The 230,686-nt window shown below is 44.0% G+C and carries 185 protein-coding genes and 1 riboswitch (2 of these 186 only partly in view); of the genes, 72 read left to right on the forward strand and 113 right to left on the reverse strand.

Annotation, left to right across the window (positions count from 1 at the left end; translation table 11 throughout):
• On the reverse strand, window positions 1–1,211 hold the 5' portion of the coding sequence (locus FLM53_RS21355) for a PAS domain-containing methyl-accepting chemotaxis protein (protein ID WP_176679502.1). Its footprint begins 352 nt before the window's first position; 1,211 of the gene's 1,563 nt are visible here — the first part of the coding sequence; the start codon lies at window positions 1,209–1,211; its stop codon lies off the left edge, out of view.
• A gap of 164 nt (window positions 1,212–1,375) precedes the next feature.
• A complete protein-coding gene (locus FLM53_RS21360; RefSeq protein ID WP_017631704.1) occupies window positions 1,376–1,843 on the reverse strand; it encodes an Lrp/AsnC family transcriptional regulator in 468 nt (155 codons plus the stop codon).
• A 153-nt stretch (window positions 1,844–1,996) separates the two neighbouring features.
• Between FLM53_RS21360 and FLM53_RS21365 the strand changes: the two genes are divergently transcribed.
• From FLM53_RS21365 to FLM53_RS21375, 3 genes are all read left to right on the forward strand, one after another.
• Window positions 1,997–2,962 (forward strand): hypothetical protein, encoded by a 966-nt coding sequence (locus tag FLM53_RS21365; protein WP_176679501.1) that lies wholly within the window; start codon window positions 1,997–1,999, stop codon window positions 2,960–2,962.
• Window positions 2,963–3,465: 503 nt separating this feature from the next.
• Entirely contained in the window at window positions 3,466–3,828 is a 363-nt protein-coding gene (locus FLM53_RS21370) for a hypothetical protein (protein WP_176679500.1), read from the forward strand.
• Window positions 3,829–3,875: 47 nt separating this feature from the next.
• Entirely contained in the window at window positions 3,876–6,632 is a 2,757-nt protein-coding gene (locus FLM53_RS21375; protein ID WP_176679499.1) for an immune inhibitor A domain-containing protein, read from the forward strand.
• A 238-nt stretch (window positions 6,633–6,870) separates the two neighbouring features.
• Here FLM53_RS21375 and FLM53_RS21380 read toward each other — a convergent pair whose 3' ends face one another.
• On the reverse strand, window positions 6,871–8,046 hold the full coding sequence (locus FLM53_RS21380) for an MFS transporter (RefSeq protein WP_176679498.1): 1,176 nt from the start codon (window positions 8,044–8,046) through the stop codon (window positions 6,871–6,873).
• Between the two features lie 293 nt (window positions 8,047–8,339).
• Here FLM53_RS21380 and FLM53_RS21385 point away from each other — a divergent pair, with 293 nt between their 5' ends.
• Entirely contained in the window at window positions 8,340–9,230 is an 891-nt protein-coding gene (locus tag FLM53_RS21385) for a LysR family transcriptional regulator (protein ID WP_176679497.1), read from the forward strand.
• 90 nt (window positions 9,231–9,320) lie between these two features.
• On the opposite strand, the gene FLM53_RS21390 is transcribed toward FLM53_RS21385, so the two are convergent.
• From FLM53_RS21390 to FLM53_RS21415, 6 genes are all read right to left on the reverse strand, one after another.
• Window positions 9,321–14,222, reverse strand: a complete 4,902-nt coding sequence (locus tag FLM53_RS21390; protein ID WP_176679496.1) for a response regulator — start codon at window positions 14,220–14,222, stop codon at window positions 9,321–9,323.
• A gap of 61 nt (window positions 14,223–14,283) precedes the next feature.
• Complete coding sequence (locus tag FLM53_RS21395; RefSeq protein WP_176679495.1) at window positions 14,284–15,309, reverse strand: two-component system response regulator; 1,026 nt, start codon at window positions 15,307–15,309, stop codon at window positions 14,284–14,286.
• Between the two features lie 337 nt (window positions 15,310–15,646).
• Window positions 15,647–16,411 carry an ABC transporter ATP-binding protein gene (locus FLM53_RS21400; protein WP_016794500.1) on the reverse strand — a complete coding sequence of 255 codons (765 nt, stop codon included), beginning with the start codon at window positions 16,409–16,411 and terminating at the stop codon, window positions 15,647–15,649.
• Between the two features lie 12 nt (window positions 16,412–16,423).
• Complete coding sequence (locus FLM53_RS21405) at window positions 16,424–17,374, reverse strand: iron chelate uptake ABC transporter family permease subunit (RefSeq protein WP_176679494.1); 951 nt, start codon at window positions 17,372–17,374, stop codon at window positions 16,424–16,426.
• Window positions 17,367–18,320: an ABC transporter permease gene (locus FLM53_RS21410; protein ID WP_176679493.1), complete on the reverse strand. Its 954-nt coding sequence runs from the start codon at window positions 18,318–18,320 to the stop codon at window positions 17,367–17,369. Before FLM53_RS21410 ends, FLM53_RS21405 begins: the two co-directional genes overlap by 8 nt.
• Window positions 18,321–18,416: 96 nt before the next feature.
• A complete protein-coding gene (locus FLM53_RS21415; protein ID WP_176679492.1) occupies window positions 18,417–19,352 on the reverse strand; it encodes a siderophore ABC transporter substrate-binding protein in 936 nt (311 codons plus the stop codon).
• A 956-nt stretch (window positions 19,353–20,308) separates the two neighbouring features.
• On the opposite strand from FLM53_RS21415, the gene FLM53_RS21420 reads away from it, so the two are divergent.
• Window positions 20,309–20,518, forward strand: coding sequence for a hypothetical protein (locus FLM53_RS21420; RefSeq protein ID WP_017631719.1), 210 nt, complete (start codon window positions 20,309–20,311; stop codon window positions 20,516–20,518).
• A gap of 231 nt (window positions 20,519–20,749) precedes the next feature.
• Here FLM53_RS21420 and FLM53_RS21425 read toward each other — a convergent pair whose 3' ends face one another.
• On the reverse strand, window positions 20,750–21,343 hold the full coding sequence (locus tag FLM53_RS21425; protein WP_176679491.1) for a hypothetical protein: 594 nt from the start codon (window positions 21,341–21,343) through the stop codon (window positions 20,750–20,752).
• Window positions 21,344–21,609: 266 nt separating this feature from the next.
• On the opposite strand from FLM53_RS21425, the gene FLM53_RS21430 reads away from it, so the two are divergent.
• Both FLM53_RS21430 and FLM53_RS21435 read left to right on the forward strand, forming a co-directional pair.
• Window positions 21,610–21,771, forward strand: a complete 162-nt coding sequence (locus tag FLM53_RS21430; RefSeq protein ID WP_176679490.1) for a hypothetical protein — start codon at window positions 21,610–21,612, stop codon at window positions 21,769–21,771.
• Window positions 21,772–22,005: 234 nt separating this feature from the next.
• The gene (locus FLM53_RS21435; protein WP_176679489.1) at window positions 22,006–22,545 is read left to right on the forward strand and encodes a DUF3332 domain-containing protein; all 540 of its coding nucleotides are present in this window, start codon (window positions 22,006–22,008) and stop codon (window positions 22,543–22,545) included.
• A gap of 130 nt (window positions 22,546–22,675) precedes the next feature.
• On the opposite strand, the gene FLM53_RS21440 is transcribed toward FLM53_RS21435, so the two are convergent.
• From FLM53_RS21440 to FLM53_RS21455, 4 genes are read right to left on the reverse strand one after another with little or no spacing between them, the layout of a single operon-like run.
• The gene (locus FLM53_RS21440; protein ID WP_176679488.1) at window positions 22,676–23,332 is read right to left on the reverse strand and encodes a potassium channel family protein; all 657 of its coding nucleotides are present in this window, start codon (window positions 23,330–23,332) and stop codon (window positions 22,676–22,678) included.
• Complete coding sequence (locus FLM53_RS21445; protein ID WP_176679487.1) at window positions 23,333–24,439, reverse strand: AI-2E family transporter; 1,107 nt, start codon at window positions 24,437–24,439, stop codon at window positions 23,333–23,335. It lies immediately after the preceding gene.
• 24 nt (window positions 24,440–24,463) lie between these two features.
• Window positions 24,464–25,483, reverse strand: coding sequence for a DUF2955 domain-containing protein (locus tag FLM53_RS21450; RefSeq protein ID WP_176679486.1), 1,020 nt, complete (start codon window positions 25,481–25,483; stop codon window positions 24,464–24,466).
• Entirely contained in the window at window positions 25,473–26,594 is a 1,122-nt protein-coding gene (locus FLM53_RS21455; protein ID WP_176679485.1) for an HlyD family secretion protein, read from the reverse strand. Before FLM53_RS21455 ends, FLM53_RS21450 begins: the two co-directional genes overlap by 11 nt.
• Window positions 26,595–26,752: 158 nt before the next feature.
• Between FLM53_RS21455 and FLM53_RS21460 the strand changes: the two genes are divergently transcribed.
• Window positions 26,753–27,748 (forward strand): AraC family transcriptional regulator, encoded by a 996-nt coding sequence (locus tag FLM53_RS21460; protein ID WP_176679484.1) that lies wholly within the window; start codon window positions 26,753–26,755, stop codon window positions 27,746–27,748.
• Between the two features lie 28 nt (window positions 27,749–27,776).
• Here the strand turns inward: FLM53_RS21460 and FLM53_RS21465 are convergent, their stop codons facing one another.
• On the reverse strand, window positions 27,777–28,838 hold the full coding sequence (locus FLM53_RS21465) for a sensor domain-containing diguanylate cyclase (protein WP_176679483.1): 1,062 nt from the start codon (window positions 28,836–28,838) through the stop codon (window positions 27,777–27,779).
• 118 nt (window positions 28,839–28,956) lie between these two features.
• Window positions 28,957–29,961 carry a Solitary outer membrane autotransporter beta-barrel domain gene (locus FLM53_RS21470; RefSeq protein ID WP_176679482.1) on the reverse strand — a complete coding sequence of 335 codons (1,005 nt, stop codon included), beginning with the start codon at window positions 29,959–29,961 and terminating at the stop codon, window positions 28,957–28,959.
• Window positions 29,962–30,329: 368 nt separating this feature from the next.
• Between FLM53_RS21470 and FLM53_RS21475 the strand changes: the two genes are divergently transcribed.
• A complete protein-coding gene (locus FLM53_RS21475) occupies window positions 30,330–30,797 on the forward strand; it encodes a hypothetical protein (RefSeq protein WP_176679481.1) in 468 nt (155 codons plus the stop codon).
• 109 nt (window positions 30,798–30,906) lie between these two features.
• Here the strand turns inward: FLM53_RS21475 and FLM53_RS21480 are convergent, their stop codons facing one another.
• The 5 genes from FLM53_RS21480 to FLM53_RS21500 form a co-directional block, all read right to left on the reverse strand.
• Window positions 30,907–32,154: a carbohydrate porin gene (locus tag FLM53_RS21480; protein WP_370779548.1), complete on the reverse strand. Its 1,248-nt coding sequence runs from the start codon at window positions 32,152–32,154 to the stop codon at window positions 30,907–30,909.
• Window positions 32,155–32,230: 76 nt separating this feature from the next.
• Window positions 32,231–32,890, reverse strand: coding sequence for a DUF3299 domain-containing protein (locus FLM53_RS21485; protein WP_176679480.1), 660 nt, complete (start codon window positions 32,888–32,890; stop codon window positions 32,231–32,233).
• 80 nt (window positions 32,891–32,970) lie between these two features.
• A complete protein-coding gene (locus FLM53_RS21490) occupies window positions 32,971–34,350 on the reverse strand; it encodes an amidohydrolase family protein (protein WP_176679479.1) in 1,380 nt (459 codons plus the stop codon).
• A 279-nt stretch (window positions 34,351–34,629) separates the two neighbouring features.
• Complete coding sequence (locus tag FLM53_RS21495; protein WP_176680064.1) at window positions 34,630–35,610, reverse strand: AraC family transcriptional regulator; 981 nt, start codon at window positions 35,608–35,610, stop codon at window positions 34,630–34,632.
• Between the two features lie 179 nt (window positions 35,611–35,789).
• Window positions 35,790–36,218: a PACE efflux transporter gene (locus tag FLM53_RS21500; RefSeq protein ID WP_176679478.1), complete on the reverse strand. Its 429-nt coding sequence runs from the start codon at window positions 36,216–36,218 to the stop codon at window positions 35,790–35,792.
• Between the two features lie 139 nt (window positions 36,219–36,357).
• Between FLM53_RS21500 and FLM53_RS21505 the strand changes: the two genes are divergently transcribed.
• Together FLM53_RS21505 and FLM53_RS21510 are read left to right on the forward strand one after the other, a co-directional pair.
• The gene (locus FLM53_RS21505; protein WP_176679477.1) at window positions 36,358–37,260 is read left to right on the forward strand and encodes a LysR family transcriptional regulator; all 903 of its coding nucleotides are present in this window, start codon (window positions 36,358–36,360) and stop codon (window positions 37,258–37,260) included.
• Between the two features lie 382 nt (window positions 37,261–37,642).
• A complete protein-coding gene (locus FLM53_RS21510; protein WP_176680063.1) occupies window positions 37,643–37,987 on the forward strand; it encodes a thiamine-phosphate diphosphorylase in 345 nt (114 codons plus the stop codon).
• A gap of 101 nt (window positions 37,988–38,088) precedes the next feature.
• Here the strand turns inward: FLM53_RS21510 and thiE are convergent, their stop codons facing one another.
• Window positions 38,089–38,706 carry a thiamine phosphate synthase gene (thiE, locus tag FLM53_RS21515; protein ID WP_176679476.1) on the reverse strand — a complete coding sequence of 206 codons (618 nt, stop codon included), beginning with the start codon at window positions 38,704–38,706 and terminating at the stop codon, window positions 38,089–38,091.
• Window positions 38,707–38,967: 261 nt separating this feature from the next.
• On the opposite strand from thiE, the gene FLM53_RS21520 reads away from it, so the two are divergent.
• Entirely contained in the window at window positions 38,968–40,911 is a 1,944-nt protein-coding gene (locus tag FLM53_RS21520) for a methyl-accepting chemotaxis protein (protein ID WP_176679475.1), read from the forward strand.
• 136 nt (window positions 40,912–41,047) lie between these two features.
• On the opposite strand, the gene thiM is transcribed toward FLM53_RS21520, so the two are convergent.
• From thiM to FLM53_RS21575, 11 genes are all read right to left on the reverse strand, one after another.
• Entirely contained in the window at window positions 41,048–41,833 is a 786-nt protein-coding gene (gene thiM / locus FLM53_RS21525) for a hydroxyethylthiazole kinase (RefSeq protein WP_176679474.1), read from the reverse strand.
• A gap of 29 nt (window positions 41,834–41,862) precedes the next feature.
• Window positions 41,863–42,543 (reverse strand): thiaminase II, encoded by a 681-nt coding sequence (gene tenA / locus FLM53_RS21530; protein ID WP_176679473.1) that lies wholly within the window; start codon window positions 42,541–42,543, stop codon window positions 41,863–41,865.
• 8 nt (window positions 42,544–42,551) lie between these two features.
• On the reverse strand, window positions 42,552–43,508 hold the full coding sequence (locus tag FLM53_RS21535) for an ABC transporter substrate-binding protein (RefSeq protein ID WP_171731433.1): 957 nt from the start codon (window positions 43,506–43,508) through the stop codon (window positions 42,552–42,554).
• Between the two features lie 120 nt (window positions 43,509–43,628).
• Complete coding sequence (locus FLM53_RS21540; protein WP_176679472.1) at window positions 43,629–44,444, reverse strand: ABC transporter permease; 816 nt, start codon at window positions 44,442–44,444, stop codon at window positions 43,629–43,631.
• Window positions 44,437–45,216, reverse strand: a complete 780-nt coding sequence (locus tag FLM53_RS21545; RefSeq protein WP_176679471.1) for an ABC transporter ATP-binding protein — start codon at window positions 45,214–45,216, stop codon at window positions 44,437–44,439. The genes FLM53_RS21540 and FLM53_RS21545 overlap by 8 nt, the downstream gene beginning before the upstream one ends.
• A complete protein-coding gene (gene thiD / locus FLM53_RS21550; RefSeq protein WP_176679470.1) occupies window positions 45,206–46,090 on the reverse strand; it encodes a bifunctional hydroxymethylpyrimidine kinase/phosphomethylpyrimidine kinase in 885 nt (294 codons plus the stop codon). Before thiD ends, FLM53_RS21545 begins: the two co-directional genes overlap by 11 nt.
• Before the next feature lie 98 nt (window positions 46,091–46,188).
• A riboswitch (TPP riboswitch) is annotated at window positions 46,189–46,300 on the reverse strand.
• A gap of 98 nt (window positions 46,301–46,398) precedes the next feature.
• Entirely contained in the window at window positions 46,399–47,316 is a 918-nt protein-coding gene (locus FLM53_RS21555) for a DMT family transporter (protein ID WP_176679469.1), read from the reverse strand.
• A 77-nt stretch (window positions 47,317–47,393) separates the two neighbouring features.
• On the reverse strand, window positions 47,394–48,134 hold the full coding sequence (locus tag FLM53_RS21560) for an AraC family transcriptional regulator (protein WP_176679468.1): 741 nt from the start codon (window positions 48,132–48,134) through the stop codon (window positions 47,394–47,396).
• 173 nt (window positions 48,135–48,307) lie between these two features.
• Entirely contained in the window at window positions 48,308–49,336 is a 1,029-nt protein-coding gene (locus FLM53_RS21565; protein WP_176679467.1) for a DUF4382 domain-containing protein, read from the reverse strand.
• A gap of 421 nt (window positions 49,337–49,757) precedes the next feature.
• On the reverse strand, window positions 49,758–50,009 hold the full coding sequence (locus FLM53_RS21570; protein WP_004731647.1) for a DUF2999 family protein: 252 nt from the start codon (window positions 50,007–50,009) through the stop codon (window positions 49,758–49,760).
• A gap of 107 nt (window positions 50,010–50,116) precedes the next feature.
• A complete protein-coding gene (locus tag FLM53_RS21575; RefSeq protein ID WP_176679466.1) occupies window positions 50,117–51,214 on the reverse strand; it encodes a YdcF family protein in 1,098 nt (365 codons plus the stop codon).
• A gap of 497 nt (window positions 51,215–51,711) precedes the next feature.
• Between FLM53_RS21575 and FLM53_RS21580 the strand changes: the two genes are divergently transcribed.
• Both FLM53_RS21580 and FLM53_RS24085 read left to right on the forward strand, forming a co-directional pair.
• Entirely contained in the window at window positions 51,712–52,386 is a 675-nt protein-coding gene (locus FLM53_RS21580; RefSeq protein WP_176679465.1) for a glutathione S-transferase family protein, read from the forward strand.
• 334 nt (window positions 52,387–52,720) lie between these two features.
• Window positions 52,721–54,265: a ParB-like protein gene (locus tag FLM53_RS24085; RefSeq protein ID WP_256099317.1), complete on the forward strand. Its 1,545-nt coding sequence runs from the start codon at window positions 52,721–52,723 to the stop codon at window positions 54,263–54,265.
• Window positions 54,266–54,466: 201 nt separating this feature from the next.
• Here the strand turns inward: FLM53_RS24085 and FLM53_RS21595 are convergent, their stop codons facing one another.
• The 5 genes from FLM53_RS21595 to xylB all read right to left on the reverse strand — a co-directional run bounded on the left by FLM53_RS21595 (window position 54,467) and on the right by xylB (window position 58,957).
• On the reverse strand, window positions 54,467–55,105 hold the full coding sequence (locus FLM53_RS21595) for a hypothetical protein (RefSeq protein WP_176679464.1): 639 nt from the start codon (window positions 55,103–55,105) through the stop codon (window positions 54,467–54,469).
• A gap of 42 nt (window positions 55,106–55,147) precedes the next feature.
• Window positions 55,148–55,720, reverse strand: a complete 573-nt coding sequence (locus tag FLM53_RS21600) for a hypothetical protein (protein WP_176679463.1) — start codon at window positions 55,718–55,720, stop codon at window positions 55,148–55,150.
• Window positions 55,721–55,833: 113 nt separating this feature from the next.
• Complete coding sequence (locus FLM53_RS21605; RefSeq protein WP_176679462.1) at window positions 55,834–56,181, reverse strand: hypothetical protein; 348 nt, start codon at window positions 56,179–56,181, stop codon at window positions 55,834–55,836.
• Window positions 56,178–56,558: a DUF2335 domain-containing protein gene (locus FLM53_RS21610; RefSeq protein WP_176679461.1), complete on the reverse strand. Its 381-nt coding sequence runs from the start codon at window positions 56,556–56,558 to the stop codon at window positions 56,178–56,180. The genes FLM53_RS21605 and FLM53_RS21610 overlap by 4 nt, the downstream gene beginning before the upstream one ends.
• A gap of 947 nt (window positions 56,559–57,505) precedes the next feature.
• Complete coding sequence (gene xylB, locus FLM53_RS21615) at window positions 57,506–58,957, reverse strand: xylulokinase (RefSeq protein ID WP_176679460.1); 1,452 nt, start codon at window positions 58,955–58,957, stop codon at window positions 57,506–57,508.
• 233 nt (window positions 58,958–59,190) lie between these two features.
• Here xylB and FLM53_RS21620 point away from each other — a divergent pair, with 233 nt between their 5' ends.
• Window positions 59,191–60,402, forward strand: coding sequence for a DNA-binding transcriptional regulator (locus FLM53_RS21620; protein WP_218113446.1), 1,212 nt, complete (start codon window positions 59,191–59,193; stop codon window positions 60,400–60,402).
• A 136-nt stretch (window positions 60,403–60,538) separates the two neighbouring features.
• On the opposite strand, the gene FLM53_RS21625 is transcribed toward FLM53_RS21620, so the two are convergent.
• The 3 genes from FLM53_RS21625 to FLM53_RS21635 form a co-directional block, all read right to left on the reverse strand.
• Complete coding sequence (locus FLM53_RS21625) at window positions 60,539–62,950, reverse strand: glycoside hydrolase family 3 N-terminal domain-containing protein (RefSeq protein WP_176679459.1); 2,412 nt, start codon at window positions 62,948–62,950, stop codon at window positions 60,539–60,541.
• Window positions 62,951–63,098: 148 nt separating this feature from the next.
• The gene (locus tag FLM53_RS21630; RefSeq protein ID WP_176679458.1) at window positions 63,099–64,211 is read right to left on the reverse strand and encodes a substrate-binding domain-containing protein; all 1,113 of its coding nucleotides are present in this window, start codon (window positions 64,209–64,211) and stop codon (window positions 63,099–63,101) included.
• 124 nt (window positions 64,212–64,335) lie between these two features.
• On the reverse strand, window positions 64,336–65,724 hold the full coding sequence (locus FLM53_RS21635; protein ID WP_176679457.1) for a glycoside-pentoside-hexuronide (GPH):cation symporter: 1,389 nt from the start codon (window positions 65,722–65,724) through the stop codon (window positions 64,336–64,338).
• Window positions 65,725–66,057: 333 nt separating this feature from the next.
• On the opposite strand from FLM53_RS21635, the gene xylA reads away from it, so the two are divergent.
• The 4 genes from xylA to FLM53_RS21655 all read left to right on the forward strand — a co-directional run bounded on the left by xylA (window position 66,058) and on the right by FLM53_RS21655 (window position 70,968).
• Window positions 66,058–67,377: a xylose isomerase gene (gene xylA, locus FLM53_RS21640; protein WP_176679456.1), complete on the forward strand. Its 1,320-nt coding sequence runs from the start codon at window positions 66,058–66,060 to the stop codon at window positions 67,375–67,377.
• An 80-nt stretch (window positions 67,378–67,457) separates the two neighbouring features.
• On the forward strand, window positions 67,458–69,068 hold the full coding sequence (locus FLM53_RS21645) for a glycoside hydrolase family 43 protein (RefSeq protein ID WP_176679455.1): 1,611 nt from the start codon (window positions 67,458–67,460) through the stop codon (window positions 69,066–69,068).
• A 299-nt stretch (window positions 69,069–69,367) separates the two neighbouring features.
• Window positions 69,368–69,961, forward strand: coding sequence for a sugar O-acetyltransferase (locus FLM53_RS21650; RefSeq protein ID WP_218113445.1), 594 nt, complete (start codon window positions 69,368–69,370; stop codon window positions 69,959–69,961).
• Window positions 69,962–69,993: 32 nt separating this feature from the next.
• Window positions 69,994–70,968 carry an aldo/keto reductase gene (locus tag FLM53_RS21655; protein WP_176679454.1) on the forward strand — a complete coding sequence of 325 codons (975 nt, stop codon included), beginning with the start codon at window positions 69,994–69,996 and terminating at the stop codon, window positions 70,966–70,968.
• Between the two features lie 66 nt (window positions 70,969–71,034).
• Here FLM53_RS21655 and FLM53_RS21660 read toward each other — a convergent pair whose 3' ends face one another.
• On the reverse strand, window positions 71,035–72,429 hold the full coding sequence (locus FLM53_RS21660; RefSeq protein ID WP_176679453.1) for a family 31 carbohydrate-binding protein: 1,395 nt from the start codon (window positions 72,427–72,429) through the stop codon (window positions 71,035–71,037).
• Between the two features lie 188 nt (window positions 72,430–72,617).
• The gene (locus FLM53_RS21665; protein WP_176679452.1) at window positions 72,618–74,900 is read right to left on the reverse strand and encodes a di-heme oxidoredictase family protein; all 2,283 of its coding nucleotides are present in this window, start codon (window positions 74,898–74,900) and stop codon (window positions 72,618–72,620) included.
• A gap of 372 nt (window positions 74,901–75,272) precedes the next feature.
• Between FLM53_RS21665 and FLM53_RS21670 the strand changes: the two genes are divergently transcribed.
• Entirely contained in the window at window positions 75,273–77,282 is a 2,010-nt protein-coding gene (locus tag FLM53_RS21670; protein ID WP_176679451.1) for a methyl-accepting chemotaxis protein, read from the forward strand.
• A 675-nt stretch (window positions 77,283–77,957) separates the two neighbouring features.
• Here FLM53_RS21670 and FLM53_RS21675 read toward each other — a convergent pair.
• The 7 genes from FLM53_RS21675 to FLM53_RS21705 all read right to left on the reverse strand — a co-directional run bounded on the left by FLM53_RS21675 (window position 77,958) and on the right by FLM53_RS21705 (window position 86,400).
• On the reverse strand, window positions 77,958–79,403 hold the full coding sequence (locus FLM53_RS21675; RefSeq protein ID WP_176679450.1) for a glycosyl hydrolase: 1,446 nt from the start codon (window positions 79,401–79,403) through the stop codon (window positions 77,958–77,960).
• Between the two features lie 70 nt (window positions 79,404–79,473).
• Complete coding sequence (locus FLM53_RS21680; RefSeq protein WP_176679449.1) at window positions 79,474–80,571, reverse strand: ABC transporter ATP-binding protein; 1,098 nt, start codon at window positions 80,569–80,571, stop codon at window positions 79,474–79,476.
• 24 nt (window positions 80,572–80,595) lie between these two features.
• Complete coding sequence (locus tag FLM53_RS21685) at window positions 80,596–81,423, reverse strand: carbohydrate ABC transporter permease (RefSeq protein WP_176679448.1); 828 nt, start codon at window positions 81,421–81,423, stop codon at window positions 80,596–80,598.
• A 6-nt stretch (window positions 81,424–81,429) separates the two neighbouring features.
• Window positions 81,430–82,377 carry a carbohydrate ABC transporter permease gene (locus FLM53_RS21690; RefSeq protein ID WP_176679447.1) on the reverse strand — a complete coding sequence of 316 codons (948 nt, stop codon included), beginning with the start codon at window positions 82,375–82,377 and terminating at the stop codon, window positions 81,430–81,432.
• A gap of 100 nt (window positions 82,378–82,477) precedes the next feature.
• Window positions 82,478–83,737 (reverse strand): ABC transporter substrate-binding protein, encoded by a 1,260-nt coding sequence (locus FLM53_RS21695; protein WP_176679446.1) that lies wholly within the window; start codon window positions 83,735–83,737, stop codon window positions 82,478–82,480.
• A 596-nt stretch (window positions 83,738–84,333) separates the two neighbouring features.
• Window positions 84,334–85,380, reverse strand: a complete 1,047-nt coding sequence (locus tag FLM53_RS21700; protein WP_176679445.1) for an aldose epimerase family protein — start codon at window positions 85,378–85,380, stop codon at window positions 84,334–84,336.
• A gap of 126 nt (window positions 85,381–85,506) precedes the next feature.
• Window positions 85,507–86,400, reverse strand: a complete 894-nt coding sequence (locus tag FLM53_RS21705; protein ID WP_176679444.1) for a MalM family protein — start codon at window positions 86,398–86,400, stop codon at window positions 85,507–85,509.
• A 342-nt stretch (window positions 86,401–86,742) separates the two neighbouring features.
• On the opposite strand from FLM53_RS21705, the gene FLM53_RS21710 reads away from it, so the two are divergent.
• From FLM53_RS21710 to FLM53_RS21735, 6 genes are all read left to right on the forward strand, one after another.
• A complete protein-coding gene (locus tag FLM53_RS21710; protein WP_176679443.1) occupies window positions 86,743–88,032 on the forward strand; it encodes a carbohydrate porin in 1,290 nt (429 codons plus the stop codon).
• Between the two features lie 301 nt (window positions 88,033–88,333).
• On the forward strand, window positions 88,334–89,518 hold the full coding sequence (locus FLM53_RS21715; RefSeq protein WP_176679442.1) for a TniQ family protein: 1,185 nt from the start codon (window positions 88,334–88,336) through the stop codon (window positions 89,516–89,518).
• Window positions 89,519–91,441: a type I-F CRISPR-associated protein Csy2 gene (locus FLM53_RS21720; RefSeq protein WP_176679441.1), complete on the forward strand. Its 1,923-nt coding sequence runs from the start codon at window positions 89,519–89,521 to the stop codon at window positions 91,439–91,441. It abuts the gene before it with no gap.
• Window positions 91,425–92,486 carry a type I-F CRISPR-associated protein Csy3 gene (gene csy3, locus FLM53_RS21725; protein WP_176679440.1) on the forward strand — a complete coding sequence of 354 codons (1,062 nt, stop codon included), beginning with the start codon at window positions 91,425–91,427 and terminating at the stop codon, window positions 92,484–92,486. Before FLM53_RS21720 ends, csy3 begins: the two co-directional genes overlap by 17 nt.
• Before the next feature lie 2 nt (window positions 92,487–92,488).
• Entirely contained in the window at window positions 92,489–93,088 is a 600-nt protein-coding gene (cas6f, locus tag FLM53_RS21730; protein WP_176679439.1) for a type I-F CRISPR-associated endoribonuclease Cas6/Csy4, read from the forward strand.
• 1,058 nt (window positions 93,089–94,146) lie between these two features.
• On the forward strand, window positions 94,147–94,389 hold the full coding sequence (locus FLM53_RS21735; protein ID WP_176679438.1) for a hypothetical protein: 243 nt from the start codon (window positions 94,147–94,149) through the stop codon (window positions 94,387–94,389).
• A gap of 658 nt (window positions 94,390–95,047) precedes the next feature.
• On the opposite strand, the gene FLM53_RS21740 is transcribed toward FLM53_RS21735, so the two are convergent.
• From FLM53_RS21740 to FLM53_RS21770, 7 genes are all read right to left on the reverse strand, one after another.
• Entirely contained in the window at window positions 95,048–96,037 is a 990-nt protein-coding gene (locus FLM53_RS21740; protein WP_176679437.1) for a TniB family NTP-binding protein, read from the reverse strand.
• An 11-nt stretch (window positions 96,038–96,048) separates the two neighbouring features.
• Window positions 96,049–97,860, reverse strand: coding sequence for a Mu transposase C-terminal domain-containing protein (locus tag FLM53_RS21745; RefSeq protein ID WP_176679436.1), 1,812 nt, complete (start codon window positions 97,858–97,860; stop codon window positions 96,049–96,051).
• The gene (locus FLM53_RS21750; protein WP_176679435.1) at window positions 97,853–98,542 is read right to left on the reverse strand and encodes a TnsA endonuclease N-terminal domain-containing protein; all 690 of its coding nucleotides are present in this window, start codon (window positions 98,540–98,542) and stop codon (window positions 97,853–97,855) included. Before FLM53_RS21750 ends, FLM53_RS21745 begins: the two co-directional genes overlap by 8 nt.
• 146 nt (window positions 98,543–98,688) lie before the next feature.
• Window positions 98,689–99,732, reverse strand: coding sequence for a GMP reductase (locus FLM53_RS21755; protein ID WP_048659894.1), 1,044 nt, complete (start codon window positions 99,730–99,732; stop codon window positions 98,689–98,691).
• Between the two features lie 879 nt (window positions 99,733–100,611).
• Entirely contained in the window at window positions 100,612–101,049 is a 438-nt protein-coding gene (locus tag FLM53_RS21760; RefSeq protein WP_017058076.1) for a PAS domain-containing protein, read from the reverse strand.
• Between the two features lies 1 nt (window position 101,050).
• Window positions 101,051–102,055, reverse strand: a complete 1,005-nt coding sequence (locus tag FLM53_RS21765) for a response regulator (protein WP_010430576.1) — start codon at window positions 102,053–102,055, stop codon at window positions 101,051–101,053.
• Between the two features lie 335 nt (window positions 102,056–102,390).
• A complete protein-coding gene (locus FLM53_RS21770; protein WP_017630837.1) occupies window positions 102,391–102,636 on the reverse strand; it encodes a hypothetical protein in 246 nt (81 codons plus the stop codon).
• A 253-nt stretch (window positions 102,637–102,889) separates the two neighbouring features.
• On the opposite strand from FLM53_RS21770, the gene FLM53_RS21775 reads away from it, so the two are divergent.
• The 4 genes from FLM53_RS21775 to FLM53_RS24090 all read left to right on the forward strand — a co-directional run bounded on the left by FLM53_RS21775 (window position 102,890) and on the right by FLM53_RS24090 (window position 104,756).
• On the forward strand, window positions 102,890–103,318 hold the full coding sequence (locus tag FLM53_RS21775) for a Spy/CpxP family protein refolding chaperone (protein ID WP_176679434.1): 429 nt from the start codon (window positions 102,890–102,892) through the stop codon (window positions 103,316–103,318).
• Window positions 103,319–103,408: 90 nt separating this feature from the next.
• Window positions 103,409–103,918, forward strand: coding sequence for a helix-turn-helix domain-containing protein (locus tag FLM53_RS21780; RefSeq protein WP_176679433.1), 510 nt, complete (start codon window positions 103,409–103,411; stop codon window positions 103,916–103,918).
• A complete protein-coding gene (locus FLM53_RS24195; protein ID WP_370779740.1) occupies window positions 103,915–104,418 on the forward strand; it encodes an IS3 family transposase in 504 nt (167 codons plus the stop codon). The genes FLM53_RS21780 and FLM53_RS24195 overlap by 4 nt, the downstream gene beginning before the upstream one ends.
• A complete protein-coding gene (locus FLM53_RS24090; protein WP_256099316.1) occupies window positions 104,412–104,756 on the forward strand; it encodes an IS3 family transposase in 345 nt (114 codons plus the stop codon). The genes FLM53_RS24195 and FLM53_RS24090 overlap by 7 nt, the downstream gene beginning before the upstream one ends.
• Before the next feature lie 69 nt (window positions 104,757–104,825).
• Here FLM53_RS24090 and FLM53_RS21795 read toward each other — a convergent pair whose 3' ends face one another.
• On the reverse strand, window positions 104,826–106,178 hold the full coding sequence (locus FLM53_RS21795; RefSeq protein WP_176679432.1) for an MATE family efflux transporter: 1,353 nt from the start codon (window positions 106,176–106,178) through the stop codon (window positions 104,826–104,828).
• A 100-nt stretch (window positions 106,179–106,278) separates the two neighbouring features.
• On the opposite strand from FLM53_RS21795, the gene FLM53_RS21800 reads away from it, so the two are divergent.
• Together FLM53_RS21800 and FLM53_RS21805 are read left to right on the forward strand one after the other, a co-directional pair.
• Entirely contained in the window at window positions 106,279–107,250 is a 972-nt protein-coding gene (locus FLM53_RS21800; protein ID WP_176679431.1) for a LysR family transcriptional regulator, read from the forward strand.
• Window positions 107,251–107,382: 132 nt separating this feature from the next.
• Window positions 107,383–108,504, forward strand: coding sequence for an NAD(P)/FAD-dependent oxidoreductase (locus FLM53_RS21805; protein WP_176679430.1), 1,122 nt, complete (start codon window positions 107,383–107,385; stop codon window positions 108,502–108,504).
• Between the two features lie 116 nt (window positions 108,505–108,620).
• Here FLM53_RS21805 and FLM53_RS21810 read toward each other — a convergent pair whose 3' ends face one another.
• Window positions 108,621–110,021, reverse strand: coding sequence for an alpha-amylase family protein (locus tag FLM53_RS21810; RefSeq protein WP_176679429.1), 1,401 nt, complete (start codon window positions 110,019–110,021; stop codon window positions 108,621–108,623).
• A gap of 300 nt (window positions 110,022–110,321) precedes the next feature.
• On the opposite strand from FLM53_RS21810, the gene FLM53_RS21815 reads away from it, so the two are divergent.
• A complete protein-coding gene (locus tag FLM53_RS21815) occupies window positions 110,322–111,221 on the forward strand; it encodes a DMT family transporter (protein ID WP_081090052.1) in 900 nt (299 codons plus the stop codon).
• Window positions 111,222–111,314: 93 nt separating this feature from the next.
• Here FLM53_RS21815 and FLM53_RS21820 read toward each other — a convergent pair whose 3' ends face one another.
• Together FLM53_RS21820 and FLM53_RS21825 are read right to left on the reverse strand one after the other, a co-directional pair.
• Entirely contained in the window at window positions 111,315–111,734 is a 420-nt protein-coding gene (locus FLM53_RS21820) for a VOC family protein (RefSeq protein WP_017065925.1), read from the reverse strand.
• A 205-nt stretch (window positions 111,735–111,939) separates the two neighbouring features.
• The gene (locus FLM53_RS21825) at window positions 111,940–112,833 is read right to left on the reverse strand and encodes a DMT family transporter (RefSeq protein ID WP_176679428.1); all 894 of its coding nucleotides are present in this window, start codon (window positions 112,831–112,833) and stop codon (window positions 111,940–111,942) included.
• Between the two features lie 299 nt (window positions 112,834–113,132).
• Between FLM53_RS21825 and FLM53_RS21830 the strand changes: the two genes are divergently transcribed.
• Window positions 113,133–113,753 carry a heme-binding beta-barrel domain-containing protein gene (locus FLM53_RS21830; protein WP_176679427.1) on the forward strand — a complete coding sequence of 207 codons (621 nt, stop codon included), beginning with the start codon at window positions 113,133–113,135 and terminating at the stop codon, window positions 113,751–113,753.
• Window positions 113,754–113,824: 71 nt separating this feature from the next.
• Here FLM53_RS21830 and FLM53_RS21835 read toward each other — a convergent pair whose 3' ends face one another.
• On the reverse strand, window positions 113,825–114,805 hold the full coding sequence (locus FLM53_RS21835) for a bile acid:sodium symporter family protein (protein WP_176679426.1): 981 nt from the start codon (window positions 114,803–114,805) through the stop codon (window positions 113,825–113,827).
• A 346-nt stretch (window positions 114,806–115,151) separates the two neighbouring features.
• Here FLM53_RS21835 and FLM53_RS21840 point away from each other — a divergent pair, with 346 nt between their 5' ends.
• Both FLM53_RS21840 and FLM53_RS21845 read left to right on the forward strand, forming a co-directional pair.
• Entirely contained in the window at window positions 115,152–115,418 is a 267-nt protein-coding gene (locus FLM53_RS21840) for a DUF3081 domain-containing protein (protein WP_176679425.1), read from the forward strand.
• 51 nt (window positions 115,419–115,469) lie between these two features.
• On the forward strand, window positions 115,470–116,078 hold the full coding sequence (locus FLM53_RS21845) for a CIA30 family protein (protein WP_176679424.1): 609 nt from the start codon (window positions 115,470–115,472) through the stop codon (window positions 116,076–116,078).
• A gap of 276 nt (window positions 116,079–116,354) precedes the next feature.
• On the opposite strand, the gene FLM53_RS21850 is transcribed toward FLM53_RS21845, so the two are convergent.
• The 3 genes from FLM53_RS21850 to FLM53_RS21860 all read right to left on the reverse strand — a co-directional run bounded on the left by FLM53_RS21850 (window position 116,355) and on the right by FLM53_RS21860 (window position 119,508).
• Window positions 116,355–117,368, reverse strand: a complete 1,014-nt coding sequence (locus FLM53_RS21850; RefSeq protein ID WP_176679423.1) for an IS110 family transposase — start codon at window positions 117,366–117,368, stop codon at window positions 116,355–116,357.
• Window positions 117,369–117,541: 173 nt separating this feature from the next.
• The gene (locus FLM53_RS21855; protein WP_176679422.1) at window positions 117,542–118,567 is read right to left on the reverse strand and encodes a zinc-binding alcohol dehydrogenase family protein; all 1,026 of its coding nucleotides are present in this window, start codon (window positions 118,565–118,567) and stop codon (window positions 117,542–117,544) included.
• A gap of 155 nt (window positions 118,568–118,722) precedes the next feature.
• Window positions 118,723–119,508, reverse strand: a complete 786-nt coding sequence (locus tag FLM53_RS21860) for a glycine betaine ABC transporter substrate-binding protein (protein ID WP_176679421.1) — start codon at window positions 119,506–119,508, stop codon at window positions 118,723–118,725.
• A 210-nt stretch (window positions 119,509–119,718) separates the two neighbouring features.
• Between FLM53_RS21860 and FLM53_RS21865 the strand changes: the two genes are divergently transcribed.
• Window positions 119,719–120,651, forward strand: coding sequence for a LysR family transcriptional regulator (locus FLM53_RS21865; RefSeq protein WP_176679420.1), 933 nt, complete (start codon window positions 119,719–119,721; stop codon window positions 120,649–120,651).
• A 102-nt stretch (window positions 120,652–120,753) separates the two neighbouring features.
• On the opposite strand, the gene FLM53_RS21870 is transcribed toward FLM53_RS21865, so the two are convergent.
• From FLM53_RS21870 to FLM53_RS21900, 7 genes are all read right to left on the reverse strand, one after another.
• Window positions 120,754–121,140 (reverse strand): hypothetical protein, encoded by a 387-nt coding sequence (locus FLM53_RS21870; protein ID WP_176679419.1) that lies wholly within the window; start codon window positions 121,138–121,140, stop codon window positions 120,754–120,756.
• Between the two features lie 191 nt (window positions 121,141–121,331).
• Window positions 121,332–122,096 (reverse strand): Fe(3+) dicitrate ABC transporter ATP-binding protein FecE, encoded by a 765-nt coding sequence (fecE, locus tag FLM53_RS21875; RefSeq protein WP_176679418.1) that lies wholly within the window; start codon window positions 122,094–122,096, stop codon window positions 121,332–121,334.
• Between the two features lie 2 nt (window positions 122,097–122,098).
• Window positions 122,099–123,070, reverse strand: coding sequence for an iron ABC transporter permease (locus FLM53_RS21880; RefSeq protein ID WP_176679417.1), 972 nt, complete (start codon window positions 123,068–123,070; stop codon window positions 122,099–122,101).
• Window positions 123,070–124,104: an iron ABC transporter permease gene (locus tag FLM53_RS21885; protein ID WP_176679416.1), complete on the reverse strand. Its 1,035-nt coding sequence runs from the start codon at window positions 124,102–124,104 to the stop codon at window positions 123,070–123,072. The genes FLM53_RS21880 and FLM53_RS21885 overlap by 1 nt, the downstream gene beginning before the upstream one ends.
• Window positions 124,101–125,078, reverse strand: coding sequence for a Fe(3+) dicitrate ABC transporter substrate-binding protein FecB (locus tag FLM53_RS21890; RefSeq protein ID WP_176679415.1), 978 nt, complete (start codon window positions 125,076–125,078; stop codon window positions 124,101–124,103). Before FLM53_RS21890 ends, FLM53_RS21885 begins: the two co-directional genes overlap by 4 nt.
• Window positions 125,079–125,165: 87 nt before the next feature.
• The gene (locus FLM53_RS21895) at window positions 125,166–127,325 is read right to left on the reverse strand and encodes a TonB-dependent siderophore receptor (RefSeq protein WP_176679414.1); all 2,160 of its coding nucleotides are present in this window, start codon (window positions 127,323–127,325) and stop codon (window positions 125,166–125,168) included.
• Between the two features lie 206 nt (window positions 127,326–127,531).
• A complete protein-coding gene (locus FLM53_RS21900; RefSeq protein WP_176679413.1) occupies window positions 127,532–129,568 on the reverse strand; it encodes a TonB-dependent siderophore receptor in 2,037 nt (678 codons plus the stop codon).
• Between the two features lie 239 nt (window positions 129,569–129,807).
• Here FLM53_RS21900 and FLM53_RS21905 point away from each other — a divergent pair, with 239 nt between their 5' ends.
• The 6 genes from FLM53_RS21905 to FLM53_RS21930 all read left to right on the forward strand — a co-directional run bounded on the left by FLM53_RS21905 (window position 129,808) and on the right by FLM53_RS21930 (window position 138,348).
• Complete coding sequence (locus tag FLM53_RS21905) at window positions 129,808–131,019, forward strand: acetyl-CoA carboxylase biotin carboxylase subunit family protein (protein WP_176679412.1); 1,212 nt, start codon at window positions 129,808–129,810, stop codon at window positions 131,017–131,019.
• Window positions 131,016–132,827 (forward strand): IucA/IucC family siderophore biosynthesis protein, encoded by a 1,812-nt coding sequence (locus FLM53_RS21910; protein ID WP_176679411.1) that lies wholly within the window; start codon window positions 131,016–131,018, stop codon window positions 132,825–132,827. Before FLM53_RS21905 ends, FLM53_RS21910 begins: the two co-directional genes overlap by 4 nt.
• Window positions 132,828–132,833: 6 nt before the next feature.
• The gene (locus FLM53_RS21915; protein ID WP_176679410.1) at window positions 132,834–134,039 is read left to right on the forward strand and encodes an MFS transporter; all 1,206 of its coding nucleotides are present in this window, start codon (window positions 132,834–132,836) and stop codon (window positions 134,037–134,039) included.
• Window positions 134,011–135,876, forward strand: a complete 1,866-nt coding sequence (locus tag FLM53_RS21920) for an IucA/IucC family siderophore biosynthesis protein (RefSeq protein WP_176679409.1) — start codon at window positions 134,011–134,013, stop codon at window positions 135,874–135,876. Before FLM53_RS21915 ends, FLM53_RS21920 begins: the two co-directional genes overlap by 29 nt.
• Window positions 135,869–137,071, forward strand: a complete 1,203-nt coding sequence (locus tag FLM53_RS21925; RefSeq protein ID WP_176679408.1) for a type III PLP-dependent enzyme — start codon at window positions 135,869–135,871, stop codon at window positions 137,069–137,071. Before FLM53_RS21920 ends, FLM53_RS21925 begins: the two co-directional genes overlap by 8 nt.
• A gap of 293 nt (window positions 137,072–137,364) precedes the next feature.
• Entirely contained in the window at window positions 137,365–138,348 is a 984-nt protein-coding gene (locus FLM53_RS21930; protein WP_176679407.1) for a hypothetical protein, read from the forward strand.
• Between the two features lie 87 nt (window positions 138,349–138,435).
• On the opposite strand, the gene FLM53_RS21935 is transcribed toward FLM53_RS21930, so the two are convergent.
• On the reverse strand, window positions 138,436–139,629 hold the full coding sequence (locus tag FLM53_RS21935; protein WP_176679406.1) for an acetate/propionate family kinase: 1,194 nt from the start codon (window positions 139,627–139,629) through the stop codon (window positions 138,436–138,438).
• A gap of 660 nt (window positions 139,630–140,289) precedes the next feature.
• A complete protein-coding gene (locus FLM53_RS21940) occupies window positions 140,290–142,344 on the reverse strand; it encodes a DEAD/DEAH box helicase (RefSeq protein ID WP_128644454.1) in 2,055 nt (684 codons plus the stop codon).
• 308 nt (window positions 142,345–142,652) lie between these two features.
• On the opposite strand from FLM53_RS21940, the gene rnb reads away from it, so the two are divergent.
• Window positions 142,653–144,659 carry an exoribonuclease II gene (rnb, locus tag FLM53_RS21945; RefSeq protein WP_176679405.1) on the forward strand — a complete coding sequence of 669 codons (2,007 nt, stop codon included), beginning with the start codon at window positions 142,653–142,655 and terminating at the stop codon, window positions 144,657–144,659.
• A 181-nt stretch (window positions 144,660–144,840) separates the two neighbouring features.
• Window positions 144,841–145,671, forward strand: coding sequence for an AraC family transcriptional regulator (locus tag FLM53_RS21950; RefSeq protein ID WP_017633338.1), 831 nt, complete (start codon window positions 144,841–144,843; stop codon window positions 145,669–145,671).
• 99 nt (window positions 145,672–145,770) lie between these two features.
• On the opposite strand, the gene FLM53_RS21955 is transcribed toward FLM53_RS21950, so the two are convergent.
• Complete coding sequence (locus tag FLM53_RS21955; protein WP_055319352.1) at window positions 145,771–146,133, reverse strand: DUF3024 domain-containing protein; 363 nt, start codon at window positions 146,131–146,133, stop codon at window positions 145,771–145,773.
• Window positions 146,134–146,386: 253 nt separating this feature from the next.
• Here FLM53_RS21955 and FLM53_RS21960 point away from each other — a divergent pair, with 253 nt between their 5' ends.
• Window positions 146,387–147,202, forward strand: a complete 816-nt coding sequence (locus FLM53_RS21960) for a phosphate ABC transporter substrate-binding protein (protein WP_176679404.1) — start codon at window positions 146,387–146,389, stop codon at window positions 147,200–147,202.
• Between the two features lie 92 nt (window positions 147,203–147,294).
• Here FLM53_RS21960 and FLM53_RS21965 read toward each other — a convergent pair whose 3' ends face one another.
• From FLM53_RS21965 to FLM53_RS21975, 3 genes are all read right to left on the reverse strand, one after another.
• Entirely contained in the window at window positions 147,295–147,981 is a 687-nt protein-coding gene (locus tag FLM53_RS21965) for a MaoC family dehydratase (protein ID WP_123300660.1), read from the reverse strand.
• Between the two features lie 348 nt (window positions 147,982–148,329).
• Window positions 148,330–151,482, reverse strand: coding sequence for an efflux RND transporter permease subunit (locus FLM53_RS21970; RefSeq protein WP_176679403.1), 3,153 nt, complete (start codon window positions 151,480–151,482; stop codon window positions 148,330–148,332).
• 11 nt (window positions 151,483–151,493) lie between these two features.
• Window positions 151,494–152,630 carry an efflux RND transporter periplasmic adaptor subunit gene (locus FLM53_RS21975; RefSeq protein WP_176679402.1) on the reverse strand — a complete coding sequence of 379 codons (1,137 nt, stop codon included), beginning with the start codon at window positions 152,628–152,630 and terminating at the stop codon, window positions 151,494–151,496.
• Window positions 152,631–153,183: 553 nt separating this feature from the next.
• On the opposite strand from FLM53_RS21975, the gene FLM53_RS21980 reads away from it, so the two are divergent.
• The gene (locus tag FLM53_RS21980; RefSeq protein WP_017058015.1) at window positions 153,184–153,627 is read left to right on the forward strand and encodes a dCMP deaminase family protein; all 444 of its coding nucleotides are present in this window, start codon (window positions 153,184–153,186) and stop codon (window positions 153,625–153,627) included.
• A 119-nt stretch (window positions 153,628–153,746) separates the two neighbouring features.
• Here the strand turns inward: FLM53_RS21980 and FLM53_RS21985 are convergent, their stop codons facing one another.
• The 3 genes from FLM53_RS21985 to pepT all read right to left on the reverse strand — a co-directional run bounded on the left by FLM53_RS21985 (window position 153,747) and on the right by pepT (window position 156,502).
• Window positions 153,747–154,589 (reverse strand): mechanosensitive ion channel family protein, encoded by an 843-nt coding sequence (locus tag FLM53_RS21985; protein WP_176679401.1) that lies wholly within the window; start codon window positions 154,587–154,589, stop codon window positions 153,747–153,749.
• A 136-nt stretch (window positions 154,590–154,725) separates the two neighbouring features.
• Window positions 154,726–155,193, reverse strand: a complete 468-nt coding sequence (locus tag FLM53_RS21990; protein ID WP_176679400.1) for a DM13 domain-containing protein — start codon at window positions 155,191–155,193, stop codon at window positions 154,726–154,728.
• A 76-nt stretch (window positions 155,194–155,269) separates the two neighbouring features.
• Window positions 155,270–156,502 carry a peptidase T gene (gene pepT, locus FLM53_RS21995; RefSeq protein WP_176679399.1) on the reverse strand — a complete coding sequence of 411 codons (1,233 nt, stop codon included), beginning with the start codon at window positions 156,500–156,502 and terminating at the stop codon, window positions 155,270–155,272.
• A gap of 350 nt (window positions 156,503–156,852) precedes the next feature.
• Here pepT and FLM53_RS22000 point away from each other — a divergent pair, with 350 nt between their 5' ends.
• The 3 genes from FLM53_RS22000 (at window position 156,853) to FLM53_RS22010 (ending at window position 159,313) form a co-directional block, all read left to right on the forward strand.
• Window positions 156,853–156,999 (forward strand): hypothetical protein, encoded by a 147-nt coding sequence (locus tag FLM53_RS22000; protein ID WP_008215590.1) that lies wholly within the window; start codon window positions 156,853–156,855, stop codon window positions 156,997–156,999.
• Between the two features lie 357 nt (window positions 157,000–157,356).
• Entirely contained in the window at window positions 157,357–158,409 is a 1,053-nt protein-coding gene (locus FLM53_RS22005) for an aldo/keto reductase (protein WP_176679398.1), read from the forward strand.
• A 169-nt stretch (window positions 158,410–158,578) separates the two neighbouring features.
• Entirely contained in the window at window positions 158,579–159,313 is a 735-nt protein-coding gene (locus tag FLM53_RS22010; protein ID WP_176679397.1) for an RNA methyltransferase, read from the forward strand.
• A gap of 194 nt (window positions 159,314–159,507) precedes the next feature.
• On the opposite strand, the gene fdxA is transcribed toward FLM53_RS22010, so the two are convergent.
• Window positions 159,508–159,831, reverse strand: coding sequence for a ferredoxin FdxA (gene fdxA, locus FLM53_RS22015; protein WP_017631334.1), 324 nt, complete (start codon window positions 159,829–159,831; stop codon window positions 159,508–159,510).
• 253 nt (window positions 159,832–160,084) lie between these two features.
• On the opposite strand from fdxA, the gene FLM53_RS22020 reads away from it, so the two are divergent.
• Entirely contained in the window at window positions 160,085–161,716 is a 1,632-nt protein-coding gene (locus FLM53_RS22020) for an NAD(P)/FAD-dependent oxidoreductase (protein ID WP_176679396.1), read from the forward strand.
• Window positions 161,717–161,833: 117 nt separating this feature from the next.
• On the opposite strand, the gene FLM53_RS22025 is transcribed toward FLM53_RS22020, so the two are convergent.
• From FLM53_RS22025 to bluB, 3 genes are all read right to left on the reverse strand, one after another.
• On the reverse strand, window positions 161,834–163,297 hold the full coding sequence (locus FLM53_RS22025) for a hypothetical protein (RefSeq protein WP_176679395.1): 1,464 nt from the start codon (window positions 163,295–163,297) through the stop codon (window positions 161,834–161,836).
• A 191-nt stretch (window positions 163,298–163,488) separates the two neighbouring features.
• Complete coding sequence (locus tag FLM53_RS22030) at window positions 163,489–165,144, reverse strand: ABC transporter substrate-binding protein (RefSeq protein ID WP_176679394.1); 1,656 nt, start codon at window positions 165,142–165,144, stop codon at window positions 163,489–163,491.
• 136 nt (window positions 165,145–165,280) lie between these two features.
• Complete coding sequence (gene bluB, locus FLM53_RS22035) at window positions 165,281–165,937, reverse strand: 5,6-dimethylbenzimidazole synthase (RefSeq protein ID WP_176679393.1); 657 nt, start codon at window positions 165,935–165,937, stop codon at window positions 165,281–165,283.
• Between the two features lie 460 nt (window positions 165,938–166,397).
• Here bluB and FLM53_RS22040 point away from each other — a divergent pair, with 460 nt between their 5' ends.
• From FLM53_RS22040 to FLM53_RS22050, 3 genes are all read left to right on the forward strand, one after another.
• Window positions 166,398–167,603 (forward strand): DEAD/DEAH box helicase, encoded by a 1,206-nt coding sequence (locus FLM53_RS22040; protein WP_017630130.1) that lies wholly within the window; start codon window positions 166,398–166,400, stop codon window positions 167,601–167,603.
• A gap of 112 nt (window positions 167,604–167,715) precedes the next feature.
• Window positions 167,716–168,117, forward strand: a complete 402-nt coding sequence (locus FLM53_RS22045) for a PPC domain-containing DNA-binding protein (RefSeq protein WP_176679392.1) — start codon at window positions 167,716–167,718, stop codon at window positions 168,115–168,117.
• A 70-nt stretch (window positions 168,118–168,187) separates the two neighbouring features.
• Window positions 168,188–168,811, forward strand: coding sequence for a PolC-type DNA polymerase III (locus FLM53_RS22050; protein ID WP_145576048.1), 624 nt, complete (start codon window positions 168,188–168,190; stop codon window positions 168,809–168,811).
• Between the two features lie 84 nt (window positions 168,812–168,895).
• On the opposite strand, the gene FLM53_RS22055 is transcribed toward FLM53_RS22050, so the two are convergent.
• Window positions 168,896–169,732, reverse strand: a complete 837-nt coding sequence (locus FLM53_RS22055) for a DUF6279 family lipoprotein (protein ID WP_176679391.1) — start codon at window positions 169,730–169,732, stop codon at window positions 168,896–168,898.
• 283 nt (window positions 169,733–170,015) lie between these two features.
• On the opposite strand from FLM53_RS22055, the gene FLM53_RS22060 reads away from it, so the two are divergent.
• Window positions 170,016–170,189: a hypothetical protein gene (locus tag FLM53_RS22060; protein ID WP_017630126.1), complete on the forward strand. Its 174-nt coding sequence runs from the start codon at window positions 170,016–170,018 to the stop codon at window positions 170,187–170,189.
• 125 nt (window positions 170,190–170,314) lie between these two features.
• Here FLM53_RS22060 and dbpA read toward each other — a convergent pair whose 3' ends face one another.
• From dbpA to FLM53_RS22105, 9 genes are all read right to left on the reverse strand, one after another.
• Complete coding sequence (dbpA, locus tag FLM53_RS22065) at window positions 170,315–171,694, reverse strand: ATP-dependent RNA helicase DbpA (RefSeq protein WP_017064348.1); 1,380 nt, start codon at window positions 171,692–171,694, stop codon at window positions 170,315–170,317.
• 148 nt (window positions 171,695–171,842) lie between these two features.
• Window positions 171,843–172,751 (reverse strand): aldo/keto reductase family oxidoreductase, encoded by a 909-nt coding sequence (locus tag FLM53_RS22070; RefSeq protein ID WP_176679390.1) that lies wholly within the window; start codon window positions 172,749–172,751, stop codon window positions 171,843–171,845.
• 217 nt (window positions 172,752–172,968) lie between these two features.
• On the reverse strand, window positions 172,969–173,556 hold the full coding sequence (locus tag FLM53_RS22075) for a hypothetical protein (protein WP_176679389.1): 588 nt from the start codon (window positions 173,554–173,556) through the stop codon (window positions 172,969–172,971).
• 211 nt (window positions 173,557–173,767) lie between these two features.
• A complete protein-coding gene (locus FLM53_RS22080; protein ID WP_176679388.1) occupies window positions 173,768–174,712 on the reverse strand; it encodes a PstS family phosphate ABC transporter substrate-binding protein in 945 nt (314 codons plus the stop codon).
• The gene (locus FLM53_RS22085) at window positions 174,712–175,350 is read right to left on the reverse strand and encodes an OmpA family protein (protein ID WP_176679387.1); all 639 of its coding nucleotides are present in this window, start codon (window positions 175,348–175,350) and stop codon (window positions 174,712–174,714) included. The genes FLM53_RS22080 and FLM53_RS22085 overlap by 1 nt, the downstream gene beginning before the upstream one ends.
• Complete coding sequence (locus FLM53_RS22090; protein WP_048661132.1) at window positions 175,350–176,663, reverse strand: TolC family outer membrane protein; 1,314 nt, start codon at window positions 176,661–176,663, stop codon at window positions 175,350–175,352. The genes FLM53_RS22085 and FLM53_RS22090 overlap by 1 nt, the downstream gene beginning before the upstream one ends.
• Before the next feature lie 34 nt (window positions 176,664–176,697).
• Window positions 176,698–178,023 carry an HlyD family type I secretion periplasmic adaptor subunit gene (locus tag FLM53_RS22095; protein ID WP_107898391.1) on the reverse strand — a complete coding sequence of 442 codons (1,326 nt, stop codon included), beginning with the start codon at window positions 178,021–178,023 and terminating at the stop codon, window positions 176,698–176,700.
• Window positions 178,016–180,175: a type I secretion system permease/ATPase gene (locus tag FLM53_RS22100; RefSeq protein ID WP_176679386.1), complete on the reverse strand. Its 2,160-nt coding sequence runs from the start codon at window positions 180,173–180,175 to the stop codon at window positions 178,016–178,018. The genes FLM53_RS22095 and FLM53_RS22100 overlap by 8 nt, the downstream gene beginning before the upstream one ends.
• Window positions 180,176–180,208: 33 nt before the next feature.
• Window positions 180,209–193,027 carry an Ig-like domain-containing protein gene (locus FLM53_RS22105; protein ID WP_178992130.1) on the reverse strand — a complete coding sequence of 4,273 codons (12,819 nt, stop codon included), beginning with the start codon at window positions 193,025–193,027 and terminating at the stop codon, window positions 180,209–180,211.
• 253 nt (window positions 193,028–193,280) lie between these two features.
• Between FLM53_RS22105 and FLM53_RS22110 the strand changes: the two genes are divergently transcribed.
• Complete coding sequence (locus FLM53_RS22110) at window positions 193,281–195,128, forward strand: M3 family metallopeptidase (RefSeq protein ID WP_176679384.1); 1,848 nt, start codon at window positions 193,281–193,283, stop codon at window positions 195,126–195,128.
• A gap of 107 nt (window positions 195,129–195,235) precedes the next feature.
• Here FLM53_RS22110 and FLM53_RS22115 read toward each other — a convergent pair whose 3' ends face one another.
• The 3 genes from FLM53_RS22115 to FLM53_RS22125 form a co-directional block, all read right to left on the reverse strand.
• On the reverse strand, window positions 195,236–195,547 hold the full coding sequence (locus FLM53_RS22115; protein ID WP_176679383.1) for a hypothetical protein: 312 nt from the start codon (window positions 195,545–195,547) through the stop codon (window positions 195,236–195,238).
• A gap of 232 nt (window positions 195,548–195,779) precedes the next feature.
• Window positions 195,780–196,820 carry a porin gene (locus tag FLM53_RS22120; protein WP_176679382.1) on the reverse strand — a complete coding sequence of 347 codons (1,041 nt, stop codon included), beginning with the start codon at window positions 196,818–196,820 and terminating at the stop codon, window positions 195,780–195,782.
• Between the two features lie 155 nt (window positions 196,821–196,975).
• Complete coding sequence (locus FLM53_RS22125; protein WP_256867725.1) at window positions 196,976–197,896, reverse strand: DUF3187 family protein; 921 nt, start codon at window positions 197,894–197,896, stop codon at window positions 196,976–196,978.
• Window positions 197,897–198,155: 259 nt separating this feature from the next.
• Here FLM53_RS22125 and FLM53_RS22130 point away from each other — a divergent pair, with 259 nt between their 5' ends.
• Entirely contained in the window at window positions 198,156–198,950 is a 795-nt protein-coding gene (locus FLM53_RS22130; protein WP_176679380.1) for a response regulator transcription factor, read from the forward strand.
• A gap of 22 nt (window positions 198,951–198,972) precedes the next feature.
• Here FLM53_RS22130 and FLM53_RS22135 read toward each other — a convergent pair whose 3' ends face one another.
• Window positions 198,973–199,806, reverse strand: a complete 834-nt coding sequence (locus FLM53_RS22135) for a RecX family transcriptional regulator (RefSeq protein WP_176679379.1) — start codon at window positions 199,804–199,806, stop codon at window positions 198,973–198,975.
• A 164-nt stretch (window positions 199,807–199,970) separates the two neighbouring features.
• Window positions 199,971–201,575, reverse strand: a complete 1,605-nt coding sequence (locus tag FLM53_RS22140; protein ID WP_176679378.1) for a mechanosensitive ion channel family protein — start codon at window positions 201,573–201,575, stop codon at window positions 199,971–199,973.
• A gap of 252 nt (window positions 201,576–201,827) precedes the next feature.
• On the opposite strand from FLM53_RS22140, the gene FLM53_RS22145 reads away from it, so the two are divergent.
• The 5 genes from FLM53_RS22145 (at window position 201,828) to FLM53_RS22165 (ending at window position 206,492) form a co-directional block, all read left to right on the forward strand.
• Window positions 201,828–202,076 carry a hypothetical protein gene (locus FLM53_RS22145; protein WP_017630108.1) on the forward strand — a complete coding sequence of 83 codons (249 nt, stop codon included), beginning with the start codon at window positions 201,828–201,830 and terminating at the stop codon, window positions 202,074–202,076.
• Window positions 202,077–202,443: 367 nt separating this feature from the next.
• Entirely contained in the window at window positions 202,444–202,920 is a 477-nt protein-coding gene (locus FLM53_RS22150) for a hypothetical protein (RefSeq protein WP_176679377.1), read from the forward strand.
• A gap of 95 nt (window positions 202,921–203,015) precedes the next feature.
• Window positions 203,016–205,079, forward strand: coding sequence for a protein-disulfide reductase DsbD (locus FLM53_RS22155; protein WP_176680059.1), 2,064 nt, complete (start codon window positions 203,016–203,018; stop codon window positions 205,077–205,079).
• A gap of 3 nt (window positions 205,080–205,082) precedes the next feature.
• Window positions 205,083–205,652, forward strand: coding sequence for a protein disulfide oxidoreductase (locus FLM53_RS22160; RefSeq protein WP_176679376.1), 570 nt, complete (start codon window positions 205,083–205,085; stop codon window positions 205,650–205,652).
• 120 nt (window positions 205,653–205,772) lie between these two features.
• On the forward strand, window positions 205,773–206,492 hold the full coding sequence (locus tag FLM53_RS22165; protein WP_176679375.1) for a DsbA family protein: 720 nt from the start codon (window positions 205,773–205,775) through the stop codon (window positions 206,490–206,492).
• A 339-nt stretch (window positions 206,493–206,831) separates the two neighbouring features.
• Here the strand turns inward: FLM53_RS22165 and FLM53_RS22170 are convergent, their stop codons facing one another.
• Window positions 206,832–207,851, reverse strand: a complete 1,020-nt coding sequence (locus FLM53_RS22170) for a succinylglutamate desuccinylase/aspartoacylase family protein (RefSeq protein WP_176679374.1) — start codon at window positions 207,849–207,851, stop codon at window positions 206,832–206,834.
• A gap of 377 nt (window positions 207,852–208,228) precedes the next feature.
• Between FLM53_RS22170 and FLM53_RS22175 the strand changes: the two genes are divergently transcribed.
• The 3 genes from FLM53_RS22175 to FLM53_RS22185 all read left to right on the forward strand — a co-directional run bounded on the left by FLM53_RS22175 (window position 208,229) and on the right by FLM53_RS22185 (window position 210,954).
• Complete coding sequence (locus FLM53_RS22175; RefSeq protein ID WP_176679373.1) at window positions 208,229–209,221, forward strand: porin; 993 nt, start codon at window positions 208,229–208,231, stop codon at window positions 209,219–209,221.
• Between the two features lie 155 nt (window positions 209,222–209,376).
• A complete protein-coding gene (locus tag FLM53_RS22180) occupies window positions 209,377–210,267 on the forward strand; it encodes a DMT family transporter (protein WP_176679372.1) in 891 nt (296 codons plus the stop codon).
• Window positions 210,268–210,336: 69 nt separating this feature from the next.
• Window positions 210,337–210,954: a glutaredoxin domain-containing protein gene (locus tag FLM53_RS22185; RefSeq protein WP_017630100.1), complete on the forward strand. Its 618-nt coding sequence runs from the start codon at window positions 210,337–210,339 to the stop codon at window positions 210,952–210,954.
• Between the two features lie 162 nt (window positions 210,955–211,116).
• Here FLM53_RS22185 and FLM53_RS24095 read toward each other — a convergent pair whose 3' ends face one another.
• From FLM53_RS24095 to FLM53_RS22205, 5 genes are all read right to left on the reverse strand, one after another.
• On the reverse strand, window positions 211,117–211,251 hold the full coding sequence (locus tag FLM53_RS24095) for a hypothetical protein (RefSeq protein WP_256099315.1): 135 nt from the start codon (window positions 211,249–211,251) through the stop codon (window positions 211,117–211,119).
• A gap of 323 nt (window positions 211,252–211,574) precedes the next feature.
• The gene (locus FLM53_RS22190) at window positions 211,575–211,925 is read right to left on the reverse strand and encodes a hypothetical protein (RefSeq protein WP_017057980.1); all 351 of its coding nucleotides are present in this window, start codon (window positions 211,923–211,925) and stop codon (window positions 211,575–211,577) included.
• A 143-nt stretch (window positions 211,926–212,068) separates the two neighbouring features.
• Window positions 212,069–213,268, reverse strand: a complete 1,200-nt coding sequence (locus tag FLM53_RS22195) for an MFS transporter (RefSeq protein WP_176679371.1) — start codon at window positions 213,266–213,268, stop codon at window positions 212,069–212,071.
• Between the two features lie 115 nt (window positions 213,269–213,383).
• The gene (locus tag FLM53_RS22200) at window positions 213,384–214,310 is read right to left on the reverse strand and encodes a LysR family transcriptional regulator (protein ID WP_176679370.1); all 927 of its coding nucleotides are present in this window, start codon (window positions 214,308–214,310) and stop codon (window positions 213,384–213,386) included.
• Window positions 214,311–214,391: 81 nt separating this feature from the next.
• On the reverse strand, window positions 214,392–215,597 hold the full coding sequence (locus tag FLM53_RS22205) for a multidrug effflux MFS transporter (RefSeq protein ID WP_176679369.1): 1,206 nt from the start codon (window positions 215,595–215,597) through the stop codon (window positions 214,392–214,394).
• Window positions 215,598–215,705: 108 nt separating this feature from the next.
• On the opposite strand from FLM53_RS22205, the gene FLM53_RS22210 reads away from it, so the two are divergent.
• Complete coding sequence (locus tag FLM53_RS22210) at window positions 215,706–216,602, forward strand: LysR family transcriptional regulator (RefSeq protein ID WP_176679368.1); 897 nt, start codon at window positions 215,706–215,708, stop codon at window positions 216,600–216,602.
• A gap of 139 nt (window positions 216,603–216,741) precedes the next feature.
• Entirely contained in the window at window positions 216,742–218,586 is a 1,845-nt protein-coding gene (locus FLM53_RS22215; protein WP_176679367.1) for a bifunctional diguanylate cyclase/phosphodiesterase, read from the forward strand.
• Between the two features lie 106 nt (window positions 218,587–218,692).
• Here the strand turns inward: FLM53_RS22215 and FLM53_RS22220 are convergent, their stop codons facing one another.
• From FLM53_RS22220 to FLM53_RS22230, 3 genes are all read right to left on the reverse strand, one after another.
• Window positions 218,693–220,003 carry a peptidoglycan DD-metalloendopeptidase family protein gene (locus tag FLM53_RS22220; protein ID WP_123309493.1) on the reverse strand — a complete coding sequence of 437 codons (1,311 nt, stop codon included), beginning with the start codon at window positions 220,001–220,003 and terminating at the stop codon, window positions 218,693–218,695.
• Window positions 220,004–220,370: 367 nt separating this feature from the next.
• Window positions 220,371–220,670 (reverse strand): isoamylase early set domain-containing protein, encoded by a 300-nt coding sequence (locus FLM53_RS22225; RefSeq protein WP_017630092.1) that lies wholly within the window; start codon window positions 220,668–220,670, stop codon window positions 220,371–220,373.
• A 126-nt stretch (window positions 220,671–220,796) separates the two neighbouring features.
• Window positions 220,797–221,450 carry a hypothetical protein gene (locus FLM53_RS22230; protein WP_176679366.1) on the reverse strand — a complete coding sequence of 218 codons (654 nt, stop codon included), beginning with the start codon at window positions 221,448–221,450 and terminating at the stop codon, window positions 220,797–220,799.
• 32 nt (window positions 221,451–221,482) lie between these two features.
• Here FLM53_RS22230 and FLM53_RS22235 point away from each other — a divergent pair, with 32 nt between their 5' ends.
• The 4 genes from FLM53_RS22235 (at window position 221,483) to FLM53_RS22250 (ending at window position 226,697) form a co-directional block, all read left to right on the forward strand.
• The gene (locus tag FLM53_RS22235) at window positions 221,483–221,965 is read left to right on the forward strand and encodes a GFA family protein (protein WP_176679365.1); all 483 of its coding nucleotides are present in this window, start codon (window positions 221,483–221,485) and stop codon (window positions 221,963–221,965) included.
• Window positions 221,966–222,115: 150 nt separating this feature from the next.
• Window positions 222,116–222,790 carry a YoaK family protein gene (locus FLM53_RS22240; RefSeq protein ID WP_017630089.1) on the forward strand — a complete coding sequence of 225 codons (675 nt, stop codon included), beginning with the start codon at window positions 222,116–222,118 and terminating at the stop codon, window positions 222,788–222,790.
• Between the two features lie 228 nt (window positions 222,791–223,018).
• Window positions 223,019–224,389 carry a YjiH family protein gene (locus FLM53_RS22245; protein WP_086775662.1) on the forward strand — a complete coding sequence of 457 codons (1,371 nt, stop codon included), beginning with the start codon at window positions 223,019–223,021 and terminating at the stop codon, window positions 224,387–224,389.
• A gap of 436 nt (window positions 224,390–224,825) precedes the next feature.
• Window positions 224,826–226,697, forward strand: coding sequence for a methyl-accepting chemotaxis protein (locus tag FLM53_RS22250; protein WP_176679364.1), 1,872 nt, complete (start codon window positions 224,826–224,828; stop codon window positions 226,695–226,697).
• A gap of 80 nt (window positions 226,698–226,777) precedes the next feature.
• Here the strand turns inward: FLM53_RS22250 and FLM53_RS22255 are convergent, their stop codons facing one another.
• A complete protein-coding gene (locus FLM53_RS22255; RefSeq protein WP_176679363.1) occupies window positions 226,778–228,184 on the reverse strand; it encodes an alpha-amylase family glycosyl hydrolase in 1,407 nt (468 codons plus the stop codon).
• Between the two features lie 282 nt (window positions 228,185–228,466).
• On the reverse strand, window positions 228,467–228,787 hold the full coding sequence (gene ppiC / locus FLM53_RS22260) for a peptidylprolyl isomerase PpiC (RefSeq protein WP_017630085.1): 321 nt from the start codon (window positions 228,785–228,787) through the stop codon (window positions 228,467–228,469).
• Window positions 228,788–228,956: 169 nt separating this feature from the next.
• On the opposite strand from ppiC, the gene FLM53_RS22265 reads away from it, so the two are divergent.
• Complete coding sequence (locus FLM53_RS22265; RefSeq protein WP_176679362.1) at window positions 228,957–229,871, forward strand: chemotaxis protein; 915 nt, start codon at window positions 228,957–228,959, stop codon at window positions 229,869–229,871.
• A 92-nt stretch (window positions 229,872–229,963) separates the two neighbouring features.
• On the opposite strand, the gene FLM53_RS22270 is transcribed toward FLM53_RS22265, so the two are convergent.
• Together FLM53_RS22270 and hutZ are read right to left on the reverse strand one after the other, a co-directional pair.
• Window positions 229,964–230,509, reverse strand: coding sequence for an ATP:cob(I)alamin adenosyltransferase (locus tag FLM53_RS22270; RefSeq protein ID WP_176679361.1), 546 nt, complete (start codon window positions 230,507–230,509; stop codon window positions 229,964–229,966).
• A gap of 162 nt (window positions 230,510–230,671) precedes the next feature.
• A protein-coding gene (hutZ, locus tag FLM53_RS22275) for a heme utilization protein HutZ (protein WP_004731858.1) crosses the window boundary here: on the reverse strand, window positions 230,672–230,686 show its 3' portion. It continues 516 nt past the right edge of the window; the window shows 15 of its 531 coding nt (coding positions 517–531); the start codon falls outside the window, past its right edge; the stop codon is at window positions 230,672–230,674.

Below are 230,686 nucleotides of genomic sequence, written 5' to 3' on the forward strand. Positions count from 1 at the left end.
TGAACTGTAGCCTTAGATGTTCGACCGGATAACGCCCGGACTTCATCGGCAACAACCGCGAAGCCTCGACCTTGTTCACCCGCTCTCGCCGCTTCTATCGCAGCGTTCAATGCCAACAGGTTGGTTTGTTCGGCAATGCCACCGATCTCTTCCATGATCTTGCTGACGCTCTGTGCTTGGTCGCTCAACTGGTACGTCGTGTGTGTCGCTTTCTCGGCCTGTGAAGCTAGGTTTTCAAGGTTGCGGTGAGTTTGGTTAATACTCTCTTTAGCACCTGCACAGGTTTGTAGAGTCACATCAACAATCTGATGCGCTTCTTCAGTACGAGAAGAGACCTCATTCGCCGTGACTTCAACCTCTTCCGTTGCTTCACGTACTTGTAGAATGTCTTTTGTTTGTTGATCTAACGCTTCTGATACTTCAAATGATGTGGCATTCAGATTATCGGCTAAGTCTTGTAGTGGTTTCGCAGAATCGGTCATGCGGCCTAATACCGTGCGAATTCGAGCAGACAACAACTTCAAGTGAAAATCGGCTACTGAGAATTTGCTGTTACCTGAATAAACTAGGCGGCTCACACTATCAAATTTCGACTGCAGTTTTTTCAGCTGTAAGGGAGTATCAATCAGCTCTTGTCGGAAAAGCAGAGCTAATGCAGAAACAGGCAGTAAGCTAAGAAGCCATTGGGATACTTGCCCTACTTCGACAAGATTTGAAACCAGAGGCGCAGCCAGAGAGCCCAATAACACAGCATAGCGAATACTATCACTGATCTGTAATGACCATTGGCGGCCAGATTTCTCAGCCTTCAATATGCCTTGGTAGGCCTTATCTGCAATCTGTACCCACTCATTCTTCGGTTTAACACGAACAGACTGATAACCACTCACCTTGCCGCTCTCGTAGATCGGGGTAACGTAAGCATCAACCCAGTAATATCCACCAGATTTAGTCTTATTTTTTACGATCCCGCGCCACGCCTTACCTTGCTTAAGGTTTACCCACATGTCGGCAAACGCCGCCTTAGGCATATCACCATGCCTAACAATATTGTGGTGTTGCCCTAGCAATTCTTGCTGGCTGTATTCTGCGATGCGACAAAAAGCATCATTACTGTAAGTAATCACGCCTTTAAGGTCGGTAGTCGAGACAAGTTGTTCGTTTTCGCTGAGAAGCGTTTCACGAGATTGAGAAGATGAGCTGACAGTCATTATATTAACTTTTGTTAATTATTATTTTAGGCGAGGAATATATACAATTATTAAAGTTATGACAAAATGTGAACATCACATTTTGTGTAAATGCCTGCTATTTAAACAAAAATAAGCCAGTGACCTCACAAACCTCAATGCATCACATACCTTCAAGCTAACGTTTATGACTCATCTAAGTTTACTGCGGTACTAAACTTCACCGTTCTCATTGATACAGAGGTGTGGAATTTTCGAATGTTTAAGTCTTTACGCAGCACCCGCTCCACAAAATCTTCATAGGCTTGAATGTCTTTGACCGTAACAATTAACATAAAGTCAAAGCTGCCGGAAATCTGGTAACACTGAGTAACTTCCGCAGCCTTTGAAATCGAGTGGCGAAATATCTGATAGATGTCCCCTCGATCTCGCTCCATTTCCACAGACACAACCAAAGTCATCTTACTGCCAGTAAGCTCCGGATTGATGATAGACACATCACCCACAATCACACCCTCTTCTCTCAAGCGCTTCACTCGCTTCAAGCAAGCTGGCGGTGATAAGCCAACAATCTCAGCCAGCGCTTGATTAGGAATTCGGTTATTCTTTTGAAGCTCTACCAGTATGCTTCGATCTATACGGTCTATTTCCATAATTTCTTAGAACCATAGTTTTGTAACTTATAATTTCTAATACTACGATAATTAAAAAATCTAACGCAACTTTACAAAGCCATTTCAAAATTATGATCACAACAATCGCGATAAGATCTTCTCATACAACACAATCGAATAATGGCCGTAACAATGAAATTCACTTATCAATTTTTTAAAGAACTCCTTAAAGAGATTTTCGATGTCACCTCGACGCTTTTTCGAATCATGATTCCAATCATCATCGTGATAAAAGTGATTGAAGAGCTCGGCGGTATCGTGATACTTAGCGAATGGTTAAGCCCTATAATGGAAAGCGTTGGCTTACCAAAAGAAATGGGCTTGGTATGGGCAACCACCATACTCACTAACATCTATGCTGGGTTGATTATTCTCATCAGTTCCGATGTTCCCCTTACTGTCGCCCAAGCTTCAGTGTTAGGCAGCATGATGCTTCTCGCCCATTCGCTGCCAATTGAAGGTGCGATAGCCAGAAAAGCAGGCGTGAGTTGGTTGGCAACGTTATCAGTCAGAGTCGGCGGCAGCTTGGTATTAGCATGGCTGCTGAACCTCAGTTATCAATATGGTGACTTACTCAACTACCCCGCGACTGTGCTTTGGCAACCGGAAGTATCAACGGATACAAGTTACCTCGCCTGGGCCTTGGATCAGATTAAGAGTTTTGCGGTTATCTTCATGGTGATCTCAGCTCTATTGCTGCTACTCAAGATCTTAAAGCTTGTTGGAATTGAAAAACTGATGGCAGTCATGTTGAGACCATTCCTGAGGTTGTTGGGAATCAGCAAAGACGCGACCAACCTAACCATCATAGGGATTACTCTTGGCCTTTCGTTTGGGGGCGGACTATTAATCAATGAAGCGAAAAACGGACACATCTCTGCAAGAGACGTATTCACAGCAATCATGTTGCTCAACCTACTCCACAGCCTGATAGAAGATACTTTGTTGATTCTATTGATCGGGGCAGATTTCTACACCATATTCTGGGGAAGGCTCGTATTCTCAGTGCTCGTTATCGCTCTGATATCTAACGTCATCAAGCGTATCAACCCAAGTGTTTGTGAGCGATACTTTTATCGCGATGTATCCCAATCTTAGAAGCACTAAACACTCGCTTACCTGTTACAAAAGAGCCTAACCTTGGGCTCTTTTCTCTCTTCCATCACCCCGTATCGCTGTTCAAACGTCAAATACCCCTTCGTGAAGCACTTTGAATCATGTTTGAACAACTAATTAATACTATTTCTCGTGAAAATAATTTGAGAGTGATTATTTACTAAACACTCAATTATTACGTGCATTTATTAAACATAAAAAATATAACATCGCGTTAGTTAATTAATCTCCGATACCTTATATAAAGCACTCTCCAGCATAGTAACCATAAACCTAACATTGTTATTAATTATTAAGACTATCAACTATTAATGCTTCCAAATTCACTAAATAACTGACAATAAAATAAATAGCCGATCTTATTTGATATTAACTCTTAATGTTGAAAGCGGAACGGATAATGATTTGTGATAATTATCAGTTTGATTGGTTAATTTTATAAATATATTTTGTTACATAATCAAAACTGATGGCTTGATATAAAAATGTCGCACAAAACAATGGCTTTAATGGTTCTACTTTTTTCCTCACTGTCACAGGCTTCCACCATTGAGAATGATGAACTGTTGCTCAAGTCATTGATTGAACGAGGCGTTATTTGTCCCGGCTTAACCTACGAGGACAACCGCGAAGCTTTACGTATCTATCTCAACGCAAAGCATGTGAAAGGCAGTCAGTTTGATTTGAAAAATAAGCAAGAAATAGAAAGTACCAATGATGTAGGTAATGAAAATGAGCCTGGTAATACAAACGAGATAGAAAGCAAAAACAAGTTAACTAATAAACGTCAGATACCTAAAACACCAAAAGAGTGTATTAAGCCAAACTCGGACAACCATTCTGAATAAGGCGAGTTGATTCTGATATCGACATGGAAATACAAAAAGGAAATGTAATGAAGATAATGAGAAAAACATTGCTAGCTTCAGCAGTGCTTACTCTATTTAGCGTCAGTAGTTATGCTAAAACGCCGATTGATTTAGGTGTTGTTAATGAAGACAAACTAATTGAAATGCTAGTAAGACAAGGCTTAGTCGAACAAGACGCAAGCGATATTGCAAAACACGATGCTTTTGACCGTTATTTAAAGAACAAGATCAACTCTGGCTTTAAAGGCGATGCCCAGTTCGGTAAAAAAGCGTTAGAGCAACGAGCGAAAATTCTCAAAGCCATCGAAAAAGGGTCTGGCGTTAAAAAAGCGAGCGTCTTTGCTCTGGAAGTCGGCACCAAGCGTACCGATAAAGTGCTCGCGCTATTGGTTGATTTCCCAGATTTGAACTGGGATGACAACAGACTAACCGAAGAGCACACGCAAATGCTCTACGAGAGCTACAACCCTGAACATTATCAAGAATTGTTGTTTTCAAACTCGGGTTACACAGGGCCAAATGGCGAAAACCTAATCTCGATGCGTCAATATTACCAAAGCGAATCGGGAGACAGTTATAGCGTTGCGGGCCAAGCTGCCGGTTGGTATCGCGCCTCGAAGTCTGCGTCTTTCTATGGTGGCAACTCCCCGACCACCGACAATGACTTGAACGCACAAGAACTGGTTCGCGAAGCGCTCAATCAATTGGCTCAAGATCCGAGCATCAACCTAGCCGATTACGACATCGAAGATCGTTACGATTATGACGGCGACGGAAATTTCCGTGAACCCGATGGCGTGATTGATCACCTAATGGTATTCCACGCATCTGTGGGCGAAGAAGCCGGTGGTGGTGTGCTAGGCCCTGATGCCATCTGGTCTCACCGATTCAACCTTGGTCGCACACATGTGCTAGAAGGCACCTCTAGTTCACTTCCAGATCGCTTTAATGGCCAATACGCAGCGTTCGATTACACGATTCAGCCGATTGATGCGGCAGCCGGTGTTTGTGCTCACGAATATGGTCATGACTTAGGTCTGCCAGACGAGTACGACACTCAATACACAGGCAAAGGTGAACCCGTTTCTTACTGGTCTATCATGTCTTCTGGCAGTTGGGCAGGTCAAATTGGCGGTACTCAACCAACAGCCTTTAGCTCTTGGGCAAAACACTTCCTTCAAAAGTCGATTGGTGGTCGTTGGATTAACAATGATCAAATCTCGATTGATGACCTAGAAGACAGCCCACAGGTTTATACGCTGTTCCAAACGACAGATAACAGCCGTCCGAACATGATTAAAGTGGATCTTCCAGAGAAACAGATCGAGGGTTTGAAACCGTTTGCTGGTGAGTACTCTTTCCACTCTCAAAAAGGCGATGACCTAAAAAACAGCATGACTCGTAAGTTGGTGATTCCAGCGGGTGATTCAGCGCTGCTTTCATTCAAAACTTGGTACGAAATCGAGAAAGATTACGACTTTGCACGTGTACTCGTGAATGGACAAGCTATCGCAGGCAACATCACCTCAATGGATGACCCATACAACACAGGTCTAATCCCTGCGATTGGTGGTGAGTCTGGTGGTTGGATTGATGCTGAGTTTGACGTTTCACAATGGACAGGCCAAGAAGTAGAGCTTTCGTTTGAGTACATCACAGACGGTGGCTTGGCGATGGAAGGTTTCTATCTAGATAACCTTGCTGTGGTTGTCGATGGTGAAGTGACTGAGATAGACGATGGTGAAAGCAACTCCACCTTCGCCCTTAATGGCTACAAGCTGAGTAATGGATTCCATCAAGCTCAGCACTACTACCTACTGCAATGGCGCAGTCACATGGACGTTGATGAAGGCCTAGCTAACATCAAACGCATGGGTCAATTGATGTCGTTCGATCCGGGTCTGATCATTTGGTATGTAGACGAATCTCTTACCGATAACTGGGTTGGCAAACACCCAGGTGAAGGCTGGTTAGGTGTTGTAGACGCAGACCAAAATGCCATGGTATGGGAAAACTCAGGCGAAGTTGCTCAAACTCGCTACCAAGTTCGTGATGCTGCGTTCTCACTCAAAGATCACACGCCAATGCGACTTGTAAACAGTGACAATGACGTACTTGAAGACACTAGTTTGGTGGGCAATGCGAGCTTCTCTGACGACCAAGATTACACATCACCTCAAGCACCAGACTCAGGGCGTATCCTGACTGAATTTGGTTTAGCGGTTGATATTGTGAATCAGAGCGACAACAACGAATACGGTGTAGTGCGCTTATCTAAAGTGAGCCAACACAACATCACTCCGACTGCGAACTTCGAGCTTAACGTTAATGGTCTGAATGTTTCTGCAAGCAACTTCAGTTCTGACCAAGACGGCGAGATTACTCGCTACCTATGGGACTTTGGTAACGGTGCAACAAGCAACGAAATGACACCAACTTGGTCTTATGAGCAAGCCGGTGATTACACGGTGAGCTTGACTGTTGTCGACGACAAAGGCGCCACTGATTCGTTCAGCTCTGTAGTGAGTGTTGAATCTCCAAACGCCCTGCCAGAAGCAAGTGCGAAGTACATCCACTTGGGACGCTGGGTAACCATGTGGTCAACAAGCTCAGACAATGATGGTCGTATCGTTGATACCGAGTGGACGCTTCCAAATGGAAAAGTAAAACGAGGTCGCACATACACTTCTATCTTCCCTTCATACGGGAAACATGAGGTGACCTTGAAGATAATCGATGACCAAGGCGGGATTACGACTAAGACCATTATGGTCGACCTATAATTCGCTCCAACCTCAAGTCATTGAAATAAGTACGTAACCAATAACGAGAGTACTGATAAACCAAGCTTAAGTACTGTTGTCATAGGATATAAGCCAAGACAGCAGTTTTAAGAAAACGTTATTATTTAAGCCGTAAGCAAAAGCCCTACCGATATGGTAGGGCTTTTTATTTGTCTGTATTCCAAGGAATCGTAATTTACTCGCAGCAATAGATTTACTGATTCACACTCGATACTCGTTATACAGGCTGCTTTTGAATACGTGATTTACGTGCGCTGAACGCGAACAGTAAGATAACCGCTAACACGAATGGTAATACGTAGATATTTAGGTTCTGCCACCCTGCGGTCGATTCTAGCCAACCAGAAAGCAATGCCGTAACGGTCACACAACCAAACACAACGAATTCATTAAATGCTTGCGCCTTAGCTTTGTTTTGAGACTGATAAGACTGGCTAAACAAACCTGTTGCAGCGATGAACATAAAGTTCCAACCGACACCAAGTACCACCAACGCCGCTCTGAAGTGCCAGATAGATTCGCCATGAATATTGATAGCAATACAAACAACAAATAATACCCCACCCGCCAAAATCATCATTCGCGAACCGAACTTCTCGATAAGTGAGCCAGTAAAGAATGCCGGAACAAACATACCCAACACGTGCCATTCAATCACACCGGCGGCCTTAGTGAAGTCGAACCCGCAACCGATCATTGCCAATGGTGTTGCCGTCATTAGGATATTCATCACGGCATAAGCGACCATGGCTGCGAACACAGCACCGATAAAGTTAGGCGCTTTCACAATCACACTAAGAGGATCGGCTTTAGGCGTCTGACTATTAAAAGAGACCTTTGGAAATTGAATAGTTTGTAGGATGAGTAATGCAAGAATATTCAATCCAATCAAAGAAGCAAAGGCACCAATATACAGGCCATCTTGCGACCACTGCTGTGACATGATCGCTAAGTTCGGCCCCAGTACTGCAGCAAGAACGCCACCAGCCATCGAGATAGAAATTGCGCGATGTCGTGCATTTTCATCACATACTTCGATAGCAGCGAAGCGATAAAGCGTACCAAAACCAATACCTATCCCGAGCAAAAATGTGGCGAAGCAAAACAAGTAGAAATGTTGCTGAGATAGCGCGTAAGTAGCAAGGCTTGCCCCTGTAATGCCAACGACATTACCAATGCTAAACCCTCTCTTTCGTCCTAATTTTCCCGAAATCAAAGACGCTGGAATCGTGGCTGCCATTAAGCCTAAAAACTGCAGCGCAACGGGCAAAGTAATCATGCTAACACTGGGTGCAATCTGCTTGCCTATCAAGCCAATCACCGAGATCAGCAAGATGTTACCCGTCATCAATAAGGCCTGACACAGTGAGAGCAGCCAAACATTTCTATTCATCTTCGTTCCTAAATATGAGCACAGTTGGTCAATAGACCAAAAATCCAACAAAGTCGCAACACTTTGTTACTTGCAATGAACTCACGAAGGCACTCAATCAACCAGCTACATGCCTCGACTTCGAAGAGTATTCCACCAAAGATGCTATGTTCTTCTCAGCTTGACGTTCTGAACGTTGAAATTATCATAACTTAAGATAATAATAATTTTTTGTTATTCATAAGCTTTGTTGTTCATGAGCTTTGTTACTTGGAAGCTCTTGGATTTGTGAGCTACGGAATTTAAAGGTGAGTATGATTAATCCACTTTGGCTCAATACGTTTAAGACTCTGGTTGAAGTTGGTCATTTCACCCAAACCGCCGAAAAGCTGTATATGACGCAGCCTGGAGTCAGCCAACATATCAAAAAGCTTGAGCAAGCTTGCAACTGTGACCTGCTATCGCGAGAAAATAAGAGCTTCGAACTGACCGAACAAGGTCGGATTATGTATCGTTATGCGCTTAAGCTAGAGAAAGACCAAGAAGATCTGTTTGAATCGTTAAGTTTCGATAACCCATATTCAGGGCAATGTAACGTCTCATGTTCAGGTTCACTCTCTTTGCGCCTTTATCCAGAGTTTCTTGAACTTCAGCAGCAACACCGAGAGTTAAACATTCACCTCGAAGCAGCACCGAACCAGAAGATATTGAATGATTTGCTCCAAGGCACAACGGATATTGGCATTGTAAGACACTCGCCTAACGACAGTTATTACCAAAGCCAAGTGATAGGCAAAGAAGCCTTGTGTCTTATTGTGCATCACAGCCTTGCTGATCTAGAAATTACCCCACAAGTTCTGCACGAGATTGGCCTAATCGCTCACCCCGATTCGGCTCACTATCTGTCTTTGTACTTCGATCTCTGCGGGGATAAAGATCTAGCGAACATTAACATCAACGAAATACCGACATCTGGTTATATCAATCAGCTTCACCAGATTCTATTACCCGTATCTAGGGGGCTGGGGTTCACTGTATTACCGGCCGGAGCCGTTGAGCACTTTGCTGAAAAGGATAAGCTGCACGTCGTGCCGCCGAAGGTGGAAGTTGAAGAAACCTTATATTTGGTTCAAAAGCGAAACCGAAAACTGCCACACCGATACAACACGGTGATTGATCTCATCAAGCAAAACGTCAGCCATTAGTTCAGCACATAGATAAGATTAAAGCCTTTAGTTATTTCGCTGTAAAAGCTAAAGGCTCTAATATTAAATTGATGTGATGCAGGTAATCGGCTATTCAGAAGCGTTAAGCACCTCATTAGCCCGCTCGAAATCGTAATTCTCTAACGCACTTCGGACCGCTTTCAAGACATCCGAATGTGGATACTCGATGAGCAACTCCGACACATATTGCGTCGCATCATTATCATAAGCATCCAGCAATGATAACAACTTGCTACGTTGCTCTGAGGTAATGCTAGATGAGTCAGAACTATCACCAAGGTTAATCTCGGCTCCCTCTGTGCATGGCGCCTCAAACTCGCTCTCAACCACTTGAATTAATTCGGCTAACCCAGAGTTTCCTTGTTTAAGATCTTGCTCGTCACACGCCTTGTTGTGAGCTTTGCTTTCTAAATCACTGAGTAACTCTGCTAATCGTAACCCACCAATCGAAGCCGCCATGCTTTTCAGCGTATGCAGATTTCGTTCTAAGGTCACCCATTCGAGTTGCGTTAAGTTATCGAACGTTTCTGCCATAATCTCAGGGGCACCTTGGCAGAACCTATTCAACACCTTGGCTTGTAGGTCACCGTCATGATTGGTGAGCTGTTCAAATCGAAACTTAGAAAAAATAGGCAAACTCGCGCTACCTGAGCCTAATTCAACCTCATGACTTAGATTCATATTGTCTGTCTGCTGTGATTTCACAGATGCATTGGCTGACGGTTTTCCTTCGACCAATAACTCAGGAACAATGTATTTAGAAATCAAAGAGGTCGCTTTATCAAAAGCGACCGGCTTATCCAAGAAGTCAGTGACGCCCGCTTCTCTTGCTCTTTGTTTAGCATCGGCAAACACGTTGGCCGACATCGCAATAATAGGCACTTCTTTATTAAACTCGCGAATCAAACTTGTCGCTTCAAAGCCATCCATAATCGGCATTTGCAGATCCATAAAGATCATGTCGTAATCATTACTTTGAGCTAACTCTACCGCCTCTTTACCATTCTCAGCTAAGTCAGCATGCAGTTTAGAGCGAGTGAAGAATGCCAAAGCTAAGTCTTGATTCAAGTCATTATCTTCAACCAACAGAACCTTCTGCCCTTTGAACTCTATCTGATAATCCAGTTGCAACTCTTGGGCTTTAAACTGCGCTAACTCTTCATGAGTCGCTCTCGGTAAAGTCAGATCAAAAGAGAATTCACTGCCTTGTCCTAGCACGCTCTCAACCGTGATTTTGCTTCCCATCGCGTGAACCAATTTCTGGCTGATGTTAAGCCCTAACCCAGTTCCGCCGAATCGACGTGTTGTAGTGGTGTCCGCTTGGCTAAACGCTTCAAATAGCTTGTGTAGATTCTCATCCGAGATACCAATACCGGTGTCTGTCACACTCACCTTCATAGTCAAACTGCCTTCGCTTGATCTAACATGAGCCACCGTTAACGCCACACTGCCTTTCGCCGTAAACTTAATCGCATTGCCAATAAGGTTGAGCACCACTTGGAACAGCCTGAGTGGATCGCCTCGAAGTGGAGTATCTAACTCAGGGTCTATCGACATCGACAAGCTGAGCTGTTTCTCAGCCGCTTTCGAGTCCATCAACTCAATCACATCGTGGAACGTTGTCAGAGAATTGAAGGGGATATTGTCGATAAAGAGCTGGCCTGCTTCAATCTTGGAAAAATCGAGAATGTCATTAATGATGCTTAACAGTGAGTGGCCTGAACGGTGAACCTTTTCAACATAGGTTCGTGCTACTGGGTTGACGATCTCTCCCATCGCGAGATAAGACAGGCCAATAATCGCGTTCATTGGCGTTCTAATTTCATGGCTCATGTTAGCCAAGAATTCCGATTTCGCTTGGCTTGCAAGATCCGCTCTCTCTTTTTCCTCAGCCAACTGCTCATTGAGGTACTTCATTTCTGAGATATCGAACGCCCAAAACAGTGTGGCGATCTCACCATCGAGTTCAAACAGGTAGTAGCTCACGAGCGCCACAAAGCGAGTGCCATCTGACTTACGCAGCACTAACTCTCTGTTTTCCACCTTACCGTTGAGTTTAAGCTCCTTGTGTACCTCTTCACGTACCGTTAACGAGTCATGAATCGCTGACACGTCAATATCATCGAGCTCTTCGCCTTCTACGACGAACAAGCGTTTTGCGGTATCGTTGGCATAACGAACCTGCTCCTCGAATACCACCGCAGCAGCAATCGGAGAGCTATTGAGCATATTGTAGAGTTGATTCTGCGCCTTTTTGAGCGCTTCAGTCGCTTCATTAGCAATACTGATTTGCTTCGCTAATTTACGATTCCAGAAAATAATAAGCAGAAGGATAACCAGCGAGAAAACCGAAATGGTGTAAACCAACTGGTAGTCGACCCTTTCTATCGCTTTAGGTGCCGCCCACTTTGCAGAGATCTTCTGATGTTCTTCTGCGGAAATGTTAGCAATTGCCTTATCCAAAATAGAATAAAGCAAAGGTTCTGACTTGGTCACATGTAAGGTCGGAGAAAGGAAAAAGTCCAGTCGCCCGATAATCCCCACCTCTCGGTGACCGTATGAATCAATCAGATAATTGAGGACATCAACAGTATCGATCATGCCGTCCAAGCTCTCATCATCCAGCATGGTAAGGCCTGTTGCGGTGGCGTCGACCAATACCCAGTCAACATTCGGGTATTTATCGACAATCGCGTCGGTGTTGGCTGCATTCCTAAGAATACCGATTTTCCACCCCGTCGCTTCCTCAAGCACCAAACTACTCACATCTCGTCTTGATGCGAGCGCTAAACGGCTTGAAAAGAAGCTCTTAACGGGTTTTACATTGTCTCCCAACGAGCGATTCTCTTGAGCTGCAGAGACGACATCGACTTCATCATGATCGACTAAACTTCGGGTCTCTGACCAATTCGCCACATCGACATGTTGAATTCTCAGCCCTGTTTTCTGCTCGACCAAGGTCAAGTAGTCATCAATCATCCCGATGTATTCGCCTGTACTGGATACCGCTTCATAGGGCAGCGAATCCGGATCGATACCAATTCTCACATCCGGATTGTTCTTCACCCACTCTCTTTCAGCTTGGCTTAGGTTTAGGATTTCACCCGTCAGATTATTTGCTTGATAAATGTCCGCAATGTAACGCTTGGCGGCGTCACCAAACGAACTGAACTGCTCAACAGCGGGGAAATAAACATGTTTTTTCTCAAGTGACTTAGTATCAAAATAGAAAGTCATTGAGCCAGAATTAGTCGTGCCACCCTTTGTACGATAGCTCGCCACCTTGGTGACAGATGAAAAGTGAGAGGTATTCTTTTTCTCCCCTATATCATCAACAAGGTTACCGATGTACCAAGCTTTAATGGGGCGATTATTATTATCAGCTTGCGCGGTGATCACCTGGAAAGAGCTGTCCGTATCGAAGATTTCGAACACCTCGGTCAACTCTTCAAAGCGGTCGTTAACGATGAAATACGCTGATATCTGCGCAATCACGTTCGCTTTCTTAAGCACTTGACTTAGATCACCCTCTACATGGGTATCAATGATGGTGCTTAACCCATCTTCAGCGAGCTTTAGGTCCTCTATTGCCGCATTAAAACCGTCTCTCAGCTCTTCAGTCTTAAAGTCGACATAGATGGGATAAGTGACTTTATAGCTGTCATGCAGTTGCAGCTCTGCCATCTCAATGAAACGAGTATTAGTAACAAACCACTCCAAAACACGTCTCTCGACCATCAGCACATCAACGTTTTGAGCCCGTAATTGTGAAAACGCTGATTCTAGGCTCTCATAATCTTCAACACGATCAATGTCTAGTTTGTCCCTGAGCGTCTCAACGGATTTTTTTATTGGTGAAGTGTCATCAAATAAAAGTGCGCCTACTGAAAGATCTTTCTGAGATTGAAGCTTGAGATCACGTCGCACGAGAGACACAGGAACGAACTCTACATCAAGGACGCTATCACTTAGGAAGTGCGCTTCAGGATCATCAAACTGAACACCAGAAACGAATGAAATTGAGTTGTTATTATCGATAGCTTTTCTGGCTGCACTAGGGGGGAGCGTGACAACGTCACCCAACTTATAACCCATGTCGTTCAGTGCACGTTGGATAATGTCGTGTTCGAGGCCTACAGCTGTACTGTCTGGGTACATATACGGAGGGTTACCAAAGCCAAATACGCCCTTTAGCGGCACTCGATAAGGGGAGCTGTCTAACCACTTTGATAAAATCTTATTCTTTTTGTCTATATCAAAGGTCGCTACCTGCTTGTTGAGGAGCGTCAGTAGCTCTTCCTCATCCGTTCGAACGACCATTGATGCTTCGAGTCTTTTCCAGTGCTCAAGCACGTAATTGATCGTTAAATCATGAACACCAATATTTTTCGCAAGATCCATGGTAGTGATGGGTTCACCCACGATACCGTCGACGTCTCCTTCACCTAGGGCGCGCACCGCATCAATAACGTTATCAAAATCGACTCGTTCAATAGAGTTCAATTGAACACCAGCTTTCTGTAAGTCGATGTTTTCATTAACCATCGCAATTCGACGCTTGTGAGTTTGATCTAAATTAGTATCGATGACGTTATCGATAGGCACAATCACAGCCACTTGATACGGAACATAAGGGTCACTTGCTAAAAAGCGGCCACCCTCACTTGGATCAAACTGCTGAAAAGGGAACACATCGCCTCGCCCATCAAGTAGGGCGGCTTTTGCTTCTACACGTGAGTTAACGCTGATGAAACGAGCATGGACACCGAATCGGTCTTCAAGATCTATTGCCCAGTCTTTGATGATGCCAGACACTCTTCCATCATCATCGATGAATGAGTAAGGGTAATGGTTAGCCAGTGCGATGAAAGTAATCGTGGGTTTGATATCGAGCCAGCGGTTTAGCTGAGCGTCTGTCACTTCGGCGGCGCTGACACTCCCGTAGAAGCATAGCCCCGTCAATAACCACATCGTGAATAGGACGACTCTGTTTTTTAACTCCAACACGAATGCACGACATCTAGTAAAGAGATTAATCATCTTTGAATTTTTCTTTAATGGCTAAAATCTGAGGTAAGTTTTCAAACAACAGCTCTACGATTCTCGGATCAAAGTGTTTGCCTTTCTGATCTTCAAACAAACTCAACGCTTCATCGACACTCCACGCTTTTTTGTAGGGCCTTTCTGCGGTCAGAGCATCAAATACATCAGCAACCGCAGCGATACGACCGACTAAAGGAATATCTTCACCTGCTATCTGATTTGGGTAACCACTGCCGTCCCACTTTTCATGATGATATTGCGCGACTTGAATGGCCATTTGCATTAATTTGGAATCACTCTGCCTGCCAAGTATTTCGACACCGAATTCAACGTGCTTCTGCATAATCGTCCACTCGTCAGCATCCAACTTACCCGGCTTAAGTAACACGCTATCTGGAATACCAATCTTACCAATGTCGTGCATCGGTGCAGCATCACGCAAGGTTTCCGCATCTTCGTCTGTCATCCCCAAAGCTCTGGCTAATATTTCGCAATAATGGCTCATGCGCATAACGTGCATGCCCGTTTCGTTATCTTTGAATTCTGCCGCCCTACCCAAGATATTCAGAGTCTCTAACTTGCCAAGATTGATCTCTTGGGTTTTCTCTTTAACTTGGCTGAACAAAGCGCGTTGTTGGTCATACAACGTAATATGGGTCTTCACACGTTGGAGAGCAATTTCAGGGGTAATAGGTTTCGTTAAATAATCAACAGCGCCTAAAGACAACCCTTTCACTTCAGCTTCAGGATCCATTTTGGCAGTAACAAATATAATCGGTATATGCGCGGTATTCGGTTGCGCTTTTAGCTGACTACACACCTCGTAGCCATCGATGTCGGGCATCATGATATCAAGAAGGATTAGATCAGGCTGTGGCACCATCTTCGCTATCTTGATGCCAATGGTACCATTAATGGCTACCTTTACTTGGTAGGTATCTTTGAGTATTGCAGTTAACACATCCAAGTTACTTGGCGTGTCATCTACGACTAACACTATTGGTTTACGACTCATTGATGCCTCGTATAAAAATCAAACAGTTATAATCATAGTGTAGATGGCTTTTCGCACCACTCAACATGAAAATGACAAATGATTGTTAAAAATGAAGAGTAGATCTTCGAGTGACATCAAACTAACGCTGAGCTCATATGCATGTCAGAATTTCGGCGGGCAATGTTTAAACAATTCACTGGTAAATTCAGTTGTTCTCCTTTTATGCAACTCACTTTATTTTGGTTAATCAAGCTTTCGACCATTAAAACACGTTGGCAAAAGAACCGATAACGAGAAACAAAAAGAGCTCCTCATACGGGAGCTCTTTCCTTTCTGTAGCTAAATACTAATAAGTCTAACGACCCGAATAGTACATACAGATTCGAACGCCATCGAACTCACGAATCTCAAACGGGATCTCGTAGATCGATTCCATCACTGATTTTTCAACCACTTCCGAAACCTTACCCGACTTAACCACTTGGCCCTTTTTCATCGCGACAATGTTATCTGAGTAACAAGAAGCAAAGTTGATGTCGTGAATTACGATCACTACCGCTTTATTAAACTCATGCGCTAAACGACGTAGCGTCTGCATGATCTCTACAGAGTGCTTAATATCTAGGTTGTTCAGAGGCTCATCTAGGAACACATAGTCCGTATCTTGCGCCACAACCATGGCAATGAACGCCATTTGACGCTGTCCGCCACTTAGTTCATCAAGGTATTTGTTTTGAATATCAGTAATACCAAGGTGCTCTAGCGCAGTATCAACGATCTTATGATCTTCGTCTTTTAAGCGACCTTGTGAATGGGGGAAACGACCAAAACACACCAATTCGCGAATCGTAAATCGCATATTGATGTTGTTCGACTGTCTTAATACCGCAAGGTGCTTAGCCAGCTCTTTGGTATCCCATTCAGCCAGTAGCTTGTCGCCAATAATGACTTCACCAGCATCACTGTCTGTTAAGCGACTCGCCATTGAAAGCAGTGTACTTTTACCCGCACCATTTGGGCCAATAATAGAAGTCACTTCCCCTTTCGGGAACATAGCGCTGGCATCATCCACCACGAGTGATTTGCCATACTTCTTACTTAAACCTGTTAATTTAATCACTACTTACTACCTTTACTGAATTCTGGTGCGTAACAACAAGAACATAAAATACAAACCGCCGACCAAGTTAATGATCACACTCACTGTGGTTTCAAACGACATCACTTTTTCGATGAACCATTGGCCAGAAACGAGTAACACTACTGCTAATAAGCTGCTAGCAATGATAAGAGTGCGGTGCTGATAAGAGCTGAATATCTGACGAGCCAAACTCACAGTGATTAAACCGAAGAAAAGCACCGGGCCAACCAAAGCCGTAGATACTGCCACCATTACCGACACAATCACCAAGGTTATCTGAGTCAGTCGCTTGGTGTTCACACCCAAACTTGTCGCGTTATCGACACCAAGCCAAAGCACATCGAGTTTAGGTGCCAACACCCATAATCCCAACAAGCTCAAACCTAATGGAGCAAGGCTGAGATAAACCAGTTCACCTTTCACGTTATTGAAGCTTGCGAACATCACATTCTGCAGCACCGCAAACTCGTTTGGATCAATCAACATCGCCAAGAAGTTAGACAAGCTTGAGAAGACGCTGCCACACACGATACCAATCAACAGCAGTGTGAATACGTTGTTTCGCTTGCTCTTAAAGTAGAAGTGGAACAGAGCAAAAGAGAACAAGATCATCACAGACACAGACATCGAAAAGTTTGCGATGGAATCAATCACCCAGAAGCTCGTACTGCCAAACACAAACAGAAGCACCGTTTGAACCAACATGTATAAGCTATCAAAGCCCAAGATAGACGGGGTTAGAATTCGATTATTGGTGATGGTTTGAAAAACTAGTGACGACGCAGAGATCGCCACCGCAGCCAACACAATCGACAACAGTTTTGGTAATCGCAAGGACAGAAAGAACTCGTAGTTATCCCACGTAAGCCCCTGCCCAACAAAAACCGCGGTCATACCCAAAGACGCGATAGCCAGAATCGCAATTTTTACTGAATCACGCATTCGACTTGTCTCTCATGATTAGGTAGATAAAAATCAAGCCACCAAAGATGCTGATTACCATTGAGATTGGAATCTCATAAGGGAAAATGACGATTCGCGCTAACAAGTCACAAGCCAACACCAAGATCACACCCCAGTAGGCTGTCCAAGGCAGGATCTTCTTCATGTTATCGCCCATCATCAGCGACACAACATTCGGCACGATAAGGCCAAGAAATGGAATAACGCCAACAATCATCACCACAGAAGAAGCACAGATAGCGACAAGAGCTACGCCAATGAAAACGATCTTCTGGTAATTCAAACCGATGTTTTTCGCAAAGCTCTCACCGATGCTCGCTGCGCTGAACTGGCTCGCGAAGTAATAAGCCAGCACACAAGCAGGCACCGCGAGATAAAGGATTTCATAGCTACCTTGCAAGACACTCGCAAAGTTCGCCATCGTCCATGCCGACATGGTTTGTACCAAGTCGTATTTGTAGGCGATAAATGTCGTTAACGCGGAAACCACATTGCCATACATGATGCCAATCAAAGGCACCAATACCGCATTCTTAAACTTGAGGTGTTGTAGGAAACGAACCAATAACATGGTGCCGAACACTGCAAACGCGAAGATGAAACCTAAATAGCTCCATTGCGCAGCATTACCTAGCACTAGAATACCAACGATGTAACCCAACATGGCACAGTCGATCGTTCCCATCGTTGAAGGCGCAGCAAACTTGTTTTGAACGATTTGCTGCATGATCAAACCAGAGACACTCAAACCGGCGCCGGCCAGTACAATGGCGAGCAAACGAGGAATTCGACTAACAATATAAATAGAGTTGGCGTGTTGGTTGCCATTGAAGAAGTCACTAAAACTGATTTCAGCGACCCCAATCATCAATGACGCAACGCATAACACAACAAGAAATACAGCAGCTGCAATGGGTTTCAACATAGAAATAATACTAAAGGTAGGTCTCGGATAGCCCGTATGAAAAGTGAAAAAGGGCTTATAAGAACGTTCTTATAAGCCCGAAAATCTGATTATTGGTTACTGTTGAATGGTACGTTCAATGTCACCCAACATTCTGTGAATCGCTGTCACACCGCCACCAGCTAGGTACCAAGCACTTGAATCAAGGTAAACGATGTTGCCTTGCTGTGCTGCAGGTGTTGCTGCTACCAATGGGTTATCAAACAGTTGTGGTGCACGACCTTCTGACTTACCAATCGCTTTCTCGCGGTCTAGGATGTAAAGCACTTCAGGTTTTGCATCTGCAATGTATTCGAAAGAGATAAGGTTACCGTGCGTACCTTTGATTGGCGCTACTGTTGCACTCTTTGATTCGACGTAACCGAAGTCATCAAAGATGATTGAGAAGCGGCTGCCTTTGTTGAACATCGCAATGTTGTTGCCGTTGTTCATCAGCATCATTGCTGTGGTTTCGCCAGACGTTACTTTGTCGTTTACCGCTGCAATAGAGTCTTGAGTTTCTGTGATGATCGCTTCAACTTCAGCCTGCTTATTAAATAGCTGACCTAGTGCACGCCAGTTTTCTTGAGCGTCAGCCCAGTACTTGTCACCTTCAATAGAGAACATGATCGTCGGAGCAATTTGTGCCAATTTGTCGTAAACCTTAAGCATGCGGTTTTCAGCAATGATCACATCAGGCTTCAACATATAGATAGCTTCAAAATCAGGTTCGCTCAACGAGCCAGTGTTTGCTGTCGTTTCTTTGTAAGACTCTAGGTAATCAGGCATTAGACTATGAGGCGCGCCTACTGGCTTCACACCAATTTTGTCTAGCACATCCAAGCTACCAAAACCTAGAACGACGACACGTTGTGGCACTTCATCAAACTGCGCTGTGCCCTTTACGTGTTCAATAGTCACGGTTTCTGCTTGAGCAGTAATCATGAATGATGATGCAAGAACGATAGCAAGCCCGCTCAATAACCGGCGAACTGAATTGATTGTTTTCTTCATGTTTCTTCCTTTGCCATTGAGACAAACCACCACTCATGACAATGAAAGTCTGATTACTCATAGGTGAGTATGGGGCCTACACAACTGCTAAATAACGATAATTTAAAGTCTGTCATTGATTTGACAACAAACTTGTAACGCAAGTGAGAATTATTATCAATTATATTTGCAGTAATTAAGGTACACAACAACTTTATTATTCAGAAACGTAAAAGTGATTATTCACATTTTGCCAAACCACTATCCAAAACGAACATAGCTGAACAGCATTGAAGAACAGAAAGGATAAATAGTAATCAAATGAAGGAAGAAATGAAGGATGAGTAGGCAAGGCTGAAAATTTCAAAGAGTGATATCACCATAAAGTCACAACATACGCGCCTTGAGCCATGAAAGAGCGAGAAATTTACAATGTAAAACTACTATATAACAGCGAGTTAATTACAAATGACAAGATAAGAAGACCGATAGTTCTTGAGGAGAGCTTATGTTCGAACAGCATAGCCAGTGGCACTACTTAAGAAAGAGTAAGTTCGCCACCCATTTCTCTCTTTAGCGCTAAAATTGTGGTGATATTTAAATCAAAATTATTTTAAATTAATTTTAAAATAGGGTTGTAATTCTAAAAACTAGGCGTATAGTTCGCCACCTGGCTCTAATCTATAGAGCTGTTAATGCTAAAGTAAGTCCAAGTTCCACAAAGACAGTTCTCGATTCCTCGTTACACCATCTCTGCGTCAGCTTTCACCCAGATAGTCATTCAATAGCTTCTCAATTAGATCCCACTACCGTTCTATTCGTCCTTTGCTTTCTTTTTAGCGAATTCAAAATAGATCGATCACTTAAATATAAATGTAATAAATACAAGGCACAGTTATGTCACGCAGAACAACAAGACAAACCCATTGGTACCAACTATCACGCGAAAAAACAGTCAATAAACTAAAAGGTAATAAATGCTCAAGATCAAAATAGATTTACACAAAGAAGAACTTTCATGGGTCACCGAGATTCGACAGCTCAATAGCGATATACTCCACCGCCACATATTGCCCAAGCTACAACACAACAGTTATCTCATCGACTTTGAATTTAATGAAAGAGACAGCATCGGAACTATCGTTTCGCGCAACGGAAACACCCTAGGACATTTCACACTCCTATAGCATTTCCCAAAGGCGACAAAAAGAAACATCGCCTAGTTCCAAAGATATAAAAGATGTCACCCTCAATTCGCTCTAGCAGAACAAAATAGAGTAGAAGTAAAACAGATCTGAAACCTAGCCCTTTTTGCATTTCACACGCGGCTAACGCTAGCTAGGTTATCGTGCTTCTATTGAAACCAACTTATATCGAACTCTGAATCACCACTGCGTCATTATCAGTGTATTCACGGACTAATAAGTTAACGGCATCGACCTTAACTTCTGATCCAGAGTATATAAGTGTTCTGCAGCTTGCATGTGTTGAGGGTAATCACTGAACTTCTCACGATTCTCCTCATTCATCTTACATGTCTCATCCACCAGCATTAACTTCCAATACAGCTTTGTTGTATGCAGCATTGCCAGTAAAGGTTTGAACACTTCTTTCTCATAAGCTTGAATCAACTCTTCGATCAATTCATCACGCTCGTCTTCACTTGCGATTGAACCATTGGTTGCAGCCAACACTTTTTGATATTTCAGGTTGAGTTGCAGTTTATCCATGACCGTTTGGTTATCTTCCGCCAGTTCGACCAGCTTCGATTTAATGATACTCAGCCAATTTTCTTGGCTAAGAACCGCTTCATCGACACTCGAAAAGTCTTCGCGGATTTGACGTTCAACGTCTTTTTGAGCCTTCTTTAAAACGGCACGCACCTTTTGAAAAGGCAACTGAAATTCCTTACTTAGCTCGATAATCAGTTTATGAAAACCACCATTGGGTAGGTGTAAGTTTTCTTTAAACGTCGCCATTGCGGCTTCTTGCTGTTCTGTAAGGTTGCTCATTCTCTTTCCTATTCTTTATAACTCGCGGTGCCGAACCCGAGATCATACCATTATTAGCCACGATTTTTCGGTTACTTCAGGCGCGAACCCTAGACAGGTGCTTAAATTCGCTCAACACATTCTCATTCGGCTAGTTTTTAGACCACATGGCATTAAATGGTAAGTCCCGTTCGGTGAATATTCGTACATTACGCACTCAGGGTATACAACCAGACAGGAGTCTTTACTTATATATGCAAAATAACAGCGAGAAGTGAGAGAGCATCATGACCTATTCAGAATACAAAGAATCCGATTTACATAAGTGCGTGAGCATTGCTGGTGAAGCAACGGTTTCTATTGCCAAGTTTGTCTTTAAAGCCACCACCCTTTTATTCCGATTTTTCCGTTGGCTTGCGGTGAAGACTTATAACTATGTCATGAAGTAACCTCTGTTATTATCACGACTCTTCCTTTCAAAAAATTAAGCGCGCCCTTTTAGGTCGCGCTTTTTTTATGTATGTATTTTCCGTAGTTAAGTTTCCCATAATCAAATTTTGATACTTGAAGTACGTGACCACTTTATATCGCCAATGGCGTTAAATGGTAAAACTGACCATCGAATAAAAACCATACTACACCTGTTCCAACGAAACAGACTTCTAACTTATACAGGTACTAAAATGAAAAAGATTGCACTTAAAATTGTAGGACTAACGGTTTTGGCTTCTGCGCTAACTGGTTGTATCGGCAGTAACGCCGTAACAGGGAAAGTGATGAAATTTAACGTTGAAGTTGTCGATAACCGCTATGCTCGTGCAGGTGTAAACTTCTTATTAGCGCCTGTGTACGGTATTACTACCGCTGCCGACTACGTGGTATTCAACTCACTTGAATTCTGGACGGGTAAAAACCCAATCAGCGGTGCACCACACGTGTTCGATACAAAAACAGACACACACTTCAAAGTTAATGATGAACTTGACCCAAGCCTAAAAGAGGCTCCTGTCGGCCCAATCTCAAACAACCGCACTATCGAGACTGGTGAGATGATCAAGATTGATGAAAATACTATTCAAATGGATATCGTCTACACCAGTGGTGAAACAGCAACGCTGACTGGTATCAAAGAAGGTCAGAACGTGACTTACTACATGGACGGTCAGTTAGTGTCTCAAACGACTATTGCTGAGCTAGAGAAGATCCAAGGTTCTGAGGCTTAAGATTCTTAGTTCGCACTGAGACCTAAGATTCGTAGCTCATAGCGAGCTCAATCTCAAAGCTACGTTTGACTTTGAACAGCCTAAAACAGAAGAAGCCCGGCGATTGCCGGGCTTCTTTGTATGTGCTCGATTAGGACTGAGATTGAGCGAGTCGAATACTCACCAAACTCGCCACCATAATCGCTAAGTAAAAACTACCGATGATCGACTCCATAAACACAAAAAACTGAGCAATAGGCAAAGCAGGTGAAATGTCACCATAGCCTACCGTTGTTAGAGTGATGAAGCTGAAATACATCGCATTGAACAAGTTCGTAAGCCAAACTTGCTCTTCTAAACCGTTAAATGCATTCGGAAAGATTTCTAAAATCAACAAGTAGATGGTCGACCAAGCAAACCCCAACAACAGATAAATACAGATGGATCCGATGATGTGATTGGGTGTGACGGTTTTCGCTTGTATCACCTGCCTTAACGCCGAGTAAATATGTGAAAACAGAAAGATGGCCAACGCAGTTAAAGTAACAATCGATAGGTTGTAGCCTTCTAAGAAAGAAAACACACCCGACACCGACGCGGTAATCAACAACAATCCATACCAGGAACGATACAAAGAACGCTCTTTATGAATGCCTACAATCGAAACCGCTAAGGTAATAATGATCAAAAATAGAATTGTTTTTTGGCCTTGCGGATAAAACTGCTGCATCACCGCGCAACCAAAAAACAACACCAACAGTGCATAGAATAAGAAGTAGAAGTTGTCGTCTTTCGAGACTGCCTTCATCTATTTCACCTCAGTCTCTGCTTTGTCTGTCTCTGCTTCTGCTTCTGCTTGGTTTTTCTCTTCAAGCCCAAGCCACGCCATCATCAGTTCGTAGGTCAAACTCAGAATCACAGCACCAACAAACAAACCGACAATGCCTGACATCGCCATTCCACCCAACGCACCCAATAAAATAACCAACATTGGAATATGAGAACCACGGCTTAGTAGTACAGGCTTCAAGATAGCGTCACTACCACTCACCAAAATACACCACACTAAGAACAAGCTTGCCGCTAGCGTCGATTCAACACTGAACATGTAAATGATGGCTGGTAAGAGAGCAAGAATCGGTGGAAGTTGGATGATTGCAATTAACAGTACTGCGAGCGCCCAAAATGCCGCAGCAGGCACGCCCGCAATCACTAAACCAATTGCCGACATCATGGATTGAATCACAGCAACACCAATCACACCTTGCACAACACTACGAACGGTCGATTTTGAAAGCTGTACTAGCTCTTCACCTTTGCCGTCAGTTAAGCGTGCCACCAAGTGAGTTACACCTGTTTGGCATTTATCGGCGTTGCTCATAAATGCACCAGCAATGATGGTCGAGATGATAAATTGAATGAAGCCACCGCCCAATGAACCCAGTACCGACGCTGCTTTGGTCGCGAATATCTTCAGCTCTTCCGCATACTTGATGAACACACTTTCTATATTGGACGAAGCGTGAACTAAAGCCGCATAGACTTTTTCACCAATCAATGGAATGTCTTGCAAAGATTCTTTCGGTTTAGGCAGAGACAAAGTGCCATCTTGTAGCCCAGTCATTAGATCTGATGCACTGGTATAGATACCAGATGAAAGCGCCACCAACGGAACCAGTAGCAACAACACACCAATAAAGCTCAGTAATGCACTCGCTTTGCCTTTCGACATCCCGGTTTTATTTGAAATAGCCACTGCCACTGGGTATAGCGCAGTCGCAATGATTGCGCCCCACACGACCAACAGAATGAATGGGCGCAGAATTGAAAAACACCAATAGACGAGCATGGCAATGGCTGCAATTTTTATTGCGGCATCAATCGCCTGTTTTGAAAAATCATCGGTTAACTTCATGAGACGTCCTTGTTAGGGCAAAAATTAGGGCTGATTTTGTAGAAACTTCCAATTCCTGGTTTCAAGGAAGAGTGAAGCCAAAATCATATAAACTCCAATTAACACTAATTGGAATATACGTATGAATGTGTTGCTGTCGATATCGCCTGAGCTCATCAATGTGCTTCCTACAAGTACCAATAAAGTACTGAATGCAGTGGCGAAAATCGGTGCTTTTTCTGGAACGGTATAGATCTTAGTAGCCATAAGGATGGCGATAAGTCCTATAAATAAAGAATAGAAGACAATATTGGGAACAATAGAAAGGATTGAAAAAGCAGCAATCGCCAACAAGCCTCCAATACCGTTACTGATGACAAGAAACGCGCTCAGTTTTACAGACTTTTCCGACGTGATCATTAATGACAACAACGCGATAAACATCATGGTTAGCAGTGCTTCAGATATCTGAAAGATAAAGAAAAAGCACACCACAGGATACGAGATAATCATCGCTCTAAAGGCTGCATACCAACGTTGTTTCTTTTCGAGTGGCGCAGCCGCGAAACCTGAAAACTCCGATTTGGGTTCAGGAAAGAACACATGCACTAAGGCAAAGATCATCACCGAAACTACGCCCGATGTTGCCAAACCAGATGCCAACAACACCGAAACACCCGGATTATCAATGGCCATGAATGGCAGCATCAACACAGCAATCAGCAGTATGGTAGCGAACAGATTCCACTTTGGATCGACAAACAGGTAATAACCCCACAGCATCATCAGCCCCACTAAAACCAGCAACGGGATGGGATAATGGGTAATACCACGAGACAGCAACAAACCTAACGCCATGGTGGCAACCACCGCCAACAACAATTCGTAGACGGTTTCTTTGTGCAGATTAGGTTTATCGATTAAGAACTTAGCGGTGAACACTGGCGCAACAAACGCAAGTGGCCAGTTAATCCACGCCGCCAAAAATACAGCCAACGTGACCCCGACGGTATACCGCAGGATCCGTTGCTGTGTTTGTTGGTCGAGTGCGGGCTTATCGGACATAAGACAATACGCTAATAAATCGAATCCAAAGCTTGCCTATCGCATTGAAAACAAAGTTATCGCCGCTATAAACAATCACATCTGCCTGACCACCGACACGTAACATGCCTTGCATGGTGTCACGCTCAAATTCGATGGTGATTGGAAGCATTTGAGTTTGGCGCAACCAGCCCGTTTGTTGGCTAGCCTGAGCAAGCTTACCCGCTTGATCGTTCTGTCCCCAGTCAACACCCCAATCGATACTGCTGACACGGCCTTTGACAATTTGACCCGGAGCAAAATCAAGCGCGACTTCCACTTCATCACCCACCGCAACATTACCTAAGCTGTTCTCACGATAATAAGCCTCGATCCAGATGTCTTCTGTGGATACAAACGTCATAATCGCTTGTCCTGCAGAAGCATAGAAACCTTCAGAAAGGCTAAAGTTAGACACACCACCTTGGGTTGGCGCTTTGATAACGGTGCGTTCAAGGTTTAGCTGAGCCTGTTCCAACGCCAGTAATGCCGCTTTCACTTGGCTGTTCTCTTCACCCTCTTTACCCATCTGCTGCTTGGCACGTTCCAAATCCGCTTCAGCGTTAGTCACGCCTGCACGAGAAGTTGCTAACGCAGCTCTCGCCTCATCAGCGTCCGATTTTGACATCACGCCCTTTTCAGCCATTTCCAGCACACGTTTCGCTTGAAGCTGAGTGTTTTGTTTCTCGACCAAAGCAGAAGTTAATTTAGCTTGTGCAGAAGCGATGTTGGCGGTTTGAGCACCGACATTTTGCCCAGCAATCTCAAGATTTTGCTCGGCTTGTTGCACCGCAATTCGGTAATCAGATTCATCAAGAATCGCGAGTGTGTCACCTTGATTAACCAATTGATTCGGCTTAACTAAGATATCAAGCACTTTGCCTGACACTTCAGGCTTAATAGGAACGATGTAACCCTTCACGCGGGCATTATCGGTGATGGGTATAATTCGATCAGCAACAATGCTGAACAGCAGCGTGAATACCACAAACCCAAGCAGGTAGTTGGTTACCTTTCTTACCTTATCCTTGCCATTCTCTGGTTGGCTACTTTCTTCATTGTCGTCTTGCTTGTTCCCTTTAACTTCAGACATGGAACTCCCTTCTCAATAACTAACATCAACAAAATTAATATCTTAAAAATAAACCTGACCATGGAAAACTCAAGTAAATAGGGTTAGATTTACTAAACAAAGTGTCGTAAATGATATGCACGTCCAATTATGTATCAATGCACAAGGATTGATTGATCATGGCCAACAGCTCTTATCAAGTACCCGTTATACAAACCAGTTACGCCAAGATCTTAGTCCAAATATTTACTGACTATGGATTAGACCTACACAAACTGCTCGAAGACTCGGGCCTACCACCTGATCTTATTGAGTCAGAGAGTGACTTTGTGCCGTCGGAATCCATCAAACGATTGATTTATCTGACCTCATCACAATTGGGCGTTTCCCGATTTACGGATGTACTTGGCCTTGCATTTAGACGAAGAATCATCCCATACGTCTTGCATCAATTTACCGAGTTCGAAACCATTGGCGACTCGTTAAAACACATCAACACGATCTTCTCTTATGACTCGCCCGGCAGTAGTGTCGATTTCGTTGTTGAGCATGGCCAAAGCTGGTTTTGTCGAACATCGCCTGATGAACCCTCATCGATGTTCCAGTGGGGCGAAGTATTTGCCATCACCTACATCATTGAGCTAATCACGATTCTGTCTCACTCACCTTGGCAACCTACCAAGATACGTTTGCAAGGACATGACACCGACATCGTCAAAACGCTGGTTCCAAGCAATTGCCAATTGTTCATCGACCACAGTTCAACAGCTGTGATGATCCCTGATGAGATCCTACAGCTTCCCATTCGCCTCACTGCCAAAGACTTAAGCAATAAGCCCGCGATCATTGAGTGGCACACCAGCTTTACCGACAGTGTTTACGAGTTACTTAAGCCTTACATGAAAGAGCAAGACCTCTCACTTGAAGAGGCCGCGGAGCTGCTTAATTTCTCGGTAAGAACCTTTCAACGTAAGCTTAAAAACGAAAACACCACCTACCGAAAGATCAAAGAGAACCTGATGTTTTCTGTCGCCTGTGAGCTGATGGAAGAAGGTCACACGCTGACTTACATCTCTAGCCAACTGGGTTACACCAACATCTCGCATTTCTCTAGAGCCTTTAAGCGTGTGTCTGGTCTTACGCCGAAGATCTACCAACGCTCGATTTCGGCTTAGACACCGTGAAGTTCGTTAGTTAAATAGATTAACCCAGCACGATCGGAGCTGGGATGCCTGAACTCGAGCTACACACCCTATTTCGACCATTCCCTTTGGCACGATAAAGCGCCCTGTCTGCACTGCGATAGGTCGCTTCTGCTTGCGCCTGTATTTCAGACACACCGCTGCTCACGGTTAGGTTCAAGGTCGTGCCTTTGGTAATCACTTCTTTCAATCGATACATGGCTTCAAACGCATCCGCCAAGTTAGTTTCTGGCATTAAGATGGCAAATTCTTCACCACCAACACGAGCCACGATGTCAGTATCTCGGCTGTTGTTTCTCAATAGTTCTGCAACCTCTTTGAGTGCCGTATCACCTTGGTCATGGCCGTGGTTATCGTTAATGGATTTAAAATGGTCCAAGTCGATCAGAGCGAGACAAGATTGCGTGTAGCCATAACGTTCCGCGAGGTTTGAATAGTGGTTTAGATCTTTATCGAAACGACGTCGGTTCCAACATCCTGTGAGGGAGTCTGTTTCCACCAACATTCTTAATCGACGCTCTAAGATCTTACGTCGGCTGATATCAGTAAAAGTGACCACGTATTTTTCATTGTGTGGCAGTAACTCGGTAAGCTTTTCAACAACTACATTTACTGTGAAGTGTTCACCAAGGCGGCTGACACCACTCAACTCACCTTTCCATCTGTGATTTTGCTTGAGCGAGGTGGATATGGTCGAGATCAAGCTGCTGTTGTTCATAAAGCAGAGGTCAGAAATAGGACGCGCTTCGACTTGGTCGAACACATAACCAGAGACTCTAGAGAACTGTTGATTGACCTGAATTATTCTTAATTGACTGTCGAGGATAATAAAACCGGCAACACCGTCAATGATCGCCTCAGACAAGCTGTTCTGGCTCTGAGTCATTTCGTGTCGATACAGGCGTGCGGTGATCAGTGTGCTAAGAAGGAACAACGCGCACACAGAAAAAACCATAGCTGCGGTAGAAGCAATGCTCAGCAACCACAAGCTAACCAACGTATTTAGGACAAGTGCAGACACCACGTATAACGGGGCTCTGCGGTCAAAATTCAACTTGTTCATAATGTGCTCGGGTGATGGACAGAGCGCTATGATGACTAAGTTTTATAAACAATATTTACCATTTTACGACACATACAAATTCAAATTATATGAGCACTTTGAAGATCAACAACTTATGCTAGTTATTGAGTAAGAAGAGCAAACTGCCACCACTGAGCGAACTGCCGTAGTTGAAGTTAATCCCGACACCGAAATTATCAAAGAAGTAAGAATCGTAAGGCACATCGAACACTAAGCCTGCACCAAACTCATAGTAATAGTGGGTATCGAGTGGATCTGTGAGATCCCCTGCTACGTCGATTCTTCGCAGGTTATAGTGAATTTGAGGGTTCTTTAACGACCAAGCATCCAATGCCACATTTTGTCTGAATTCAATCTCATTGATAAAGCGCAAACCTTCAGGGTTACCGATATCGCCATCATTGGCTTCCCCCCAGCCCGTTCCATAGAAATAACGCGCTCTTGATGAGACATTCCAACTTCCCCACTCTTGTTTCTGCAGGTATTTGAGTTTCACCGACGGCTCACCAATCAATGCCCACGCCGAAGTGTTCAGCGCGTATCCGTCGAGCTGAGATTGAAAGGCTTGAGAGTAGCTGTTTTTATATTCGTATTTATTGCGGTAGTAGAGCAAGTGAGTGCCTAAGCCATAAACGATAGACCAATGTTGGTTTAAATGGCTTTGAGCGCCGAAAAAGCCATACAGGCCCAATACTGAGTCTTTATTGGGGTTTACTCGACGGTCTGATGTGACATCGGATGAAATCTCAATATCCTGCTCAGAGAGCGCATAAGACCCGCGCACCGACCAAACCAAATCTAGGTCAGGATCGTCGGTTTTAATCAGGGAAGAATAAGGAATAGAGCCGACACTGACTTGGCTTCGAGTGTCGATGGTTTTATCGGAGCCAAAACCACTGTCGTTTAGATTGATGAACGAGTTAGGATCGAAATCCACAAAACCAATAGAGACGGCATCGCTGTCTGTAAGCGCAATAGAAACGGCGAATATCTTTTCCAAGCGATGTTGAATCGCCTCATTGGACGCATAGGCCGAGGAAGAAATAAGGCCCGTTAAGAGTACAGCGATAGAAGGGGGATATAGCGATTGGGGTGAAAGCATTAAGTTGACTCCATTCAAACTTATGCTTCAAGTGTAATTGGTAATTTAACTATTTCAATCAGATAGATAATAGTGTGGTTGATACCCCTCTCAGTTCCGATTGTAAGAGTGTCGCCAAATCTATTGAGCCCCAAAGCTCTTCTACATCTTGGATTCTAAAGTGAATAATCATATCTACCTCTGTTTAAATCTTAGGCTCATGCCGAGAACTCGTCCGAGAACTCATATTGAATCAATCTTGATCGGGATACTTACCATAATGCGCCACGCGCACTTTAAGAACTGTTTCGCATCCTGAGCAATAAGCGTTTGAATATCCAATATTTATCTCCTAAGTTTTTTATAACCCTTTACTCAGGAAGAAGTAGATGAGCAATATTGAAAAAGTATATGGATTTAATACGCCCCAGCGGCTCTTTGTCGGCTACACACTCGCAGTACTCGTTGATTTAACCGTTCTCAATTTTTTTGATGAATACTGGGACTTCGTTAATATCGAGTCATTCACCATCTCATTTGCTGCCGCTATTTTGCTGCAGCTGTTGCTCAAACTCTCTATCGGCTTAGAACATAAGCTCGCCGATTACTTCAAGTCGAAACCCGGTACTGCGCCTAAGATTTACAGAGGCTTGTCTAGCTACGTAATTCTGGTAGGTTCAAAGTTCGTGATGCTAGAAGCGATCAACATCCTATTTGGCGACAAAGTCGATTTTAGTGGCCCTTGGAACGGTGTGGTCGCCTTCTTTGCCGTGGTGTTTACGATTCTGATTGCCGAAGTGATTGTTTCTAAAATCTACTTTGCACTGGATGACACGCAGAAAGTCGAAAAAGCCTAAACGCTCGATTAGATTAGGTTTAATCGAACTAGAAACAAAAAAGTGAGCCGCTATGGGCTCACTTTTTACGTTTAGCTTTTAAGTCTAAACAAGATAATGGTTAACAAAATTAGATAAACACTCTCGCTCTAATACCGAATACCCAAGCGCTACTCTCATTAGAAAACGCAGGATCTTTGATGTACTGGATATCAGGTGTCAATTGGAGGTGATCGCCAAACTGCATGTTGTAGTAGATCTCAGCTGTCCATTGTTCTGCGCTGCCACTTATCGCTTTCGCATCAGCTTCAAAAGAATCACCGTTCACTTCAGCCCAGTTCAGCGCAACACCTAGGTTATTGGTTGGCTTTCCTAACCCGAAATAACCCATACCAACAGAAATTGATTTATCGTAAAGGGCAACATCCCCTTCTGAGAAACCACCACGAACAAACGGCATCACTTGCGGAGTCATAAACTGACTCCATGAGAAATTAACGCCAGAGCCACCTTCCGTAGCAAGGCTATTACTATGGCGAGTATCGTCACCAAAGTCCCAGAAAGTCACGTGGAAATTATCGGTATAGATTTGCTCTTGCGAAGCCGTCCAACCTAACTCCAATGTCGTAAAGTAAGACGCATCGCTACCAAAAGCAGTATCAAAGCCATCAAAAATATCATCTGACTTACCGTTTGCATCGGCAATACCACCGACCACATAGAAGTTCTCGCCCAGCATATGACCCGCAGAAAGAGCAAGTACGCCATCATCTGGCAATCCCATGGCGCCGGAACCTGTCGAGAACGCCAAATTCGTAAAACCAGACCAAGGACTTGCTAGAGCGTAAACATCGGCGTAGTTCGTCACATCCTGCCAACCGACAACGATAGTGCCTTTGCCATCATTGATTTTTTGCTTCCAATTTAAGTCCGTAACTCGAAAACCTTGATCACTAAAAGCTGGTGCTATCAAGCCTACATATCCAATTTGGTCTGAACCTATAAAGCCAAACTCTTTTGGTGAAGTATTGCCATACGCATGCCTATGTTCCACCTTCCATACCAAGCTACCTGAGTTCTCTGTGCCATTTCCCAGTAGATGCCATGAGCCGTATAGTCGTGCGACGCCTGATGATGCATTAACGCTATCGCCACCAGCACCATCCCCAGAAGTGAGGCCTAAAGCAAAGTAATCCGCGCCAAATGTAAAACCATCTGCAGCAAGCTTTTTACGCCAATCCAGTTGCTGATCTTTTTGTTTTGAAATTGTATTTTCAACCGAATCTGGACCTTCGAAGTTTGTGCTATATACCGCAGGGCTCATTGAGGTTGCTAGCACCATCACAGCCATACTTACTTTAGATAATCTTGAATTCATCTTGTCACCAATGCTTTTTGAGTGAGTTCTATTTTATTCATTGCTCACATTGAAAATTGTCATTTGATGACAACCATTAATTTTCTTTCTCGTAATAGTCTTCAATCATCGAAGCTTTCATTTCATACCCCATGGTGAGGTTGCTTTTACCATCGACTAGGAAGACTTCTTCAGTCACTTTGTTCGAGCTAAAGTCACCTTCTACCCACACTGGGTATTGAACATTCTGTACCTGAAAGCCTTCAGGGAAAGATACACGCACAATCTGATTTGCTGGCGGAGGTGGCATGTGAATACACGCGCCCGCCACTGGCACTAACAGAAACTCGATTGCGGTCATGCCTTCGGAGAACTCTAAAGGCACGATGAAACCCGGAACTCGCACTTTCTTGCCGTCAAATTCTGTCGTGATAGCTTCAGCGTTCGCCTTCATGGTTTTCATGTATTCGTCACGCAGCGCGATCATTTCGTCTGCATCAACGCCCTGCTCTTTTAGCGTTTTTTTAAGTAATAAAGCCTGTTGTTGAGCTCGCTCTTCCTCTGATGCACTCATTGCTATCACACCTTGTAATAGACGCATTTGCTGATCGGTGAGATCTGGCATTTCTAACTTCATTTCGTGAGAGCCTGAATTCAGATCTTGCCACTCAAGATTCATCGCTGTTTCAGCAAAGGTAGGTAAAGCGATGATGGTCAGTGACATCATCGATAGGATAAGAGAAAGCGTTTTTTGCATAAGGACACCTTGAAGAGAGGTGACCTACCGAAGTAGGCCGCCTATTGAAGCTTAATTTTTAACTGAATAGTCGCGCTGTGTTACAGCGTGTTTTTGTAGACCTTGCCATCTTTCATGATGACTTTGATGGTATCGATTTCAGGGCTACGCGGCTCTGCGTCAAACCATTTTTCGTTTGCGCCAATCACTGTTAAGTCTTCAAGTGGGTTGCCTTCTACAATGATGATATCGGCGTATGCACCCGCTTCAATCACGCCCAACTTACCCTCTGGATATGGGTCCATCACACCAGACAACTTAACGATTTCGCCGTTTACTGATGTCATGCCTTTCAGAGTGAAGAAGTTACCAAGCTCTTTACCCGCAAGGTAAATCGTATGATCGGTTTGCTTAATACAAGAAACCACATCACCAACACAGTCTGTGTGGAAGCCCCATTTAGGTTGGTATTTGTTTACGTTCGAGATGTAGTCTTTGAACGCTTTAGTTGCAGATTCCGCTTTACGCTTAGATGCAGGGTTCGAGTTAATCGCCTCAATCTGTGTTAAGTAAGGCGAGAATGCCGTCATGTTGGTTGTGATGTAAGCACCTTTGTCTTCCATCTTGTCGGCAATATCACCATCGAACATGAAGCCATGCTCAATCGTTTTAACGCCCGCATCTAGGTTACGCATGATCGCTTTTTTGCTGTAGGCATGAGACATCACGTAAGAACCGTACGCATCGGCAATTTCCACTGCAGCTTCAATCTCTTCCGCAGACATCGCATTCAGTTGCCAAGGGTCAAATGATGAAGCTACGCCACCCGATGACATGATCTTAATTTGAGTATTGCCTTGTTTGAAGTTTTGGCGTGCAGCGGCTTTGATTTCAGTAATACCGTCTGCGTTAAAGCTCACGCTATTACGAGCCATGCTGGTCGTTGAACCGAAGAAGTGTTGGTTAGCTGTGGTTAGGTTACTGAAATCGGCGTGTGAACCCGTTGGGCCAATAAATGCGCCTGATGTGTAGAGTCTTGGCCCCGGCAACATGCCAGAATCGATCGTTTTACGTAAGCCTGTGTTTAAGCCACCAGCATCACGCCATGTAGTAAAGCCTGATTGAAATGCAGCATTAGCGTTGACTGTCGCACGAGCGGCCAGTTCTTCAATCGTACGGTTGTTTTCGTGATCGCTAAGGTTACCGCCATTCAACAGCAAGTGACCATGGCCTTCGATTAAGCCGGGCATCAACGTTTTGCCTGTGCCATCAATCACTTCAGCTTCACCAGCCTCGATCGGGCTTGCAGAGATTTGTTTGATAAGATTGTCTTCAACCAATACATGATGGTCTTCGTACAATTTGTTTTCCGTACCGTTGAACACATCTACGTTAGTAAATAGCGTTGATGCTGCATTTGCAGAGAGAGCAAATGAACACGAGAGCGCAACAACAGAAAGCTTTAAGCCTGAATTATTCATTTTTACACCTTGATTCCGTTTGTTAGTGGCGTCCACTTCCCATAACGATTCCGTAACTACCAATGAGTGTTATGAGGTTTCAAAGGTGTTTTTATTGGCCGTAACACTCACGAAAGACTAAATAAAAACAACTCATCCACATTCAATAACTTAGTAGTGATACTGCCAGCCTTCAAGGTTGATAAATGGCCATTTGGTGACAATGATTAATTCTGCGTACGGTCTCCGGTTATCTGTTAGATGATTTCATTGATATCTACGAGCTTTGACTTATCGACTTTAACTATGTTCTTTACGGTACTGTCTTGGAGTCATGTTCATCTGTCGTTTAAATGCACGAGTGAAATGAGAAGAGTCGGAATAACCCATCTTTGCACCCACTTGAGTAATCGATAAATCCGGTTGTTTGAGCAAATCCAAAACCTGTTCCAACACCATCTCTTCTATCAAAGCTTTGTACACCACTCCTTCGTTTTCCAAGCGGCGTTGAATGGTTCTGACATGAATATTCAGAATTTCAGATGCCAAGCTAATCGGCAGTTTCCCCATGGTGAGATAAGGCTTAATCACTAACTTAAAAGCACTCAGAAATGAGCTAGGTAAAGGGCTGGCGAGTTCGAGTTCTTGGGGCACTTTGGTTAACACAATCGGCTCAAGCATGATCTCCTCAGGTATTTCAAACGCAGTCACAGGCCTGTGCGTGTAAAACTGAGCACCGCCCATTTGCGGAAGAGATTGAAAGCAATCGAGATCGCCACTTTGAATACCGATTTCCGATGGTTTCCAACGGCCTTGCGTTAATACGGAAAGCAGCTCATTGATAAAGATAACCGAGAACAGCTCTGCAAACTTAAACCAAGGCGCATTCGTAAAAGGTTTTTCGCGAACAAACCACCATTTGCCACCAGACTGCTTGGTGTAGAGGTGCGCGCCATTCGAGACTTGCTTTAATTGCTCGGAAAATTGGTCGAGCGCACTTTTTAGCGAATCCTGATTGCTCAGTTTAGCGACGAACCTAGGGACATAGGTTTGTTTGCAGAAGCTCCACATAAACAGTGCAAATTCTTCTCGTGACTCCGACTCACCCATAATATTGACCACATTTTTAATGGTGGTCTCAGGGAGGTACTCGTAATGATCACTGCTGGTGAGAATGTCATTGGGAATTTTGGCACTGCGTAGCAAGGTATAGATCTCGCCGTCGATATTTTTGAAAAGCTCAGCAAAAAGCTCGACTTCTTTCTTATCTACAACCGTCATTTGAGGGGTATTAGGCATCCTTTCCTCTTAATCTGTTCTTTCACGAACTCAAGTTATCACCTTGTTTAAGATAGCAGAATAAATGACGATTGACCTAGGCTTACTAACCGAAAACCTCCGCCAAAATTACGTATAAACAATCGGTTAGTAGTCAAACTAGCGTTTACTGATTTGGTAGATTACTGAACTGCCAGCTCGGCTCTGCGTACCCAGAATGCTCGAACATGGTCGTAAATCAGATTGAATACAAACGCGTAAATGGTAATAAAAATGGTCACGCCGATATCCATTAAGAACGCCTGCCATATACCCACGTTAAGTAGGTAAGCCATCACTGGGATAGTCGCTATCAACAGACCAGCTTCGAACAACACCACGTGAAAAATACGCAATTTCAGCGAACGCTTAGATTTTTCACCCGTGAAGTAGCGATCAAAAATGCGATTGAAACAGTAGTTCCACATCATCGCGATGGTCGCGACAACTATCATGGTTCCTGATAAGGCATTCACATCGTGATCGGTAAATATCGCCAAGCCTATAATTGAAAGTGTTACGGCCAAGACTTCGAATAATACTGAGTGGAACACTCTTTCTAACGTACTCATACATTCCTCTAAATAATCTAGTATGTGTTGGATTAGCTAGGATTATGTCATCGGAAATAATAAGAGAAAGTTAACAGCCATCACGAATAGTGATAGCCTAAACGTTATCACCCCAATTTGGTTTTGAGCGAGAGGTAGTATGTACAGCTTTGAGCAACTAAAAGTCTTCGTCACTGTGTGTGAAAGTGGCTCTTTTTCGGCGGCGGCACGCAAACTGAAACGCGCTCAATCCGGCGTCAGCCAATCGATCGCCAATCTAGAAATTGCCATCGACCAAGAACTGTTTAACCGAGAGAAAAACATCCCCGTTTTGACCAACACAGGTAAAGCGCTATTGCCTGTCGCCAAGTCGATTCTCGACCAACAAAAGTACTTCGATCAAAAAGTAGAATCACTGACACAAGAAGATGAGCACGAACTGATCATTGCTGTGGATGAGAGCATCATAGATAAGAATTTCATCAAGATAATCAGTTCATTAGCGGATCAATTTCCAATTACGCACTTCGATATTATTACAACCTCTACCTTCGATGTGGAAGACTTAGTAAGACGCGGGAAAGCGCAGATAGGTATCATCTATGCGGATGGTGAGCTTAAGGTAGATATGGACTTTTTCTTACTTGGCCAAGCACGCTTTCTAACCGTCAGTTCCGCCACACACGAACTCAGCCAAATGCCCGTTGTGCAAGATTCCGACTTAAAACGTTACCGCCAATGCGTGCATCGTAGCTCAAAGCAACGTGAGCTGTGGTTCACCTACGGGATTAGCTCAATGCTCTGGTATGCGAATAATCATAAAACCATCATCGAATTGGTCGAACAAAATGTTGGCTGGGCAAATGTGCCAGAAATGATGGTAATGGAAGGCATTCAGAAAGGTGACTTGGTTGCTCTGCCAGTGGCACACGAGCATGGCGGCTGGATAACCCCTGTCGGTTGTTTAGTATCACGAAGCCACATTAATGGACCTGTGCTAACCAGTTTGATTGAGAAATTAGAAGGGTATTCACTGCAATACAATCAATGGCAGGCAAACTAGCTCAACACTACATTGCAATATCGGTAGTGCGTTTCTCCGTACTACCGCATTTCTACACGTTTCACCGATAAATATCTTTGTCGTCTGGATAAAACACCCTAGTTGATGTACCAAAGTGACCTAACTACACTGCGATCCCAACGGGTTTGTCTTTTCAAACGAATGCAGACAGACCCAAATCGCTCTTTAAAACCACTGACCTAACTTCAAATCTCCCACATTAGTGTTCTGCATCGCAGCCACTTATGACAGCCTCAACTAGATCACTTTTTGAATTTAATTCACCCCAGTTTATGAGCGCTCTTTGAGTGCTTTTCTATATCTAAATGAACCTTTTGGAAAATTTGTCGTGAACGTTTTAAGAAATATTTGCCCTGAGAAAATGGGTAAAGAGCGTAACAAACGAGAGTATGATTTACGCGTACTTAATTGTGTCAGTGAAAGCGAATATGAATCGCGTATGGCTGTTTGGAATAGCCTAGCGTTAACTGCTACTCCGTCTGCTTCGGAAACAAAAGGCTTCATCGATGAGTCTTTCAACAAGCTTCAGCAAGACCTGAAAGACGCTAGCCGTGAGTTATCGATTAACTACACCGACTTCATCGCAATGGCGCACGAAGAGATCAATTACATTAAGATTTTCGTTGCTGATAAAACAGCGCAATACGGCTGGTACGCTGCGATCGTTCTTATGATCATCGGCACCGTTGCTTTGTGTATTCAGTAAGTTAAAACACACCTTTACTGGCTACTGCATCGAGCGCTTTAATGCGCTCTAACTAGAAAACAAATGACAAGTCTCATTTGTTTTCTAGCCTATTCCCCCCTTCACTCTCCCATTAGGGACAGCAAATCCTGCGTCGCTTGTTTCGGATCTTCTGCGTGACATATCGCTGATACCAATGCCAATCCATGAATGCCCGTTTCAGTCAGCTGAGGAATGTTCGATTCGTTGATGCCGCCAATCCCGACAATCGGAAGCTTGGTTGTCTCCAACGCCATTTGAATGCCTTCATAACCCCAGTGTTTCTTTAGATTTGTTTTGGTCGGTGTCGCAAACAGCGCACTAAGGCCAATGTAATCAATCGGCAAGCTATCGGCTTCTTGTAGCTGCTGCTCTGTCTCAATCGATAAGCCAAGAATCTTATCCACGCCAATCAGCTTGCGTGCTAACTCAGCAGGCATATCCGATTGCCCCAAGTGCAAACCATCGGCATCAACGGCCAATGCCACATCGACTCGGTCATTAATGATCAATGGCACACCGGTTCCAGCTAAAATCGATTTAACGGCTTTTGCGCGCTCAATGAACGCTCTTACGTCCCCATGTTTTTCTCTTACTTGAACCATAGTGACGCCACCAGCAACTGCTTGTTCAACCACGAACTTAAGCGTTTCTAAATCTTGTTGGTCGTCAGTCACCAGATAAAGTTTATAAGGGTTCATCGCGTACCTTTGAAGTCGATTTCTAAAATTGGTTTTCTGCCATTTTACCGACAAATCACATCCTATGCATGGAAGTTAGCACTTAATTCCTTAAGTTAGGCGGGGGAATTCAAATACGCAACTCGTTGAAAGCATATCGAAAAACCTGAATTTTTTAACAAAAGCGTTACTTATTACACAAACTATTCGCTTTAGCATGCCCAGAATGCTGTTTTATGAAATACTCCCCTATGAAGGAATCAGGTAAATATAGGGATAGTTATGCGCCACCTTTCTATAGCGCTCAAGATCAAGCTGGGTTATGCCATCTGCTTGCTCTTTTTCGTCATTTCAGGCCTTGTGAGTTACAAAGGTATTCAAACCTTGTCGAACGGCTTTAGCCAATACAGTGAACTCAGCCACAAGGCGACATTGTCAGGCAACATTCAAGTGCACTTTCTTCAGATGCGTTTAGCCTCTGAACGTTACTTAGAGTCATTGGATGATCAATATGAAGCGAATTATCAATCGAGCAAACTTGCGATTGATGAACTGCTGAACAACTTAATCCAAACCACCACCAATACTGATAGCTTGTCGAGCCTGCAATTAGTGCAAGACAGCGTTGCGGCGTTTGATGCGGCTTATGGTTCAATGAAACAGAGCCAACTGCTCATTGACCAGTTAGTTAACGTGGAAATGGTCACACGAGAAACCAACGCACTAAAAGCGGCTCAGAGCTTGTTGTATGAGTCTTACAACAACAACGATCCAAACGCGAGCTTGTACGCTGGCATGTTGATGGAAAACTTCCTCGCCGCCAAGATCACTGTGCTGAGTTACTCAAACAACAACGACCTCAAAACCTATGAAGCCGGTAAAGACATTTTTGAATATGCTCTGCCAGGTATCGAAGGCGATATTGAATCTCTAAAATCATCTCCTTATCAAAGTGAACTGATTGAAGATTTCTCTAACCAACGTGAAGCGTACGCGAAAGGCTTTGAGCAAGTTCACCAGCAGATGATTGAGAATACCCAAAGGACCGCTACCCTCGCCTCTATTGGTGATAGCTTGGCTATTTCGGTAGCTGATGCTCAGAGCATTCTCGAACAACAGAAACAAGCGCTAACACCAGAGTTGCAAGCCAGTGAAAAGCGCTCGATTCAGATCATCATTTTGCTTACTGGTGTTGCTTTGGTTATCGGTATGACAAGCGCCGTGTTGGTGACTCGTTCTATCACCAAAGGTATCGCACAGGTTAAACAGATCACTAATGAGCTTTCTCAAGGTAACCTAAATGTTGAAGTAAACATTGAGAGCAAGAACGAGATTGGCGAACTGCTGACTAACATGGAGATCACCATTGAATCTCTGCGCGATATCGTAGGCCAAGTGAACCGCTCTAGTGGACGTATTGGTGAGATGTCTGAATCACTTAACCAAGTGACCAATAACAGCTCGACCAATGCAACTCAGTTGAACAGCGAAATGATAAACATCTCATCCGCGGTTGACCAACTGGCTTCAAGCACATCAGAAATTGCTTCAAGTGCTAACCACGCCTCTCAAGTTGCGAACCAAGCGACCGAGAATGTTGCGATGGGTCTGAAAGAAGTCGATAAAACACTGCATGAGATTGGCAGCGCCGATGAAAGCATGCAGGTCAGCAGCCAGAAAGTGACCGACCTACACAAAGAGTCGATGAACATTGGCGCTATTCTTGAAGTAATCAAAGGCGTTTCTGAGCAGACCAACCTGTTGGCATTGAATGCCGCGATTGAAGCTGCACGTGCGGGTGAACAAGGTCGCGGATTTGCCGTAGTAGCCGATGAAGTAAGAACGCTCGCTAAACGTACTCAAGACTCTGCTAGCCAGATTGATGAGCTCATCACCTCGCTGCAGCGTGGCGCTAAAGATGCGTTAGAGTCGATCAAAGAGAGCCACAGCACGGTTTCTGATGCTTCAACTCAGGCACAGCAAGCTTCTCAGAACTTACATGTGATTAATCAACACATCCAAGATCTGAATCAGGCCAACAGCCAGATCGCAGTGTCGGTTGATGAGCAGGATCGTCTTACCAAATCACTGGGTGAAAATGCGCAAGGTGCCAATACCATCGCGCAAAGTAACCAAGAGTCAGTCAGCAGCATTTCAGGTGCAGCAAGCGACTTAACTGAAGTTGCGCATCACCTAGAGAGCCAAGTGAATCGTTTTAGAACCTAGCCAGCCAGTCTATACACAGCTGACACAGTTCCAAACCAATAATAAAAAGCCCCCAGCACATAAGTGTCGGGGGCTTTTCTTTATCTTAAGAGTTTTAAGTTAGGCCTCTAACTTGTGGCTTAGAGTTAGATTAAGCCTACTGAATCTTCAATCGTTGAATCAGCGTCTCTTCATCTAATTGATACAACTCATCAAGCAAGTTCATTTGCAGGCTACCCGGGCCGCGTGAGTTTTCAGTTGCGATTTCACCAACCACACCTAATACCGCTGCTGCCGCCAAACCACTTTCATCACCCACAGCTGCAAATGCGCCCGTCAATGCCGTTAAGGTACAACCCATGCCAGTGACATAGGGCATCATTGGGTGTCCATTGTTTAACGTCACCACGCTGTCTTTGGTGACAACGTAATCTGTCTCACCAGAAATCACCACATTTGCACCGTATTCAGCCACTAAGCACTGTGCAGCGCCTAATGCAGCATCACTGCTATCAAGCGCATCCACACCTTTGCTCTGCGCTTGTTCGCCCGCTAATGCGATAATCTCAGACGCATTACCACGAATGATCAACTTATCCGCTAAACGTGCGATTTCACGAGAAGTCTCAGTACGCAGCGTACTTGCGCCACAACCCACAGGGTCAAGCACCACCACCTTGTTGTTCGCGTTAGCTTGTTCAACAGCAAAACACATTCTTGGTGCCCAAACACTATCGAGCGTGCCGATGTTAATCACCAAAGCGCCAGAGAAAGACATCATCTCTGCCAGCTCTTGTTGCGAGTGCGCCATGATAGGCGAAGCGCCAATCGCCAATAACGCATTGGCCGTGTTGTTCATTACTACATAGTTGGTGATGTTCACAACCAACGGTTTTTGCTCTCGAACTGCGCGCAGTGATTGGATGATTTGTTCAGTTAGCATGGATTAATCCTTATTCGTGAAAGTCGCTTTTAAGCCGCTGTTGAGTCATCAAGAGCATTCAGACCTTGCTGCCAGAAAGCCACTTCCATACGTGTTGCGGTTTTGAAGATATGAACGATGTTCTGACCACGCTCGCTGTTGATATCAATTTCAGCCAGTAGCTGATTGAAATACTCAGCACCCGTTGCCACGCCAGATTGGAACTCTTGTCCGCCGTAAAGCTGTAACCAACTCGCGTATGGGTTGCCTTCTAAAACAGTATCACTGCTTTCTAACAGCGCTTTACCAATCACGGCATAACCAATTGAACATGGAGCCAGTGCTGCATATAAGTCGACAAGATCACCCGTCATACCCGCATCTAGAACGTAGCGCGTGTAAGCCACTGTGCCGAAATCTTCAGGTTCGTTTTCTAAATCCGATTCCGTTAAACCCCACTGACCACAGTAAGTCACGTGGTGTGAAATTTCAGAATCTAACAGCGCATGAACACTTGGCAATGCACGACGCATATCTGCCAAAGTTTTAGCTTTGTAAATCGCCAATGCATAAGCGCGAGCATACTGCTTCAAAAACAGAAAATCTTGCTTCAAGTAATGCAGAAAACACGGCTGAGCCAGAGTGCCGTTTGCCAGAGTTTTAACAAAATCATGCTCGGTGTAGTCTTGCCAATCTTGCTGACAGGCTTGGATTAAGTCTTGGTATTTCATGAGATTCCTTAGTCAAAAGTCGGTACGTAATCTGCGGCTTTTGGTAGTGATTTGATGATGCCTTTGTCGAACATGAACTGCGCATAATCATCATAACGCTTCATGTCTACAGCAGAAGGGCGAAGTGCAAAACGGGTCAGTGTGTCGTTCCACGCGCGTTGGTTAAGTTCGTTGTTCAACGTATCTGGTGAATACGCCACAAACTCACTCCATGAATCTTGTGGGTGGTTCACAATGTAAGTCGTTGCTTGCTCAAGTGCTTTGTTGAACGCTTTGATTGCTTCGTCGTCGTGTTTCTTTGCGTTTGCCACAAAAATCAGCTCATCGTAAGCGGGCACACCGTGCTCTTCAGGGAAGAAAGCTTTGGCTTTAAAGCCTTCAAGCGCAAGTTGGTTAGTTTCGAAGTTACGTAAGCCACCCCAGATTGCGTCTACCTTGCCCGATGCCAGTGAAGACGACAGTGCCCAACCTACATTGATGGTTTGCACGTCGGTAAACTCAACGTTTTCTTGAGCCAGCATGGTGCCGATCGTCGCTTCTTCGTTACCCGCAATCGCGATACCGATCTTCTTACCTTTCAAATCCGCTAACGAATCGTTCTTGCCGTTGTCCAAAACCATTAGTGTGTTCAGTGGTGTCGCGATAAGGGTTGATGCACGAACCAGAGGCAAGCCTGCAGCGACATCCATGGTTAAACTTGGTTGGTAAGTGACTGCGAGGTCGACCTTACCTGCTGCAACCAATTTTGCAGGCGTGCTTGGGTCGGCTGGCTCTTGGATTTCAACCTCTAGACCTTGGTCAGCAAAGTAACCACGCTCCTGAGCAATCACAATTGGACCGTGGTTCGGATTCACAAACCAATCCAGCATCAGTGTCAGTTTCTTTTGTTCAGAATCCGCCAATGCATGACCTGACACTAGCGAAGCAAGCAGTGCCACTGCACCTACCAATTTGGTGTTTTTCATAGTTAACCTTTCCTTTTGAATATTATTATTGTGTTTGTCGATCTAATTTCTAACGAGGTGTTGTTTAGATAAATAGCCTTGAGAGAAGCTTTATTAAACAAAGAGTTATTGAGCGAACCATCACTGGTTCTCCCAAGGGATAGCTTTTTTGAGTAACTTATCTGTGATGAAGTAAAGCGAGATAGATAGCACCGCCAAGATAAACAAGGCCGCAAACATCTCATCAATGATCATGCGCGCGTTGGCTTGCAACATTAAATAACCTAGTCCTTCACTCGAACCCACCCACTCGCCAACAACCGCGCCAATTGGAGCAATAACCACAGCGACCCGAATGCCGGACGCTAATGTTGGCAGTGCAGCAGGCAGTTGGATATGACGAAGCAGCTGCCATTTCGAGGCGCCCATCGTCTTCGCGAGATCAAGATAACCCGTCGGTGTATTACGCAGGCCGTCGTAGCAACAAGTCGTTACAGGGAAGAAGATAATGATTGCCGCCATCACCACTTTGGAGGCGATGCCATAGCCAAGCCACAGCATCAGTACTGGCGCAATCGCAAATACAGGAATCGCTTGGCTGGCAATCAAGATAGGCAACAACCAACGTTTCAATGGATCAAACATCAACATCTGTAGGGCGAAAAACAGCCCCATAGACAAGCCCAGCAATAGCCCAAGTAAGATCTCTTGCGCGGTCACCCAAGTGTGTTTGAGTAACACATCGTAGCGTTCAATCAGTTTAAGGAAGACTTCTGCGGGAGCTGGCAGAATGAAGCTTGGCATCTCGAAAAGAACCACCACCATTTGCCATAAACCAAGAATCACAGCACTGCTGATGACCAAACGCATCACGGGGTTCATCTGGCGAGGATGTGCTGTACTCGCCTGTGCGTTTGTTGAGCGAGCCACAGCTTCACTTCGCGTTAGATCATTCATAATCACGCTCCAACTGATCTAAGATGGCTTGTTGCAGCTCGGCGCACTCACCATCTAGCACTCGTGGCGTTGACGTGTGAGGTACTGACAAGGAGTGAGCACTCGCAGGCGTGCCTTGCAACACATACAAGTTATCCGCCAAACGCACCGCTTCTTGTGGATCATGGGTAATCAACACAACGGTTTTATTTCTTAACAATTCACACGCTAAGGTCTGTAACTTGTGTCTTGTTACCGCATCCAGCGCAGAGAAAGGTTCGTCCATCAACACGACAGGCTTGTCTTGCATTAAAGTGCGAGCCAAAGCAACACGCTGGCGCATACCGCCAGACAATTGATCCGGCATCGTATCCGCGTAATCAGCCAAACCAACCGATGCCAGCAACTCTAATGCTTGGTTGGTTTGAGCTTGTTTAATGGATGCTTGGCTTTGATGCTTATCTGCGGAATTTTGAAAGCGATGACTCAAACACACATTGTCGATAACTGACAACCACGGCAGTAACAGATCTTGCTGCGCCATGTAAGCGATGCGATCGGTGAGAGGCAGTTCATCAGACGTTGCCAATGTGCCCTGCCATTCAACTTTGTCATCGAGTAAACCCGCGAGGTATCGCAATACCGTGGTTTTCCCGCAACCACTGCGACCAAGTAACACGGTCCATTTACCTGCGTTTAGGCTAAGTGACAGCCCCGACAAGGTCGCGTGTTCGCTGTCTCGGTAACGCAGAGTAGCATTACTGAGTTGAACACCAATCGTATTAACGGACATTACCGTGCCCAACGAAGAAGTGATTTACCGGGCCATGACCTTGACCAACTTGAAGTTCATCAGCATGAGCAATCGCGCGTGAAATGTATTGTTTACCTAGGTCGACAGCCTCTGGAAGCGTGTTGCCTTGAGCCAAGAAAGAAGCGATCGCAGAAGAGAGCGTACAACCCGTACCATGGGTGTTTTTGGTAGGAAAACGCTTCGCGCTAATCAGAGCAGATGTGGTTGGCAGAATCAGTAAGTCGTTACTGTTTTCATCTTTCTCCAAGTGACCGCCTTTTAGCAGGACGGCTTTAGCACCTAAAGCGCGCAGGTCTTCAATCATATCCTGCATTTCCGCTTCGCTTTCAGGCACAGCTTTACCTGTAAGTGCTGCACCTTCTGGCAAGTTAGGGGTAATGATGTCTGCGAGCGGAATCAGCTCCTGTTTTAGCGTGGTGATAGCCGAGTTTTCTAAAAGAAGGTCGCCACTTGTCGCAACCATTACAGGGTCAATCACTAGGTGTTTAGGCTGGTATTGTTTGATTTTGTCCGCGACAACTTTGATGATTTGCGAATCCGCCAACATGCCAACTTTTACCGCTACGATATTCAAATCGGTAAACACTGCATCTAGCTGGCTAGCGACATGCTCAAGCGGGATAGGGAAAATGGCTGACACGCCTTGGGTGTTCTGAGATGTAATAGCGGTAATTACCGAACAAGCGAAACTACCCGTTGCAGACATGGCTTTAATATCAGCCTGAATGCCCGCGCCGCCGCCACTGTCAGAACCCGCAATGGTCAAGACAATCGGAGTATTGATCGAAGAAGATTGGTTTTCTGGTGTTTGAATGATGCTAGGTGATACTTGAGAATTGGAAAGCTGTGTCATGGTCGCTCCTACTGTCTAAAAGACGTAAGAGAACCGAACTTTGGCCGCAAAGAGAGTGTGGAGGTGAAACCAATGAGAGATCATTGTTGAACCACGTAGGCAAAGTAATCATAGTTCCCTACGCCAGTGTTAACTGAATCAGGTTCAACGGGTCTCGAATAACGATCTCAGCAAACACCAACTAAGGTATATGCCCCCCGACTATTGATAACGATAGTAACAGCACTCTCGCAACTGAGATACTCATTTTATTCAATTATAAGAATCACGCATGAATTTAATTCAATTAATCTCGCTTTAACAAATGCTTATAACGGCTTTTTAGCAGGCTGAGATTGGATGAATAAACACATCACTATCAAGAACATACCCAACCATCCTGCCAATGGAATCAACTCTCCCACAATACACACGGCGAGAACCGCGGCAACAACTGGCTCAAGTAAGGTAATCAAGTTAGCGCTACTCGCGGTGACATGTCGTAGCCCAAAACTGAAAGCGATATAGCCCAAACATTGAGGAAGTAACACCAAGTAACTCACCACCAATATGTTGGCATTCGATGCGAACAGGTTATCCCCTGTAAACCACAGCGTTGGTAGCAACAACATCGCTCCCAACCCAAATATGCTGCCCATTGCCGCTTGTGATTTAATGCCTTCGTCTATCAGAGCTTTTGTCGCCCACGAATAAATGGCGTAACACAACCCAGCAACCAACCCCAACCCAATACCCAAAAGCTTCAGGTCATCACCAGATTCACTCACCGATGATGATTCTGAAAACACCAGCAACCCAATACCAACCACGCCAATGGCAAAGCTCGTGAGCCAACGTTTGTTAATATTATTCTTTTTGCTAATAAGACACTCTAAAAGTGCAGAAAAGAACGGAGCAGTAGCTATCGACACCACCGTACCCATCGCGACACCCGATAATTTCATCGAAGAGTAGAAAGCCAAAGGATAAATAGCCAGAGCCAACGCACTCACCGCTAACAGCTTTTGGTTGAGCAAAAGCTTATCAAGTGAAGATAAGATCTTTCGATACGCTAAGCCCGCTTGCATTAAGCCGCCGACGCCCATTGAAAATGCACCAATCGCTAATGGACTGAGATCAGGCGCAAAGCTTGCGGCCGTACCTGTCGTGCCCCATAAAACAGAAGCAAACACGATGGCTAAAGTGCCCGTTTGGAATTCGTTAACGCGATTGATGGCAAGATTCATTGCTATTACCTAGTCTATTTTCATTTCTGAAATAGATAATAGTGAACATACGCTAGATTGAGTTTGCCAAAAGGACGCTATTCTTGTTTTGGAAGACTCTCTTTCATCGAGCCCAAAAACGCCCTTGGAGACATGCCAAAGTGATGAGAGAAGCGTCGACTGAATGCAGACAAGTCGCTATAACCCACATTTTCTGCGACCAATTGAACGGGTAAATCGGTATGGCTTAGCAAGGCTTGCGCTTTCTCCATACGATAGCGAGTGATGTATTTAAGCGCACTGATTCCAATACACTCTTTAAAGCGTTTCTTAAACTGAGTTGGGCTCAAACATGCCGTTTCTGCAAGCTGAGAAATAGAGAGAGGTTGGGCGTAATTATCCGCAATGAGTCTTTGCACCGCTCGAATACGAGGGTCGATACTTTTACTCACTTCTTGTTGCTCTAACAGCAGTGAAAACACATCCAAAATGGATGACTCAATGCCACTGTCGACTTGATATTCCAACTGCTTTTCAACGAACAGCAAGAAGCTCATTAAAGGTGGAGTAATAGTAAACACCGAGAGCTCATGCTCTAACAAGTGCTGCGGTAACTCCATCATATCTGCAACAATAAACCGTGCTGCTTCATCCGCCTTAAACGCATGCGCTGTGGTGACTGGAATCACCACACATTCACCGACAGAAACCTTGCCAACATACCCCACCATTTCAATGCTAATACTCCCCTGAATGGGCAACACCAGTTGATGGTAACCATCATGGGCATGAGTATTAAATTGCTTGGTGTAAGATCGAATGCTTAAGCTAGATTTCATGAGCAACGCCGGAGTACATTTCGCTAGATTAAAGTAATAGAGACAACGTTACATTATCACTTCCCTAGAGTCACACTCAATGCTCACCAAATTCATGTTAGCTAGGTAACAAGATCAAAAACGGCCTCTAAATGAGAGGCCGTTTTTATGAAAAATCGTTATTCACATCAAAGTTAGAATGACACTTGGCTGTCTTGACCAACAGTGACTTGCACGCTGTTTTGAGCATCATAGATTTCGAACCCTGCGGCTAATGGTGCTGCATTGTCTTCATCACTGTCATGCTGCGCAGTACAGGTATAGCCTAATGAGTAACTGCCAGGATCGATGAAGCCCAGAGAGAACTCATAGTTTGTCTGTGCTTGATTCATTGTCACTGATGCTGAAGTAATCGGTTTCACTTCATCACTGCCGCCGATTGGTGCCATGTCAGCTTTGTCGACATCGCCTTCATACAGATAAACCGACTGAACGAACGTGTTATCGTCTGTAGGATTACAAGCTTCGAAAGTTGTGGTCGCTACAGTACCTTCAATGTTTCCTGTCTCAACCGTATTGATAAGGCTCACAGACGTTCTTTGAATGGTGTAATCAGGGAAAGTCGAACTGTTCTTTAAGCCTCGTCGAAGATCGAACTCGACAACAAAATCGTTACTCTGCTGGTTCACATCGAATGAGTTGTTGAAGTACAGCACGCCAGCGTTGTCTTCTTTACCCACACCTTGCGGGCACGCACCTTCACCTTTCACCGTTAACTCACGATTCGTATCATCATTTTCTATCACGTAAGATGGATCTGTTGGATGATCACCATCATTGGCGAACACACACAACTTATAGCTACCTACTGGAACTACCTCATTTTCAATCAAAGGGAGCGCATCGCTGCCTTGGTAATCCAACAAATTCACACTTAACGGAATAGGAGCTGCGCCATCAGGTAATGGATCGCCGTTCTCATCAACGTAATCGCCATTTTCGTCCGTTTTATATACATCATAAATCAGTGGCGAACCTCCTCCTTGGGGAAGTAAAGCGACCTTACTGAATGTCACCGTCACATCTTTAACATCATCGACCGGCGCATCACTCACGCTCAAGGTAATTGGCGTCGTGCTGCTTGATGATCCTGAATCACCGCCACAACCGACAAGCCCAGCCAGCACAAGGCTCGCTAAAGCGGTTTCCTTTAAATACTTCATAACTCATTTCCTATAAATCACTGCTCAATAAAGGACTTAGTTTGTTGCCCTCTTATTCTTTTCCTTAATGTGGCTCATAGAAGAACAGCGCTTGTACCAAAATCGGTTACCCCTATTATTTAGGGGTATCTCCATCCAAAAACTCTGTTCATCAAGGTGCACATATCAGGTCGCACATAGGTTAATTAAGTCTAGTAAGTAAATTGTCAATAGTCGCACGTGTTTGGCAAGATTGCTGTCAATTGTGTTGAAATAGTCGGTGTGTATGGAGTCAGATAAGATAATTGAAAGCAACTCAACCAAAGCCCCAAACTACCACCAAGATCAAAAAAGGCCGTCAAGACAGCCTATTGCTGAACTTAAACGACCTTTTCATTGAATTTTGATTAAGCCAAGACGATATCAGCTCATTCAAATTCTCTTATTTTTGAAGTTGCTCTTTAGCGGCTTCAACCTTAGAAAAATCTAGGCCAAGCTCTTCAACTGCTTCTTTGATTAGCGCAGGGTTTTGCATTACCTGACCCATCAGCATTTGAAGCTTATCTTGTGGTAAACCAAGTTGGCTGATCGTCGCCATTGCTGCAAGAGGGTTCTCGGTCAACGTTTTGAATAGCTCGCTGATCTGCTCGTCGCTAATATTGTTCTCTTTCAACATTGCTAAAATCGGGTTCATTTTTTTGCCTTTGAAACACTAAATTAAGTAGGAGCACAGCATACCATCTAGCTGTGCTCGATTGTACTAGCAACTTATACTTTGCCTACTGTGAAATAACGCTAAGCCTAGCGAGACTCTAATGGGTAAGAGCGGTAGCTCCACATCCCATACGTTCTAAGAGCATCACGGTAGATACCTAGTAGCTCACCATCACTCGCCTTCTTAAGATCTGCGAGTGGCTTGTCTGGGTAAGAAACCGTATCGAAGGTAATACCCTGAGGGCCGGTTTGCCAGCTAGCGATTTCAAACAGAGTTTGACCACGACGAACATGGCTTGCCGAGCTGATAATAGTCGCGTGCTTAATATCATGACGAGCAAGTGCATAGCTACTGAACAAGGCATTCCCAACCGTACTGGTCGCGTAGTTCTCTTGGATGATGCGATCTTTGCTTACCCCTTTCTCGATAAGCCAATCCGCCATTAACTTACCTTCAGTCTTGTGGTTCTTCGGCACGCCACCTGTTAACACGATCATCGCATCTGGGTTCGCTTTAGCCATCGCCAATGTTGTCTCAAGACGCTCAATCAAGATCTGATGCATAGAGCCATCTGGATTAAGTGCGTAACCCAAAGTAACGATAGCGCCATGATCATCGAGTAAGCCTTTATCTGCAGATTCTTTCAACGGTGTTTCTAATACGCGGTCGACCGTAGCAAAAATACGTTTGATATCTTCTGCTTTGCCTTTGTTCAGGCTTTCCAGTTTCTCCATGTGCTTGTTGGATTCACTTTCATTGCCTTCAAATCGCTGCCAAACCGCAAGATAAGCATGAAGGTCAACATCATCTGGTGCAACCGTCAGCGCTTGCTCAAACAACTCAATAGCACGCTCAGCATTCTTGTTGTAGATCTGAGCGTTCGCAGCCGAGATAAGCAAATCAGTACGGTAAGGTTCTAGCTGGTACGCTTCTAACAATCGGTTAGTCACAATTTCCATGTTGCTTGGCATTTTAGCCGTGAAGCCCGCGTGAGAAATTCTTGCCGGAGACTTAAACGCCTGCAACGCATCAAGAAGTAATTGGTCGACAACTTGTCGCTTAGTCACCAACTGCGCGTAATCCGCAGAAGCCTGTACTGCGCCATCGTTAGCTGCAAAAGAAAATGGAGTTGCGCCAAAAGCGAGCATGCCACCAAGAGCGAGGGCGATAATGTTCTTTTTCATGGAAAGATCCTGTGTCGTTAAGTGTTCACATCAGATTTGCTCACCAATGTAAGTCTCTAAGATTAAAAAACCGTGAAGCACACCTGAATCTCTAACGTTTATATTCATTTGTTGCATAAGGTGTGGCAGCAGATCACGATTTTGAACTTACCAATAAGTCTGTATATCCAGACAATTCTGGTTTGAAGCAGTACTCTACAGTTATGTTGGAATATCTGACTGCAGATTCCATACACCCACTCCCGCCACAAACCACCCATGACAAATCCGAACTCCGCATAAAACAACGTATCAAAGAAGCAGCTTTAAGCTCATTTTTTCAACGACTTAAAATCCAACACACTGAATCGCGCGGTTTTACCCCTCGTTCAAATAACGAGGTCTTCAACACATAGATTTGGAATGCGAGTCTGCAGATTTTCAAATAATTTAAAATCAATTATTGAACGGTCGTTCAAGTGGTGCTTTAATGAATTATCAATACAAGGAGTTACCCCATGCTTAAGTTCTATTTTCACCAAACACCAAACCCAATGAAGATCGCTCTGTTTCTAGAAGAGACAGGCCTAGATTTTGAACTCGTTCCCGTTGATACCTTAAAAGGCGAACAACACACGCCGGAATATCGCTTAATAAACCCAAACGGAAAAACACCAGCTATCGAAGACGAAGGACAACGTGTGTTCGATTCGAACGCTATCCTTCTGTACCTATCAGAGAAGACTGGCAAGCTAGGTGGGCAACCTGAAGACAGAGCCGAACTGCTCTCTTGGATGATGTTTATTGCGAGTGGGCTTGGTCCATACTCTGGCCAATCGGTACACTTCCGTCATGCTGCACCAGCAGGCCTAGACTATGCTGTGAACCGTTACCTACGAGAAGCGCAACGTCACTATGAAGTGCTAGAAAAGCATATGGAAGGTCGTGAGTTTATCGTCGGAAATGAGTACACAATTGTCGATGTCGCTGCATGGGGCTGGATTGATAAAGCACCTGTCGTGCTTGGTGAAGAAGGCTTAGAACCATACCCGAATTTGAAGCGCTGGTTTAACGCAATTAACACTCGCCCAGCCGCACTACGTGCCCGCGAAACCGGCAAAGGTGTTGAATTTAAAACCGAACGTGATGAAGAAGCGAAACGAGCACTGTTTCCTTCGAATTACGCGAAGTAGAAAAATTGAAAGTTAACGCTCTGCTGAGTGATAGCTAAAACTCAAACATAAAGAGCCGCTAAAAAGCGGCTCTTTATGTTCAAATCATATTGAAACGTCATGATTTTATAATCTACTTATCCAAAACACATTTCTGGACAAAACTGTTTTATAGGTCTTACTAAATTAGCACTTAACGGATTACCTAAGGTATAGCAAAGCCTTTAGTCGGTAGGCCGAAATCAGTCACCCACGATAGAACGGCTGCAACATCTTCTTTATCAAAGTGAAATATTGATGTCATGATTGCATATTAATTTAGCGCATAATTTTTATTCTATATATAGAAGGACTTATGAAAAAGACTGGGATTTTTGCCACGATTGGCGCTCTGGCTATCTTCGCTTTACCCACTCACGCAAGCAATGTATCTGAAGGCGATGTTATTAAGCTTGGTCTCCATGAGTTAAAACCAACTCAACCATCTGTGGGTTATGATCAAATTATGTACAAGCTGGGTCGTTACCAATTTGACGAAGAAAAGATGTTCGATGAAATCTGTGAAGCCAATGGCCAAAAAGGCATAGCGAGCATCAAAGACCAAGCACACCCGAATATTCCTTCGACTTTCACCTGTGAAATGGAAATAGGTGCACGTAAACACGACATGAAGACAGTGGTTATCGCACCCAACGATGAATACTACCTGACTGACGGTCACCATACGTTCAATGTGTTCTACCGTATGTCACAAGGTGGCGCATCATTCAATGTGAATGTGGTGGTTGATAAAGATTATCGCAACCTCAAAAACATGGATGCGTTCTGGAACCAAATGGTAAAAGACGGTAATACATGGCTGTTTGATAACAAAGGCGAAGCGATTAGCTATCAACAACTTCCAACCTCTCTTGGGCTAACCAACTTTGCTAACGATCAATATCGCTCACTGATGTACTTTTCTCGTGATGTGTGCTGGAACAAGCCAAATCAGCCAGTCCCGTTCTTAGAGTTCTACTGGTCTAAAGAGGTACGTAAAGCGATTGATGCTGCAGAGTTCGATCTAAATTCTACCGAAGGTTACGCAAAGGCAGTCAATGCGGTCAGCAACCATATCCTATCTATGGATACCAACAACGTTGGTGGCTCAAACCTTTCCGTTGAGCAGATGGGGCAATTTAGCGCATATAACCAAAAAGGCTTCGATAAACTGTTCAAAGAGCGCGGTAAAGTTGACTATATGCTGCGTTACAAAACAACATCTACCGCCAATGGTTTAAGCTATGACTTAGCAGCGGCATCAGCCCCTGCACTAAAGCAATTAGACCAATTTACCCTTGAAGCAAACTCAAGCTTTAATGATTACCCAGCAGCTTCTGCTGATGGCATTGTCAATGCAATTGTAGAGATCCCAACAGGTACTTCCGCTAAATGGGAACTAAGCAAAGACAATGACAAGCAAGTTATCTGGGAACACAAAAAAGGCGAACCACGCGTGGTTAACTACCTTGGATACCCAGGTAACTACGGCTCTATCCCACGTACTGCACTACCAAAAGAGTTGGGGGGTGATGGCGATCCGTTAGATGTGATTGTTCTTGGTCAGTCTGTACCACGAGGGGAAGTTGTTCCTGTACGTCTGATCGGTGTGATGAAAATGCTAGATGATGGTGAGCAAGACGACAAACTCGTGGCTGTTCTCACTAACGATTCACCATTTAAAGATATTGCTTCGCTAAACGAGCTAAACGCTACCTACCCAGGTGTTCAAGACATCGTTGGTCTATGGTTTGAAAACTACAAAGGCCCAAGCGGTGGTATGGAACTGCAAGGCTGGGGCGACGACGAGGAAGCCAACAAGATCCTTAATGCAGCAAGAAAACACTACGCTGTGAATTAAACTTCGATTTGATTATTGGAATTTGATTTAAGCCCTCATTGCGTTCCAATGAGGGCTTTTTTTGAAGCTGTGGGAATGTAGCTACATATACTGGATTTATGAAGCTTTTGGACAAAAGCACGTTAGAGTATGGGTTCTAACGTGGGAGATTTGGATTAGAAAAAGTATCTTGAAACCTTAAACGTTTGTTATGTTGATTTTTCACTTATGTCCCAACCTAAAAAGCATAGGTTTCCACACTGTTTCATCATAAGGAATACCGCTAGAAGAACAACATGCTTTAGCCAAATCCTCACTAGTTGTACTTTTTGAAAAGGTGAAACGCTCTTTTTCGGTGCTTAATTTTTTAAGATGGAAGATTGCCTGAGTTACATCAACTAGGAGAAGCCCTGTGTAATAACTTATCTTTTTCGAAGAGTTTCGCTCTTCAGAATTATCCATGGTGTGACTATTCAACATCCACGAATCTACATATTCGTCGCGTTTTTCGTTGTTTTTAACAAGGCTTCTAATTACTGGACGTAGGCGAACTATGAGCTTCCTTTGTGTAGGAGTTACGAGTTTGTCGGTGCTCGCCAGTTCGATTACAAGTGCATCAATTAACGAAAGATCCAAAAATGGCAAGCCAGAATATTGCTCCCTCAATGGCTCTTGGTATTCTCCTACTAAGGTTGGAAACCAATTCTCTAGCGTGCCTGATAGATACTCAAACTCGTTGTAAAACGCTGATTCTAATCTTTGTGTTCTTTGTTTATTGTTTTTATCGGTAAATAGATAGCTAGCAAGAGCGCCTACTACAGCGCCAATTAGTGCACTAACTACAGCAATAAACCACTCCATTTATCAGGTCCTCACAAGTTTATAAAGCAACATAACGCCTTGTTATATATTTTTTACGCCAGAAATTCTTGCCATAAAGTCATTTAAATTATTTTGTAATTCTTTATATGCTTTTATTGATGCATCATATGCTTCTTGATGATCTATCGCATCGTGTTCTACTGCTTCAGAAATCCAGTCATTTTTTTCTTTAGAAGACTTAAGGCTACTAATCAATTCTTTATTCATTAATGTGCGATAAACATTTAACACTTTCTCTTGATCATTTTTAAAGGCCTCATACACCCCCTCTTTTGGCTTAGGGCCTCGTGGGGATTCATTAATACCGAAACTGCGATTATATTCGACTTCCGAGTAATACTCAGAAGCATAAATAACCAAAGACAAGGAATGAGCTAAATTTAAAAGCATATCCTTATTTATTTCCCAAATTCGGTCATTTCTTTGCTTAGCTATTGAATCAAAGTGAATTGCAGTAGCGACAACGGTAGCTATTGCAATCACAATATTTGTTATCAAAGCCATATCGATATTAACATCAGAAACAAGAATGGCTACTAGAGAAATAAAAGAGAAAAAAGAACCTACAATCACCCCCAATATAAATTTAAACACGCATACTCCGAAATATATAACGCCAAGCTAACGTGACCAAAACCTTGGCTACACTTTTGCGAAGCGAAAATGCCAAGCGTTTTGGGTCACAGTTAAGCGCCTTGTTAGAAGAATTATTTAGCCTTATTGGGCCTATATCCCCATACAAAAACACCGGCAATACCTGCGATTGGGGTTAAAACAGCAGCCAGAGGAACGAGATCTGCTTTTTCATGTATTGCAAACGCACATAATGCCAAGGATGACAATGCTAAGAATGTACCTGACATGACTGTAAGAATTCGATAGTTTCTTAGATGCCGTTGATCTATTAATTTTTCACTTTCCTGATTGCTAACAGCAGTAAGATAGTTCTTATATTCTTGTCGCCAAAGTTCTAAGTGTTTAGCAGCCTCTTCCGGGACTAATTTGTTAAGCTCGTTTAAAACATCGGTTGATAATGGCTCAGGACGACTGTTCATTCATTCTTCTCCGAGCTTGAATTACGGCTTAATACATACGCTGCGACTATACCTGCAATGATTGAACTACCTAAAATACCAGCTGCAATTTGAGCTCCTTTAAAGGCTAAAAGCACAGTACAGGCTATTGATACCAAAGAAATTATAATTGCAAAGAATTGCCCCCTTTGAACTTCTCTCCTATGCTCTTCGATTGCTTTAAGATGCATTGCTTCTTTATGAAGCAACTCTGATTCAGCCATTCTTAGTATGCGTTCAGCCATACCTGGAGATATTTTTTCGTATTCGTTTAATAATTCTGGAGGCGGAAGAGGCCCCTGATATAAATCAGAGTATTCATCTACACTGTTTCCGTTTTTCGGTTTAGATTCTTCCACTAAAACTTTCCTATTCTTCTAACATTTTAATAACGTGCCAGCACGAATTTATGTATTCAGCATATCTCAAGAACCCTATCTAACCAACTGAAAATTATGCATATAATTAAGATTGAATCTAATTTCTAGTTGAAAACCGTGCAAGCACATATCGCTTCCAATTCAAGGCATGTTATCAATCAAAAACTTCCCTTTAGTTCTCTATTATTCAATAGCTTAGACATAGTTGAACAACATATTCGTGCGTAAGTGTGATTGAAGGTTAGTCTGTTATGGATTAGAACATTTAGCTACATTGTCGGAACTCTAGGCATGAGGAAAAGTAAGGCAAGTTGCAGGGTTTGAAACTGAGTTCAATCCCTCTCTGGCTCACTTTGGGGCAATAATGTGTTGGGTGAACGTCTAACATTGAAACAGCTCATACACCTTGTTTTACCCACCTTTAGTAAGGAATTTGATCGGTGATATAGGTGTAGGCTGCCCATCAAAAATCTCTTTATAAGTCCCAAACAAAAAGAGCCGCTAAAAAGCGGCTCTTGATTTTCAAACTATTTGTTGAAACAACCATAACGTGATAACAATTAATTCATTAAAATCATAAACTTAATCTAAAAACAACCATATCTTGATATCGCATAAAACAACCATAAGTTGATATTTTTGTGAATTATACATTTCAGTCAAACTACAGCAGTAAGAAAGTTACTTTCATTAAACCAATCTAGGCAGGCTTAAATTTTATGATTAACCAATAAGTCTTCAAACACACTTCTGGACAAATTGAGTTATATAGGTGACTAAATTAGCGTTTGACAGATTGCTTGAGGTATAGCACAACCTCTAATGTAGTGACCAATTCCACTTATCCACTACACTGTTGGTGAAGCAAAGAGTATCATCGTATGAAGATACTCTTAGTTCACTTGAAAAGCTTTGCTTAACTTAAGTTAGAACAACGACTTTAGTTTAGGATATAGAGCTTGATAAACATCGCGTTTCGCTTTGTAGTAAATTCGCTTATCTTCGTTAGGTTCGTGACGTTGTACCAACTCTGGTACCGGACATACTTCATTTAGGTCCGCTTCAGGTTCTACCCCAAGAACAGCCAAACGTGCCGCGCCAAGTGCAGGGCCTACATCACCACCTTTGCGATATACCAATGGCATTCCTACGATATCAGCCAGCATCTGACGCCAATACGCGCTGCGTGCGCCACCGCCAATCAATGACACCTCTTCTGGAATCATTTTAGTCACATGCAGAGCATCAAAACCATCTGCAAATGCAAAACCAACACCTTCTAACACAGCTTGAGCAAGCTCTAACCTTGTCGTTGAATGCGTCATGCCAAAGAACACACCTTTTGCATTCGGATCGTTGATTGGTGTTCTTTCTCCCGATAAGTAAGGAAGGAACACAACATTTGAATTAATGTCTGCACCTACTTCAACCTCTTCTAACATGCTACCTACATCGTCAAAGCCCGTGAGTTCAGATACCCACTTCAAGCACGACGCTGCACTGAGAATCACCGACATTGTATGCCAAGTATTTGGTAGCGCATGACAGAAGCTATGCAATGCAGATGCTGGGTTTGATACAAAACCATCACTGACAGCGAAGTAAACTCCTGATGTTCCTAGAGATAGCATTGCCTGACCCGGCTGAGTGATACCAACACCAACCGCACCTGCTGCGTTATCTCCTCCACCAGCGATAACAGGAACACACTCCATTCCCCATTCATCGGCAATCGTTTGAGTTAAGTGGCCGGTAATCTGGTTACCTTCCACCAGTCGAGGCATATGAGTACGACCTAACCCTGTAGCTGCGAGCATTTCATCACTCCAGTTACGGGCATTCACGTCTAACCAGCATGTACCTGCAGAATCTGACATGTCTGACGCAAAATCATTCGTCATTTTAAAACGTAGATAGTCTTTAGGCAGAAGCACTTTATCGATCTTAGCGAACACCTCAGGCTCATGGTTAGCCACCCATTTCAACTTTGGTGCGGTAAAGCCAGGCATAATGATGTTACCCGTGATCTGACGACTCTCCGGAACCAAGGCTTCAAGCTCTTGACACTCTGCTTCGCATCGACCGTCGTTCCACAAGATAGCTGGGCGCAGTACTTCACCGTTCGCGTCTAATAATGTTGCACCGTGCATTTGACCTGAGAGGCCTATCGCTTTTACTTTTTTAAGATCAACTTGCTCACTTAAGCTCTTGATCGTTTGTGCTGTTGCTTCCCACCAATCATTTGGATTTTGCTCAGACCAAAGTGGCTGGGTGCGCGAAACAGATAGCTCAACCGTTTTAGACGCTAGAATTTCACCCTCTTTAGACATCGCGATCGATTTTACACCCGATGTACCTAAATCGATTCCAATATACATATGCATAACCTCTTTTCGTAATTCGAGCTCAAAATGTGACATGTAATGACTCAAATATGCTTCAGTTCAATTTCTTGATTCCAAGTATCAACATTGACAATACTCAGCTCAATTACGTTATTTCATAGTCAAATTAACGGATTTCACGACTGAGTGAGAGATCACACCATGCGTAATTTCCCACTGATAGAATTAACAAAAACTAATAACACGAATAATAAAATTGGGTAATCATGGACAAACGCTATCAAATTACTTTGCTCTTCAATGCCAATAAGACCTATGACCGTCAGGTTATAGAAGGTATCGGAGAGTATTTACAAGCCTCACAGTGTGCTTGGGATATATTTTTGGAAGAAGATTTCGTCACTCATTTAGACAACTTCGATGCATGGCGAGGAGATGGTGTTATCGCAGATTTTGATAACCCAGACATTCAAAAGCTGCTTGCTGACTCAGACATCCCTGTCGTCGGTGTCGGGGGATCATACAGCAACGAAGATGACTATCCTGATGTCCCTTACATCGCTACAGATAATGAAGCGTTGGTCGAGCTTGCATTCCAACACTTGAAAGAAAAGGGAATTCAAAACTTCGCTTTCTATGGTTCCCCTCACAGCAATGACCGGAACCGTTGGGCGTATGAGCGTGAACTCGCCTTCAAGAAGATTGTTGAACGTGAAGGCTATTCAGGCTCTGTTTATAGAGGTAATGAAACCAACTCACATACTTGGCAATATGACATGAACCGGTTAGCCGATTGGTTACAGCGATTACCAACACCTACCGGTATTATCGCTGTTACTGACTCTCGCGCCAGACATATCCTTCAAGTCACCGAGCAAGTTAACCTTCTCGTGCCTGATAAAGTTGCCGTGATTGGTATCGATAATGAAGAACTCGCTCGATGCCTGACTCGCGTGTCATTAAGCTCCGTTGGGCAAGGCTGTCGCGAGATGGGTTATCGCTCAGCAAAAATGTTGCATAAACTTCTGGAAAATCGAGAAAAAGAGAACGAATCTGACGACCAGACTAAGGTTCGAGTACTGAAACACTCACGAATTTTAGTCCCTCCGACAAAAATCTTTGAGCGACAAAGTACAGACTTCCAAGCGCTAAAAGACCCTTACGTGATACAAGCCATGCACTTTATTCGTCACAATGCGTGTAAAGGCATCAAGGTCGATCAAGTCTTGTCTTATGTCGGTATTTCGCGCTCAAATATGGAAGTTCGATTTAAAGAGGAGCGCGGGCACTCAATCCATCAGGAAATCCACAATTCAAAGCTAAAGCGCGCTTGTAACTTACTCAAAAACTCGTCGCTGCCGATTGTCGAAGTCGCTGAACTTTGTGGGTATCCCTCTTTGCAGTATATGTACACTGTGTTCAAGAAAAACCTTGAGCAGACACCAAAAGAGTTCAGGGATCGGTCACAGCCAGAATAAACTGTTATACGTTCAAGCTAACGTTACACTGTAGCAATTAGCGTTACCTTTTAGAACGACACATCATCTGATAATTCAATAAACCCCTTAGGCAAAAGCGAAAGGGGTTTTGTGTCTTAACTAATGATTAAGTTTACTAACTCATTTCAAGTTCCGCCTGACCTTGCGTTTGGTCTAGGATCTCGCAGCAGTCGGACTCAACACAACAAGCGGTCATTCGCCAATACTTAGGCAACACATGTGTCCCTTGCTCTACATTAACTATCGTTTGATGTTCGATTTGGTTCGAGGAACGGCCAATCATGATGTCAAAGTCTCCGCCTTCTACCACTCTCTGCCCAAAACCGTTAGTGAAGTTAAGCATATCGACAGGAATGGTAAATGTGAGTTTCTTGCTCTGTCCGGCTTGTAGGCTCACTTTGTGAAACCCTTTCAGCTCTTTAACGGGCTTAACCACGGAGCACAGTTTATCTCGAACATAAACTTGCACCACTTCACAGCCATCACTCTCCCCCGTATTGGTCACCGTGACGGAAACAGTCACATCATCACTCATTAAGAGCGTGTCGCGTTGCAACTTGAATTGGCTGTAATCAAAGGTCGTATAACTCAAACCAAATCCAAAGTTATAAGCTGAACCAAAATGATACGCGATGGGAGTACCTGCACTTTTCAGTTTGTGGTTATAAAAGTATGGAACAGCGCCTACATTTTTCGGAATTGAGACCGTAAGTCGACCGCTTGGATTCACTTTACCTGTAATGATATCGACTAATGCCCTCGCCCCTTCCTGACCGGGCGCCCAACCATACAAGATTGCCGACGCTTCATCTTCAGCGCGTCCCAATTGATACGGACGGCCGCCTGTCACAAGAACGATCACAGGAACACCGGAATCAAGCAGTGTATCCAATAATTCTTGTTGCACACCTGGAAGTGCTAACGTATCCGTATCGGAACCTTCACCTATGGTTCCTGTTTGAAATAGACCCGCTAAATCACCCACACACACCACCACCGCATCACTTGCTTTGGCGACGGAAAGCGCGCCTGATATATGCGAGCTATCCTGGCTGATCGGAGAGGTCATAGCCTGCGCAACCGCGAGGTCAACATCTCCAGGGAAGACCGGAGCATTAGCTCGTCGGTCATTTAATATGTCACACCCTTTATGATAATGAACATCATCAAACTGGTGCTGGAAAGCAGTCAATAACGAGTCCAGCTCTGCCCCTTTGCTTTGCTGGTCGTTTAGGATTAAGTGAACGGGAAAGCTATAACCTCCGAGAAGCGCTAAAGGGTCATCGGCTGTTGCCCCAATGACTGCAATTTTACATTTGCTAGACAGAGGCAAAATACCATTGTTTTTCAATAATACCGCGGACTCGCTTGCCACTTGGTAGGCAAGCTTTTCACTGGTTGAGTTGCTCAAAGGTTCTGTTGGCACTTGAGTGTAAGGCTGTTCGAACAAACCCAATTCAAACTTGGTGGTGAGGATACGAGACACGATTTCATCGAGCTTATCAGTGCTTATTAACCCTTGCTCGATCGCCTCTAATACTCGCTCTGAACACTTATCATCAGGTAGTTCAATATCTAGACCTGCGTTAAATGCCAACGCTGCGGCGGATGTTGGGCTGTCTGCAATAGCATGATGGTTAGCAAGCAGTTCTATGCCGCCATAATCCGCCACCACCAAACCATCAAACCCCCATTGTTCTCGCAGTACGTCGGTAAGAAGATGTTTTGATGCATGGCAAGGTTCGCCATCAATATCATGATACGCAGGCATAACTGAGCCAGCTTTACCTAGTTTAACCGCCATTTCAAATGGCAACATGAAGGTATCATTCAGCTCTCTGAAGCCAAGATTAACCGGAGCATGGTTACGCGCGCCTTCACTGGCAGAGTGTGCGACGTAATGTTTTAGTGTGGCGTAGATATCGCGCTTAGGCCCTTGCAAACCTTTTACATAGCTGGTCGCAATGATCCCCGTATGATAAGGGTCTTCACCTAATGTCTCTTCGGTTCTTCCCCATCGAACATCTCGTGACACGTCCAATACAGGCGCTAAACCTTGTTTTGCACCGACCATTCGAACTTGTCTTCCAATGTCATCGGCAACTTGTTCGATCAACTCAGGATTCCAAGTATGGCCGTAATTTAATGATGACGGGTAAAGCGTGGCACCTTGAGACATCAGCCCAACCAAGCACTCTTCATGTGGAATAGCCGGAATGCCGAGGCGAGTTTCCTCGACCAAAAATGTCTGAAGCTGATTAAGTGCTTTTACGCCTTCATCAGCGTTCACTGTGGTTGTGCCCAAAGGGCGTGTAATTTGGCCTAATCCATATTGTAGTTTTTGCGCTAACGTACGGGATTGGCTTTTCTGCCCCATCTCTAACTCACGCTCTTGGTGGTTACCATCCTGAGAGAGTATCAACCACTGAGCGCCTAACTGAGCGACTTTTTCTTCAGTGGTCATGCGTTGAAGTAAATCAGCGACTCTAATCGAAACGGGTTGCGATGCTTGTTTGTAAATAGTCATATCTTCACCTTAATTGCGTTGATATGGCGACTATCTCCTGTTTTTTCCTCGAATTCGCACGGGCAAACCCCAGTTACCAAATCCCATATATCAGTTATTAAATACCTAACTCAACGTACGTCATTTTCGGTATCGCTTATGCGTCGCCTTATTCCGCAATCATGCCAATGCTGTTCGCATTCAGTCTGTATTTATTGGGCGAAACACCTAACTGCTTAATAAACACTTGTGAGAGGTAAGATTGCCCAGGGTAACCACACTGTTTGGCAATCGCATCCAATTTCTCGGTAGTAGAAGCGAGAAGATCTTTCGCTCTGTTTAGACGCAATTGTGTGACAAATTGGTGAGCTGTTACACCATGTGCAATAACGAAACGCGTATCTAGAGTCTTGCGAGAAATACGACAGTAGTCAGTAACTTGTTTTATCTTCATATTCTGATGAAAGTTGTTCCTCATATACCCTTCCGCTTTGATCACCATTTGATCCAACTCTGTAATGTCTGGTGTCGTTCTGCCGTGAATAAGCTTATAAGAGCTAAAACTTGCCCTTTGCACGCGATTAAAGCGAAGCACCTTTTGCAACACTTCGATGCACAATTTGCCTAAGTCTACGGAGTTCAGTTCCACCGAACTTAATGGCATCGGAGACAACATCCTTTCTGTATCATCATAATCATTGCCGATAATAGAAACGTGCTTTGGAACCTCAATTCCCAAATTCCTACATAGATTAGCCAATCGCCTTGCAGAGCGATCGGATGAGCAATACACACCGAGTGGAAAGTCTTGATCAGTAATGGCACACTCAACCGAATCTACGAATTCTAACCCGAAAGATGACGCGCTATGCTTAAAGCCAATATGGCGCTCTTTACTCCAAGGAGACACACTATCTTGCTGATTAGAGTAATACGCCACTCGACTAAATCCGGCTTTTTTCAGACCTTGCAAAGCCGTTTGAGCCAAACCTCGGTTGTCGAGCACTATCGACGACACGTGTGACGGAAATGAAGTGAGTTGATGATTACTAAAGACCACGATTTTAGCCGATAAGCTATCTACAATATGGTTGATGTTAGGCTTGTCATAATCAGCTATAACGTAATCCCACGACCTTGAAAGAATGTAATCTAGGTTTGAAGAGCACTCTAAATGAAGCTCCACATTGAGGTTCGTTTCATCCAGTTTGGCCTTAATACCCTTCAATATTTGGCGGTCGTAATAAATCATACTATCAAGTAGTAACAATAGAGTTTTCAAGTTGATGCCTCTAATTTGCAAGTATTCATTCAAAAATGCCCCACTATCGAGTGAGGCATTAGATACTCATCATTGCTTGGTTAACAATGAATTAGGATCAAGCTAGACATGTGTTAGCTAGCATTTAGCCTAATTCAGCATTATGTGCCACAGGCTTACGTTCAGCGTTCTCTTTCGAATCCAAAGCAAGAAGTGCTTTGATTTGATCAAGCTTCTGGTTATCTAAGTGGTAGAAAGCCATGAAGACCGCTAGAGAAGCAAAAATCACACCTGGAATAACCGTATATAGTAGGTTGATAGCAGTCACCGCTTCAGCCGTCTGAACCTCTGCACCGCCCACGTAACCGGATGCTGCCAAAATCCAACCTACTGACGCACCACCAATCGCGATGCCCAATTTGATTGCGAATAAGTTGGTTGAGAACACCATGCCACTCAGTGAACGATTACTGCGTGTTTTCTCGTAATCCACCACATCTGACATCATGCTCCAAAGAATTGGAGTCGTACTCATTTGAATAACACCAAGTAAAATGACTAACGCAAACACCATGTAGATATTCGTTGGATCAACCAGGTAAAGAAGTGCAGATAAGAAGCCAGAAACGACAATCAACACGCGGTATACCTTAGGTTTATCGTAGTTACCTAGAAGTGGAGCAGAACCTATTGCACCCACAATGTTTGCCAACATACCCGACACCATAAAGATCGTTGCTAAGTCGGCACGCCCCATTACTGTGTTCACGTAGTACATTGTCGACGCGCCTTTTAGTACGATACCTGTTAGCAAAATCACGTTAACAATGAACAGCACACGCCATTGGTTGTTTTGCATGAGAAGCTTTAAGTCTTTCCATACCGACTGCTTAATCTCTTCTTCAGGTACGCAACGCTCTTTAGTATTTGCGAAGCTAACAAAGAACAAGACAATGGCACCCACGCCCATGATAGCCATCGCGCCAACGTAACCTTTTTGGACGTCACCTTGACCAATAACATCAACCAACGGCAAAGCAACCATAGCTACCACTAAACCACCAGCCGTGCTGAGTGCAAAACGGTACGATTGTAATGATGTGCGCTCTTTAGAGCAGTTAGTCATGGCATTAGCCATTGCACAGTAAGGAACGTTAATCGCCGTGTACATAAGCGTTAAGAAGATATATGACGCATATGCGTAAGCGATTTTCCCTATTGGCCCTAGGTCAGGTGTATAGAAAGCAAACATACACGCAGCGCCAAACGGAATAGCGATCCAAAGCAGATATGGGCGGTAACGACCGTGTTTAGATTTGGTTCTATCAACGATAGAGCCCATTATTGGGTCAGTAACCGCATCAATAAATCGAACAAGTAAGAACATTGTGCCCATATGGGCAGGCGATAAACCATAAATATCAGTATAGAAATAAGCTAAAAAGAGCATGACGGTTTGCCACACAAAGTTACAGCCGGTATCGCCTAATCCGTAGGCGACTTTTTCCCTAATTGATAACTTAATGTCATTCATTATATTTTTTCTCCGGGTACAGTTTTGTATCCCTTTATTTTTCAGCACTGCGAATTTTAATCAATTTGTTCAAATTAATAATCAAGTTACGATATTTATTATATGTGATAGCGCTCAGAAAACAAAACACTAAAAAAAATAAAATCAATTTAAAATCAACAATTTAAAAAACTAAAACTTCAGAAAAACGAATAATCTAGGTGTATTTTGAGATGTAGTGCACGTTTGATAAATAGAAGAATTTTGGTATCAAAAAACGTAATTGATGGCGAACGTGAAAACATAAAATATAGATAGCGAACGAGGTCCACTACATTAATCGGAATTTTGGATATGACTGAATTTTTCAAAAACATCAATAAAATCAACTTTGAAGGCGCTGAGTCTACAAACCCACTTGCTTTCCGTCACTACGACGCAGACAAAATGATTCTGGGTAAGAGCATGGCAGAGCACCTACGCTTTGCTGCATGTTATTGGCACAACTTCCGCTGGGGCGGTGCCGATATCTTTGGTGATGGTACATTCGAACACGCTTGGTTAAATGCTGCGGATCCAATGGAGCAAGCACTCATGAAGGCTGACGCGGCATTTGAGTTCTTTACTAAGCTCGGCGTACCTTACTACTGCTTCCACGATACTGACGTTGCGCCTGAAGGCAATTCAATCAAAGAGTACATCAACAACTTCCAAACAATGGTTGATGTTCTAGAGCAGAAACAAGAAGAAACTGGCATGAAGCTACTTTGGGGTACTGCAAATGCATTCTCAAACGCTCGTTACATGGCAGGTGCTGGCACAAACCCAGATCCAAAAGTATTTGCTTATGCAGCAACTCAAATCTTCAATGCTATGGGTGCAACGCAACGTTTAGGCGGCGAAAACTACGTATTATGGGGTGGTCGTGAAGGTTACGAAACATTACTCAATACCGACCTTCGTCAAGAGCGTGAGCAATTGGGTCGCTTGATGCAAATGGTTGTTGAACATAAGCATAAGATTGGCTTTAAAGGTTCGATTCTTATTGAACCAAAACCTCAAGAGCCGACTAAGCACCAATACGATTACGACACCGCGACCGTTTACGGCTTCTTGAAGCAGTTTGGTCTAGAGAACGAGATCAAAGTAAACATTGAAGCAAACCACGCAACGCTTGCGGGTCACAGCTTCCACCATGAAGTTGCAACCGCTACATCACTTGGCTTATTTGGTTCAATCGATGCTAACCGTGGTGACCCACAACTAGGTTGGGATACTGACCAATTCCCGAACAGCGTTGAAGAAAACACGTTAGTTATGTACGAAATCCTAAAAGCTGGCGGCTTTACAACAGGTGGCTTCAACTTTGATGCTCGTGTTCGTCGTCCTTCTACAGAATTAGAAGACTTGTTCCACGGTCACATCGGCGGCATGGATACTATGGCACTATCGCTAGAGCGTGCAGCTAACATGATCGAAAATGATGTGCTGTCTAAAAACATCGCTGAGCGTTACGCAGGTTGGAATGATGACCTAGGTCAGAAGATCCTAAAAGGTGACCTTTCTCTTGCTGGTCTAGCGGCGTTTACTGAAGAGACGAACATCAACCCAGTTAAAGAATCTGGTCGTCAAGAATACTTAGAGAACGTTGTAAATGGCTTCATCTACAAGTAAGTGATGATGTCTTGAACAAAGCCCAAGTATACTAATTCATATACTTGGGCTTTTTTATTACCCTACCGTCTGGAAAAATTATGACAACTACGATTCAGAACCCTATTTTAAAAGGCTTTAATCCAGATCCTTCGATTGTTCGTGTCGGCGACGATTACTACATTGCAACCTCAACCTTCGAGTGGTTTCCGGGGATTCAACTTCATCATTCACGCGATCTGATTAACTGGCGCCTTGTTGGTCACGCCTTAACTAGAACCTCACAACTGAACATGATGGGCATGGATAATTCCGAAGGCGTTTACGCCCCTGCCCTAACTTATTCTGACGGCACATTCTGGCTGTGCTTCTCGAATGTCCACTCATGTCGCGGTGGTAACTGGATGGCGACGCCTAGTTATGTTGTGACAGCTGACAGCATTGAAGGTCCATGGAGTGAGCCTGTTCCGATTGGTAATTACGGCTTTGATCCTTCTCTGTTCCATGATGACGATGGCAAGAAATACATGCTCAACATGATTTGGGATGGCCGTGCAAAGACTAACTTCTTTGGCGGTATCATCATGCAAGAGTTTGATGCCGATGAAGGTAAGCTTGTTGGCGCACCCAAGACCGTCTTCGAAGGGACCGAGCTCGGTTGTACTGAAGGCCCACAACTGCTTAAAAAGGATGACTATTATTACCTGATAACAGCGGAAGGTGGTACAGAGCGCAATCACGCGGTAACGGTTTGTCGTTCCAAGCACATCTGGGGACCTTATGAAGTTCACCCAGAAAATCCTATCCTGACCAGTCGTTTCCAAGAACACGCAGAGCTTTCACGTGCAGGTCACGGCTTTCTAGTTGAGACTCAAACCGGTGAATGGTATATGAGCCACCTGTGTGGCCGCCGTATTCCAAACCCGGAAGGCTATCAATTTATGCCTAAATACGACAATGGCTTCTCAATCTTAGGCCGAGAAAGTGCGCTACAAAAAGCACACTGGCAAGACGATTGGCCATACATCACAACAGGTAAAACACCTGTTGTTGAAGTGGAAGCACCAAACCTTCCTTTACACCCTTGGCCTGAATCTCCGGCTCGAGACGAATTTATCGACCCAACGTTGAGCCTTGATTATCAAACCTTACGAGAGCCAGTATCTGAAAAATGGCTGTCGTTAAGCGAGCGACCAGGATTCTTACGTCTGAAAGGACGCCACTATTTATATTCCCGTTACGAACAAAGCATGGTTGCTCGCCGATTCCAAGCGCACAATGCAACAGTAGAAACCAAGCTTGAGTTCAAGCCGAACACACCTTATGAAATGGCAGGGTTATGTGCTTATTACGCACGTAATGGGCATTACTTTCTAAAAATGACTGCCAATGATCTAGGCGAACGTGTTTTACAAGTTGTCGGTAACATCAATGATGTTTACGGTGAATACTCTAACGATGTCGTTATCGGTGATGCAGATACGGTCTACATGAGATTAGAGCTCAAAACTCAATGGTATCAATATAGTTACTCACTGGATGGCGTCGACTGGTATGAGATTGGCCCAGCCTTAAACAGCACACCGCTGTCAGATGAAGGCGGTCCTGATATTTTCCGTTTCACAGGAAGCTTCGCAGCACTATTTGTTGCTGATATCACAGGGCAGAAACGCCATGCTGATTTTGACTACTTTGAGTACCTAGAGCATTAAGCTCTTGTTAATACTCTACCTTATCGGTTCGCTCTCGCGATAAATTAATCCCCTCATACTGCACATTCAATTTGCTGCGGTATGAGGTTTTCTTCAATTTATTATTCAAATAACAAAGAGCCAAACCATACTTTGGTCACCATCATATCGGGTCAAATACCTCCCCCCTTAATATCAAACCCTCCATCAAAATTTACGATTTTTCTTGACCCATTAACCTAATTTAGCTTTTAAATGAGTTGTCACGTTCACGCTACGTCACCTCGATATACTGGTTAAAAATTTATAGAGGGACAGACATGGCGGAACAGTTTCAGAAGATGATAAAGGGTGAACGTTTTAACGTCTGGGACGAGGATTTAAAATCACGTCGCTTGATAACACGACAAATCACACATCAATTCAACCAAACCCTCCCTACAGAACAAGGCTTACGAAGCACATTATTAGACCAACTATTTCTAAACGTTGGCAAAAACTTAGAGGTATCACCGCCACTCACGGTCGATTACGGGGAAAACGTCACCATTGGCGACGATGTGTTCATTAACTCTAACTTTACCTTGGTGAACAGTGGGCCTATCCGTATTGGCTCTCGTGTAATGATTGCGCCCAACGTGAGTCTGTTCTCTATCAATCATGGCTTGTGCCCTGAAACTCGAAAAACACACAGTGGCGTTCGGCTTGATTACCCAGCCCCTATCACGATTGAAGACGACGTTTGGATTGGCGGTCACACCGTTGTCTTGGCGGGAGTCACTATCGGAGCGGGTAGCGTCATCGGCGCTGGCTCTGTCGTGACCAAAGATATTCCCAAAAACTGTATTGCAGTAGGCAACCCAGCTACCGTCATCCGAGAAATTGAACCCGGTGAATTACCTAAAGGTTTTTAAACGACTAATGGACACACGAACAAGGAGAACTCATGTCTAACATTACCGATATCGCACTTCAATCTGGAGCAACCATTCCTCAAGTAGGGCTTGGAACTTGGAAAGCGGATGAACCCGGACAAACTTACGAAGCGGTTCGTAGCGCCATCAAGCTTGGCTACAGACATTTTGACTGTGCCCCTGGCTACGGCAATGAAAAAGAGATTGGCGATGCTCTAGTCGATGCTATGCACGATGAGGAAGTAACACGTGAAGAACTGTTTATAACTTCGAAACTCTGGAATGCCCACCATTTTCCAGAAGATGTAATGCCTAGCCTCAAGCAGACATTGGCTGATCTTAAATTGGACTATCTCGACCTCTATTTAATGCACTGGCCTGTCGCGCTTAAAAAAGGTGTTGGATTTCCAGAGAAAGGGGATGATTTTGTGTCGTTAGACGACCTTCCTTTGGAAAAGACATGGGAAGCAATGGAAGAAGCACACATCAAAGGGTTGGTAAAAGATCTTGGTGTCTCCAATTTCAGTGCTAAAAAGCTGCACCATTTAAAAGGCAACTGTTTAATCCAACCGATAATGAACCAAGTTGAGATGCACCCCTACCTACAGCAGCAAGAGCTTATCGACTACTGCCACTCACAAGGAATTGCGGTAACCGCTTATGCGCCGTTAGGATCTGGAGACCGACCTGAACTGCTCACAAGTGAGAATGAGCCAACCCTCCTAGATCACCCTCTTATCCAATCCATTGCCAATGAGCATTCAGTGACTCCGGCACAAGTGTTGATTGCATGGGGTTTACAGCGAAACATTGTCATGATCCCTAAGTCTGCAAACCCAGAGCGACAGCAGCTTAACCTCAACGCTCAGGAAGTGAACCTGACAACGGAAAACATGGCTGATATACAGAAGCTAGACCTTAACTACCGCTACCTAGCTGGCGAATTCTGGGCATTAGAAGGCAGCCCTTATACGCTAGAAAACCTATGGGATGAACCTGTCGCTTAATCATTAATCCAAGAAAAACCCGGCAACTATAGCCGGGTTTTTATTTGTCGTAACGAAACCCGGAGACTAGTTACATACTTGATTTGTGAACGTCACTGTTTTGTCTATGATCTGCTGACCTTGTCCCGTGATGTCTTCTACCTTAAATGTCATCTTGTAGGTTTGCCCTAACTGGGCAGAAAAAGAGCGGCTGAACGCACCGTTTGACTTAGTTCCAGATAAACAATAATCATCTAAACACAGATAATTCCAACCAGCACTCCAGCCTTTATCCACATGGTAGACCTCTATTTCATTATCTGAGACATAATTGAAGTTAAAGTCATCAGTACAATTTTCAGGTGTCTCGCCTCCGTTATCACCGCCGTTATCACCGCCGTTATCACCGCCGTTGTCACCACCATTACCTCCGTCTGAATTGCCATACCCGAGCTGAGCAAACAATTCATCTGAATGTCGAATAAACTTAGGATCTGACAATGTTTCTTGCCACTTCTGTTTGATGTATGGAATAACTTGCACTCGACTGTCACCCCAATAGCCTTCGTTATATGGTGCAGCCCATCGCCACTGACTATCCCAGTCAGCATTAATGTAAGTAAAGCCCTTCAAGATATCTTGATTGTCTACCATGAACTGGAAAAAGGGTTCAAACCACTCAGACCAAATTTGTTGATCTGTTTTCGCTTGGCGATTAGTACCTTTCGCAGGGTCAGTAGAGTAAGTCAGGTCTGCAAGCTGGTATCGCTGAGGGCTCGACTCATTAATGAACAGAGGTTTGTTATGAGAACGCGCCCATTGAGCCGCTTCATTTACACGGTCCCAGTTACAATCTTGCGGGGCAAAATAAGACAAACCTACCCAATCCACCACATCATCACCAGGCCACCAAGTACCCAGTTGGCCTGGGGCAGTAGGACAATATGACGCAACCTGCCAAACCATTGAGATATTATCTGCATAGCCAAGTTCGCGAATGCGTTGATACACATTTCTAAAGCTTTGTTTTAAATCCTCGGTGTTGTGCCCATTCCATGGACCATCGACTTCATAGGCCCAACGTAAATAAACAGGCCTATCGAATTCACCAAGCGTTCGAATCAAGGTGTCGATATTAGCGTTGTACTGGCCATTAGCGACATTCTGCACTTCGCCATTCATGGACACACCAACGATCAATGCGCTTGTTGGGTACTGATTCGCTAACTCAACGATGTTGTTTCTACCGGCTCCGGCATCGGCATCCGTTGATAAACCATCAAGATTTACAATACCTACGTAGTTTGTCACTCCAGCGGGTGTTGTGCCCATTGCACTGCTGTAGTCATTCACACTGTCTACGTCTTGACCGACAGAAACCAGGATTCCTTGGTCTGGTACAAGTTTTCCATCAAGGGCATGAGCCTGAAATGCACAGGCACCTAACGTTGCAACAGAGATCATTTTTGCTAGTTTTTTCATCGAATTTCTTCCTTATGAGTATCGACGATTAAAAATCGAGCTTTTTAGAACAACGACGTGTGCACCATGCGTACCTTGACGACAAAGCTTCCACACTGATACTAACGACAAAAACTCTTTGAGAATCGGACAGATAAATCACGCGACTAAACGCTTCATGATCAATAACATGAAGCGTTTTTGGCGTGCTATAGAGCCATTAGGTAAGCAATCAACTGCTCACGTTGTTGTGGTGTGGCACTGAAGTATGCAGACGATTGGTCAGCCGCATCCCCATTGTGTCGCTGCATCACGGCCTCAACGCTCGCTGCTTGACCGTCATGCATGAGTGTTAACGCATTGGTATTGCCACTTTGTACGTACCCAGTTAAACCTATCCCCCATAACGGCGCAGTTCGGAATTGCCCCTCGCCCAAATCATGGAGCAGCAAGTCGGTGTACGGGTGAATGGTTTGGTTACTCAGCTCTGGAAAATCAGGATCAGTTCCCGTCACCACAGTAAGTTTATGGCAACTGTCACAGCCGAACTCTTGGAATCGGTCATGTCCAGGTAGCGTGGTCAGGTTACTACGAGGTGTTGGTACCGCAATCAGCTTTGTGTACGTTTCCATATCATCAAGGTGTTGATCTGCTAATGTTGCAGGTTCAAACCCTTCAAAGTTGGTGCCAATACCCATATCGTCGTGTAGAGCTTTAGCTACTTGGTGCCTAACGGAGGTTGCTTCCGCTCTCCAACCAAATCGGCCGACACGCTCTTGTCCTTCGACCGTGACGTAATTAACCGTACCCCCATTCTCTTGCGCCCATTGCTCAATCGTATTTTGAGGAATGTTCTCAAGCAGACCCATACCAATCATTTTCGGTGGCACAACATCTTGACGATCTTGCATCACACCCACACCATTCAAGGTATGACACTGGGTACAGCTCGGTTGAATTGGATTAGAAGCGATACCAGCCAGCTCAGGGAACGGGAGATTTCCGTTTATCGCTTGTGGGCCTGGTAAAAACTCTTCCACGTGGTTACCCGTATTAAAATCTGTATGAATTAGGCGGCGGCCATCTAACCAAGGCTGAACGTTATTTCGGTCGAGGTTATAGGCATGCTGCATGAAGCTTAGACGTTGCTGTTGCCCGCCCGTTGCTGAGAGCTGAGGCACCGTTGTATACCCGCCTAATTGCGCAAAGCTATCATTGATGCCCGTAGGCCCAGAGGCCGAATCACGATTATTGACCGTTAAACCTTGCCCCAGAACATACTTAAAAGTCTGTCCGTAGTAGTTGACATTATCGCCTGTCGTTTGCGCTCGATTAAAGCTTATCGTGGTCTCGAATTCAATCTGCTCGCCAGCGACGAAAGGGCGATTGATATGTTGCCAGCGCTGCATCACTGCGCGCCAAGTGGTTGCCGAAGCGCGCTGAGAACGACTCGCTTCACAAGCGGGGACGATTCGACCATCAGGCAAAACTACATCCATGACATAGCCATATTCGAAATTCGTCTCGTCACCATAATATTTATGATACCGCCAGTTAGGCGACTGTTGATTACACGACTTTTCGCTGCCCGCGGAATCTGTCATAGCCATTGGAATGGCACTTGATAACGTGACGACAACACAAGGTTCGGTTGTCCCACACGCTTGCTGTCTTAAGCTTGCTGCTTCCTGTAACGTATAGTCTTGCAATACGAAAGAGCCAAAACGACCTTCCCAGTATTCAATATTGAAATTATTAAAGTCATTAGTAGAAAGTTCGTGACGCACACGATAACGCTCTGCAATTTCATGCGTGACAACACTATTACCAGCAACCACGTCCTGCCTTACATTAACGGTTGCGACTCTTTGCGTGCTCTCACCTTGAGTATCGGTTGCCGTTGCAAGCACTTGGTACCCGCCTTGATCTTCCGCTACAAACGACTGCTGTGCGCTCGCATTCGGGTAGTCGGTAGTCGAAATAACTTGCCCAGATGGTGCTGTTATCTGAAGAATTAGTTGGTTAATTGCGTTCGATTCACTGCCTGCTTGAACCGAGACTTGTACCGTTTCACCCACTCTTGGTGAGCTTGGTGTGATGGAGATATCGACGGTCGGCGCTTGGCCATCAACGGGTGGTTCAGTACCACCACCGCCAGATGAGCCCTCGTCGGCTGTTAAGAGGTACTCTGGAGAAATGTATTGTGACAGTGTGTTATCTTGCACTTTCAATTGGACTTTGTACGTTTGACCTGAAATGACATTTTTTTCAGTCACTTGCCTTTGCCAAAAACCGTTGACTAGCTGCGCCGACGCACAGTGGTCATCAACACAGAGGTAACTCCAATTTCCGGTCCAGCCACCATCTTCTGCCGTAACTGTCCCGGGACTTCCACTTTCAATTGCAGTGGTGATCTCGGCACTCGCCATGGCGGAAAATAACGAAAAAGACAATAGAGCTATTTCATGCAGTCTAAAATCGTTTTTATTCATAAACCTTTATCCTTTGATTATTGCGGTGCATATATCTTTCCTTTGCATTTACAACAACTAGGATAAAAAGAAGGTGTTAAATATCAATTATAAAATCACACAATGATATTATGTAATATTATTTTTCAGAAGGAGAACACTTGACATGTCATAAACAGGCGACTTGGCTCTCACAAAGAATAAGAAAATTGAACAATACACAGCCCTAAAATCAAATACACACAATATTAAAAATAAAATCACCTCAAGATACCACAAATTAATATTTGAGATCCTCGTCAATGAAATATAAATGAAAAACGCTTCAAATCACATTATGTAGAGTCATTTAAAAATAGACTATTAGGCACGTTGATTTTGGATATATCACTTATGTATCAATCAGTTATAAAACAAATAATCTTGGTGTTTATTATTATCTCGACTTTAGTCTGTATTTTATCATTCACCTCATTTAGCCATTCAACTAAAATAATCAAACAGTTAGATTATGTTGAAGATCAAGTACTAAAACCTTTAAATTACTTTTCCACTCTTCAGTCCTCTTTATTAGACGCAACCAATATATCTTTATTATATAGCCCCATCGAGGCCTTAAGAGACGATTCCTTACAAGCTAGTGAAGCAATACTAGTAAAAGAGATCGATGTCGTAGAAGCATTAGAAAAAATAGCTGATGATTTAGAAAGTAGCCAGTTTAATATTATTCTCTCAAAGCTAGAATCAGAAACTAAAGCGCAATTACTGGAAGCTTTAGATTCTTTTAAACCGACAGTGATTCAGCAAATTCAAAGCACTAAAGAAGCCGCAATCACAGAACGAAATGCTCAAGTCAGCGCTATTCTTTACGATCAAAACTCAGCGCAGCTGGGGGCTTCGATCAACAAGCTTTCCGCTAACGAAAACCTAAGAGAGCGTGACATTCAATTCTTGAAATTCCAGACGGATGCCGCTGACAAACTCGTACGTCGAATTCTTATTCAAACTACACTGGATGAGGTTTGGATCATCAAATCTAACCTTGAAAGGCACGTTCGGTTACTCGAAAAGAAGATCGCATACTTAGGCAAAAAATCACCAGAGGTCGCTGACTCTGTTTCAACAATGCTTGCTCCTCTTAATGCCGCTATCTCTGACGACGACGGGGTACTTTCCCAGCATTTTAAAAAGCTAGAACTTCAATCTCTCGCCTTTGAGAAAAAAGCCACACTTAAAGATGTCAACGCGCTTCTCAAATCAACGCTGCTCGATGTACAACATGTCTTGATGGCCCAAACACAGGTCACGATTAACTCGACAAAAGAATCCGCCTCTACAGCCGCGAAGTTAATCTTTGGTTTGCTGTCCATTACACTCGTAATCTCAATCATTTCAAGCACCGCTGTAACATTGAAAATACGTCGTGCTATCGCATCGTTGTCAGCCTCGCTGACCGAGATATCACAAGGCAAACTTGATGGTCAGAAGTTATTAGAAAACAAAGGCGAGTTTGGCCAACTCGGTGAGGCAACAAATAAAGTTCGTGAACAACTCGCACACATCGTAAGTTTACTAAACAGCAGCTCAAAATCGCTGATCGATACAACAGCTTCAGTTACCAAACAAAGCAATGTTTCCGTTGATATTACACATCAACAAGCAACTAATATCGCGACTATGAGCTCTTCTTTAGAGCAGATGACTATGGCTATTGATGATGTCTCACAGCTTGCAAGCAACACCCAGAGTACTGTCGAGCGAACCCGTCAGAATGGAGAAAACTGCCAACAAGTCACGCACGCCAGTCTGTCATCGATCCAAACACTTGAAAAAAAATTGGTCGACTGCAATTCTAGAATTGAGGTCTTATTAGTCGAAAGCAAAAATGTACAAACAGTACTTTCCGTAATTCAAAATATCTCAGAACAAACCAATTTGTTAGCACTAAATGCGGCCATAGAGTCTGCAAGAGCTGGCGAGCATGGACGCGGGTTTTCAGTTGTCGCTAATGAGATTCGTCAACTCGCTGAAAAAACCCAATCATCAACAGTTAATATCCAAACGATTATCACCAACCTCAACAATGAGATTGAAACCATTGTGGACCAAATAAGAGACTGTGTTATTGAGTCCAAACAAAGTGCCACCTATGCCCGTGAGGTGGGCGAACTCTACTCGATCGTTACAGGTGATTTGAATCTAGTTAGTGATATGAGCATCCAAGTAAGCTCCGCTGCAGAGCAACAAAGCATCGCAACTAAAGACCTTCTTAACAACATTTTTCTACTCAATGAAGGTGCAAAGGAAATCGAAACGTTATGCAAAAAAAACCAGAACAACTGCGATAGGTTGCAATCTGTTGCTGATAGCAACCAGGAGACGGTAAACCAGTTTACGATCTAGAAGTTAGGTTTCTGATAGTGCCACAGCCTCGCTGTGGCTTTTCATTTAGAGACTTCCGGTTGACTGCCCTATTCGAAATGAATATCAACCTGCTAATTCACAATGGTGATAAAAATGCGCTTCACTGTATGTATCATTGCAAATAGAGACTCGAATTTATGGGCCAAAAACCGATCACCATCGGTGTTATTACCCCTTACTTAAGTGGTTTTTACCTTGGCTCGTTGATCCAGCACTGATTAGAACCCGCAATGAACTTGGCTCAGTGGACAGAACAGAATCGCCTCTACATCGATACCTATCGAAAGATACTTGAACAACAGGAATACAGTAAAAAGAGCCCCGTTAGACAGTGTTCATTGCGAAATTGACTTAGCATCGAGTCATTCAAGCTTATGGTATTTTCACCAACACCAACACCAACACCATCAACGATGAGGTGAGAGATTTTTAAGGTATAGGCAGAGTGAAAGCTCAACCATGTTTTTAGTGCCAATTCGAAACTCGTTTTTCAACTCGACCTTATTCCGTTTGAACATAATGTGTCATCTAAACAATACCCAACAAGATTTCTACTTTCATGAGAAAATCAGTTCTCGATTTCTAGCTTTTGGTAATGATAAAAACAACAACGCCTCGCTTAATATGCGGGGCGTTTCTCTTAGCCAATGACGTTTATCTTTTATCGAAGACGACGTAATCAATATTTAGGGCTGCATCCCCTTTTTCCCATCGAATTGAGACTTCAGCACCTTTAGGTATTTCTACCTTAAACTCAACGAGGTTGTAGCTTCCTACCCATGTTCCAGTAGCATCGAACTCAATATCGTAGGCTCTATTTCCGTCAACAAATAAGCCGATTTTCCCAGAGCGCTCAGAGGCATATCGAATAGCAAACATGTTTGACTGAGCGACTTCACCGAAAGACAGTGCATCACCTTCTTGATAGATGTACGCCATACCTTTGCCGCCAACCGCCTGGCCATCAGTATAGACTCGTACATTCCCTGATGGAGTCGCATCTTCCGCTTGGTACTGGTTATCGTTAGGGAGCATGTCTTTTGCTAGTTCGACACGTGTTGCTTTCTGCTGTTCATAATCATCAGGAAGAATAAAAATGGGTGGGCGCTTAACCGTTGACTTCACTTCCCAACCTTCGCGAACAATAGTGCGTCGCCATTTGTTCGATAGATATAGGTTTGATTGAATACGCGTGTCACCCCAACCTTGCCCTTGCCACATAGGCTGCTCATCCCACAGCGCATTAATGTAGGCGATAATACCAATGACATCCCTGTTCTTTTCTAGGTGCCCTAAGAAAGGAACGAACCAATTATCCCAGCTCGCTTTGCCATCGTCGTACATTAGGTTAGACCCACGTGGTGTTAGCTCAGCAATCATTACTGGCTTATTTTTCTCGCGAGCAAGACGCAGCATTTCTTTACCCGCTTCATCCGGATCGTGGTTAAAATACGAGTACGACATCCAGTCTACGTAATCATCACCAGGGTAATAACTTAAAAGATTTTCGCGCTGCTCTTCGTAGCCGCTTGATTGCCAAACAAACTGAACGTTGTCGATGCCTTCTTCTCGCATCCCATCCACAATGCGACGATACGCTTTTTGGTACGCATTGGCGTTGTAGCCATTCCAGCTACCTTCGAACTCGTATCCAACACGTAAATAGACCGTGCGTTTAGATTGCCCTATCCACTTAGCCAGTTCGGTAATTTTTCCATCAAGTTCACCGCTATTGATCGCAGCAAGTTGATCAACAAGGTAAAGCCCAATAGCCATGTCTACGCCATCAAAGGTATCATCTTTTAAATACAGTGACGCGTAGTTGTCTCCTGCACCGTAGTTAACCTTGGAATTCAAGCCTTCGAGCGTCGAGAGCCCTGTGTAGATTGTTACGCCAGCCGGTACTCCAAAATAATCAACATAACCTTGGTTATAGTCAGCGAGTCCACCTACTGCACCCAGATCTTGGCCTACAAACAACTTCACGGTTTCTACTTGCGTCAACGGTGTGTACAGCGCTACAGGCTCTGCTTTATCAACGGTACTCGCACATCCTGTGAACACCGCTACCATGCTAATGAGTGTTAGAATTCGTCTCATTGCTGCTCCTTGTTATGGAAAAAAGTTAAAAAAAAGCCCATAGAATATGGGCTTTTGTAGTTATGTATTTTTATTGATTGTTATAAATTGACTGCTCTTGCTGTGAATCAAAAATATGTAACTGAGAGCCATCCAAGAACAGTTTCAACTTCTGCCCTTCTGTCACTGTCTGAGTTGAAGGTGCTTCGACAATGAATGGATGATCACCAAATCGGTTTTGAATTTGAATTGTTGATCCAAGCAACTCGTAGCTCTCAACATTCACATCGACACTGATTGGGTTCTCTAGCGAGTCAGGGGTTAGGTGCACATCACTAGGACGAATACCCATAGTCACCCCACCGACGATCTGGTCAGCCTTTAAATTACCTTCAAGAGGCAGCTTTTGGCCTGCTAGATTGACATGCCAACCGGAGTCATCATTCACAAGATCAGCAGACAGCAAATTCATCGCTGGGCTACCAATAAAGCCTGCAACAAACTTATTCGCCGGGTTATGGTAAATCTCAGATGGCGTTCCTACCTGCTCAATTTTACCGTCGCGCAGAATGACGATACGGTCTGCTAACGTCATTGCTTCAACCTGATCATGAGTTACGTAGATCGTGGTCTTTTTTAGTTTCTTGTGTAGAGACTTAATCTCACCACGCATCGCATTACGAAGTTTTGCGTCTAAGTTAGACAAAGGTTCATCAAACAAGAAAACTTCTGGGGTACGAACCATCGCTCGCCCCATGGCGACACGTTGCCTTTGACCACCAGAAAGTGCTTTTGGCTTTCTGTCTAACAGAGGCGTTAATTGAAGCATGTCAGCGACAGGACGAACCTGTGCTTCAATCTCTCTTTTGCTGACGCCCGCCAATTTAAGGGCGAATGCGATATTCTCGTAAACGGTCATATGTGGGTATAGCGCGTAACTTTGGAATACCATCGCGATATTTCTATCTTTAGGTTCCAAATTATTAACCACTGTGTCGCCAATTATTACTTCGCCACCCGTGATCTCCTCTAGCCCTGCTAGCATGCGTAAGGTTGTTGACTTACCGCAGCCTGATGGACCCAAGAAAACAATGAACTCGCCGTCCTTAATATCTAAGTTAAATTTCTTTACGATGTAGACATCACCAGGATAGATTTTGTCGACATTTTTAAATGATACTGAAGCCATAAATATTTCCCTAAACTATCCTAATTAGCCTTTAACTGCGCCGCCTGTTAAGCCAGCTACTATGTATTTCTGCGCAAGCAAGAAGAAAGCAACTGCTGGCGTGATGGTTACTGAGACGTAAGCCAAGATCTTATTCCATTCGATGCCATATTCTCCGCGATACTGCATGATGCCGAGTGTCCATGGGTACATGTCCTCAGTATTAAGAACAAGCAATGGTAATAAGTAGTTATTCCAACTTCCTACCAACACAAAAACCCCTACGGTCGCTAAGATCGGCGTCGATAACGGTAAAATAATGTGGAAGTAAAACTTTGCATAACTGCAGCCATCAACACGAGCCGCGTCAAATAACTCTTTTGGTAGCTGTTCGAAGAAGGTTCTAAATAACAAAATACTGAAGCCCAATCCGAACGCGACTTGCGGAACAACAATCCCAGGGAGCGTGTCCAATAGATTTAAATCTCGTATTCTGAGGAACAGAGGAAGAATTGCTGCCGCCGCTGGGAACATCATTCCCATCAAAAAGTAACTGTATACGTACTTATATCCCGCGAATTTGATGTGAGAGAAAGTAAAGGCTGTCATTGTTCCAACGATCAATGTCAGTACAACTGATAACCCTGCAATAATTAAAGAGTTTTTCATCAAGATCCAAATCGAACCATCGGCAAAGATCTTGGCGTAATGCTCAAGTTCCCAGACTTGTGGAATACCAAATGGATTAGTTCGTAGTTCGCCTAAGCTTTTGAACCCACCGAACAAGGTGGCAACCATAGGTATGAGCACAAATCCTGCAACCAAGGTTAGAAAGATAACCTTAAACCACTGTATATTTTTAATGCGATCCATCGTGACTTAATCCTTGTTCTCTTTCATGACCGTGCTTTGGTATGTGAATGCGAATACAACACACGCAATAAACAACACCACACCTACTGCACTACCAAATCCAACATTCATTCTCGTAATACCGAAGGTGTACAAATACGTGACGAGAGAATGACTCGTATGAGAAGGACCACCTCCAGTTAAAGGCATAATCAAATCAAAGGTTTGTAGTGCGCCTAGAATGCTGAAGAATATTGATACCTTTATCCCTGAAGCGATTAAGGGGAGCTTTACGTTCCAAATGGTTTGTAGTTTTGATGCGCCATCTAACTTTGATGCTTCTATCAGGTCTTTCGGGACACTCTGAAGCGCGGCAATATAAATCATCATGTGAAAGCCAAAATACTTCCAAACGATCACAACTAATATCGCTGTAAATGCCCAGTCACGGTCTGCCAGAATATACCAAGGCTCAAGCCCAAATGACTCTGCTAGACCTGCCATCATTCCGTAGTCACCATCAAAGACGAAACGCCAAATCAAGCCCGCTACGACCTCTGCCAAGATATATGGCAAGAAGAAAATCAACCTAAAGACACTGTTTGACCAACTCTGTTTGTAGATGCTCAACGCAACAATGAGAGCCAGTGGGAGTTGTATAACCAAGGAAACCAAAATGATTTTCACAGTGTTCCAAACTGCAACTTCGAACGGTCCATGGTTAAACAATCGAATATAATTATTAAAGTCTACGAATCTTGATGGTTCACCGTATCCATTCCATTTAAAAAAGCTGTAATAACCCGCCTCTCCCAATGGCAACATGACAAATAAAGTAAACAGCAATAGTGCTGGTGGTAAGAAGAAGACCAGAGTCACCAATCTATTTCCGTGGTTCTTTTCTCGTAGCCATTGGCCAAACCCAGAAAGTTTCTTTTGCTCTGTCTCTTCAAACGCTGCTAACTTTTCACTCATAAGTACTCCTTAACCGTAGAGGTATAAGCTGACTAGTTGGTGAACGAAGTCCGAAAGGACAAACTAGCCAGCCTATACATCATTTAAGTGATTGAATTGATTAACGCATTTCCCAAGCTTCTTGAACCTGATCCGCCCCTTCTTGTGGCGATACGTCTCCATTTACGATGCCAACTGAGATATCATTGACCACGCCACCAACATCAGCTCCTAAAGCCTGATCGAAGAACACTTGGTGCCATTTAGCTTGTGAAATAGTTTGAGAGATTTTTTGTTTGAAAGGGTTGGTTAGACCTTGGTCTGCCCCTTTCGCAACTGGGATAATTTGATCAATTTCAGCAAGTTTGGTTTGGCTGTTTTTACTCAAGAAGAAATCAAGCCACTTTGCCGCTTCTGGTTTTGCACCTTTCGCAAATGCAAAGCCATTAATGCCGCCAAGCGTGTCTGTACCAGCACCTTTACCGCCATCTAACGTTGGGAAATTCATAAAGCCCAAGTCGGCATCAACCACGCCTTTTTTATTCACAGCTTGCTGCGCTTGGAAGTTATAGTCCCAATCACCCATCAAATGGATAGCCGCTTTGTAATCACCGAAGAGGCCCGCCGATTCACCATAACCTGCCGCCATAAAGCCAGGTTGGAATGGCTTCAGATCAGCAAGACGCTTGAGTTCTTCACCGGCACGCACAAACGCTTCCCCCGCAAAAGCGTCACCTTTGTCTGCCATTGCATCGGCAAACGTCTGTTGACCACCAGCTCGCATCACTAGGTAACTCCAGTAAAAGTGCATCGGCCACTTGTCTGCACCACCTACCGCAATTGGAGTGATGCCCGCCGCTTTGAGCTTTTCAATGGCAGTTAGGAATTCATCCCAAGTTTTAACGGCGTCACCATCGACCCCTGCTTGGGCAAACAATTTCTTGTTGTACCAAAAGCCAACTTGACTCACCATGTATGGCGCACCAAGTTGTTGGTCATCAATACGGAATGCATTCATACCTGCTTCAGACAACTCACTGTTGAGCGTGGCAGAGTAGCTTGTCATATCTTCGAGAAGACCCGATTCAGCACGAACTTGGAAGTTACCTCCCCCCCAGCTGTAAAAAAGATCTGGGCGTTGTTTAGATTGCAGTAAAGTCGGTAGCTTAGCTTTGAATGCTTCGTTCTCTAGAAATTCTAGATTCACTTTAATGCCAGGGTTTTCTGCTTCAAAGTCCTTAGCAATATCATTCCAAATACCAAGTACATTTGAATCGGTTTCAATATGCATCATTCGAACTGTGGTATCAGAATAAGCATTTGAAGCTAATAACACAGCGGAAGCAATAAGCGCTTTTGGCAACGTGTTGCTTTTTAACATGATGAGTCTCCATTATTATTAGATTTCCATTATTCTCTCTAATAGGGTTTCACGAGAGTGTTAATATAATTGTTCTAATTTATTCATTTCATCAAGTTTCAAAGCGTGATTAAGCTAACATAGAACAACAATAAATAAATTTCATAATAGTAAACTCAAATAACGTAATAGTTTTAATAAATATGACAATCGTGGAATGAGAAACCGAAAAGAAACACAGTAAATTCAAGGGATCTGAAGATAATATTCGATTAAATGAAGATGCGTTTTTGATCACTAATTTTAAAAATAATGAGTGTTTTATATCACATCTCTTAATTATCAATAGTGATACGATATAAAACTGACTTGCAGGTTAGTAATTAAAAGTGAAACGAAAACAAAACAAGTATAGGAAAGAAGAATAAGAAAACGGTAGAATATAATTATTGTAGTATTATACAACCTGAAAACATTTTTGAATCTACATTATAAAAATAAAAACTATTGAACTATTACAGGAATATTGAAAAGAGTAAGAACGACTCTACACTTGAGGGTTGTTCAGAAAGAGAAAAGAGAAAAGCGGAAGAGATAACCCATCCGCTAAAGTTAAATCATTTAAATGAAGCTTCTACTTCAACTTTGAATATTGTGGTAGAGCGAAAAGGTCTATCAGGCGAACATATCACATCGTGGTTAATGCCATCCATGTTGATTTGATTTGGATAAGCCTGTGTTTCGAAACAAAATCCACCGTACTTTCGAAACGGTCTACCATCAGATCTCACATGTTCATCCAAATTGTTGCCCGTGTAAAATTGAACGGCGGGCCTATCGGATATCACTTCCAAGGCAATACCAGAACTCGGCTCATAGACCCAGCCAACCGGCCTTAAACCATAACCATTTAAGATGTAGCAATGGTCGTAACCTTGTGTCGCTTTAATATCATCATGATCGCTAAGTAAACCAATGCCGATTTTTTTCGGGTTCAGGAAATCCATAACAGTATCGTTTACCGAGACATGATCGATGGGTATCGACTGCTGATCGGTCTTCCAATAACTGTCGGCATCTATTGAAACGATGTGTTCACTGATGTCTTTCTTTTGCCCTGACAAGTTGAAATAAGCGTGATGTGTTGGGTTTATTGGGCACTCCTCATCCGCTTCCACCCAGTATTGGATCGCCAGTTCATTTTCGTCACTTAAACGATAGGTCACATTGAAAGTGAGATTAGCAGGATAACCTGCTTCTCCCTTCTTGACCTCTGTTTGTAGTGAGATTCCTTGCTGTGCGATAGCCATCACCTTCCATTGCTTCTTGTGAAGCTCACAAGCTCCACCATGAAGGTGATTGGTGCCCTCGTTCTGGTCTAACTGAACCCCAACACCATTAAGTTTAAATTCTGCGTTGCGAATCCTATTACCCCAAGGACCAACCACAGCCCCCATGTAAACACTGTCTTTTAGATACTCTTCTGGCGTGTCATAGCCCAAAACAATGTTACATGGGTGGTTGTCTTTGTCCTTTACTACGTACTTGATGATGGAAGCACCCAAATCTGAAATTTCTACCGAAATACCATTTAAGTTGCTCAAAACAAACACGGAGTATTTACCCCAACTGCGTTTCATCATCGTTGAATCAGTCATCTGCATATCCAGTCCTCCTGATTTGATTATCGACACAGTGTTAAATCGCTTCCATTATGAAATTTTAAACTTGGTTAATGGAAAATCTCAAAGCCTAAAGAGATCACAATTTAATGAAAACCTAGATAATCATCACTTCGATTGGATTGCTTTTAGCATTTCTTCGCCTACTGAGCTTAAGCCCAATTCATCTGCTTCCTTAACCAATTTGACCGCTTGCTCATATTGGTTGTTCTGTATTAGGTCTCGTATTCTCTTCTTGTATTGCTCTTCTTTACTTACCGCTGATAACGCGGAGTCAGAAATCATCTCACTTGGAATCACATCCAACAGACGTGGGTCAACCTCATTAGCGAAGCGTGTCTCAACATCGTCATACTCGAAGTTCAACGAAACAACACCTGTCTCAGAATGCGGTATTTCGCCCTTGTTCTGTTCGATAATATTGGCGTCAATGTCCCCAGACCATAATGCTTCGTTACTGATTGGATAACGGGTGGTTGTTTTTGATAAGAGTTCATCAGTGGTGTAGATAGCCAGGTACTTTACTTTGGTTTCTTGGTTTTTAGGGAGGTCAATTTCAATATCTGTTGTATACCTTTCGGGATACAACACACCACTTCTCTCGTGTTTAAGAGAAGTTTCATCATAAATTCGAACCACTTTAAAAGTGTCATCCAAAAGCATAATACTAGGTATCAATACGTTCCTTTCAAGCAAGGAATTCAACTCGATATTGATACTTCCCTTAGATTCTGGAATTTCCACACCTTCAATATAGGTGTAGCCGGAGAGTAACTTAATGACTGGGCTTTCATTATTCAGTTCAATATCAACTGATTTATCTTTCCCTACTTTTTGATAATGTACCTGACTCAAAGTTGAACAACATCGAGCTGCTTTATTGCTTTCAGACAAATTCACCTTATGACGTGAATCGGGGTTCATCTGAGTGGTAACCTGAGCACACCCAGTTAGTGAAAGTAAAACAACACTTTGCATGATTAATTTCGACGTTACTTGCATAGTTTTATAACCTCTTGTTGGCATAACTATTTTTATCAAAATAACTCGAATGAATACAAATCGCTCATTGAATAAGTCGATCTAAAAACCATAAAGTAAATTTAATAAACATAAAATCAAATATCGCAATTGATAGTTGATAAATAGTATTCAGCACGCTTATTACATTTAATAATATCTTTTCTTTTTTTAGTTTATTATTTTGTACGTGATGTATATCTACAATAATAAGAACCTCGAGTGATCCAAATCACCAATATATTATTTTTTGATTTTTATAATTCCAACCGACCAATAGGAAGACTTACTAAAAGTCTAAAATAATTATATGGAGTTATAACGATGGAAAGAAGCACTCTTACGAAAGCTATTTTAGCAGCTGGAGTTACATCCCTACTGTCCATGCCTGCAGTGGCAGAAAAAGCAACCTCTGATTTCGAGTTTCACGGTTATTTCCGCGCAGGCGCTTTCTCTAGTACTAGCAATGATTTTGCTCAGGCAATGTATTTCGGCCAAAAGGAGACGCTTGGTCGATTAGGTTTAGAAAGTGATGACTTTTACGAACTAGCCTTCATGAAGCGTTGGGACTGGGCGGACGGCGACAGTGTGAGAATTCATGCACGACTTGGCCAAAATAACCCTGTTGGCGGCGTAGACGCACAAGGTGGTATGTACATTGATGGTATCGATACTGGCTTGATTGAATCTTACGTTGAAATTGATGGCATCTCAGATACCGGAACCATGTGGGCAGGTATGCGCTACTATGGCCGTGATAACTACATCTTTATGACCGACTTCTTCTATACGGACTATTCAGGTACTGGTATTGGTCTTCAAAACGTTAAGCTAGGAGGTGGTGAGTGGGACTTCGCGTATATTGCAAGTAACCAGTCTGACAACGGCGACTACGATTGGGGTGACAATGATTCTCCAGCAGGCGCATTAGATTACAACATGCTTCATGCAGCTCACGTTCGTGCCGATTACGGCTCATGGCGCGCTGAGGTGATGGCTAAATATCTTGCTGATAATGCCTTTGGTGATGATTACTCAACCAGTGGTATTGAAGGCCATCTATCTTACTCTCCGGGCTCTTTCTTTGGCCTAGGTGATGGCTTCTCAACGACGTCATTACAAGTTGGTCAAGGTCTAGGTAGTGGCACTATGCTAGGTCGTACATTCACTAACTATAATGCATTCAGCCCCGGTGGTGCAGGCAGCCAAGGTGGCATGACACAAGTGAAAGACGGCGATGTAACGGCTCGTATTCAAGCTTATGGTGGTTATTTCGCTGGCGATTGGTTGTTCTTCCCTGCCGTCGGCTATGAGACAACAAGCTATGACGATACGTTAAATGGTGAAAGCAGCAGCGCATATTGGTATGCAATGGTACGTCCTGTTTACACAATGCCGTCGATTGATAATTTCGCGCTCGCTTCTGAATTCGGTATTACTGATCAGAAGAATAATGATGGCGATGCGCAGTACAAAGCAACCATCGCTCCAACTTGGACGATGGATACTGGATTTGGTCCAGCACCTGAATTGAGACTGACAGCAAGCTACGTGTCAGACTCTGAAGGCCAAGACGATGTGATCGTTGGTGCACAAGTAGATGTGTGGTGGTAAACACCTTTAGAACCTAAGTAAACTGTCCTGATATTTTTACGTTTTGCCGAATCTACCCCCATAGATTCGGCCTTTTTTAGGCCTCATATACATTGGTACCGAATTAGATGTAAATCGGATCAAGAGTCACAACATCAAAAAATGCAGGTGCTTTTAACGCATTAGTCGCTTAGTTGATATTCAATTAAGTGAAAAGCATATCCAGATTACACAAAAGAGAAACTTGTCTATAGTGTCTCAATCTCAAAAAAACTCGGTTAATCATGTTGGTAACTCCTATATTTGGATTAGGAGGAGCTTAATGCTTTTACAAAGACCCAAACCACACAGTAACGAAAGCTTGGAGAGCTTCTTTATCCGAGTTGCAAATAAAAATGGCTATGAAGATGTGAACCGTTTTCTTATGGCCACGAAACGTTACCTTCAAGATATCGACTTCTCAGGGTTCCAGACCTTCCCTACTAACATCTGCAAGATGAATCCTGCGTCAGCTAAAAGCAGTTCCAGTGCCCGTACAGCCTCACTCCTGAAACTCGCTCAATTAACGTTTAACGAACCTACCGAGTTACTTGGATTAGCAGTTAACAGAACAAACTTAAAATATTCTCCATCAACTAGTGCCGTGATCCGTGGCTCAGAAGTTTTTCCTCGCAGTTTACTCCGGACAAAGTCCATACCCTGCTGCCCATTATGCTTACAAGAAAATGGTTACGCTTCTTACCTTTGGCATTTTGAGGGTTACGATCACTGCCATATACATGATGTATCTTTACTCAACAGTTGTCGTTGTGGCGCTGAGTACGACTATCGAGTGTCTGGTTTGAAAGGGAATTGCAGTAACTGCAAAGAACCTATCGCCATCAAGAATCCAGAGATTAGTAATAAGGCAGTATTCTCCGTTGCAAATTGGCTCGCCGGCAATGAGTCTAAAAATCTACCTGACGTCCCCAAAAGCTACCGTTGGGGGTTGGTTCATTGGTGGCTCCATCTTAATGACAATAAGTTCGACCATCTATTATTCACCCAATTTTTCTCGAATTGGCCTAGCTCGTTTCATTCTATGATTGATAGCGAAATCGAATTCAACGTAGATCACGCAATTGTTGGAAGAAAAGAATTGCGGGTAAAAGATCTTATGGGGCGGATATTTTTTAGTTCCATTCGATTACCAGAGCGCAACCTGCAGCACAATATCGTCTTAGGAGAGCTTCTACGGCATATAGAGACGCATTTATGGAATAGCAACGGTCTGATCGCTAACCTACGCATGAACGCTTTAGAGGCTGCTGTATTCCTCAATTGCAGTATGGATGAGGTAGCTTCAATGGTAGAACAGCGCATCTTAAAGCCAAATCGTAAAACTAAGCCAAACATGCCTCTGGCGGTTAACGACTACTTATTTTATTTCGGCGACATCTTCTGCCTTTGGTTAGCCGAATTTCAAACTGATGAATTTAACCGCTCTTTCTATGTATCGAGGTGGTAAATGGAGAGTCTGAAAGAGTTACTACAATCAAGACCAGATGATTTGAACGTAGAATTAAAGCGAGCATTCCGCCCTCTTACTCCACATATCAATATCGATGGAAAGGAGCTTGATGCTCTCACTGTGTTAGTGAACTTAACCGACAAAACAGCCGTTCAAAAAGACCTACTTGATAGGGTTAAATGCAAGCGAAAGCTTAGAGATGAAAAATGGTGGGCTCGCTGTCTAAAAACGTTTGAATATAGACAAAGCCACAACCTAAAATTTCCAGACATACGCTCTGAAGGTGTTATTCGCGCGACTCCTTTGGGGCTGCTACCTGAATTTTTACTCTCATCTTCTAAATTAGAACCATACCACTGGGCGTACAGCCATGATTCGAGTGATGTTAACAAAAGCGCCTTATTAACCAATGAATTTAGTTGGAATGGTGTGATTTCATGCCTTGGGGATTTACTTAAAGATGTAGAACACCCGTTGTGGCAAAAACTCAATACGCTTGGCTGCTACCAAAAAACACGTAAGGCTATCGCTAAAAAATTGGCTCAGGTTTCTCAAACAACGATTAACGTCAGTCTCGCTCCAAATTACTTAACGCAGCTATCTTTGCCTAATAGCGACAGTTCTTATATTTCACTCTCGCCAGTGGCTTCTCAATCGATGCAAAGTCACTGTTATCAAGAGTTAGAAAATGAGTATCGCTATACAGCTTTAACCCGTTACAGCCGCAGTACTAACATGGGAGTATTACCTATGACATGTGGTGGTGCTTTGAAGATGTTAAAAGCTGTCCCTAACTTTTCCCTTACACCTCATCATCAGATAAACATTGGAAAATCTTGGTTGACCTCGAGTCATATTCAATCGTTAAAACAATACCAAAGGCTTACTCAATATTTAATGCCAGAAAACAAGCGAGTGGCTTACCGCAGAACAGTCAATAATGAGATACAAGGGATGGTTAAGGCTTGGTTGCTTACACAGGACAGGGCCATGGATGTGAATACTCTTGTCCAACATCTAAACCATGACCTGTCCCGCTCCAAATCAACTAAGTGTTTTGCTTACGAACCGAGTATTACCAAACTCCTCCTTGGGCTTATAAAGCGTGAACTCAACGAACATAGGTCCGATTCAACTAACGTTGGCGGCAGTGAAAAAAAGGATTCATTCTTTGCTATTCCAAATATAAGAGTTTGCGGAGCAAGCGCGTTGAGTTCACCTATCACGCTCGGTCTTCCATCACTCACTGCTTTCTTGGGGTTTACTCACGCGTTTGAACGTAACTTAAACGAGTCTTTTCCTACGCTCACAATTGATTCGTTTGCCATCTGTGTCCATCAACTACACGTTGAAAAACGCGGTTTAACAAAAGAATGTATACAAAAAGCAAACCACACCATATCGCCACCCGCTACACACGATGACTGGCAGTGTGATTTGGTCTTTAGTTTGGTGATTAAGTTTAATCGTAGCTTGAGCAATGATGAAAGTACGATTGTTCGAGCTCTGCCGAGGCGGTTTGCCAGAGGTTCCGCTAAAATAGCCATTGCAGATTTCAAATACATCCGGTCATTTTCAACGTTAGAAAAGACGATTCAATCCTTTCCTCAGAAAACCGGCAAATGGCTATCGATGCATACTGAACCTATCGAAAACATGAGTGATATTTTATCGGAAGTTAAAGAGAACCGAAAATTAACCCCAAGCTGTGTTGGGTATCATTTTCTTGAAGAACCGACCGACAAACCTAACTCTCTTCGAGGTTATAAACATGCTTTTTCTGAGTGCATCATTGGTCTGATTGAGCCAATCACTTTTGCTCAAAACACCGATATAAATACTATTTTGTGGCATCACAGGTGCTATCAAAATTACCTTTCTGTGCAGCCAAGGAGTACCCATCATGGAACTACCGACTAACCTAGCCTATGAACGTTCTATTGATCCCTCTGATGTGTGCTTTCTAGTTGTGTGGCCAGATGGGCGAAAGACCCCCTTAACCTACACTTCTCGTACTGTACTAGGACAAATGGAAAGCGCATCCTTAGCTTATGAGCCGTCGGGGCGGACCAAAGAGAGTGCAACCGCTGAAACACTGGCTCAAGGTAACCCACATCAAGTCGATTTTTGTCATGCTCCTTTCGGTGCGAGCCACATTGAATGCTGCTTTTCGGTGTCTTTTTCTTCTGAGCTACGCAAACCTTACAAGTGTAATTCGTCTACGGTTAAGCACACACTAATGCAGCTAATCAAAGCCTATGAAGAATATATTGGTTGGAATGAATTAGTTTCTCGATATCTAGTCAATATATGTAATGGCTCATGGCTGTGGAAAAATACTAAAAAAGCCTATTGCTGGGATATAGAGTTAACCCCTTGGCCCTGGGCGGGAGGTGCTGTCAAATTTCAAGACATAAGGGCTAACTACCTTGAAAGAAGTGACTTTGAGAACCATAAAGATTGGGAAGCTATTGCTCAAATGACCAGAAGTGCTTTTTCTCACTCTAATGGTTTGGCCATATTTGAAGTGAAAGCCACCTTGCGGCTACCAACCAATAAACAGATTTTCCCGAGCCAAGCATTCACCGAAAATGAAAGTAACAACACCAATAAATCTAAGAAACAAAGCAAGGGACGAATTTTTCAAAGCACAACGGTTGACGGTGAACGGAGCCCAATATTGGGTATTTATAAAACCGGTGCCGCCATTGCGACCATAGATGACTGGTACCCCGATGCAAATGAGGCACTACGCGTCGGTCGGTTTGGGGTTCATAAAGAAGATGTCACTTGCTACCGTCACCCTTCTACGCAAAAAGATTTCTTTTCTATCCTTCAGCAAACAGAGTCTTATATTGAAGCACTCACGTCTTCAGATAAACCAAATCAAGAGACCATAAACGACCTGCACTTTTTGGTCGCAAACATCATCAAGGGTGGAATGTTCCAACATAAGGGGGATTAAGTATGAAGTGGTACTACAAAACTGTCACTTTTCTGCCAGCGCGTTGTAACAATGAATCATTAGCCGCTAAATGCCTTCAGATTCTTCATGGCTTTAACTATGAATATGAAACAAGAAATATAGGCGTTTCATTTCCTCTTTGGAGTGACGATACCATCGGAAATAAAATTTCTTTTGTGAGCACAAATAAAATCGAGCTCGATTTGCTACTCAAACAGCACTACTTCACCCAAATGAAAGAGCTGCACTATTTTGATATATCAAATACAAAGGTTGTCCCTGACGGTTGCGAGTATGTTTCATTTAAGCGTTGCCAGTCGATAGACAAAGCAACACCTGCAGGACAAGCTAGAAAAGCGAAAAGATTAAAAAAACGTGCGGAAGAAAGAGGTGAAGAGTTTGACTTATCCTCGTTCAAACAACACGAAGTTGTTGCACTCCATCACTACCACTCGCTTGAGGAAGACAGCAAAAGTCGTGGCGGTAGCTTTCGACTCAATATAAGAATATTCAAAGAAGCTCGCTTAGACGGAGATGCACTATTTAGCAGCTATGGGCTTGCGAATACTGAAAACACATCTCAATCAGTACCTTTAATTTGACCCTTTTTTAATGCAAGAATGTAACGTATTGAAATAGCGTTATTTTTATCTAGCATCTGAAAATAGGGGCAAAATGCCTTTTATGAATTAACTATCTGATAAAACTGTACTATTCTTTATTTAGCTACAGTGTACTGCCGAATAGGTAGCTGATTAGTGGTGAGGTACTTGAGTTATATCGTGGTCAAGTGTACTGCCGAATAGGTAGCTAGCTAAAACCACATCAATAATGTAACTTTAATCACAAGCAGCCAAATGGCTGTTTGTGCTGCCCACCAATGAAGACCATAATCCTCATTACTACTGAAATAGTAGCTGATAATAAACGAACCACATTTATTCGAGTTCAAGATCAATATACTGCTGAATAAGTAGATTTTTAGGGCGACGCTGATTTTACGGTAATAGCTCTAGTTTAGCCGACGACAACAGGTGCTAACCTAACTCCCCCCTCAGTAAACCAAAATCCTGGGGGCAACCAAAAAACGCCTACTAAACAACGGCAGTTGGAAAAAACACCACCTAAAAAACTGTAAGTAGTTTTATCTCGGAGACTATGTACTGCCTGGTTGAAACTAGAATGCCCTAAGTATAAGTATTTTTAGAGCCGAAGTTACTCTGACAACCTACTGCATTAGTGATAACGTGAAGGTGAGCAACCTTCAAATTGACACTATTTCGGTTTAAAACGTCTCTTCAAAGTTAATCGAAGGCTAACAAGATGCTAGTCGATCATGGTTTAACTTTGTTCGTTACCTTAATGGTAGGCAAATTGGGGCTTGAGGCGTTTTTTTGCAAGGCCTGTTACTATATGGTTAGGAATTTCAGGTTTTAGGTTCGGTATTAGTACATTTCACAACAGTTAAATCAATACGACAAGAGCTGAGATTCCGAGTAAACGGCAGCTTACAATAGGTTTAAATTTAACTTAAAACCAATAAAAATGCTAGATATGCTGACGATAGTACTTGCGTGTGACCGATTCTTAATTGATGGAGTCAATGAGAGTGCTTTGATAGTTTTTGGGAAATATATTTAAAGGATAGTTGAGGTGATAGATGATTACATTAAATGTTTATTTTGGTTCTGTTAACGCCCCGTATATTTCAACATCCGAGCTTTTGAGCAGCATTAAGGACAAATACCCTACACTCTATCTTGAGTTTTTAAAGGATGAAGGGGTGCTAGAGGCAACAACAGTAAGAATTATCGATAAAGAGTATGTTTTTTACCCATCAGATATAGAAAAAATCGCCCTCCGGTTCGGTATTGAGATTGAACTTAAGCAAGTAGTCCTATGACTTATAAAAAGGGACTGGCCCAAAGTCATATTAATGATCAGAAAGAATCGAAGCCGTAAATACTACTGTAATAATGAAACCTGACTATTCGTAACCTCCCTCAAGTTTCATATCAATGTACTGCAGTAATGCTGAAGCACCATATTTGGTTATAATGTCTTGAGGCGTTATATGCCCGTAACTGGCCACCAAATGGGAGGTATACCAACTTACATAATCTTCACCTAGATGACACAGCCTGTCCATAATTAACTCAGTATCTACGCTAGAAACAACCAGTCTAATGTTTTCCAATGGACTTTCAATGTCCTGCCCTTTAGATTCATTGCTTATCATAGTAAAGGCCTTCTTCAGTGATTGAGGGGGGGGGGGTGAATCATCTCTAACTTATCTATGCTCAACTTCAATTTTGTGTAGCAATACTATGAAAAGTCAAATCTAAAATTGTCCAACTTGACCATCCAATTTAATGTCTCTGATTTTTACCTATTACGGAGTGACTGCTTCAGTTATATTAGACACTCCCGTAAGTAACTTTTTCCATACTTTAAATCATCCACGCTTCGCCAAATTAGCGATCTTTCTAAAACGGAATTGTCCAAAACCTTCTTAGAAAGTGAACTCTTTTCATGTGATCACCAAGCGATTCTGTAGTACCTTACTCAAACATGTTCCCCCCATTGCGTTTCGCATTCAGGGAGGTAACGTGATGATAGTAGTCCTCCCAACCAATATCTTTAGGCGGTGATCTCAACATGCCTTCCGTCACTTTAACACCCTTCTCAAATGGGTTTTCCCAACGATCACTTTTGTCCCCCGAGGTCAAATTAGATGCAAAAATGAGATCTTGTTCAGTGATCGTTTCATGCTGCTTATCAATTGCCTCAACAGATGCTTGGTAAATGAGATTTCTCAGAGAGCGCATATTGCCCTGAGAAAAAGCATATAATTTCTTCTGAAGGCCTTGTTCAACCAAGCCAACTTCCTTTTCAAAGGGTAACGCTTTATCTAAGTGTTCCAAGAATGTCTTGAACACACCTTCCCCATTTTGGTAACTAAACGGTCGCAGTTCAAACTGAATTGAGAATCGTCCATGTAATTGTGAGTTTGCTTTCAATACAACCTTCGAATATGGCATGCCGAAAAGAACGATTGGGCACTTAGTTTTATTGAGTATCATTTTGATCCAATTGGCTACCTGCGTGAGGACACGATTTGACCTCTCTTCAACTAGATGCTGAAATTCATCGATAATGATCAACTTAACACCAATCACGGGGATTAGATCAGTTAACCTTTTCGTCAATCTTGCCAAATCAGTCTCATAAAGCGCTAGTGGATCTCTCATTTCAAGCAACAGCTCTCGTGCTGCATCAACAGGCTTCGCGTTGTCTGGTAGCTCGATATGCAAGACAGGAACTACGTCTCCCCGAGCTTCTGAATCTCGCTTGTTTTGACTTAAATATTTTTTGATAATTGTCGTCTTACCCACTCCAGATGCTCCAAAGACCATCATACATGTAGGCTCGGATTCAAAGTCAGATAATTCTCTACACCTATCCATATAGCCCAAAATTTTCGTAACACTTGGCGTTGATACAAATGCTCTTTTGGCTTTTGAGATGCGTGTTTCTCGATCTTCATCCATCTGATGATTTCTCAAACATAATCAATATCCCAATCTTCATTATCTACAATTACAATTTCTTCTTCGTCTTTCTGGGGTGGGACAAGCTTAGTATTGCTGATGCTCTTTGCTCTTGCGCTATTTTCTTGATGCCTAGCTCCACGCCTACGAGATCTAATTTTCTTTGTTTCAAGAATTGAACGGTCAGCAATTTCTTCAATTTTAATCTCCGCATCGATTTCCTTATCTTCGTCATATTCTGCTGAATTTAATTCTGCTTGATATTTCATATTGTATTTATGCTGCCATAGAGAGACTCTACGAGCAGATTCATAATCTATAGCATTAACCGTAAAGTATTCGTTCACATCTTCATCTAACACCCAAATGACCGCCATACACTCTGGATTATATTTGAACTGCACTTTATGATTCCCTTTTTTACCCATATACCCAGCTAAACGTTCACTGCTATATGTCAGCCCTTTAGAGACGGTTATACCTGCTTTGGTTAGTTGTTTATGATCTTCAATAGCAAACTTAAAGTCCAACTCATCTCTAGAACCCAAAAACTCCTCAGGCTCCCAATTTTGACAACCTTGTCTCCAAGCAACATTAGGACAATTAGTCCCCCTTTGATTAGGCTTTCGATGATATATGTCTACCAACCAAATCAAGTAGATCTCTTTAATTTCATCTAATGTAAGAGTTGCTTCACTTACTGAGTCGTAACCTTCTCTCTGAAGGTACTGACTGAAAGCTTTACCAGGTAGATCATCTAACAGCGAAGTATTGATAGTGCCGTAATTACGTTCGACATGCGGTTTATTATCGGGCGTTTCTACTTTGTTTTGATGTACATTGATCAACAGAGATTCACACGCTTTATCAAAAGCTTTTGACAAAAACTCTTTGCCATTGTCAGTTACTAATAAATCAGGAATCCCGTAGCAAAGCCATTCATTTTCAATTGATGGGTATGAGGATAAAAGAGTGTCTTTACGTTGTATCGCATTTTTTAGAGCTAAAGAAACCGACATATAGCTTGGAGGTTCAAAACCTAAATAGAAGCCAATAACAGCCTTACTATAACAATCTACTAACTGAGTAAGCCAAGGTCTACCCAAAGGGATTCGATGCTCTTCGTGTACTGCAAAAAGATCCAAGACAGTGTGGTCTATCTCAACTCTCTCTAGTACACTAGACGTAATGATCTTTCTCCCCATTCGACGAAATTCTCTGTTAGCGACTCGCTCGCCTTTCTTTGCAGCTAATATTTCGAAAGGTGTTTTCTTTTTGACCCGTATCCGCACAGACTCATATTCGGGATATTTATATTTCGTACTGTGCGTTAAGTTATATTGTCGGACTTTGCGCTTAACCCGTCTATACGCCGAGTTAATATTGATTTTTCGACCAGAAATAACGCTTTCAACCGCTTGTTTCATAATAGCATCAACAATAGGTGCAACTTTCGGGTCTCTGTTACCTCGACTCTTGAAGTCGGGAGCTAAACTAACTGGATTATAATCTGATTCTCGGAAAGTAAGCCACCATCTGTAAATTGTAATTGCACTTGGAATTTTTCTATCATGGCTCCGTTGTAGGTCTACGCGATGTGGTTCAATTGATTTGGGGACAATCTTTTCACATTTACGCCCTAATAAACGAAGAATGCTTAACCTAAAAGTAATCTCTACAACAATTTTCTCAGGAAATGCTGATATATCTTTATATGTTGCTTCAGCGACATCGTTGATATCAACAACCCTATCATTCTGCTCAAGCTTTTCTTGATGAAGTACTGACTTCCTATGAAAACTCGAAAATGATTTCTTAGTCATAACAAACCAATTCAAATTCAGACTCGAGTGATAGTGGGGTCTCTAAGTTCGTTTGGAGGAGATTTCGAGAGAGCAAATCACACAGGATTGGTAATATTTTTCTTCCACTTAGGCCAAGATGGTGCCCTAAACTCCTGGCTGTTTGGGTACCATTCGGTTTTAAAGTAGCGAGGAGAGTTTGATGGAAGTCGTTCAAGTGATCTCTTGAGGCATATCTATGCAAAAGCTTCAGGTTGCTAAATATGACCTCATTCAGTATTTCTTCCTCTGTAACCAGTTCTAGATCTAACCCTATGCCAAACGCACCTTGAACTTTTGCTTCCCATTCACAATGAAACTCCTCTTTTGAGCTTTCCATATCGGACTTTACCTCGTACAACTTATAATCACCGGTATCAAATTGAACTAGAAAGTCTGGAACGTAAGTATGGGTTTTGCCGTTTAGGCAGTATGAAAATCTTATCGGCTGAGAACAAAAGCGAACGATACTAGGTTCGAAATCAAAATGATAACAAGCAGCACATTCTAAAAAAGACTCTACCGTAACTCTTTTTCCCATCTTAGCACTGACGTAACGGTGTATGTTTTTACCTCGTGACTTGGTTAGGCTTCGGGCAGGAGTATAAAACGCACTTTCAAGCGCTATTAGGGTGGCTGTAGAAAGGGAGGGTAGAGCAGACATAATATTGCCTCTTCACGATTTTGTCGTAAACTTACATAAGTTTAGACCATGAAAAGGCAATATCAAATTATGGTTGTACCAAATATCAATATATGATTGTAAATATCAATTTATGGTTGTATCAACACTATTTGAATTCGTTCAGATTACTCTTTACCGAATACGTTGTTTTCTTGCTCTTGTACACGGATGAAAGTCGTACGCTTAGTTAGCTCTTTAAGCTTCGCTGCGCCTACGTATGTACAAGTTGAACGCACACCGCCAAGGATGTCAGAAATTGTGTTGTGAACAGAGCCACGGAACGGTAGAAGTACAGTTTTACCTTCCGCAGCACGGTACTTAGCAACACCACCTGAGTGCTTGTCCATAGCCGACTGTGAAGACATGCCGTAGAACTTCATGTATTGCTTACCGTCTTGCTCTACAACTTCACCGCCTGACTCAGAGTGGCCAGCTAGCATGCCGCCTAGCATTACGAAGTCAGCACCGCCGCCGAACGCTTTAGATACGTCACCCGCACATGAACAGCCACCGTCACCGATGATCATGCCGCCAAGGCCGTGTGCCGCGTCGCCACATTCGATGATTGCAGAAAGTTGAGGGTAACCTACACCTGTTTTAACACGAGTAGTACAAACCGAACCAGGGCCGATACCAACCTTAACGATGTCTGCGCCCGCTAGGATTAGTTCTTCAACCATGTCACCTGTTACAACGTTACCAGCAGAGATAACTTTGTTCGGGAATTCTGCACGTACTTTTTGTACGTACTCAACTAGGTGCTCTGAGTAGCCGTTAGCGATATCAATACAGATAAATACGAAGTCTTCGCTAAGTGCCATGATTTGCTTTGTTTTCTCAAACTCAGCTTCAGATGTACCTGTTGATACAAATACGTTGTTCAGTGTTTTCTTGTCTGCTGTTTTAGCGAACTCAGCCCACTGCTCTACTGTGTAGTGCTTGTGTACTGCAGTCATAACACCGTGCTCTGCTAGAGCAGCTGCCATTTCAAAGCTTGCTACCGAATCCATGTTAGCTGCAATTACTGGAGTACCAGACCATTGACGACCGCTATGCTTGAATGTAAAATCGCGGGTTAATTCAACTTGAGAACGGCTTTTAAGGGTAGAACGCTTCGGACGGAAGAGTACATCTTTGAAACCTAACTTAAGTTCTTGTTCGATACGCATGGTGTTTTCCTTGATTCATAAAATTATGTGTCTCTCGCGAAATGCGTAGTAAAACCGTTGGCAGACGAGTTTACTTTTCTTCGGACACAAAAAAACCGGAGCGTTGGCAGACGCTCCGGTTTTCAGCATTATAGGTCGTGATTTAGTAACAGCAAGTCTGATATTTCATTTTTTTTTATGCTATCCTCTCGAAGATTCCATATCTGGTAAAACCTCCCAAGTAACACTTTCCCACTAAATTCTTACTAATTAATAACTTAGCGAACCAATCACGCAAACGCTGTCGGTTTATTGCGCAATCGTTTTCCTCTCTTTTTCATACAATATCGACTTCATTGAGCAAATATGTGAAGAAAGTGCCTCGAGATCACATAAAAATCACACTTTTCTCCAACAAAAAAATGCCTTTTTTCTTAAATAAATTCGATTTTTTTCCAAATTATTTCTGCTTTCGAACAAATTCAGCAAACTCATCGTGCTGTTGGCTAGCATCAAGTAGGAAAAATACACCTCGATCAACTCAATCTTGAGGGCAATGTTCATTTGGTTTCGAAAATTCAAAGTTCGCCCTCTATTAAAAGCTATCTAAAACAACAAAATTTATAAACCACCAACAGCCGAGATCATGCTTCTTTGTCGTCTGGTGGTTCAGTCAATCGAGATTCTTGAGGAAAAAGGTTCGAACAAAGAGAGTTCGTCGAGGTGATGAAGTGAGTAAAGGATGGCAATTTTCAGTAAGCAGACGAAAAAGATCGAAACCTTTAAGGTCAATTGAAGAATAGAAAGCAAAAAAATGGCTAAGGTGATTCACCTTAGCCATTTTTATTCGATGTTTAGATTACTCTTTCAAAGCTATTAAACCAACGCCTAGAAGATGTATTAGCCCTTTTGAGACATCAAGGCTTCTGCCGTTGCATCCTGAATAGACAGGAACAGTGAGGTAACTTGGCCTGTTGGTGAACGCATTGGGTTAAGCGTCACGTTCTGATACATGAAGTCGGCTTGTTGGGTTACAGGCCTAACATTACGACACTTAAACAGATAAGGCCTTTGTTGCCATGTGATGAAGCTACGACAGCCTAAATCATAAACGGGCTTAGTTTTAAGCCTAAACCACTCTTCAGGGATCTCAGGGAACAGTTCAAAGATAGACTTACCAATAGCGTCATGCGATTGCTTACCGCTATGGTGCGTCATGAAGCCATTCCAAACTTGCACCTGAAAGTCACGGTTAATGACCACCAGCCCCATATCGACGTTTTGAACCATGTCCACCATCCAGTGAAACTGTTCAAATTCGGCAGGAAGATTCAGCATATTAAAACTCCTCCATTAGGTAGGCCAATTTGTTGTCTAGAAGAGGCAGAGATTCGTCAACGAACATAAACAGAAGGTCACAACGGATGGAAGTGCCATCAATGTTATAACTGACTTCGAAGGTCATGGTTTTCTTGAACGAGCCACTGGTATTCTCAATCACAGAATCAATCGAGATGTGTTGCCCAAGCAGAACTGGCGAACTCTGGAAGAAACGAACTTCCGACTGCTCCCCTAGCCCGTTAAGGAATGAGCCAACGAGAATATTTGACACATCCATCAGCAGTTCTAGTTCTTCAAGCTGTTCGCTTTCGGTTGGCACCTTCATGAGCTTTTTAAGATCGCTCACGCTGGAGTCGCTCAATAATACTAATGCTTCACCTGCGATGCCTTCTCCGCTGAAGCCTTGGCAAACACCCGATACTTGGTCGTTGTCTGCGAGGTCACGAAGTGCCATGTGCAATTCACTCACTTCGAAGATGTTTACGTTCGGCAATGGTAAGTGAACAAATACATTAAAGTGGCGCGCCAATGCATCGGCTGCACGGCCTATCGCAACGTTCGCGACTTCCATATAGATGTCACGTCGGCGAAGTATTGGGAGTTCTAAAGGCGAAGGCGTAATGAGTTGAGGCTGTTTTGGCGGCTCTACATGCTCACGTAAAATTGCTTTTAACGCTTCTTTATCAATCGGCTTTTGCAAAAACGCTTTAGCACCGAGGTCCATGACCTTCTGCTGCGCTTTTGGTTGGATATCACCAGAAACAACCACAACAGGTGTGGTATCACCTAAACGTTGCATCTCTTCCAATGTGCCATAGCCATCTAATTCCGGCATGGTGAGGTCGAGGAACATCAGTTTGAACTGGTTTTGAGCGAGCTCTTCAAGTGCATTAAGCCCATGAACAGCAAAAGTTATATCTGCATTTAGAGAACTAGGCAGTGATCGAGCCATCTGCTTCCGTGCTAACGCAGAATCATCACATATAAGAACTGGGAACGACATAACTGCACCACCGACAAATTAAAGCTAATTCGGACGAGTGTAACAGATCATTATGGTATCAGGTACGGGGTGAATGGATTTATGTGTAGATTATTAGTAAGAATGATGAAACAAGTGGGTAAGCTATTATCTCGCATTATTCTTTATGAAAAACAATATGCTACAAAGACAATAGCAACTCAATATTATTGAGTATTAGCACTATTTTATTAAATGGTAGCCTTAATAAGTGGGTTTATTAAGGCTCAGTTTACTCATGCATTTATCGCTTCGATATATCCAACACGTGAGAGCTAATGCTAGGTGTCTTATACATCAAAGCAAATACAAAAAAGCTAGAACTGGTAGGTAGGCCATAGGATCAACAATGCAAAACGGATAATTACGGCAAAAACCAATAAAGCGATACCGAGTCGGTACCATTTGTATTCCGCAATATTCATTGGGATACGCTTGTAAAACATCGTAATCACGCCTTTCCAATCACTACTGCGTCTTCCGTACTGCATCATGCTCGTCAAAACAAACAGTGCACCAAGCACTAGCATCCCTTTTTCAGCCCAGAACAATCCAACTTCCATTTGTGTAATCCTTGATAAAACGGTGAGCAACTCAAATCATTCTAGTCACCTTTGCGCTCGGTTTCTGTAAGACCAAGGTCTATAGCGATCCTTCATTCATCTCGAATTAACCTATCTCTCAAGCTGATAAATCATCGAAATTTTCAAAGAACTAATCAGATAAACAAACACTTAGTTACAAAATCAGAAAGGTAAATCGTTTTGATTTCAATTTGAACTTTTATAATCGAAAGTTCATTAAGAGGATGAACTCATGAAATTACTAAAACGATCGTTTTGTGCTTTAAGTGCATCAGCACTACTTATGGCTCCCCTTGCATTCGCATCAAATACACAACACCCAATGCCAGCGCTCAACCCGATCCAGATGGTCATAGCTTCGATGGACTTAGCGGCAGAGCAGCAAGCTGAAATATTCCGTTTAGTAGACGAGTATCAGTCAAACCGCTCTCCCGCTGACATTGATCGTGCGCTGGAGGTTAAAAGACAGCAAATACGCATCGTAACGCAACCAGACTTTGATGAGTCTGAACTTGAAGCCATCATTGATTCAGTCCAAGCAGAAGAGAAAGCTATTGCTATGGATGACATGCGTTTGAAAAACAAGATATACAATGTTCTAACGAACGAACAAAAAAATAGGTTCAAAGCCTCAATGAAGTTCATGCTCAATGGCTATTAACCACCTCAAAGAATCCCACATTTAAAAACGAAAAAGCCGCAGTCTGAACTGACCCCCAATAGTTGGACACCAATTATTGGGGGTCTTTTTATGTCCAAATATAGCCGAGAGCTAAAATGTATCATTGCTAAGCAATACTTAGATGGCACGTCATCTCTCTACTTAGCAAAACAATATTCAATTTCTTCAAGACAGATACGGTATTGGGCTCAAGTCTTTGCCATCCATGGTACTGGTTCATTTTTACCAACTAACCATGCGGCTACTGCTCAGACAAAACGAAAAGCATTGAATTTAATGTGGACGAATGAATGGTCTCTCACGCACACTAGCGCAGTATTAAACCTCTCATCCCCTGGGATACTCTCAGTCTGGCTCAAACGATTTAATGAGCTCGGTATCAAAGGGCTCAAAATGCGCCAGAAAGGAAGACCCTCAATGAAACAGCAACCTCAACGTACCACTAAGCCTGATGATGAAATGACACTTGAGGAGCTAAAAGAGGAGTTGGTCTACTTGCGAACCGAGAATGCCGTTCTAAAAAAGTTGGAAGAGTTGGAGCAGGAAAAAAACCGTCGAACAAAGAAAAAGCGGTCATAGCTCTAACTCTTAAAAGCAAGTACCCGTTAAAGCACTTGCTGCACACTCTACAGCTGGCAAAAAGTGTCTTTTATTATCAGGCTCAAACGAGCAAGCGCCCAAATAACTACGAACGTGAGCTGCGGTTGATAAAGTCAATTTATCATGAACATAAGGGGCGATACGGCTACCGCCGCATTCACTTGGAACTAAAAAATCAGGGGTTCGTGCTTAATCACAAAACGGTTCAAAGGCTTATGACTCAGCTCAACCTTAAATCGACGGTCAGGATTAAAAAGTATCGTTCATATCGAGGAGAGTCTGGAACAGCAGCTCCTAACGTGCTTGAAAGAGATTTTAGTGCGACTCAACCCGATGAAAAATGGGTAACTGATGTCACGGAGTTCAAAGTAAAAGAGCAGAAAGTATACTTGTCTCCCGTTGTCGACTTGTTTACTCAGGAAGTGGTTGCTTATAGAGTGGCTAAAAATGCCTGCTGCCGCTTGTCACGGATATGCTGACGGAAGCCATATCAAAGCTTAAACCCAACTCAAAGCCAATTATACATAGCGATCAAGGTTGGCAATATCGCCATCGACAGTATCAAAAAAAGGTAGCGGAGAGTGGGTTAACACAAAGCATGTCGAGAAAAGGTAACTGCTTGGATAATGCGGTTGCTGAAAACTTTTTTGCTTTACTCAAAACAGAGATGTATCACAACCAAAGCTTTGAAGATGCAGATGCTCTGATAGAGCAAATCAAAGAATACATCGAGTACTACAATACCAAACGTATAAAAGTGAAACTAAAAGGCCTGACTCCGATAGAATATCGAACTCAGGCCTTGAAAGCCGCTTAACAGAAATGTCCAACTTTACGGGGTCACTTCAGTCGTTATGATGACTGCGGCTTTTCGTTATCAACTAGCTTAAGAGTAAGCTGAACAATCTAAGTCTGGTGTCTTGCTGCTCTTGTTTAGCACGACCATCAAATGGATAAGCAGCAGAATACCGGTCACACCCAAACCAACGCCGATTCCACCCCAGATCCCTGCTAGCTCGAATTTTGGCATCAAGTACCAAGCAGCAGGCAGGCCAAACATCCAGTAACCAATGGCTGTCATCACCGTTGGCATAGAGACAATCTTCATCCCTCTTAGCAGGTTAATCGCCAACAATTGCCAAGCATCAACAATAAAGCACAGAGCGACAACCCAGATAACTGAAGCCAATAGCGATGTCATTGCGCCAGTGCCGTCATCCAACTTGAAGATAGAAGCGATCATTTCAGGCCATAGGATGAATACGGCAGACAAAGCGACACTCAACACTGACACTAATATAAAGCTTTGAATCGAGGTTCTTTTGATGCCTTCGTAGTTGCCTGCGCCATAATCACGGCCTACTAAAATTGCGGCAGCTTGCGAAAAACCGAAGTTGAAGTTCCACGTAAAGCTTAAGCATTGCAGCAAGATTTGATGCAGCGCTAAAGAGGCAATACTGATCGTCCCTGCCATCAAAGTGCCACCGTAAATCAAGCCGTGTTCAAGCAAGGCAGCTAAGCCTATAGGTAAACCCATTAACAACAAAGGGCTCATCAGCTTGATGGAGTACTCTTCGGTATTTAGCCAAGGGGCGAACTGTTTGAACTCGTCACGTTTAAACACCCAAACCGTGTATCCAACCATCACGATAAATGCCGCGATAGCCGTGCCTAAACCCAAGCCAGTTAGTCCCATATCTAACTGGAACGTGAGGAAGTAACTCACTGGTACATTCAAAATCACAGTGATAATCGACATGACGAGAATAGAACGCACATTACCAAACGCACTGGTTAAGCCACGCAGTACCAATAAGATAAGCGAAGGCAACATCACCCATTTTAGAGCGTGTACATATTCCATCGCTAAGGTGATCACTTCTTGAGGTTGTTTAGCCGCTTCCAACACCAGCGGAGCAAACCAGAAACTCGCCATTAAGGTCACGCTGAGCACGAACGCCAGCATGGTTGCGCCTTTCACCGCCAATCTGATTTGTGTATTACCAAACTCTGGGCGAGCCACGCGCTGGCCATAAGCAATAGCGATCAGGTTCGCGACACAACCGACTGTGCTACTCGCAATAATAAAGATGAAGAAGTAAATAGAGGCACCTAAGCCACCAGCCGCAAGGGCTGACACGCTGATTCGCGACATCATCCAAACATCAGTAAGGACTAAAGCCATAGATATCAGCTGTGAAATGATCAAAGGGAATGCAAGAGTAAGTATTTTTTTCATGAGCGCCTCAGTTAATTTCGCCCAAAATACGATCGATGGGGCTGGCGTTCAATTGATAAATTTGCGACTCTAACATTCCAAAAACTCATGCGAATGAATTATGACCCCATATCCTAGCTTGCCATCCTCCCATAATGGCTTAAAAGCCTTCGAAGCGGCTGCAAGGCTGATGAGCTTTACGTTGGCTGCCGATGAGCTCAACGTGACACAGAGTGCGATCAGCCGCCAGATCAAACAGCTTGAAGATGAGCTGAACGCATCTTTGATCATTCGTAAGCATCGAGCGATTGAATTAACGGTGCAAGGTCATGATTTGTATGCCGCTTTGCGTGAAAGCTACGGCAATATCGAATCGGTTATCGCCTCTTGGAGTGAGCCGAAACAGAAACGCATAGTGATCAAAGCAACCCTGAGTTTCGCTACGCGCGTGTTGATCTCTAAGGTTCGTGAATTAAACGAGCGTTACCCAGATTACGAGATCGTGATCGTTCCCGTGATTGAAGAAGATGAAGCCATTAACAGCAGTGAGTATGACCTGTTGATCTTCCACACTCGATTCAAAAAACGCTATGACAACGCGCCTGACATCACTTTCTTGCGTGAAGAGTTCATGGCTCCAGTGTGCTCCACGAGCTTAACGAATGCTGTTGGTTTGACTAAGAAAGATACCGACCTCGATTCGATCTTAACCATGCCACGGCTGCACCCGACCTTAGATCACCATGATTGGAAAGTATGGCTAGCTGATGTCGAATCGCCACCGAAAAAGCCCGTCAGAAATACCAGCTTCTTGTCTTTGGATATGGCGCTCAGTGCGTGCTTATCTGGTGAAGGCGTCACGGTGACGGATCTGCTTTTGGTTTTGCAGGATCTGCAACGCGGTTTCTTATATTGCCCAGAGAATGCCAAGATCCAGAACAGTGCTTGGACCTATTTCATCCACCAGCGCACTCACTCACCTGTGATCAGTGGTTTGATTGATTGGCTTAAAATAGAGACAGCGAAAGAGATCGAATTGTTGAAAGCACTATCCCACCAAAATCATTGGTCTGGTGTTATCCAAGATCATTAAGGGATCTGTGCCTAAGAATTAAAAATCGCATTAACCTTATCATTTATAACGTTTATTTATCGATACGAATGACCTATCTTACGCCCTATGAACCAGTACACAGATACTGGCATCTATTCGTAGGAGAAAGTCATGGAACAACAGCGTCTAAAAGTTGCGATTATCGGTGCGGGACTGAATGGTTTAGCACTCGCATTATCACTGCGTAAATTTGGTATTAAAGCTCGAATATACGAGAAAGCCGAGCAACCGCGTACTGACGGTACGGGCATCATCATGTGGCCAGAGGGCATGCAAGTGCTTGCGGCATTAGTGGGTGTCGATAAAGTAAAAGCTGCGTGTAACCAAGTCGATACTATTTCGACCTTAACGGCGACGGGATTGCCCATCAACACGCTCAACATGAGTGACTCGCCCAGCAAAGCCAACGCACCTATTGGTTTGTTTCACCGCAGCCGTTTATACCAACTGCTGTTGAATGAATTAGGCGATGACTGCATCGCAACAAACCAACACTGCACAGTAAACCAAGACAACGAACAACCGCAGATTCTTATTAATGGCGAACCACTTGACGCGGATATTATTGTCGGTGCCGACGGTGTGTTCTCTCAAGTAAGAAAGTTTGTCGCACCCGATGTGTCTCTGAGACAGCCGAACGTTTACTGCTGCCGCGGTGAGATTGATTTCAAAGCGCCTGAGATCAGCGATGACGAGTGTTATGTATTCGCAGGCGATAAGTCTCGTATCGTCACTTACACTTATGACCGAGAAACCCAAGGTAAATACTGGTTTGCTGCGTGCGCTGTTGAAGAAGGTGAAACGCTTTCTAAGCAAACCGTGTTAGAGCAGTTCGCTCACTATCCGAGTTATTTACTGGATATGATTCGAGATACACCAGAATCGAAGATCTTGCCTTCTCCCCTTACTGATGTTGCACCATTTGATACTTGGTATCGTGATAATGCCGTTTTACTCGGTGATTCATGTTGCGCTGTGTTACCGACCATGGGTATCGGTTTCAGCTTGGGCATCGAGAACGCTTATGTGCTAGCACAGAGCATTGCTTCGAACTTTGAAGGCACAGAGCAAGCTTTTAAACGCTACCAACAGCGTGCTCAACAACGATCTCACGAACTGCAAAATATCACGCACAGACTCAGTGAACTGACTTATAAAGATGAGTTCAACCCAGTTGAGGTCGCAGAGCTTTACCAACAGTTTGCTATCACGAATAGCCGTTCTCCTTTTTAATGGCTTGATTCGCTAGCAATGCTTTCTCTACTAGAAAAGCCGCAATATTCACTGCGGCTTTTTAGGTTATTGGGTCAGCTCTCTAGCTACAACTGATACTGTAGCTTAAACAGACACTACAGCTTAAACATACGCGCACTGCGTGGTGGTAAGTTGAAGGTGTGATAACGAGAAGTCACGGTTTCTGTCGCGCTGCTTAATACGTCTTTGTATTGAACATGCCAATTGAACTCATGTTGGTAGGTATCGACCGTCACACCACGCGTTTCGCCACATTTGTTAATACCCACAACACCTTCTTTGCCACGCTTGAACAACAAAGTACACTGGTCGCTCGAAATCATGGTCATTGTTTTACCTTGCATCGCGTTATGGAAGCTCAACATGTTTTTCATTGTCGAACTGTTCCACACATTACCCCAACGGCCGTTATCCTTGTCTTCAGAATCAGGAAGATCATCACTGTAGATCAACGGCGTGCCACCGTCTTTACCAAGGATATACGCATAAGCAAGCTGCTCATCTTGTGGATCCATTATTTGGTAACGGAAGCCGTCATTAGTTGGAATATCATGTGTGATAGCGAAAGTGATTGAGCGACTATCATCCAAAGCTTGTCCGTACGCTTGTGGATCATGCAGTTGGTTTAAACCGCCACTCATAGAGAAGGCTGATCGAATTGAAGCAAACAGCGGGAAATCGTACGCAGAATGATTGGTGTTGTTCAAGTAAGGCGCTAAGAACGACTCATAACCACTGTTCCCTGCCCCGCCACTGGTAATCACCTCGCCAAACACATGCATGTTCGCGGTGATCTCAGGCGTAAACACTTGATCGATTTGGTACTGGCTCATGTGCTTCACTGCGTCAATACGGAAACCTTTGATGCCCATGTCTTTTAACGCTTTCAAATATAAACCTTGTTGTGAAACCACCCAGTTATTTGGGTCTAGGTCTGGAAGACCTACATCGCCATCAGCGCCACACAAGCGCCAGTATTGAACATGACCCGGGTCGTTCCAGTCAGTAATGCAACCTGCAGCATGGAAATCGTTAGCCGAGACAAAACCTTGCGCTAAGTTGCCAAACAAAGTCTGGTCAGCATAGTAGCTTGAACGGCTGGCATAATCATTGAGCACTTCTGTTCCAGGGTAGTCCAAGTCACTTCGTTTCCAGCTTTCATTCGCCATGTGGTTGAGTACGACATCAGCGTAAACATCAACACCCACATCTTTTAGTGCGGTGATCATTGCGGCCAAATCTTGTTTATTCCCCAGCGGAGAATCAATAGTACGCAAATCTTGTGGTTGATAACGCGCCCACCATTGGCTGCCGCTGGATTTCATTGCCGGAGCAACCAACACTTTCTTGTAGCCCGCTTCGGCTATTTGGTTGGCATTGGCTGTTACGTCTGAGTACTTCCAGTTGAAAGCATGCAAAATGGTGTCAGCGTAAGTCGCTGAACTAAAAGAGCAAAGCGCGAGCGTGGATATGAGTAGGGTATTTATTGGTTTCATAGAACATATCTCTCATTATAAATTCACAAGAATGATATGAGCGATAGAGACAATTAAAACGACCGATAAATCAGAGTTGAATTAGCGTCACCTTCTGTTGATGTTGATTTTATAAAATTGAGCTATAGCCGATATTATGTGGGACAAAATGTGATGTGCGTTTTATGGGGTTGTACAGGTATGCGTAAAGAGTAGAAATGAGAATTAATTGAATCAAGTTGACGAGAACAGGACAAAGACTTTGGTCGCCTCTCCTAAACTAAGCTATCATTCCTTTTCCCTCAACCGATTGATATTTTTATGCCTTCTTTCTCTTTTTCAATGATCCCTGTTGGGGTTCGATTCATGATCCTTTCTGCTTTTGGATTCGCACTGATGTCAGCTTGTGTGAAATACATCAGCAACTACGGCATACCTGTATTTGAAATTGTTGCAGCGAGGGCGTTGGTGTCTTTGATCATCAGCTACATCGACGTAAAACGAAAAGGCATTTCTATCTGGGGTAATAACAAACCTCTGTTGTTCGTTCGAGGCGCAGTCGGCACTGCTGCACTGATGTGTGTTTACTACGCTGTGACCACTCTACCGCTAGCAGAAGCGACCATCCTACAATACGTGCATCCCGTATTTACGGCATTGCTCGGTGTGTTATTCCTGAAAGAACGCGTCCAAAAGTCGACCATGATCTGCATTGCATTCTGCCTTGCGGGATTATTAGTGATGGTACAACCAAGCATGAACAGCGGCGCGAGCAGCGAACTGCCTTTGTTCAGCATTATGGTGGCGTTATGTGGCGCGTTTGGTAGCTCAATCGCTTATGTGATTGTGAGAAAGCTGAGCCAAACGGAAGACAGCTCTGTCATCATCTTCTACTTCCCACTGGTTGCCCTACCGATCTCTACAGCCCTTATCTGGAACGACTTTGTGTGGCCAAGCCTATTCTTAACTGTGATGCTTGTACTCGTTGGTATTTTCACTCAAATCGGCCAATACGGTTTAACCAAGGCAATGCAGACACAAGCAGCGGGCAAAGCTTCGGCTTACTCTTACGTTCAGATTGTCTTTTCGGCGCTGTTAGGCGTGTGGATCTTTAATGAAATCCCATCGGTTTGGACTTATCTAGGTGGTGGCCTGATTGTCACTGGCGCACTCATTAACGTGTTTGGTAAACAACTGTTAGTGCCGTTCAAGGCTAAATAAGTAACCCTCTCAATATCAGCTAATAAATAGAATCTAAAAGGGCATTGCGGAATATTCCACAATGCCCTTTTTCATTTATTCCTACTTATTCCGCTAGCTTGTAGCATTACGCAGTTTGGGATCATCACTCAGATATTCAACGAACTCGATTTCAAAGCCTGCCGGATCCACAAAGTAGACATTTTTACGGTAAGGTTCTTCAGCGCCGGGTTTAGCAATCGGGAAGCCCGCATCGATAAGACGTTGAGTGACGCTTTCGATATTATTAGTCACATAAGCAAAGTGCGCGAGACCAACCGAGTGCCCTGCTAAATCTCTATTTTCACCCTCTCCGTGATCACTCAATGCGATGTATTGGTACTCGTCACCAAAATGCAGCCAGTTACGTGGCTTGCCTGACCATTCGCCTTTTCCTTCATCACGAACGTACCAGTGTGGAAACGCCGCTTTATAGAAAGTCAGCATTTCAGGGATGTCCTTAACGACTAAATTCACATGTTCAAGTTGGATCATTCTTCTCTCCTTAAAGTATTCTCGTAAGCAACGTTGCATATCCTAATACCTCAAGTTAAGTTGAGGTAAAGCACTAATTTGCATTTATTTCGAGAACGTTTTTAGAGCCCAAATTGTCGTATTTTGAAGCGATACCAACCCTAAGTTTAGACGACCTTCCCTAATGTGGTTTATTTGGAATCCAGAATGAAATAGAGACTGGTCGCTATGGTTTAGGCGGAGTAACCTCAACTTCTAAAGCGGCTCGCTCTCTCCACTTGAAAACCTTCTTCCATTTAATCGGCATCATAGGAATAACGATGAGGCTAATGCCCACCAGCGTCAGGATGTCTGGAATCTCATCAAACCACATAACACCAAACAGTGTCACGAACACCAACCCGGAATATTCGGCAAGCGCAATTTGGTTGGCAGGGGCTTTTTTGTAAGCCACCACCACAAGCGCATGGTATCCAAGTACGAACAAGTTGATTGCCATGATCCAACCCACATGATGCCATTCAATCGCAGACCAAGTTGGTAGTGCAAATGCCAGTGCGAGTGGCAGAGTCATAATGCTGGTCCAGAACAGAGTAGAGATAATGTGTTGCTCTGCGTTCAGGCGTTTGATCAAGATGTTACCCACGCCCATCGCAAGCGCACTGCCTAGCCCAGCAATCGCTGCCCAGTGAAATTGCTCTGGGCGTAATACGATCAACACGCCCACAAAACCAATTAAGGTCGCGATCACTTTTGAAGATGTCGGCCTTTCTTTCAACAGCACTATCGACAAAGGCAGCATAAGGATTGGTCCAACATAGAACATCGCGTTTGCTGTCGCCAAAGTAAGGTGTGTAATGGCGATCATCGCGCAGCCACTCCCCACCAAGATAAATTGAGCCCTTAAGAAGTTGATACGGCAGCCGCCTTGCATACGCGTTTCTCTCGGCAACTTTAACCAAAATGGAAGCAGCAAGATCACGCTCAATAGCTGACGGATAAACACATACTGGAACGTAGGGACTTCGCCATTCAGTATCTTCAACGATACATCTGAAAAGGACGCAAGTAGGTTTGCGAGCACCAAAAGCAAAATGGCGTGGTTAACAGCTTTATTCATACAGAAGGAAGATTACACATTTGTCATACAATTATGGGCGCACATCATACATGAGAATTTGAAATGTGTAATAGCAAAATTACGAAGGCTCAGATTAATGCAATTTTGAATTAAACCTCGATAAACAAATTACGGCTCTTCGCTCAATATTTAGTCACGTTAATATTCTCTTATTGACTGATACATCAAGTTACAAATCGCTTTCATAGTAACCAAGAACACTGATCTGGGTTAATAAACTGGTTTCACAATAACCTTACTTTTATTGAGGTCGTATAATTACAAAAAAGGAAGTTACAGTGAAAAAATTATTAGCACTTAGTATTGCAGCAGTAATCTCGGTTCCAGCAGTAGCCGACCACAATACAATCAACGGAATGGATTTCGGTCCATTGGCAAAACTAGTCGGCACATGGAAATCAGTCGAAACAGGCGGCGTTGATATCTCCCCAGGTCAAGAAGGCACAGAAGTCGGTGCGGGTGGCCCTGCAGTCACACCGTTTTATGAAGTGATGACGTTCGAGGTTGCCGCAGACGCAACCAATGCCAGCGACCAATACCTTGTTGCTCTGTACTACAAGCAGGAAGTATTCAGAAAGGCCGACGATTCTAAATTCCACGATCAACGTGGCTACTTCATCTACGACCAAGAAAATCAGGTCGTGTACAACTCTTACTGTGTGCCACGCACCACATGTGTCACCGCGGAAGGCCCTGCTGGTGACACAATGACGTTAGTCGCGTCTAAACGCGGTATCGCTGAGTCTGAATACATGACAGACAACGCAACCACCACGGGCTTCACAATGAACATCAGTATTTCAGACGACACGCTAACTTACTCTCAAACAACGGGCTTAGAGATCTACGACAACGCTTTTGCTCATACCGATTCAAGCACGCTAATTAAAGTGAAGTAAATTCAAATACAAACGCCTTTCACAGCGAAGTGAAAGGCGTTTTTCTGTTGTACTTGTAACAACAAACAAGTTTAACTCGATTGTATATCAACCTTGGCGTAACGGTTGGCTAGCACCGCACAATAAAAGATCTGAATCGGGTGATAGAGCATGATTGGCAGTAATATCATCCCTAGATTAGGGTTGTGAGCAAAGATAACCTTAGCCATAGGAATACCTGCTGCTAAAGTCTTCTTGGTACCACAGAACACAGCCGCCACTTCATCTTGATGATTGAATCCAAACTTACGGGCACTCCATTGAATACCGTGTACCATCACCATCAATACCACTAAACAAATCACCGCCGACACTAGCAACAGCATTGGTGAAAAGTCACTCCAAATCCCATGCTCAATGGAGTCACAGAAAGCACTGTAAACAATCAGCAGTATCACGTATTTATCTAATTTGTTGACCACTGACTTGTGTTTCTGAGTCCATTCAAAAAGCAATGGGCGCATCAACTGACCGACAATCATTGGCAATAGCAGCATTTTAGATATAGAGATTACAGACTCCATCAGGTTCAACTCTGCGCCTTCCAGTCCCATAAAGAGTTGAATCAGTAAAGGCGCAATGAACACACCTAAAATACTAGAAAGCGACGCATTGAATATCGCACCAGGCAGGTTTCCTTTTCCAATCACCGTCATCGCGACTGAAGACGAAATCGTACTCGGCAAAACGAAGAGATAACAGAAACCAAAGGCCAAAGCTGCTGGCATATAAGCGACAAAGCCTTGCCCGAATATCACCCAAAGCAGTGGGTAAACTAAGAAGGTCGCGCTTTGTACAAAAACGTGCAGCTTCCAATTTGAAAGCCCCTCAAGAATGGCTTTGGGAGACAAACCCAAACCGTGTAAGAAAAACACCAAAGCGATGCCGAGAACAGTTACCGTATCGAGATGAAGTACCCCACCCGATTTACCCCAATCTGGCGTAAAAACAGCAACGACCATAGCCACCACCATCCCTACAAGAAACCATTCCTTTTTCAGTTTTTCTATCATGTTGACACGCACTTTCTGTAGATTCCATTTCAGCCAATAACCCGGCTCCGATGCTATTTATCCTATCGACTCTAATTTTAATTAACCACCATAAACGCAAATTAAGCTCGTCTTTACCTTGAGGGTTAACATCGTTATTCGAGTTTGTTACGCCCGTTTTGCTCAGGATTGATCAGATCTATGGAATGACGATGAAAATATTATAAAACAGCGGTTTATCGCGAAGATAAGACCCTTTCAGTGATCGGGGCACAGAGGTAAGCCGTAAGGATATGAAAGAAAGACGTAGTTAATCTAAACACCAAAGATCAGCCTATTCTCAAAGATGACGCAGCGGGAGCAACACATGGACAACAGAATCACCATTATTGAGTTTCTCAGAGTGTTTGAGTTTATTCGCTCTTCCGGTGAGCAACGGGACAACAAATATCAAGTTGGCGAAATGACGGCTTGGCATGATTACGATGGTTACACCTGTTGGCTAAGCTATAAAGATGTCACTGTGACGCTGATGTTTCATGGCTCGCTAAAAATTGAGTACGACAACGCTTCAAACTATTCTGAATTCATCGAACACTGTCTGGGTATGCTCGCTACTGAACCTTCTCCATAAAGCGCAAACAGGCTCATCACTATTATCGGCTATCGGCTATCGGAGAAAATCATGAACGAATCTGCTTTTAAGGCATCTTCATTACGTAAACGAGTAGCTCCTTTATGGCTAATGCTCAGCCTCTCTTTTTTATGGTCTAAAGCGTCAACAGCAGGAACAGAGATGATTGATTTCACACAAGCGAACGAACATAAGAACTGGACAGCGACCAACGATAACGTGATGGGCGGCATCTCAACTGGTGGAGTTATTTATAACGGTGGGGTTAGTCAGTTTAAAGGCGAGTTATCGTTAGAGAACAATGGTGGCTTTAGCTCAATCAACCGCTCGATTGAATCACTAAGACCCGGAGTAGACAACGTTGAGCTGACGCTTGTTGGTGATGGTCGCACTTACCAATTAAGGTTCGCTACATGGAAAGACGGTTATCGAACCAACTACAAGCACAACTTTGAGACCATCAAAGGCGAGCAACTTAAGAAACTCTTCCAACTTAAGGACTTTCAAGCCGTGTTCAGAGGTCGATTACTCAGCGGAGCACCGGAACTTAAAGCTCAAGACATCAAACAGGTCGGCTTTTTGATTGCAGATAAACAGCCTCTGCCCTTCGAGCTAAACCTCATTCAGATTCAATTCAAAACGCTCCAAGAAACTGAGTAGAGCTTTGTTGGAATAAACTCAGTAAATCACTTAATAAAAAATGTATGGTCCGCCCCGTTATTGCAACTACAATTAAGTAATAACGGAGTTGGTTTGCGCTAATGTATTCGGAGTCCTTGTTGGGAGCACTAGCTTCCCAGCTCCACGATGATATCCGCGCCAGATTATCCTTAAAAAGCCCAAAGCATTGGTTGCTATTTTTTGTGTCAGGTTCTTAATCTGGCCGATTGACCGTTTTTGTCATCACGTTCATTGGCGTTGCAAACTTGGTTATAGCTAAACAGCCTTAAAAGCTTGGCGGTGGTATAACACCGCCCAAGCTATCCTTACTAACTTGTTGGCTAATGCGACTACCACTACATTAAATGGTTTGGTGGCTCGTAGGTTCACAAGCCACTCTCCAAACACTTTCCCTGTCGTCTCTAGTCTAGAGAGTACAGCTCTTGCCCCATGGACAAACAGAGTCCTGAGGTGTTTATTCCCTCGTTTACTCATACCAAGTAGTTTGGTCTTTCCTCCCGTTGAGAATTGCCTTGGCACAAGCCCCAACCAAGCCGCCATCTCACGGCCATTGGTAAAGTTACTCGGAGAGCTTACATCGGCAAGACACAATGTGGAGGTAAGATCGCCAATCCCAGGGATAGTTTTTAATAATTGAGCACTTTCGTTGTTATTAACAATAGTTTGAAGCTTGTTATCTTGAGTTTTGATTTGTTCATTAAGGTACTTGTAATGTTCGTGGATAGATATCAATTCACATAGCAAGCTTTTGGGTAATGAGACGGTTTGTTCTGCTAACCATTGAAACAGAGACTTCATCTTTGCATGCCCTTTGGGAAAGCTAAGGCCGAACTCAAGTAAGATCGCTCCGATCCGCGACATAGTGGCAGTTCTCTCCTTGATATAACTATCTCTGACTCGATGAATCGCTGCGATGACTTGAGCCTCTTCACTTTTTACAGCTACAAACCTCATGGTCGGTCGACCCGCAGCCTCTGCGATCGCTGAAGCATCGATGAAATCGTTTTTATTGCCTTTGACATAAGGCTTAACATACTGAGGAGGAATAAGTCGGGGTTGATGCCCAAACTCACTACACTTTCGAGCAAGCCAATGAGCACCGCCACAGGCTTCGAAAGCAATAGTTGTTGGTTCTATTTTTCTAAGAAAGATTAAGAGTTGGTTACGATTAAATTTACGACGAAGCACCTCCACTCCACAACGGTTATGTGCGATAGCATGGAAGCAATGTTTACCTAGGTCGATACCTAAAATATGAATAGAAGACATATGGTTCACCTCATTCTGAGAGCCTACTCTAAGCTTAAGGGCTTGAGAGTGAGGCGGACCATATAATTAAGCCCCTGATATCTTACCGATTCACGATAAGTATCAGGGGCTTTCTATTCAAGCGTTCAAACGGTTAAAAAGATCAACGCTTCAAAGGTCTAAATCAACATTACTTAGTATTTGATGGCTGTTTTACCAATCGATGCGCTGCTTTCAATACGTTGATGCGCATCTTTCAGTGTCTCAACACTAAAGCCATTCAATGTGGTGGTAAGCGTAGATTTGATACGGCCAGAATCAATCAGGTTCGCTGCTTGGAACAGGATATCTTGTTGTTTCTGAATATCGTCAGTGTTGAACAGTGAACGTGTAAACATCAGCTCCCACACAAAACCTGCTGACTTGCCTTGCAGTGCAGACAGATCAATCCCGCCATCAAACTCCACAATAGAACTGATCATGCCTTGTGGTGCAATCAGCTCAACCATCGATTCCCAGTGCCCTTTAGTATCAGCAACATTGAAGATGTAGTCGACATGCTGAATGCCTTGCTCTCGTACAGATTTAACCAAGTTACGGTGATTCACCACATGGTCTGCACCCATATCTCTTACCCACTGTTCAGTTTCAGGTCTTGAAGCCGTCGCAATCACAGTCAGGTTAGTCAGCTGGCTCGCCAATTGAATCGTAATTGAACCTACGCCACCAGCTCCACCAATGATAAGAATGGATTTTTTCTCTTCTGGACGCACACGTAGGCGATCAAACAACGCTTCCCACGCAGTAAGTGTTGCTAGCGGCATAACTGCAGCAGCTTCATCAGAAAGGCTCTTTGGTGCTTTCGCCGTAATACGGTAATCCACGGCTTGGTATTCTGCATTAGCGCCCATGCGTGTTACATCACCTGCATAGTAAACACGGTCGCCTAGTTCAAAGCCTTCAACGTCTGTACCTTTACCCACAACTTCACCAACCGCGTCATAACCAAGGACTTTTGGTTGCTCGAGAGTTTTATCTTGAGCACTGCGAATTCGAATTTTTGCGTCTGCTGGATTGATAGACGTCGCGCTCACTTTCACAAGCAGATCATGTTCTTTTAATTCTGGAAGGTTTGTTTCAAACTCAACTAAGCTGTCTTGTTCTGTAATCGCAAGTGACTGAGTAAATCCGATAGCTTTCATTTTTGATGGTACTGACATTGTGCTTTCTCCTTGAATTAGATAAGTTAATCTTAGTTGACTCTCAATTTAGATAAACCGCCTAATGTTTGAATCATATTCAATTATTTTTTGATAATCGTGTTACCACTGATTGAGCAACACGAACAAGTAGCTCTGTTATCAACGGTATAGGGTTAGATAAGACCTTGCTCAATCAACCAGTCACGCGTTACTTCATCTTGTGGCTTACCTTCACGGCAAACTTTATAATCTAGCTCTGCGATAATATCGTTTGAGAATCGCAATGAATCTAACGTCTGGATTTGTTGTTCGCTAAACAAGTGCTTCTTATCGTCTCTTAAAAGAAGTACTGCTCTATCAACAATACCGAGTAAGCCTTTTGGCTCTTTGAGCTCTCGAATGTCATAGCGATAATGCAAGAATTGAGGTTTCCACAGCGGCACAACAACCCACTCATTGTTCGCTACGGCGCTTTCAAAGGCATTAAAACAATCGTCTTCACTACCAGGAAAAAACTCGTAACCCGCATCGCTCAGGCCGTACTCTTTCATCATCTGAATAGAGAAGCGTGTAATGCCTGCACCGGGGTTAATACCCTGAATGGTAGAGTTCATTTTCTCGATAACTTCAGGCTTTAATAGATCAGCGACCTCAGAAACAGCTTCTTCAGGGACATAATCAGGCACGCCCCACAACGCATAAGGTTCATAGTGAAGGCCAAGTTCAATAAGTGGCTCAACTTCCTCAACGTCCGCTTTGTAGATACCGTGGCTTGATGGCAACCAAGCCGAAGAAAGCATGTCTACTTCACCCGCTTTTAGCTTTTCGAAATTTTCTTGATGAGGAGAAAAAACACGCTCCACCTCGAAGCCCATTGCGTTTAATACATTGGTAACCAATGATGCAGTGGTTCGGTGAAACGACAAATCTGTTACGCCAATTGTGATTTTCTTAGTCATGTTGTTATCCCCTTTTGTTCGGCTTGATAGAGATAGTACATGGGTAAAAATCAGCGAAAAACAGCCTAATATTTGAATGATTCTCAAATATATTTTGGCAATTGCGCATATAAAGCTAGCTTAAAAGAGATGAATTGGGATCAACCCACTTTATGATTAGCAAAAATCTCAATACAATGTTTAGAACATTATCAAACACAGGTAGATAATATGCTTCTTGAAGACTTGCAGGTCATTTTAAAGGTGGCGGAGTTTCGTAGTATCACCGCAGCAGCCACCAACCTAGACATGCGTACCGCAACCGCGAGTGCTGCCGTCAAACGTGTTGAAGCCGCACTGGGTGCTGAACTGTTTGTAAGAACCACTCGTCATTTACGGCTTTCCTCTGCAGGCGAGCGCTATTTACCTGAGTGTGAGCAAGCCTTGAAGATGTTAGAGCAAGCCAAACTCAACATGCGTGAAGAGCTTGGTATCTTAGACGGAGAAATCCGCATCGCGCTTTCTTCGGATTTAGGACGTAACCTCATTACACCTTGGCTTGATGAATTTCTGCTTGAATACCCAAAGGCTACACTTCGCACCAGCATCAGTGACAGCAACATCGATTTCTACCGTGATTCTGTAGACATGGCTTTGCGTTATGGTTCTCCGAATGATGCCAACATGTACGGCTTTAAGATCTGCGATGTGCCAAGAATATTGTGTGCAGCGCCTGCATACTTGGCCGAGATGGGAACACCAAACCAGCCAAGCGACCTAGCTGATCACAATGGTCTGCTGTATCAGCTGCATGATATGTTGCAAGACGAATGGGTGTTTAATGACGGTAAACAAGATCATAAAGTGAAACTAAAAGGGAATCGCGCCTCAAATGATGCTGACCTTGTTAGGCGCTGGTGTGTGGCAGGGAAAGGGGTGGCAATAAAGTCTTGTTTAGATATGTCGAGTCATCTGCTTGCTGGCGAAGTGGTTAAAGTCATGCCCGAGTTCAAGCCAACCTCAACCGAGCTGTGGTTAGTGTGCCCGAGTCGTCAATCCATCACCCCGACCGTCCGCTTATTAAGAGATCTATTCCGCGAGAAAACCTCAGAGATCCTTTCTCAGTTGAGCGAGCAAGGCATTATAGAAACTCAAAAGTCTTAACGACCTAAGAATAAAAAAGACGTTAGTGAACTTTAATCCACTAACGCCTTTAATCATTTGAACATCGCACCTATTGATGGATGTATCGTCTAATACGAGTGCTTAGTTTGACTCGTCTTCAACATCACAGTCAGCACAGCACTGAAGCGCAATTTCATGTTCGAAGGTGATCGTGTCTTTACCTTCTTCTAGTAGTTCTGCGATTTCATCAGCGACTTCTTTCTCATCATCCGCTTCGATCCCGCTTTCTAGCTCTTCTTCTGAATAACCAAAGAAGTTCAGCAGCAAGTATTCGCGAGCTTCTTCTTTCGTACAAACTACGTCCGCTGAAAGATCTGGCGTAACTTCACCTTGTGTAAGCGTCGCAGTTACTTGTGCTACAGCAGCATCTTTCATCGCAGGCGTTAACCAACCAAGATCAGTACTTACAGATGTCTTTTTACAGTCGAAGCAAGGCAGTTGGTGAAAGTAGTATTGAAAGGTAGTCATAGGTAATTTCTTCTTTAAATGTTGTATAGCGAGATTATGCGCGTTTTGTAGCAAAATACTATCTCAATCACAACCAGAGACTGATTCGCGAGGGTTATTTTACCAAACACAAAACAAGATAATACCTAATGTACAGAAAAATGCCGAAATACCAATTGCCGACTTACAACTCCCAATGGTTTGATAACCTCCTAAATCGCTACACACATTGGCGTATTTGAAATAGGGTCAGGGAATACTCTCGCTTTAAGGTCGAAAACATCATCCAGTAATGTCTCAGTCATCACCTCATCAGGTGAACCTTCAGCAACAACACACCCTTTTTCTAAAACCACTAAATGATCGCAGTAACGGCACGCTTGGTTAAGATCATGCAACACAACCACCACCGTTTTTCCTTTAGTATTCATCTGCTGCATCAAGTTCATCAACTCGACTTGGTGAGACATATCAAGGTATGTGGTCGGCTCATCTAACATCACTAAATCTGTGTCTTGTGCTATCACCATCGCAATCCACGCTCGTTGTCTTTGACCACCAGACAATGACTCAACCGGTTTATCGGCAAACTCGAGCACACCAGTATCACGCATCGCTTGTTCCACAATAACTTGGTCTTCTTGTCCTAACCTTCCCCAATGAGAGATATAAGGCGAACGCCCATATTCGACGAGCTTTCTTACCGTGATACCTTCCGGACTAACCAAAATTTGTGGCAAAAGTGATAACGAACGCGCAAGTGCTTTATCGCCATAACTCGACAGTGGTTTGTCTTCAAACAACACCTCTCCTGTCGCTGGTTTGTTGATTCTCACTAACGTCTTTAACAAGGTGGATTTACCACACCCATTTGGTCCAATTAAGGCGGTGACCTTACCCTTTGGGATCGAAACTGAAAGGTTCGGTATGATCGTTTGTTTGCCGTACGCGACGGAAAGATTCTGCGTTTTAAGCATGGTTACCAACCTCGATAACGATAGAGAAGAAAAATGAAATAAGGCGCGCCGATCACGGAAGTAAGAACCCCTGCTGGCAGTTCAATCGGTGGTTGTAGGCCTCTTGCCAAGCCATCAGCACAAGCAACCAAAATTGCCCCCACCAGTGCCGATGCTGGGATCAAAAATTTATGGTTATACCCAAATAGCAAGCGAGCCAAGTGAGGTGCTAATAAACCTACAAAACTGATCGTTCCTGCAACTGAAACACTGATGCTGGCAAGCAAAACTGCAGCCAACAGCGCGAGAGCCTGAATCTGTTTCGGTTTAGTACCCAATGTGGTTGCACTTTCCTCGCCAAGTCCCATCACATCTAATCGCCAAGCGAGCCATAATACCATTGGCAATAACAAGAATAATGCACTCCAAATAAAGGGTACTTGTTGCCAGTTTCTGCCCCAGAGACTGCCTGTTAGCCATACCATGGCCGTATTAATCTCGATAGGATTGGTTACAAGTAGGAAATCTATGCAACTGGCAAGGAACGCGCTCACCGCAATACCAATCAACGCTAATTTGGCGGGTGTTGGCCTTGACCACCATGCCAACACTCCAATCAATCCAGCAGCGAAAACTCCACCGAACATCGCCACCAGCGGAAGCGCACTAACAGGTGCATTAGGAAACCAAACTAAACTCGCTGTAGCGGCAAGCCCGGCTCCAGCACTAATGCCCATAAGATCTGGCGATGCCAAAGGGTTACGTATCACCCCTTGCACCAATACGCCCGAAAGTCCTAATCCGGCTCCCACACTTATCGCGAGCAACATACGTGGTAGCCGATACTGATGGATAATAAAATCGTCACTAGAAAACGCGACCAAATGTTCGATCACTTGAGAAACAGAAAGTGAAGCTGCGCCGACAAACAAACCTGCGGATGCGACAATAACAAGCAGCCCAAATAACAGAAAAACCTTCGTGTAGTGGTGCATTAAGATCTCCTCGTCGCAATCAAGATAAAACAAGGCGTCCCGACTAAAGCCGTAATAACACCGACAGGCGTTTCAGTCGGAAAAGCAATTGCTCGTGATAATGCATCTGACCAAGAGACTAATGCTGCGCCAGCCAATGCGGAAATAGGAATGAGTAGATGATAATTGTGCCCAACCATAGATCTAACCAAATGAGGTACTAACAAACCAACAAAGCCAATTGGCCCTGCGATAGCGACACTTGATCCGGCAAGCAACACAATCGTCAGTCCACTAATTAGACGAGTAAGCCTGATGTTACTGCCCAACCCCACGGCAACTTCTTCGCCAAGTGCCAGTAGGTTGAGGTTGCGAGCAAGGCTCATTGCCAACACCAAACCAATCACAACAGGCGGCCAAAGTTGTTGCCATTGCCTATCATCCACACTAGACAAAGATCCTGTAAGCCAATGCAATACGCTATAAGCCATATCGTCAGCGAGGATCAGCGCCGCGCGGGTCAATCCAATCAACAACGCAGTAATGGCAATACCCGCCAAAACCAAACGCAATGGATGAGATCGAGCAGAAAAAAAGCCACCAAGAAGCATCACGGCACCGCCACTGAGGAGCGCGCCAAGAACGGCATTGAGAATTGGATTTAGCTCGCTGACCACGGGGGTGCCTATTGCAGCTAACGCCATAAAACAGGCAGCACCAGCGTTAATGCCAAGAATCGATGGAGACGCGAGTGGGTTGCGCGTTAAGCCTTGCATCAATAACCCAGCGACAGCCAAACTCGCACCAATCAAAAGCCCTGCGTAAGCTCTTGGTGCTCTTAATGTCGCCAATATTTGATGAGTCATATTGCTTTCATCAAACGTAAACCAATAATCAATCAAGTCACTTAATGTTAGAGAGAAATTAGACCACCCCACCATAGACGCTACATAACCAGACAGAGCCAAACACGATACCAAGATCGTAAACAGCGTCGCTCGCCACGACAGTACTGACAGAGATCGCTTGCCTGTAGAAAACAACATCGTACTCATGATGGTTCCAGAATCTGCTCTAGATTTTTCGCTATTTGCTCTGCGGCTACAATGCCTCGATTCAATGACCAAAGCGCTGGTGACACTTCAACAACTTGCTTGTTTTTTGTTGAAGTCAGTAGGTTGAATAACGGATTTTTCTGCCAATCATTAATAATATTCGGGTGAGAGTAAGCACCAATCAGCAACCAATCCGGATTGGTTTTCAATAACAACTCAAAACTGGTTGGTAAATAAGCCTTCTCTGTTTTTTTAGCAATAGGGCTTGCAACACCTAATGTAGTGAGCACTCCTCCGGCATAAGATGCAGGGCTATGTAACCACATACCTTTATCCGACACGACAGCAAATTGGACGGTTTGTTTAAGGGTAAAATGACTTTTGAAATCAGACATGACTTGCTGATGTTGCTGAATTCGTTGCTCCATTGCCGATTGCTTATTGAGCGCGATACCTACCTTGAGTGCTGATTCCAAATTCTCTTGATACGTCTCGCCGCGGCTTTTCAACAACAGAGTTGGCGCGATTCGTTGTAGGTCTTGGTAAACCGTTCGGTGGCGCTCAGCATCTGCAATGATCAAATCGGGCTTTAATATCGCAATGGCTTCTAGGCTTGGCTGAGAGCGCATACCAACCGATTCCCATGGTTGAACCAAATCACGCACCGCCGGAATCACTCGAGAAGCATCATTGTCATCGGCTACACCAACAGGAGAAACACCTACCGCAGCTAACGCATCTACAAATGAGAACTCCAGTACCACGATGCGTTGTGGCGTAGTGGCGATCTCAAACTGACCTTGCTCGTCTTGTATCGTCCTCGTTTGTGCTGAACTGGAAAATGAGAACAAGCCTAAAGCCAAAAACGTTATGGCTATCGCTATCCTGCTGAATAAAAAAGGCCGATTGAATGACAATAGTCCATTCGACAGCAGCAGTGGATTTGAAAACAAGAGTCGAGAGCTGTTTTCCATATTTAATTTTCCTTTAACGCTAGAACCGTGAAAGTCGCCAAGAGTATTGGCGACTTTTATTCGTTATGATTTTCAATAAATTACGTATTAGAACTGGTAATTCAGATCCAAGGTGTAAGAGCGCCCTGGTGCTGGATAGCGACCAACTGGGCTGGTATCAATACCACGGAAATAATAGTCCTCATCAAACAGGTTATTGACTGCAAAGTTCATTCGCAGCTTACTGTTTTGGGCCTTATACAAATCCGAACCTAAGTTGAAGTTCCATACCATGTAGGCCGGTACTTTACCTGTCGCTCCCGTTGCATCCTCAGCACTGGTATTAGCATTGTCAGAATATGATTCACTGAAGTAGTAACCAGACAAGGTGGTATCTAGCTTGCTAAACGCATAGGTCGCATCCCAGCTAAATTGATGCTTAGACGTGTAAGGAAGTTGGTTACCCTTGTTTGCGCCCTCTTCCTCTAACGTTGCATCTAAGTAGTTATAGCCAGCGCCCAAACTCAGAGCTTGCATCGCTTGAGGAGTATAACGACCAGAGAGTTCAACACCTTGATGAAGGGTTTTACCAATGTTATCGAAAGTTTGGGTAGCACTTTGCCATTGCAGCTGATCTTCAAAGTCAATACGGTAAAGTGCAATGTTAAAGCTGGTTGAATCTTGATTGTAGCGAGCGCCCAACTCGTAGTTCCATGCTAGCTCACTGCCTTCTTCACCTTTGCCTCGGATGTAAGCAATTTGTGGTGCACGCAGAGATTTCTGCGCATTGGTGTAACCAACCCATTGCTCCGTAAGGTGGTATGCCACGGTTAAGCCCGGCAACCACTCAGTCACTTTGTTGTCGGTATTCTCCGCTTTGCCCAAATCATTAAATGCCATGTCTATTGATTCGTAACGAATACCAGGAGTCACCTTTAATACATCATTAAACAAGCCAATTTCATTGCTGATATAGCCAGCGAAAGCGTCGGTATCCAAATGCCAATCGCGCGGCGTTGTTGTTACTCCACTCGAAATTGATGTCTGAGTGAGCTTGTAATCGATGTCTTCATTAACGTAACGCGCACCCACAATGACATTTTGTGTCACGGTATTACCGTCAAAATACATCGCGATTTTAGGCTCAACGCCATAAACAGAAAACTCACGTGGTGAAGTGCGAATATCGGTTGATGGTAATGCCGGATCCGCCCAGTGAGCGCCCGCGCTATTAAAGCCCCATTGGAAGAAGCGCTCAGAGCGGTGACCAAATGTCAGTATCTCTAGCTCTGCACTATCGGCAATGTTCAAATCATGCAAATACTTTAGGCTCCAACGCGTCGATTTACCTTGGTATTCATCATATGGACGCTTCGATTGGGTACGATCATTCTTGTAATCTTCTGGCGATAAAGCACCCGGCATTTGCGTGTCTGCATCATAACGCTGCACGAAAGCTTGTAACTCTTGAGTATCACTCAGTAACCACTGCAACTTCGCTTGGAAGTTTTCGACATCGGTATCTGAATGTTCACGGAAGCTTTCACCTTTTAGGAAGTTACCTTCGACTTGAAGCGCAAGCGTATCAGTTAGCCAGCCACCAGTGCGCAAGTAAAAATCATTAAGTGGCGTATCGCCATCCTCGAATACAGTAAAGCGATTACTGATTTCTGTTTGCCACTCTTGCGGAATAGGCTTAGTCACCAAGTTGATCACGCCACCCACGTTGTTTGGCCCGTACTGCACAGCAGCGCCTCCACGTACGATATCAATTCGGTCAAGCATCGACAGCGTCGCAGGGAAAATAGATTGTCCAGTATGACCATAAGGTGCAAGAGTCAGTGGCACACCGTCCATTAGAAATTGAGCATGACCACTGCGACTGGCTTTCAAGCCACGCACCGAGATGTTAGGCAGCACCCCCGTGCCCGTTTCGTCTTGAACCTTAATGCCCGGAACACTTTGGAAGGCCGAATCAATCGAAAGTGCGCCAGTCTTTTTAATTTGTTCGTTAGTTAGAACGGTACGCGCTCCCGGATACTCTTTCACATCCTCTAGCTCCGAGTTACCGATTAAGCTACCCGTCACGACAACCGTTTCCATGGTCGTTGTTTGAGGATCAGACGCAGCAAATGCGCCCATGGAAGTCACTGAAGCGATGGCGACTGCAAGTGCACTTAGACGCAGCTGTGCTTTGTTCTGTATTGGCTCTTGCAGTTGCTTATGTTGCTGCAATTGAGGTTTACCATCCAAATTCTGGTAAGACATGAAAATCTCCTAAATAGACAGGTTAGGGTCAAAGGCTGTATTTTCGGTGATGCCTGCACTTTGACCCTATGGGCTAAACGGCCTCAAAATGAAGCCAACTGTTCACTCATTCGTAGCGAACAAATCAATCGTTTTTGGAGTTAAAATAGCTCTTAGAAATGAGCTAACTCCTAGAACTGAACTAGCTCTTAGAACATACTTAGCTTTTAAAACTGATAGCCGTAGCTGAGCATGAATTCAGCAGGGGCACCGTAACCAATTTGGTTTGTGCCAGACGTGCCGTTGGTTGCTCCCAGAATGTATTCTTCGTTCAACACGTTGTAAGCGTTCGCTTGGACTTTGTGACGACCCGTGGTATACGCTGCCATCAAATCAACTGTGGTGTAATCGCCTAGTGCAACGGCTTCGTCATTACCCGCGTAACGATCGCCAACGTATTTCACACCACCACCTAAACGCCAGTTGTCGTCTAGCTGGTAAGTACTCCAAAGTGAGAACAGGTGGTCAGACACATCGTTTGGCTTTTTACCTGTCTCTTTGTCTTCCGCATCGAGATAGCTATATCCAACCGAAATGTCCCATTGCTCTGTTATCTGACCGCGAGCTTCCAGTTCAATACCTTGGTGACGCGCTTCAATCTTGTTGACCACGTCTCCGTCTGTATTGGTTTCTGGCTGCTCTTGATCGATTTGGAAGATCGCTGCATTCAGCATCAAAGCGTTATCTAATAGATAAGCTTTTGCGCCAATTTCTTTTAGATCGGTGTGGAAGAATTCAGCTAATTTAGGGTTGATGTAGATACCTGAGTAAGGCAGTTGCCATGAGCGAGCTAAGCTTGCGTACACGGACATATCGCTGTTGATTCGGTAGACCAAACCACCGCGGTAGCTCACTTTGTTATCGTCGAGGTTCTCTTTTTCTGAGCCCGCTTTTTGCTGCTCAAGCTCCATCGAGTCGTAACGCACATTGCCGATCACTGAAAGATCACCAAAGGTGTAAACGTCTTGAATGTAGACGCCAGTGGTCGTTGTCGTGTTATCACGGAAAGGTTTGAAACCCGGATCAGGTGTTGGACCTGCAACAGGATTATAGATATCTTTCGGAGGTAGGGTTTTGTCGCTTGCGAGAGTGAGATCGATATTGATCTGGTTGTAATCGGCGCCAATCATCATTTGGTTAGAATCGGTTTCCCAAACCAACTCAGACTGTAGTGTTGTCGTGGTACGAGGGTCATAGCCGAAGTTGTTCACGGTTTGAGATACTTGATCACCTGTTACCGTGCCTTGACGTGTGCCCTTTTGTTCAAGCTCGATATGGTTATACGCTGCGCGGTTTGTCCATGCCCATTCGCTGTTTAAACGCCACTCATAGTCAATACCCACACGAATGCTGTCTGACTCTTGATAATCGTTGGTGCCACCGTAGAAAGTACTCTCTGAGACATCAACAGGCTTGCCATTCTTAGATGGAACACCACGATATGGCACCAGTTCTTGGTGAGAATATTCAACATCGAGATCAATAATGTGTCCATCAGAAGGCATCACTCGAATTGTTGGGGCAATAAAGAAATCATTGGAATCAACATGATCGACGTAAGAGTCAGCTTGTCGATGTTCCACATTGATACGGCCATTAACCTTGTCTGAAAACGCCATCGAGCTGTCAACTTGACCCACAAACTGACTGTTGCTGCCTACACTGCCATTTACGTTGGTGAAGTTGTCACCGTTAGCGCGTTTCGTTACCAAGTTGATGATACCGCCCGCAGAGCCTCGGCCATAAAGTGCACCGGCTGGGCCTTTTACCACTTCAACACGCTCAATATTGGCTAGGCTGCGATACGACTGCAACGTTCCATCGTCACGCATACCATCACGATACATGTCATTTAGCGAATCGAAACCACGAATCACGAATTGGTCTCGGCTGCCTTCACCGAGGGTATTGTTAACCCCTGCGACACCATCAAGTGCTTCCACTAAACGCACCGCACCACGGTCTTCCATTTCTGTCTTTGTAACCACCGATACCGCTTGTGGCACATCTAACCACTCGACATCCGTCTTGGTTCCTGATTGAGGCATGTGCTCTGCATAGCCTTCATATTGATGGCCAATAATTTGCACCGTTTCATCTACAGTGACTTGTTCTTCCGCCACTGCAGTTGACACACCAGCCACCGCCGTCAATGCACCTCCAATCGCTAAAGCAAGGGGGGACAAGATCAATCTCATGTTCATTTTCTAATTCCGTTTTAGTTTATAAATTTACATTAATGCGAATAAGAACAAATATCATTTATGTTTGCAATATATATTTTTTGCTCTATATTTGCCTAGCAATATGCAACACAGTTAATGACAAAATAGTAAATAAAAACAATAAGATAGAAAAAGTTTCTTTCCTAAAAGACAGAAAGAGACCACTTGAAAGCGAGTTGTGAGCAGGCGACAACAACGTTTAAAATTAGGAACGCCCCATGAAATCTACGATTATTATCGTAAGTCATGTCGTGAATGACGCAGTCACTCACGGCTTCGTACCTACCGCAAAGGCGATGGGTCTTCACGTCATTTTGATCACAGATCACAAGCTCAACCACTTAAGATTGAGCAGTGATGATGACCGGTTTAGCCCTGACGCAATTCTTGAATGTGATGTGTTTAACCCCCTTGAACTTATCGAGACCATCACAGAGCAAGACCTAAAACCCACAGGTGTTTTTAGCAACAGTGACCACTTGCAAACCTCCACTGCAATCTGTGCTCAATTTTTTGGTGTACCAGCGAAAGACTGGACCGTGACGCTAAAAGCAAAGAACAAACACTTAACGCGCCAAGTTCTCACTGAAAAGTCACTACCTAATACACAAAGCAAATTACTGTATCCCGGCACCGCTCCTGAATCTGACTTCACTTTTCCGGTGGTAGCCAAACCTAAGGAAGGCGTAGCAAGCTTGGACGTTCAACGTTGCAATTCTAAAGTTGAACTTGATAGCTATTGCGGACGCTTTTGGCAAAAACACCCCACGAGCCCTATCTTGGTCGAAGCTTTTTTGCAGGGCTCACTTATCACGGTTGAAACCTTGGGGGATGGGGAAAGTTTGACGGCACTTGGTGGGTTTGATGTAGAACTCTCTGAACCACCTTACTTTATTGAAACCGAAGCACGTTGGAATGGCACTAACAGTATCCAATACAGAGACGAGTGTGTAAGGCAACTACAGGCATTTGGGGTAGGTTTTGGTGTTTGTCATAGTGAATTCATCATCACCGAGTCCGGCCCAGTATTAGTCGAAATTAACTATCGAAGTATTGGTGATGGCCGAGAATTTTTACTCAATAACCTCAGTGGAGGAAAGTGGTTCAGCACTATTCTGAACCTCCACCTCGGTAACAAAATCGATCCCACACTTCAAATGAATGGCAGTGCGAATGTTCACTATGTGGTGGCAGAGCAGAACGGCACCATTGAAGGCACATCAACATCGTTCATTCACCAAGATGGCGATATTGTCACGCAGCAACAAGTACTTAAACAAGCAGGTGATACTTTCCAGCAAAGCTTCTCAAACAAGGATTACTTAGCAAGGATTTCAATCGTATCTCCTTCCGGCGAACCTTTAGAACCAGCGCTTCAACGAGCGATCTCTCGATTTAACCTCACATCTGTCAACGAGGTAACAGCATGAACGACAACGCTTTATATCTAACTCAACGCCTCGTAGACACCTGCCTTCGTGAAGACCTATTTGGATTAGTATCTCAAAGCCAATTTAATACTGAGCTCCCTGCGACACTCAGTCTATCGCCTTACCCTAGTGAGCAAGTGTGGGCTATTTTTGTGCATGCGGATTGCGCTCTCTATTTGCCAGTCACGCCAAGTTATTACATCCAACGCTGGGGTTACGGCTCTTCAAATGGAACGGGAGGCAATGGCTGGCTAATCGAGAAAGATGGTCAGGTTGAACTTCAGCAGCACTATAGCGATTGGATTAAATTGCTGAAAGCGTGTGCTCACGAAAGCTCACATTCGTTGTTGGATGGTTACTTGCAAGAACTTGAATGTGCAGAAAAGCACAAGGTACTTTGTGATTCAGCGTTCAATCAACACTCTGAATCGTTAATGCAGCCGATTTCTCAGCTAGAACATTGGAGCCACAAACTCCTACGCGCCGATCAAATCGCATCATACCTTGACCATCCTTACTACCCAACCGCTCGCGCTAAATTCGGTTTGAACGATGAAGACCTCGCACAATACGCACCAGAATTCGCACAAAGCTTTGCTCTACGCTGGCTCGCGATTGATAAATCACTGGTTACCTTAACCAGTTCACAGCCGCAATGCTGGCCAACCATGGAACAAGTCGGCCTACCCGCTGACTTTGCTCAGAGCCATGAGTTATTCCCAGCGCATCCATTAACACTGCAAAGTCTTAAGTCTCTTCCCGATGGCTTCATTGAGGCTCCTTCGCCATACCTTGATGTTACCCCTACCTTATCGGTACGCACTGTAGTCGTGAATCAAGCACCACAGATCCACATCAAAGTACCGCTGATCATGCGCTCATTAGGCACCAAAAACATTCGCCTCATCAAGCCTTCAACGCTCTATGATGGACACTGGTTTGAACGCTTACTAACGCACTTAGAACAGAGTGATTCAGACCTACAAGGCACGCTTTTTCATTGCAATGAGAAACACGGCGGCCACGTTGGAGATGACAAAACGTTCGCCTATATCGTGCGTGAATATCCGCTAATCCATTCGCTAGACAAAGCACTTGTGCCTGTTGCCGCCCTTGCTAGCCCGATGCCTGATGGACGCTTATTCTTAGAGCATCTTGCAGATCAGTATTACGTTCAGGACACCTTAGCTTGGTTCAAAGATTACGTTGACCTGTTATCTAAAGTGCACCTCACTTTATGGATTCGCTACGGTATCGCTTTGGAATCAAACCAACAGAACGCCATTATTGCCTTCGATGAACAAGGAAAAATGACCTTGGCCATGAAAGACAATGATGCCGCACGGATTTGGCCTGAACGTTTTGGAGCATTTGAACAACACTCCCCAATCAAGTGCGACCAACTGTTAGATCAACGTATTAAGGTCGATGATGAACTGGCTCTCGGGCAGATGTTTACCACCATCACGTTGCAACTAGACATTGCAGCGATTGTCGAAGCAATGGCGAAACGAGGTGTTGCTACATCGGCTGAACTCTACAAAACAGTTGCAACTAGCCTTTCACAGCAACTTGACCAACTATCCAGACAAGGTCACGACATCACACTGGCCAAAGAGATGTTATTCGATTCACCAAACCTCTACGCTAAGTACTTATTGAGCTCAGGCAGTTTGTTATCAAAAGAAGCATCGGGCGCGAGCGATATCAACAAGTTCTATGGGTTATCCGCACCAAACTTCTTACTGCTTACCAGTGAAGAAGCACAACATGCTTACCTCGAATCCGTCAAACAGAGCATAAGCTAATTCACTATGACCAAACTCATATACTGCGTGCTGCTATGCCACTTTATTGCGGCATTTGCAGCCTTAGGGATGCCTTTGTTTCTACCTATGGTATTACCCACACTTGGCACACATATTGATTCTGATTGGGCAGGAGTATTATTTATTCTACCCACCTTTTGCACGGCTTTGGCTGCGCGTTTTTGGGGGCAATTTGCCGATAGATATGGCAGACGTCGCTCTCTATTACGCGCCCAACTAGGGCTTGCAACCGGTTTTGCGCTGTGTGGTTTGGCAGATAACCTAACCATGTTTGTGTTTGGTCTTATCGTTCAAGGAACCTTTGGCGGCACCATGGCTGCCTCAAATAGCTATTTATCTAGCCAGATTAAAGATGCAAAAACCCTCGGAAACTCACTCAATAAGACTCAGCTTTCTGCCCGCTTGGCGTTGATCATCGCGCCAATTGGGCTCGGCTGGGGTCTATCAGACACAAATCCACTGAATGCATACCTATGGTTATCCGTTTTACCTTGGTTGGCGATGGCGATCACTTTAACGCTGCCAACGGATAAGACAGAGAAATCAGATGCTTTAGATGACATAGAAAACCAAACAGCGAATAAAACAAAGCACACCAAACCGTCATTGCGCTCCCTTTATTGGGTGTTCGGTGCGCAATTTTGCTTTGCTTTCGCCATGGTCGTCACGTTTCCCTATTTCTCACCTTTCGTGCAGCAATACGACGTGACAAATCAAGCTTGGATAGGTTTTTTGTATGCCCTTCCACACGGTGTCTACTTGCTCTTCGCAGGGAAGGTTCACCTTTTCTCTGTAAAGGTCAACCGCCGCCACCCGCTCAATACGCTGTGGCTAGGTTTTGGTTTGCTTTCACTCGGTACGCTATTGCATCTGATGCCTTATCAGGCGGTGTTGATACTTGCTCGAGTTATCTTTGGCCTTGGCATGGTCTGTTGCTATCAAGGGCTACACCAAGCTTTAGCAAGCCAAATCGACCGACAACAAAGTGGCAAAATATTCTCACGCTTTGATGCTATGTCTAAATGGGGTGGCGTTGTAGCCGGGTTAAGCGCGTCTTTTATCTCAAACTTGGGTTGGCTTGAAGTTCCTTTCTTACTTTCTACTTTGATCAGCGCGAGTACTGCTATAGCGATGATCATACTTTCAAAATTTGGACGTCTACATGTTAAACAGTCAATCATCACTCACTGAGAACTTAGTCGAAAATACAGAGCTGTTAAATCGTAACAAAGTTCAGCTTAACCATGAAAAAGCCCAGCTTAATACCATCATGGGCGTAGTAAATTGTTATCTGCGTGAATACGCCATACCCAACGAACAAGTCGAATGGTACTTTAGCTCTGCTTCCCTGCCACAAACCTTAAAGAGAAACTATGCAGCTGAGCAGCGTGTCGCGATTCATCTACCTCAGCAAAACCGAACTGAGGAAAGTGACTTGTTGGTTTTGCCCATTCAATACATGAGTAAACTGGGAAAGGTAAAACTCTGTGATATGCCTTGGGCAAGAACGTCGGGGGCGGGCTGGTGTAAACTTGACGCAACTCAGACTCTGACACTGTTACTCAACTATCTCAAACAAGTGCTGGTGATCCCATTCAATCACGAGTTGGTTGAGCAAATGGAAAACAGCTTGTTGATCACCGAGCAGTTTCTTAACGTAGACACTGTGCCTCAGCACCACAATGCATTTGTCGCCTCAGAACAGTCCTTGTTATGGGGGCACACATTCCATCCAACACCTAAGGGTCGTTCTGGTGTCAGCATGGATGATTTGCTCTCTTGCTCCCCTGAAGTAGGCGCAAAGGTGCCCCTGTATTGGTTTAAAGTCGACTCATCGCTGCTTGACGTCCTTAGCTCAGACAATCGAAAGCAGCCACAGACTATGCTTGAGCAGCTCGCCCCAGAAAAAAACGATTCAGCATCAACGATGCTTTACCCCTGCCATCCTTGGGAAAGTTATTCCCTTTTGCAGAACCCAATCGTCAAACGCGCCATTGAACAAGGAAAAATCACGCCGTTAGGCTTAGGTGGAGACAAGCTCTTACCCACGTCATCAGTACGTACTCTTTATCACCCGGATATGGATTGGTTTGCTAAATTTTCTATCAATGTACGTTTAACTAACTGTGTTCGTAAAAACGCGTGGTATGAACTTGATAGCGCTGTGCAATTAACCTCAATTCTGCGCCCAATAAAAGAAAGCGAACAGCTTCATAATCCTGTATTCAAAGTAATGACCGAACCTTACGCGACCACATTGAATCTAGAGTCGGTCGCCGAGCAGGAACAAGCTGATGTTATTAAAGCTCGCGAGTCGTTTGGTATTTTATATCGAGAGAATTTCACCTTAAGCGAAACCGATATTTTGCAACCGACTCTGGCTGGGGCACTCTTTGCTTACGACCGAGACGGAAACAGTTGTATCGCGATTCAACTCAAACAAAAAGCGAAAGCCACACAAAACCAGTATGAAAGTATCGCAACACTGTGGTTCGAGCGCTACTTACATTGCTTGATCCCTGGCGTATTTAACTACTACTTCAAACACGGGGTTGCGTTTGAACCTCATTTACAAAACACGCTAATTGGCTTTGAAAAAGGTATGCCATGCTGTGTTTGGATTCGAGATTTAGAAGGTACAAAGTTACTGCCTGAATTTTGGTCTCCAGACACGTTACATCAGTTATCAGGACGAGCTCGTCAATCGGTCTACTATAGTCGAGAGCAAGGTTGGAATCGTATCGGCTACTGTACCTTCATTAACAACATCAGCGAGGCTGTTTTCTTCATCGCGGAAGGGAACTCAGAGCTTGAAGAGACATTATGGGCCACATTACAAGATGCTATCTCTCGCTGGCAGTCAATCAATGGCAAACAGCCTGAGTTGGTTAATCTACTCAATGGCGGACATTTCCCAAGCAAAAACAATTTCACTACTCGTTTAATGCAGAGTGCCGATAAAGAATCAAGCTACACCCAAGTTGCAACGCCTTGGGCAAACCAAAGCAAAGGAGCTACTCATGCCTAATTCATCTCAACTTCCTTTGCATATAGAGCAAGAAGTAAACCATCTCGCCCAACAACAAGATCAACCACTGTGTGCTTATCTTTATGATCTTAAGGCTCTGGAGCAACACATAAAGCAGATGCGTCATGTGTTACCTAACAACGTTGAACTGTTTTATGCCGCAAAAGCCAATCCTTCAGCACCTATACTGTGTACTTTAGCGCCTTATATTGATGGTTTTGAAGCGGCTTCGGGTGGAGAACTTAATCACCTTCACCAGCAACAACTTAACAAGCCACTGATCTTTGGTGGCCCCGGTAAAATGCCGAGTGAGTTAGAGCAAGCCTTTCAACCCGATGTTGATGCGATTCATGTTGAAAGCATCACTGAGTTACAGCGCATTGGGGCATTAACGAAAGAATTGAATAAGCCTGCTTCGATCTTTTTGCGCATGAACATCGACATTGGAGACATCACACTTAGTAAATTGGCCATGGGCGGAAAGCCTACTCCATTTGGTTTAGATGAAAGTGAATTAAACAACGCACTGATGTATTTGCGTGATTTCCCATTAATTAAACTGAAAGGCTTTCACTTCCATTTGATGTCACACCAACTTGAAGTCGGTCGACACTTAGCTTTGATGGAGCGTTATTTCCAAGTAGTGAAGGAGTGGAAAGAGAAATACTCACTTGAAGATCTTACGATCAACTTGGGTGGAGGTATGGGAATAAATTACCAAAATCAGGAACAACATTTTCCATGGGTAGAGTTTTGTGACAAGTTAGAATTCTTGATCGCCAAAGAACAACTGCAAGATTGGACACTGCGTTTTGAATGCGGGCGCTACATCTCAGCACCTTGCGGCTACTACGTGATGGAAGTGTTGGACATTAAACAAAACCTCGGTGAAAACTTTGTGATTGCTCGCGGAGGCACGCATCACTTCAGGACACCCGCAGCACAAGGGCATGATCACCCTTTTGCAATCATGAAAAATAAGCAGCCCCCTACTATTTCAAACCCGATTGACCAGACTACGGCCACACTGGTTGGGCAGCTGTGCACACCAAAAGATGTCCTTGCACGGAATCAAAATATCGCTCACATCGACATCGGCGATTATGTGGTGTTCACCTTAGCGGGTGCCTATGCTTGGAACATCTCGCATCAGAATTTCTTAATGCATGAACCTCCGGTGTTCCATTACTTCTGATTTAAGGATGCCAGGAAGTGAGCTCAATGTAGCTCACTTCCTTTTAAACTCACCCTATAAGCTATTAATACAAAAGAAAAATAACGGTTAAACCACGCTGTTTTACCGTTTATTACTCAGCTTTACGCTTGTTTACATTCTTGCCGTTATTATAAGTCCCGTTCAGGAACAAGCATGGCATCCCAGCAGGTGATCTAGCTTCTGCTTAGTTTAATTGTATTTGGCTTAACTGACTTGCACTTGGCTTGTTTTGAACCACGCTTATTACATCATTCCACATTGGCTCTCTATCAATGATCAACACAAAACATCAGGCTCTTGCCATTTCATCCATCGCATTACTCGTGGCAGGGTGCTCACCATCATCAGACACACCGTCTGTCAGCAACATCAATGATAACCAAGGCTCAGCAAACATTACTCAAGGCAAGGCTACTACCGTTGAGTCGAATCTATTTGAATGTGACAACGGACGCAGCCGAGTCGCCGGTGTTGGGGAAATTACAGACTCTGACGGAAAGGTTTGGACAGTTCCTGCCAAAAACAGCTTTGCGAGCGGTCCAAAAGCCTTCGATCTTTATGAAGAGTGTTCAAACACCACACCAAGCAGCCTAGCGGATGTCGATCAAACTTTGGTTCCGGTAATCGAAATTGATCCTGACGGCGAAGAAGTGACAGGCTACATTTTTGCCGATAACTATTTTGAACTGTACATCAACGGCACGCTAGTCGCAGTCGATACGGTTCCTTTTACGCCATTTAACTCAAACCTTGTTAAGTTCAAAGTTAACAAGCCCTACACGATTGCAGTAAAAGTGATTGATTGGGAAGAAAACCTAGGCCTAGGTACCGAAGACAACCGCGGTAAAGCTTATCATGCGGGTGATGGTGGTTTTATCGCGAGCTTTAGTGATGGAACCGTTACAAGCGCAGATTGGCAAGCTCAAACATTCTATACCGCACCGATTTACGATCTAACTTGCTTGAGTGAAGTAGACGGAAAACGTCTTTCTGAAAGTTGCACAACCGAAGGCACTGATCATGGGCAAGATGCATACGCCGCTCACTGGGAAACACCAAGCAATTGGATGAACCAAGAGTTTGATTCAGCTTCATGGCCTCAAGCATCTGTCTACTCAGAAGACGATATTGGCGTAAACAATAAAAAGGCATACATGAACTTTATTGAAAAATTCAGTGGCTCCGGAGCAAGCTTTATCTGGTCTACGAACGTTGTTCTCGATAATGAAGTGCTTCTAAGATACGAAGTTAAGTAGCTTTCAACTGACGACAACAGACACAAAAAAGCGAGCCACTTAGGCTCGCTTTTCAATTGTTTCTTATTACTTAAGCCGTTGCTTAGATTACAGAAGCTCTACCGACTGTTGAGCAATAACGAACTCTTCGTTAGTTGGGATAACCATTGCTACAGCGTCTAGCATTTCAGACTTCGCGATGATGCCTTCAGCGCCAAAGCGAGCTGCTTCGTTGCCTGCTACATCTTCAACAAAACCAAGAATCTTAAGGTTGTTTAAGATCTCGCGACGAATTGGTAGAGAGTTCTCACCGATGCCGCCTGTGAAGATGATGCCGTCTAAAGAATCTAGCGTTGCTAGGTAAGAAGCAACGTATTTAGCTACACGGTAAGTAAACACCTCAAAAGCCAGTTTAGCGCCTTCATGGCCCTCTTCCATTGCTTCTAAAATGCCACGAGCATCGCTCGTAAGACCAGACACGCCTAGGAAGCCAGACTCCTTGTTAAGAGAGTTGAAGACTTGCTCTTGTGACCAACCTTTCTTAAGTAGGTACTCGATGATGCCTGGGTCTAGGTCACCACAACGTGTGCCCATCATAAGGCCAGAAAGCGGTGTGAAGCCCATAGAAGTATCAACACTGTTACCGTCTTTAATAGCACATACAGATGCGCCGTTACCTAGGTGAACAGAGATGAAGCTCGATTTCTCGATTGGTTTGTTAACCATTTTCGCAGCTTCACGGCTAACGAAGTAGTGGCTAGTACCGTGGAAACCGTAACGACGCACGCCGAAGTCTGTGTATAGCTCTTTTGCGATTGCGCCAGTGAATGCACGTTGAGGCATTGTTTGGTGGAAAGCGGTATCAAATACAGCGAACTGAGGTAGAGAAGGGAAAGCTTCAATTGCAGCACGGATACCGATAGCACCTGCTGGGTTATGAAGAGGAGCTAGGTCAGACAGGCTTTCAATTTCGTTCGTTACTTCTTCAGTAATGCGAACAGTTTGAGTGAACTTCTCACCGCCGTGAACGATACGGTGACCGATTGCCACGATATCTGCCGTGAAGCCTAGGTCTTCCATCAGGCCAACCAATTTGCCAATGGCAATTTTGTGGTGGTTATCTTCACCTTGAATGGCAATTTCAGTTTTCTCGCCTTGGAATTTCCAGCTCATACGAGCATCTTCAAGACCAAAACACTCCCCTAGGCCACTTAATACTGCTTCACCAGAAACAGAATCGATTACAGCAAATTTTAGGGATGAACTACCCGAGTTAATAACCAGAACAAACGAATTAGACATTGGATATGGATCCTGTTTCAGTACGAATTGGATGAAGTGTTTACTTCAATTTTAGTTAAGCCCATTATTCAATAATTTTTGAATCTTTCAACTTTTGTTTTGAAAAAATCACTAAATGAACACAATTAAGTTGATCTTAGTCATCAATTTATTTATTTCGAGAGCGAAATTAAAAAATAGTTGAATAAGAAAATTGATAAACGAGTACCGCAAACGAATGCTAACGTTATTTTTAACTTGATTTGCTCTATTTGTCAGATTCGGTCAGGAAGCTCATTTCACGAGAGAAAATAGTAAAACTCCCCCCATTAAACACCTGAGATTCCCAAAAACTCCCCCGCTCCAATAAACCTTCTACACGGCAAGTTAAGTGACCTTCATACATTTCGGTAAAACCTGTAGCACGTGATTTAAGCATAGCCTCACAACGCTATACAGCCACGCTATCGGCAGTTGATGCTCACTTCACGTCGTCTTGAAATTGGTTTAATCATTTTGAGCTGAACTATCGATGAAGGCAGTCAATCACGGAGTTTGAATGGCTTGCTTTAAATGCGGCAGCACAATCGGGAAGATGAACGAGCAGGCACAAAAAAGCCGAGCATTACGCTCGGCTTTTAAATTCAGTGTCTAGACTAAAGCGTCTAAGCGAAAGGTTGATTAACCTTCGTTACGCTCTGGACGACGACCACGGTTACCGCCGCCATTGCCGTTACCATGACCACGTTCGCCACGGTAGTTACCACGGTGATCGCCACCACGGTTACGATCGAAACGACGTTCGCCATCACGGCCGCCTTCACGGTTACCATCGCGTGCACCATCACGGTTGCCACGGTATCCACCACGACCGCCTTCACGGTTGCCACCTTCGCGGTTACCATCACGGTTACCACGGTAGCCGCCGCCGTCACGACCGCCACGACCACGGTTGCCATCACGACCGCCGCCGCCACGACGAGGCTCACGGAAGTCGTTGAAATCAACAACAACAGCGCCAGCTTCTTTTTGACGAATACGTAGTTTGCTTAGCTTACCAGCAGTTTCAGAGTTCATTGCTTTTGGCAGTTGAACGTAAGTAGAACCTTGGTCTAGCTTGATAGCACCGATAGAACCTTTAGTTAGGCCTAGTTCGTTTGCTAGTGCGCCAACGATGTCTTTAACCTGAACGCCTTGCTCACGGCCAACTTGTAGTTGGTAAGTATCCCAATCTTGCGTATTGAAGTTGCGATCGCCACGACCATTTTCACGGTCTTCACGACGCTCTTTGCGACGGTTCTTGTCACGCTCAATAGCAGCGATCATTGGGTCTTCGCCAACGTAGAATAGTGGGCTCTTACCTTGCTGACGCTTAAGAAGCATTGCAGCTAGAGTAGCAGCATCAACTTCTAGAGACTCTTGAAGTGTAGAGATAAGACCTGCAAAGTTTTCTAGAGCTTTGCTTTCTTTCTCTGTTTCAAGTTCAGCGCCAAGCTTAGCAACACGTGCTGCAGCAACTTGGTCACGTAGAGGAAGTTGGATTTCTTCCATAGATGACTTAGTTACGCGCTCGATAGTGCGAAGCATGCGAATTTGGTTAGTGCGAACTAGTAGGATCGCTTTACCTTTACGTCCAGCACGGCCAGTACGACCGATACGGTGGATGTAAGATTCAACATCGAATGGGATGTCGTAGTTGAATACGTGAGTGATACGTGGAACATCAAGACCACGTGCTACAACGTCAGTTGCAACTAGGATGTCGATAACACCTTGTTTGATGTGATCAACAGTGCGCTCACGTAGAGACTGAGGAATATCACCGTGCAGTGCAGCAGCTTTGAAGCCACGTGCAGATAGCCAATCAGCTAGACGCTCAGTGTCTTGACGAGTACGTACGAATACGATTGATGCGTCAGTTTCTTCAGTTTCTAGAAGACGAGACATTGCTTCGTCTTTTTCTACGCCTTTAACAACCCAGAAGTTCTGCGCTACTTTGTCAACTGTGTGGTTAGTACCAGCAACGTCAACTTTTGCAGGGTTACGTAGGTAACGGTCAACAATAGTCTTAACCATTGGAGGCATAGTTGCAGAAAAAAGTACACGTTGTGCAGTTTCTGGAGCTTGCTCTAGGATCCAAGTAACGTCATCTACGAAGCCCATTTTTAGCATTTCATCTGCTTCATCAAGAACAAATGTGTGTGCTTCATCTAGGTGTAGACGGTCACGAGTTAGTAAGTCTTTAACACGACCTGGAGTACCAACAACAATGTGAGCACCGCGGCTTAGAGCGCGCATTTGGTCAACGATTGATGCACCACCGTAGATTTCAATAACCTTAAGACCTTTGATATCACGGCCAAGGTTTTTGATTTCCGCAGCAACTTGAATCGCTAGCTCACGAGTAGGAGCCATGATGATTGCTTGTGGTTTGTGTTGGTTTAGGTTGATTTTGTTAAGTAAAGGCAGAGAGAATGCTGCTGTTTTACCAGTACCAGTCTGTGCTTTACCTAGTGCGTCACGGCCTTCAAGTAGAAGAGGAATAGCTGCTGCTTGGATTGGAGTCGGAGAAACGAAACCCATGCTATCAAGAGCTGAAAGAATGTTATCGTTTAGGGCTAATTCATTAAATTGAATTACAGATTCGGACATTGGGATCCCACTATATATAAGTAAACAAAAGGTCCCGGGAGCTCTATCAATTCCAATACTGATCCAATCAGATACTGATTCCATTCAGAGTTACGAAGCAGTAATAAAACACTTCAAGCCATTAGGGACGTCTAAGGGAGGCGGATTATTCCCTAAATGCATAAAAAAAGCCAGAAAAAATTGAAATACATCACATATTTTTCGGTTTTATATCAATACTGGCTATCATATCGTCAAAACTTGATGAATATCTCGTCATAGCGAAGGACATCCACCAAATTGACCTAGTTAAATAAGCCGACAATTAATTTACGCTCACTTCGGCTTTAAGTAGTAATCGGGCCTCGCAATGATTATAGTGTGCTCAATTGTTCTCGTTAGATAAAAGTAAGATGTTTCAAGATAATCCTCTACTCGCTCAGCTCAAGCAGCAAATCCAAGAAACCCTCCCTAAAAAGGAAGGTACTATCAAAGCCACTGAAAAAGGCTTTGGTTTTCTCGAAGTTGATAGCAAAACAAGCTTCTTTATCCCGCCTCCGTACATGAAAAAATGTGTTCACGGTGACAAGGTGATTGCCATCATTCGCACCGAGAAAGAGCGCGAAGTAGCCGAGCCAGAGGAATTGGTTGAACAAGGTCTTACTCGCTTTATTGCTCGAGTTAAACTTTTCAAAGGCCGTTTGAACGTTGTTCCTGATCACCCGCAACTGAAAAAGCTGCAACTAAAAGCGAAAGCAATGAAGGGGTTAAACCCTGAAACGCTTAAAGAAGGTGACTGGGTTGTTGCTCACATCGTTCAGCACCCATTAAAAGGTGACAACGGCTTCTTGGCTCAGATCTCTGAAAAAATCACAGACGCTAGTGACAAGATCGCACCTTGGTGGGTAACGCTGGCACAGAACGACCTACCAAACAGCGAGCCTGCAGGCATCGACAACTGGCAGATCAATGATGATGCCGATCTTGAACGTGTAGACATGACTCACGTACCTTTTGTGACTATCGATGGTGAAAGCACAAAAGATATGGATGATGCGCTTTACGCGAAGAAGAAAGAGAACGGTGATTTTGAACTGACGATCGCGATTGCTGATCCTACGGCTTACATCTCTCCTGATGATGCAATGGATAAAGTGGCTCGTGAGCGTGGCTTCACGATTTACCTTCCTGGTCGTAACATTCCAATGTTACCTCGTGACCTTGCAGACAACTTGTGTTCACTTATCGAGAACGAAGTTCGCCCTGCTCTATGCTGCACAGTAACGGTATCTAAAGATGGTGTTATCGGCGATGACATCAACTTCTTCGCGGCAAACATCAAGTCTCACGCTCGTCTTGCTTACGATAACGTATCAGACTGGCTAGAAACAGGTTCATCAGAGAAGTGGCAGCCATCCGAAGAGATCGCTGCGATTGTTTCTGACCTTCATCAATTCGCTCAAGCACGTTCAGCATGGCGCTCAGCAAACGCTGTTGTGTTCCCTGACCGTCCTGATTACCGCTTTGAACTGAGCGAAGATAACGATGTCGTTGCTATTCATGCAGACATGCGTCGTAGCGCGAACAAGTTAGTTGAAGAGTCTATGATTAGCGCAAACATCTGTGCAGGTCGAGTGTTAAAAGAAAGCTTCAACCAAGGTGTGTTTAACTGCCACTCTGGTTTCAAGGCCGAGAAAGTTGCTGACGTTCTTGAGCTGGTTAACCCGCAAGCGGAAACACCATTCACTGAAGAGCAAATTGTTTCTCTTGAAGGATTCGCAACGCTACGTCGTTGGTTGGGTTCTTTAGACAACAGCTACTACGACAACCGTATTCGTAAATTCCAAGCGTACAGCGAGATCAGCAATGAGCCTGCGCCTCACTACGCAATGGGTTTAGACATTTACGCGACTTGGACATCTCCAATCCGTAAATACGGCGACATGATTAACCACCGCATGCTTAAAGCGCACATCCTAGGTAAAGCGCCAATTCAAACACCGGATGAAACCATTGGTGATGAACTTGCTCTACACCGCCGTCACCACGGTATGGCTGAGCGTAATGTTGGCGATTGGTTATATGCTCGCACTCTGGCGAACGCTCCAGCAGAAGAAACTCGCTTCCAAGCAGAGATCTTCGACATTAACCGTGCGGGTATGCGTGTTCGTTTACTAGAGAATGGTGCTGCGGCATTTATCCCTGGTTCTCTCATTCTTGATAATAAAGAAAGAATCGAGTGCAACAGTGATATGGGCACTGTATCTATCGATAAAGAAATGGTATACAAACTGGGAGACGTTTTAGAAGTAGTTCTCTCAGAAGTTAATCAGGAAAACCGTAACTTAGTCGCTAAACCGACTCAAGTATTTGCGGACTTGCCTAGCGAGCCTGAAACAACAAACGAAACCGAAGCTTAAAGACCTTTAACGGTTACGGCTTGCAAGGTTAGGGCCTTCAAGGTCAAAAGCTTTAAAGCTTCAAGGTTCACTTCTAAAGGCGCTAATTATTAGCGCCTTTTTTGTAAATGTCTCATGCTTAAACAATACTTAAAAAAAACAATCAATAAGCAACCAATTTACAACGTCAAAGAAGCGCACTATGTCATCAATCACAGTTACTCAGTTCAGAAACTTCATTCCCAGGAAACGAGAACGCTATCCCGCCTCTAAAAACGGTATCTTCATGGTATCGAAGGGCAGCATTTCTTTCGTGCTACCCAATGGCACTGAAGCCTCGTTACAAGCGGGCGATTTCACACTTTACAATTCTGGTCAGATTAAAGACATCACGGTTAACACGGAAAATGGCGAATTTAGCGCAACCTGCTTAGATTTCGATTTGGCTATTTTTCAGAAATTCATCAACCAATTCAGCGACCTAGAATCCACTCGAATCCCAGACAAATACATCAAGTTCAATCAAACTGATACTGAAATCTACCAGTTGAAAGAGCTCATCATGTCGCTCGCCAATTCTTCTTCTCAGAATGACTACGCACTCACTCAATTAGGCTTAAGTTTGCTGTCACTGATGGTAGAGCAATATCCTGCTCTTTTGGTCATCATCGCTCGAGCTTCGAGATTAACCGTGACGCAAAAAGTCATTCACTACATCGAACAAAATATAGAAAACAATATCTCTTTAGACACGCTCGCGAGTTACATGGGAATGTCGCCAGCAACGCTCAAACGTCGCTTGTCTGCTGAAGACCTGTCGTTTTCAAATCTGCTGAAGATCAAGCGAATTGCCCACGCCGCCACGCAATTAAGAACATCGGATAAGTCGATTACTCAAATTGCTTATGAATCTGGCTTTAAAAGTGCCGCTCACTTCAGTACTGCCTTTAAAACTTATCACGGAAAAACGCCAAAGGACTTCCGTTCGTTAATTGCACGAGCGCAACAACAAGGCATTAAACCGCCCGTCTAAAGAGTAGGGAAACAAGTTAATTAGGCGCAAGTGGTTAAGCTTTGGCGTTGCACCATCTAACTATGATGGTCAAGCCACCAGCGACGTTGAAGTGATCGGTTATGACCAAAAATATGACTTAGGATCTTTTTCTATTTCAGCAAGAATAGCATCAAGATCCTTCGATTTAGGAAGGTAGGGATAAGGTCCCCAATTGACGGAATCAGTTTCGGCATCGTCTTCAAGCGGCACCATCACCAACCAACAAGATAACGATTCATCAAAGGTCACGCAGGCGATCTCGTTTGTATAATCACTATGAGATGAGTCGAGCAGATAATGCGCCTGAGAAAACAGCACACCGCCCTCACACTCTTCATATAGGGATTTGCCTAGCTCTACCGGTAAATTGCTATTTCGAGAAGTACAGAGCCTCTCAGCTCCAATTAAAAGACGATTCAGTTCTATATGAATAACGGACATAACACCCCTTGTAACTTCATAGAAACTTCTAAGTAGTGAATTCCTCTACTTAGCTTAGGACTCAACGAACATTTTAGCGAACCAGCGAAAACAAAATAGCCGCCCCGCTCCCAGAAACGAATCCTTCTTATCCAAAGTTATCTTACTTTCAAAAACGAACCCGGCAGCTATACATCGAGCGTATAGAATTTCACAAAAGTGTCATATAACCGACCTATCATATGCGACAAATGTTATTAACTAGGAGTTGTTTATGTTACGAGTCGCGCTTGCCTCTCTTTTATCCTTAGCCCTGTCTTCTCACGCTGCTTTTGCACAAGAAACCAATATTTCGGGCTCCACTTCGGTATCACGAGTGATGGATGTATTAGCTGAGGAGTACAACAAGACTCACCCTGATAACTACATTGCGGTTCAGGGCATCGGTTCTACAGCAGGCATTACCATGGTTAATAAGGGTGTGTCTGATATCGGTATGAGCTCACGCTACTTAACGGACCGTGAACAGAGCGACAAACTGAAAGTGTTCCCGATTGCGTTTGATGGCCTAGCTGTCGTAACCAACCGTTCGAACGGTGTAAGTAACGTTACTCGTGAACAATTATTCGATATCTACAAGGGCAAGATCACCAACTGGAAAACTGTAGGTGGTGCAGATCAGCCTATCGCGGTTGTGACTCGTGAAGCGTCTTCTGGTTCACGTTACAGCTTCGAAAGCCTGCTTGGTTTAACAAAAATCATTAACGACCGCCTAGTGTCTGACATCAACCCAAATAACTTGGTTGTAAACAGCAACAGCATGGTAAAGACAATTGTTAACCATAACCCACACGCGATTGGTTTTATCTCTGTAGGTTCTATCGACCGTTCGATTAAAGCAATCACATTTGAAGGCGTAGAGCCGACATCTAAGAACATTGCCAACCACAGCTATGAACTGGCTCGCCCATTCTTATTGCTACACAAAACAGACTCTGTTTCTGAAGAAAGCAAAGACTTCATCAAGTTCGTGAAGTCAGAGCAAGGGCAAGATCTTATCGAAGAGTACGGCTACACTCGCATTAAATAAGTGAGTGAGTTTTATCTTATGAAAACAAAAAGAGAGAGCATAATGCTCTCTCTTTTTTTTGAATCTTTATAAATCGCTTCTTTACAAATCACTTAGAAGTGAAGTTGAATCACCGAAACGATAACAGCACCAGGACGACGAATGCCTTCGATTTCTACGCGAATTTCACGCTCAATCTCTAGGCCTTTCTTAATTGGCGTCACTTTTGTTAGCGTACTTTTAGCACGAACGTTGCTGCCTGATTTTACAGGGTATGGGAAACGTACTTGGTTAAGACCAATGTTTACAACCATCTTCGCTGTTGGGAATTGAGACTTGTCGGGGTCAACGCTGTCAGTAAGGCGAGGAAGCAGAGACAAAGTTAAAAAACCATGTGCGATGGTTGTTTTGAACGGAGAGTCTGTTTCTGCCTTAGAAGGCTCAGTGTGGATCCACTGCATATCTTCAGTCACAAGGCCGAACTGGTTAATACGGTCTTGACTTACATTGATCCAGTCGCCAGTATGGATAACTTCACCGATCTGCTGATTAAGCTCGTCAAACACAAGCTGTGCTTCAGGCTTTAAAACGATCGGTTGCTCCACAGGCATCTCTGGTGCATCTTCATTTACTGCAGGTTTGTGGTGATCACGAACCCAAGCAAAGAAATGGCTATTTTGCGTACGATTAAGAAAGTCACCCCAGTAATCTCTAAGAGCTGGAGACATCCATTGCATAAACTCTGAGTGTTGCGAAGACACGCTGTCGCCTCGGTGTTTAAATAAATCAATGACTTTCATAAGAACCTCAATGCACAAAAAATTTCAATATAACTTCGTAATTTTGAAACACTTCACACTATTGTGCAAATGTTTTCGAGCATACACCCGTTAGCTGAACCTTGCTATTTTTATAATAAACAGACACTTACTAATAAAACATCATTTTATTACAAATCCCAATTTAGAGTGTTAGCTCTATCACATAATAAACATTTGATTATATAAATAGCGTTTTTATTCACAAGTGGAATAAAAAAGGCTTAGCGCAATGCTAAGCCTCAGTTTTTATAAGGGATTAATTTTCACAAGGGATTCGTTTGGGGCTTACTTTTACAAGAAAGCCACCTCCCTTCAAATTAACTTATCCTATTCGTCATCCAGTGGAATCAACTTGGTATTACCACCGTGTGCCTTCTCACGCTTACGTTGCACGAATGCGTAGAAGCCAGGGATTAGGAACGTACCCGCCAGTAACACACATAGCAAACCACCAATCAGTGAAATACCCAGAGAGTTCTGGCTCACGTGACCGGCACCCGCAGCGAAGATAAGCGGGAAGATACCTAAGATGAACGACCAAGACGTCATGTTTACAGCACGGAAACGTAGCGTACCGCCCTTCACAGCCGCATCTTCAATTGGTGCGTCTTTCTCTTCACGTTCTACTTTCGCGAATTCCACAATCAAGATTGCGTTCTTCGCGGCCAAGGCTATCAAGAGAACCAAACCAATTTGTGCATATAGGTTCAACGGTGTGCCTGTTAGGTTCAACGCCAAGAATGAACCTAAGGTTGCGACAGGTACTACTAAGATAATCGCAATCGGTATGGTCCAACTCTCATACTGAGCCACCATGAACAAGTAGATGAAGATTAGCGCCAATGCGAACGCAAAGATTGCTTGGTTGCCTGCAAGAACTTCTTGGTAAGCCATACCAGTCCATTCGTACTGGTAACCTTGTGGTAGAACTTCTGCAGCTACACGTTCCATCGCCGCAATCGCATCACCACTTGAGTAACCCGGTGCTGGTTGGCCTTGGATTACTGCACTACGGTACATGTTGTAACGCCATGCTACATCTGGTTCGAAGATCTGGTCGTAAGTAACAAGCGTGCTTAGCGGGATCATCTCACCATTAGACGAACGTACGTGGAATCGTTGTAGATCATCCATGCTGCTACGGTGATCACTGTCAGCTTGCATGGTTACACGGAAGTTCTTACCAAACATGGTGAAGTCGTTCACGTACAACGAACCAAGGTTACCTTGTAGTGTTTGGAAGATTTCCGACAACGGAATACCTAGCTGCTGCGCTTTCTCACGGTCAATATCGACATAGTAGTGAGGTACGTTGGCGCGGAAGGTACTGAATGTGTGTGAAATCTCAGGCTGTTTGGTCGCCTCAGCAATCACGTCATTCATTACCATCGCAAGATCAGTACGGCTACGACCTAGCGTATCTTCAAGAACAAACTCAAAACCAGACGCTGCACCCATGCCCGGTACCGCTGGCGGTCCCATAGCAAATACAATCGCTTGAGGCAGTTCAGTGGCCGCTCGACCATTGATACGCTGTGAGATAGCCTGCGCTGAATGTTGACCATCCAGTGCGTTACGCGTATCCCAATCGTGAAGCTTGATGAACATCGACGCACCATTCGATGCAGATGCACCCGTCATGAATGCGTAGCCGTTAACCAGTGTTACACCATCAACACCCGGCTCTTGCTCTACCATCTCTAGTAATTGCTCAGTCACATCTTCTGTACGAGACAATGATGCCGCGTCAGGAAGCTGCACGTTAACCAGCAAGATACCTTTATCTTCTTGAGGTACGAACGCCGTAGACGTTGTTTTCGCGAAGTAAGTAACAGCAGCCAAAGCAACAACGAAGAAAGTGAACAGCAGAACGCCTTTCTTAACCAAGAAGCCAGCAATTTGACCGTATTTGTTAGTAACGGATTCTAGACCACGGTTAAACGCTTGGTACCAACGAGCTGTGTTACCACCACCCTGCTTAAGAACCAATGAACACAATGCTGGTGACAACGTTAGTGCGTTAATAGAAGAGATAACAACGGCGATACAGATAGTCAGAGCGAACTGACGATACATAATGCCGGTAATACCAGGCAGCATCGCCACTGGAATGAATACCGCAAGTAGAACTAAGGTAGACGTAATGATCGGGCCAGTTACTTCTTTCATCGCGATAAGCGTGGCTTTACGCGGTGAAATTGTTGGGTCTTTGGCCATCGTGGTATCAACGTTCTCGATAACCAAGATCGCATCATCTACTACGATACCAATCGCCAATATCAAACCAAACAGGGTTACCGTGTTGATGGTAAAGCCCGTCATCTGCATGATGGCAAACGTACCGATCAAAGATACTGGAATCGCGACGACAGGAATCAAGGTTGCACGCGCACTACCCAAGAACAGGTAAGTAACGGCGATAACCAGTAAGATAGCTTCGATCAGCGTTTTTACTACCCCTTTAATCGACTCAGCAACGAAGACTGTCGTGTCGTAACTCGCTTCATAAGCAACACCTTCAGGGAAGCTTTTGCTTAGGTTGTCGAGCATCGCCATTACCGCTTTACCACTTTCCAGCGCGTTAGCGTCTGACTGAAGTGACAGCGTTACGATCGAAGCATCTTGACCACGGTATTTACCATTACCATCGTAGAACTTTTTACCAAGCTCAACACGTGCAATGTCTTTTAGGTAAACCGTTGAACCGTCTTGAGTTGCACGAAGAACAACATTTTCAAACTCATCAGCCGTTTCTAATCGGCCTTTGGTTACCAAGTTGAACTGCACTTCTTGAGCATTGTTATAAGGTGCGGCGCCAATACGACCAGCAGCAACTTGAACGTTCTGTTCTGCCAAGGCGCGATTCACGTCAGAGGTGGTGATATTCAGGTTAGCCATCTTCTCAGGATCTAACCAAACACGCATTGCGTATTCGCCACCACCCAGAACATTAACTTCACTAATACCCGACACACGTGCCAATTGGTCTTTAATGTTTAAGTTAACGTAGTTGATCAGGAATTGATCGTCGTACTCACCGTTTGGCGAATAGAAGTTCAATACCATCAAAAGGTCCGGTGAACGCTTTTTAACGGTAACACCCACCATTCTAACTTCTTGAGGAAGCTTCGATTCGATTTGAGCAACTCGGTTCTGAACGTTGACCTGAGCCATATCTGGATCAGTACCAACATCAAAGGTCACATTAAGGTTGTATGAACCATCATTAGCACTCTTAGAAGACATGTAGATCATATCTTCAACGCCGTTGACCGACGTTTCTATGGGGTCGGCTATCGCCTGTTCTACTACTTCAGCACTCGCACCTGTGTAGAATGCGGTCACACTTACAGAAGGCGGGCTGATTTTTGGATATTCCGCCACTGGCAAGATAGCGAGAGAAATCGCACCCGCCAGCGTTAAGATTATGGATATTACAAGGGCAAACTTAGGCCTTTGAATAAAGAAACGACTCAACATAAATAAGCCCCTTACTCAGCTTTTTCAGCAGCAGGTTGAATGCGAACAGACATACCATTACGCACACGCTGTAAGCCTTGAGTGATAACTGCATCGTTCTTCTCTAGTCCAGAGTGAACAATCACACCACCTTCAACCTGACGACCCATCTCAATGTTTCTACGCTCAGCCACAGGAGCAGCTTCGCCTTCAACTAACACCATAACAAAGTCGCCTTCAAGGTCGGTTTGAACCGCGCGGCGAGGAATAGTGACGACGTCAATAGATTGCTTCTCACGCAGATCAACACGAACGTGCTGACCAGGAAGCAATTGCTGGTCTGGGTTATCGGCAATCGCACGCATCGCGATCGTACCAGTGTTTAGGTTGATACGGTTGCCTAAGAAATCGAGCTGACCTAGGTGTTCGAATGCTTCACCATTTTCAAGCATGATTTGCACTTCAACACGATCAGAATCGCTGCTGCCGTCACCTTCAATACGGTCCATGCCTAACTCAATACGCTCACGCTCACTAATGCTGAACGATGCATGGATTGGGTCTAGGCTAACCAAAGTCGTCAGTACACCTGAAGACGGTGAAACTAGGTCACCTTTACTAACTTTAGTGTCACTGATTCTTCCAGAGAAAGGCGCGATAATTTGGGTGTGAGAAAGTTGAACATTCGCGGCGTTTAACTGAGCTTGGCTTGCTTCTAGTTGTGCTTGAGAACCTAATAGGTTTGCCGTCAATGCATCAAATTCCGATTGAGAAATACTGCCCTTAGGAAGTAGGTTCTTACCACGGTTGAAATCAAGTTCGGCTTTTTTAAGGTTGGCATTCGCTTGAGCAACAGCCGCTTTCGCGCTTGCTACTTCCGCTTCAAATGATGAAGGCTCAATTGAGTAAAGCAATTGACCCTTCTCGACCATTTGGCCTTCTTTGAAGTGACGGCTTTGTAGATAACCCGAAACCTGCGCCGTGATCGCCGTGTCTTCTACGGCTTCAATACGACCGATATACGACTTACTTTGCTGATGAGAAACAACGCTAACATCCTGTACAGCTACGAGAGGTAAAGGCGCTTGCTTGGCATTCTGAGCATCTTGCCCACATCCAGCAAGAATAAGAGAGCTTGCAAGAGCCGTAAGGATTAACTTTTTACGCATGGTTATACCGTCACTTATGAGAAATTGAACAGCATAAAAGTTACGTAACACAATTGCTTCAAATGTCCGAGGAATATCAATTATAACTCGCAAAAGTGTTTCAACGTGTAACGAGAAACCTGATGCTTATAAAACACTTACAAGTAGATAACAAAATCACCTCAAATGAGCCTTTCTCGCTCTTAGGAGTTAGGGCGTGTTGACCTTTCGCGGTTAAATTTCGTTCGGATGGGGACGCCTAGTCAAAAGCGGTTTAATCGCGGCGAGGGGGAATTAGCCTAGTCATTCTAAGCAAATCCCCCTCAACAAAGAGTAAAACGCTTTTTGCGGGGGCGCCCAGCTCGAACCCTTCGGGCAGCGTTTGCTGGTCATTTCTACTGCGTTATCGGCTTCTCATGTAGGCTAGCTACACATCGACGCCTCTGCCTTGTATAAACACCCAGCAACTCGCTGCAAAAATCAGCTCGAAAGGTCAACACGCCCTAGGTATATTGATTAACATCATGTATCTTCGTAGATAAGTATTCATATTTAATTACTTAAGGTAATTCACATGATTTCAAAATGGGCTAAACGTTTTTATCAAATGGCGGAGCTGGTTGGCTCTTGGAGTAAAGATCCATCCACTCAAGTTGGTGCTGTGATCACCAAACACAACCGTATCGTTTCAGTAGGCTTTAACGGTTACCCTCATGGTGTATCGGATAGTGCTGATACTGATGATCGTGAGATGAAATACCTAAAAACCTTACACGCTGAAGAAAACGCAATCTTGTTTGCTAAGCGCGATTTAGACAGCTGTGAAATCTGGGTGACTCACTTCCCTTGCCCAAACTGTGCAGCGAAGATCATCCAAACAGGTATCTCTGCGGTTCACTGCCCTGAGCAAAGTGAAGATTTCCTTTCTCGTTGGGGAGACAAGATCAAGGTAAGCCAAGATATGTTTGAGCAAGCTGGCGTGCAAGTCGATTGGTTGCCAATTGCTGACTTAGACTAACTTCGGTTGGTTGACCTGTTTATTGATTGATTAAGAAGATACAAAAAAGCCGAGAGTCGATAATATCGCTCTCGGCTTTCTTTTTTATTCGGCTAGTTCATTCACAAATGAAGCGAGGATTATGCGGTAGCTGGAAACTCTTCAGCGTACGCTTCCATGAAGTCTTTTCGGATATCTTGCTCTAGGTGAATCGCTTTTTCAGTCGGGCAGAAAATCATAAAGTGGACTTCTTGTTCACCCGTTGAACTGCTCGTGATGTGTATGTGCGGCTCAGAACCTGGAAGGTCGACGCCAGCGTGCTTTTCGATTACACCGTTATAACGACGAGCAACATCGATAAACTCTTCACAATGCTCTTCAATTTTTACGATAAGACCCGGCACCATTGGGTAGAGGTTAACGAAGTCTTTCACTGTCACTGTAAAGCTATGATAAACGTAACGCTTCATGAAGTTGAGATTTTTTACAGGATAAGTAAAGAACATGCTGTTAGGCAGCGTAGCGGTCTTGCCTGTGAAGTGGTATTGCCCATGATACAAGTCGATTTCTTGAATCACAGTCGCCATCAAGTTGTGTTCAATCACCTCACCACTGATTTTACCCACCTCAATCCAGTCTCCGATTCGGAATGAACGTGAACTCGCACGTTGAATCGAGCCAGTAAAACACAAGATGATCTCTTTCGAAGCCACAACTATCGCAACGGCAATCGCAGTCACAGACAGAGCAAACTCACTGATTTCAGATTTCCAGAGAATAAACAGCGTAATGACAATAATCGCAAAGGTGCCGTTTTTGGTACGGGACATCCAGTTACGTTGTTCTTCGCTAAGGAAAGCGACATCACCTCTAATTCGAGACAAGGTGATTCGGCGGATGATTAAAATAAGACTGATAATCAGCGCACTAAAAATAAACTTATGAGCGAGTAGAAAATCTATTACTTGCCACACTTTTTCCATTACTTAATCCTTAGCATTACAACAGTTAGCTTTACAACGATTAGCTTTACGAGAAAGCCGCTAATATCAGAGCTATGAAAAAGCGCTCAACTCCGGAGCGCTCATGTTCATTCTGGTACTAGCCTAGCTAAGGCTATCATTTTATCTGGGCAGAAGTAATAAATTGGCCAAAAGTTTCACACCAAATCACAACGGTATTAAATCGATTAAGATCAACACCTTCTGGGAGAGCAACCATAAATCGGTCGAATGTTTTTACATCTCCAACTCTCAATAACTCACTCTTGCTGTCATTGAAGGCTTGTTCGGTTTCAATAAATTTTGGAGAGAGGTAAACCTTGTAGTCCGGCCCCGGCGCCAACTCGCCTTCAAACGCAATCGCATTTTCAGAAACCGAGACGATGCCTTCTCCCCAGTGTAAGAAATCACTATCTTGGCGATCTTTACTGAATTCGCCTGTATAAATAGCTTGTTGTGAGATAGCTTCAACTGAACTCGAAGATGGAGAATCAGGTTCAATCAAGATAGGCAATGCATAAACACCAAGCCCAAAACCAACAGCACCCACGGCTAAGTGGGTGCAAAGTAAAACTAACTTTTTCATCGCGTACTCCCTTATGCTTAAAGAGAGTATTATTGAATACTCTCAAAAATACAAAGAGATATCGCGTTATAGGCTGCTATTTCTGGTAATGCAGAGCAGTACGTTGAGACAGTTCAACAATCACTTTTACCGCTTGTTCCATACCTTGGATGGTAATGAACTCATGAATACCGTGGAAATTATAACCACCAGTAAAGATATTCGGACATGGTAGCCCCATGAACGATAGGCGAGCACCGTCTGTACCGCCTCGGATCGGTTTGATCATTGGCTCAACATCGCACTCGATCATCGCTTGCTTCGCCAACTCAATAATGTGTTGGTGCGGCTCAACCATCTCTTTCATGTTGAAGTAACTATCAGTCAGTACCAACTCAACATGGCCTTTCTCTAGGCGCTCGTTCAGTTCATCGACTTTCTGTTGCATGAACACCTTACGCGCTTCTACACCCTCACGCTCAAAATCACGGATGATGTAACCCAATTCAGAGCGAGCAACGCCCATTTCAGCCGATTTCAGGTGGTAGAAACCTTCATAGCCTTCTGTGCATTCAGGGGTTTCTTGTGCTGGCATCATCAATTGAAATTGCGCAGCAATGTTCATAGAGTTCACCATCTTACCCTTTGCGGTACCTGGATGAACGTTTACGCCATGACAGATAACATCAGCACTTGTGGCATTGAAGTTCTCAAATTCCAACTCACCGACTGGACCACCATCAATGGTGTACGCCCATTCAGCGCCAAACTTCTCAACATCAAACAGGTTCGCACCACGGCCGATCTCTTCATCTGGCGTGAAACCAATGCAGATGTCACCGTGTTTAATTTCAGGATTCGCCTTTAGGTAAGCAATCGCACTAATGATTTCAGCGATGCCCGCTTTGTTATCGGCACCCAGTAACGTCGTGCCGTCGGTTGTAATAAGGTCATGACCATGCAGAGCATCAAGATCTGGATATTGGCTTGGGTTTAAGCATTCTCCACTTGTGCCTAGCTCAATCGTTCCACCTTGGTAATCTTTAATCACCTGCGGCTTCACGTTTGCGCCTGATGCGTCAGGAGCGGTATCCATGTGCGCGACAAAACCAATCGCAGGTACTGGGAAATCGACGTTCGACGGCAGTTTCGCCATCAAATATCCATTTTCATCTAAAGACACATCAACTAACTCTAATGCGATCAATTCTGACTTTAAGGCTTCAGCAAAGGTGATTTGCCCCGGTGAACTTGGGCACTGCTGATTAGAAGGATCGGATTTGGTATCAAAAGTAACGTAATTCAGAAAACGTTCGACTAGCTTTTCCATAATTCATCTCACCATGGATTAAGTAATTGATTTACTGACTTAATACTTAATATAGATAAGTATTTTATTGTTAGGAAATTACCTACGCAGAGTCAGTAGCGAGGTTTTTCATATTACGCCCCTGACCATCTATGTAATTGCTCTAAATCATTATTGTGCGAAATTAGCCGAGCTTCCTATACTTGAAATCAGAGGGTTTCGTCAGTTCCAATATTGCATACGGATGATAAGAGATCGCTTTGTACGCATTCTACGCCCTCCGCTCTCAGCCTAAAAAAAGTACAAAGTGGATGATGATCACAATTTATCCCTGATGCAGAATCTGTCATACGTTACACGGAGACACAGCTATGACGATTAATAAGTATTTTATTTTTTCTCCTCAAGCCTCTGAGGAAGCACTTCAACCAGTATTGACTGAGAAAGAAGTTCAAAGGCAGGAAGCTCTAAGGCTCGCGCAAAGCCAAGGTGGGTTTGATACCAACGCGACCTCGTAACTTGATAATACTCAGAACGTATTTATAGAACCCCTAATAAAGAGCTCTACTTCTCTATGATGTAGAGCTCTTTGTCTGTAGACCTTTCTTCTCTATTTCCAATAAATCCTATTCAGGCGGCAGCCTATTCGCACGATTTCATTTCCGACCTTCGCCTATACCTACACCTATAGTTACTCGAGTACATCGCCATCTCATTTGTCACGCTGAGAAATGACTCATTAAACTTCCCTAAGCCATACCTTGTCGTGCCATTTTGTGCTAATAATTCATATTCGTTTTCATTCCTCACTCGCCCTCTTTTCAAATACTTTTATGCGAGTACCAGAGAACTTAACCACAGGAATCCCGAATTCAATGGAATATTCAAAACTAGGAAGTAGTCAAATTCCCGTTTCCCGAATCTGTCTTGGTAGCATGACTTGGGGGCTGCAAAATACGCAACAGCAAGCCGACCAACAGATCGAATACGCACTAAGCCAAGGCATTAACTTTATTGATACGGCAGAAATGTACGCGGTTCCGCCTTCTCCAGATACCTACGGCAAAACAGAAGCAATTATCGGCAACTGGTTATTGCGTAATCCGCAACGCCGCCAAGAGTTAATCATTGCGAGTAAAATAGCAGGGCCAGGACTACCTTGGGTTCGAAATGGTGGCCCGATAACGGGTGAAGCCGTGATCGCCGCGGTTGATGCGTCATTACAACGCCTGCAAACCGACTATATTGATCTTTACCAACTTCACTGGCCAAATCGCACCACACCTCACTTTGGTAAACATTTCCCTAATCACATTCGATTCAGCGATATCGACCGAAAGCAGCATGAAGCGGAGATGTTGGAGATCCTTCAAGCATTAGCGAGCTGTATTAAGGCGGGTAAGATTCGTCATGTCGGCCTTTCAGATGACACAACTTGGGGCATTAATACGTACCTTAAGCTGAGTGAGAAACACGATTTGCCGCGCATGGTCTCTATTCAGAATGAATTCAGCCTACTGCACGCAAAAGATTGGCCATATTTGATTGAGAACTGTGTGCATGAAGATGTCGCTTACCTGCCGTGGTCACCTTTGGCTGCAGGCATGTTAAGTGGTAAATACATTGATGGTGCAAGGCCGGAAGGCAGTCGCTGGACGTACATGCAACGTAAAGGCATTTTCCGCGACACTGAATCTGCAAACGAAGCGGTGAAAGGTTATGTTGAAGTGGCAAATGCACACGGGGTTACGCCAAGCCAATTGGCATTAGCATGGTGTAACCAAGTCGACGGTGTTACCTCGACCATTATCGGTGCAACCACTATGGAACAGTTAAAAGAAAACGTGGCAGCGTTCAGCAAGCCTCTTTCTGAAGAGATCCTGACCGATATCAACACGGTGTTTAAGCGCTACCCTGCTCCGTATTAAGCTGTCAGTTAAACTTAGGTAAGAAATCCCATAAGAGCGCGCTATTTAGTGCGCTTTCTTTTTTTAAGTGGGTCGCTTTTGCTTTTTATATGGATCGCATTGAGTCATCACGCTTTTGGTTATCCAACCTTTGCTCTATAATGCGCGGGCTTATATCTAGGATAAAAACATGATTTCAAAAAACCAATTAAAACTCCTTCGTGCTTTGGGCCAAAAGAAACAACGTAAAGCCCACGGCCTGTTTCTAGTTCAAGGTGAAAAGAACGTTCTTGAACTGTTCAATAGTGACTTAGTCGTAAAGAACGTCTTTGCTACTGCTGATTTCTTATCTGAGAATCACGCATCACTGATTGAGTTTGATTGTGTTGAAGCCTCGCTAGACGACCTAACTAAAGCAAGCACTCTAGTAAGTAACAACGCCGCGATTGCTGTGGTTGAGATTCCAAAGGTTGAATTACCAGAAGCGACAGGCTTAATGATTGCGCTGGATGGTGTTTCTGACCCAGGTAACCTAGGTACAATTATTCGCGTGGCAGACTGGTATGGCATTAAGCATATCGTTGCGAGTAGAGATTGCGCAGACCCATATAACCCTAAAACGATCAGTGCAACTATGGGTAGCTTTGGCCGAGTACACGTAAGCCAAACGGACTTACCAGCTTACTTAGAGCAAGCAAACCTGCCTGTTTACGGCGCGTTTTTAGAAGGTGAAAATGTTCATAAGACTGACTTCACTGCGAACGGTATTTTACTGATGGGTAGTGAATCTCACGGTATCCGTGAACATGCAGCTAAATACGTGACTGACAAGATTACGATTCCAGCATTCGGTGGCGCAGAATCTCTAAACGTGGCGATGGCGACAGGTATCATTCTTGACAATATGCGTCGTCAGCATAGCTAATCAATTCAAAGTTAACGACTAGCCAGAACTCACGAATATAAAGAGCAAGATTCCCTATCTTGCTCGTCCCTCGCAGTAGGGAATGATGTGAAAATACAGTTTCGAGATAAGTTCATATCAGCCGTCATCCTCGAGAAGGAGGGACGACTGAGTCGGGGATCTTTTTTAGGTGAGGTTTATTTCAGATAGCAGAATTACTTTTCTAGCATTGCCAACTTATCAGACACACCATTCCACTTTTCAGCGTCATCCATTGGTGCTTTGACTTCCGTTTGTACAGGCCAAATTTCAGCAAGCTCAGCATTCACTTCAATAAAGATCTTTTGATCTTCTGGTAATTCATCTTCTTGGAAGATCGCTTGAGCATCACATTCAGGTACACATAAACCACAATCGATACATTCGATTGGGTTAATTACCATGAAATTCGGGCCTTCATGGAACGCATCTGCGGGGCACACGGCCACACAGTCTGTGTATTTACATTGAATACAATTATCGCCTACGACAAATGCCATGATGCTCTGCTCTATAAGTTAGTCAAAATTGAAGAATGGGGATAATACTCATCCCAAAGCAAAATTCAACATCATACGGCTCTAATATCGTGTCTATTTGCTCCATGTTTCCAAATTAGTATGACAGATAAATCAATTTCTCGTAAAATGCGCGCCATTGTGAGCTTATCGCTTCTTTAAACATCGGCGTTTTCATCAAACCTGAGTTTAGAAGTGGTCTAGCTAAGACACCTATAAAAAACGAGACATCGAAATGATACGTTTAACCGAAATTAAACTTCCACTAGACCACGAAGAGTCTGCCATTCAAGACGCGATTGAAGCGAAGCTTGGTATTAACTCTGATCAGGTACTTTCTTTTAATATCTTTAAACGTGGCTACGATGCTCGTAAGAAATCGAAGATCCTACTTATCTACACGCTGGATGTTCTCGTTGAAAACGAAGCTGAGCTGCTAGAGCAATTCATCAGCGACCCGCACGTAAAAGTTACTCCAGACATGGAATACAAATTCGTTGCTAAAGCCGTTGAAAACCAAACTGAACGCCCTGTTGTTATCGGCTTTGGTCCTTGTGGTTTGTTCGCTGGTCTAGTGCTTGCTCAAATGGGCTTCAACCCAATCATCGTTGAGCGTGGTAAAGAAGTTCGTGAACGTACTAAAGATACCTTTGGTTTCTGGCGTAAACGTACTCTGAACACAGAATCAAACGTGCAGTTTGGTGAAGGCGGCGCAGGTACATTCTCTGACGGTAAGCTCTACAGCCAAGTGAAAGATCCAAAACACTATGGCCGTAAAGTAATCGAAGAGTTCGTTGCAGCTGGCGCACCAGAAGAAATTCTGTACGTAAGTAAGCCGCACATCGGTACCTTCAAACTGGTTACCATGATCGAGAAAATGCGTGCTTCTATCATTGAACTAGGTGGCGAAATCCGCTTTAGCACTCGCGTAGATGACGTTCACATGGAAGACGGTCAAATCACTGGCTTAACGCTTTCTAACGGTGAAGAGATTAAGTCTCGCCACGTTGTACTAGCCGTTGGTCACAGTGCTCGTGACACGTTCGAAATGCTACACGACCGTGGCGTTTACATGGAAGCGAAGCCTTTCTCTGTGGGTTTCCGTATCGAACACAAGCAATCAATGATTGATGAAGCTCGCTTCGGCAAGAACGCAGGCAACCCAATTCTAGGTGCGGCGGACTACAAACTGGTTCACCACTGTAAGAATGGCCGCACTGTATACAGCTTCTGTATGTGCCCAGGTGGTACTGTAGTTGCTGCAACATCTGAAGAAGGCCGCGTAGTAACAAACGGCATGAGCCAATACTCTCGTGCAGAACGTAACGCAAACAGTGCCATCGTTGTTGGTATCGACCCAGAACGCGATTACCCAGGTGACGCACTGGCTGGTATCCGTTTACAACGTGAACTAGAAAGCGGTGCTTATGTTCTTGGTGGCGAAAACTACGACGCACCAGCACAAAAAATCGGTGACTTCCTGAAAGGTCGCGACCCAAGTGCAATCGGCGAAGTACAACCGTCTTTCACACCGGGTATCCACCTAACAGACATTTCAAAAGCGCTGCCTGATTTTGCTATCGAAGCGATTCGTGAAGCAATCCCAGCGTTCGAGAAGAAGATCAAAGGCTTCTCTACGCCAGACGGTCTACTAACAGGTGTTGAGACTCGTACGTCTTCTCCTGTATGTATTAAACGTGGCAAAGACTACCAAAGCATCAACCTTAAGGGCCTCTTCCCTGCAGGTGAAGGCGCAGGCTACGCAGGCGGCATCCTGTCTGCTGGTATCGACGGTATTAAAGTCGCGGAAGCACTTGCGCTGTCTATGGCAGAACAGAACCAAGCTGAGAAGATCGAAATCGCTTAGGGTTCCACTTCTAAGCTACTAAAGCGAGATTAGCCAAAACGAAAAATCCAGTGTCGGTAAACACTGGATTTTTTATTGGGAACAATTTATCGGTGTTAAGTACTCACTCGAGTAGCCTTACTCGCAGCTTTCTTTTGACCAGTTCACACCGTCATCTGAACACTCAAATCGACTTGTTCCATTCTGGTAGTAATAACCTTTAGACCAGTTACCTTGAGAATATCTAGACGTTATCGTTTGAGTATAATCGAACGGCGTATTTTCAATGTACGCATACTTATGTCTATTCCAACTATCAGAACCGTATGAAGCATTGTCATTAAAATCGACCGATAGGTAACTTAGTGCATCAAAGTCGCCGCGAGAGACACTATTCAATGTATCCCCTAGATCAACCCACTCTGGGTGTGGCGCGTTGTTCTCAAAATTAAATTTCGCTTGTACCTGAGTAAACTGATCTTTGTAATCACCAACAATGTCTGCCGTCAAGGTTTGCATGAAACCTGCACCAACATCTTGACGAGAACAACTTTCCCAATCAGGTTGTTGAGACCCAGCACGGTTCATCACACCAAAGGTAGTCAATGAGTTAGGCAGAACCTGCTGCTTGATGGTCTCTTGTACTGAACACGAGTACTGCGCCCCATCGCTACTCAATGAGAACAAAGCTTCCTTGTCATACTCTAAGCCATTTTTCTTCTGACCATTACGCTCAAAATGTTCACTTAAAACCAGTTCTGTCTGCAAGTCGGCTGAAACTTCATGTTCGATCACAATCAGCTTGTCCGCTGTCATCACTGTTTTAACTTTGTACCACTTATTAATTTCGTTCTTCTTGGAGTAATCCCAATGTTGCCAGTAATAATCAACATAAGCTTGCTGGGCTGTTGGGTTCTCTTTTTGAATCTCTTTGGTCTCTTGATACGACTTTTTAATGGCAGGCATCATCTTCTGCGCTAAATCGTAGAGCTCAGTGTTTTGAGTTTTGACGAAATCACCATACAAGTCCTCTACGGCAATGTTGTATCGGTTCGCAATTCGGAAGTCATGCTCTTTCACATTTTGGATAATGCTATTTTGGGTGTTCACCGCTTGCTTCAAAGCAGAGCAACTATTTAACCCACCTTTATACAAGTCGGCTTGGATTTCATTCCATAAAACGGTGGTCAGTGGTGTCGTAGACTTAATTTCTTGGTTGGAACTCACCGTCATTACAGGCGGAAAGATTAGCTGATAAGGTTCATTAATGGGCGAGTTGGGGCTATCCGCATCAATAGCGCCTACAGGCACGTTCACTACGATTGGGGCGTAGTCCATACAGTCTGAGTTAGAGCCCGTTAAAGATAACTCATAGCTGCCTTCATCGTCTGTGATACTGCTTGGCTCACCTTCATCTAATACACCGTTATAATTGATATCCAAAAACGCAGTCGCCCCTGAAATATAACCATCGATAGCCACACCTTGTAAGGTTTTCGTTTGAGCTACTGGTGTACTGGTACTGCTGCTACCACCGCCTCCTCCGCCACAAGCCGAAAGGCCACCAGCCATAAGTGCGATAGAAATAAGCTTAAGTTTCATTCGATTAGATCCTAATGAAATAGATTAATGAGTGGGCTGTCATTGGGGGGATGACCGAAAATGACTTGGATAGTCATGCTGAGTCATAATAACGATTGGTATTAGAAAGAAACATGAAAGGGTGATAGGCAATTCATGCATGTTTTCATTTTGACCGAGAAACTAGAAAGGGGAATACGCTTAAAATTGGACTACTTCTCGCTTGAAGATATCCAAAGCTTATAAAAATCACTATAGCCAGTTTGGTTTATCTCTACGCCATGAACCTCAACACTATTAAACACCTTCTCTTTGCCGTGAAATAACGGACAAAGTAACTTCTGTTGATAAAGCGAACGTTCAATTTTCTTCAACTCATCAAAAGAGTTATCACAACTGACGGCTGAGCGAACTCTCTCACAATGCGCCTTCATCTCCAAATTGTTGAAAATGAATCTGAGACCAGATGAAGCAAGTAGCCAATCGTAAAGACCATACTCTTTTGGCTGTTCGATAATTTCTTCAATAAATAACAAGTCTGCCGACTCACTCATTGAGCTAGGATCACTAATATTAGGAAGCTCAATGACTTCAATCGTCACGCCAGTCTTTGCAATAGTTTGATGAAGCCAGTCCGCCATATCTTGAAGTAAAGGAATCGTCATTTTAGGTCGCGTTAATACAACCGTCCCCGTCAAAACAGGGATGGGATTACTACACGTTAATTCGCTAGGTGAGAAAGACATGTCATCCGTCACCATATCAGCATCAAACTCTTTACTGCTGGACTTGATATACGAGACCAAGCTGTCCAAGTCTTCAAGGGTAATACCTGACTGCTCCCTACGATTAACCGCAAGGTAGGAAAGTGCATTAATCGTGGTTTCTTCGGCAACGCCCGATTTATTGAAGCTCAGAGTGTGATCACTTAAGCCTTCGATGTCGGTAAGCGTTATCTGTTCTAACAAGGCATTTTGAGCGAAATAGCCACGGTGACGTTTGAGAACCAACCGTTCTTCGCTCCAGTAATCTAACGAGAAGGGACCAGTCCCCAGATAAGCACTTCGCCCACTAGAGAAGTACGTCCGCTTACAGCGATAAATAGACGCGTGTGCACTGCACAACGCATAGAGAAACATTGGATTTGCGTGCGTTAACTCGATAGTCAGTTGTTTATCACCCACCACTCGCACGTCGCGAACCTGTTCAAATAAAGACTGCACCGGACCATCAAGGCTTTTTAACCGCAACAAGCATTGAGCAACATCTTTGGCTGTTAAAGTATCACCGTCATGGAATAGTACATTTGGTCTCAACCAAAAATGCAGAAAGGGCCCCTCCATCTTCCAATGATGTGCGAGGCTAGCTTGAGGCTTGCCCTCGTGATCTTGGACTAACAGAGTATTGTAGAGGCTTCTTAGGATATGATGTTCAGCGGTTCTGTATGTTTTTGCAGGCTCAAGATTATCAACCCATGGGTATTGAGTAATCAGCAAATGGTCATGTTGTTCATTGAACAGGCTATGTTTTTCCGTAGCGAGTGTCAGTGCTTTAATTGCAGGTGCACCATAGCTTTCTAGAAGACGAGGCATAACGTTAAAGCGGCCTTGCTCTAATTGAAGAGCTAACACTTGTTCTAATGCTTCGGGGAAGCTGACCAATATTCTAAATTGGCTAAGCTTTCCTCTCCCTTTCGACGGAATCCAACAAATCCAGTGATATTCAGACAAGCATTTAAGAACGATAGAAGTGTTTCTACGAGACGTCGACAGCGAATGCTCTAGATCATCAATCGTGAGATTGTACTCCACGCCTATTTCATACTTTGCAATAAGCTGCTGAAGTCTACGTAAGTTAGCGTCGTTCATTGGATTCCAAGCTGGAGCGATTAATCAAGTGTCATTAATATCAGCACGAGTTTATAAATTCAACTTTATACTGAGATATCACTAACGAGCTTTGGTATTTAATATCAATATATTACGAAGACATCAAAGCCTTGAATCACTCCGCTTTATTTGGATTCCACTTACCTTCATGAATCGCTGAATTAACGTCTCTTCTTGGTAACCAGCCCATGGTTTCGAGTTCTGGCTTATCTTTGAAGTGATCAACGTAGCCGATACATAAATACGCCACGATATCGATGTTGTCCGGGATATCTAATGCGTCTCTCAGAGTTGAGTCGTGGAGAATGCTCACCCAACCTAGCCCTAGGTTTTCTGCCCTAGCTGCAAGCCATAAGTTTTGAACCGCACACACGGTGCTATACAGATCCATCTCTTGTTTGATGGTTCTACCTAACACGACCTTTCCGGTTCGATTACGGTCGCAAGTCACGCAGATGCCGATAGGTGATTCAACAATACCTTCCAACTTTAAGCGTTTATACATCGCCTGCTTTTCGTCGGTAAACATTTCTGCCGATTCAGCATGCGCTTGATTGAAGCCGGCTTTAATTTGTTGCTTGGTTTCGATATCACGAACAACGACAAAGTCCCAAGGTTGCATAAAACCGACACTAGGCGCATGGTGCGCGGCGGTTAACACACGCATCAAAACGTCTTCTGGGATCTCATCAGGAAGAAACTGTCCACGAACATCTCGGCGAGAAAAAATCGTTTTATATACTGCTTCGCGTTCATTCGGCGTAATTTCCATACTTCCCTGTCTTATCGTCGTCTTATTGAGTCAGTATTATCCAACTAAAGTGTCTATGTAGCTAGGGCGTGTTGACCTTTCGTGGTTAAATTTTGTTCGGATGGGGACGCCTAGTCAAAAGCGTTTTAATCGCGGCGAGGGAGAAGTAGCCTAGTCATTCTAAGCAAATCTCCCTCAACAAAGAGTAAAACGCTTTTTGCGGGGGCGCCCAGCTCGAACCCTTCGGGCAGCGTTTGCTGGTCATTTCTACTGCGTTATCGGCTTCTCATGTAGGCTAGCTACACATCGGTGCCTCTGCCTTGTATAAATACCCAGCAACTCACTGCAAAAATCAGCTCGAAAGATCAACATGCCCTAGTAGTACACAAGCAACATGGTAGAATGCCGCCATTAATCTTATCCTTGTATAAGATTGTTGAACCTTTCCATCGCTATTTAGCCAAATCATACCGAGAAACTTATGCCATTTTCCAAGCTTGGATTAAGCTCACCTATTGTTAAAGCCGTTGCAAAACAAGGCTATGAAAAGCCAACCTCGATTCAAGAAAAAGCAATTCCAATTGTACTTTCTGGTAAGAACCTTATTGCGGCTGCACAAACAGGTACAGGTAAAACTGCGAGCTTTGTTCTCCCTATCTTAGAAATGCTAAGCAAAGGCGAAACGCAGCGTAAAAAACGTATTCGCGCCGTGATTCTTACGCCAACTCGTGAGCTGGCTGTTCAAGTTGAACAAAACATCACTAAGTACGCCAAGTTCCTAAACCTAACATCATTAGCGATGTACGGTGGTGTGTCTTACCAACATCAAAAAGATCGTCTGATTGAAGGTGTGGATATTCTGGTTGCAACGCCTGGCCGTTTGATCGACATGTACGGACAACGTGCCGTTCACTTTGATGAAGTTGAAGTTTTGGTTCTTGATGAAGCTGACCGCATGCTAGACATGGGTTTCATTGAAGACATCAACAAGATCATCGCGCGTTTACCACAAGACATCCAAAACCTACTGTTCTCAGCAACGCTTTCAACGCCAGTTCGTGCGCTAGCGAAAAGTGCTATCAGCGAAGCGGAAGAGATTTCAATTGCCAAAACTGACGCGTCTAAAGCGAACATTGAGCAATGGTTGGTAACGGTAGATAAAGATCGTAAGTCAGCGCTGTTAAGCCACATGATTACCGAAGGTAATTGGGATCAAGCGCTTATCTTTATCGAGACCAAACACGGCGCTGCCAAGTTGGTTGCTCAACTTGAGAAACGTGGTATTCAAGCTGAAGCTTTCCACAGTGGACGCAGCCAAGCGATCCGTGAAAAGATCTTGGCTGACTTTAAGAAAGGTCGCCTAAAATACTTGGTAGCGACTGGCGTTGCTGCTCGTGGTATCGATATCGATAACCTAAGTCGCGTAGTGAACTACGACTTGCCTTTCCCAGCAGACGACTACGTTCACCGTATTGGTCGTACTGGCCGTGCTGATGCATCTGGTGAAGCGATCTCTTTCCTATCAAAAGACAACTTCAAAAACCTGTGCATTATTGAAAAGCGTCTTGGTCACCTGATTGAGCGCCGTGTAGTGGAAGGTTTCGAGCCACGCAAAGAAGTGCCGATTTCAGTGCTGAACTTCGTTCCTAAGAAGAAAAGAGAACAGCAAGAGAAAGAAGGCAAGTAAACTATCAAAGCTTAACTGGCGGTGATAACGAGCTAGCTAACCTATGACCTAAACGAAGCCCTATGTGGCTTCGTTTTGTTCTTTGTTACACAGATAAAACAGAGGTATTGAGATGATTACTCCTATCGCAACGAGATTAACCCGAGGACAAGACCTAAAGCTTGAGATCCAGAGGCTAGTGACAATACACAATGTCTCTGCAGGCTCTATTGCGTCTTGTGTCGGGTGTGTTTCTCAACTCAATATTCGCTTGGCCAATGCCAACAATACCAAGCTAGTTCAAGCTCCGTTCGAAATCGTATCTGTGATGGCAACGTTAACGCCTAACCACCAGCACGTTCATATATCCGTTGCTGATGAGAATGGTGATGTGATTGGCGGACATCTGTTGGAGGGAACGATTATCGCCACTACCGCTGAGTTGATTATTCACCGTTACGATACCTTGACCTTCAACAGAGAGCATGATGATACGACGGGTTACACTGAGCTCACTATCAGCAGTAACACATAATAGCTTCACTGATAGCACTACCAAACGCCTCATATAAAGCGATACCACCCAATAGCAATTAGGAAACACGATGGCTCCAAACTCCGCAGACTCCGTTATCGTTCTCGATTTCGAAACCACAGGCTTATCACCAAACATGGGTGACAGAGCGATTGAAATCGGTGCGGTGAAACTCGTTAACGGCGAAGTCGTCGACACCTTCCAACAACTGATGAACCCTGGGTTTCGTGTTAGTGGATTCATTGAAGGTTATACCGGAATCAGTAACCGTATGTTAAGCACAGCGGCCAGTTGCAGTGAAGTGATGGATGAGTTTGCAGATTTCATTAAAGACAGCCAACTGGTCGCTCACAATGCCTCATTTGATAAGCGCTTTCTTGATGCAGAATTAGATAATATTGGTCGCGATTACAATGGACAATTTGCCTGCTCAATGCTGATTGCTCGTCGTCTAATCCAAGACGCACCGACCCATAAACTAGGCGACCTTGTGCGTTTCAAGAATATCGACAACGACGGCACTTTCCACAGAGCGTTAGCCGATTCAGAGATGACAGCACGCTTATGGTTATTGATGATTGATGAACTGCAAAGCGACCACGGCATTCAACAGCCAAGCTTTCAACTGATGCAAAAAATATCTAAGACAGCGAAAGGCTCTATTCCAAAGCTGTTGATGAGTAATCGAGGTTAAACTCTTACCATACGATAATGATTGAAAGGCTGATGGGTTTAACACGATCAGCCTTTTTAGTTACTAACGAAGATTACCCGTCCCCTACTCCTGCAGTGTCACCAGCGTTGATTTGAGAGTCTCTAATTCATTCATAAAATAAGACCATTGCTTATCACTACTGATTGCCACGATATCCACCAAGAATTTGGCTGATGTCTGCATATTCTTATTAAGCTCAGATTCCAATTCGTCTGGATAATAAGCTTCGTTATTCAAAAGCAAGTTCATAATAATTGGCTGAGCGATATGTAGGTCGGCCTTCTTTTCCATCAGAGTTGTGAGATCTTGATAGGTATTATTTTGATATTGGCGCCAGCTATCGTTGGTATTTACCCACTCTTGAGACCAAGTAAAAATAATCTGTTTTTGTTCTTTCGATACCGACCCTAGCCATCGCTCTAGTCTCTCTTCACTTCGGTTTCGATATCGCTCTCTGGAATCTTCGTCATTCAACGACAATCTTTCTTCATAATAGTCTTCCTGCTTTTCTCTAAAGTTTTTTAAGAACTCGCTATCTTGCTTAGGGCTAAGTTGCATACTTAACGAGTAAACATCGGGTGCAAACTTATTAACGATCGCGCGAATATGATTTTTAATTTGCTCACTTTGGTCGACGATAAACGCAGAGTTCATATCAGGACGAGTAATACTTTGAATCGTTTCTAATTGCGAAATGTACAATGGGAGTTGAGTTTCTTTATGCCAGGCTTGCAATGAGTCTAGACGGGCTTCTAGCTCGGACTCTTGACTATTAGATAACGAAACAAAGTCTTCGATATAACTGACCGCAAACCAACTGATATTGTTATAGGCGAATTTCGTCCCACATCCCGCAAATAGGAAGCACACCAATAACATTAACCAACGGCATTCTCTCATTACACCCTCTCACAAACTTCTACTGATCAGCGAACCTGTAAACAGCTTTATCAGATTCACTCTTGATCTTATAACATTAGCTATAAAAGTAGCTGATCGTAAAAACTTTCAGATAAATTGAGACTTCACCTTGCTAAACCGTCTATTTAGGCAAATGATTAAACTAAAAATAATTAACAGCAGTGATGTAACTTGAATTTTATTACTCATTTGACCTAATACGAACCCTATAAAAGAAAACGGGTTAGCATATTTCAAATGATTGATATTTGGGAGGCAAGCTATGGCCGCTATTCCTGAGCACCCAAGCGATTTAGAATATGAGCTTTGTTATTTTGACGATGGTTCAATAACCACAATCACGATATTCGTTCACAATCGACAGGAAGCAATGAATTGGTATGTTAGCGAAGGAAAACATATCAACGATCTTTATTCGATAAGACCCGATGAATAATGCTTCGATATAGAGGACTAGGTCGATAAACCTAAAAGAAGAAACTTGAGTGGCATTTTGTGGAACACCCTTTACTGCAATGTCACTAGTTATGATACATCACAGCAAAGGGATTCAGTCTCGAATTACTTCAAGATTCGGGCGCGGAATTGACGGCCCTTCATTTTACCTGATTCGATCTTGTTCAGTGCTTTCTTAGCGACAGAGCGTTCTACAGCAACGTAAGCACGCATTGCGAACAAATTGATCTTACCTACTGATTTACCATCAATACCACCTTGACCAGTCAATGCGCCAAGAATATCACCTGCACGAAGCTTAGCTTTCTTACCGCCATCAATCTGAATGGTTACCATGTTTGAGTAGTACGGCTTAGCAATGGGTTTTGCTGGAAGCTCAGATGGCTCAATCGGCATATCCATGTACTCATCAATTTGAGCAACACGGTACATCTCTTTCTCGCTAAAGAAGCTGATAGCGACGCCTTTGCTTCCTGCACGGCCAGTACGACCAATGCGGTGTACGTGAACTTCAGGGTCGCGAGACAATTCAAAGTTGAATACTGCGTCTAGGTTATCAACATCAAGACCACGAGCCGCAACGTCTGTCGCAACTAGAATCGAGATCGTTTTGTTTGAGAACTGAACCAAAGCTTGGTCACGTTCACGCTGCTCCATATCGCCATGAAGTTCGATAACGCTGAAACCACGGTGGCTTAGCTCATCGTTTACGTTCTGCACTTCTTTCTTCGTGTTACAGAACACAACCGCAGATTCCGGTTGGTGATGAAGTAGCAGCAACTCTAGAGCGTCATCACGAGCTTCAGAACCTTCTAGCTTGTAGAAGTGTTGCTGGATGCTTGAGTGATCGTGCGTTGATTCAACCTTCACCATTTCTGGGTTACGCATAATGCGGTCTGCAACAGATTTGATCTGTTTAGGGAAAGTTGCACTGAATAGCAGAGTTTGGCGTTCTTTTGGCGCCGCTTCAATCACTGCGTCCAAAGCGTCTTGGAAACCCATCTCTAGCATACGATCCGCTTCATCTAACACAAGTGTGTTCAGCTCAGACAGGTCAATGCGGCCTTTCTCTAGGTGGTCAAGAATACGACCAGGAGTGCCCACAAGAATGTGTGCGCCATGCTCTAGTGAACCAATCTGTGGGCCCATTGGCATACCGCCACATAGTGTCAGCACTTTAATATTGTGAATACCACGAGCAAGAGTACGGATCTCTTTTGCTACTTGGTCTGCAAGCTCACGAGTCGGACATAACACTAAAGACTGAACACGGAAACGCTTAACGCGTAGGTTCTGCAGCACACCTAAACCAAAAGCAGCTGTTTTACCTGAACCCGTTTTACCCTGACCGATAACGTCCTTGCCATTTAGGATAGTAGGAAGACTTAACGCTTGGATCGGCGTCATTTCAGTATAACCAAGAGAATCTAACGTATTTAGAAGCTCTGGTTTAAGGGCGATTGAAGAGAATTTTGAAGTGCTCAATGGAAATATCCAACTGGTGAAAAACAGAGTGCATTATGAGTGTTTTTGAAAATTATTCCACCTTAATCACAGTTTTGAAGAAACATGTTAGGCGAACACAAAAAAGCCAGCTTTCTTAGCTGGCTTTTACTTCTATACGAATTGCTTCCTATGGCACACCGTGACCTTTAGATGCAACCCATACGCGGTACCACTGCTCGCGAGTCAGCTCAATTTTCAGTGAATCAACGGCCGTCTTCACACGTTCAATCTTTCCTGAGCCAATAATCGCAATTGGATTAGATGGTAAACGACGAACCCAAGCGTAAATTACTTGATCAATGCTGTCTGCACCCACTTCTTGACGAATCACTTCTAGCTCATCACGAACGCGAATCGCTTGTGCTGAATCGCCACTGAAGATGCTACCACCACCAAGACAAGACCACGCCATCGGGCGAATACGGTTCATCTGCAGTTGATCTAGTGTGCCATCATGGGCAACTTCAAAGTTCAGTGGGTTAATTTCAACTTGGTTGGTTACTAATGGCTTACCAAGGCGAGATTGAAGCAACTCGAACTGACGCGGTGAAAAGTTAGAAACACCAAAGTGCTTAACTTTACCGACCTTATGTAGCTCTGCGAACGCTTCAGCTACTTCGTCGGCATCCATCAGTACGTCTGGGCGGTGAATCAACAATACGTCGATATCGTTAACACCTAAGCGCTCTAGTGAGTTATTTACTGATTGGTAAATATGGTGTGCGCTGGTGTCATAGTGATTGATCTTACGATCAGGAGTGTGGTCACCACACAAGTTGATATCGCACTTGGTGACGATTTGAATGTCATCACGAAGGCTCGGCTCAAGCGCTAATGCTTCACCAAACAACTTTTCACATTGGTAGTTACCGTAGATATCCGCGTGATCAACAGTTGTGATGCCAAGATCAATGTGCTGCTTAAGGAAAGTCAGGCGTTGTTGCGGGGTCATGCCCCATTCAGCTGTACGCCAGTATCCTTGCACCAACTCAGAAAGTTCTGGGCCTTGTGGCGCTGTCGTTACTCTTGCAACCATGGGTTGTCTCCTTTATCAATACTGAACGTATCCTAAGCTCGTTTTACCGAAGGCTCAACGTATAACAAATGGCAAAAGTAAACGCTTGCCAAAAATGTGAGAGCCACAGAAAAACGAACACTTAAATGAATAATAACTTGCTGTCTGCCCGTGAACCTTTATTCCAAAAGGCTTGTTCTCTCTAATGAATTACGAAAGCATCTATAAATTTGAGCAATTAAAAGCGATTTAGTTCAACCGTTAAGTTATCACCATCACTCTGTAACTGAACCCAAGGAGAAGACGAACTAGCAGACGATGAGTTAGGAACGTTCCATAAGCTCACTTGATCAGATGAATGGTGTGGCGCATTAATAAATTCTACGAGCTGCTTATCTACCTCATCAAAACCAACGCCCTCACGTTTTGCGTGTTCGAGTTGAGCGACGACATTGAACTCATCTTCCCCAATACGAATTGAACTGAGAGCAAAGCCATCTTGACGAAGGTAAGCCTGAAGCTTGGTGTAACTTAAGTTTGAATACGGCAAGCTCAAGCGAACCACTTCAATGCTTGATTCACCTAGCTCCAGTTCAACATAAACATCCAGATCGTAATATTTGGTTTGGTCGCTACAAAGCAGAGTGCCTTCTATGTCACCACAATCCATCAGATCGATATCGTTGATATAGTTTTGAGAACTTGGCTGAGCTGAACTCGCATTGAACACAGTTCGCAGCCACCAGCTTTCGGCTGCTTGTGCTGAGAATGCAATGGCATTCAAAACCAGTAACAAAGGTAAGATTAAGGTAGGAAAAGTTCTCATTAATTGTGCTTATTTCGTGCGATAAGAACCGTCCATTATACGCGACCAATCAACAAACAAGCGCCTGACCGACAAATTTTAAGCGAAAAAAAACGGGCATACATGCCCGCTAGATAAATTCTATCGCCGAATAACGTAATCCGTCACGTTGAGAACCATTACGGAACTAACAATACCATTCCGATGATTCACATACAATACATCATACCAATTATTTATAGCCACCTTCTATTGCTGGCTCTTCAAGCGATAGTCTTACTTTATTACGTTGAATGGCTTCTGGCGGCAAACTGATGAAGCCGTATTGGTTCAACACGCTTTGATGCTCATCTGACAAAGTAAGCCCAACAAAGAACTTCTCTTGCTCAGTAAACCCTTTACGATGCGCTGGAATATTCAAGTACATATAATAAACCGTTGCTAATGGGTAACGACCAGAGAGGATTGTTTCTTTATTTAAGTCGTAGTTCACACCTAGATTATCAACCACACTCAGCCACTTAACATCTGAGATTTGATCTGAGTAGACGGTGTAACCAATCGCGGCATCTTCATCTTCTATCTTGTTAATCAGATCCGGCAGATCCGCTAAGAATTGAGTATTCGCATACTCTCCGTCAGATCCACACTCGACCCAACTAGAAAACGTAGTATGGCCTTGCAGATTATGGTCGATAGCGAAAGGCAACATGTGTGTGTCTAGGCTTTCACCACCTCGAGTGTCACTACTTGGCGTCCATTTGGGATGTTTAGGGTCGTTAGAGCAACCAAACACATCGATAAGTTCAGCGACACTGATGGATGTTGCAGGGTTATTCTCATTCGCTAAAATCGCAATCACGTCGGCGGTAAACATCAGCTCTGTCGGCCTATAGCCGTAGCGCATGTCGAACCTAGCCATCTCTTTGTCAGTCCACTTTTTGGAAGTAATACCAACGCGTGAGCGTTGCATGATCATCTGCTCTGGGACGCTATCACTCAGCAAGATATCTAGATCGATCTCTTGGCTCTTAAGTAAGTCTTCAACAAGCCCCTGCATATTCGGCTCAATTGCGACCAAACCAATTTCACTGGCATCACTTGCGAACGTCGATGCCGAGAACAACATGGGTACAGCAGCAAGCAGTAGGCCCGATTTATTAGATAGACGTTTCATTACTGGCCTCCTACTGGATCAATCGATGTCTTGGATTCCACATCGCTGTTACTGTCGAGCTGCATCTCTGAAGTGAAGATATTCCAAGATGGGTTCACTTCCATGCTCTCTGTTTTTAACACTGCGATGGTTCTTCGCTTACGTTTATGAAGGTGCTGAGTTAAGCTAGTTATCTGGGTAAATTCTTGTTCGAAAATTCGCTCACCATCGATGCCTCTGTCGATCAATGCATCTCGAATCACGCCAGTCCTTTTCTTCGCCAGTGCCTTGTTATAAGTGTTGGTGCCCTCTGAACTGGTATCGCCAACTAAAGTCACCGATGCGTCTGGCTGCTCACCCAGTAACAGAACAAGTTCATTGAGTACCGCAGTATGCTCAGGTTTGAGGGCGTACTTATCGAAATCAAATGCCACGCTTAACACTTCAACATCTTCGACGATTTTCCAATTGGCACAGCCTTTAATGTCTACCGTCACGCCTTCTGGAGTATCTGCACAAAGATCGCGTTGGTTAATGACTCCGTCACGGTCATCATCCGCTAGATCATCAATTTGATGGCGAGTCATTGTCGTGTCGGGCGTTTCTGCACAACCCATTAGCAAGATAGAACTAAGTAGCGCTAGTTTAAAATATCTCATTACTTGTTCTCCCCTTGCCATTCTTCTGGGTGTTCAACCCTTAATGCGTAGGTCAACATGCCCATCGCGTTCAGTACGCGGTATGCCGCTAACGTTTGATCATATTCTGTACTGATGAAGTTTCGTCGAGCCAAGAACACTTCCACTTTTGCATCCAATACATCCAACAGGCTTCGTCTGCCTACATTAAATTGTTGGATGTAACCCAGTTCTGCAATTTTGGCCGCGTCCACGTTCTGTTGAAGTAGAGACTTTTGTTGTTCGAGCATCTTGTAGGCGTTCCAAGCAAGCTGGGTGCCCTCTTTCACTTCACGCTCGGTTCTCACGCGAATTGCTCTTGCCTCTTCGACACGCCATGCTGACGATTCAACACGAGAGTCGGTAGAGAAGCCGTTGAACAGATCGTAATCCATAGTCAGCATGATTCGCGCATCTTCATCAACACCACCCGGTGGATTAGACACGTTGTCATTCTTGTTGGCATGAAGTTCCAGTTTTACTTCTGGATAGTAATCGCCTTTCTCTCTACGCATCTCTTTTCGAGCGGCGTCGATATCAAGCAAAGAGGCTTTGATTTCTGGATGATTCTCGACTGCTTGTTCAAGTGCGACCTGTGCTGAGCTTGGTAATAGAGCGTAATCAAAACGGGGATAAACCAAGTTCACAGCTGGCTTGCCCACTAAACGTAGGTACTGAGTTTGCAAATCAAACAGGTTGTTTTGAGCAGCAATTAATGAAGATTGCGCTGTCGCAACACGAGCAGAGATCTGAGCCAGATCCGAGTTACTACTCAGGCCTTTGCTCTTTTTATCCTGGATATCTTGATAGATTTCTTGGTGCTCTTTTACGTTACGCTTAGACAGTTCAAGCAGCGTCTCTGCTTTTAGAATATCGAGGTAGTTTCTTACCACATCTAACGATACATTTTCGGCACGCGAAATCAGGGTTAAACGTTCAGCCTCAGCTTCGAACGTGAGTCGGTCGACATTCGACGTTGTTTTAAAACCATCGAATAGTAATTGAGAAACTTTAACACCAATTTCCGTTCGCGTTAGCCCACGGTCATCGGTGTCGAGTTTGCTACCACTGTTGTAGCGCGTCTCTTCATAACCTGCCGCTGCGTACAAATTGACCTGTGGCATATACAAACCGCCTGCAGCATCACCGTCTCTTATCACCGATTGGTATCGGGAGTACTGCGCCAATATCTCTGGGCTATAGTCTATGGCAAAGGCCACTGACTCTTCTAATGAGGCTGCTTGAGACAGCCCGCTCATTAGTAAGCAAGAAGAGAGTAAGAATTTTGAATGCATTACACTTCCTTTTATATTTATGCTTTAACCCACTTCATCGTTCGCGAAGTGAGTTTTCCTTAGCTCGTAAAATAGGTTTTAACCAATAACTCAATACTGTTTTTTCGCCGGTTAAGATATCAACCGCGACTTGCATCCCTGGGATAATGCTAAAGGCAGAGTTTTGTTGCTGGTCTTCGTTTAACTGAATATGGGCTCGGTAATAGGCGTTGCCATCTTCCGTTTGCAAGGCGTCAGCACTGACATAAGTCACCTCGCCTTTAAGCCCGCCATAAATGACAAAATCATAAGCAGTGAATTTAATCGTGGCGCCCAAACCTTTATGTACGAAGGCGATATCCTGTGGCGAGATTCTGGCTTCCACAATCAACTGACTGTTCGATGGGATTAGCTCAATAATCGGCTCACCCGGCCTTACTACACCGCCAATAGTACGTACAAATATCTCTTTCACCGTGCCATCGACAGGCGCTAAGATTTCAGTTCGTTTCAATTGGTCGGCAATCGCCTGTTGGCTTTCGTTCAATTGCGCGATTTTACTGGCCACTTCATTCAATTGACCTTGTACCTTGGCACGAAAATCGAGTGCGATGCTGCGATGATCCGCTATTGATTCTGAGTAAGCCGCTATCTGTTTTTGAGCCGCTACTTTTGAGCTAGCTATATCACCTTTCAGCTTCACCACATCACGATTCAGTTTCAGTAGTTCAACCTCAGCAACCGCGCCGCTCGCGACCACGTCTTTGAGCATGTTGCGTTCACGAATAACGATATCTAAGCTACTTTCTAAAGTCTGGATATTATTCAGCGTATCAACACGCGCTTGGTCTTGTTGCTCAATACGAAGTGCCGCCTCTTCGAGTTCCGATTTCAACTGTCCTAAACGCTCTCGGTAGTTTGCTTTTGCATTCATTAACGCAGGATGGCTTGATACATCAACAGCAATATCTTGTGGCACCAAGACCACTCGCTCATACCACTCTTTCGCATCATTATTTAGAACAACGGTAGACAGTTCAGCCTTTAACCTTAATTGCTGAGCAAGCAAGGTATCCGCTTGTTGAGCCGACTCTAAAAACGCGGCTTTAAAACGTGTATCTTCGAGCTTAGCCAGAGGCTGGCCTTTCACAACAGATTGACCTTGTCGCACCATGATCTCTTGAACCAAGCCGCCTTCTAAACTCTGAATGGTTTGAACTGAGAGGCTAGGAACGACTTTACCCTCGCCGATAACTACTTCTTCCAATGTTGCCCACGTCGCCCAACCGATAATCGAGACAATGAGTAGAGCACTTAGCCAAATCAGCTTACGAGAACGGAATGCCAAGTGATTGTTGGTCCACTGAATATCATTACTCATGACGACCTCCCTTCACCACTGAAACCGTCTTAAAACGACTTGTTCCTTTGGGAGCACTTTTCTTCTGTAGAGAGAGGATATTTTTGGGCTCACCCTCAGCCACGATCTGACCTTTGTCCAAAACAATCACTCGATCACACATCATCAAGAACGAAGATTTGTGCGAACTGATCAGCATGGACGTTTCTCTCGGCATGCTTTGCAATGCATTGAAGAACTGTATTTCAGCTTGGTTATCTAACGCGCTGGTTGGTTCATCCATGATCAAAAGTTTTGGACAACGATAAAGCGCCCTTGCGATAGCCACAGCTTGGCGTTGGCCTCCTGAAAGCAACCGGCCACCTTCACCAACTGGCGTTTCTAAGCCATTGCTTAAGCGTCCCATATAACCATTCAAACCCGACTGTTGTAGAGCTTGTCTTAGCTTCTCTTCATCAACGTTAGTCGCGCCTAACGTCACGTTGTCGTATACGCTACCGAAGATAAGATTAGTGGTTTGCCCTACCCAACCCATGCCACTGCGCAACACACTGGTTGGCCATAATTGTCCATCGATTTCTTGATAGAAAGCTTGGCCTGTTGTGGGTAAATACTGGCGAGCAACAATCGATAGTAGGGTTGTTTTGCCCGCGCCTGCCGCGCCCACAAGGCCAACGCGTTCACCCGGTTTTATCTCAAGAGAGATTTCCTTTAACGCAGGGCTTTGAGTTTCTGGATAGGTAAACGTGACTTCATCCAACCTAACCCCACCATCAAAGTCACCCTTATCGATCACTTGGTGTTTAGACTCTTCTTGAGGTAACTCCATGATTTGATTCAGGCCTTCGACGGCCGATCGTGTTTGTTGGAATCTCAGCATTAAAAGAGAAAGTTGATTCACCGAGCTTGCAGCGCGTCCACTCAACATCACCACAGCTATCAAGCCACCCATGCTCAATATGCCTTCAGAGATCTGATAAACACCGAAGATGATTAACGTGATGGTAACGATCTGCTGACTCGACTGGATGGAGTGCGTCACGATATTCGAATAGTGGCGAGATTGAGTCTGCCATTGAGAGAGCGATGAAATCGTCTGCTCCCAACGCTTTTGAGTAATACCTTCAGCGTTATTTTGTTTGATGTCCGGAAGCGTTGTTAAGCAATCAAACAGCTGCGCTTGTCTTTGTGTTGATAAACGTGCGGTTTCATCGAATGTTTTCTCGACTTTGCCTTTCATCGCTATGCTCAACACAATCAAAACAAGCATGATCGCGACAGGTATGAACATCATCGCCCCACCGAGCCAACCGATAAGGAAAAGGAATAACAAGGTGAACGGTAAGTCGACTAACGTGACCAAAGATATGGAAGTGAAAAAATCTTTCACACTGTCGAAGTCTTGAAGCTGTCTGGCAAATGCACCTACCGATTGAGGTCGATTTTCTAACTTCATACCGAGCACTTTAGAGAACAGTTGAGAAGACAACTTGTTATCAATATAGCGCCCGGCCATGTCAGTCACAGAGCTTCGTGAGCTTCTCAACACCCAATCAAAGATCACAACAATACCAACGCCTGCCGCCAACACCCACAAGGTATTAAATGCCTGGTTTGGTACCACACGGTCGTAAACGTTCATGGTAAACAAAGGTACAACTAACGCGAGTAAGTTGATCAAGAATGAAGCAATAAACAGGTCTCGATACCAAGGTTTCACTTCTTTGACGACACGCCATAACCAACGAGTATTGGATTTATTCTCGCTACGTTCATGAGATTGTACACGGGCATCATCAAGCGCTTGAGCACCCACTTGCCACACATACGGTTCCACTTGAGTAACCAAGTCTTTTAAGAGGGTTTGTTGACTTGAATTGGTTTCGCAATCCAATACATGAAAATCGCCATCGGAACTTTGGGTGACGACAAGAGGAGTCCCTGTCGCAGAATTAACGGCAACAACGGGGAACTGACATTGAGTCAGTAACTCTTTTTTAACGTGGCTCAGCGTTAACCCCGATTTCTCAATCGCTCTTGGAAAAAGGGATTCATTGAGCCGGCCTTCATCTAAAGGTAGGCCAGACACTATTTTGGAAGGGTGGCTGCGAACATTAAAATGCTCACACAACCACTCAACACAACCTAGCCAGCTGTCTTTTTGTTCTACCAATCTAAACTTCCTTTTATAGACTGTACATCTAACTTACAGCGTTAAATTATTGTCTTCTATCATTTTTTGTAAAATTTGTGCTTCTAATGCACTGCTGCTGTCACCTTGATACAGATCGTCGTACGTGACATCGGCAAGTAAGATGTTTTGTTGAACGTCTTCGTCGCCATTCGGTTTGATTGAAATGGTCACGCCTTCTCCAGATTCTTCTAGATCTAGGTATTGTGTTGCTCCTACTCCGGTATTCAACCCAAGGCTGCCTAGAATACCTGAGAGGTCAATTGCATCCGTATTTGGAGACGCATCAAAATCTTGAACCACATCGTAGCTTGGAGCATCTGCACTCCCTAAACCTGACGATTCAAATACAAAATTATCTGAGCCTGTACCACCAATCAGCAGGTCGTTGTCCTCTGTTGCGATAATCGTAGAGTCTCCTTCAGCAACAAATTCAACCGATACCGTTTGAGGCAAACCTACCGCTTGGTTGTTGCCTATCTCTGCAGACGGTTCAATCGTTAGCTCAAATTGATCACCACTGTTGTAGCCCCCTGTTATCGCTAGGTTAGGTACATCAGCCAAGTCCACCACGTACTGTCCACCGACCATCGAACCATGTGAGAAGGTCAAACCTGCAGGTATGTCATAGATGGTGATAAAACCCTCTTCTGAATCCGCGGGGTTAACCAAAGAAAGATCTAAGCCTAGAGGAATCGTGCCGCTTGCTTCCGCGACTATCGATGGGTATTCAACGCTCAGTAACGGAGCGTCAGGTTCTGGTGTGATAATAAGCGTCATGTCTTGCGAGCTTGGGTCACCCGTGTCGACCACTAACTCACCAAGTACAGTGTTTTGATCGACCGTTCGGCCTGTAATCGTAATATCGAGATTGCCAAACGCATCGCCTGCAAAGAATTCGAGCTCATCGACAGAGCTTGCTTTAACGATGATCGTCGCCTGTATAATGCCATTAACATTGGTGAAAGAACTGGTTTCAGAGCCAATGCGAATTCGATCTAGCCCAACTAAACCTGATGGATCCGAAGTCGAATTCACCGTGACCGTAATTGATAAGAATTCATCACTATTCGTCTCAAAGCTATTCGCATCAAGTGGAATAACAATGCCTTCGTCTTCACTGCCCGTCAGTTGTTCAGGTAAATCGAAGAACTCAACCTTGTCACCAATAGGGTTCACACCAACCGTGAATTCAGATTCGGTATAACGAATTTCTGTGGTGCCGATTTCTTGAGTAATCGCCTCAAGTACAAGATTCATGTCACCACTGAAATCTCGTGGGGGCATGATAACGAGGTCTGCGAGCTGACTTGGATCCAGTTGCCACTCGTAAGTAGGGTTACCATCAAAGGAGCCGCCATCAACACCATTATTCGGTACCAATTCGTAACTATCGCCCACTTTTATCGCGACGATTGCGCCTTCAGGAACGCCTTTCAATGCCAAGGACATATTTTCAGAGCCGTCTTGGTCAATCAGCTCTGCACTAAGTGATGACAATGAAATATAGTTGTCTTCATCGCCGACAACATCTTGCGTTACTAAGTTTGCTGCGTCAGCGACAGGTTCAACCGTGATCGTCACTACGGTCGTTTTATCTTGCGTATCCGTTTCAGTCACGCAATCCGCTTCATCGGTAATATTGGCCGTTACCGTTAAGGTAATTTCACCACTGTAGTGTTCTGGTGGTGTCACCAACACATCACTCAATCGGCTAGGATCGGTTACCGTCCAAGTACCATTGCCGTTATCAACCAACAAGCCAGTATCAGCAGGGCTTTCCGACAGTGTCACACCATTTGATACTGTGATGGTCAGAGAGTTAACGGTTTCTTTACCAGTCGCACTGTTGCCTTCACCCGTGATTAACTTGCCGTCTTCAACGCTATCTCCGAGAACAAGCTCAAGATTAAGATCCGTAGTGATGTCTTCTTGGATTGTTGTCGAATCCGTTGCAACCGTAATATCATCGACAACAGGTAGCACTTGAATGCTGATCGTTTGATCTGTCGTTACGGTTTCGCCACTACATGAAGACGTTTCAATGGTTTTAATTGTAAAGTCGATACAACCAGCGAAGTCTTCGTCCAATCCGGTTAACGTCAGTTTCGATAGACCATCAGCAGTAATCGAGTAACCAACTACTTCGCCAGCCGCGTCATATTCTGCAATCACGCCATCACCTGAAATCTCCACACCTTCAGGCAGAGAGTCAGCAGGAATATAGAATGAGATAGTGTTGTCTGGGTCACTGGCAACATCAGTATTTAATAAACCCGTTAAGTCGATATCTTGACCTTCTGGCGTTTTAATATCGCCATCCGGTTGGATTGGACTTGGTGGGCCAACAGGATCACAAGAACCGCCCCCGCCGTCATGACCTGTAATCTGAATTTGGAATGAGGTATCAATATATTTCGAATCTTCACCATCAATGACACGAGCACGCACCACAATATCTAACACTGGGGTGTCGCTTGGGCTAGAGATCGTCATACCGCTCAGGATTTCTTGAGCCAGTTCTTGGATAGAATCACTCGTAAGGCCGTTCGCAGAGATGATCCAGTTTCCTGAAATATCTTGAGCGGCTCCGTTCGGGTGGTCAATAATCAAAGAATAACCATCAGGTACATCGATCAAGATATAATCTAAGTATTCTGAGCCATCCATATCAGCATCAACAAAAGTAACCGCATTTGACACGTTGACCGGAGAACCGTCATCACTGGTGTACAGCTGACCCGAACTTTCTAAACGTGTATCTGACTCGACCCTCGCATCAACGGTGACACTAATGGATCCCGAGATATCTTTTATATCAGTCGCGCCGGTTGGCGACGTATCTGTCACTTCATAAGTAATTGGGATTGAGAACGTGCCGCTCAAATCTTCCGTTGCCGTTACCGACAATCTGCCGCTGTTTAAAAGCTCCGATAATGTTGGCGTCGTGCTATCCAATAGGCTCTCTAAATCCAAACCTGTATCAGGAACGGCAATCACACTGCCATCAAAGTAGAGAGTCAGGTCAGAAGGAAGGCTATCAATCACATACCCCGTTAAAGACTCACTGCCGTCAACATCTTGATTTACAGATGGCTCAAGATTCAATCCGATTTGACTGTCTTCAATACCTTGAGTGCTTACCGTTTGACCATCTTCTTGATCAACAACAGGCGCTAACTCTACCTTCAAGGTCATCGGAAATTCGCCCGAATCACCGTCAGGTTCAGTTGAGATAGCAATAACGGTAAGTTCCAGTTCGCCACTGAAATCAGCAACTGGCTTAAGATACAAATCATTCAATTGTGCATTAGAGACTTGGAATACTGCGCCAGTAACATCATCGATATAAGCAATCGTCAGTGACACTGGTTCACCCAGAGCATCCACCAGCAAAGTGCCTTCAGGGATGTTGGTCAGCAGTATGTTGATCTCTTCTGAAACATCGTCGTCTGAGGTTTGAACCACAAAGTCGAGTCGAATCAAACCATCTTCATTGAGAACAGATTGATTGCTGATGACTTTAGTGTCGCTATCATATTCCCAGTGTGCATTACCTCCATCCACGACAACTGGCTCGTCCACCACACCTTTGAGGAAAATATTGATGGTTTTAGTGTCGCTAAGCGCAGTAACATTAACAGGGTCTAACGAGTCAATTGTTGATTCATAAGAAACGGCAGTCACGTTAATGAATAGGTCTTCTGTAAAGGAGCTGATGTCTTCTTTTGGTATTAAATAAGCGGTGCCGTTCTCTATCGCTTCAGCAGAAACGAGATAAGTATTAGGACCAATTAGGTCAAACAATCCACCTTGAATCGCCCAGCCGTCTTGCACTTCAATCTGATAACTTAAAGATTCAGAACCATCGGTATCAGTCAACGCACCATTGATTACGTTCTTTAAGAAGATGTTTTCATCTTCAAGACCTTTGTAATCTTTAACAGATAAAATGGGAGTGTCCGCATCCGGTGAGATCTCAACGACTACAGTATTAACAATATCGGCAGTTCTATCATCTGGATCCGCAAAGGTATTTCCTGCTTCAGTCGCAATCGCAGTAATTTCAAATTCAAATCGACCCGCTAAATTTTCATCAGCTCTGATTTCCATTTTGTCGATTTGATTCTGAGTGTACTCCTTACCCTCTTTAACGGCATTTCCGTTCAAGGTGATATTCAGACCATCTGGAATACCACTTATCGTATAAGTTAGTGTTTCCGACGAATCTTGGTCAACCAATTGAGCGGTGATATCTAATTTAATTGGGGTCGCGTCATCTTCTACGGATTGGTAGGTGAACACTGAATCAGACCAATCAGGTGCGTCAGCTACAGGTAAAACAGAAACAGCAATATCAGCGGTCAGCTCTTTTGGTACAGTGTCGGTACTAATGATGGCATTGATTGCCAAAATAACCGTCGACGTAGTATTGGATTCATGCAAAGCTGGACGATAGGTCAACTGTCCATTTGGGCCAGTAAACTGGCTATCAATCGCTGCTAGCTGACTTCCAGACAAGGTGACTTTGCCGTCTACAACTTGAAGCAATACCCCATCAAGGTACAAGCTACCACCATTTAACGATGCTTCTGAGAACTCGATAGCCGTAACGGTTTCGCTTTGGTCAATATCTCCGGTTGAAACACTGACGACAATAATCGCGTCGTTATCTTCTGTGGTTTCCGAATCTTCATAACGAATAAAGCCTTCATTATCGTCTAACACAAGCTCAGCGTTACTAACGACTTCATCGCCGTCGGCATCTCGCACCAAATAATCAATATCATCGACGATCTTTGGATCGTCAGGGTCAGTCGTTACATTCGGGTTCGTCGTTAGCTGGTAGCTACCATCTGATGAGAGAGTAAACTGGCCGTATACGCTACCACTGTCAAAATCGTTGATTAGATCAATGGTTATTGGGGTATCAGCATCTACAAAGGTGTAAGTAGTACCGCGATAATCGAAACTAATAATGGTGGCGCCATCAGCCCCAGCAAACTCTTCCGTTAAAAACTGTCCGTTAAGGTTGTCGCCTTCCACTAACTCAATAGAACCACTTCGCGCAGTTGGAACTGCGTCAGTTACGTTTACAGAATAAATAGCCGGATCAGAGCTATCGCCGTCGGCATCCGTGACAACCAATTCAAAATTCACCGCAAGATTATTTTCACCGTCACCGGTGGCATGATCGAGCGGACCATAAAGGTTAAACTCAGTAGTGCCATCGTTATTGAAGCGAATTCGGAAGATATCGTTACCCGACGAGTCTTGCGCGTAATACCAACCATCGGCATTCACTTCCTGTAAAGAGATCGCTCGCCCGCCACTGGTGTAACCGAGATCATCAAATGCATCAATATTAATTGATACGGAAGCTATATCGTCTGAGCCTTGAATAATGGATATTGATGGACTCGGCTCTTCAGTACCGGCTTGTTCGTTGTCACCAATAAGTCCATCTTCATCAACAGATATGCTGCCTACAATTGAGAAGGTCGGATCTTTACCATCGTATATTTTGATGTCGGATTCTTGCGTGTCTCTCGAACCATCGGAATCAATGGTGACGATAGAAGCTGGAATCGTCAGCTCGGTGTCTTTAGAACCTGAGCCATGATCAATGGACTGATAAAGCTCAATGACGACATCAACACTTGTTGAACCATTGGCTTCAAGGCTGAAGTTATCTGGTAGTTTGATTTTGAAAACAGCATCGCCGTTACCGAGAACAGCATCAAAGGTACCATTACCATTATCACGCCAAGTTAGCGCTTCACCATTATTGGTTACCGCTATACCATCGCTGTCGAGAACAGCTTGACCAGTGGTCACATCCAAACCTAAGAAAACCAGAGGGTCATTCCCTGCAGTAACGGCTAAGCTCACGTTTGCTGTTGAGCCAACTCCCGACGGTGTGCTATCAGCGATAGGGGTTTCACTCAACTCAACAGTGCCACTCCCGATGAATGGTTCACCACCATCAGTAATAGAGACGTTGAGATCTAGTTTGGTATCATCGTTATCTGAATCACGAGCAGTAACGGTAAAAGGAAGAAAATCTGTACCATTAGTTTGATCTAAACCTTTGTAGAGTGTGAAGACGTAATCCACACTGCTATCTGCATCATCTGAAACCGGCGCGGCGAAACTCACCGTAAAGGCAACATCACCACCAGCGACTGGCCCTGCGTAACCAGTCAATAATGTACCATCCTCAGAAACGGTGTAGTAAATCTGCTCGCCGCCACAAAAGAGCTGAGGTTGATCGGCTAACTCAAAGAACACGCTATCTAAGTAATCACTGCCAATCCCGACACTGAAAGTTCCGGTGCTACTCACCTCACCAACAGGATCGTTGCTTAGATCAGACTCGTTAACTGAAGCATTTGAATCGAGAATTAAACTCGGGTCATTACCATCTTCGATCACCCATGATATTTGACCGTTTTCTAAAGCAGTACCATCGGTATCTGTACCAATAATATTTAACGGAATCGTGAGTAAATCACTGGTCAGCACATGGTCGAGTGGGCGTTCAATCACCAACACTATATCGGCAAGTACATTATTCCCGTCGACTGTTGTCGTCATTGAAAACGAGAACACATCATCGTCACCTTGCTTGGCTGTTATGGTACGACCGTCAGCGCTGAGGGTGTAAGAAAGAGCCGTAGAATCTCCTCCCGAAGTCATTCCTAATGCTTCTAATTGTGCTACGGTCTCAGGACTAAATTGTATCGAGTCTGGGTCTGGATTATCCGAGCCACCTAATATCGTAAATTGAGCGTTGATGGTCTGCGATCCGGAAGTCACATCAACTTCCGTTACCGTTTTCGAATCATCCAATATCTCTCCTGAGGCACCATCAGTGATATCAATTGTCGCCGTGGCAGAACCGAAATCACCACTGGAATCAGCGGCAACATAATTGAAAGTAACGGTATGGTCTTGGGTGTGGTCTAGGTTTCGATTGGCTTCAAAGGTCCACTGACCATTGGCAAATACCGTTAATACACCATCACCTGTATTAAATACCGCAGGAGTTGCACCTGATATATCCTTACTAACACCTCCCACTTCGACACTACTAATGGTCAACGCGGTATCAAGGTCAATATCGTTGCTCAGAACGTTACCTGATGATGTTTCACCTTCAACCATCGTGTAAGACTCATCGAACAACAAAGGCTCAGAATCTAAAATCGTAATAGGTAGTTCACCTAAAACTAGCTCAGTAGTTCCATCGTCATCAATTTGTAGACCTTCGATAATGATCGCCGTTTGAAGCAACTCTTCACTAGCTTGTTGGTCAACCGCTTGAAAGAAGGTGATCTCAACGGTATCTCCGACAATTTTAGCTTCGAATACCAATGTTCCATCGGTTCGTGTTGCTTTTAGTACCTGGCCGTCAGACTCCAATGCAATGGCAATAGATTGGCCTTGAGACGTGATACCTTCGGCAGAAACTTGATTTGCACTAAAGGCAAACTCGTCAGCAAACTGAATATTGATATCAGCAACTTGGGTTTGATCTCCGAAGATCCCGACCGTACTTTCAGAAAATGAGACTGAACCTGGCAATACAATACTTGGCATGTCATCACTGGCTTCATTACCAATCGAGTTAACAACTCTCGCATCGATAATCCACTCAGTAGATGGGTCTAAGCTAGAAATGTCGATATTCTCGACTAGCCAACCACCGGACGCATCAATCACACCTTCAAAAGTCAGCGTTTGCGTACCATCATTGATCTCTATGTAGACAGGTAAACCTTCGGAAACATCGGTCGTTCCCTGCATGGTGGTTAAATCACCACTACGAAAATCTAAGATGTTGAAACCAGATAAGGTATCAATATCGATAACAGGTGGAGCGGTATCAATTTGTCCTGTCGAGTCAGTGCCCGTTGTTTCATTACCTGCAATATCAACGGTAACTGCTTCTACGGTAATGTTGCCATCCGCAAATGCAGACAGATCGACATCATCGATGATCCAAGCACCCGCAACAACCATGGTTTGTAAGGTAATAGACTGATTATTGCTATCGGTAACCGTGACGGTAATAGGCTGTCCATCTTCGACATTTTGAACAACACCTTGTAGACGAACAGATTGAACTTCTTCAGTGTTGAGTATGTTATCGGCATCATCAAATTCTGCTGTGATACTGGCTAGCGTATCTTTCACTATGGTGTCACTAGAAGTGACCGTATTTCCCGCAACATCCGTGACACTCGCTTCAACGGTCAAAATGCCTTCTGCAAACCCCGAATAGTCTTGGCCGACTAATGTCCATTCACCACCGGTGACTATCGCGGTATAATTTTCTAACTTGCCATCAACATCGGTGATGGTGATTGATACTTCTTGGCCATCTTCAACATTGGTTACCGTGCCAACTAATGCGCCATTACTGACCTCAGCAGAGTTGTAATACTCGTCACCAAAACCATCGAAATTGACACTGATGTCCGCTAACGTATCTTTCACTATGGTGTCGCTAGAAGTAGCAGTATTACCTGCAATGTCGGTAACTGTAGCTTCTACCGTTAAAGTGCCTTCAGCGAAGGCTGAATAATCTTGGCCGATTAATGTCCATTCACCACCAGTGACTGTCGCGGTATAATTTTCTGACTTGCCATCAACATCAGTGATAATGATTGAAACTTCTTGGCCATCTTCAACATTGGTCACCGTACCAACTAATGCGCCATTACTGACCTCGGCAGAGTTGTAATACTCATCACCAAAACCATCGAAGTTGACACTGATGTCCGCTAACGTATCTTTCACTATGGTGTCGCTAGACGTAGCAGTATTACCTGCAACGTCCGTAACCGTTGCTTCAACCGTTAACGTACCTTCCGCGAAGGCTGAATAATCTTGACCAGTGAGAGTCCATTCACCACCGGAAACTGTCGCGGTATAATTTTCTGACTTGCCATCAACATCGGTGATAGTAATTGAAACTTCTTGGCCATCTTCAACATTAGTCACCGAGCCAACTAGTGTGCCATTGCTGACCTCGGCAGAGTTGTAATACTCATCACCAAAACCATCAAAATCGACACTGATGTCCGCCAACGTATCTTTTACGATAGTATCGCTAGAAGTAGCAGTATTGCCTGCAACGTCAGTAACTGTAGCCTCTACAGTCAAGATACCTTCTGCAAAACCCGAATAGTCTTGGCCAACTAATGTCCATTCACCACCGGTGACTATCGCGGTATAATTTTCTGACTTGCCATCAACATCGGTGATAGTAATTGAAACTTCTTGGCCATCTTCCACATTAGTCACCGAGCCAACTAGTGTGCCATTGCTGACCTCGGCAGAGTTGTAATACTCATCACCAAAACCATCAAAATCGACACTGATGTCCGCCAACGTATCTTTGACAATTGTGTCACTGGAGGTCGCTGTATTGCCCGCAATGTCGGTAACCGTAGCTTCTACCGTTAAAGTGCCTTCTGCGAAGGCTGAATAATCTTGGTCTGTTAGCGTCCATTCACCACCGGTCACTGTCGCGGTATAATTTTCTGACTTGCCATCAACATCAGTGATAATGATTGAAACTTCTTGGCCATCTTCAACATTGGTCACCGTACCAACTAATGCGCCATTACTGACCTCGGCAGAGTTGTAATACTCATCACCAAAACCATCGAAGTTGACACTGATGTCCGCTAACGTATCTTTCACTATGATGTCGCTAGACGTAGCAGTATTACCTGCAACGTCCGTAACCGTTGCTTCAACCGTTAACGTACCTTCCGCGAAGGCTGAATAATCTTGACCAGTGAGAGTCCATTCACCACCGGAAACTGTCGCGGTATAATTTTCTGACTTGCCATCAACATCGGTGATAGTAATTGAAACTTCTTGGCCATCTTCAACATTAGTCACCGAGCCAACTAGTGTGCCATTGCTGACCTCGGCAGAGTTGTAATACTCATCACCAAAACCATCAAAATCGACACTGATGTCCGCCAACGTATCTTTTACGATAGTATCGCTAGAAGTAGCAGTATTGCCTGCAACGTCAGTAACTGTAGCCTCTACAGTCAAGATACCTTCTGCAAAACCCGAATAGTCTTGGCCAACTAATGTCCATTCACCACCGGTGACTATCGCGGTATAATTTTCTGACTTGCCATCAACATCGGTGATAGTAATTGAAACTTCTTGGCCATCTTCCACATTAGTCACCGAGCCAACTAGTGTGCCATTGCTGACCTCGGCAGAGTTGTAATACTCATCACCAAAACCATCAAAATCGACACTGATGTCCGCCAACGTATCTTTGACAATTGTGTCACTGGAGGTCGCTGTATTGCCCGCAATGTCGGTAACCGTAGCTTCTACCGTTAAAGTGCCTTCTGCGAAGGCTGAATAATCTTGGTCTGTTAGCGTCCATTCACCACCGGTCACTGTCGCGGTATAATTTTCTGACTTGCCATCAACATCAGTGATAATGATTGAAACTTCTTGGCCATCTTCAACATTGGTCACCGTACCAACTAATGCGCCATTACTGACCTCGGCAGAGTTGTAATACTCATCACCAAAACCATCGAAGTTGACACTGATGTCCGCTAACGTATCTTTCACTATGATGTCGCTAGACGTAGCAGTATTACCTGCAACGTCCGTAACCGTTGCTTCAACCGTTAACGTACCTTCCGCGAAGGCTGAATAATCTTGACCAGTGAGAGTCCATTCACCACCGGAAACTGTCGCGGTATAATTTTCTGACTTGCCATCAACATCGGTGATAGTAATTGAAACTTCTTGGCCATCTTCAACATTAGTCACCGAGCCAACTAGTGTGCCATTGCTGACCTCGGCAGAGTTGTAATACTCATCACCAAAACCATCAAAATCGACACTGATGTCCGCCAACGTATCTTTTAATATTGTGTCCACTGAAGTCGCCGTGTTTCCTGCGATATCCGTAACACTGGCTTCAACCGTTAATTCACCTTCGGCAAAACTAGAATAATCTTGATCAGTAAGCGTCCATGTACCGCCTGAAACCGTTGTTGAATAATCTAAAGATGTGCCTGCACTATCAGTGATGGTAATAGAGATTGTTTGACCGTCTTCAACATTGCCAACAGTACCAACCAACACACCATTCAGGACCTCTGTTTGGTTGTAAACCTCATCGTCAGATCCAGAGAACTCAACTCCAATCTCCACTAACGTATCTTTAATAATGGTGTCAGTGGACGAAATAGTATTACCCGCTATATCTGTAATACTCGCGACGACGGTCAACTCACCTTCTGCAAAGCCAGAATAATCTTGGTCTTTTAAGCTCCATAAATTGCCTGAAACAACCGAGGTGTAGTCGACAGAAAAACCGTTACTATCAGTAATCGTTATGTTTATCGCCTGACCATCTTCAATATTGAATGTGGCACCGATAAGGGCACCCTTACTCACTTCACTTTGATTGTAATAGTTGTCACCGAAACCATCGAACCGAACGAGAATTCTATCCAGAGTATCTTTAACAATGGTGTCTGTAGCGGTGGTAGGGTTGCCAGCTATATCAATGGTGCTTGCGACTACAGTAAGTTCACCTTCTGCGAAGTTTGAATAGTCTTGATTTACTAATGTCCAACTGTCGCCAGACACAACTGTCGAATAATTTACGGATAAGCCTTCACTATCCGTTATTGTGATTAAGATTGTTTGCCCATCTTCGACATTTGAAACAGTACCAACCAAAGCTCCATTATTTACTTCTAATTCATTATAAAACTCATCACCAAAGCCATCGAAGTCAACATCAATACTCGCAAGCGTATCCTTAACAATGGTATCGCTAGCTGTGGTTGGGTTTCCGGCAATATCGATAGTGCTGGCGACGACGGTAAGTTCACCTTCGGCGAAATTGGAGTAATCTTGATTTTCGAGCGTCCAGCTATTCCCAGAAACTACCGTTGAATAGCTTACTGACAGGCCTTCACTGTCTGTAATCGTGATTGAGATAGTTTGACCATCTTCAACGTTGGTTACTGTACCTACCAAGGCACCATTATCGACTTCGAATTTGTTATAAAACTCATCACCAAAACCATCAAAATCGACATCGATTGTGGCTAGGGTGTCTTTGATTGTGGAATCGTTAGCAGTAATGCTATTGCCAAAGTCATCGGCGATGATCGCGTCGACCTTAAGGTCACCTTCCGCGAGTGAAGAGAGATCAACACCGTTGACGACATAGGTTTCGTCATTTGTGATTGCGGTCGTGGTGACTGTGTTGCCATTCACATCGGTTATAGTCAGAACAACGGTACGTCCATCTCGAACATCAACGGCGGTACCAGTGATCGTGACCGAAGGTACTTCAAACTGGTTTTCATAACCGTCACCACCATCCAAAATATCGACGGTTAATACTGCGCTCGGTAACAATACATCGAGTTCGCCATCGTTGGATGTTGTATCATCTTCAAAGTATTCTGTTGGTCGAGTATCAAAACCGGCTTCTGCCAGAGTTTCATCTAATGTCGAACGAACGTAAGCAATAAAAGAGGCGCTAGCGCTAGGTTGGTCGTTTGAAGCACTCGGCTGTTCTGGCGAGCTTTCAATGTTGTTTACAAGCTGAGTAACCACCTCTTCCAACTGTTGTTCTACAGCGGCTATTTGCGGTTCAGTGAGAGGTTGAGTTTGGTCCAAATTCTGAGGCTCAATGCTCACAACTTGCACACCTTCAACTTTGGGTTGTGATGCGGGCACTTGAAGCCAAGTACCATCAGCCAGCACCTGCCATACAACGCCACCAACTTCGATATATAAAATAGGATCCATCCTAAACCTCTTCCTTACAAAACGCTGACATTGAGAACATCAATTTACTCAATAAAAGGGGATAAAAATCAGCGAACATTCCCTAAACAATACTAGCAAAAAACAAAACATTAACAGTTCATTAATTATCACTCATACACCGTAATGTAAACCGACATCTTGTGACTTACATTCCGATATACGCAATGTCACAAAATACATCGTATGAATGTGTCATAATCTTGAAATTCAAGCGTTATTTTCAAGGAATATCATGACTGCTACGAACTATCTCAACGAATTGAATCAAAAGTATCTTGCGACTCATAAAGCAAAAGAAGACTTCTTTTGGGATACTTACATGGGAATAAGTGACGACCATGATGGCTCGACACAGGCGCAAACTCAGTGGGCCGAATTTCTTAGTGCAGCTGAACAAATTACGGCTATCGAAAAGCACATTTCTGCCATTGACGAGATTCAAGACGTCCAAGAAAAAGAAAGTACATTAACAGGACTGAATGGCTGGTTAGCGACCTTTAAATCTCACGCTATAGAATCCCAAAAATCTCAGACGCTAAAAGCAGACCTCATTAAGTTCGAAGCAGAGCTGTTTGAGAAGAAGCAGAGCCACGTGATGACTTACGTTAATGAAGCGGGTGAAGAAACAGAAGGATCGTTACCGGTTCTAGGTTCAACAGTAAGAACCAATAACAATGAAAAAGTTAGGCTATCAGCGCATCAAACACTATTAGGACTTGAACAATGGCTTCTGGCTAATGGTTTCATTGAGCTCATCAAAAAGCGCAATCAATTTGCTCAATCACTGGGCTTCAAGACCTTTTTTGATTACTCAGTTGTGAAGACCGAACAGATGACGACCGAGCAACTGTTTACGATTCTGGATGATTTTGAAGCTCGTACACGCGATAGCCATCAAAAAAGTCTAACGAACTTAGCTCAGCAGAAAGGCACAAGTGCACTCGAAGCGCATAACTTTACCTACTCTTTTGCTGGTGACGTTATGAATGACTTAGACCCTTATGTTCCCTTTTCAAAATCACTGAGACGCTGGATAGAATCTTTCGGCCGACTGAACATCGAATATTCTCAAGCGACATTGAAATTGGATCTTCTTGATCGCAAAGGAAAATACCCAAATGGCTTCTGTCATGGGCCAATCCCTTCTTTCTATGACCAAGGTGAATGGGTTGCCGCTCAAGTGAACTTCACTAGCAACGCTAAACCCGATCAAATAGGCAGTGGTTATGACGGGATTAACACCTTGTTCCACGAAGGTGGTCACGCTGCGCATTTTGCCAACGTAAAAATGAACGCACCTTGCTTCTCTCAAGAGTTCGCCCCAACGTCAATGGCATATGCGGAAACTCAATCGATGTTCTGCGATAGCTTGTTGAATGATGCTGATTGGCTAAAACAGTACGCGCTTAATTCAGAAGGCCAAGCTGTACCAGATGAATTGATCAAGGCCATCATTGGTAACAAACAACCATTCCGCGCTTACCAAGAACGCAGCATTCTTGTGGTTCCTTACTTTGAACGAGCTCTATACGAGATGGCTGATGAAGACCTGACGCCTGAAAAGATCACGGCGCTTGCTCGCAACAGTGAAAAGAAAATTCTAGGATTAGATTGCAGCCCTCGCCCACTGATGGCGATCCCACACTTATTGTCTGATGAAGCATCTTGCGCATATCAAGGTTACTTATTGGCTCATATGGCGGTGTACCAAACGCGTGCATATTTCACCGAGAAATTTGGCTACTTAACAGATAACCCAGAGATCGGGCCTTTGTTGGCTGAGCGCTATTGGCATAAAGGTAATAGCGTGAACCATAATGGGACAATACAAAGCCTTACTGGGGAAGGCTTCAATGCCAAATACCTTGCTGACGAGTGTAACTTATCACCAGAACAGGCATGGGCGATTGAAGAGCAAAAGATCAAAAAACTGGCTTCTCGCGAACGCGCACAAGTCGCAGATTTGAATGCGAAGATATCGATTGTTGATGGTGCAACTGAATTAGCGAATAACGCAAAGTCGAATGACCAAATGTGTGATGATTTTGAGCACTTTATTGTAGAGCAGTACGGGCGATAACCAGCGGGCGAGTTAAGTAAGCCTTACGCTCAAAAAAATCAGAAGCCAAAAAGTTAAAACGCAAAAAGGACGATATTTCATCGTCCTTTTCTTTTTTAATCTTGGTACTACATCGAAACGCAAGCTGACCGAATTTCGGTATCAAACTCAATATCAACCGACTCAATGCTTCTCAAAGACTTTCTATGGATGCCGTACACCTGTCCCGTCAAAACAATATAAAACTTCTCAGTTTTAAGTAACTCCCATGCCTCATCTAAAGATTCAACGTACACCTTGTTTTGCGAGTCTTGCGGGCGAGTACCAGCAACTCTTCCATGCTTACGTGCTAATTCAAACAGTCCATTGCGATTAGGTTTACACGTAAACAGGGTGTCATTGCCATAAATGACACCCTTGCCAGTCATGCTCTTAACCATTGTATTTCTCCAGATAATAATCCACTCGTCAAACTTGAGTGGCATACCACATGTCGAACAGTGGATGCTTAAGCCGCACAAAGAAGAGAATATGGTGTAAAGACCGGGCAGCAATTACACCATAGCGTTCAATTTCGAGTATTTGAGTTCTAAGGGCTTAAGTTCTAAGGGCTTAAGTTCTTAAGTTCTTAAGTTCTTAAGTAAATTTAAGCTCTTAGAATTGCTTATGTTCTTAGAAGTAGTAGTAAGCAGCAGCGAATACGTGTGTTTCTTCGTCGTATTGCATAGCAGTTGAACCAATGCGAGAGCCTTCAATGTCTTGTTTGATATCGATGCCCATGTCTGCATTTTCTGCGATACGGTACATTGCTGCGATGTTGATGAAAGAAGCATCTACATCCGCTTGTCCGTCAAGTTCGTTGTTGCTAGATGCATAACCAGCAGCAAGCGTTAGGTCTTCAGAAACTGTGAAGCCACCAGATAGGTAGTAACCTGTGTTTTTCTCAGAATCGCTCTCTTCAATCCAAGAGTTCACACCTAACTTAAGCGCGCCAACTTTAACGTTACCTGTCACTGTGTAAACTTCGAAATCATCTTCGTAATCACGGTTCTCGTAACCAGCGTATAGGTTGAATACTTCTTGCTCTAGACCGATGTAGCCGTTCACACCTTTGTCGAAATTATCATCGTTGCGAGAATCTTTCGTTTCAAAGTAAGAGATACCGTAAGCAATGCCGCTTGTTGCACCTTGGAACTTAACTACGTTGAATGCATCAGAAGCATCGCCAGCAGAAGCACCAAACTCATAAGTGTTGTCGCCTGCGCCGTCGACTTTATCTAGCGCCGTGTCATTTTCCCAACCAAATGAAGCAATACCGTAACCAGTGTCAAAACCTAACCACGCTTTATCTACGTCTGTCGCAGGGCCAGTATCAATACCGTTTACCCAAGCAGATGTCGCTGCCTCGTTCGCTGCAACGTTATTGTCGGTCGTGTACTGAAGCATCATGTCCGTTTCGAAGTAACCAACAAAACGGTTGTTACGGTAACTTACCGCAAGCGTTAGGCCTGTCGCCCAATCATCGTAAAATGCTTTAGAACCTGTGTCGTAGTAACCACCAACACCGAAAGAACCTGCTACTGAGAATTGATCTTTGTGCATAGAATCAAAAGCAAACATCTCTTCATTCTGGCTGTTTTGGCTGCTTGTGTTTACAGCGAATGCTGAAGTTGAAATGCTTGCAATCGCAAGTGCTACTAATGTTTTTTTCATGGTTACCACTACCTATATATTGATTCGGCCTTGTTAGTCCGGCCTTTTGGAGTGGCGCTATTGTTCAAAAAATCACGTTATTGATATACCGTAAATTTACTGAAATTTTATAGCTTTGATGAATTAAATTACATAATGATATGTTGATATGGCTTTTATATTGAGAAGCGTAGCCCGAGCGTAAACCCGATGTCGGTACTGTTGTCCATGTTACGGATGTTTTCGATCATCAAGGCCTCAATCGCAAGTTGATGTAGGCGATAACGGTAGCCCACTACTACTTCATTGGAAGGTTCAGAAAAATCTGGGTCGTTGCTCGCCCACCCTTGATAGTTGAGAGATTCAATAAGCAAACTATGACGCTGATTCAGTCGATACTCATACCCTATCGCCCAACTCGCGCTTACGTTTTCAAAACTTAAGTCTTCTAGGCCAACAAAGGAATTATCGCTATTTCGATGTACTAAACCGACCGTCGAAAAAATACTGTGTTTGGGTGTGATATAGCTGTAGTTAAGTTGAACGCCTTGCTCAAAGCTTGTTCTCGCAAATTGGCCACTTCTTACGTTGTTGTAATACAAAGAACCACCAGCAGAAAGCGACATAGGCCCCCTAGAATACAACAACAATTCATTGTAAAAAGTCAGCGCATTAGTTAAGTCATCACCCTCAAAATCAGAAACATGAACGCCAGCATTATGAAAGTCCATGGTGAATTGATCTTCTGCTACCTCATCACGTCCGTTTTGCCCAATGCCAAAAAGATCATGAAACCCCATAACAAAGCTGTCTAAGCCGTTATCTTTTGCTGTGACGACACGATAATCCAGCTCTGTTTTCCAGATGGGAGACGCTTGCCACTCAACAGCAATATTGGATTGGTTTTGGTAGTAGTCGAGCGAATATGCTTCCGTATGAGCCCATATACTGGCCTGCGTGTAAGAGGATTTGAACTCTATCGTGCCGACTCTATTCGGTTGGGCAGAACGCAGCTGAGTTGAGAGAACGTTTGAATGAATTGGAGACTGCGCGTAAACAAACATAGGCGACGCTATGGCGCTAGGAAAAGTGAGGATCAGTATGGACGAAGTGAGTAAGACTCTAAACGCTATCACGGTTTTGCTCGATGATATAAAACGTCCGATTCTCTTAAAATCACAGACTGATTTATGCAGCAAATGTACTGCTTTTGACTAGAATAGATAGAACAAAGTGTTATAAAAAAAGAGAATTAAGAACACCTTAGTTATCTTATCGCGTTAACTTGCGCTATCACGAGTTAACGAATATCTTCACCGCGTGAATGAATAGCCAAACTTTTAATAAGGATAAAATGTGAACGCCTCTAACCAGAGCTTTGAACAATTGTTGATGAGTCAGTCTGCAACCTTGATCAATAGTGACCCAAGGGATTTTAACGCGACTTGGTCCACTGCAAGCTTTAATGTTCTAGACTGGTTCGATATAGATAGGCTCACGCTTTACCCGAATTCGATGGTGTTACTGGAAGATGGGAAAACCTGTTCAGTTTCCAAATCGCACATCCCTTCAATCAACAAAAGAGACTTTGTTGGCTGTAACCACCTTGAGTACCTAAAGCTTCTCAAAACGTCCGAAACCTACTTGGAGTTTTCAGAGGCGCAACTCGCGATCAGCCAAAACGATGTGTTGAGTCAAATACACAAACAAGGTGGGAAATGGCACTGCATTATCCCTCTGCAACTGTTCAATCAACGCTGGGGTGCCCTCTCTTTTACCAACTTTCATGACAACAAAACCACCTTGGGTTTCGAAGACATCAAACGACTGAAACTAGTGTGTGAAATGTGGCTTTGTTATTGGCAGCATTCAACTTTAGCGAGAACGCTGAATCAAAGCGAAAACTTGTGGGAGGATGATAGCGATAAATTGCTGTTACTTACGAAGAAGCAAACCACGGTGCTTTCTCTGATTGCTCAGGGTTTTACCGCCAAAGAGTGTGCCGATAGGTTGCACTTGAGCCCACGTACCATTGAATCCCATAAATACAGAATGCTTGGGCTAATGGAGCTCAATAATCACAACGAGTTAGTGCAGTTCGCCTTACGAAACGGCTTAGGCATCACTGAAAACCAACACACCACTCGCTAACCTTGTTTAGCTCGTACTTGGCTTATTCGTTGCCTTCACTTAGCGCAAATTTAATCTCATCGGATGAAAAGCCTTTGCGACTCAACATGGCGTAAGCCTTTGAACGTTCTTTATGATCGTTTAGGTCATAAGATTTTTTCTGAAGTTGTTCTAAACAAGAAGAGTAAAAGTCCAATTGCTCTTCATTGATTAATCGGTCGATCAACGATGAAAGTTCAGTGGTATCGATTTGTCGCTGTCTAAGCTCTTGTTGGATAGCGGTTAAGCCTTTCCCTTTACGAGCGTACTTGAGCACTTCCTTCTCTAAATCCGCTTTGTCGGCCTTGATTTGGATATTACTTTTCAGTTCGTGCGCTTGTGGATGCTGTTCGATGGCAACTTTGACCTGCTGATAGCTGAAGCCACGCTTTTGAAGTGCGGCGACCAGCTTTTCACGGCTCATGGTAAAGCTTGTGTAGTAGTTGTTGATTCGCTCTATCAATATAGTCTGTTCGTCGATATTTTTTTCTGCAGAAACCTTGTGAATGGCATCAGCAATAATCGAATCGGAGAGCCCCTTCTTCTTCAGTTTCTCTACGATGTATCGAGATCCAAATTCACCGAAGAAGGCTTGTTCTGCGAATTGCTCAGCGAAATCTTGGTCGGATTTAAGATAGCCGTAACCTTTCAAGTTGCTCAAGGTTTCATTGATCCAATCCTGATTGTCCGTTTTCACTTTCAACTTCGCAATCAGCTCGCTTTCCGTCATGTCTCTTTGGGTTAAATGCCACATCGCAGAGTTCATGACACTTTCGATTCGCGTCGCTTTTCTTACCGTTGTATTTCTCGTTTTTGGGTTTTGCTGTGAATCATCCATTCGATTTCAACTATCCAGAGTGAGCCTGCCCCATGATAACGCAATTCTGACTAGCGTGGAGTGACATAAAAGAACGAGATTCAGATAAACTGGCTTCCAACAAAAATGGACACCTATTTGGCGTCCATTTGATTGTCACATGAAGAAATCGACTTTTAGAAGAATTAACTCTCTTCGTGATTGTAAATATGCACATCTCGTTGCGGGAATGGAATCGTGATGCCTTCTTCATCGAAGCGTTTCTTCACAGTTTCCGTCACATCCCAATACACATCCCAGTAATCGTCTGTCTTAACCCACGGTCTTACCACGAAGTCTACAGAAGATGTATTTAAGGTATGCAGCTTGATCATATGCTCAGGCTTTTTAAGCACTAGAGGGTGCGCAATAATGATGTCGTTCAATACAGCTTTCGCTTTATCGATGTCATCTGAATAACCAATACCAAACACCATATCCACACGTCTCACGCGCTCTGCTGTGATGTTATTGATAACGTCACCCCAGATCTTGTTGTTCGGGATCACCAAGCGTTGGTTATCGATAGTTTGAACCGTTGTCGATACTAAGCTCATGTCTTTTACTGTGCCTTGAACGCCCGCGACTTTAACCATATCACCAACATCGTAAGGACGGTAAATCAAGATCATCAAGCCAGACGCGAAGTTAGACAGCGTATCTTGCAATGCAAAACCAATGATAACACCCGCGACACCGAAACCGGTTAATAGCGGAGCTAGTTCGATCCCTATTTGAGACAAGGCGATAAGTAGACCGACAAACACCACTGCTTTGGATGCGATTGATACAAAGAAGTCTTGCATCAATACACTAAAGTCCATTTTAGAGTGCGAAACACTCTTGCGAACCGTCTTACGAGCCACGTTAGCAATTAGGCGAGTGACATACAAAATACCGAGAAACAGAGCAAGTTTAACGATAAAAGAAGGAGTATTTTCAAAAGCCCATGAACTGAACGAACGTAGCCAACCGTCTAGTAGCTCTAGTGCGACATCGACATCTAGCACATCGGCATTAATGTCGCCCGTCGTTGCTAATAGCACGCGCTTGTAAGAAGTCACATCAACGCCAAACGGTTCCATCAAGGTGATGGTTTCTTCTAAGCTCGCCACCATAACGCTGGTACGCTCACTGAAGCGTTCCAGTTCCTTCTTAATGACCGCTTTCTCTTCTTCATTCACGAAAGACAGGCGCGCTTCAAGATCTTGTCGCTGTGTATCAGTGTAAAGAATGGCGTTAGTCAGATACTTAGAACGAGCCACCAGCGCTGTTTTGAGATCAGCTTCAGGGACGGCAACATCAATACCACGCTCTTTTGACCAATCTAAGGTCTTCGCCAATTGCTGATAATAAACATCCATCATCCCGATTCGCTTTTGAATGCGAAGCTCAAGACGTTTCTTAGCGTCACCCTCTGTCGAACGGTTTTCTTTGCTCATTGAAACGATTTTAATATCATTCAATGACAATAATTTTTGTAATAGTTCAACCTGCTGAGCAAGAACAATATTGAGCTCTTCTTTCTTATCGGATGATAACTGGGTGAATATATCTTCGCGCAAGTCTTGGTTCTTACGCCTTAATATATCTTCAAGAAAGGGTTTCTCAGCATCGTGCGCCGTTTCTAATGTTGCCAAATCGAGCATCAACTGATCTTGTACTTGTGCTATTTTCTCGACGCCTTGCGCATAACTTCCAAATGCGACAAACGCCAACATTAACAATAGACAACGCCAAACCTTCATCATATTAATTCCTATTATTGTCTAAATTGACCCTATAAATAGTAGTAAAAAGAATATGGATAACAAGCATTTAAAGGTATGTCGTGTTAAAAATTCGCAAAATATCAGTCCGCATCTAATATTTGAGAGTTCCAATCCCCTCTTATGACCTGTAGAGTACGCAACCAACAAAGAACAACGGCCAATATCTTCACCTAGGTACATGCATTAAAATGCCTTGAATCCGATGTTGGCTCACAGCAAGAGAATAGAAAAATGAACAACGAACTTGATGTTATTGAGTCTCTAGAAGAGCTAGAAAAATTCCTAATTTCAGTGGAAGCTGGTGGTTTGGGCCTTGAAGGGGTTGAAGGCGTAGGCATGGCAACCAATAATTCAGATGGTCGTCACTTCGTTGCTGTATTCAACAGCAGCCACAAAGTTCTACTTGCTCGTTGGATCACTCAAGAAGTCTTTGAAAATGGTAAAGACCTAGTGCGTAACGGCCCACGTCGTAGTCACTAAGATTACCCATTAGAAGGCGTTGAAGTTCTGAACTTCAATGCTAGCGAAAGAAGCCCAATCGAGTTCCTAACGAACGGTTGGGCTTTTTTGTCTCTGTTTTATCGCTCTTTTTTATTCAATCGAACACCTTTGCTAATTATATACTGCTCAAGGGAAGTCACGACTTTGGTCAACAAAACAGCGAATAGCAAAAAAGAACAGATTATTATGAACTTAAGTGAAAATGCGATGCCTTAGCCTCTGAGTTTGGCGTTTATGTGCCCCTGTGACTTTGACAATTTTATGACTTGTGGCACGCAGCAAAGTTATCTAAGCTAGCCTGCTTATAACCCGTGTTAAATACTAACTGATTCGATTACTGACTGATTTGCTGAATACACCGCTACTTTTTTTATCCCAACAGAACCGCCAACAAAAGCAATCGCTTTGGGCGCTTCTTCTTACCGGACTGGTTATCGTAACTTGTCTGGCAAGTACGCTGTCTGCAAATAAAGTGACGTTTTCTAAGGCTTCTGTTAGCCAATCAACACACATAGGTTCTGAAACCAGCGACCCACAAGCCACTATCGCTTCATTTGACAAAATGTCTGAGCTTTATGCCAGCGTTTTTGGTTCAGATGCGTCTAAATCACTGACGGCACCGAATTCTAGCGCCTGTGACCTGAGCTCAAAAATGCTCACCTTCGCCACGCCGAAAACAGGCTGGTTGATCCCTTTCATTTTATTTATTGCTGTCGCATTCAGCCTTTCACCTCATATATCGAGATTATCTAGAGACAACCATCGCTCTACTCGACCAACAAAACACCGCCTACACCTAAAGCACTGTATATTTAGAGAGTAAATAACCGGGCTATTCCACCCTTTTATTTATTTTTTGGAGATACATTTGTGTACAACACACTACTAACTAAGTTTGTCGATTCATTGGCATTCTGTATGCGTACATGCGCGAAAACTATAGTCACTGCCATTTTGGTCATGACATCATTTAATGCTTTAGCACAGACTACCGGTTGGCTCAGCGTACCTGAACATCCGCCAGTCAAAATGCGAATGATGTCGACAGGTGAACAGTCGGATCACGGTTCTAAGATTCAAACCGTGCTCGATGTCGTGCTCGACGGCGACTGGAAAACCTATTGGCGCAGCCCTGGTGAAGGTGGCATACCACCAAGCTGGGACTGGTCTGGTTCATCAAACATTGAGTCGGTAGAGTGGCACTGGCCAATCCCTAAGTATTACGAGCAGCTAGACGTAATGACGTTGGGCTACAAAAAGCACGTCAGCTTTCCGGTCACACTCACACTGAAAGACAACACTAAGCCTGCCATCTTTAAGGCTTCGTTCACCTTTCCGTCGTGCACGAATATTTGTGTGTTGACCGATTACGACATCGAACTGCCGATCGACCCACAAACATTAGAGCTCGATGAAGAAGCCATGTTCTTGTTCAATCAAGGCATGAGCCAGTCACCACGAGAAGCAAACCGTACTTCAGTGAACGGCCTGTTTTGGGACAAGAGCAAGCAGCAACTGGTGACTCAGCTAACAAGTAAAGAAGGCTGGGATAAGCCGATGGTGTTGATTGATGGCCAAGAAGTAATTGACGACTTCTTCTCTCAGCCAGCCAATCATATCACAGACAACACCATGACTGCCGTTTTCGATGTGAGTAACTGGATTGGTGACGTCGACTTAACGGATCGCACCGTTAGCGTCACGGTTTCAGATACTAACTTTGCTGAAGAGATGACTGCTCAGGTTGGCTCAGAGCCTATCGCCTATCAATCAAGTAACACCAGCTTTATTGCGATGATTGGCTTTGCCTTAATTGGTGGCTTGATCCTCAATATCATGCCGTGTGTTTTACCTGTATTAGGAATGAAGCTAAACAGCATCATTCAAAACCAAGGTGCATCAAACCGACACATCCGAATCTCATTCCTAGCTTCGGCGATGGGTGTTATCACCTCGTTTGCACTATTAGCCTTAGGCATGACAGTACTCAAAATGGGCGGTAATGCGATAGGTTGGGGAATCCAATTCCAAAACGTTTGGTTTATCGGGTTCATGCTGATCATCACCCTACTGTTCTCAATTAACCTACTTGGTTTATTCGAGTTCAGACTGCCATCGGGTTTAAACACATGGATAGCAACCAAGGGTGATGACTCACACTCAGGTCACTTTGTTCAAGGTATGTTTGCCACGCTGTTAGCAACACCTTGTAGTGCGCCATTCCTAGGAACCGCCGTCGCTTATGCGCTAGGCGCAAACTACCAAGAGCTGTGGGCGATCTTCATCGCACTTGGTATTGGTATGAGTGCACCTTGGCTTATTTTCGCGCTGTTCCCTAGCCTAACCAAATTGCTACCAAAACCGGGCGCGTGGATGTTCAAGGTTAAGCTGGTATTCGGTTTAATGATGTTCATCACTAGTCTGTGGTTAACAAGCCTACTTAGCCCATTCATTGGCAAGTTCCCAACCATCTTGTTGTCACTGTTTATCGTGATTTCAGTACTGGTTTGGATTGGCATGAAGTTGGGGCGTAAAGTACTCATACCTATCATGGCAACCACTACCTTGATGTTTGGTGCTGCTCTTATTGTCGGTAGTGTTACAGCAGATAACTGGGCGACGCCTATCGTTGATGATCTTGCTTGGCAAAAGCTGGATGCGAAACAAATTCCTCAATTGGTCGATGAAGGTAAAACCGTATTTGTCGATGTGACTGCTGAATGGTGTATCACCTGTAAGGCGAACAAGATCGGCGTAATTCTTCAAGATCCTGTTTACAGTCACCTACAACAAGAAGACATCGTTTTGATGAAAGGCGATTGGACAACACCAAGTGAAAGCGTCACCCAGTACTTACAAAGTAACGGACGATTTGGTGTGCCATTTAATATCGTGTATGGCCCAAGCTATAAAAGCGGTATTCCACTGCCCGTGATTCTGGACAGTGACACTGTCGTTCAAGCCATCGATGCTGCGAGATAAGTGATGAAGACTCCCAACAATGAAGAGAAGCCTAACACTACCAAAGACCAGCCTATAAAGGGTGAGGCTAAAAAGCCAAGTCGTCTTAAGAAGTGGGGAAAGGAACTGGTCTCAATGATACTGATCGTTGGCGTGGTTTCGTTTGCTATGGATTTTTATCACAGCAGAAGTATGCCTCAAGGAGATGCGATTCCAATCGTAGGTCAATCACTCCAAGGTGAGGATATTGATGTTATCGAGCTCAGTAAAAACGGTAAGCCCGTCATTGTCTACTTTTGGGCAACTTGGTGTGGTGCTTGCAAATTCGTGAGCCCAACCGTCAATAGCTTCAACGACTCTCACCAAGTCGTTACGGTCGCCCTTTCATCAGGACCCGATGAGCGAGTGCAACGCTACTTGGATGCAAAAGAGTATGACTTCCCTGTGATCAATGATCTTTCTGGGGCAATCAGCAGAAGTTGGGGAGTCAATGTCACTCCAAGCATCGTCATCATCAAAGACGGAAAGATCAGCAGTATCGCAACTGGCGTGACTTCCCCTATCGGGCTGTGGTTAAGAACTTATTTTGCATAACTCGCTTACCAAGAATAAAGCGAAGCAAATGAAACGACTAAAGCCAATTTAACAAACAATAATACCGTGAGCACGACCTAATGAGCGCTCACGATTATCAAGAATTAGAGAATACATAACATGAAAAAACATCTGGTTAGCGCACTGATTTTAGGCTCACTGATGAGCACCAATGCCTTCGCTGAACTAAGCAAAGAACAAACCCAACAACTTGAAGAAATTAATCAGTTTCTGAAAGAAAACCCTTCGACTATTTCCGGGCTGCATACCAGCTTAGAGCAGTATGTGGCCGGCCAAGAACAAGCAAAGAAAGCTCAAGCAGAAAGCCATGATTGGTTGTACAACAATGATGCTCACCCAATAACGGGTAACCCTGACGGCAAATCGGTAATCATCAACTTCACCGACTACAACTGTCCTTTCTGTAAACGCTTGGAGAAAGGCTTGGTTAAACTAGCCTCTGAAAACAGTGACATCAAGATCATCAATGTCTACCTGTCGTTTAAGCAGCAACAAGTGAGCGGCCTTAATACCAATGCAGCGCTATACGCGATGAAAGTATGGAAAGACAACCCAGAAGCTTTCCCTGAAGTCGATCGATTACTGATGGCGAAAAGCGGCAGTCACACAAAATCGTCACTGCAAGCGGTAGCGAAAAAAACAGGTACTGAAGCGCAGTTAGAGACAACGACAGAACAAAGCAACACGTTAATGACTAACCACCAAACCTTTAGCGCACTCGGCTTAACAGGTACACCAACGCTAATGATGAATGGTCAGGTATTACCTGGGTATGTGCCTTACGACCGACTAAAAGACATTGTGGATGACGCTTTCTAGTTGAATCTAGTAAGGTTGTGAGCCTTAGCTAAAATTGAAGACTAAATTGATAAAGCCTACTTGCGTTAACCCGCAGTAGGCTTTTTTATGGCTTTGAATAATAGGTTTTAAGATACAACGATTTCAAGTCAGGCTGTGAAATAATCGTTTTGAAACAAAAAAGCAGTCGAAGTGTCACCATCTCGCAATGGGTTCTTAATTTATCCTATTTACTCTAAAAGCAGTTCTGTCGACGAGTCCAAGACGTGTTAACTCTAGACAACTGTCCTTTGACCGAGCCTAGCTCGGTCTTTTTTTGAGTGTCGCAAATAGCAAACCTAGCAACAGTCTAACTTCTTACTAGCTCAATAAGCGGCACACCAACGCTCCCGGCTCTCTTAATGCATCCACGTTATAACTGAGTACACGACCAGAAGATGGCGCATGATAACGACGACATTCATTGCCGAACGCATCATATTGGATGGCTAACAGATCATCTTGCTCAACACTTTGCAAAAGCTCGACCTGAGGCAGCACAAAACCACCAATATCAGCACGAATGGACACGACATTGTTACCTTCAATCCAATCCATACTCGGAAGCTGCTTTGCCTCTAACGGATCTTGTCCATCGACCTCAAGCATCTCGTAATAGGAGAGCATATTCAAAACGCCGTCTACCGCTCTTTGAATCATGTCAGGTTGAGTAAACTTACCCATCCCTACTTCTACAGTAATGCTCGGTATACCACTGCGATTCCATACCGTTTCAAGAATCCCAGGGTCGCCGGGATCATTAAGTACACAGTCGGGTTGCATCAACCTCGCCATGTCTAAACATTGCTCTATCCGATAATCAGCAAACACATAAAGTGGGTATACTGCACCGCGAGTTTGGGTATGAAGGTCAACGGCGAAAGTAGCATTGTGCTTGAGTAAGCGCTCCCAAAGTGACGCAACAAAGCGCTCTGCTGCTAATCCGTGGGCGTCACCGGGAAAGAGTCGATTGAGATTTGCAGGGCATGAACCCGGATCGGAAGAGATGAAGTCACGACTGTGATTTAGCAAACCAGACAAGTTCACCGTAGGTACAATTGTCACCGTACCTTTCAGTGTTTTACCCACCAAGTCTCTGATAATTTGCTGAGCAGCCAATACACCGTTCAGTTCATCGCCGTGAATACCGGCTGTGGTCATCAACTTAGGGCCATCTTGGCTGCCTTTAAAAACAGAAACCGGCATGTTTTTAGGTTGGCCGAGTCCATCACTAGTCACTTGAAACCAAAACTGATGCTCTCCAACCTGTAAGTCTTCAACATTCAAGGAGCCAATAACCTGTCTACCTTGTAAAACATCGCCTAAGTACTCTGTTTTCATCCAACTACTCCATCTTGTTGAGCAAAATCTATTCTCTTGTCAGTTTTTGCATCATAGAGGATATCTTAACCAGTACAAGCAGTTAATCGATTTAACAAGTACAGTTCAGCCCGTAAAACTCACTCATAACATCCTCACCTCTTTCAAAGTGAAACTTGCACAAATGGCTGTTCTAAAACTTCCAATTTGGATAATTATTCACAAACCACTCAGCCAAATGAAATAAAAGTGCAATAAAATCAACGCTTAAAAAAGTTCCCTATTCACGAAAATGTAATTTTATAGAAATGAAAGCTTAATTTATCTGCTCTAAATTAGCTTCATATCGAAACGGAGAGCGCATTGCTCACGGATTTTAAAATACAAGGTAAGTGATTATGAAAAAGGCAGTTCTAGCTTCTGCAGTGGTAGCAGCACTAGTTTCAGGTTCATCTCTAGCAGCAACAGTTTACAGCTCTGACGGTACTGAGCTTAAGATTGGCGGTCGCGCTGAATTCCGTGGTGACTTCATTGGTACTTCAAAGGGTGCTGAACTTGAAGGTTCGATGAGCGATGAAACTCGCTTCCGCCTTAACATTGGTGGTGAAACCCAGCTAACAGATTCTGTATCTGCATTCGGTTTCTACGAAGCTGAGCAAGGTACTGGCGATAACACTTTTAATAACCGTTATATGTACGCTGGTGTTGACTTCGATGGCCAAGCCGTATCTTTCGGTCGCCAAGACATGGCTTCAGTCATCGTATCTGACTTTACAGATATCACTGAGTTCTCGGGTGTTCAACAGGTAATCGACGCGGCTTCAGACAAAGAAGATGGCGTAATTGCATATCGTGGTGGTTTTGATGCTCTACAACTAGAAGCTACATACAAAACTAATAGCGAGAAAGACTCTGATGGTTACGGCATTGCTGGTGTTTACTCACTACCATTCGGTCTAGACTTGGGTCTTGCGTACTCTGGTGAAGACCTAGGTGCTGGTGCAGGTAGTGCCGACCAAATCCTCGCTGGTCTAGCGTACTCTTTAGATAACCTATACCTAGCTGCAACATACTCAACAGGTGATAGCAACGACAAAGCGATTCTAGCTCAAGCAGAATCATTTACAGCAATGGAATTTGCAGCACAGTACAAATTCACTAAGCAAATCTCTGCAGCAGTCGTTTACACATACCAAGAAGATGAAGCGGCGAATGGCTCAAAAGCAGACGCTGTTGACGGCATCGAGCTAGCAGGTTACTACAAACTAAACAGCAATTTCCGTACATACCTTGCTTACTACATCAATGGTTTAGATGAAGCTAAAGACTCTGAAGGTAATGTTACTGCAGGTGAAGACACACTTCGCTTGGGTGTACGCTACGACTTCTAATCTAAATTTACTTTAGATAAGTTCTAAAGAGGTTGGGCATTCGCTCAACCTTTTTTCATATTCAAATATTCTGACTAACTTCATCAATGCTTTTTCTGGTTAAGTGGTGTTAAATCCGTATCATAGGTGAACCACATCAAATAATTAGAAGCATCATGTCACAACACCATCCGATCCAAGGCGCTAGCTGGATGCTAACCGCAGGTTTAGCCTTTGCTTTGATCAACAGCCTAACTCAAATCGCAAGCATTCATTTCGGACTGACTTCTACTACCGTTGCCGTCATTCAGTATTCAATTGCATTGTTCGCCATTCTTCCTTATCTGAAAACGTTGGGAATTCGACGCGCACTAAAAACTGATAATCTCAAGCTACACGTATTCCGTGTCTTCCTATCAGTTATTGGTATCCAACTTTGGATTTGGGCGCTGGCTTACCCAGTGCCGATTTGGCAAGGCATCGCGCTTCTTATGACTTCGCCACTGTTCGCAACCATAGGTTCTGGGCTTTTCCTAAAAGAGAAAGTTGGCGCAGCTCGTTGGAGTGCAACCTTGGCAGGCTTCGTTGGTGCTATGGTCATTCTCGAACCATGGGCCGAAGATTTTAGTTGGGCGACGTTGTTACCCGTTGGTGCGGCTTTCTTTTGGGCATGTTACTCACTGATGGTGAAAAAGCTCTCATCACAAGACAGCCCTTCTACCATGGTGGTTTACCTTCTTCTATTGATTACGCCATTTAACATCTTGCTGGCCGTTCCTGATTGGCAAATGCCAAGTGGTGGCACTATTTGGGCTATCTTAATCGTTATCGGTGTTATGACAGCACTGGCTCAGTGGGCTATTGTAAAAGCATACTCGGTGGCGGATGCCTCTTTCGTTCAACCGTTTGATCACGCGAAATTACCACTTAATGTCTTGGCTGGTTGGCTGGTATTCAGTTGGGTTCCACCAGGTCGTTTATGGCTAGGGGCTGCGATTATCATTGCATCTGTTGCTTTCATTACCCACTGGGAAACGAAAAAGCCGACGAAAGTTAAGAAAGTTTAAAGTCGATGAAATAAATAGTTCTACTGTCCGTTCTATATTGATAAGAGAATTTTAAGCGAGGTCGTAACCATGAAGAAACCAGTCAAGATTACACTATACCGTTGGGCAGGCAGCTGGGGTCCATTTAAAGTAAACATCCCATGTGGAGAATGTACCCTTACCAAAGACATTCTTAAGGATACTTTTGAGAATGAATTGGCTGATGTTGATGTCGAACTAGAAGTGAAAGATTGGTTATCTCACTGGTGGGAACCGCTAAAACTTGGTTCTTGGCATGCACCTATCCTTGTTGTTGAAGGCAAAGTTGTTAGCCAAGGTGAAGCACTCAATCGTGGTGTATTGGTTCAATCTGTAATCAAAGAGTGGACCAAACGAGACAGCCTAAAGGGCAATATCGTTTATGGTAAAGCGACCTGCCCATTCTGTGTGAAGGCTAAGAAAATGCTGGATGAAGCGGGTGTCGAATATACCTATCACGATGTCGTTAAAGACAGTGCTGCCCTATATCGAATGATTCCAGAAGTGAAAGCACACATTGGTGAAAAAACACCGGTGACCGTGCCTCAGATCTGGCTTGATGGTAAATACATCGGCGGAGCAGACAACTTGGAAGCATGGATGAAAGAAAATGGTCTAGATTCCATTCCAAACAATGTGGTCGACTTATCCAATCAATCGGCAAGCTGATCTCGCTTAGATAGAGTTAAACTTCCGATCATTAACTAATTAGTGTTTTCTTGTGTCCATCCGCATTAAAACAGAGCGATGAAAGTCATAAATCGCTAAAACGAAAAAGGCCTTAAACTTCTATGAGTTTAAGGCCTTTTAAAATTCCGTTTTGGAAAATGCTTACTTAGCCATTTTCTTCATCATTCGCTTAAAGAATGATACTTTTTTTGGCTTTGACTTGCCGTACAATGCCTCGTGCATCATGTTTTTTGCTGCCATTTGACCAAGGTATGCGTGGCCTAGTTCGTAGTTCATGCTTATCTCCGTACATAATCAACTTTCTTATGCGCGGATTCTACACTTAAAACACCCAAAAACAAGATCTAAATCACACTTTAATGCAAGTTAGTGCGTTTTATTACACCGCGAGTATTCCCGTTGTAATCATAATCAAAAGTATATTTATATATCAATAACTTAAGCTGTGACTCGTTTTGGCTTTGATGCAATACGTGTAATGCCGCTTAGGATCTCGATTGAAACACCCATAAAAAAAGCAGCCCATGTGAGCTGCTTTTTTAAATGCTTCGCTTAAACTTCATGCTTTGATGCTGAAGTCGTTAACGATAACTAAAGCCTTAGCTACGCTTTGGCTGACGGTAAGTTTTACCCGCAATTTGGTAAGTATCTTTTTGCTTTAATTCGAACATAGTTTCGAAGAACCAAGCTGCAAATTTGATTAAGTCATCGCCTTCATTCATTACATGTTCGATGTACTCTTGCTCTTCGCCTTGTTCATTCTCTTGAAGCGTCACGTGGTAAATGCGCTTTTCGCCTTCCACTTCCGCTAGCGCAAATTGACCAGTCAGTGAAGCGGCAGCCTCAGCAACTTCAGTATCCTCATTGGATTTCAATAGCTCAAGTGCTTGAGGTAGACCATCTAGTGCGCAGATAGCTTTTACCAGTACTTCAAATTCATTTTGCTGCATTTTGTTTTACCTATTAAATGGACGCCAGTATTGTAGAAAACCAGTCAGACAAATACAACGTCTTAACGATAAAGCACTTCTTATTATCCCAAAGAGCTCTATTCATACCACGAACTCTATTCATCTTGACTCAGCGACCTCACTTAGACATTAAGCTCCGCCTGAATCGCAGCGCCTTGGTCTTTTCGGTTGTTAACCACCAAGCTTGCGACGACTATCAGAGCACTGAATACCGCAACGCCATGCCAACCAAAGTGTTCAAACGACAACACGCCAGCAAACGAACCAAACGCGCCACCTAAATAGTAACCCAGCATGTAAATACCATTGATACGACTTTGCGCTTGCGGGTCGATGGAAAACACACGAACTTGGTTAGAGACCTGTGCACTGAACACGCCTAAGTCGATTAGAATGATGCCAACAATGAGACCCATTAAGTGATCGCCGAACAGGCCTGATACCGCAAAGCCAACCACAATCAAAACCAACGCCATGTTGATCATCTTGCGAGAGCCGAACTTACTCACAATCGCGCCCGATACCTTTGCACCAATCACGCCTGCCAGTGCCACCACACCGAACAAACCCGCCTGTTGAGCGTTGTAATTGAACGGCGCTTCACTCACGTGCAATGCCAACGTTGCCCACAGCGCATTAAATGAAGCAAACCACAACGCACCAGTCAGCGCTGATTTTCGTAAAATCGCATGCTGTTTCACTAACGTCGCCATGCTTCCCACTAGCTTGAGATAAGGCATGTTATTGGTCGGTTTATTGGACGGCAAAAACACGTAAAGCAATACACCAAACAATGATGCTAAAACGGCAGACATAATAAACACCGCGCGCCAACCATATTGTTCCCCTATAAAGCCACTGACTGTACGAGAAAGCAAAATACCAACGGTTAAACCTGTCATTAAGGTACCGATTACTCGACCTTTGGTTTCAGGTGTACTTAAAGAGGCCGCAAAAGGGATGAGTTGCTGCGTAATATTCGCGCTAAGACCAATAGCAAAACAAGCCAACACCATAGCCAACAAAGTGGAAGCGTTTGAAGCCACTAATGATGATATGACAAGTAATACAGAGAGAATCGAGATGAGTTGCTTACGCGGTAACTTATCCCCCAATGGCGATAGAAACAATAATGCCGCTGCATATCCTATCTGACCCGCAGCTGGAATAGAGCCGAGCTGCTCACTTGATAAACCCAGTTCAGCACCAATTTTCGGCAATATTGGTTGGTTGTAGTAAAGATTGGCGGCTGTTGCAGATACTGCACTAGACATTAACAGTAAACGACCTGTGCCTAGTGATTCTCTTTGAGCTTGTTTCATGTTTCACCCTTAGATTCTGTCTCATTGCGTTGATGAGTAGAGTTTAAGGGGATGCTTTAAATAACAGAAATAGCCATTTAATCTAGAATCTATAACGTTATTGTATAGATAGGTTTTAGGTCATTTTACGACGGATATTATCAATCTCGCAGTATACAAGTTCGGCAAACACGCGAGCCGTTGGGGAGAGAGTATGGCGGTGATGGGTCATGACCAAAGGGATCTCAACGGGCTTTGAGTCAATAGCTTGATTGGATCTAAGAGACAGGAATGAACATTCATCGCACCTAAGGTCTTTTACCGAATAAGGCACAATAGTCACCCCTAGCCCTGCAGCAACCTGAGTAAGTACGGCCTGCATCTGACTCGGCTGTTTCTTGATGTTGGGTGAGAAGCCTGACATTTGACACTGAGTGATGATGGCATCGAATAGCCCAACAGCCTGATCGCGCTCGAACAAAACAAAAGGATCATTATTGAGTTCGCTGAGATTGATTTCATCCTGATTTGCTAAAGGATGCGTGATAGAAACCGCTGCCACCAGCTTGTCGGTGTAGATATTGGTCGATATGTAGTTATCTTCGAAACCAGCAGGCAAAACGCGCGAGAAAGCGATATCAATGTCATGTTTCTCAAGCGCTTCAATTTGCTCAGACACGGTCATTTCATACAAACCGACATCGATATTTGGATTATGTTGGAGATAATTTCGAACTAAAGCAGGAAGAAAGCCGAGCGTTGCTCCTCCTAGATACCCTATCTTTAGGCTACCTACCACACCAGAGGCGGACTGGATGACGGCTTGTTTGGTGCTCTCGGTTTGTTCAATCAGATGGAGCGCATCTTGCAACAACCTTGAACCCGCAGCGGTAATCGTGACTTCTCGCGATGTGCGGAAGAAAAGCTTAACACCCAACTCATCTTCAAGGCTGGTAATGTGGCGACTAATAGCAGGCTGCACCGTATGCAGCTCTTTTGCTGCCCTCGAAAAACTACGGTGGGTTGCTACGGCCACAAAACTACGAAGCACTTTGATTTCCATAAGTATCTCAGCTCACTATCACTCAGTTACTTGAAGTATCGCATCTTTTTAGAGCTGAGTAACCGAGCCGTACTTATTCATTTAGCTGAATTCTACTTCCGCGTTGTCCGCTTTCTTGTTCATTCTCGCTGAAGACCAAAGCACACCGCCCATACCCGCGCCGATGATAAGATAGAACACGCCCAGTTGTAGGTGAGTCGTAACCCAACTTTCAACCAAATATCCACCTAGCAAACCCGCCAAACACATTTGAATCGAACCGGATAGAGCAGACACCGCGCCTGCTTGCTTCTTGTGAGGCTCCAACAACATGCTGATAGAAAGAGGGAAAGAGATACCCTGTGCGATCGCCAACCAAGTAAATGCCCACACTAGATTAAAGATGGAGAGTTCATGTGTTAACAACCAAGAGCCAGACGCCAGTATAATCAAAATCGCGAGGCTCATTAACTGAGGCGTACTGAATCGACGATTGAGTATGTTCAACGCCACGCTACCAATCAACAATCCTGCCGAAGGCACAATCATCAAAGATCCATATTCAGCCGCTGTCAGCCCTAGTTGCTCCTGCATTAAAAATGGGAATAGAGATAACGACACCAAACTCGCCATGTAACTCATCCAGTTATAGCTGGCGCTGCTTATCACTTGGCGGTTGGTCAACAAGCGCCCATAGTTTTTCACCACTTGACTGACTTCAAAACGGCTCTTCCCATATGGCAGAGTCTCATGCAACACGAAATAACCCAGTGTGAATATCGCTAACAAATACAATAGAACAAACAAGAACACGGCCTGCCATCCAAGGTGGAATGAAATCCAGCCACCAAATACAGGTGCAATGATCGGCATGATCGAAGCCGTCAGGGAAATGTAAGACAAAGCTTTCGTTAGCTGAGGGCCATCATAACTGTCACGCAGTACGCTTCGCCCCAATACCGAGGCACTACCCGCCCCTAATCCTTGCAGTAATCGTCCCACTTCCAACGCTGTCATGTTGTCAGAAAAGGCAAAACAAACGACAGTACCAATCAAATAAACACCCTGACCTAACAAGAAAATAGGTCGTCTTCCCACCGCATCGGACATCGGCCCATAAAACAGCTGCGATAAGCCGAAACCCACAAGAAAAAGTGTGACGAGCAGTTGCACATCCACTTGGGTAACACTTAAGTCAGAAGCAATCAGCGGCAGTGCTGGCAAGTAGATGCTGACACCCACTTGTCCCGTCGCAATGATCATCATTGCTAACAGTAATGGCGTTTTTTTAAAGGTCGATTGGCTCAAAAAATTCCCTATTCGTTTGATATTTGTTCATGATATAAGTTTATATTCAAAACCAGTAATTGATAATTAACCAAATTGGAATTTAATTAAGTCCCAACAGGAAATAATATGGATTGGATTCTCAACGTAAAAAGCTACGTTAGAGTGGTTGAAGAAGGCAGTTTCAATGGCGCTGCGCGCAAACTCAATACCACCAGCTCAGCGATCAGCAAAAGAGTAAACTGGCTGGAAGAGCGTATTGGCACTCAACTTTTAAAGCGCACCACTCGCTCAATTAGCCAAACTGAAGCAGGCGCACTCTTCTATCAAAGAGCTAAAGATCAGCTCGACAATTGGCAGTCGATCATTGATGAAACTCGCTCGGTCAACCAAACCCCAGCGGGCTTGCTCAAGATAGGCGCGACCATTGCGGTTGGTTCTAAGTTTCTTGTGCAATACATGGACGACTTCTTAGAAAAGTACCCTGATATTAAGGTTCAACTCATCACCACTACGCCCGGTCAATTACCCGAGCTTGGTTTGGACTTGGTGATCAGTCGTGAACTAGAACAACTCAACTCATTAAGCTTCAAGAAAACGCCATTGTTCGAGCATAGAGCCAGCTTCTATGCAGCACCAAGCTATCTCGCCAAGCACGGTTACCCCACTTGTGAGCAAGATTTAGAGCAACACAACTCGTTGATTTGGGGAGAGCGTCCGACCCGTGAAGTAGCACTCACCAAAGGGCAGCGAATCACGTTAAACGGTAACTTTGCCACCACCAATCCAGAGGCGTTATTTCATGCGGCGAAGCGTGGTATGGGCGTATTGTTAACCATCAAAGCGATGATCAAAGAAGATCTCAAACAAGGGACATTAGTTCCAGTATTGCCAAATATAACAGCAGACGAAGTGATGGTTTACGCGTACTACCCTAAGCTTGATTACTCACACACTCGAACCAAGCTGTTTTTGGATCACCTCAAAGAGAGATTGGACCGAGAGCGAAGCACTCAGATTCTGTGAAATAAATCACATTTAAATTTGAAAAGTTATACAACACGACCAATAATAAACTAGACGCATATTGTTTTGTATACACAGATAGACAAGACCTTACATAAACGGCTTACGCAATGATTCTGGTTAGCTATGGATGGTGACTATGACTCAACATACCCACAACAGCATGATAGATACAGAGCGCATTGGGCGTTTACTTAAGTTGGAAGGTATCGACCTTTTAGAGTCGGCTGTGCTCACGTTGCACCAAACATTTGGTACTCAATACACCAGTATCATCGAAAAGAAGTACTTTCCAGACCAAACGGTTCCCTTGGTGATTGCCCATTCCGACCATGTACTGCATGACAAAATCAACGCGCGTCATGGTCACATCTACCAGCAAGCAGTGAATCAACGTCACCCAGATTGTTCGTTTGCCCAATATGTCATTCAGTCACTTCCTACGTCGGCGTTTAGACAGGAAATCACGTCACAGAACTCGATCGCGATTCCTACTCGTACCCAAAGTGGTGAAGTCATGGGAGTGCTGTTCTCAACGTTCACCTCTCCTCTAAGCCCAGATCAACAAAATGATGTGATAAAACATCATCAGCTATTTGCTGACATCATCATCCACACATTAAGAGAGATGTGGTTTAACGATCGTTCTGAACAGCTGGTAAATCAGCTGAGTTACGAGGTATCACACGACAGCTTAACTGGTTTGTTAAATCGCAGCTGCTTGTCCGATACCTTAGAATCAATCACTCAACAGAGTGTTACCCCATTTACATTGGCCTTGCTCGACATCAATAGCTTCAAAGCCATTAATGATATGCACGGTAATTATATTGGCGACAAGGTGCTGCAGTTTGTCGCAGAAACATTGCGCCGCACTTTACCGGAGAGCAACCTGACTTTTCGAACTGCGGGCAATGAGTTCGCCTTCATCACCTACCATTCCGACCCGATAGCTGTTTGCGAACAAATACTCGCCAAAATTAAGCAAGGCTACATTAGTGTTGATATCAAGATAGATTTCGACGTCAGCATCGGAATTGCCAGTTCGGATGGAGACAACAAAGACGTTGAGCAAATCATCTTCAACACCAGCTTGGCGCTGAAAGAGTGTAAACACAGCCAAGATACGCATATTCAATGTTATGACACTCACTTAAGAGTTCGTTACCAAAGAAAAACCGAGCTAGTCGCTGCTCTAAGAAGTGAACTTGAAAACCCAATTTCACAAAGCTACGTCCCCGACAGCAATGGCATGTACGTGGTGGTACAGCCAATTGTTGGTCAAAGTGAGACGCAGTGGGAATATTTCGAGGTACTGACTCGCTGGAAAACCGCCAGACATGGAGACATCTCACCTGTAGAGTTTATTCAAGTGGCTGAAGAATCAGGGCTGATTGTCGAATTAGGCGAACGCATTATTGAATTGGTGTGCCGCGCTAAAACGACACTAGAGCAAGGCTTGGGCTATAAGGTTAAGCTTGGAATCAACTGCTCCGCGCATGAGCTTACCGATTCGAAGCGTTATATCTCCTACCTGACTCGAACCATTGAACAACACCATTTTAAGGCGAATGAGTTTGTTATCGAATTAACCGAAACCGTTCTGTTATCGCCAACACAAGAGACAAAATCCGCGCTTAACTTTCTGAGAGGACAAGGCTTCACGATTGCACTCGACGACTTTGGTACAGGCTACTCCAGTTTGAACTACATCCACAGCTACCCGATTGATTGCATTAAAATTGATGCGACCTTTATTCGAGACTTGTTAACTAGTTCGACCTCAGAAAGCGTAGTATGGCTGATTGTTCAACTAGCCCATAGACTCGATGTATCTTTGGTTGCGGAAGGTGTTGAGAAGCGTGAGCAATTAGAAAAACTGCACGCGATGGGATGTGACAAGATCCAAGGTTACCTCTACTCACCTCCAATGCGACCTGAAGCTATCGTTAGCTATGTCGCGCACTCAGAGCCTTTAGTTTAAACCCTTACCGAACCTTCTCTTGAGAACTAAAAAGCCGCAAGAGCATCACTTAACGCTGACTGTGCTTTGTGATGCTCTTGCGGCTTTAAAACAGTTTAATGGCTAGCTACTTACTAGCATTATTAACCATTGCTAGATTGCGCGTTTCTAACGCTGCCTTCAATAGCTTATCGGCTTCATCTCTCGCGGCTGTGAATGTCGCTTTTTCCTTTTTAGGCACAGAATCGGCCATTGGGATATTCGCTTTCATCGCATCAACAGGGCGACCACGTTCAATCAGTTCATAGTGCAAGTGAGCACCTGTCACTCGACCCGTTTTACCCGATAGGCCAATACGTTGACCACGAGATACCGTTTGTCCTTTACGAACAAGGATCTTGCTTAAGTGCAAGTAACGCGTTTTATAAGTGCTACCGTGTTGAATCACCACATAGTTACCCGCATAAGGGTGTTTACGCGTCATGATCACTTTGCCGTCACCCGTTGCTTGAACAGGCGTGCCAATTGGTGTCGCGAAATCCGTACCATTGTGCGGTGAGATTCGGCCAGTCACCGGGTGTAGACGTTTAGGGTTAAATTGAGAACTCTGACGCCAGCTGCTGCTTACAGGGTAACGTTGGAAAGCACGTTGAAGGCTATCACCATCCGCATCGTAGTATTGGCCATCGGTATGAAGATACGCAGACACTACACGGTTCTTGTTAATGATTTTAATTGCTTCAATTTCGCGTTTGCCTGTAGCAACACCATCAACGAATTGCGCTTTCTGAAGCACCTCAAACTGATCGCCAGCACGTAAGTCACGGCTGAAGTTCAGCTTGTCTTTAAGAAGGGTCACAATATGGTCAATCTCAAGGCTGTTCAGGCCAGCTTTATTCGCCGACATTGAAAAGCTGCCATGGATATCACCCACGAGAGGTCGCTGCTTCCATTCGCCCGGAATAGAGATATCTTCAAACTCGTATGTGCCGTCTTCAAGCAGTCGGTAAACCACTTTATCCGCAACACTAAATTGAAGTTCCATTTTAGAAAGATCGCCCGTCGCCTCATCACGCCAAAAACGCAATGTGTTGCCTGGACGAAGCGTGTCTAACGCAAGGAAGTTTAAATCGGTTTCCATCACGCTCATCATCGATTTATAAGAAAATCCAAGCTGAGTGAAGATACTACTTAAGTTATCACCCGTTTGAATTTGGTACTCAAACGTTGGCGGCTCGATAACAGTAACAGAAGAAGGTGACAGAATAGACTCAATCACGGTTGAGTCGGGTAAATCAAGATCGATCGTTTTCGTCAGATCCGATTGTGACGATTGCAAAGCAACACCAATCGCAGCAATAAGTGGCAGTCCCAAAATAGCTACTTTTTTTACAGGTGAAAGCTCAGCAAACGGAGAGGGAAATATTTTTGAATACACGGTAAACAGGTCTTTCTACGATATAAAGGCATAGGATATGCTTTTCAAACGCATAAATCATCAATGCAATGTCATAATATGACGTGAATCTGTCTACGTAGAGCTAAGTCATTGAGTTGCCGTAAGTGAACGTTCACTTCTCTCCAAATAAAATTAACCGCTAAATTTGAAAATAAAAAAGCAGAAACGGCTAGTTTCTGCTTTCTATTGATTTACGTTATTCCGTTTCGAATAATTAATAAACGAAGCGAATTAGTCGCTGTTTTTAGAAAATGAAGCACTTAAACGACTCAATCCATTATCACGATTGAAGCAAAACGGCTGAGTTCAAAAAACGCGACTTTTTACCTAAAACAAACGGTCGCGATTAAGCGTTAACCGTCGACACTAGACAGTTGTCTTCGCCAAATTCATTGGGAATGTAACGGTCGGCATTCGAATCGTTTACCCATTGCTGATCATCAACTAGGTAGCGAAATTGAAACTCGCCATCTTTAGGTAAGCGAGTTTTGAATTTGTAGACTTTTCCTTTCGCCAGTTTTTTCATTGGCGTAGCTTTCCAGTCAAGGAAGTCAGCAACAATGGATACAGAGTTCGCTTCTTGAGCTTCTAGCTCGAAGGTCACTTCCACTTCATCTTTCGTCTTAAAAAAACGTTTATTAATCATTCGCAAGCTCCATTTGTAAAAGTAAGCAGACACAAGCATAAAAAAGTGTCTAAATTTCATTCATCTTATTAAGATAATATGTAATTTGGCTCACATAAACAACAAATCCTTGCACTAACGAAAACGCTATTGCTTACCAATTGATTGCGTATCAAAAGAAAAGCTCATCAACACCTTTTCAGAAGGGGGTTCTGCAAATGATTGTTCCGCAGAATGCTGAGTAAAGCCGATAAAACCTTCCCCAGTGAGTTTTTTCTGTGATTGCGAATCTGGCTGCTGAGCAACATCCAAAGTCTGAATGTGCACACGATCACCCAAGAAAAGCTGGTCAACTAACACCACACGGCTTCGCTGCTGATCATGTTTGAACAGACCAAGGTAATAGAATACGCCGCTGCCTTGATTCGATATCCACATTGGCGCAACGAAAAAACTCGCGTTGCCCAAGGTCACCGCAGAAAGGCTTTTCGTATCAACAGTCACCACACCGCGCTCTACTCCAGAATCATAACGACCAAACGCGATTGCTTTTGGCGCATCGATTTCATTAATAAAAGCATATGCGTTAGTTTCAGGTACTTTAATTGTCCATGGGTTGGTTGTCTTCAAATCAAAAACGGTTTCTACCACTGGGTCATAACTGACTTGAGAAGAAGGAAACTTAGCTAAGATTTCTTCATCACTTAAACTAAAACGGTAAACACCCGCCAGTATCACCACGACCAGCATGACGATTGGAATCAGTAAAATCAGAGGTATAGGCAAGATTTTCTTTTTCATGAGCAATTATATTCTTTTGTTTTCATCCAGTTGTGCAGACCATAAAGGGCTTTAGTATAATTATCAATACAGGGTTAACCAGAAGTGGAGCATGGATGGATATCAATCATATTAAAGACAGAAATATCAGAAGTTGCGAATGCCGCTGTGGAGCCGTCAATCTCGTATGTCGCGGTGAGCCTCAACGCACCTCTGTGTGTCATTGTTATGAATGCCAAAAACGCACAGGAAGCGTGTTCGGCGTTCAAGCTCGGTTCCCAATTGAACAAGTCACACTCAGCGGAGAGGTCACCTCTTTCTCACGCATCAGCGATACCGGCAATGAAGTCACCTATCAATTTTGTCCTCAATGTGGCACCACTATGCTTTTACAATCTGTTGCCGCTGCCGATTTTTATATCGTCCCTCTCGGGCTGTTTAAAGAACAAGATTTTCCACTGCCAAGTTTTTCAGTTTATGAAGAGCGCAAACATGGTTGGGTCAAATTTGACCATCAAATGAGTCACTATAATTAGTGGCTACATCCCTCAAGTATTGCGGTAGCACCTATAAAGAAACAAACTGCAATACTGTTGCCCAAGATCAAATATGAAAGCGCCGCAACGCTAGCGTATCTTTTCGCTAGCGTTATAATCTGCTCCTCTTTCTAACCCAGGGTGAACCACATGATTTCTAAGCTACCTCGCTGGGTTGAATACGGCGCGTTACTGTTAGCAGGCCTTGCTGGCAGCGTAAATGCTATTGGTTTACTTGGTTTCCAACATCAAGCCATCTCACACATCTCTGGCACCATGTCTTTACTCGGCAGCAGTCTACTCACCCCAACTTCGGCATCCGTGCACCTTCTATTGGTGATCATGAGCTTTATGTTAGGCGCAGCCTTCAGTGGGTTCTTTATTGAGAACCAAGCACTGAAGCTAGGACGCCGCTACGGTGTCGCGCTGTGTATTGAAGGTGGGTTGTTGTTCTTGGCGCTTTGGGCACTATTACAAGGTTACATGTCCGGCCAATACTTCGCTTCAGCCGCATGTGGGTTGCAGAACGCGATGATCACGACTTATAGCGGTGCGATCATTCGTACCACACACATGAGCGGGATCATCACGGATCTTGGGATCATGATTGGTGCTCGCCTCAAAGGCATGCCCTTTGACCGCCGCAAAGCCAAACTGCTGATGTTCATCGTTGTCGGTTTTCTATTTGGAGGCCTAACGGGTGCTTGCTTGTTCCAACGCTTCGAAATATTAGCTCTGGCGTTCCCTGCCTCTTTCGCCTTCATCATTGCGTTTAGCTATTGGCTATACTTGACCTATCGAACTGAAACGCCAGTAAATTTATAAATACCTGGCAATATATCCTCAAACTACGTAACATCCGCAACACTTTATTCTAAACTCTTAAGGAGTTGCAGAATAACCAGTGTGAATACTTAGCGATATTTGATGAATAGTATTGCAAGCGATATTAATACTGGGTAATCTTGCACCCAATGAGAAAATACGGACGTTTAGTGAATAAAAATGCCAAGGATGTGGCTTTTTTACGTGTAGAAATTCGAGAACAATAACATGTCTAACAACACGAATACTGCTCAAACAGAGAAATCTAAAGGCAGTTTCTGGGTTTTCTTAATCCCATCATTGATTGGTTTATTCCTTTTCATGGCACCAATCAGCTACCAAGGCGATCTCACCATCCCTGTAGCGATCTTAGCCAAGTCAATTCAAGCGGTTTTCGGTGAGTACCTAGTCTCTATCATCACTGCGATCGTCGCTTTCATGTCTGTAGCTTCCGTTTTAAGCACCATTTTCAAGCCTACATTCATTACATCGAATTCATTTCTAAACGGCCTTTTCAACCCATCTCCACTGTGGTTGTTGGTTCGTTTGATTGGTGGTGCTGCAGCATTCATGGCATTCTTCCAAGTGGGTCCAGAGTTTATTTGGGAAGAAAACACCGGTGGTTTAGTGTTAGAAGGCCTGCTTCCTACACTGTTCTCAGTATTTATCTTTGCGGGTTTGCTACTGCCTCTTCTACTTAACTTCGGTTTACTAGAGCTGTTTGGCACCCTGTTAAGCAAAATCATGCGCCCAATCTTCAACTTACCAGGTCGTAGTGCTATCGATTGTATGGCTTCTTGGTTAGGTGATGGCAGCGTTGGTATTCTTCTTACAAGCAAGCAGTACGAGAAGAAGTTCTACACACAGCGTGAAGCTGCAGTTGTTGGTACGACTTTCTCGGCAGTATCGATTACATTCAGCCTTGTTGTGATTGCACAAGTAGAGTTAGAGCACTTGTTCCTACCTTTCTACGCAGCAATCTGTTTAGCGGGTATTGTGGCAGCGGTAATCATCCCTCGCCTTCCACCACTGAGCATGAAGAAAGACACCTTCATTGACGGTAGCAAGCCGCACAAAGACGCTGACGCGATTCCTGCAGGTCACTCAACATTCTCTTGGGGTCTTGAGCTAGCAGTAAACAAAGCATCACAAGTGAAGTCGGCTAAGTCTGTGTTTGGCGAAGGCGTTCGTAACGCTGTTGATATGGTCTTTGGTGTACTGCCTGTGGTTATGGGTCTTGGTACGATGGCGTTGGTGATTGCGGAATACACTTCTGTGTTTTCATTCCTAGGTCAGCCTTTCATCCCATTCCTAGAGCTACTTGGTGTACCTGAAGCCGTTGCAGCCTCTGAAACGATCGTTGTTGGTTTTGCGGATATGTTTATCCCAGCAATCCTTGCCGCTTCTATCGACAACGAGATGACTCGCTTTGTTATTGCAGCAATGTCGGTAACTCAACTGATTTACATGTCTGAAGTAGGCGCTCTGCTTCTAGGTAGTAAGATCCCAGTGAACATCTTGGAACTGTTTATTATCTTTATTCTGCGTACTCTAATTACGCTTCCAGTGATCGCTGGTGTAGCTCATCTAATATTCTAAATTAGATGCTACTTATATAAGTAAATAAGCAGACAGAATTATAAGCCTCACTTTTGTGGGGCTTTTTATTTGCGTAAAATATATACACAGTGTCATTTAGATTTCAATCAATATATAAGCCCTGCATATCATTTAATTTCATATTGTTTATTCACATCGCCTCTTGTTAATAGAAAACTGAACGCATAGTCTGCAAATTAATACATTCTTAATTCCCCCTTAAACCCCGTCTAGCGCCATTCCCCAACTCATTGAACCCAATAATAAAAGTAACAAATACGTGATTTAGTGAATTTTGTATTGTTTGGGTTGTTGTATTTTTGTAGTCTATTTTGTGAAATTACATTCAAGTAAATTTCAATCTCGTCGATATATATAATTAGAAAAACACGATTAACTTTAGTCTTCGCAAAGCCTGTGAGAAGGGGAAAACTCAATGAAATTTAGCCATAAGGTGGTTGCTGCATCATCAGCCTTGCTGCTAGTGACAGTATCATTGCTTTCAATACAACAACTTTACACCGTTAGAAGTGCTGTAGAGAACCACGTCAATGCGAGTCTTAATGAGATGGTCTCGGGCGTAAAAAATACCGTCGTATCCGAGATGAATGCCAAGAAAGCTCTGGCGCAATCGACGACTGAAGTCATCGAGATCAATCCTCAAGATCGTACTTACGTAAAAGAAATTTTAGAAAAGCCAAAGCTTAAAAACAGCTTCCTTGCTGTTGGTTTTGGTTATGAAGCAAACGGTTTCGTCATTGAAAATGATGACGGCTGGGAAGCCGGTCCAGATTACGACCCACGAATTCGTCCTTGGTACATTGATGCTAAATCCAAAAACAGTTTAGTTGTTACCGCACCTTATGTGGATGCATCAAGTAAGAAAGTTATTATCTCAGTGGGTACGCCAGTTAAAGACAACGGCCGCTTTACTGCAGGTATGTTCTACGACCTAGAACTGACCAACCTTGCGACCTTAGTCAACCAAGTGAACTTGTTCGATGCGGGCTACTTATTCCTAGTGACAGCCGACGGCACGACGATTGCTCACCCGAATGCTAAAAACAACGGTGAAACGCTTTCAAGCTACATGCCGCAAGCGACTATTCGTGAAGGCTCTCAAGAGATTGAAGTCGACGGAAAAATGTTCCTGGTTAACTTCACACACATCCCAAGTGAAGATTGGTACATCGGCGCAATCCTCGATGAAGAGATCGCTTACCAAACCGTTGAAGACCTGAAAAACAGCTCAATGATCTACTCATTGATTGCGGTAATTCTAAGCGTCGTTGCACTAACGGTTCTGATCCGCGTGTTAATGCGTCCACTGGATGCGCTTAACCAAGCGATTCAAGATGTAGCGAGCGGACAAGGTGACTTAACTAAGCGTCTTGATACCAACACAGACCAAGAGTTCTCTGACCTAGCGAAAGGCTTCAACACCTTTACCGAAAACCTGCAAAATCAAATCATTCAATCGAAAGCGATTGGTGTTGAGATTAAACGTGGTACTGAATTCACAGTGAAAGGTGCTGGCGAATCTGCAAATGCAATGAACACGCAATTGCAAGAACTTGAGCAGCTAGCGACCGCAATGAACGAGATGGCGGTTACCGCAACAGAAGTAGCAAACAACGCTCAAGGCGCTGCGGCTGCGGCTCGTGAAGCTGATGAAGCAACGCTAGACGGTACCTCTGTCGTAAGTGAAACCACTCAAGCGATTGATAACTTATCTGAGCGTATCGACCAAGCCGTTGCAGAAGTACAAGTACTTGAATCAGCAACCGCAAACATCGAAACGATTCTTAAAGTAATCAACGACATTGCTGACCAAACCAACCTACTTGCACTGAACGCAGCGATTGAAGCGGCACGTGCTGGGGAATCGGGTCGTGGTTTCGCAGTCGTAGCCGATGAAGTTCGTACGCTAGCTCAACGTACTCAAGAGTCAACCACTGAAATTCGTAACATGATTGAGCAGCTTCAAGCAGGTGCAAGCTCAGTATCGAATGCGATGAACCAAAGTAAAGACACCGCAACTGACGCCGTTGAACGTGCTCAGCAAGCGAACTCTTCACTTGACCGCATTCGTGACGCGATTCAGCGTATCTCTGATATGAACATTCAGATTGCTTCAGCAGCAGAAGAGCAGAGCTTAGTAGCGGAAGAGATCAACAACAACACAGTTAAGATCAAAGACCTTTCAACACAAGTATCTACAGCAGCTCAAGAAGCGAATACCGCAATGCAGCAGCAAACTGACAATGTTCGCCAACAAGATGAGTTATTGAATAAGTTTACGGTTTAGCTACCGAGCAATAGCTTAAAATAAAAAGCCCCGCTTACTGATTGCCAGTAAGCGGGGCTTCTCTTTCTAACCTATCCGAGTTAACTCGTGACAGGTTTCAATTCATTCGTGGTCAACATCATGCATTGATTCGATTCCACCTTGATGGTTAAATCCTTACCCACACATTCAAACACATCACCCGACATTAAATCGGTTACCGCACCTGTCCAATTTAATGAGGCGGTTTTGCTGCGTTTCGACTTGTTGATCACCACAATGCCTTTGTCACCACGGACAAATACAAGCAAGTCATCATTCGCTTCAACCACACGCATCGCTTCGCCATGAACATGATTATGGAATTGAATCATGCTTTTCATGTAAGGCGCTTGCCAGTCGTTAAGCCAACGAGGCTGACCATTCTGATCCAAAATGCCGCTCGTGCTTAATTCACTGTAAACCAGTGGTACACCGCCATCACGACCAAGAATGAAGGCGTGAGCCAATCGCTCGTCCACTTCATCCATCACATGTTCCAAAAATACCTCGTTGTTTGGAATGTCATGAGTCACAGCAAAAGTGATGGCTCTCATGTTCGATAGAGCCTGACCAAAACAGTAAGGGTTTATCAGGGACTTAAAGCTGCCCTGCTCTTCAAAGGCTTTGAAGATGGTATTGAACAGAGGGAAATCGTACGCACCTAAACGCGTGTGTTTCAGGTATGGCTCAAGGAACAGCTCGTACTCTTCTTCCGTCGCACCGCCATCGGTAATGATCTCGCCAAAGATGTGCATTTCTTCGCAGATATCATCAGTCCACACCTTACGCAGGTGTGACAGTGTCATGTGTTTCGCAGCATCAATGCGGAAGCCTTTCACACCAATCGCTTTCAGAGCTTTTAGGTAGGATCTCTGCTGCGCAACCACATTGTCGTTGTCTAACAGCGTTGGCAAACCAGGATCGCTGGCTCCGCCAGTAATACGTCCGTTCTGCACTTCCCAAGTGTCTTTCCAGTTTTTGATGCCAAACGCTTCCACAAAGTCGTTTTCATCAAATAAAGGCTTAGAAAGATCACCAAACAAGCGGATCGATTCGTAATAGTCAGCATCTTTTTGGTAAGACGCCATATCTTGAAGATTCGGGTACGTTAAGTCACTGCGAATGCCAGACTCGTTTGCCATGTGGTTGAACACCACATCCACATAGGTACGAAGCCCATGTTGCTTTAACGTGTCGACCATCGCTTTAAAATCTTGTGTGTCACCCAACTGATTATCGATCACACGATAGTCTTGTGGCTGATAGCGTTGCCACCATTGAGTACCAGAATCTCGGTCGCAGCCTTTAGGGCCACGTAACGACTTCATTGCCGGTGAAACTAAAACAGATTTATAACCCAACTCTAGGATCAGTGGGGCGTTCTTCATTACGTCAGCGTAGCACCAGTCAAAGGCATGCAATATGACATCTGTCGCTGGGTTGCTTAACATAGCTGAACTCTCCATGTTGTTCTCCTACCAAACTCGTTTACAGCTTTTTAGAAAAGGCAAAGGCTAAAAGGCAAAGCTGCATAAATTTCCTCAAGAATGGCATTTATTATATGAGTTACTCATTAAAAACCCTCCTCCTCCTACCAATTACTCACGGTGGATAGTTAAGGGCGTAGCACCAATTATCGCATAACGTCTGGGATGAACACTCAGCCATTGTGCTTTTAAATGCACCCAAAAGTCACAAAAAAGGAGCGTATATACGCTCCTTTTATTCCATCTAACACATATCTTACACTAGGTTCTGTAAAGAACCTTAACTACGTGCCAACCGAATTTAGTTTTTACAAGATGTGGTACAAGCGTCTCGCCAGAGAAACAAACCTTATCAAACTGAGGTACCATTTGACCTTTCTTGAACTCGCCAAGGTCGCCGCCCTTTTTACCAGATGGACAGGTTGAATGTTTCTTCGCTAGCGTTTGAAATTTAGCGCCCTTTTTAAGCTGCGTCATGATGTCTTCTGCTAGTTCTTTATGCTTCACCAGAATATGAAGTGCTGCTGCTGTTCTTGCCATGATAATTCTCAGTTTGTTGCTGTCTGCTTGTCGACTTACCATCGACAGCGAGTATTTAGCGTGATTTTAACCCAAGAAACACCATTCTTCACTCTATAACCGAAAACAACCGTCTTAAAGCCCCTAAAAACAGTAGAGTTACTTGCCGCGACTGCTATTTCCCTTTAAATTATTCTTTATAAATTAAGCGTGTAGTAAATAGGAGCCAATTATGGCCAAACCGATCAGTAAAGCGAGTCAGTCACAGGGAATGTTGATGTTCAAATTGTCCCTCACTCAAAGTTTTGCGATTGGCACGCTTAAAGTCAGGGAAATCGTTCCTTTTCAACCGATGACCCAAATCCCCTACTCTCATCACCATGTGATTGGCACCGTGACCATTCGCGATCTAACGGTTCCAGTGATTGATATGTCTGCTGCGATTGGTTTTCGCCCGATCACTCCCGCTGAATACAACGACTGTGTGCTCATCGTGACTGATTGTTTAAGAACGGTTGTGGCATTCTTGGTTCGCTCAATCGACAAAATCATTGAATGTGATTGGAAGAGTATTGAATCGCCACCAGCGAGTGTCGGTCGCAACGTGTTTGTGACGGGTATTACTCGCTTTGAAGATCGTATCGTGCAAATGCTCGATGTCGAACTACTGCTCTCTAAGATCTACCCAGATTATGAGAATGCGCATATTCCAATGCTGACCGATGTAGAAAGGGAGCGACTCAAAGCGCTAAACATCTTATTGGTGGATGACTCTTTAATTGCGCGTAAGCAGTTATCTGATGCCCTAGACAGCATCAATATTCCTTATAGCATCTGCAATAACGGTTTGGATGCGATTGATCTAATGCGACGCCAAGCTAGCGTAGGCAAAGCGATAGACCTTCTTGTGAGTGACATTGAGATGCCGGGACTGGACGGTTACGAACTTGCGTTTGAAGTACAGAACGACAGTGCATTGAGTCATGCTTACTGTATTTTGCATACCTCACTATCGAGTGAGATCTGTGTCGACCGTGCTAATCAGGTAGGTGCCCACGAAGCGCTTGAGAAGTTCAATGCAGGTGAGTTAATCGAAGCCATGCTACGCGGCGCAAAAGTCTTAAACAACGCCTCTACAGCGGCTTAAAACTATTCACGAAGCTAAACCAACATCAAGTTCAAGGGTTTAGCTTCTTCAATTCTTAGTTTTTCATCTCTTATCCCAAATAGAGCTCACAGCTAGTCTTTCTTTTTGGGCATCGAATAGCTCTTACTCACGAATTCCACTTCCTCTACCTCATTGACATGATTAGTGAAAGACGCCAAGGCATACAGTGTGTTCGCGACTAAGTTAGCGTATTTAAAAAGAATCGGATCAGGTGACTTTTTACTTTCATGGTGCTCAATGCTTACCAAAGCTCGCACCACTTTCTTAGCCTGACAACGGCACAAGTGAAGCTCGCTCGACACTCGATTCCCACCCGGTAATACAAAGCCTTTAAAACCACCTTCTAGCTGCTCACGGATGCGGTGGTAATCCTGCTTAAGTTCGACCAATTCGGATTCAGTAATCGCTAACTTCCCACGTACGGAACCATTCAAATGATAGATATTCGGCTGCAAGCGTTGCAGGATCTCACGAACTTGTGGTTCCAATTCCAATGAAAGAACCAATCCAACTCGGCAGCAAAGCTCGTCCGATAGGATCTCAAAATCACAGATAGGACTGTCTTCATAAATGAACGGGTAACAGAACTCATCCCAATCTCGACTTACTGGTTTCACGTAGCGATCCTTACACATAAATAATTAATCAGGCGCCAATATACCAAACTCTTTGATTTAGTCTGCTTTTTCTCACATTTACGCCCAGTGTGTTTACAACGATTTTTAGACGAAAAAAAGCCCTCACATTGGAGGGCTTCTAAAATAACCAGTTAAACGAGATTACTCGTTAGATAC

It is taken from the genome of Vibrio sp. Scap24 (assembly GCF_013394185.1).
In the GTDB taxonomy this organism is placed as follows: domain Bacteria; phylum Pseudomonadota; class Gammaproteobacteria; order Enterobacterales; family Vibrionaceae; genus Vibrio; species Vibrio pomeroyi.

What these genes read in the sequence shown, in the direction of transcription:
- FLM53_RS21815 (WP_081090052.1), top strand. Translation starts at nt 110,322, where the DNA reads ATGCCTTCTTTCTCTTTTTCAATGATCCCTGTTGGGGTTCGATTCATG.
- FLM53_RS21380 (WP_176679498.1), bottom strand. Translation starts at nt 8,046, where the DNA reads ATGAATAGAAATGTTTGGCTGCTCTCACTGTGTCAGGCCTTATTGATG.
- FLM53_RS24085 (WP_256099317.1), top strand. Translation starts at nt 52,721, where the DNA reads ATGAAAAAGACTGGGATTTTTGCCACGATTGGCGCTCTGGCTATCTTC.
- FLM53_RS21555 (WP_176679469.1), bottom strand. Translation starts at nt 47,316, where the DNA reads ATGAATCTTGCCATCAATCGCGTTAACGAATTCCAAACGGGCACTTTA.
- FLM53_RS21470 (WP_176679482.1), bottom strand. Translation starts at nt 29,961, where the DNA reads ATGCTTTCACCCCAATCGCTATATCCCCCTTCTATCGCTGTACTCTTA.
- xylA (WP_176679456.1), top strand. Translation starts at nt 66,058, where the DNA reads ATGACTGAATTTTTCAAAAACATCAATAAAATCAACTTTGAAGGCGCT.
- FLM53_RS22165 (WP_176679375.1), top strand. Translation starts at nt 205,773, where the DNA reads ATGAAAAAACATCTGGTTAGCGCACTGATTTTAGGCTCACTGATGAGC.
- FLM53_RS21990 (WP_176679400.1), bottom strand. Translation starts at nt 155,193, where the DNA reads ATGAAAAAGTTAGTTTTACTTTGCACCCACTTAGCCGTGGGTGCTGTT.
- FLM53_RS21625 (WP_176679459.1), bottom strand. Translation starts at nt 62,950, where the DNA reads ATGACTATTTACAAACAAGCATCGCAACCCGTTTCGATTAGAGTCGCT.
- FLM53_RS21595 (WP_176679464.1), bottom strand. Translation starts at nt 55,105, where the DNA reads ATGGAGTGGTTTATTGCTGTAGTTAGTGCACTAATTGGCGCTGTAGTA.
- FLM53_RS21560 (WP_176679468.1), bottom strand. Translation starts at nt 48,134, where the DNA reads ATGAAATCTAGCTTAAGCATTCGATCTTACACCAAGCAATTTAATACT.
- FLM53_RS21915 (WP_176679410.1), top strand. Translation starts at nt 132,834, where the DNA reads ATGACCAAACTCATATACTGCGTGCTGCTATGCCACTTTATTGCGGCA.
- FLM53_RS24090 (WP_256099316.1), top strand. Translation starts at nt 104,412, where the DNA reads ATGCTGACGGAAGCCATATCAAAGCTTAAACCCAACTCAAAGCCAATT.
- ppiC (WP_017630085.1), bottom strand. Translation starts at nt 228,787, where the DNA reads ATGGTAAGTCGACAAGCAGACAGCAACAAACTGAGAATTATCATGGCA.
- FLM53_RS21920 (WP_176679409.1), top strand. Translation starts at nt 134,011, where the DNA reads ATGTTAAACAGTCAATCATCACTCACTGAGAACTTAGTCGAAAATACA.
- FLM53_RS21985 (WP_176679401.1), bottom strand. Translation starts at nt 154,589, where the DNA reads ATGGAAAAAGTGTGGCAAGTAATAGATTTTCTACTCGCTCATAAGTTT.
- FLM53_RS22240 (WP_017630089.1), top strand. Translation starts at nt 222,116, where the DNA reads ATGATTTCTAAGCTACCTCGCTGGGTTGAATACGGCGCGTTACTGTTA.
- FLM53_RS22030 (WP_176679394.1), bottom strand. Translation starts at nt 165,144, where the DNA reads ATGAACGACGCTAACTTACGTAGACTTCAGCAGCTTATTGCAAAGTAT.
- FLM53_RS21510 (WP_176680063.1), top strand. Translation starts at nt 37,643, where the DNA reads ATGGGTAAAGAGCGTAACAAACGAGAGTATGATTTACGCGTACTTAAT.
- FLM53_RS22040 (WP_017630130.1), top strand. Translation starts at nt 166,398, where the DNA reads ATGCCATTTTCCAAGCTTGGATTAAGCTCACCTATTGTTAAAGCCGTT.
- FLM53_RS21450 (WP_176679486.1), bottom strand. Translation starts at nt 25,483, where the DNA reads ATGTCCGATAAGCCCGCACTCGACCAACAAACACAGCAACGGATCCTG.
- FLM53_RS21415 (WP_176679492.1), bottom strand. Translation starts at nt 19,352, where the DNA reads ATGAAGAAAACAATCAATTCAGTTCGCCGGTTATTGAGCGGGCTTGCT.
- FLM53_RS22020 (WP_176679396.1), top strand. Translation starts at nt 160,085, where the DNA reads ATGATACGTTTAACCGAAATTAAACTTCCACTAGACCACGAAGAGTCT.
- FLM53_RS21820 (WP_017065925.1), bottom strand. Translation starts at nt 111,734, where the DNA reads ATGATCCAACTTGAACATGTGAATTTAGTCGTTAAGGACATCCCTGAA.
- FLM53_RS21950 (WP_017633338.1), top strand. Translation starts at nt 144,841, where the DNA reads ATGTCATCAATCACAGTTACTCAGTTCAGAAACTTCATTCCCAGGAAA.
- FLM53_RS21840 (WP_176679425.1), top strand. Translation starts at nt 115,152, where the DNA reads ATGGACAACAGAATCACCATTATTGAGTTTCTCAGAGTGTTTGAGTTT.
- FLM53_RS21420 (WP_017631719.1), top strand. Translation starts at nt 20,309, where the DNA reads ATGCTCAAGATCAAAATAGATTTACACAAAGAAGAACTTTCATGGGTC.
- FLM53_RS21370 (WP_176679500.1), top strand. Translation starts at nt 3,466, where the DNA reads ATGTCGCACAAAACAATGGCTTTAATGGTTCTACTTTTTTCCTCACTG.
- csy3 (WP_176679440.1), top strand. Translation starts at nt 91,425, where the DNA reads ATGGAACTACCGACTAACCTAGCCTATGAACGTTCTATTGATCCCTCT.
- thiD (WP_176679470.1), bottom strand. Translation starts at nt 46,090, where the DNA reads ATGACACAGCTTTCCAATTCTCAAGTATCACCTAGCATCATTCAAACA.
- FLM53_RS21675 (WP_176679450.1), bottom strand. Translation starts at nt 79,403, where the DNA reads ATGAGACGAATTCTAACACTCATTAGCATGGTAGCGGTGTTCACAGGA.
- FLM53_RS22155 (WP_176680059.1), top strand. Translation starts at nt 203,016, where the DNA reads ATGCGTACATGCGCGAAAACTATAGTCACTGCCATTTTGGTCATGACA.
- FLM53_RS21460 (WP_176679484.1), top strand. Translation starts at nt 26,753, where the DNA reads ATGGCCAACAGCTCTTATCAAGTACCCGTTATACAAACCAGTTACGCC.
- cas6f (WP_176679439.1), top strand. Translation starts at nt 92,489, where the DNA reads ATGAAGTGGTACTACAAAACTGTCACTTTTCTGCCAGCGCGTTGTAAC.
- FLM53_RS21535 (WP_171731433.1), bottom strand. Translation starts at nt 43,508, where the DNA reads ATGAAAAACACCAAATTGGTAGGTGCAGTGGCACTGCTTGCTTCGCTA.
- rnb (WP_176679405.1), top strand. Translation starts at nt 142,653, where the DNA reads ATGTTTCAAGATAATCCTCTACTCGCTCAGCTCAAGCAGCAAATCCAA.
- FLM53_RS22090 (WP_048661132.1), bottom strand. Translation starts at nt 176,663, where the DNA reads ATGCATTCAAAATTCTTACTCTCTTCTTGCTTACTAATGAGCGGGCTG.
- FLM53_RS21495 (WP_176680064.1), bottom strand. Translation starts at nt 35,610, where the DNA reads ATGACGGTTGTAGATAAGAAAGAAGTCGAGCTTTTTGCTGAGCTTTTC.
- FLM53_RS22010 (WP_176679397.1), top strand. Translation starts at nt 158,579, where the DNA reads ATGATTTCAAAAAACCAATTAAAACTCCTTCGTGCTTTGGGCCAAAAG.
- FLM53_RS22175 (WP_176679373.1), top strand. Translation starts at nt 208,229, where the DNA reads ATGAAAAAGGCAGTTCTAGCTTCTGCAGTGGTAGCAGCACTAGTTTCA.
- FLM53_RS21650 (WP_218113445.1), top strand. Translation starts at nt 69,368, where the DNA reads ATGGCGGAACAGTTTCAGAAGATGATAAAGGGTGAACGTTTTAACGTC.
- FLM53_RS22180 (WP_176679372.1), top strand. Translation starts at nt 209,377, where the DNA reads ATGTCACAACACCATCCGATCCAAGGCGCTAGCTGGATGCTAACCGCA.
- tenA (WP_176679473.1), bottom strand. Translation starts at nt 42,543, where the DNA reads ATGAAATACCAAGACTTAATCCAAGCCTGTCAGCAAGATTGGCAAGAC.
- FLM53_RS22110 (WP_176679384.1), top strand. Translation starts at nt 193,281, where the DNA reads ATGACTGCTACGAACTATCTCAACGAATTGAATCAAAAGTATCTTGCG.
- FLM53_RS21780 (WP_176679433.1), top strand. Translation starts at nt 103,409, where the DNA reads ATGTCCAAATATAGCCGAGAGCTAAAATGTATCATTGCTAAGCAATAC.
- FLM53_RS22005 (WP_176679398.1), top strand. Translation starts at nt 157,357, where the DNA reads ATGGAATATTCAAAACTAGGAAGTAGTCAAATTCCCGTTTCCCGAATC.
- FLM53_RS22095 (WP_107898391.1), bottom strand. Translation starts at nt 178,023, where the DNA reads ATGAGTAATGATATTCAGTGGACCAACAATCACTTGGCATTCCGTTCT.
- FLM53_RS21775 (WP_176679434.1), top strand. Translation starts at nt 102,890, where the DNA reads ATGAAATTACTAAAACGATCGTTTTGTGCTTTAAGTGCATCAGCACTA.
- FLM53_RS22265 (WP_176679362.1), top strand. Translation starts at nt 228,957, where the DNA reads ATGGCCAAACCGATCAGTAAAGCGAGTCAGTCACAGGGAATGTTGATG.
- FLM53_RS22085 (WP_176679387.1), bottom strand. Translation starts at nt 175,350, where the DNA reads ATGAGATATTTTAAACTAGCGCTACTTAGTTCTATCTTGCTAATGGGT.
- FLM53_RS22245 (WP_086775662.1), top strand. Translation starts at nt 223,019, where the DNA reads ATGTCTAACAACACGAATACTGCTCAAACAGAGAAATCTAAAGGCAGT.
- FLM53_RS22140 (WP_176679378.1), bottom strand. Translation starts at nt 201,575, where the DNA reads ATGATGAAGGTTTGGCGTTGTCTATTGTTAATGTTGGCGTTTGTCGCA.
- FLM53_RS21855 (WP_176679422.1), bottom strand. Translation starts at nt 118,567, where the DNA reads ATGTCAGTACCATCAAAAATGAAAGCTATCGGATTTACTCAGTCACTT.
- FLM53_RS21505 (WP_176679477.1), top strand. Translation starts at nt 36,358, where the DNA reads ATGTACAGCTTTGAGCAACTAAAAGTCTTCGTCACTGTGTGTGAAAGT.
- FLM53_RS21605 (WP_176679462.1), bottom strand. Translation starts at nt 56,181, where the DNA reads ATGAACAGTCGTCCTGAGCCATTATCAACCGATGTTTTAAACGAGCTT.
- FLM53_RS21680 (WP_176679449.1), bottom strand. Translation starts at nt 80,571, where the DNA reads ATGGCTTCAGTATCATTTAAAAATGTCGACAAAATCTATCCTGGTGAT.
- FLM53_RS21960 (WP_176679404.1), top strand. Translation starts at nt 146,387, where the DNA reads ATGTTACGAGTCGCGCTTGCCTCTCTTTTATCCTTAGCCCTGTCTTCT.
- FLM53_RS21360 (WP_017631704.1), bottom strand. Translation starts at nt 1,843, where the DNA reads ATGGAAATAGACCGTATAGATCGAAGCATACTGGTAGAGCTTCAAAAG.
- FLM53_RS22105 (WP_178992130.1), bottom strand. Translation starts at nt 193,027, where the DNA reads ATGGATCCTATTTTATATATCGAAGTTGGTGGCGTTGTATGGCAGGTG.
- FLM53_RS21445 (WP_176679487.1), bottom strand. Translation starts at nt 24,439, where the DNA reads ATGAAGTTAACCGATGATTTTTCAAAACAGGCGATTGATGCCGCAATA.
- FLM53_RS21580 (WP_176679465.1), top strand. Translation starts at nt 51,712, where the DNA reads ATGCTTAAGTTCTATTTTCACCAAACACCAAACCCAATGAAGATCGCT.
- FLM53_RS21620 (WP_218113446.1), top strand. Translation starts at nt 59,191, where the DNA reads ATGGACAAACGCTATCAAATTACTTTGCTCTTCAATGCCAATAAGACC.
- FLM53_RS21455 (WP_176679485.1), bottom strand. Translation starts at nt 26,594, where the DNA reads ATGTCTGAAGTTAAAGGGAACAAGCAAGACGACAATGAAGAAAGTAGC.
- pepT (WP_176679399.1), bottom strand. Translation starts at nt 156,502, where the DNA reads ATGGAAAAGCTAGTCGAACGTTTTCTGAATTACGTTACTTTTGATACC.
- FLM53_RS21365 (WP_176679501.1), top strand. Translation starts at nt 1,997, where the DNA reads ATGAAATTCACTTATCAATTTTTTAAAGAACTCCTTAAAGAGATTTTC.
- FLM53_RS21980 (WP_017058015.1), top strand. Translation starts at nt 153,184, where the DNA reads ATGATTTCAAAATGGGCTAAACGTTTTTATCAAATGGCGGAGCTGGTT.
- FLM53_RS21870 (WP_176679419.1), bottom strand. Translation starts at nt 121,140, where the DNA reads ATGACTACCTTTCAATACTACTTTCACCAACTGCCTTGCTTCGACTGT.
- FLM53_RS21720 (WP_176679441.1), top strand. Translation starts at nt 89,519, where the DNA reads ATGGAGAGTCTGAAAGAGTTACTACAATCAAGACCAGATGATTTGAAC.
- FLM53_RS22160 (WP_176679376.1), top strand. Translation starts at nt 205,083, where the DNA reads ATGAAGACTCCCAACAATGAAGAGAAGCCTAACACTACCAAAGACCAG.
- fecE (WP_176679418.1), bottom strand. Translation starts at nt 122,096, where the DNA reads ATGCTTAAAACGCAGAATCTTTCCGTCGCGTACGGCAAACAAACGATC.
- FLM53_RS21705 (WP_176679444.1), bottom strand. Translation starts at nt 86,400, where the DNA reads ATGCAAGTAACGTCGAAATTAATCATGCAAAGTGTTGTTTTACTTTCA.
- FLM53_RS22135 (WP_176679379.1), bottom strand. Translation starts at nt 199,806, where the DNA reads ATGGATGATTCACAGCAAAACCCAAAAACGAGAAATACAACGGTAAGA.
- FLM53_RS21440 (WP_176679488.1), bottom strand. Translation starts at nt 23,332, where the DNA reads ATGAAGGCAGTCTCGAAAGACGACAACTTCTACTTCTTATTCTATGCA.
- FLM53_RS21645 (WP_176679455.1), top strand. Translation starts at nt 67,458, where the DNA reads ATGACAACTACGATTCAGAACCCTATTTTAAAAGGCTTTAATCCAGAT.
- FLM53_RS21520 (WP_176679475.1), top strand. Translation starts at nt 38,968, where the DNA reads ATGCGCCACCTTTCTATAGCGCTCAAGATCAAGCTGGGTTATGCCATC.
- FLM53_RS21930 (WP_176679407.1), top strand. Translation starts at nt 137,365, where the DNA reads ATGATCAACACAAAACATCAGGCTCTTGCCATTTCATCCATCGCATTA.
- FLM53_RS22025 (WP_176679395.1), bottom strand. Translation starts at nt 163,297, where the DNA reads ATGAAACTTAAGCTTATTTCTATCGCACTTATGGCTGGTGGCCTTTCG.
- FLM53_RS22170 (WP_176679374.1), bottom strand. Translation starts at nt 207,851, where the DNA reads ATGAAAACAGAGTACTTAGGCGATGTTTTACAAGGTAGACAGGTTATT.
- FLM53_RS22225 (WP_017630092.1), bottom strand. Translation starts at nt 220,670, where the DNA reads ATGATTAATAAACGTTTTTTTAAGACGAAAGATGAAGTGGAAGTGACC.
- FLM53_RS21665 (WP_176679452.1), bottom strand. Translation starts at nt 74,900, where the DNA reads ATGAATAAAAACGATTTTAGACTGCATGAAATAGCTCTATTGTCTTTT.
- FLM53_RS21970 (WP_176679403.1), bottom strand. Translation starts at nt 151,482, where the DNA reads ATGTTGAGTCGTTTCTTTATTCAAAGGCCTAAGTTTGCCCTTGTAATA.
- thiM (WP_176679474.1), bottom strand. Translation starts at nt 41,833, where the DNA reads ATGCTAACTGAACAAATCATCCAATCACTGCGCGCAGTTCGAGAGCAA.
- FLM53_RS21890 (WP_176679415.1), bottom strand. Translation starts at nt 125,078, where the DNA reads ATGGAAAACAGCTCTCGACTCTTGTTTTCAAATCCACTGCTGCTGTCG.
- FLM53_RS21405 (WP_176679494.1), bottom strand. Translation starts at nt 17,374, where the DNA reads ATGCGTGATTCAGTAAAAATTGCGATTCTGGCTATCGCGTCTTTGGGT.
- FLM53_RS21885 (WP_176679416.1), bottom strand. Translation starts at nt 124,104, where the DNA reads ATGAGTACGATGTTGTTTTCTACAGGCAAGCGATCTCTGTCAGTACTG.
- FLM53_RS22215 (WP_176679367.1), top strand. Translation starts at nt 216,742, where the DNA reads ATGACTCAACATACCCACAACAGCATGATAGATACAGAGCGCATTGGG.
- FLM53_RS21475 (WP_176679481.1), top strand. Translation starts at nt 30,330, where the DNA reads ATGAGCAATATTGAAAAAGTATATGGATTTAATACGCCCCAGCGGCTC.
- FLM53_RS22070 (WP_176679390.1), bottom strand. Translation starts at nt 172,751, where the DNA reads ATGGTTGCAAGAGTAACGACAGCGCCACAAGGCCCAGAACTTTCTGAG.
- FLM53_RS22200 (WP_176679370.1), bottom strand. Translation starts at nt 214,310, where the DNA reads ATGGAAATCAAAGTGCTTCGTAGTTTTGTGGCCGTAGCAACCCACCGT.
- FLM53_RS21845 (WP_176679424.1), top strand. Translation starts at nt 115,470, where the DNA reads ATGAACGAATCTGCTTTTAAGGCATCTTCATTACGTAAACGAGTAGCT.
- FLM53_RS21575 (WP_176679466.1), bottom strand. Translation starts at nt 51,214, where the DNA reads ATGAAAAAGAACATTATCGCCCTCGCTCTTGGTGGCATGCTCGCTTTT.
- FLM53_RS21670 (WP_176679451.1), top strand. Translation starts at nt 75,273, where the DNA reads ATGTATCAATCAGTTATAAAACAAATAATCTTGGTGTTTATTATTATC.
- FLM53_RS22145 (WP_017630108.1), top strand. Translation starts at nt 201,828, where the DNA reads ATGAACAACGAACTTGATGTTATTGAGTCTCTAGAAGAGCTAGAAAAA.
- FLM53_RS21500 (WP_176679478.1), bottom strand. Translation starts at nt 36,218, where the DNA reads ATGAGTACGTTAGAAAGAGTGTTCCACTCAGTATTATTCGAAGTCTTG.
- FLM53_RS22075 (WP_176679389.1), bottom strand. Translation starts at nt 173,556, where the DNA reads ATGAGAACTTTTCCTACCTTAATCTTACCTTTGTTACTGGTTTTGAAT.
- FLM53_RS21695 (WP_176679446.1), bottom strand. Translation starts at nt 83,737, where the DNA reads ATGTTAAAAAGCAACACGTTGCCAAAAGCGCTTATTGCTTCCGCTGTG.
- FLM53_RS21925 (WP_176679408.1), top strand. Translation starts at nt 135,869, where the DNA reads ATGCCTAATTCATCTCAACTTCCTTTGCATATAGAGCAAGAAGTAAAC.
- FLM53_RS21490 (WP_176679479.1), bottom strand. Translation starts at nt 34,350, where the DNA reads ATGAATAATTCAGGCTTAAAGCTTTCTGTTGTTGCGCTCTCGTGTTCA.
- FLM53_RS21430 (WP_176679490.1), top strand. Translation starts at nt 21,610, where the DNA reads ATGACCTATTCAGAATACAAAGAATCCGATTTACATAAGTGCGTGAGC.
- FLM53_RS21565 (WP_176679467.1), bottom strand. Translation starts at nt 49,336, where the DNA reads ATGAAGTATTTAAAGGAAACCGCTTTAGCGAGCCTTGTGCTGGCTGGG.
- FLM53_RS22255 (WP_176679363.1), bottom strand. Translation starts at nt 228,184, where the DNA reads ATGGAGAGTTCAGCTATGTTAAGCAACCCAGCGACAGATGTCATATTG.
- FLM53_RS21410 (WP_176679493.1), bottom strand. Translation starts at nt 18,320, where the DNA reads ATGTTGAAACCCATTGCAGCTGCTGTATTTCTTGTTGTGTTATGCGTT.
- FLM53_RS21485 (WP_176679480.1), bottom strand. Translation starts at nt 32,890, where the DNA reads ATGCAAAAAACGCTTTCTCTTATCCTATCGATGATGTCACTGACCATC.
- FLM53_RS22000 (WP_008215590.1), top strand. Translation starts at nt 156,853, where the DNA reads ATGACGATTAATAAGTATTTTATTTTTTCTCCTCAAGCCTCTGAGGAA.
- FLM53_RS21895 (WP_176679414.1), bottom strand. Translation starts at nt 127,325, where the DNA reads ATGTCTTACCAGAATTTGGATGGTAAACCTCAATTGCAGCAACATAAG.
- FLM53_RS22115 (WP_176679383.1), bottom strand. Translation starts at nt 195,547, where the DNA reads ATGGTTAAGAGCATGACTGGCAAGGGTGTCATTTATGGCAATGACACC.
- FLM53_RS21935 (WP_176679406.1), bottom strand. Translation starts at nt 139,629, where the DNA reads ATGTCTAATTCGTTTGTTCTGGTTATTAACTCGGGTAGTTCATCCCTA.
- FLM53_RS21755 (WP_048659894.1), bottom strand. Translation starts at nt 99,732, where the DNA reads ATGCGTATCGAACAAGAACTTAAGTTAGGTTTCAAAGATGTACTCTTC.
- FLM53_RS21805 (WP_176679430.1), top strand. Translation starts at nt 107,383, where the DNA reads ATGGAACAACAGCGTCTAAAAGTTGCGATTATCGGTGCGGGACTGAAT.
- FLM53_RS21635 (WP_176679457.1), bottom strand. Translation starts at nt 65,724, where the DNA reads ATGAATGACATTAAGTTATCAATTAGGGAAAAAGTCGCCTACGGATTA.
- FLM53_RS22080 (WP_176679388.1), bottom strand. Translation starts at nt 174,712, where the DNA reads ATGAAACGTCTATCTAATAAATCGGGCCTACTGCTTGCTGCTGTACCC.
- FLM53_RS21795 (WP_176679432.1), bottom strand. Translation starts at nt 106,178, where the DNA reads ATGAAAAAAATACTTACTCTTGCATTCCCTTTGATCATTTCACAGCTG.
- FLM53_RS21700 (WP_176679445.1), bottom strand. Translation starts at nt 85,380, where the DNA reads ATGCAGATGACTGATTCAACGATGATGAAACGCAGTTGGGGTAAATAC.
- FLM53_RS21765 (WP_010430576.1), bottom strand. Translation starts at nt 102,055, where the DNA reads ATGTCGTTCCCAGTTCTTATATGTGATGATTCTGCGTTAGCACGGAAG.
- FLM53_RS21435 (WP_176679489.1), top strand. Translation starts at nt 22,006, where the DNA reads ATGAAAAAGATTGCACTTAAAATTGTAGGACTAACGGTTTTGGCTTCT.
- FLM53_RS22045 (WP_176679392.1), top strand. Translation starts at nt 167,716, where the DNA reads ATGATTACTCCTATCGCAACGAGATTAACCCGAGGACAAGACCTAAAG.
- FLM53_RS22210 (WP_176679368.1), top strand. Translation starts at nt 215,706, where the DNA reads ATGGATTGGATTCTCAACGTAAAAAGCTACGTTAGAGTGGTTGAAGAA.
- FLM53_RS21975 (WP_176679402.1), bottom strand. Translation starts at nt 152,630, where the DNA reads ATGCGTAAAAAGTTAATCCTTACGGCTCTTGCAAGCTCTCTTATTCTT.
- FLM53_RS21760 (WP_017058076.1), bottom strand. Translation starts at nt 101,049, where the DNA reads ATGCTGAATCTTCCTGCCGAATTTGAACAGTTTCACTGGATGGTGGAC.
- FLM53_RS22230 (WP_176679366.1), bottom strand. Translation starts at nt 221,450, where the DNA reads ATGAAAAAGAAAATCTTGCCTATACCTCTGATTTTACTGATTCCAATC.
- FLM53_RS21390 (WP_176679496.1), bottom strand. Translation starts at nt 14,222, where the DNA reads ATGTGGTTATTGACGGGGCTATGCTTCTACGGGAGTGTCAGCGCCGCC.
- FLM53_RS21375 (WP_176679499.1), top strand. Translation starts at nt 3,876, where the DNA reads ATGAAGATAATGAGAAAAACATTGCTAGCTTCAGCAGTGCTTACTCTA.
- FLM53_RS21750 (WP_176679435.1), bottom strand. Translation starts at nt 98,542, where the DNA reads ATGTCTGCTCTACCCTCCCTTTCTACAGCCACCCTAATAGCGCTTGAA.
- FLM53_RS21480 (WP_370779548.1), bottom strand. Translation starts at nt 32,154, where the DNA reads ATGAATTCAAGATTATCTAAAGTAAGTATGGCTGTGATGGTGCTAGCA.
- FLM53_RS21940 (WP_128644454.1), bottom strand. Translation starts at nt 142,344, where the DNA reads ATGGAATCAGTATCTGATTGGATCAGTATTGGAATTGATAGAGCTCCC.
- FLM53_RS21655 (WP_176679454.1), top strand. Translation starts at nt 69,994, where the DNA reads ATGTCTAACATTACCGATATCGCACTTCAATCTGGAGCAACCATTCCT.
- FLM53_RS21955 (WP_055319352.1), bottom strand. Translation starts at nt 146,133, where the DNA reads ATGTCCGTTATTCATATAGAACTGAATCGTCTTTTAATTGGAGCTGAG.
- FLM53_RS21825 (WP_176679428.1), bottom strand. Translation starts at nt 112,833, where the DNA reads ATGAATAAAGCTGTTAACCACGCCATTTTGCTTTTGGTGCTCGCAAAC.
- FLM53_RS21570 (WP_004731647.1), bottom strand. Translation starts at nt 50,009, where the DNA reads ATGAACCCGATTTTAGCAATGTTGAAAGAGAACAATATTAGCGACGAG.
- xylB (WP_176679460.1), bottom strand. Translation starts at nt 58,957, where the DNA reads ATGTATATTGGAATCGATTTAGGTACATCGGGTGTAAAATCGATCGCG.
- FLM53_RS21860 (WP_176679421.1), bottom strand. Translation starts at nt 119,508, where the DNA reads ATGACTAAGAAAATCACAATTGGCGTAACAGATTTGTCGTTTCACCGA.
- FLM53_RS21880 (WP_176679417.1), bottom strand. Translation starts at nt 123,070, where the DNA reads ATGCACCACTACACGAAGGTTTTTCTGTTATTTGGGCTGCTTGTTATT.
- FLM53_RS21865 (WP_176679420.1), top strand. Translation starts at nt 119,719, where the DNA reads ATGCTTCTTGAAGACTTGCAGGTCATTTTAAAGGTGGCGGAGTTTCGT.
- FLM53_RS21395 (WP_176679495.1), bottom strand. Translation starts at nt 15,309, where the DNA reads ATGAGTCGTAAACCAATAGTGTTAGTCGTAGATGACACGCCAAGTAAC.
- FLM53_RS21540 (WP_176679472.1), bottom strand. Translation starts at nt 44,444, where the DNA reads ATGAATGATCTAACGCGAAGTGAAGCTGTGGCTCGCTCAACAAACGCA.
- thiE (WP_176679476.1), bottom strand. Translation starts at nt 38,706, where the DNA reads ATGAACCCTTATAAACTTTATCTGGTGACTGACGACCAACAAGATTTA.
- FLM53_RS22120 (WP_176679382.1), bottom strand. Translation starts at nt 196,820, where the DNA reads ATGAAAAAAACATTAGTAGCACTTGCGATTGCAAGCATTTCAACTTCA.
- bluB (WP_176679393.1), bottom strand. Translation starts at nt 165,937, where the DNA reads ATGGAAATTACGCCGAATGAACGCGAAGCAGTATATAAAACGATTTTT.
- FLM53_RS21685 (WP_176679448.1), bottom strand. Translation starts at nt 81,423, where the DNA reads ATGGATCGCATTAAAAATATACAGTGGTTTAAGGTTATCTTTCTAACC.
- FLM53_RS22250 (WP_176679364.1), top strand. Translation starts at nt 224,826, where the DNA reads ATGAAATTTAGCCATAAGGTGGTTGCTGCATCATCAGCCTTGCTGCTA.
- FLM53_RS22055 (WP_176679391.1), bottom strand. Translation starts at nt 169,732, where the DNA reads ATGAGAGAATGCCGTTGGTTAATGTTATTGGTGTGCTTCCTATTTGCG.
- FLM53_RS21770 (WP_017630837.1), bottom strand. Translation starts at nt 102,636, where the DNA reads ATGGAAGTTGGATTGTTCTGGGCTGAAAAAGGGATGCTAGTGCTTGGT.
- FLM53_RS21800 (WP_176679431.1), top strand. Translation starts at nt 106,279, where the DNA reads ATGACCCCATATCCTAGCTTGCCATCCTCCCATAATGGCTTAAAAGCC.
- FLM53_RS21545 (WP_176679471.1), bottom strand. Translation starts at nt 45,216, where the DNA reads ATGTCCGTTAATACGATTGGTGTTCAACTCAGTAATGCTACTCTGCGT.
- FLM53_RS21740 (WP_176679437.1), bottom strand. Translation starts at nt 96,037, where the DNA reads ATGGATGAAGATCGAGAAACACGCATCTCAAAAGCCAAAAGAGCATTT.
- FLM53_RS21965 (WP_123300660.1), bottom strand. Translation starts at nt 147,981, where the DNA reads ATGAAAGTCATTGATTTATTTAAACACCGAGGCGACAGCGTGTCTTCG.
- FLM53_RS21715 (WP_176679442.1), top strand. Translation starts at nt 88,334, where the DNA reads ATGCTTTTACAAAGACCCAAACCACACAGTAACGAAAGCTTGGAGAGC.
- FLM53_RS21900 (WP_176679413.1), bottom strand. Translation starts at nt 129,568, where the DNA reads ATGAACATGAGATTGATCTTGTCCCCCCTTGCTTTAGCGATTGGAGGT.
- FLM53_RS21660 (WP_176679453.1), bottom strand. Translation starts at nt 72,429, where the DNA reads ATGAAAAAACTAGCAAAAATGATCTCTGTTGCAACGTTAGGTGCCTGT.
- FLM53_RS21835 (WP_176679426.1), bottom strand. Translation starts at nt 114,805, where the DNA reads ATGATAGAAAAACTGAAAAAGGAATGGTTTCTTGTAGGGATGGTGGTG.
- FLM53_RS22185 (WP_017630100.1), top strand. Translation starts at nt 210,337, where the DNA reads ATGAAGAAACCAGTCAAGATTACACTATACCGTTGGGCAGGCAGCTGG.
- FLM53_RS21465 (WP_176679483.1), bottom strand. Translation starts at nt 28,838, where the DNA reads ATGAACAAGTTGAATTTTGACCGCAGAGCCCCGTTATACGTGGTGTCT.
- FLM53_RS21905 (WP_176679412.1), top strand. Translation starts at nt 129,808, where the DNA reads ATGAAATCTACGATTATTATCGTAAGTCATGTCGTGAATGACGCAGTC.
- FLM53_RS22190 (WP_017057980.1), bottom strand. Translation starts at nt 211,925, where the DNA reads ATGCAGCAAAATGAATTTGAAGTACTGGTAAAAGCTATCTGCGCACTA.
- FLM53_RS21850 (WP_176679423.1), bottom strand. Translation starts at nt 117,368, where the DNA reads ATGTCTTCTATTCATATTTTAGGTATCGACCTAGGTAAACATTGCTTC.
- fdxA (WP_017631334.1), bottom strand. Translation starts at nt 159,831, where the DNA reads ATGGCATTTGTCGTAGGCGATAATTGTATTCAATGTAAATACACAGAC.
- FLM53_RS24095 (WP_256099315.1), bottom strand. Translation starts at nt 211,251, where the DNA reads ATGAACTACGAACTAGGCCACGCATACCTTGGTCAAATGGCAGCAAAA.
- FLM53_RS21425 (WP_176679491.1), bottom strand. Translation starts at nt 21,343, where the DNA reads ATGAGCAACCTTACAGAACAGCAAGAAGCCGCAATGGCGACGTTTAAA.
- FLM53_RS22195 (WP_176679371.1), bottom strand. Translation starts at nt 213,268, where the DNA reads ATGAAACAAGCTCAAAGAGAATCACTAGGCACAGGTCGTTTACTGTTA.
- FLM53_RS21735 (WP_176679438.1), top strand. Translation starts at nt 94,147, where the DNA reads ATGATTACATTAAATGTTTATTTTGGTTCTGTTAACGCCCCGTATATT.
- FLM53_RS21810 (WP_176679429.1), bottom strand. Translation starts at nt 110,021, where the DNA reads ATGAAACCAATAAATACCCTACTCATATCCACGCTCGCGCTTTGCTCT.
- FLM53_RS21690 (WP_176679447.1), bottom strand. Translation starts at nt 82,377, where the DNA reads ATGAGTGAAAAGTTAGCAGCGTTTGAAGAGACAGAGCAAAAGAAACTT.
- FLM53_RS21745 (WP_176679436.1), bottom strand. Translation starts at nt 97,860, where the DNA reads ATGACTAAGAAATCATTTTCGAGTTTTCATAGGAAGTCAGTACTTCAT.
- FLM53_RS21385 (WP_176679497.1), top strand. Translation starts at nt 8,340, where the DNA reads ATGATTAATCCACTTTGGCTCAATACGTTTAAGACTCTGGTTGAAGTT.
- FLM53_RS21910 (WP_176679411.1), top strand. Translation starts at nt 131,016, where the DNA reads ATGAACGACAACGCTTTATATCTAACTCAACGCCTCGTAGACACCTGC.
- FLM53_RS21710 (WP_176679443.1), top strand. Translation starts at nt 86,743, where the DNA reads ATGGAAAGAAGCACTCTTACGAAAGCTATTTTAGCAGCTGGAGTTACA.
- FLM53_RS22060 (WP_017630126.1), top strand. Translation starts at nt 170,016, where the DNA reads ATGGCCGCTATTCCTGAGCACCCAAGCGATTTAGAATATGAGCTTTGT.
- FLM53_RS22050 (WP_145576048.1), top strand. Translation starts at nt 168,188, where the DNA reads ATGGCTCCAAACTCCGCAGACTCCGTTATCGTTCTCGATTTCGAAACC.